Raw genomic sequence first — 225,217 nt, forward strand, 5'->3', positions numbered from 1 at the left:
CGGTGCAGTGGCCGGCCGGGGACAACGGTGTCCCCTAGGGGCGCCTAGGGGTTGGGGCCCCGGTCGTGGCTGCTTAGCGTGCGAGGGGCGGCTGACAGCGCCGCACCGGCGCCGGGACCGGACCCGCTCCGAGACCGGCGTGTCCCGCTCCCTCCGTGCGATGAGGACATGATGACTGCACCTGCCGAACCGGCCGACGGGGCCGCGCTGCCGGAGTTCCCGATGCGGCGGGCCTGTCCCTTCAGCCCGCCGGCCGCCTACGCCGAACTGCGCGAGACCGAGCCGGTCTCCCGGGCGCTGCTGAAGGTGAACGGCAAGCCCGCCTGGCTGGTCACCCGCCACGACCTGTACAAGAAGCTGCTGGGGGACTCCCGGGTCAGCGCCAATCTGAAGCTGCCCGGATATCCCCTCCAGGTGCCGGTCCCGGAGGAGACGCTCCAGTCGGTGCCGCTGACCTTCCTCTCCATGGACCCGCCGGACCACACCGTCCAACGCCGCATGCTGGCCCCGGAGTTCAGTGTCCGCCGGATGCGTGAGCTGCGCGGCCGGGTGCAGCAGATCGTGGACGAGCAGATCGACCACATGCTCGCCAAGGGCGCGGACGGTCCGGTCGACCTGGTCACCGCGCTCGCGCTGCCGGTGCCGTCCCTCGTCATCTGCGAACTGCTCGGCGTGCCCTACGAGGACCACGGCCGGTTCGAGGAGTGGGCGTGGGCCATCATGAACCACGACATCAGCGACGAGGACCGGGGCCGCGCGCACTACGAGCTGGACCGGTACGTGGACGGGCTGGTCACCGCCAAGGAGAGCGAGCCCGGCGACGACATGATCAGCCGGCTGATCGAGTTCAACCGGCAGACGCCGGCGGTGGAGCACTCCGACATCGTCAGCATGTCCAAGCTGATGCTGGTCACCGGGCACGAGACCACCGCCAACATGATCGCGCTGGGCATGCTGGCCCTGCTGGAGCACCCCGAGCAGCTCGCCGCCCTCCGCGAGGAGCCCGAGCTGATGCCGAAGGCGGTGGAGGAGCTGCTGCGCTTCTTCTCCATCTCCGACGCGGGCACCGCCCGGGTCGCCCTGGAGGACATCGAGCTGGGCGGGGTCACCATCCGGGCCGGCGAGGGCATCCTGCCGCTGAACAACGCGGCCAACCACGACGAGCGCGTGTTCCCCGACCCCGACCGCCTCGACGTGCGGCGCGAGGCCCGCAGCCACCTGGCGTTCGGCTACGGCGTCCACCAGTGCATCGGCCAGAACCTGGCGCGCATGGAGCTGGACGTCGTCTACTCGACGCTGCTGCGGCGCGTGCCGACGCTGCGCCTGGCCGCCCCGGTGGAGGAGCTGCGGTTCAAGGACGACGCGATCGTCTACGGCCTGTACGAGCTGCCCGTCACCTGGTGACACCGCGACCCCGCCCCCGTACCCCGCTTCCGTCACCGACACGTTCCGAAAGGCAGCCATGACCCAGTCCGCCGACGCCGTACCCGAGACGGACCCGACGCTCCCGCGGTTCCCGATGCGGCGCACCTGTCCGTTCAGCGAGCCGCAGGAGTACGCCGGGATGCGTGCGAACGCCCCCGTCTCGCGTGCCGCGTTGAAGGTGAACGGCAAGCCGACCTGGCTGGTCACCCGGCACGAGGACGTCCGGCAGGTGCTGGGCGACAGCCGGGTGAGCTCCAACCTGAAACTGCCGGGCTACCCGCACCAGTTCCACATCCCCGAGGAGATGCTGGCGCAGGTCCGGCTGATGATGCTCAACATGGACCCGCCGGAGCACAGCGCCCAACGGCGCATGCTCATCCCGGAGTTCACCGCGCGACGGGTGAAGGAGATGCGGCCGCGCATCCAGCAGATCGTGGACGAGCACGTCGACGCGATGCTGGCGAAGGGCGGCCCGGTGGACCTGGTCACCGCGCTCGCGCTGCCGGTGCCGTCCCTCGTCATCTGCGAACTGCTCGGCGTGCCGTACGAGGACCACGCCCAGTTCGAGGAGTGGTCGGCGGCGATGATGAACCACGATCTGAGCCCGGCGGAGTACGGGGCGGCGGTGCAGGCCCTGGACATGTACCTCGACAAGCTCGTCACCCTCAAGGAGAACGAGCCGGGTGACGACCTCATCAGCCGGTTCCTGGAGAAGAACCGCACCGAGCGGGTCGCCGACCACGCCGACGTGGTGACGATGGCCCGGCTGATGCTGGTCGGCGGCCATGAGACGACGGCGAACATGATCGCCCTCGGTGTGCTGGCCCTGCTGGAGCACCCCGAGCAGATGGCGGCGCTGCGGGACGACCCCGCGCTCCTGCCGAACGCCATCGAGGAGTTGCTGCGCGTCTTCTCCATCTCCGACTCCGGCACGGCGCGGGTCGCGGTGGCGGACATCGAGGTCGGCGGTGTCACCATCCGCGCCGGCGAGGGCATCCTCGCCCTGAACAACGCCGCCGACCACGACGAGTCCGTCTTCCCGGACCCGGGCACCCTCGACATCCGCCGCAAGGAGGCCCGCAGCCATCTCGCCTTCGGTTACGGCATCCACCAGTGCATCGGCGCCAACCTGGCCCGGGTGGAGCTGGAGACCGTCTACGGCACGCTGCTGCGCCGCGTCCCCGGCCTGCGGCTGGCGGCCGAGCCGGACGAGCTGCGCTTCAAGGACGACGCCATGGTCTACGGCGTCTACGAACTCCCCGTCACCTGGTGACGGCCGACCCGAACGGAGTCCCCCTCATGCGTGTCACCGCCGACCGCGACCGGTGCGTGGGCTCCGGCCAGTGCGCGATGCTCAGCCCCGAGGTGTTCGACCAGGACGACGACGGTCTCGTCCTCGTCCTGCGGGAGGTCCCGGGCGCGGATCTGACCGAGGAGGTCCACCGGGCGGCCGACCTGTGCCCGGCGCAGTCGATCCGCGTGCACGACTGAACGTCCGCCGGCCGCCGGTACGGCGTGGGCCTCGGAGGTGGCTGTCACCTCCGAGGCCCACGCCGTGCCGGCGGCCGCTCGTTCACGGGGCGGGCCGGGGTCCCGCCAGGGACTCGGCCTGGCCGAGGAAGCGGGGCAGCCACTGCTCGTAGGAGACGCCCGCCAGGAACCCCAGCGCCGCTTCCGCGTCCTTGCCGACCACCGTGTGCAGCGGGGTGCCGGGGTCGTCGGCGGCGGCGACGACGGCCTCGGCCGCCTCCGCGCAGTCGGCGGCGCCCTCCGCGACGCGGGCGAGGAACCGGGCCAGCCAGGCGTGGTCCGCGCGGTACGGGTCGGCCTCGGACGGCTCCCCGTCGGTCACGCCGGCGACGGACCTGCCCTGGATGCGGGAGGCGAAGCTGCCCGGTTCCAGGCACACCACCCGGATGCCGAAGGGCTTGGCCTCCGCGTACAGGGCCTCGCTGAGCGCGCCCAGGGCGGCCTTGCTCGCCGCGTAGAAGCCGCCGTGCGGCACGGCGAACGTCCGCCCGGCGAGGGACGAGACGTTCACGATGACTCCGCTGCCCCGTGCGCGCATGCCGGGCAGCACGGCGCGGGACACGCGCAGCGGGCCCCAGAGGTTGGTCTCCATCAGCGCCCGCGCCTGGTCGAGCGGCATGGTCTCGACGGGTCCGGTCCGGTCGATGCCCGCGTTGTTGACCAGCACGTCGACGGGGCCGTGCCGGTCCTGCACCGCGCTGACGGCGGCGGTGACGGAGGCGTCGTCGGTGACGTCCAGCCGGGGGACGTCGAGGGTGAGGTCCTCGGCGTGGGCGCGCCGCAGGAGTTCGTCGGCGCCGGCGGGGTCGCGGACGCAGGCGTGGACGCGGTCCCCGCGCCGTGCGAACGCCAGCGCCGTCTCCAGGCCGATGCCGCTGCTGCACCCGGTGATCAGGACCGACGTCACGACCGCACCGCCCACTTGGCCAGCAGGTCCAGGACGTCCTGGGCGTGCGCCGTCAGGTAGAAGTGGCCGCCCGGGAACACGTGGAACTCGGATGCCGTGTCCGTGTGGCGCGACCAGGCGCGGGCCTCGTCCACGGTGACCTTGGGGTCGTCGTCGCCGACCAGGCTGACGATGGGACAGGCCAGGTCGGGGCCGGGCTCGTAGGTGTAGGTCTCGGCCGCGCGGTAGTCGGCGCGGATCGCGGGCAGGGCCATGCGGATCAGTTCCTCGTCGTCGAGGATCGACGCGTCCGTGCCGCTCAACTGACGCATCTCCTCGACGAGTCCGTCGTCGTCGCGCAGGTGCACCGTCTCATGGCGCGGGCAGGAGGGGGCCCGGCGGGCGGAGGCGAACAGTGCGCGCGGGACGATGCCGTGGTCGCGTTCCAGCCGGCGGGCGACCTCGAAGCCGAGGGTGGCGCCCATGCTGTGGCCGAAGAGGACCAGGGGGCGGTCCGCCCACGGCAGCAGGACGGCGGTGACCTGGTCGGCGAGTTCACGGATGCTCTCGACGCACGGCTCGTTGCGGCGGTCCTGGCGCCCCGGGTACTGCACGGCGAGGACGTCCACGGAGGCCGGCATGCTCGCCGACACCGGGTGGTAGAAGGTCGCCGAGCCGCCGGCGTGGGGCAGGCACACCAGCCTGGCCGCCGCGTCCGGGCGGGGATGGTAGCGGCGGATCCAGAGACTGTCCTGCTCGGTGAGCGTGGTCATGGGGGCGGGCGTTCCCTTCCTGGGCTGCGACGCTGGGCGCGGGGGCGGTGCCCCAGCAGTCTCACGCCCAGGGCGGGGGCGGACCACCCCTACCCGCCCCAACCGGCCTGCTCAGGCGTTGAGGTAGGCCAGCACGGCGAGCACCCGGCGGTTGCTGTCGCTCGACGGCGGCAGCATCAGCTTGGTGAAGATGTTGGAGATGTGCTTCGCCGCGGCGCCCTCGGTGATGGTGAGCCGCTGGGCGATCGCCGTGTTCGAGCAGCCCTCCGCCATCAGCTCCAGCACCTCGCGCTCGCGGGCGGTGAGCGCGGCCAGCGGCTCGTCCCGGGAGTGACTGGTCATGAGCTGGGCGACCACGGCGGTGTCCATCGCCGTGCCGCCGGCCGCGACCCGGCGTACGGCGTCGATGAACTGCTCGTCGTCCAGCACGCTGTCCTTCAGCAGGTAGCCGATGCCGCCGGTGCCGTCGGCCAGCAGTTCCCGGGCGTACATCTGCTCGACGTGCTGGGAGAGGACGAGGATCGGCAGGCCGGGCTGCTCCCGGCGGGCGCGCAGGGCGGCCTGGAGGCCCTCGGTGGTGAAGGTGGGCGGGAGCCGTACGTCGACGATGGCGATGTCGGGCCGGTGCTCGCTGATCGCGGCGGCGAGGTCCGTGCCGTTGTCGACGGCGGCGACCACCTCGAAGTCGTACGCCTCCAGCAGTTGGATGATCCCCTGCCTCAGGAGGAAGAGGTCTTCGGCGAGGACAACGCGCACGGCAACTCCATCTTCATCACGGTCGGACCGCCCGGTGGACTGTCGATCTCCAGGACCCCGTCAAAGGATGCCAGCCGCCGTCGGATGCCCGCGAGGCCGCTCCCGGCCGACGCGTCGGCGCCGCCGCGGCCGTCGTCGGTGACCCGGGTGTGCAGCATGCCCTCCTCGCACCAGGCGACGACCTCCACGCGCCGCGCGTCGGCGTGCTTGAGGGCGTTGGTGAGCAGCTCGGACACCGCGAAGTACACGGCGGACTCGACCGGGTCGGGCAGCCGGCCGGGCAGGTCCGCCACCACGGTGACGTGGAGGGGGCTGGCCAGGCCCAGGGCGCGCAGGGCGTCGGGCAGGCCCCGCTCGGCGAGGACCGGCGGGTGGATGCCGTGAACCAGGTCGCGCAGCTCGCGCAGCGCCTCCACCGACGAGGAGCGGGCCTGCCGCAGCAGCCGCCGGGCCTCCTCCGGGTCCTGGTTCATCTTCCGGTCCACGGCGCCGAGTTGAAGGCCGAGGCTGACGAGCCGGGCCTGGGCTCCGTCGTGCAGGTCGCGTTCGATGCGGCGCAGTTCGGCGGCCTGGATGTCGAGTGCGCCGGACCGGGTCTCGGACAGGTGCTGGACGCGTGAGGCCAGTTGGGACTGGCGGGTGGGACCGAGCAGGAAGCGGACGAAGTAGGCGTACCCCTTGAGCGCCAGGGGGCCGAGGAAGATCCAGCCGGTGAGCACGACGAGCGCCAGCAGGGCCGCGGCGAGCGCCGCCGGCCAGCTGTCTACGGTGACGAAGGAGTACCAGCGGCCGTGTCCGTCGTCCGCGAGGGGCTGCCACAGGCCGCAGGCGAGGAACAGTCCCTCCCCCGCGTAGTACAGCAGCGCGGCCGGAACGAAGCCGACGAGACCGACCACGCAGTTGAGGAACAGCCACAACAGGTCCCGCCAGGTCGCGGGGTCGGCGAGGATCCACTTGCAGCGCCGCGTCCAGCCGACGATGTCCTTCTCGATCTCCTCCGGCTCGGGCCGGTAGGGCCGCTCCACCGGGACGCCGGAGCGCGCGGCGGCCCGCCGGTTGAGGTCGCACAGCCATCGCACGGCCCGGGTGAGGTAGGGCAGCGCGAGGAAGCCGATGCCGATGAGGCAGAGGACGATGAAGTAGGTGGTGGTGACGAAGAGGACGACCGACAGCAGCGCTCCGGAGGCGATGGCCACGCCGACCAGGGTGTCCAGGGTGGCGCGGCCGAGTCGGCCGCGCCACGTGACCGGCACAGTCTTCATGTCGTCATGTTCCCATTCCCGGCCACCCGTCATGGAGGGGCCGCCCCCGCTCGGGGGAAGCGGGGACGGCCCGGCCAGGGGGTGACTCACGCGGCCTTCACCGTCTCCACGGCGGGGCTGCGCATGCCGCGCCAGGACGGCAGCAGCGTGGCGCCGAACACCAGCAGCAGCGATCCGCCGACGATGGCGAGGTAGATGCCGATGGATCCGGAGGGCAGGTAGGAGTCGCTCTTGACGAGGCTGTAGGGGACGATGGTCGTCGCGGAGGCGACGGTGCCGAGGACGGTGGCGACGACGCCGGTCAACAGGCCCTCGACGGTCAGCATGCCGAGCACCTGGGCGCGGGTGGCACCGGTGAGCCGCTGGAGGCCGAACTCCGCGCGCCGTTTCCGGGTGACGGACACCAGGGTGTTGACGACGGTGATCGCGGCGTACCCGACGATCATGGCGACGATGGTGTAGTTGGCGGAGACCAGGATCTGCTGGATCTGGTTGTTCCGGCCGGCCAGCGAGGAGCTGTCGTCCAGTTCGGTGCCGGGCACCTCCGCGGCCAGTGCGGCGAGGCGTTCGTGGACGCCGGCGCCGGTGCCGCGCGCGGTGCGGACGAGGATCTGGTGCGGCAGCCCGTCACCGGTGTGCGGGGCGAGGGTGGCCGCGGGCAGCGTCAGGTACTCCTGCTTGGGGTTGTCGCGGTAGAGGGCCACGACGGTGGGTCGTACGGCGGTGCCGTCCCCGAGGTGCATCGGCAGCCGCTCGCCGACCTTCACCCCGTACTCCCGGGCCTTCTTGTCGGACAGGGCCACGGTGTCGCCGCGCAGGCCGGTGAGGGAACCGGCCACGACGGGCAGGTCCAGGCTCTGCCGCACGCCGTCGGCGGAGACCCCGCGCAGGTCGACCTGGTCCGGGCCGCCGGCGCGGTCCACGAAGCCGCGGCTGGTGACGAACTCGGAGGCCGCGGCCACCCCCGGCGTGGCGCGCACCCGGTCGACGACACCGGGTGCGAATCCGCCCGTGGTGGAGTCGAGGACGTGGTCGGCGAGGATGTTGCGGTCGTAGGAGGTCCGGGAGACGTGGTCCTCGGTGGACTGCATGTACAGGGTGCCGGTGGCGATGCCGATGAGCAGGACGATCGGCGCGACCGCGCCGGCCATGCGGACGTTGGCGGTGGCGGCGTTGCGCAGCGCGAGCTGACCGGAGAGCCCGGAGAGGGCCCGGACCGGCAGGCGGAGCAGCGCGACCATGACCTTGGTGATGCCGGGGGCGAGCAGGGCGAGGCCGATGCAGAACAGCACGGAGGCGGGTCCGGCGGTGCTGGCGAGGGTGGGGCCGTCCTCCATGACGGTGGCGGTGGCGACGGCCAAACCGATGCCGTTGGCGAGGAAGAACAGTGCGAGCAGCAGCCGGGGGACGCTGAACCAGCGGGTGCCGGCGGTGGATTCGGCCAGCGCGGCGACCGGTTCGGTGCGGGCGGCGCGCCGTCCGGCGAAGCGGGTGGCGCCGGCCGCGGCGAGCACGGTGACGACGGCTCCGACGGCCATCGGCATCCATCCGGCGTGGTAGACGATCGCCGACGACACCACGCCGCTGGATGTCAGCACCCCGAAGAGCAGCCGTCCGATGGCGTATCCGGGCAGCAGAGCGAGCAGGACGGAGCCCACGGACAGCACGGCCGTCTCGGTGAGGATCATGCGGCGGAGCTGGTGCGGGGTGGAGCCGACGGCGCGCAGCAGGGCCATCTCGCGGGCGCGCTGCTGGAGGGAGAGGCCGAGGGTGGAGGCCACGCCGAACATGACGATGAGGACCACGGAGGAGCCGAAGACCGCCGCGAGGATGACGACGGTGCGCTTGCTGGAGAGGGTGCCGGGCAGTTCGGCCAGTCCCCGGCGTTCGCCGGTCAGCACCTCGGCGCGGTCGCCGACCTTCGCGCGCACCGCGTCCGCGACCGCGGCGACCCGTGTGCCGCGATCGGGCAGCACACCGATGGAGTCGATACGGCCACCGGCGAGGGTGCGGGCCTCGTCGTCCGTGAAGAACACGGCGGCGTCCGGGTTGTGGTCGCCGCGCTGCTCGGCGATGCCGCTGACCTGGAACCGCCGGACGGTGCCCTGGACGACGATGTCGACGGCGGACCCCGGGCGCGCTCCGGCGCGCCGGGCGAGGTCCGCGTCGAGGACGGCCTCGCCGCCGGCGACGGGGGTTTTACCGGCGGCGAGGGTATAGGGGGTGAGCCGGGCGGAGGCCCAGCCGTGGCCGTACGAGGCGGACCTGCCGGTGACCGGCTTGCCGTCCTTGAGGACGGTGGCCGGGACGGACACGTCGCCGACGGCCGCGCGGACGCCCTGGACCCGGGCGACCTCGCCGACGAGGCGGGGGTCGATGCGGTGACGTTCGGTCAGGGCGGTGGAGTCGTAGGTCTGTTCACCGGTGACGACGACCGGGGCGCCGTTCAGGCGCTGGGGTTCGGCCGCCATGCGGACGCCCGTCTCCATCAGGCCGCCGCAGCCGATGACGATCGCGGCGCCGAGGAACATGGCGAGGAAGGTGGCGATGAAGCTCGTCCTGCGGAACTTCAGGGTGCGCAGTGCCAGGCGCCACATCAGTACCGCCCTCCCGAGGGCTGCGCGGCGCCCTGCCGGTGGGTGTCGTCCTCCCAGGCGCCGAGCCGGGTCATCCGGGCGGCGACGGCGTCGGCCGTCGGCCGGAGCAGCTCGCCGGCGAAGGCGCCGTCGGCGAGGAAGACCACGCGGTCGGCGTAGGAGGCGGCCACCGGGTCGTGGGTGACCATGACCAGCGTCTGGCGGGCGGTGTCGACGGACTCGCGCAGCAGGCCGAGCACGGAGGCGGCGGTGCGGGTGTCGAGGGCGCCGGTGGGCTCGTCGGCGAAGACCACGGCGGGGCGGGTCACCAGGGCGCGGGCGATGGCGACGCGCTGCTGCTGGCCGCCGGAGAGCTGGGACGGCAGGTGGCCGAGCCGTTCGTTCAGGCCCACGCGCTGCACGACGGTGCGGATCAGGCTCTTGTCCGGCCGCTGTCCGGCCAGTTGCAGCGGCAGGGTGATGTTCTGCATGACCGTCAGCGCGGGCAGCAGGTTGAAGGACTGGAAGATGAAGCCGATCCGGTCGCGGCGCAGCTTGGTCAGCCGGGTGTCGTCCAGGCCGGCGAGGTCGGTGCCGCCGACGGTGACCGTGCCGGAGGTGGGCTGGACCAGTCCCGCGGCGCAGTGCAGGAACGTGCTCTTGCCCGATCCGGACGGTCCCATGACGGCGGTGAAGGTGCCGTCGGCGAAGCTCACGGTGAGCCCGCGGAGCGCGGCCACCTGGCTGTCTCCTCGGCCATAGGTCTTCGACACGGCGTCCAGCCGTACCGCCTCCGCCCGGCGGAGGTCGTGTGAAGTGTGCACGGGGGCTCCCCTACGAGATTTCGCTTCTCACGCGGTGTCTGCGGGCCAGATTAGGAACGCCGGGCCCGCGGCACATTGGCATTGTCCGGCCGGTTCGAGGTAGAGGTTTCTCTACCTCGGACCGGCAGGTTCCGACGGGTGTCCGCCACCTTTGTGCAGTGGTGTCATCACCCTTGTCCGAATATTTGACTCCCCTTCGAAAGGGCCGGTTGCCACCCGTGTCCCGGGGCTTGTTCGCGGGTACCGTCGAAACCGTCCGCAGAAATCCACGAAAGATGGGAAGTCCCATGGCCACGAGGCCTGACCACGAACTGACCGCACAGGTCCGGCCCGACGGATATCTGGAGCTGTTCTCCCGGCGCACCGGGAAGCGGCACCGATGCGGCCCACGCGGCACGACCATGTGGCTGGCGCTCCAGCGCAGCGGCTGGCAGCCGGAATCGGCCGCGGATGAAATCGCCCTGCAATTAGGTGTCGATCCGGACAGTATCCGATGCGATATCCACGCGTGGTTGGCGCATTTCCGTGAGGCCGGTGAGTGAAGAAAAGCCGGGGCGCGGGCGGCTTTTCAGCCGCCCTCGCCCCTTCTCTTTCTACCGCCGCCGATTTCAGGACGCGGCGGCGGACCGCGCCGCCGTGAGCCATGACTCGACCGCCTCGGCGGTGGCCTCCGCGCGGTCCTCCAACATCGTGAAGTGCGTGCCGGGCACGTCGGCCGGCTCGTGCTCCGCGGGCCAGCTCGCCCGCCAGTCGTCCGCGCCGGTGGCGAAGGACTCCGTGGGCCGTACGAACAGCACGGGTGCGGTGAGGGCGCCGGGCAGGCAGTGCTGGATCAGGTCGCTGTAGCGGCTCATGGCGGCCAGGCGGGCGGTCCCGAAGCCCCCGAGGGACGACTCCCGGTCCAGCATGCCGTCGAACATCTGCCGCCACAGGTCGTCCTTGCCGTCGTCCCCGGGCAGGTAGGTGTCGAGCAGCACCACGCCGGCGGCCGGCTGTCCGGCCTTCTCCATGATCTCGGCCGCCGCGTGGGCGAACTGGCCGCCGGAGGAGTAGCCGACGAGCACGTACGGCCGCTCGTCCGCGCAGGCCCGGCGAATGCCCTCGACGACCACCTCCACCACGGCGTCCACGGAACGCGGCAGCGCCTCTCCGGGGCCGAAGCCGGGCACCGAGGGCACCACGACGTCACGGCGGCCGTCGAAGTACCGGGCGAAACGGGCGTACTGGTGGGCGCCGCCGAGCGCCATCGGTGACGGCAGGCAGACGAGCCGTGGGGCGGAGTCGCCGGTGGCCAGCCGCACCGGGTCGGCGACGGCACCGAGTTCGGCCAGGGAGGAGAAGCCGGGGAGGATGTCGGCCACGGTGCGCAGCAGGTCGATGGCCCGGTCCATCCGCCCGTCGGCCGCGGCGCGCCGCACCAGCCCGCTGACCGATTCCAGGTCACCGGCGCCGGCCGGGCCGGGAGCGCCGCCCGCCAGGTGCCCGCGCAGCGCGGCGGCGAGGGCGGCCGGCGTGCGGTGGTCGAAGACGGCACCGGCCGGGAGGGTGCTGCCCAGGGCGGCGCCGAGGGCCGCGCGGAGTTCGGCCGCGGAGACGGAGTCCATGCCGATCTCCAGGAAGACGGCGTCGGGCTCGACGGCCTCCGGTCCCGGGTGCCCGAGGATCGCCGCGGCCTGGGCCCGGATCACCTCGGTCAGCAGCGCCTCCTGCTCGGCCGGCGGGGCCCCGGCGAGCCGCTGCCGGAGCGGTTCGGCGTCCCTGGACGCGACGGCCGGCGCCGGCTCGGCCGCCGGGAGGACGGTGAGGGCCACGTCCGCGTTCAGCCAGTACCGCTCGTGCCGGAACGCGTAGGTGGGCAGTTCGGCGCGGGCCGTACCGGGGAAGAGCGCCGCCCAGTCGGGGGCGAGGCCGTCGGTGTACAGCCGGGCGAGTCCCGACAGGAGGGCCACGGGTTCGCTGCCGTGGCGCCGGCCGAGGGCGACGAGGACGCCGCCGTCGGCGTCCGGGCACTCGCGGACGAGGCCGGTCAGCACGGCGTCCGGGCCGACTTCCACGAAGCGGCCGACGCCCGAGGCGGTGAGGGCCGCGACGGCGTCGGCGAACCGGACCGTCTCCCGCACGTGCCGCACCCAGTAGCCGGGGTCGCACAGCTGCTCGCCGTCGGCGGGGCCGCCGGTGAGGGCGGACACCAGCGGGATGCGTGGCTGATGGAATGTCAGATCCTCGGCCACCGTACGGAACTCGTCGAGCATGCCGTCCATCAGGGGCGAGTGGAAGGCGTGCGAGACGGCGAGCCGCTTGGTCTTCACGAAGCCCTCGGCGGCGGTGAGCACCGCCGCCTCCTGCCCCGAAAGCACCACGGAGGACGGTCCGTTGACCGCGGCCAGCCCCACGCGGTCGTCCAGCAGCGGCCGCACCTGCTCCTCCGTGGCCTGTACGGCGACCATCGCGCCGCCCTCCGGCAGCTCCTGCATGAGCCGGCCGCGGGCGGCGACCAGGGCGCAGGCGTCGTCCAGGTCGAGCACGCCGGCCACATGGGCGGCGGCGATCTCGCCGACGGAGTGCCCGGCCAGGACGTCGGGCCGCACACCGAAGGACTCCAGCAGCCGGAACAGGGCCACCTCGTAGGCGAACAGTGCCGTCTGCGCGTACCGCGTGCGGTGGAGGGCGTCGGCGTCGTCGCCGGCCAGCACCCCGGCGAGGTCCAGCCCGAGCCGGGCGTCGATCGCGTCGAAGGCGTCCGCGAACACCGGGTAGCGGGCGCGCAGTTCGAGGCCCATGCCGAGGCGTTGGGCGCCCTGGCCGGTGAACAGGAACGCCGTACGGGTGCCGGTCCGCGCCCTGCCGGTGGCGGCCGTGGCGGCGGGGGTGCCGTCGGCGAGGGCGCGCAGTCCGGCGAGCAACTGGTCCCGGTCGGTGCCGGTGACGGCCGCGCGGTGGTCGAAGGCGGTACGCCGGGTGCCGAGGGCCCTGGCGACGGCCGCCGGATGCAGCTCGGGCCGGTCCGCCAGGAAGGCGTGCAGGCGCTCCGCCTGGGCGGGCAGGGCCGCTGCCGAGCGGGCGGACAGGGGCCATAGGACCGCCGGGGCGTCCGGTTCGGCGTCCGCCGGGTCCTCTGCGGGCGCCTCCTCGATGATGGTGTGGGCGTTGGTGCCGCTGATCCCGAAGGAGGACACACCGGCCCGGCGCGGCCGGTCGGTCCGGGGCCAGGGCTGCTCCTCCGTCAGCAGGCGCACCCGACCGGCGTCCCAGTCCACCTTCGTGGACGGCCGGTCCACGTGCAGCGTCCTCGGCAGGACGCCGTGGCGCATCGCCATCACCATCTTGATGACACCGGCGACACCGGCGGCGGCCTGCGTGTGACCGATGTTGGACTTCACCGACCCCAGCCACAGCGGGGCGTCAGAGGGCCGCTCCTGGCCATAGGTGGCCAGCAGCGCCTGCGCCTCGATCGGGTCGCCCAGCGTCGTGCCCGTGCCGTGCGCCTCCACCACGTCCACGTCCGCCGCCGACAACCGGGCCGACGCAAGCGCCTGCCGGATCACCCGCTGCTGCGACGGACCGTTCGGCGCGGTCAGGCCGTTGGAGGCGCCGTCCTGGTTCACGGCGGAGCCACGGACGACCGCCAGCACCTCGTGGCCGTTGCGCCGCGCGTCCGACAGCCGCTCCAGGACCAGGACGCCCAGTCCCTCGGAGAAGCCGGTACCGGCCGCGTCGTCGGCGAAGGAGCGGCAGCGCCCGTCCGGGGAGAGGGCGCCCTGCCGGCTGAACTCCACGTACGTGACCGGTGAGGCCATCACCGTCACTCCCCCGGCCAGGGCCAGGGTGCACTCGCCCTGCCGCAGCGCCTGCGCGGCCAGGTGCAGCGTGACGAGCGACGAGGAGCAGGCGGTGTCCACGCTGAGCGTCGGGCCCTCCAGGCCCAGGGTGTAGGCGACGCGGCCGGAGACGATGCTGCCCGAACCGAAGCTGCCGAAGTAGTCGTGGTACATGATGCCCGCGAACACACCGGTGCGGCTGCCGCGCAGCGCGACCGGGTCGATGCCGGCGTTCTCCAGGGCCTCCCAGGAGCCTTCGAGCAGCAGGCGCTGCTGCGGGTCCATGACGAGGGCCTCGTTGGGGCTGATGCCGAAGAACGCGGCGTCGAAGTCCCCCGCGTCGTGCAGGAAGCCGCCCTCGCGGGTGGAGGAGCGGCCCGGCACGCCCGGCGTCGGGTCGTACAGGTCCGGGTCCCAGCCGCGGTCGCCGGGGAACGGGGTGATGCCCTCCGCGCCGTCCGCGACCAGCCGCCACAGGTCCTCCGGGGACCGCACCCCGCCCGGGTAGCGGCAGGCCATGCCGACGATCGCGATCGGTTCCCGGGCCGCCGCGGTCAGCGCGCGGTTGCGTTCCCGCAGCCGCTCGATCTCCTTCAGCGAGGCGCGCAGCGCCTCGACCATCCTGGTGTCCGGCTTCTCGGACTCGGCCATGGTCCTCTTCCTTGTCGCGGGCGTCGTCACAGCACGCCGTCCCGGCGCGGCTTCCCTGCTCGGCGTCACAGCGCGTCGTCGTCGCCGACGAGGTCGTCGAGCGCCATGCTGATCAAACTCTCGGCGTCCATCGCGTCGATCGGCGCGCGGCCGGCCTCGTCGTCCTGCGCCGACTGCGGCGCGGGCCGCAGCCCGGCGAGTTCGAGCAGGCTGTCCAGCAGGCCGGCCTCGCGCAGCCGTCCCACCGGGATGCTGGCGAGCGCGGCCCGCACGGTGTCCTCCTCGGCGCGCGGCCCGTCGTCGGTGCGCGGGGCCAGCTCGCCTGCCAGGTGGTCGGTGAGCGCGGCCGGCGTGGGGTGGTCGAAGACCAGCGTGGCGGTCAGCCTGAGCCCGGTGGCCTCGTTGAGCCGGTTGCGGAACTCGACGGCGGTCAGCGAGTCGAAGCCGAGGTCCTTGAAGGGCAGGCCGGCCTCGAACTCCTCGACGCCGAGGACCGCCCGGGCCTCGTCCCGCACCAGCCGCAACAGCCGTTCGGTCCGCTCCCGCGGTGCGAGCGCGGCCAGTTCGCGGCGCAGCGCCGACGCGGCGGCCGACGCCCCGGGTCCGGTCCGGCGCGGCGTCCGCACCAGGTTGCGCAGCAGCGGGGCGACCCGGGTGGCCTCGCGCGGGGCGAGGTCCAGGCGGGCCGGCAGCAGCACCGGTTCGGCGCGGCCCACGCCCGTGTCGAACAGGGCGAGCCCGCTCTCCGCGTCGAGGGCGAGCACCCCGCCGGAGGCCATGCGGCGGGTGTCGGTGTCGCCGAGCCGGTCGGCCATGCCGCCGCTGCCCGCCCAGGCGCCCCAGGCGAGCGAGACCGCGGGCAGCCCGAGCGATGTGCGGTGGGCGGCGAGGGCGTCGAGGAAGGTGTTGCCGGCGGCGTAGCCGGCCTGGCCGGGGCTGCCGAGCAGGCCCGCGGCGGAGGAGAACAGCGCGAACGCGGTCAGGGGCCGCTCCCGGGTCAGTTCGTGCAGGTGCCAGGCGGCGTCCAGCTTCGGCCGCAGGACCGTGTCCAGCCGCTCGGGGGTGAGCGAGGTGAGGACGGCGTCGGCGAGGACGCCCGCGGTGTGCACGACGGCGGAGACCGGGTGCTCGTCCAGGACGCGGGCGAGGGCGGCGCGGTCGGCGGCGTCGCAGGCGACGACCGTCACCTGGGCGCCGAGCGCGGTGAGTTCGTCCCGCAGGCCGGCCGCGCCGGGCGCCTCGGGGCCGCCGCGGCTGAGCAGCACCAGCCGCTCGGCGCCGTGCGCGATGACCAGGTGCCGGGCGACCAAGCCACCCAGGGCGCCGGTGCCGCCGGTGACGAGGACTCCGCCGGAGAAGTCGGCCGGGGCGGATTCGGCCAGGCGTGGCGCGCGCACCAGCCGGGGGACGCTCAGCCTGCCGTCGCACAGGGCCAGTTGGGACTCGCCGGAGGCGACGGCGGAGGGCAGCAGGCGGCGGGAGGCGTCCGTGTCGTCCAGGTCGGCGAGGACCATCCGGTCGGGATGCTCGGTCTGGGCGGAGCGGATCAGGCCCCACGCGGTGGCGGCGCCGGGGTCGGTGACGTCCCCGGGGCCGGTCGCTCCGCGCGTCGCCACCACCAGGGTGGTGTCGGCGAACCGTGCGTCGGCCAGCCAGTCCTGCACCAGGGCGAGCAGCCGCCCGGCGCCGGCCCGGGCCGCGGCCGGCCCCTCCCCGCCGGTGTGGACGACGACCAGGGTGTCGGGGGCCTGTCCGGCGGCCTCGGCCAGGTCGTCGGCGACGGCGACCTCGGCGACCTCGCCTGCCAGGGAGCCGGCCAGTTCCCGGCGGCCGGGGCCGAGGACGGTCCACCGTCCGGCCTGCGGGGCCGCGGGCACGGAGACCGGCACCCAGTCGAGGGCGAACAGGTCGTCGTGTCCCCCGCTCGCGGCCGCGGCGATCCGCTCCGGGTCGACCTCCCGAAGCGACAGGGACGCCACGCGCACCACCGGCCGGCCGGTGTCGTCGGCGGCCTCGATGCGCACCGCGCCGGTGCCGGCCGGGGCGATCCGCACCCGCAGGGCGGTCGCGCCCGGCGCGTGAAGCTCCACGCCGTTCCAGGCGAAGGGCAGCGTCATGCGCTCCTCGGCTCCGGCGCGCAGCCCGATGGTGTGCAGGGCGGCGTCGAACAGCGCCGGGTGCAGGCCGAACGCGGCGCCGTCGGTGGGGACGGCGACCTCGGCGTACGCCTCGTCGCCGTGCCGCCAGGCCGCGCGCAGGCCCTGGAAGCGGGGCCCGTACTCGGCGCCCAGTCCGGCCAGCCGGTCGTAGACGCCGTCCAGGTCGACCGGTTCGGCGCCGGGCGGCGGCCAGGCGGTGAGGTCGTGTCCGGGCCTGTCCTCGGCGGGGCGGAGCGTGCCGGTGGCGTGGGTGGTCCACGGGTCGCCGTCGGCCGCGGCGGCGTACACGCGGAAGGCGCGGGCGCCGGTCGCGTCGGGTTCGCCGACCGTGCACTGGAGGCGGACGGCGCCGTCCTCGGGCAGTGGCAGCGGTTCGGTGACGGTCAGGTCCTCCACCGTGCCGCAGCCGACGCGGGCACCGGCGGCGAGGGCCATCTCGACGAAGGCGGTGCCCGGCAGCAGCGGCACCCCGCCGACGCTGTGGTCGGCGAGCCACGGGTGCTCGGCGAGGGAGAGCCGGCCGGTGTGGAGGGTGCCGTCGGCGCCGGCGAGTTCGACGGCGGTGCCGAGCAGCGGGTGGTCGGCCGCCGGGCGGGGCAGGCCGACGTCGCCGGTCATCCAGTAGCGGCCGCGCTGGAAGGCGTAAGTGGGCAGGTCCGAGCCGTCCCGGTGGGGCAGCAGCGGGGCCCAGTCGACGGCGCGGCCGTGGACGTGCAGGGCGGCGAGCCCGGTGAGCAGGGCTTCGGTCTCCTCGCGGTCCTTGCGCAGCAGCGGTACGACGGCCGTACCGTCGGGCAGGCACTCGCCGGCTGCGGCGGTCAGCGCGCTGCCCGGCCCGACCTCCGCGAAGTGCCGTGCGCCGGCCGCGTGCAGGGCGGTGACGGCGTCGGCGAAGCGGACGGCCTCTCGGGCGTGCCGTACCCAGTACTCGGGCGTGGACAGCTCCTCGGGGACGGCCGGGGCGCCGGTGAGCGTGGACACCAGCGGGATGCGCGGCGTGCCGTACGACAGGGACGCGGCGACCTCGCGGAACTCGGCCAGCATCGGCTCCATCAGCTCCGAATGGAAGGCGTGGCTGACGGCCAGTTCCCTGGTGCGCTCGAAGCGGGCGGCCAGGGCGCGGGCGGGGCCGGCGGGCCCGGAGACGACGACAGACGTCGGCCCGTTGACGGCGGCGATCCCCACGCCGTCGCCCAGCAACGGCGTGATCTCGTCCTCGGTGGCGCGTACGGCGATCATCGCGCCGCCCTCGGGCAGTGCCTGCATGAGGCGGCCCCGGGCGGCGACCAGGGTGCAGGCGTCCTCCAGGGTGAGCACGCCGGCGACGTGGGCGGCGGCGAACTCGCCGACGGAGTGCCCGGCGAGCAGGTCGGGCCGTACGCCGAACGACTCCAGCAGCCGGTACAGGGCGACTTCGACGGCGAACAGGGCGGGCTGGGTGTACTCGGTGCGCTCCAGCAGCTCTGCGGAGTCCAGGACCTCGGCGAGCGGCCGGTCCAGCAGCGGGTCGAGCCGGTCCCGGACCTCCTCGAAGGCGGCGGCGAAGGCGGGGAACGCCGCCGCGAGGCGGGTGCCCATGCCCGGCAGCTGCGAGCCCTGACCGGAGAAGAGGAAGGCGAGCCGGCCGTCGGTGGCGGTGCCGAGGACGCCGGCCCGCGGGGTACGGCCCTCCGCCAGGGCCCGGACACCCGCGGTCAGTTCGTCCCGGGTGCGGCCGAGGACGGCGGCCCGGTGGCCGAGCCGGGTGCGGGCGTGGGCGAGCGCGCCGGCGAGGCGGTGCGGGTCGGTGTCCGGGGCGGCGGCCAGGTGCTCCAGCAGCCGGGCGGCCTGGGCGCGCAGGGCCTCCGGTGTGTGGCCGGACAGCAGCCACGGCACGACGTCGGTCGGCGGGGCCGGGGGCTCCTCGGCCGGTTCCTCGGCGGGCGGCGCGGCTTCGATGATCACGTGGGCGTTGGTGCCGGAGATGCCGAAGGAGGAGACGCCGGCGCGGCGCGGGCGGCCGGGGTCGGGCCAGGGGCGGTTCTCGGTGAGCAGACGGACGTTGCCGCCCTCCCACTCCACGTGCCGGGAGGGCCGGTCGATGCCGAGGCTGGCCGGCAGGGTCTCGGCGCGCAGGGCCTCGACCATCTTGATGACACCGGCGACACCGGCGGCGGCCTGGGTGTGCCCCAGGTTGGACTTGACCGAGCCGAGCCACAGCGGGCGGTCCTCGGTGTGCTCGGCGCCGTAGGTGGCGATCAGCGCCTGGGCCTCGATGGGGTCGCCGAGGGTGGTGCCGGTGCCGTGCGCCTCGACCACGTCGACCTCGCCGGCCGGGACGCCGGCCGCCTGGAGGGCGCGGCGGATGACGCGCTGCTGGGCGGGGCCGCTCGGGGCACTGATGCCGTTGGAGGCGCCGTCCTGGTTGACGGCGGTGCCGCGCAGCACGGCGAGGATCTTCCGGCCGTTGCGGCGGGCGTCGGAGAGCCGTTCCAGCAGCAGGACGCCGGCGCCCTCGCCGAAGCCGGTGCCGTCGGCGGCGTCCGCGAAGGGCTTGCAGCGGCCGTCCCGGGACAGGCCCCGGTGCCGGCTGAACTCCACGAAGGTGCCCGGGGTGGCCATCACGGTCACGCCGCCGGCCAGCGCCAGGGAGCAGTCGCCCTGCCGCAGCGACTGCGCGGCCAGGTGCAGCGCCACCAGCGAGGAGGAGCAGGCCGTGTCGACGGACAGGGTCGGGCCCTCCAGGCCGAGGGTGTAGGCGACGCGGCCGGAGACCACGCTGCCGGAGCCGAAGCTGCCGAAGTAGTCGTGGTACATGACGCCCGCGAACACGCCGGTGTCGGAGCCGCGCAGGGTGGCGGGGTCGATGGAGGCCCGCTCCAGCGCCTCCCAGGAGGTCTCCAGCAGCAGCCGCTGCTGGGGGTCGGTGACCAGGGCCTCCTCGTCGTCCATGGCGAAGAACGCCGGGTCGAAGTCGGCGGCGTCGTACAGGAAGGCGCCGTGCCGGGTGTAGCTGGTGCCGGGCCGGTCCAGGGTCGGGTCGTGGAGGTTGTCGACGTCCCAGCCGCGGTCGGCCGGGAACTCGCCGATGGCGTCCCGGCCTTCGGCCACCAGCCGCCACAGGTCCTCCGGGGAGGCGATGCCGCCGGGGAAGCGGCAGGCCATGGCGATGACGGCGATCGGCTCGTCGGCGGCGACGTCCCGGGTGGCGGTGGGGGCGGTGGTCGCGGCGAGGGTGCCGGTGAGTTCGCCGAGCAGGTGGCGGGCGAGTTGGGCGGGGGTGGGGTGGTCGAACACGAGGGTGGCGGGCAGCCGGAGGCCGGTGGCCGCGGAGAGCCGGTTGCGCAGTTCGACGGCGGCCAGCGAGTCGAAGCCGAGTTCCCGGAAGGCCAGGGTGCGGCCGACGTCCTGGGCGGAGCGGTAGCCGAGGATGGTCGCGACATGGCTCTGCACGAGTTCGGTGAGGAACGGTTCGCGCTCCGCCTCCAGCAGCCCGGCGAGCCGCTCCCGCAGACCGTCCGCGCCGCCGCTCGCGCCCGGCCCGGTGGCCGCGCCGGCCCGGCGTACGGGCACCAGGGAGCGGAACAGCGGGGCCAGGCCCTCCCCCTGGGCGCGCAGGGACGCCATGTCCAGCTTCACCGGCAGCACGGCGGGGTCGGCGCCGCGCAGGGCCGCGTCGAAGAGGGCGACGCCCTCCTCGGTCTCCAGCGGGGCGACACCGCCGCGCGCGATGCGCGTCAGGTCCGTCTCGTCGAGGGTGCCGGTCATGCCGCCCGCCTGCGCCCACAGGCCCCAGGCCAGGGAGTGGGCGGGCAGTCCGAGGGTACGGCGGTGTACGGCGAGGGCGTCGAGGTAGGCGTTGGCGGCGGCGTAGTTCGCCTGGCCCGGCGAGCCCAGCGTGGCGGCGGACGAGGAGAACAGCACGAACGCCGCGAGGTCGAGGCCGGCGGTGAGTTCGTGCAGGTTCCAGGCCGCGTCGGCCTTGGGCCGGAACACCGTGTCGATCCGCTCCGGCGTCAGGGAGGTGAGCACGCCGTCGGCGAGGACGCCGGCCGCGTGGATCACGGCGGTCAGCGGCCGGTCGGCCGGTACGGCGTCCAGCACGGCGGCGAGCGCGGCCCGGTCGGCGACGTCGCACGCGGCGCTCGTCACCTCGGCGCCCAGCGCGGCCAGTTCGGCGACGAGATCGTCAGGGGCCCCGCCACGGCTCACCAGCAGCAGGTGCCGCACGCCCCGCTCGGCGACCAGGTGCCGGGCGAGGATCCGTCCGAGGGCGCCGCTCGCACCCGTGAGCAGAACGGTGCCGCTGCCGAGGTCGGGGGTGCGGTCGGCGCCGGAGCCCGGGTCGGCTCCGTCGACCGTGGTCCGCCCTCCGCCGCTGGCGCCGTCGGCGGTGGCGGTGGCGGTGGTGGCGGCGGCGGTGGCGCCTTCGGTGACGCGCGTCAGTCGGGGGGCCTGCCAGGCGCCGTCGCGGTAGGCCAGGTGCGGCTCGCCGGTGGCGACGGCCTCGGCGAGGCGTTCGGCGTCCGGCTCCTCCCCCGCCTCGGCCTCGACGAGCACGATCCGGCCGGGGTTCTCCGACTGGGCGGAGCGGACCAGGCCGCCGGCCGCGGCGCCCGCCGGGTCGGTGCCGGTGACCACGACCAGGGTGGCGTCGTCGGCGGCGAGCCGGGCGCGCAGCCGGTCCAGGACCACGTCCACGGCGGCCCGCGCCTCGGCGGCGCTCGTTCCGCCCGGGGCGCGCACCACTTCCGGTGCCGTGTCGGCGGGCGCGGCCGACGGGGCCGGCACCCAGGTGAGCCGGTACAGCGCTCCCGCGCGGGCCGGACGCGCCGCGGCGGCCAGGGCCTCGGTCCGCAGGGGCCGCAGAGTGAGCGCGTCGGCGGTGGCGACCGGCGCGCCGGTCGGGTCGGCGAGCGTGAGCGAGACGGTGCCCGCGCCGGTGGGCCGGACGTGGACGCGCAGCGCGGTCGCGCCGGTGGCGTACAGCCGTACCCCGGACCAGGCGAACGGCAGCAGGGCCTCGTCGCCGGCGGCGTCGGTGAGGCCGACGGTGTGCAGGGCGGCGTCCGACAGGGCGGGGTGCAGGGCGAATCCGTCGGGGGCCGCGTCGGTCGCGACCTCGGCGTACAGGCCGTCCCGGGTGCGCCAGGCGGCACGCAGGCCCTGGAAGAGGGGGCCGTAGCCGAGGCCGAGGGCGGCGAGTTCGTCGTACAGGCCGTCGAGCGGCACCGGTTCGGCTCCCCGCGGGGGCCAGGCGGTGAGCGGGTCGGGGGCGGCGGGCAGGGTGCCGGTGGGGGCGAGCAGGCCGTCCGCGTGCCGGGTCCACGGCAGGTCCTCGTCGGGGTTCTCCGGCCGGGACCAGATGGTGACCGGGCGGGTCTCCCCCTCGGGCGGGCCGACGGTGACCTGGACCTGGACGGCGCCGTGGTCGGGCAGGACCAGCGGTGCGTGCAGGGTGAGTTCGGCGATGTCGCCGCAGCCGACCTGGTCGCCGGCGCGCAGCGCGAGTTCCAGGTGCCCGGTGCCCGGGAAGAGCAGCCGGCCGCCGACCCGGTGGTCCTCCAGCCAGGGCTGCGTGCCCGGGGAGAGCCGGCCGGTGAGGACGACGCCTTCGCTGTCGGCCCGTACCATCGCGGCACCGAGCAGGGCGTGGTCGGTGGGGGCGAGACCGGCGGAGGTGACGTCGGCGCCGCTCGCGGTGGAGTCGAGCCAGTACCACTCGCGCTGGAAGGCGTAGCCGGGCAGCGGGACGCGGCGCGGCCGGCGGCCCTCGGCGACGGCGGTCCAGTCGACGCCGGCGCCGTGGGTGAACGCCTCGCCCAGGGCGGTCAGCAGCCGGTCCCGGCCGCCTTCGTCGCGGCGCAGCGAGCCCACGGCTGCCACGGCGTCGTCGGTCTCCTGGATGCCGACGGTGAGCACCGGGTGCGGGCTGGACTCGATGAACAGGTGGTGCCCGTCGGCGACGGCGGCGCGTACGGCCTGCTCGAACAGCACGGTGCCGCGCAGGTTGGTGTACCAGTACCCGGCGCCCAGCTCGGTGGTGTCGAGCGGGCCGCCGGTGACCGTCGAGTAGAACGGCACCTGGGTGGCGCGCGGTTCGATGCCGTCGAGGACCTCGGCGAGGCGCTCGCGCAGGGTCTCGACGTGGGCGCTGTGAGAGGCGTAGTCCACGGGCAGGCGCTTGGCGCGGACCTTCTCCTCCCTGAGCCGCGCGAGGAATTCGTCCAGGGCGTCGGCGTCGCCGGACACCACCGTGGAGGCGGTGCCGTTGACGGCGGCGACGGACAGCCGGCCGTCCCAGGCGGCGAGCCGGGCGCGGACCGCGTCGGCGCCCTCGCCGACGGACATCATGCCGCCCGAGCCGGACAGCAGTTCGGCGATGGCCCGGGACCGCAGGGCGACGACGCGGGCGCCGTCCTCCAGGGACAGCGCGCCGACCGCGCAGGCGGCGGCGATCTCGCCCTGGGAGTGGCCGATGACGGCGGCCGGGGTGACGCCGTAGGCGCTCCAGGTGTGCGCGAGGGATACCATCACGGCCCACAGCAGCGGCTGCACGACGTCCACCCGGTCCAGGTCGCCGCGCAGCTCGGTGGCGAAGTCCCAGTCGGTGTACGGCGCGAGCGCGGCGGCGCACTCGGCCATGCGGGCGGCGAACACCGGGGATTCTTCGAGGAGTTCGGTGGCCATGCCGGACCACTGGGAGCCCTGGCCGGGGAAGACGAACACGGGCCGGGCGCGGCCGGTCGCGGTGCCCTCGGCGAGGGTCCGGGCGGTGCCGCCGTCGGCCAGCGCGGCGAGGGCGCCGCGCAGTTCGGCCGTGTCGGTGCCGGTGATCGAGGCCCGGTACGGGAAGCGGGCGCGGGTGGTGGCGAGGGTCCAGCCGACGTCGGACGGGTCGAGCCCGGGGTGCGTGTCGAGGTGGCCGAGGAGCGCGGCGGCCTGACCGGCGAGCGCGGCGGGCGTCTTGGCGGTGAGCAGCCACGGCACGGCGAGGCCCTGCGGTCCGGTGCGGTCGGGCTCGGCGGGGGCGGGCGGGGCCTGTTCGAGGATGACGTGGGCGTTGGTGCCGCTGATCCCGAAGGAGGACACACCGGCCCGGCGGGGCCGGTCGTGCCGCGGCCAGTCCCGCTGTTCGGTGAGCAGCCGGACCTGTCCGGCGTCCCAGTCGACCTTCGTGGACGGCCGGTCCACGTGCAGGGTCCTCGGCAGGACGCCGTGGCGCATCGCCATGACCATCTTGATGACACCGGCGACACCGGCGGCGGCCTGCGTGTGACCGATGTTGGACTTCACCGACCCCAGCCACAGCGGGGTGTCAGAGGGGCGCTCCTGACCATAGGTGGCCAGCAGCGCCTGCGCCTCGATCGGGTCGCCCAGCGTCGTGCCCGTACCGTGCGCCTCCACCACGTCCACGTCGGCGGTGCTGAGGCGGGCGTTCTCCAGGGCTTCGAGGATGACGCGTTCCTGGGAGGGGCCGTTGGGGGCGGTGAGACCGTTGGAGGCGCCGTCCTGGTTGACGGCGGTGCCACGGACGACGGCCAGGACCTCGTGGCCGTTGCGGCGGGCGTCGGAGAGGCGTTCCACGACCAGGACGCCGACGCCCTCGCCCCACACGGTCCCGGCCGCCGCGTCGGCGAAGGCGCGGGTGCGGGCGTCGGGGGCGAGCGCGCCCTGCCGGCTGAACTCGATGAAGGTCTCCGGGGTGGCCATGACGGCGACGCCGCCGACCAGGGCGAGGCCGGACTCGCCCTGCCGGAGCGACTGGGCGGCCAGGTGCAACGCCACCAGCGAGGAGGAGCAGGCGGTGTCGACGGACAGCGACGGGCCCTCCAGGCCGAGGGTGTAGGCGACGCGCCCGGAGATGATGCTGCCGGAGCCGAAACTGCCGAAGTAGTCGTGGTACTGGACGCCGGCGAACACGCCGGTGCGGCTGCCCTTGAGGCTGTGCGGGTCGATGCCCGCGTTCTCCAGCGCCTCCCAGGACGCCTCCAGCAGCAGCCGCTGCTGCGGGTCCATGACGAGGGCTTCCTTGGGGCTGATGCCGAAGAACGCGGCGTCGAACGCGCCCGCGTCGTGCAGGAAGCCGCCCTCGCCGACGTAGGAGGTGTCGGGGCGCTGCCGGGCGGGGTCGACGACGCGGTCCACGTCCCAGCCCCGGTTGGCGGGGAACGCGGTGATGGCGTCGGTGCCGTCGGCGACCAGCCGCCACAGGTCCTCCGGGGTGCGGACGTCGCCCGGGTAGCGGCAGGCCATGCCCACGATCGCCAGCGGCTCGTCCGCGCGGGCCTTGACGGTACGGCGTCCACGGTGGGCCCCGGTCCGGGCGCCGCCGTCGACCAGGGTGCCGAGGTGGGCGGCGAGCGCTTCGGGCGAGGGGTGGTCGAAGACGAGGGTGGCGGCCAGCCGCCGGCCCAGCTCGGCGGAGAGGGAGTTGCGCAGCTCGATGGCGGCGAGCGAGTCGAAGCCGAGGTCCTTGAAGGCCCGGTCGGTCTCCACGCTCTGCGGGTCCGCGTGCCCGAGCACGGCGGCGACATGGGTGCGGACCGTGTGCAGCAGGGCCTCGGCGCGTTCCTCGTCGCCGAGGACGGCCATGCGCTCGGCGAAGCCGGCGTCGGTGCCCTGCGCCACGGCTTCCCGGCGCACCGGGCGGCCCGCCAGTGCGCGGAACACGGGGGCGAGGCCGCTGCCCTGGGCGCGCAGCGCGGGCAGGGCGAGCCGCACCGGTGCCAGGGCGGCACGGCCGGCGCGCAGTGACCGGTCGAACAGGGCGGTGCCCTCCTCGGCCGACAGGGCGGTCATGCCACCGCGCGCCATCCGGGCGCGGTCGGTCTCGTCCAGGGAGCTGGTCATGCCGCCCGACGGGGCCCACGGTCCCCACGCCAGGGACAGGGCGGGCAGGCCCTGGGCGTGGCGGTGCGCGGCGAGGGCGTCCAGGAGGGCGTTGGCGGCGGCGTAGTTGCCCTGGCCGGGGGCGCCGACGGTGCCGGCGACGGACGAGAACAGCACGAACGCCGAGAGATCCTCGGTGAGTTCGTGGAGGTGGAGGGCGCCGAGCGCCTTCGGCGCGAGGACCGTGTCGATCCGCTCGGGGGTGAGCGAGGAGACGACACCGTCGTCCAGGACGCCGGCGGCGTGGACGACCGCGGTGAGCGGGTGCTCGGCCGGGATGCCGGCGAGGACGGCGGCGAGGCCGTCACGGTCGGCGGCGTCGCAGGCGTGGGCGGTCGCGGTGGCGCCGAGGGCGGCGAGCTCGGCGATCAGGTCGTCGGCGCGGCCCGACCGGCTGAGCAGGGCGAGGTGCCGGACGCCGTGGGCGGTGACCAGGTGGCGGGCGATCACCGGGCCGAGGCCGCCGGTGGCGCCGGTCAGCAGGACGGTCCCCTCGGGGTCGATCTCCCACGGCGCTGACGCGTCGGGTACTTCCGCGCGCACCAGCCGGGCGGCGTGGGCGGTGCCGGCCCGCACGGCGATCTGCGGTTCGCCGGAGGCCAGGGCGGCGGGCAGGACGGCGTCGGCGTCCGCGCCCGGTTCGAGGTCGAGCAGGACGAACCGGTCCGGGTTCTCCGACTGCGCGGACCGCACCAGGCCCCAGACGGCCGCGCCGGCCAGGTCGGGCACGTCCTCCCCCGCGACCCCGACCGCTCCGTGGGTGACGACGGCCAGCGGGCGGGGGTCGTCGTCCTGGAGGGCGGCGAGCGCGGTGCGCAGCGCCTCCCGTACGGCGCCGCCGTCGCTGCCGGGCGTGCTGCGCAGCACCCGGTGGGCGGTGTCGGGGGCGTCGGTGTCCAGGGGCAGCGGCTGCCAGTCGAGGGTGAACAGGGCGTCGGCGGTGGTGTCGCGGGCGGCGCGCAGGTTCGTGAGCGGGCGGGAGGCGAGCGAGGTGACCGTGGCGACGGGGGCGCCGGTGGCGTCGGCCAGGTCGACGGCGAAGGCGTGGTTCCCGGTGGGCACCAGCCGGGCCCGCAGCACGGAGGCGCCGACGGCGTGCAGGGTGACACCGGCGAACATGAACGGCAGCCGGGCGGTGTCGTCGGCGGTACCGTCGCCGAGCAGGGCGAGGGCGTGCAGGGCGGCGTCGAAGGCGGCCGGGTGCAGCCCGAAGCGGGGCGCGTCGGCGGCGGGCCGCTCGGGCAGCCGTACCTCGGCGTACAGCTCCTCGCCGCGCCGCCAGGCGGCGGTCAGCGCCTGGAACGCGGGCCCGTACGCCAGTCCGGCGGCGGCGTGCCGCTCGTACAGCCCGTCCGTGTCGAGGGGTTCGGCGTCCTCGGGGGGCCACACGTCCAGACGGCTGCCCGGCGTACCGGTGTCCGCGGTGAGGAGGCCGGAGGCGTGCAGGGTCCACGGTTCGTCGGCGGGCAGGCTCTCGGCACGGGCGTACACCTGCACCGTGCGGGCGCCGGACGGGTCGGGCGCGCCGACGGCGACCTGGACGCGCACGCCGTCGTCCGGGGGCAGCACCAGCGGTACTTCGAGGGCGAGTTCCTCCAGGCGTCCGCAGCCGACCTGGTCGCCGGCGCGGACGGCGAGTTCGACCATGGCGGTGCCGGGGACGACGACGGAGCCGCCGACGACGTGGTCGGCGAGCCAGGCGTGGGTGCGTACCGACAGCCGCCCGGTGAGCACGGCGCCGTCGGAGTCGGCGAGCACGGTGGCCGCGCCGAGCAGCGGGTGGTCGGCGGGGTCCAGTCCGGCGGAGCCGACGTCGCCGACCGGTGCGGTGGTCTCGGGCCAGAACCGCTCACGCTGGAAGGCGGTGGTGGGCAGGTCGACGGTGCGGGCGCCGGTGAACAGCGCTGTCCAGTCCACGGCGGCCCCGCCGGTGTGGAGCTGGGCGACGGCGGTCAGCAGGGTCTCGGTCTCGTCGCGCTCGCGGCGGCCGGCGGCGGCGAGTACGGCGTCGGTGTCGGTGCCGTCGGCGGCCAGGCACTCGCGGGCCATGGCGGTGAGCACGGCGTCGGGGCCGATTTCGAGGAAGCGGGTGACGCCTTCGGCGGTGAGGGCGCGTATCCCGTCGTGGAAGCGGACCGCCTCGCGCACGTGCCGCACCCAGTAGTCGGGGCCGGCGATGTCCTGGGTGGCGAGGGCGCCGGTGACGTTGGAGACGACCGGGACGGTGGCCCGGTGGTAGGTCAGGGACTCGGCGACCGCCCGGAACCCGTCCAGCATCGGTTCCATGAGCGGTGAGTGGAAGGCGTGCGAGACCGTCAGCCGGCGGCTCTTGGCGAAGTGGGCGGCCACCGCCTCGGCCTCGGCGGCGTCCCCGGAGACCACGACGGAGCCGGGGCCGTTGACGGCGGCGATACCGACCCGCTCGGTGAGCAGCGGCCGGACCTCCTCCTCGGAGGCGCGTACGGCGATCATCGCGCCGCCCTCGGGCAGCGCCTGCATGAGCCGGCCGCGCGCGGCCACCAGCGTGGTCGCGTCCTTCAGGTCCAGGACGCCGGCCACGTGGGCGGCGGCGATCTCGCCGATGGAGTGCCCGGCCAGGTAGTCGGGTGTGAGTCCCCAGGACTCCACCAGCCGGTACAGCGCCACCTCGAAGGCGAACAGCGCCATCTGGGTGCGGGCGGTGCGGTTCAGCGGCTCGGGGTCGTCGCCGAGCACGAGGTCGCGCAGTTCGTCGTCGCCGAAGTGCGCGCAGATCTCGTCGAAGGCGCGGGCGAAGACCGGGAAGTGCGCGTGCAGCTCCCGGCCCATGCCGGCGCGCTGGGCGCCCTGACCGGTGAACAGGAAGGCGGTCTGTCCCTTGCGGCCCCGGCCCGAGGCGGCGCCCGGACCGCCGTCGGCGACCCGGGTCACGGCGGTCAGGAGCGCGTCGCGGTCCGGGCCGAGGACGACGGCCCGGTACGGATGGGCGGTGCGGGTGGCGGCCAGGGAGTGCGCCACGTCCACCGGGTCCAGCTCACCGGCGGCGGCCACCAGGCGGGCGGCCTGCTCGCGCAGGGCGCGTTCGGTCCGGCCGGAGAGCACCCACGGCACCAGCGGGGGCGCCGTACGCGGCTCGGTCCGGGCCGGTTCCTCGGCGGGGGCCTCCTCCAGGATGGTGTGCGCGTTGGTGCCGCTGGCGCCGAAGGAGGAGACGGCGGCCCGGCGCGGGCGGCCGGGGTCGGGCCAGGGCCGGTTCTCCGTCAGCAGCCGCACCTGCCCCTGGCCCCAGTCGACCTTGGTGGACGGCTCGTCGGCGTGCAGCGTCTTCGGCAGCACGCGGTGCCGCATCGCCATGACGGCCTTGATGATGCCGGCGACGCCGGCCGCGGCCTGGGTGTGCCCGATGTTGGACTTCACCGACCCGAGCCACAGCGGGGTGTCGGCGGGCCGGTCCTGTCCGTAGGTGGCGAGCAGCGCCTGGGCCTCGATCGGGTCGCCGAGCGTGGTTCCGGTGCCGTGTGCCTCCAGCAGGTCCACGTCGGCGGCGGTGAGCCGCGCCCCGGCGAGCGCGGCGCGGATGACGCGCTGCTGGGACGGCCCGTTGGGCGCGGTCAGGCCGTTGGAGGCGCCGTCCTGGTTGACGGCGGAGCCACGGACCACGGCCAGCACCTCGTGGCCGTTGCGGCGGGCGTCGCTGAGCCGTTCCAGCACCAGCATGCCGGCGCCCTCGCTCCAGCCGGTGCCGTCCGCCGCGTCCGCGAAGGACTTGCAGCGGCCGTCGAGGGCCAGGCCGCGCTGCCGGCTGAAGGCGATGAAGTTGCCCGGCGTGGCCATCACGGTGGCGCCGCCCGCGAGGGCGAGGGTGCACTCCTTGTTGCGCAGCGCCTGCACGGCCAGGTGCACGGCGACGAGGGCCGAGGAGCAGGCGGTGTCGATGGTGACGGCCGGGCCCTCCAGACCCAGGGTGTAGGAGATGCGGCCGGAGATCACGGCGGCCAGCACGCCGGTGCCGAGTGCGGCCTCGCTGTCCTCCGGCATCCTCGCCAGCAGGTCCTTGTAGTCCTGGCCGTTGGTGCCGGCGAACACCCCGATCCGGGCGCCGTGCGCGGAGTCGGGGGCGATGCGGGCACGTTCCAGGGCCTCCCACGACACCTCCAGCAGCAGCCGCTGCTGGGGGTCCATCGCGACCGCCTCACGGGGGCTGATGCCGAAGAAGTCCGGCTCGAACCCGGCCGCGTCGGCGAGGAACCCGCCCCGCGTGACGTAGCTCTTGCCGGTGGCGTCCGGGTCGGGGTCGTACAGCGCGTCGAGGTCCCAGCCGCGGTCGTCGGGGAAGTCGCCGATGGCGTCGGTGCCGTCGTGGACGAGCCGCCAGAACTCCTCCGGGGTGGTCACGCCGCCGGGGAAGCGGCAGCTCATCCCGACGATGGCGATGGGTTCCCGGTCCTGGGTCTCCACCTCGCGCAGCCGCTGCCGGGTCTGGGCCAGGTCGGCGGAGACCCGCTTGAGGTAGGAGAGCAGCTTTTCGTCGTTGGTCATCGGGTGTCGCCACTCCTGTGCGAAGAGGTGGACTGCGGTGGGGCCGGGGTGTCGTGGGAGGGTGGGGTCACGCCGAGCCGAGTTCGTTGTCGATGAAGGCGAAGACGTCGTCGGCGGAGGCCTCCTCCAGCCGTCCGGCGAGGGCGGCGGCGTCCTGGCCGAGGGTCTTGTTCAGGTCGCCCAGCAGCGACTGGAGGCGGGCGGTGATCCGTCCCTGCTCGATGTCCTCGGCGGTGAGGTCGCCGAGCCGGGCCGCGACCCGGTCGAGGTCGGCGAGGACGGAGTCCACGGAGGTGTCGGCGCCCGCGAGTTCGGTGCCCAGGTACTTGGCGAGGGCGGCGGGGGTGGCGTAGTCGAAGATGAGGGTGGCCGGCAGCGGCACCCCGGCGGCGCCGCTGATCCGGTTGCGCAGGTCGACGGAGGTGAGCGAGTCGAAGCCGAGGTCACGGAAGGCGGTGGTGGGCTCGACGGCGTCGGCGCCGGCGTAGCCGAGGACCGCGGCGGCCTGGCCGCACACCAGCTCCTGGAGCGCGCGCTCGCGTTCGCCGCCGGTGAGGCCGGCGAGTTTCTCGGCGAAGCCGTCGGCCGCGTTCGTGTCGGCGGGCCCGGCCGGGCCGCGCCGCGCCTCGGGCAGCGCGGACAGCAGGGCGCTGGGCCGGGTCGCGGTGAACGCGGGCGCGAACGCGGACCAGTCGACGTCGGCGACGGTGACGGTGGTGTCGCCGCCGTCCAGGGCGCGGCGCAGCGCGGTCAGCGCGCGGCCGGGGTCGAGGAGGGACATGCCCATCGCGCGGGCGGCCGAGCGGACGGTGCCGTGGGCGGCCATGCCGTCGCCGCCCCACGGGCCCCAGGCGATCGAGGTGGCGGGCAGTCCGGCGGCGCGCCGGTGCTCGGCGAGGGCGTCGAGGAAGGCGTTGGCGGCGGCGTAGTTGGCCTGTCCGGCGCCGCCGACGGTGGCGGTCAGCGAGGAGAACAGCACGAACGCGGAGAGGTCCCGGTCCACGGTGAGTTCGTGCAGGTGGCGGGCGGCGTCGGCCTTGGGGGCGAGGACGCCGGCGAACCGGTCGGGGGTGAGCGCGTCGAGGACGCCGTCGTCGAGGACGCCGGCCAGGTGCAGGACGGCGGTGAGGGGGTGCTCCGCCGGTACGGAGTCCAGCAGCGCGGCCAGCGCCTTGCGGTCGGCGACGTCACAGGCGACGAGGGTCACCCGGGTGCCGGCGTCGGTGAGTTCGCGGATGAGGCCGGCGGCGCCGGGCGCGTCCGTGCCGCGGCGGGAGGTCAGCAGCAGGTGGTCGGCGCCCTCGGCGGCGAGCCACCGGGCGACGGCCGCGCCGACGGCGCCGGTGGCCCCGGTGACCAGCACCGTGCCGGACGGCTTCCAGGGGGCGCCGGCGCGGGCCGGGGCGTGCTCCAGCCGGCGGCCGTAGGCGCCGGACTCGCGGACGACGACCTGGTCCTCGCCGCCGGCGTCGCCGAGCAGCGCGGCCAGCCGGGCCACGGTCCGCGGGCCGATCTCGGCGGGCAGGTCGACCAGGCCGCCCCAGCGGTCGGGGTGTTCGAGGGCGGCGACCCGGCCGAGGCCCCACACCGGGGCCTGGGCGAAGCCGGTGACGGTGGCGGCCGTGCCGTGGGCGACGGCGTCGCGGGTGACGCACCACAGCGGGGCGGTGATCCCGGCGTCACCGAGGGCCTGCACGAGGGCGGCGGTCGCGGTGAGTTCGGTGGCCGGTGCCAACAGGGACAGCACGCCGTCGACGCCGCCCCGGCCGGCGAGCAGCCCGGCCAGCTCGGCACGGTCCGCCGTCTTGGGTGCCGTGAGCGTGTCGACGCGCAGCCCCTGATCGGCGAGCCCGGTCAGGACGGCCGTGGTCCACGGGTCGTCGGCCGCCGGGACGACGGCCAGCCAGTGGCCGCCGAGCGCGGGAGTGGCGGCGGGGGCCAGCGGTTCCCAGGCGACGCGGTAACGCCAGCCGTCGGCGGCGGCGTTGGCCTGCCGCTGCTCGTGCCAGGCGGCCAGGGCCGGTACGACGGCGGCGACGGAGGTCTCGTCGGTGACGCCGAGGGTGGCGGCGACGGCGGTGACGTCCTCGTCCCGGACCAGCTCCCAGAACGGATCGGCGGCGTCCCCTCCCGCACGGGCCGCCCCGGCGCGCTCGGCCTGGAGAATGGGGGCGTCCTCCCAGTGCCGGTCGCGGCGGAACGGGTAGGTGGGCAGGTCGACCTTGCGGCCCCCGGCGAACACGGCCCTCCAGTCCGGGCCGGTGCCGGTCAGGTGCAGCCGGCACACGGCGTCGACGAGGGCGGCGTCCTCGGCGCGGTCGCGGCGCTGGGTGGCGATGACGTGCGGTACGACGTCCTGCGCCATGGTGGAGAGCACGGCGTCGGGACCGACCTCCAGGAAGCGGGTGGCGCCCTCGGCGGCCAGCGCGGTGACGCCGTCGTGGAAGCGGACGGCCTCGCGGACGTGCCGCACCCAGTAGTCGGGCGAGGTGAGTTCGTCGGCCAGGCGGCCGGTGACGTTGGAGACGACCGGGAGACGGGGCTCGTGGAAGGTGAGGCCTGCCAGCACCTCGCGGAACGCGTCGAGCATGGGGTCCATGCGGTGGGAGTGGAAGGCGTGCGACACCGTCAGCCGCTTGGTCTTGTCGAAGCGGGCGGCCACGGCGGCCACGGCCTCCTCGTCACCCGAGACGACCACCGCGCGGGGGCCGTTGACGGCCGCGATGTCGACGCCGTCGGTGAGCAGCGGCGCGACCTCGGCCTCGGCGGCCAGCAGGGACACCATGGCGCCGCCTGCCGGGAGTTCCTGCATCAGCCGGCCACGGGCGGCGACCAGGGCGACCGCGTCGGGCAGGTCCAGGACGCCGGCGACGTGCGCGGCGACGACCTCGCCGATGGAGTGCCCGGCGAGCAGGTCCGGGCGGACGCCCCAGTGCTCCAGCAGCCGGTACAGGGCGGTCTCGAAGGTGAACAGCGCGGCCTGCGTGTAGACGGTCCGGTGCAGCGGGGAGGGGTCGGTGTCCTGGTCGTACATCACCTCGCGCAGCGGCCGGTCCAGGTGCGCGTCGAAGGCGGCGCAGATCTCGTCGAAGGCGGCGGCGAACACCGGGAACGCGGCGTGCAGGGTGCGGCCCATGCCGGGCCGCTGGGACCCCTGGCCGGAGAACAGCACGCCGAGCCGGCCGGGTTCGGGGGCCACGACGGCGGCCTGGCTGCCGTCGGCGACGGCGCGCAGACCGGCCAGCAGCTCGTCCCGGTCGCGGCCGGTGACGGCGGCCCGGTGGGTGAACACGGTGCGCGTGGTGGCCAGCGAGTACCCGATGTCGTACGGGTCGAGGTCACCGGCGACGGCGAGCAGCCGCTCCGCCTGCCGCTGGACGGCGTCGGCGCCCTTGCCGGACAGCACCCACGGTACGACGGGCAGCGCGGCCCGCTCCTGCGGCGCCCCGTCCGCCTCGACGGGCGGTGCCTCCTCCAGGATGGTGTGGGCGTTGGTGCCGGAGATGCCGAAGGAGGAGACACCGGCGCGGCGCGGGCGGCCGTCGGGGGTGTCCCAGGGGCGGGGCTCGGTGAGCAGGCGGACGTCGCCCGCGCTCCAGTCGACGGCGGTGGACGGCTTCTCCACGTGCAGGGTGCGGGGCAGGGTGCCGTGGCGCATCGCCATGACCATCTTGATGACGGCGCCGACGCCGGCGGCGGCCTGCGGATGGCCCATGTTGGACTTGATGGAGCCGAGCCAGACGGGCCGGCCCTCCGGCCGGTCCTGCCCGTAGGCGGCGATGACGGCCTGCGCCTCGATGGGGTCGCCGAGCGTGGTGCCGGTGCCGTGCGCCTCGACCGCGTCGATGTGATGCGGGGCGAGCTGGGCGTCGGCGAGGGCCTGGCGGATGACGCGGATCTGGGCGGGACCGCTGGGCGCGGTGAGGCCGTTCGAGGCGCCGTCCTGGTTGACGGCGGAGCCGCGCACGACGGCCAGCACCTCGTGGCCGTTGCGCAGGGCGTCCGACAGGCGCTCCACGAGCAGCATGCCGGCGCCCTCGGCCCAGGCGGCGCCGGCGGCGTCGTCGGAGAAGGAGTGGCAGCGGCCGTCGGGGGACAGCGCGCGGCGCTCGCTGAACTCGATGAACATCTCGGGGCTGGCCATGACGGCGGCGCCGCCGGCCAGCGCCAGGGAGCACTCCCCCTTGCGCAGCGACTGGATCGCCGAGTGCAGCGCGACCAGGGAGGAGGAGCAGGCGGTGTCCATGGTGACCGCCGGTCCCTCCAGGCCGAGGGTGTAGGCGATGCGGCCGGAGACGATGCTGCCGGAGATGGTGCCGCCGATGTAGTCGTGGTGCATCAGGCCGACGAACACGCCGGTCGGGGTGCCCTTCACCGTGGTGGGGTCGATACCGGCCCGCTCGAAGGCCTCCCAGGTGACCTCCAGCAGCAGCCGCTGCTGCGGGTCGGTGCCGGGCGCGTCCTTGGGGCTGATGCCGAAGAAGGCGGGGTCGCACTCGGCGGCGTCGTGCAGGAAGCCGCCGTGGCGGACGTAGCTCTTGCCGGGGGCGCCGGGCTCGGGGTCGTAGATCGCCTCGACGTCCCAGCCGCGGTCGGCCGGGAACTCGGTGACGACGTCGATGCCCTCGTCGACGACGCGCCAGAGGTCCTCGGGGGTGCGCACGCCGCCGGGGTAGCGGCAGCCCATGCCGATGACGGCGACGGGCTCGTGGTCCTGCTCCTCCAGCTCCCGTACGCGGCGGCGGCTGCGCTCCAGCTCGGTCGTGGCCCGCTTGAGGTAGTCGCGGAGCTTGCCGGCCGTGGCCGAGTCTTCCATCACAGGGCTCCCAGTTCGTTGTCGATCCTGGCGAAGAGTTCTTCGTCGCTGGCGTCGCGGACGTCGGCCGGCGACCCGGGCTCGGTGGGGCGCGCGTGGCTGTCCTGCCAGCCGCGCAGCAGCGCTTCGAGGCGCGCGGTGACGCGGGCGTGGCTGCCGTCCTGGTCGGGCAGGGCGTGCAGGGCGGCTTCGAGACGGTCCAGTTCGGCCAGCGCGGAGCGGGCCTGGTCGGCCGGTCCGGGCACGAGCGCGGTCTTGAGGTGGGCGGCGAGGGCGTGGGGGGTGGGCTGGTCGAACACCAGCGTCGCCGGGAGGGTGAGACCGGTGGCGCCGGCGAGGAGGTTGCGCAGTTCGACGGCGGCGAGCGAGTCGAAGCCCATCTCCTGGAAGGCGCGCCCGGGGTCGACCGACTCCGGCGAGGGGTGCCCGAGGACGCCGGCGACATGGGTGCGGACCAGCTCCAGCAGGGCGCGGTCCCGGTCGGCGTCGGGCAGCGGCGCCAGCCGCTCGCGCCAGGAGCCGGCGGGGGCGCCCGCGGCGGGCTCGGCGCCGCGCCGCCGGGCCGGCCGGACCAGGCCGCGCAGCAGGGCGGGTACGCCGTCCGGCCGGGCGCGCACGGCGGCGGCGTCCAGGCGTACGGGCACCAGGACGGCGTCCTCGCCGCCGAGCCCGGCGTCGAAGGTGCGCAGTCCCTGGGCCGGGGTGAGCGGCGGCAGGCCGAGCCGGCGCAGCCGTTCCAGGTCGGCGGCGTCGATGCCGGCGCTCATGCCGCCGGAGCCGGACCACAGGCCGTAGGCGAGGGAGACGGCGGGCAGGCCGAGCGACCGGCGGTGGGCGGCGAGGCCGTCGAGGAAGGTGTTGGCCGCGGCGTAGTTGGCCTGGCCGCCGCCGACCAGCAGACCGGCCGTGGAGGACAGCAGGACGAACGCCGACAGGTCGGTGTCGCGGGTCAGTTCGTGCAGGTTCCAGGCGGCGTCCACCTTGGGCCGCAGCACCCGGTCGACCTTGTCCGCGTCCAGCGCGGCCAGCACGCCGTTGTCGACGACACCGGCGGCGTGCACCACCGCCCGCACCTCGTGCGCGGCGAGCAGCGCGGCCAGGTCGTCCCGGTCGGCGGCGTCGCACCGGGCGAGGCTCACCTCGGCGCCCGACCGGGCGAGTTCGTCACGGAGTTCCGCGGCGCCGGGGGCGTCCGCGCCACGCCGGCCGGCCAGCAGCAGGTGCCGTACGCCGTGCTCGGTGACCAGGTGACGGGCGATCAGCGCGCCGAGGCCACCGGTGCCGCCGGTGATCAGGACGGTGCCGTCCGGGTCCCAGACGAGCGGCTCGCCGGCCTTGGCGCGGGCCAGCCGCGGCACCCGGACCTCGCCGTCCCGCACCGCGACCTCCGGTTCACCGGCGGCGAGCGCGGCGGCGAGGGCGGGGCCCGGGGCGGCGCTTCCGTCGCTGTCGACCAGCAGGAACCGGCCGGGGTTCTCGGCCTGGGCGGCGCGTACGAGTCCGTACAGCGGGGCGTGGGTGAGGTCCCCGGTCCGCAGGAGCACGGCGAGCCGGCTGCCGGCCCGGCGGTCGTCGGCCGGCCAGGCGCGGAGGATGTCCAGGGTGGCGTTCACCCGGTCGCGGACGAGGGCGGGCAGGTCCGCCACGGCGGCGGGAGCGGGGGGTACGGGCAGGAGGACCAGGTCGGGGAGGGGGTCGGCGGTGGTGAGGGCGTCGGGGGCGGGGTAGGAGGGGGCGTCGGGGGCGGTGTCGTGGGTGCCGCTTCCCGCCGTACCGGTGCCGCCCGCGCCCGTCTCGCCCACGCCGCTGTCGCCCAGGCCGACGCCGGCCACCTGGCGACCGCCCCCGCCCCCGCCGCTGTCGCCGGCACCGGTGCCGGCCACCTCGCCACCGTCCGGGCCGGAGCCGCCGAAGCCGCACACGGCCAGGGCGGGGACATCGGTGGTCGCCGGGAGAGGTGCCGGGACGAGGTCGACCCGGTACAGCGGATCGTCGCCGCCCCCGGCGAGCTGGTCGGCGGAGACGGGGCGGGCCACGAGACTGCGCACGGTCGCGACGGGTGCGCCGGCGGCGTCGGCGAGGGTGAGGGTGACGGCCTCGGGGCCGGACGGGCTGAGGTGCAGGCGCAGGGTGTCGGTGCCCGCCGCGTGCAGAGTGACGCCACCCCAGGCGAACGGCAGCACCGCCTGGCCGCCGGGCAGGTCCAGCAGGTTGACGTGCAGGACGGCGTCCAGCAGCGCCGGGTGGACGGCGAACGCGGCGGCGGTGGCGCGGGCGCCCTCGGGCAGGGCCGCCTCGGCGAACAGCTCGTCCCCGCGGCGCCACATGGCGCGCAGCCCCTGGAAGACCTCGCCGTAGCCGTAACCGGTGCGGGCCAGGCCCGGGTAGAGGCCGTCCAGGTCGACGGGTTCCGCGTCCCGGGGCGGCCAGTCGGCCAGACCGGCCGGGGACGCCGCGTCGGCGGGTGCGGTGGTGAGGACGCCGGCGGCGTTGCGGGTCCACGGGGCGTCGGGGCTGTCCGCGCGGCGGGACCACACGGTCAGCTCCCGCCGTCCGTCCCGCTCGGGGCCGACGGCGGCCTGTACGGCGAGTGCGCCCTGCTCGGGCAGGAGCAGCGGGGCGTGCAGGGTGAGTTCCTCGACGGTGTCGCAGCCGGTGCGCTCGGCGGCCTGGAGGGCCATCTCCACGAAGCCGGTACCGGGCAGCAGCACGGTGCCGTGGACGGCGTGGTCGGCCAGCCACGGGTGGGAGGCGAGGGAGAGCCGGCCGGTGAGGACCGCGCCCCCGGTGTCGGGCAGGTCGGTCGCGGCGGTGAGCAACGGATGCCCGGTGGCGCTCTGCCCGAGGCCGTCGGCGTCGCCGCTGCCGCCGGAGGTGGCCTCCAGCCAGAGGCGTTCGCGCTGGAAGGCGTAGGTGGGCAGCTCGGTGCGGCGGGCGCCGTGCGGGGCGAAGAACGCCGCCCAGTCCACGGCGGTGCCGGCCGCGTGCAGCCGGGCCACGGCCGTGACCAGGTCGCGTTCCTCGTCGCCGTCGCGGCGCAGTCCGGCGACGGTCACGCTGTCCTCGTGCAGGCAGTCCACGGCCAGGGCGGTGAGGGCCGCGTCGGGGCCGACTTCGAGGAACGTCCGGACGCCCAGTTCGTGCAGGGTGGTCAGGGCGGGGGCGAACCGGACGGTCCCCCGGACGTGGTCCACCCAGTGGTCCGGGGTGGTCAGCCGGCCGGGTTCGGCGAGGGCACCGGTGAGCGTGGAGACGACCGGGATGCGCGGCTCCGCGTAGGAGCACGCGGCGGCGGCCTTCGCGAAGTCGGCGAGCATCGGCTCCATCAGCGGCGAGTGGAACGCGTGCGAGACCGTCAGCCGCCTGCTCTTCCCGAAGCGGGCGGCGAGGGCGTCGACGGCCTCCTCGGCACCCGAGACGACCACCGACCGGGGGCCGTTGACGGCGGCGAGACCGACCCGGTCGTCCAGGTGGGGGGCGACCTCGTCCTCACCGGCGCGCAGCGCGGCCATGGCGCCGCCCGGGGGCAGGGCGGCCATCAGGGTGCCGCGCGCGAGCACGAGCCGGACGGCGTCCGGCAGGGACAGCACGCCGGCGACGTGCGCGGCGGCGATTTCGCCGACGGAGTGTCCGGCCACGAAGTCGGGGGCCACGCCCCAGGACTCCAGGAGGCGGTACAGGGCCACCTCGGTGGCGAACAGGGCGGTCTGCGCGTAGTCGGTCCGGGTCAGCGACTCGGCGTCGGTGTCGATCACTTCGGCGAGCGGCCGGTCCAGGCCCCGGTCGGCGAGCGCGCACACCGCGTCGAAGGCCTCGGCGTACACCGGGAAGGCCCGGCGCAGGGCCCGGCCCATGCCGGGCCGCTGCGCTCCCTGGCCGGTGAACAGGAACGCCGTCTTGCCGCCGACGGGGGTGAGCGGGGTCGCGGCGGCGAGCGCGGCGAGCAGCTCGCCGGTGTCCCGGCCGACCGCGACGGCGCGGTGCTCGAAGTGGGCGCGGGTGGTGGCCAGCGACAGCCCGAGGTCGGCCGGGCGTGCGCCGGGGCGTGCGTCGACGTGGTCGCGCAGGCGCGCGAGCTGGTCGGTGAGGGCCTGCCGGGTGCGGCCGGTGACGATCCAGGGGACGTAACCGTCCTCCCTGACCGGTGAGTTGACCCCGCGCTCGACGGAAACCGCATCACCGGAAGACGGACCGGCGGGAGCCGGCTCGCCGGAAGCCGGATCGGCGGGAGGTGCGTCTGCGGGTGCCTGCTCCAGCACGACATGCGCGTTGGTGCCGCTGATACCGAAGGAGGAGACGGCGGCGCGGCGGGGCCGCCCGGTCGCGGGCCACGGGCGCCGCTCCAGGGCCAGTTCGACGGCGCCGGCGCTCCAGTCCACCTGGTCCGTGGGGGCGTCGACGTGGAGGGTGGGCGGCACCTCGCCGTGCCGCATGGCCAGCACCATCTTGATGACGCCCGCGACACCGGCGGCGGCCTGGGTGTGCCCGAGGTTGGACTTCACGGAGCCGAGCAGCAGCGGCCGGTCGGCGGGGTGTTCGCGGCCGTACGTCGCGAGCAGCGCCTGCGCCTCGATGGGGTCGCCGAGGGAGGTGCCGGTGCCGTGCGCCTCGACCACGTCGACGTCGGCGGCGGTGAGCCCGGCACCGGCCAGCGCCTGCCGGATGACCCGCTGCTGGGACGGGCCGTTGGGCGCGGTCAGCCGGCTGCTGGCGCCGTCGGAGTTGACCGCGCTGCCCCGGATCACGGCGAGCACCGGGTGTCCGTTGCGCTGGGCGTCGGCGAGCCGTTCCAGCAGCAGCATGCCGGCGCCCTCGCCCCAGCCGGTGCCGTCCGCCGCCACCGCGAACGCCTTGCAGCGGCCGTCCGGCGCCAGTCCGCGCTGCCGGCTGAAGTCCACGAACGTCTCCGGCGTGGACATCACGGTGACGCCGCCGGCCAGAGCGAGCGAGCACTCCCCCGCCTGGAGCGCCCGCACCGCCCAGTGCAGGGCGACCAGGGAGGAGGAGCAGGCGGTGTCGACGGTGACCACCGGGCCTTCGAGGCCGAAGGTGTAGGCGACGCGCCCGGAGGCGATGCTGGCGGCGCTTCCGTTGGCGAGGTAGCCGTCGAGGTCGTCGGGTACGGAGGTGAGGCGGGTGGCGTAGTCGTTGTACATCACGCCGGCGAACACGCCGGTACGGCTGCCGCGCAGGGAGGCCGGGACGATGCCGGCCCGCTCGAAGGCCTCGTAGGAGGTCTCCAGCAGCAGCCGCTGCTGCGGGTCCATGGCGAGGGCCTCGCGGGGGCTGATGCCGAAGAAGTCGGGGTCGAAGTCGGCGGCGTCGTGCAGGAATCCGCCGGTGCGGGCGTAGGTCTTGCCGGGCCGCGCCGGGTCGGGGTCGTACAGGGCGTCCACGTCCCAGCCGCGGTCGGCGGGGAAGTCCGACACCGCGTCGGTACCCGTCGCGACCAGCTCCCACAGCTCCTCGGGGGTGGTGACGCCGCCCGGGTAGCGGCAGCCGATGCCGACGACGGCGACGGGGCCGTGTGCGCGTTGCTCGTTCTCGCGCAGCCGTCGCCGCGCCTCCCGCAGATCCGCGGTCGTCCGCCTGAGGTAGTCGAGCAGTTGCTCTTCGTTGTTCACCAGCGCGCCATCCGATCGAGATCGAAGTGAGGGCCTCGGCCGTGCGGATCGCCTCCGGACGGTTTCCGGTCCGCTTCCCCTCCGCTGTCGGAGGCTAGGCAGGCGCCGATGACGCGGGACACCCCTACGGCCCCCAGGGACCCCCGAGACGGCTAAGGGGTCCCACGGGACCACGCGGCACGCCGAACGGCGGATCGTCCGGGCCGGTCCCCTGCGGCGGGGCCGCTCGGTACGGCGCTCAGCGCAGGGCGATGAGCGCGATGGCGGCGGACGCGCACACCAGTCCGGTGGTCTGCCGGCGGGTGAGCCGCTCGTGCAGGAAGGCCAGTGCCAGCAGGACCGGGATGGCCGGGTAGAGCGCGGACAGCACGGTGGCCACGGCCATCAACTGGGCCCGCGTCGCGGCGAGATAGAGCAGGATGGCCACGGTCCCGACCGCACCGCCCACGGCGGCCACCGCCGCGAGCCGGCCGGGCAGCGCCACCGGGGACCGGTACAGCGCGACCACCGCGGCGATCACCGTCACGGACGCGACCCGGCTGACGACCACGGGCCACAGACCACCGTCCGCCCCCACCTGGGCCATCGCGAGGAACTGCACCCCGAAGCCGGCGCTCGCGACCACCGCGGCGGGCACCCCGGCGGTCACCGGCCCGGCGGCACGGCGGTCCCTACCCGGCGCGGTGCTACGACGGTCAGTGCCCGACGCGGCGGAGCACCCCTCCGTACCCGGCCCGGCGGAACCACCGTCCGTACCCGGCCCGGCGGAACCACCGTCCGTACCCGGCCCCGTGGCCTGCGCGACGAGCCACAGCGCCGGTACGGCGACGGCGATCCCGGCCCAGGCGACGGCGGCCGGCCGTTCACCGAGGAAGGCCACGCCGACCAGGACGGGAAGGGCGACGGCCCCCACGTCGCTGACCGGTACGACGACGCTCATCTGCCCCTGCGACATCGCCCGGTACAGGAACGCGACCCCGACGCCCGTACCGATGCCCGACAGGACCCCGAACCAGTAGTCGCCCGCCGTCCCGCCGCCGGAGGAGCACGCGAGCGCCGGCACCGCCGCGACCGCGGTCCCGGCGAGCTGAGCGTAGAGGGCCACGGTGATGCCGTCGCTCCTGCGTGCGACGAGCCCGTTCACGAAATGGGTGACACCGAAGCAGAGCGCGGAGGCCAGCGCCAGCGCCTCACCCACGGGCCCACCCCGGCGACGGCGGCGGACCTTCCCGGTTCGGTGGGACACCAGCGCACAGAGCCATACCGACGGCCCTACCCGCAATCCCGGTGATGATGACAAACGATCCCACGAGCGATGTCAGGACCGAGAAGTCACTGCTGCGTACCCGGATCTCGGGCACGAATCCGGCGGCATCGCAGGTCACCGGCCCCGGTGCCCGGTCCGGGGATCACGGTTCACCCGCGGACGGCCGCGGGGAAGCGGCTCCCCTCGGGGACGGCAGGGGCGAAACGGCTCCGCTCGGGGACGGTCGTACGGAAGCGGGCCCGGTAGACCGTCGGTGAGACGCCCAGCGTGTTCTGGAAGGCCCGCCGCATGGCCTCCGCCGAGCCGAAGCCGGCGCGTGCCGCGACGGTGTCGACGGGTTCACCGCTGGCCTCCAGGAGGGCCTGGGCCGCTTCGAGCCGGACCGATTCGGCGTAGCGCCCGACCGTCATCCCGGTGTGCGCCCGGAAGAGCCGGCTCAGGTGACGTACGCTCACGCCGGCCCGGCGTGCCAGGGCGGTCAGGTCATGGTCCGCGCTCGGGTCCGCGCCGACGACGTCCATGATCTGCCGGACGACGGGGTGCGTGGACTCGCGCAGGGTCAGCCGCGCGCTGAACTGGGACTGACCGCCCGGACGCGCCATGAAGACCACCAGCTCCCGCGCGACCTCGCGGGCCACGTCGGGACCGTGGTCCTCCTCGACCAGGGCCAGGGCGAGATCGATGCCCGCGGTCACTCCGGCCGAGGTGACGACGTTGCCGTCACGGACGAACAGGGCGTCCGTCTCCACGGTCACACCGGGGTAGGCGAGCGCCAGTTCCCGGGCCAGTCGCCAGTGCGTGGCGGCCCGCCGTCCGTCGAGCAGCCCGGCCTCGGCCAGCATGAAGGCGCCGGCGCACACCGAGGCCACGCGGCGGGCCCGCCCGGCGAGTGCCGCCGTCCCGGCCACCAGTGCCGGGTCGGCGACGGCCTCCCGCCAGTCCCGCCGGCCCGGCACCACGAGCGTTCCCAGCCGCGCCGGCAGCTCCTCCCAGCTGCCACCGGTGTCCAGCCGCACCTGGGCGGAGGTGGCGACAGGGCCTCCTGCGGCGGACACGATCCGCACGTCGTACCGGGCCCCGTAGGCGTTCGCGGTCGTGAAGACCTCCGCGGGGCCGGCCACGTCCAGCAGCTGGACACCGGGGAAGGTCAGCACGGCCACGACATGCCGTGGGCGCGTGTCGCTCACTCCGGCCACGGCGATTCGAGGATGGTCCGCACGAAGTCGCCCCGCTCGAACCCCGGCACGTAGTGCTCCAGGACGTCGGCCTTGACGTTGCCGAACGTGGTCTCGGGCTTGGGACGGATGCCCTCGGTGAAGGCGTCGAGGATCTGCCGCTTGAAGTCGGGGCGGGGGTGCAGTGCGACGACGGCCGCGCGGTCGGCGGGGGCGATGTCGTGGTACCCGATGCCCAGCACGTCGTACTCCACACCGGCGGTGACCAGGGCCACCTCGGGCTCCATGAACTCCGGGATGCCGGGCGTGGTGTGCAGGGCGATCGCCGTCCACACGCGGCGGATGCTGTCCTCGGGCACGTCGTGGTCCCGCAGGAACCGGCGGGCCGCGTCCGCCCCGTCGACCTCGAAGCGCCGGCCGCTGTCGTGGTGGCGCGCACCGAGGCCGAGGTCGTGGAACATGGCACCGATGTACAGCAGTTCCGGGTCGAAGCCGATGTCGCGCCGGCGGCCCTGCAGGGCGCCGAACAGGTAGACGCGGCGCGAGTGGTGGTAGATCAGATCGCTCGTCTCGTCCCGTACGAGCTGGGTCGCCTCCCGGGCGAGCTTGGTGTCGGGCACGGTGACCCCGCCGGCCACGAACTCGTCAGCCATCTTTGCACCTCTTGTTTGCCAGTCGTTTGCGCAATGGCGCTGTGACCTCAGTGTCGTCCCGTGGGGCCGGGCGGCACCATGTCCATGAGGACAGGCAACCCTCAGATCCGGACATCCCCCACCGTGACCGGCCGGGCGCCGGGCGGCGTCTCACGTCCAGGTCACGCCGACAGGCCGGGCGCCGGGCCGGGTCACGCGTCGAGGTCACGCCGGCGGGCCGGGCACCGAAGGGTGTGGCCGCCGCCCGCGGGGTCACGGTGACGGCGGCGACAGGGGAACGGCGAGCCGCGCGCGCGAGCCGCCGCGCCGACGGCTCAGGCCGGCTGCGACAGGTCGATCGCCCGGTCGACGTCCTCGGGCCGGAGCACGCGCAGGATGCCTTCGAGGAGGTAGTAGTCCGCGTAGGGCAGGGAGACCTCGATGCCGTCCTCGGCCGGGCGGTTGCGGGTGCAGCGGGCCACGACCGCGTCGGCGCGGGCCGAGTTCCTCGTCAGGCAGGTGTCCGCGAGCGCGGTGAGCAGCCGCAGCGCCACCTCCCGGTAGGTGTGCCTGCCCGTGGCCGCGTGCAGGTCGAGCAGGCCGCACGCCATGATGGCGCCGGCGGAGGCGTCCTTGATGTCGTGCGGCTGCTGCGGCGCGCGGTAGTCCCACACCGGCACGTGGTCCGGGGTCAGCGCTCCGATGGCGAAGTCGGCGAGTCTGCGGGCGGTGTCCCGGAACTCCTTGTGCCCGGTCCGCCGGTACATCGTGGTGAAGCCGTAGATGCCCCAGGCCTGTCCGCGCGACCAGCACGAGGTGGGGCTGTAGCCCTGCACCGTGTTGGGGCCGAGGGGGGCACCGGTGTCGGGGTCGAAGTCGAACACGTGCGGGGTGGATCCGTCGGGGCGGGGGAAGACGCGCTGCGCGGTCCTCGCGTGCTCGACGGCGATGTCCAGGTAGGTGTCGTCGCCGGTCTGCCGGCTCGCGAACGCCAGCAGATCGAGGTTCATCATCGTGTCCATGATGACGCGGCCCGCGTTGGCGCGGTCCGTCAGCGCACCCCAGGCCCGGATGAACTTCCCCCGCGGGTTGTACCGCTGGATCAGGGAGTCGGCGGCCCGTATCGCGCCCGTACGCCACTCGTCGTCGCCGGTCAGGCGCCAGGCGGTGACCCAGGAAGGGGAGAAGAGGAACCCCAGGTCGTGCGTGCTCGTGTCCGACTGCCGGGGGGCGAGGTTCCGGGCCGACTCCACCGCCCATGTGCGGAAGGCGTCGTCCCCGCTGTACAGCCAGGCCATCCACAGGGTGCCGGGCCAGAAGCCGCCGACCCAGTCCCCGTTGCGCGAGTACGTCCACTTCTCGAACTTGGTCCCGACCGGGAAACCCGTCACTCCGGGCGCGACGGCACGGACCTTCTCCACGGCGTAGTCCGCCGCCGCGCGGAGTGTCCGTGAGGTCGCTCCTGACGGCTGCCGGTCCGGTGCCGCCGCGGCAGGCACCGCGGCGGCCCCCGCAGCCGCCGCACCGGCCGCCGTGGCCAGCAACGCACGCCGGGAAACGCTCATGCTCGCCCTCCAACTCCACCGTGGTCAAAAGAAGTTGGCTGAGCTTCGCACAGCAGACGTGACCGTGTACACCCATGTGTGCGGAGTTCATCATGATGAACGCGGTCAGCGGTCCGGAGCGTCGGAGTCGTGCCGGAGCCAGACGTAGCCGACCGGCTGAGCGGTGTTCCAGCTCGCGGCGAGACCGGGGTCGACCGGACGGAACCCGGCGCCCAGGTAACACCGGAGCGCCCGGTCGTTGTCGGGGTGAACGCGCAGGTGGACATCGGCGAACCCGGCCCGGAGCGCCCGCGCGAGCAGGCCCCGGACGAGCACGCGGCCCAGCCCCGCCCCGCGGGCCCCGGGCGCCACGATGATCCGCGCCAGTTCGGCCTCGTCCTCCTCCGTGTCCCGCCACAACTCGCCGTAGCCGAGCACCCTTCCCCCGTCCACGAGCACGTGGGCCTCGACGTCGTCCGCCTGCTGCCATCCGGCGACCGTCCGTTCGGACACGGGGAACTCATGGCTTCCGCACCACATCACGGCCTCCGCCGCCGATGTCGGCCAGCCGGCGACGAGTGCCGCGTGCACGGGAGCGCAGGGAAGCAGATCCATGTGTGCCGACCCTAAGCGACCGGGCCGGATCCCGGACGCGGGTTCAGGACGGGCCGCCGGGGGCCGTGCCCAGTTGCCGCGTCTGCGTGAGGACGTCGACGACACCCCAGATCTCGGCGACGCGGTCGTCCGCGAACCGCAGGACGAAGATCTCGCTGTACCTGACGGGCTTCCCGGTGGCCTGGAGTCCGTGGTACTCCCCCAGGTGCGTACCGGTGACCGTGTTCCGGAAGACGACCTTGTCCCCCTCGGCGATCTCGTCCTCGATCTCGACACGCAGGTCGGGGAACGCGCGCAGCAGCACCTCCCACACCCGCTTGAGTGCCTGCGCGCCCGTCGCCCCCGTCGGCAGCGGCGCGTGGAACAGCAGGTCCGGCGCGACGACCTCGTCGATCGCCTTCGAGACGGTCTCCAGGTCACCGGTGTGGACGGCGTCGTGCAGGCGGCGGAACGTCGCCTTGTTGCGTGCTTCCTGAGCTGTCGGCATGGGCCGGCTCCTCGGGTCGGCGCGAGTCGTCGGCTTCGTACTCGCTTCCACGCCCCCTACGACGGGACAGCCCTCCGGTATGTGACATGACCGCTGCGGGCGCCCTCCACCACCGGTCCCCCCCACGGGCGCTGCCGGGCGAACGGATCGGGCAGGGTGCGTGCGGCGTACCGGCGCCAGGCGCACGCCGGACGGGCCGGTGCGAATCCGGTCGAAGGACGGGGCGCCCGCTGCTAGTTTGCGGCCGTGGATCTCTTCTCGCGCTCGTGGACGGCCTTGCGCGCCGCGGTCGCCGGCCTCGCCGACGAGGACTTCGCACGGCCGTCCGGCTGCACCGGCTGGCTGGTCCGTGACCTGGCGTGCCATCTGGTCATCGACGCCCAGGACGTGCTGATCACCCTGGTGACGCCCACCACTGCGGAGCCGACGCGCGACGCGGTGACGTACTGGAACGTCGGCGACACCCCGCCCGCCGGCGACGATCCGCTCGACGCGCTGACCGTCCGGCTGGCCGCCGCGTACGAGGAGCCGCGGCTGCTGAAGTTCCACCTGGACGACGTCGGTTCGGCGGCCGGACGCGCGGCCGGACTCGCCGACCCGGAGCAACGGGTGCGCACGCAGGACATGGTCCTCACCGTGGGCGACTACCTCTCCGCGTACGTCCTGGAGTGGACCCTGCACCACCTGGACCTGATCGCCCACCTCACGGGCGCGGCCGGACCCCCCGCCGAAGCCCTCGCCCGGTCCCGCGCCATGCTGGAGGAGATCGCCGGGTCGGCCTTCCCCCCGTCGTGGTCCGATCAGGACGTCCTGCGCGTCGGAACGGGGCACAGGCCCCCGACCGCCGGCGAGCGGACCCGACTGGGCCCACTGGCCGGGAAGCTCCCCCTCGTCCTCGGGTGAGCGCACGGCGCAGGTGTCAGCGGGCCCGCGCCTGCGTCCCGCAGGGCGGGTGGAACGGGGTGAGGCCCGCGTGGGGCAGCGGGGACGGGGGGTGGTAGCCCGTGGCCGGGATGTCCGTCGTGTAGGTGCGGGTGTCGGGCGACAGGCCCCGGTTCGGGTCGCCCAGGCGGGCCTGGATCTGGTAGGTGCCGTCTCCGGAGTACGTGTACGCCGTGAGGTCGGGATACCGGTCGTGGTTGTGGTCGGCCACCGCGATGTCCTTGGTGGCCCCCAGGTCGAGGGGGACCGTCCGCCGGCTGCGGCCGGTGTCGGAGAAGGGTCCGAGCCTCAGTTCGGCCACCCGGGGCCGGACCGGGTCGTCGCCGCCCTGCTCCTGTCCCGCCACGACGACCAGGTCGGTCCAGCCGTCCCGGTCGAAGTCCGCCACGGCGGCGCTCACGTACTCCTGCCGGGCGGCGGTACGGTCGGCCAACCCCCGTGCTCCGACCGTCGTTTCGCGGGCTGAGCCGATGCCGAAGGTGACGGCCAGCCGGGTACCCCGGTGGGACGGGTCGGTGATCCGGTCCGGCAGACCGTCGTTGTCCACGTCGGCGATCAGGTCCCCCGACGGCGTCAGACAGGCGGTGACGGCGGGCGGACCCGTCGGGCGCGGCGGGGGCTCGCCCAGGCGGTCCTCGCCGCCGGCGAGGAGCAACAGGCCGCCCGCCAGCAGCGACGCCGTACGGGTGAGCCGTCTCGGCCGGGAGGTACCGCTGGGTTCGCGCACGGACATGGGCAGGGATCGTAGTCACCGGGCCGGGTGCACCCGGGGGGCGGGGCCTCGGCGGATGCTCGGCGAGCAGGACCCGGACTCCGCCCACGTCGGCGACCGGGTCGAGGTCGGCCTGCCGACCGGACTCGCGCCCGGCCTCGCCGACGGTATGCTGGCGCGCCCGGTAGCGGCCCGGAGCGGGGTGTCGGTCAGCCGCTGCCGCCTCGCCAACGGTGAAAACGGGTTGACCCACCCGTATCATCCAGGTGTCGCACCGTCAGGAGCGGAGGAACTGATGCCGGAAAGCGCCGGGCCCGTCACCGAATTGACCTCTCAGTACGTCAGTCAGGTGACCAACGACCTCGAACACAACCTCAAGGAGCAGGAACGCATCACGGCTGAAATCGCCGTCCTGCAAGAGCAGTTGGCCACCCTGCAGCACGACCACGGCGTCCTGCTGAACATGCAGCAGGCACTCGGCCTCGCCGCGCCGGCCGGGCGGGCGGTCGTCCCCGCCCCGCGCAAGAAGAGCGGTGGCGCGCGCCGCGCCGACGACAGGAAGCCCGCCGTCAAGAAGCCGGCGGTCAAGAAGGCCGCGACCACGAAGACGGCGGCCGCGAAGACGGCGACGAAGAAGACGGCGACGAAGAAGACGGTGACGAAGAAGGCGACCACCGGGGAACCGGCGGCCACCAAGACGTCGCCGTCCTCCGAGCCCGCTCAGCCCACCCTCATCGAACTCGTCCGCCGGCACCTGGCGGAGCAGACGGAGCCCCGTTCCGCCGCGGAGGTCAGTGAGGCCCTGGGCCAGGCGTATCCCGAGCGCGGCATCCAGACGAAGGTCGTCCGCACCACGCTGGAGAACCTCGTGGCGAAGAACGGCGCCCAGCGCACCAAGCAGGGCACGTCCGTCTTCTACGTCGTGCCGGGCGAATCGGCGCGGGAGACGACGGAGGGCGCCGAGACGGACGCGTGACCGCCCGCCACGCCGAGGAGCTGGGCGGCGATGGCGGCCGGTGGCCGAGGGAGGCCACGCGGAGGTCCGCGCCTCCGCCGACCTCCTCCGCCGGGTCACCGCTTGCCGGCCGGGAGCCCAGTCGCCGTCCTTCAGCGTGCCCCCGCCGTACCGGCGCTCTGCCTCGGTGCGGACACCGGAGCGCCGTCGGCACTCTGGGAGGCCGTCACCGCTCGGCGGAGCCGAAACTGGCGAAGTAGGCCGCGGCCATGTCCTCGTCGCCGTGGCCCAGTTGGGCCGCACGCTCCATGCGCTCGGCGCTCGCGGCGGCCACGTCGAGACGCACGCCGTACTCCTCACCCGCCTGGACGATGAGCCGGGCGTCCTTGGCCGCCGTGCCCACCGCGAACTGGGCCGGGGTCAGTGGGCCGTCCAGGATGAGCTTCGCCTTGGCCCGCAGGTAGCCCATGTCCAGCGGGCCGCCCTCGATCGCGTCGAAGAAGTTCTGCGGGTCCACGTCGAGCCCCCGGGCCAGGGCCAGCACCTCGCCGGCCGCGGCGGTGATCGCGAGGACCCAGCTGTTGGCGACGAGCTTCAGTCGGCTCGCCGTACCGGCCGCGCCGTCCTCGCCGGTCCACACGGTACGGGAGCCGACCGCGTCGAACACCGGGGCCACCGCCGCGCGGTGCTCGCTCGGGCCCGCGGCGAGGACGAGGAGCTGACCGGCCTCGGCGGGCTGACGGGTGCCCAGCACCGGCGCGTCGAAGAAGACCAGGTCGTGCTCGCGGGCGAAGGCGGCCAGGTCACGGACGGCCTCGATACCGGCGGTGGTGGACTGCACCCACGCGGTGCCGGAGCGCAGCGCGGGGGCGGCCTCGCGCATGACGTCCAGGGTGGCCGGGCCGTCGTAGAGCATGGTCAGGACGACGTCGGCGCCCTCGACGGCCTCGGCGGGCGTGCCGGCGATGTGCGCCCCGTCGGCGGCGAGCGGTTCGGCTTTGACGCGGGTGCGGTTCCAGGCGCGGACGGTGTGTCCGGCCCGCGCGAGGTTGCGGGCCATCGCGGCACCCATGATGCCGGTGCCCAGGACACTCACGGTGAGCTTGTCGGTCATGACGTCAACTCCCAGGGGGATCATGCGGTCTCGGCGGCGCGGACCGGGCCGTCCAGCCAGCTCTGACGGCCGTTCAGCATCGGGTTCAGCGTCTCCGGTACGGCGGCGGGGCGGCCGATCTGCGTCTCCCGGGTGAGGATACGGACCCGGCCGCCAGGGAGATCTTCCACCAGCCAGGCGTGCGGCACGTCGAGCCGCTCCTCCGGCGTGCCGTCCTGCCGGACCGTCCAGGACGGCAGGGCGGGTACGGGAGACCCTCCGGCGCGCCGCCCGGGACCGGTGGCGCGAGCGCTGTCCCGGGGTCCGCCGTTCCTGCCGGTTTCCTCCGGAGACGTACAGTCGAGGGGAGGGGTGAACGGAGGGGGCGGGATGCCACAGGGGGTGCCGGTGCGGTTCGCGGTGCTGGGGCCGGTGCGGGTCTGGCGGGGGGCGGACGAACTGGACGCCGGGGGGCCGCAGGCGCGCGCACTGCTGGCCCTGCTGCTGCTGCGGGCCGGTCAGCCCGTCCCCGTGCCCGAGATCGTCGACGTGCTGTGGGGACCGGGCCCCCCGCCCACCGCCGTCAACGTGGTCCGCCGGCACGTCGGCTCGCTGCGGCGGCTGCTCGAACCAGGGCTGCCCGCGCGGGCGCCGGGGTACCGGCTGGTGCGCGGCGCGGGCGGCTACCGGCTGTTCACCGACGGGGACGACGTGGACCTCGAACGGTTCCGGGGGCTGCGGCAGGAGGCCCGGCGGGCCGTCGCCGAGGGTGCGCCCGGGCGGGCCGTGGAACTGCTCGGCCGGGCGCTGGCGCTGTGGGCCGGTCCCGTCGCCTCCGGAGTCGCCCCGGACGTGCGGGAACGGCTCGGCGCGGACGGGCTGGAGCGCGAACGGCTCGCCGCGCTGCGGGAGGCGGCCGACGCGGCCCTGCAGGCGGGCGTGCCCGGCGCGGTGCTGGCCCGGCTGCGGGAGGCCGCCGCCGCTCATCCGCTGGACGAGTCCCTGCTGGCCCGGCTGGTCCTGGCCCTCGCGGCCACCGGCCGGCGGGCCGAGGCGCTCGCGACCTCCCGGAACGCCTGCCGCCGTCTCGCCGAGGAGCTGGGCATCGACCCCGGGCCCGAACTGCAGGAGGCCCACCGGACGGCGCTCGGGGAGACACGGGACGGGGACCCGGCGGAGCCGCCGCCCGCGGAAGCCGTCGTCGCGCGTCCCGTCGTACCCGCCCAACTGCCGCACGACCTCCCCGCGTTCACCGGCCGGCACACCGAACTGGCCGAGCTGCTTGACCCGCTCGCCGACGGCGGATCCGCCGGGACGGTGCTGATCTCAGCGCTCGGCGGGATGGCCGGGGTGGGCAAGACCACGCTGGCGGTCCACTGGGCCCACCGGGTCGCCGACCGGTACCCGGACGGCCAGCTCTACGTCGACCTGCGCGGCTTCGCCGCCTCCGGGGCGGTCACCGACCCCGGTGAGGCCGTCCGCGGTTTCCTGCACGCGCTCGGAGTGCCGCCCGAGCAGGTCCCCCAGGGCCTGGCCGCGCAGGCCGCCCTGTACCGCAGTGTGCTGGCTGGGCGCCGGGTGCTCGTGCTGCTGGACAACGCGCGGGACACCGAGCAGGTACGGCCGCTGCTGCCCGGCACGCCCGGCTGCCTCGCCATCGTCACCAGCCGGGACGACCTGACCGGGCTGGTGGCCGCGCACGGCGCCCGCTCGCTGACCCTGCGGCCGTTCGACGCCGGCCAGGCGCGGGACTTCCTCGCCGGACGACTCGGCGCCGGACGGATCGCCGCCGAGCCACGGGCGGTGGACGAGATCGTCGCCCGGTGTGCCGGGCTGCCCCTCGCCCTGGCCTGTGTGGCCGCCCGCGCCGCCCTGCGCCCGGACTTCCCGCTGGCGGCCGTGGCCGCCGAACTGCGCGAGGCCCGCGGCGGCCTCGACGGGTTCACCCGGCCCGGCACCCAGGGGGACATCGCCACCGTCTTCTCCTGGTCCACCCGGGCCGTGTCGGCCGCCGCCGCCCGGCTGTTCCGGCTGCTCGCCCTGCATCCCGGCCCCGACGTGTCGGCGGCCACCGCCGCCGCGCTCGCCGGGCTGCCGCCGCGCCGGGCGCGCTCGCTGCTCGGCGAACTCGCGGCCGTCCACCTCGTCACCGAACCGGCGCCCGGGCGCTACGGCTTCCACGACCTGCTCCGCGCCCACGCCGCCGACCTCCTCGACGAGCACCACACCGAGGCCGAGCGGCAGGAGGCCCGCGACCGGCTGTTCCGGAACTACGTGGAGCGCGCCCACGCCGCCGGCGCGCTGCTCGACCCCAGCGGTGACGCCCCGGCGCCGCCGCCCGCGCCGACGGACACACGGGCCGTGCCGTTCGCCGACGACAGCGCGGCCCTGGCCTGGCTCACCGCCGAGCACCCGGCGCTGCCGGCCGTCGTCAAGGCGGCGGCCGCGACCGGCCACGACCGGTACGCGTGCCTCCTGGCCTGGTCCCTGGAGCCGTACTTCGAGCGGCGCGGCCACTGGCACGACGGACTGGCCGCCCAGCGCACCGCGCTCGACGCCGCGCTGCGGCTCGCCGACCCCGCCCTGGAGGCGCGCGCCCTGCGTGGGCTCGGCCGGGCGGAGGCCAGGCTGGGCCTGTCCGACGAGAGCCGGGCCCACCTCGACCGGGCGCTCACGCTGTTCACGCTCGCCGGCGACACCGTCGGCCGGGCGGGCACCCACCGCAGTCTGGGCTGGGGGTGCGAGCAGGAGGGCGACCTGGCGGGGGCCCTGCGGCACAACCAGCTCGCCCTGGAGCTGTTCCGCACCGCCGGATCCCGGCCGGCGCTGGCCAGCGTCCTCAACTCCGTCGGCTGGTACCACGCGCTGCGCGGCGAGTACCGGCCGGCCCTCGCGCGCTGCTTCGAGGCCCTGGCCCTGCTCCAGGACCTGGGCGACCGGTACGGCCAGGCGGCGACCTGGGACAGCATCGCCTACGCCTACCACTGCCTCGGCCGGCATCCGCACGCCCTGCTCGGCTACCGCAACGCGCTGACGCTGTACCGGTCGCTCGGCGTCCCCTACCCGGAGGCCGACACGCTGACGCGCATGGGCGACACACATCTGGCCACCGGTGACCGGGACGGCGCCCGGGCCGCCTGGGAGCAGGCCCTCGCCCTGCTCACCCGGCTCGGTCACCCGGACGCGGAACGGGTCCGCGAACGGCTCGACGGACGGGAGGAGCGGTCCGGTGCGGGATGACGGCACTCGGGGTCCGGGACGCGGAACGGGTTGGCCGCCCGGCCGGACGGCTCCGTAGGGTGGCACGGTGACGACTCAGGTGATCCTTCTCAACGGTGGTTCCAGCGCGGGGAAGTCCGGGATCGGGCGGTGCCTGCAGGCCGTACTGCCCGATCCCTGGCTGGTGTTCGGCATCGACTCCCTGGTCGACGCCCTGCCCCCGGAACTCCGGGGGACGGACGGCGGGATCGAGTTCGCCGAGGACGGCGGGGTGCAGGTGGGTGCGGGTTTCCGGGCCCTGGAGGCGGCCTGGATGGAGGGCGTCGCGGCGACGGCCCGCGCGGGCGCCAGGATCGTCGTGGACGACGTCTTCCTCGGCGGCGCGGCCTCCCAGCAGCGGTGGCGGACGGCTCTCACCGGACTGGACGTCCTGTGGGTGGGGGTGCGGTGCGACGCCGAGGTCGCCGCGGCACGGGAGATCGCCCGGGGAGACCGGCCCCAGGGGATGGCGGCGGCCCAGGCCGACGTGGTGCACGACGGGGTGTCGTACGACCTGGAGGTGGACACCACCCACACCGAGTCCCTGATGTGCGCGCGGACCATCGCGGCCCGCGTCCGCTGACCGGGGGGCGGGGTGGAGCGCGTGCCCGACGGGCCCGGTGACGGGGCGCCGTCCGAGGTGCTGCGGTTCGAAGTGCTCGGCCCGCTGCGGGTGCTGCGCGCGGGGAGCGAGCTGGATCTCGGGTACCCGCAGGCACGGGCCCTGCTCGGCGTGCTCCTGGTGTGGCCGGGGCGGCCCGTGCGGATGAGCACGATCGTCGACGTCCTCTGGCCCGGCCGGCCGCCCGCCAACGCGACGAACGCGGTACGGCGCCACGTCGGCGCGCTGCGCAGACTGCTGGAGCCCGGGCTGCCCCCGCGCGCCCCCGGGCGGCGCCTACTGGGCCGTACCGGCGGCTATCTGCTGGAGGCGACGGCCGACGAGGCCGACCTGCCGCGCTTCCGCGCCTCCAGCCGGCGGGGCATGCGCGCCGCCGCCACCGCGCGCCCCGAGCAGGCGGTACGGCACTTCGCCGGGGCCCTGCGGCTGTGGCGCGGGCCGGTGGCGGCCGACCTGCCGGGGCCGGTGCGCACGCACCCGCACTTCGCGGCCGTGGACCAGGAGATCCTCCGCACGGCGCGGATGGCGGCGGACGCCGCGCTGCTGTGCGGGCGCGCGGACCAGGTGCTGCCGAGCGTGCGCCGGGCCGCCGCACTCAACCCGCTCGACGAGCCGCTGCTCGCCCGCCTGATCCTGTCCCTGGCGGCGTGCGGCCTCCAGGCGGAGGCGCTGGCCACCTACGAGGACACCCGCCGCCACCTCGCCGAACAGCTGGGGGTCGCCCCCGGCGCCGAACTGGCGGCGGCCCACGCCCGCGTCCTGCGCCGGCAGATACGCCCCACGAAGCACCGGCTCCCCACCGGCCCACCGGCCCCCGCACGCCCCGGCATCCGTCCGGCCCAACTCCCACCGGACCTGCCCGTCTTCACGGGAAGACAACGAGAACTGGCCACACTGGACACCCTGTTGGGCGGGGAGGGTGTGGGGGCGCCGCGGGAGTTCGGGACCGACGGGGAGTCCGCACGGGCGGCGCCGCAGACTTGGGCCGACGGGGAGTCCGCATGGGCAACGCCACAGACTTGGGCCGACGGGGAGCCCGCACGGGCAACGCCGGGCGCGCTCCGGGGCGCGGACACCGCGCCGGACGCGCTGCGCGGCTGGATCGGCGGGGAGCCCGTACAGGCAGAGTCGGTCGCCCCCACTGGTGCGGATTCCGGACCAGCTGTACCGGACACGCGGACGGACGAGAAGCCGGTACGGCATGCGCCGGACGCCGTCGTGGGACGGGAAACCGCGCCGGACGCGCTGCGCCCGTGGATCGGCGGGGAGCCCCTGCCCGCCGTGCCGGCTGCTCGCACCGACGGAGAGATTCCGCGGGTGGCGCCGGCCCCGTCGACCGCTGGCCACCCTGCGTCGGCCGTGCTCATCAGTGGTCCGGCCGGTGTCGGCAAGACCGCACTGGCGGTCCACTGGGCGCACCGGGTCGCCGACCGCTTTCCTGACGGCCAGCTCCACCTGGAGCTGGGCGGTTCGGCCCCTGACCAGGCCGCGTTGGAGCCGGCCGAGGCACTGCGCCGGCTGCTCGGGGCCCTCGGCGTGCCCGCGCGGAACATGCCGGCGAGCCTGGCCGGCCTCACCGCGCGGTACCGCGGTGCGCTGGCGGAACGCCGACTGCTGGTCCTGCTGGACGACGCCGCCTGCCTCCGGCAGATCCTCCCGCTGCTGCCCGAGGAGCCGGGCTGCCTGGCGGTGGTCACGAGCCGGGGCGGGTCGATCGCACCGGGCGCGGTGTCCGCGACCGCCGGGGCCACCGGAGTCAGCGGGCCGACCGGACCTGCCACGAGGACCGGGGAGACCGGTATGACCGGGGCCACCGGGTCGGCCGCGTTCGCCGGACCCGCCACGGCGACCGGCCCCAGCCCACTGACCGCACCGGCCACGGCGACCGGCCCCAGCCCACTGACCGCAGCCGCCGGGGCGACTCGACCGGCCACGCCCGCCGTGGTCATCGCGCCCGCCATGCCGGTCGAGCCCGCCGGACAGGCCGGGACCGCGGTGGGCGACCCGGACGGGCCGGCAGGACGCCTCGCGCTGTCAGAGCCCTGGGAGCGGGCCGCCACGGGCCTCCGTACGCTGCGCCTGGGTCTGCCCTCCGAGGCGGACGCCCGTGACCTGCTCACCAGGCGGATCGGTGCCGCTCGGTCGGCTGCCGAGCCGGAAGCCGTGACGGAGATCGTCCGCCGGTGCGGCCGGCTGCCCTCCGCCCTGGCCCTCGTCGCCGCACGCGTGGCGAGCCGCAGGGACTTCCCGCTGACCGCCCTGGCCGCCGACCTCGCCGAAGACGCGGGGCCTTGAGAGGAGCGGAGCCGGAGACACCCTGGCCCGACCACTACCTCCCCGGGCCCCCGCAGAGGCCCGGGACCCACGTCTCGCCGTACCGACCCGGGGCCGGGCCCGGCGCACACCGCATGTCGAGTGCGCCGCGCCGCGACGGCATGCAGTGGTTCTGGGACCAGTGCACCACCGACGAGGCCGAGCGGGGATCGCCCGGACGCCCGAGCCCGCCGCGGGCCTACGTACGGTCCGTGCCGTCTCCCCCGGCGTCCGCAGACGCGGGCGGGAGGGCCGTGCCGGCCTCCGGTCGACCGGTCGTGGGTGACGGCGGGACGGCCCCGTCCGGTGCCGTCAGGGAAGCGCCCGCACCGGGTCCGGTCTGAGCGGCCCACGGCCCGGCACCGACCGCACCTGGTCCGGCCTGACCGGCCCACGGCGGAGCACCCGTCACCCCCGTACTCCATCCCGGCTGCCCCGCCCACTGCTGCGGGACCGGAGCACCGTTGCCATACGGGTGGCCCGGCAGGAGTGCCGGTGGCTGTGGGGCCGGAGCCGTGCGGTCCAGTGGGCGGCGGCGCAGCCACCAGGCCACGGCCGCCGTGTACAGCGCGATGCTCAGCACGTCGAACAGGACGAGCTGCCAACTCGCGTCGGCGGCGGTCTCGTCGCTGGTGAGCCCGTCCACGACGGCGGCCGAGACGCCGAAGGCGAGCAGGTTGTTGACGGTGTGCAGGGCGATGGACGCCTCCAGTCCGCCGGTGCGCCAGGTCAGCCAGCCCGCGGCCACGCCGAACGCCACGAGGTCGGCGAAGCCCCAGGGCGTGCCCCAGCCGTGGGCGGAGGCGAACAGGACCGCCTGGGGCAGCAGCGCGGCCCACGGCGAGCGCAGGAACGCCCCGGCGGTCTGCGTCAGCCAGCCGCGGAACACGTACTCCTCGGCGGCGGCCTGCACCGGCACCAGCAGCACCAGCACGGCGATGGCCCGTCCGAAGGCCGGCCATCCGACCCACTGGCTCTCCGGCTCGCCGTCCGCGGGGAGCAGGAACATGCAGCCCATCGCGAGGGCCACGACCGGTAGGGCGGTCAGCACGCACAGCAGCAGCCAGCGCCATCTCAGCCGGCCGGTCACGGAGGACAGCGTGCCGGCCGGGCGCCGTCCGATCCAGCGCACGACCAGCAGCACGACGGGTATGCCGACCGCGATGCAGAGCAGGTCGACGGCAGTGCCGGAGACGGGGCCGAACTCCGGCCAGCCGTCGTCGTCCTGGGGGTAGCCCATGGCCGGGCCCAGGGCCGCGAGGAGGAGCATGAGGACGACCACGGTGATCATGTACGACACGGCCACGACCAGGGTCCCGAGGAGGGGGCGCCACCACCGGTAGCGCGGTGAGAGGCGGGCCAGACGGTGGTAGGCGAGCTGCTCTGTGAACTGTGTCCGTGCATGGGGCAGCAGCAGTGGCTGTGGCTGTGTCATGGCGTCAGCCTGCCCAAAGACGGCGGGACGCGCCATCGGCTTGGCGCAGGACCGGGTTCCGCCGCCGCACCTAGGTCGGTGTCCGTTCGCCGCCGGTGCTCCCGATCGCCGTCGGCTGGGATGGACCCATGACTTCAGAAACGGATCTGCGAGGCAGGACGGCACTGGTCACCGGTGGCAGCCGGGGCATCGGCGCGGCGACGGCACGGCGACTGGCGCGGGAGGGCGCGGACGTGGCCGTGACCTATGTGCGGGGCAAGGACGCGGCCGAGGAGGTCGTACGGGACATCGAGGCGCTGGGGCGGCGGGCTGTGGCCCTGCGCGCCGACTCGGCGGACGCGGCGGAGGCGGCGGACGCGGTGCGGCGCGCGGCGGAGGAACTGGGCGGGCTGGACGTGCTGGTGGGCAACGCGGCCGTGGGGATGATGGGGCCGCTGGAGACCCTGTCCCTCACCGACGTCGACCGGCTCCTCGCGGTGAACGTGCGCGGGGTGTTCCTGGCCGCGCGGTCGGCCGCCGCGGTGATGGGCGCCGGCGGGCGGATCATCACGGTCGGCAGTTGTGTCACTGCGCGGATCCCGGGCCCGGGGGCCACGCTGTACGCGATGAGCAAGTCGGCCGTGGTGGGGCTGACGAAGGCTCTCGCGCGGGAGCTGGCCGGACGCGGGATCACGGCGAACGTCGTGCATCCGGGGCCGACGGACACGGACATGAACCCCGCGGACGGCTCGTACGCGGCCGGTCAGGCCGCGGCGACCGCCCTCGGCCGGTTCGGTACGGCCGAGGAGGTCGCGGCCATGGTGGCGTTCCTGGCGGGGCCGGAGGCGGCGTACGTGACGGGCGCGGAGTTCTCGGTGGACGGCGGATACGCCGCGTGACGGAGCGGGGAGGGCGGGGACGTCAGGTCTCGTCCAGGCGGCGTACGTCCTCCTCGTCCCACTTCCTGGTGTCGCGGGGCTGGGTGTACGGCACGGCCCGGGGCGGATGGCCACCGGCGATGGCGCGCTGCCGTACGGTCTCCGCGTCGAACTCCAGCCCCAGCAGGACGGCCAGGTTGGTGATCCACAGCCAGACCAGGAAGACGATGACGCCGGCCATGGTGCCGTAGGTCTTGTTGTAGGAGGCGAAGTTGGCGACGTAGAACGCGAACCCGGTCGAGGCGGCCATCCAGATCAGCAGGGCGAGGACGCTGCCGGGGGTGATCCACCGGAACCCCTTGACCTTGGCGTTCGGGGTCGCCCAGTACAGGATGGCGATCATCACGGTGACGAGCAGGACCAGCACGGGCCATTTGGCGATGGACCACGCGGTCAGCGCCGTGTCGCCGAGCCCCAGCGCGTCCCCGGCCCGGCGGGCCAGTCCGCCGGTGAAGACCACGATGAGCGCGCTGGCCACGGCGAGGACCATCAGGACGATGGTGACCCCGACGCGCACGGGGAGGAGCTTCCAGACGGGGCGGCCCTCGGGCATGTCGTAGACGGCGTTGGCGGCGCGGATGAACGCGGCCACGTAGCCGGAGGCCGACCACACGGCCAGCACGAGGCCGAGGATGGCGACGAGGGAGCCGGTTCCGGCGCCGTTCTGGAGCTGTTCCACCGCCCGGGTGATGATGTCGCGGGCGGGGCCGGGGGCGAGGTTCCGCAGGTTGGCCAGGACCTTGTCCGTGACCGACCGGCCCGCGACGGCCAGCAGGGAGACCAGCACCAGCAGGGCCGGGAACAGGGACAGGACGGAGTAGTAGGTGAGCGCCGCGGCCCGGTCGGTGAGCTCGTCGTCGCGGAACTCGCGCAGCGCTCCCTTGAACACCGCCGGCCATGCGCGCCGGGGCAGCTTCACGGGGGTGTCCGGCGCCCGCCGCTCGACGTCCTCGCCGGGGCCTGCCTCGTCGGGCGTGGGGATGCGTGTCGGCGGGGTCTCGTCGGCGGCCTGCCTGTGGTGCAGCCGTGGTACGTGCAGCTTCGCCATGTCCGCCGGGTAACCCCACGGGGCGTGATCACGCACCCGGTTCACCCGCCGGCCCCGTCTTCCCGGGTGCTGCCCCGCCCGGTGCCCTCCGCCCGGCAGCGGGACGGAGGGCGTGCGGGCGGGCCGACGTGCCGGGGCTCAGTGGGCGTTGGCGAACCGCTTGAACGCTGCCTTGGTGCCGGAGCCGGCGATGCCGTCGATGGGGCCCCGGTAGCCGTAGCTGTCCTTCAGGAGCCGCTGGAGCGCCTTGATCGTGCCCTTGCCGACGATGCCGTCGATCGGGCCGGTGTAGCCCCAGTACTTCTTCAGGCAGCGCTGGAACGCCTTCCAGCTGTTGGTGCCGAGCTTGCCGTCGATGGAGTTCCGGTAGTTCCAGTACGTCTTCAGCCAGCGCTGGACCTTCTTCGCCTCGGTGGCGTTCAGGCCGAGGTTGTTCACCGCCTGCGGGGTGACGGCCTCGGTGGCCGCCGCCGGCTGGGCCGTCGCGGGTGCCGCGAAGCTGGTGCCCGCGGCGGCGAGGCTGCCCGCGGCCAGCGCCACCGTGGTCGCGGTGGCGAGGAGGGTCCTGGTGAAGATGTTCGTCCGCATGTGTTTCCCCCTGGTTGACGAGTGCCTCTCGGCACGGCACACAAGCTACGTGCCGGGGGGTGGGCACGTCGCCAACCCGGGAGTTGACGCCCTGCTCCAACGGCCGCGGTAGGGCCGGACCGGTGTACAACCTCCGTGGTAGGTGCAAGGGGCGCGCGCCGGTCGCGGGCCCGTCAGCCCCGCCCTCCGCTGAGGTTCCCCCACCGGGGTCCGATCTGCCTCCACTCCTCGTCCCACTCGGCCAGGCGCCGCCGGATGAGCCGTGCCCGGACCAGCCGTCCCGCCCCCCAGACCAGCGCGCCGGCCGCCGGGGCGACGAGGACGCCGGTGAGCGCCGACTGCAGGTCGGCCGCCGCTCCGGTGATGGGGGCGGGCACGATCCGGTCCGTCTGGTTCGTCCACACGGTGACCCGGGTTCCGGCGGGGGCGCCCGGGAGGACCTTCGCCCGGTCGGTGTGCGCCGAGCCGTCGGGGTCCGTCCAGCGCACGGCGGCCCAGACCCGTCCGTCGTCGTAGCCGCTGCCCGCGGCGGGGGTCCGCGCCGCGCCGTCGGTGAGCACCGCGGACACCGGGTGCACATGGGCGAGCCGTGCCGTGAACGCGGACTCGGAGGCCTGGGCCGCCCACAGGCCCGCGACGACCCCGACGACCAGGGCCAGCACCCAGCCGGCGAGGACGATCCAGGCCTCGATGACATCGCTGTGCCGCCGCAGCGGGTTGCGCCGCCACCGCCACAGCCGTACCCGGGTGACCGTCGTGGGAGGTGTCCGTGTCATCGTCACCGCCTCCTCCCGCCCACCGGCGGCCGGAACCCGCAGCGGCCCCCGCGGTCTCCCGGACCGAGTCGCCCGGGCGAGGGTCATGACACCATCCTGCACCTCTCCCGGCCGCTCGTCCGCCAGGGGCCGCGCCTCTCTTCCGGATCGGGCGCTCCGGCCGCCCCTGGCCTCCTGGCCGGCCCGGGGCGGCCTCGGGAACCCGGCCCGAGCGGCCCCGCGAACCGGCCATGAGGCGGTCCGGGAAGCGGCCTCCCTGAGTGCGCGCTCCTAAGAGGGCGTGAGCGGCAGGTCGTCGGTGTAGGCGTTCACCGGCTGGGCGACGGGCCGGACGTCCCTGGCGTCGAGCGCCGCCTCGGCCGTCCCGGTGCCGATGGTGCCGTGTGGGTGCCAGGTGCCGGTCACCTCCAGCCAGGTGTCGGCGGGCGGTGCCTCGCCGCCGCCGTACACCCGCACTTTCACCGTCTGTGAGTCCGCCGCGCAGCAGGAGAAGATGATCCGGGTCAGGTACCAGCCGCGGCGCTTGCCGGCCGGGGTGACGAAGCCGGTCAGCCGGACGGTGCGGTGCTCGATGGCCCGTCCGCGGTCCTGCTGGACGCGCTTGGTGAAGTCGGTGAGGGTCAGCGGCAGCGGCGAGGTCGCGGGCAGCGGCCCGAACCCCTTCTGCACGGCGACGGGCTTGGTGTCGGCACGGGCCGCGGTGTACGCGCCGAGCGCGGGCGGGGGGTGGAGGAGGAGGCTGAGCGCGGGGAGGAACAGCAGCCAGGCGACGCGCGGGGTGCCGGTGTGGTCGTGGCCGTGCCCGGTGTTGCCGGCCGTGTGCCGCCGGTCCCGGGTGATCGCTGCGGCCAGGCCGAGCAGCAGCAGGACGGCGCCGCACACGATCAGGGCCGGGCGCAGTCCGGCCTTGACGTAGCGCAGGTAGGTGTCGGTGAGGAGGGCCGTGTGCAGCAGGCCGGTGCCGGTCAGCGCCAGGAGCAGGGCCTGGAGGGGGCGTTTCACAGCAGCGCGCCTCCGATCAGGGCGCTCGCGGTGACGGCCACGACGGTGGTCGCCGTGGAGAACCGCCAGGCGAAGGCGCGGCCGAAGGTGCCCGCCTGAAGGGCGATCAACTTCAGGTCGACCATGGGACCGACCACCAGGAACGCGAGCCGGGCGGTCGGCGAGAAGCCGGTGAACGAGGCCGCGACGAAGGCGTCGGCCTCCGAACAGACGGCCAGCAGCACGGCGAGGGCGGCCAGGACGAGCACCGAGAGCCAGGGCGAGCCGGAGAAGGCGTCGAGGACGGAGCCCGGCACGGTGACGTTGAAGGTGGCGGCGGCCATGGCTCCGAGGACGAGGAAGCCGCCGGCGTTCAGGAAGTCGTGCTGGAAGCCGAGCCGGAACTCGGTCCAGCGGCTGTGGCCGTGCCGGTGGCCGGTGTGCCGGGGGCGCAGGAGCGGGCGCAGCCACTCCTCCTTGCCGAGCCACAGCCACAGCCAGCCCATGACGGCCGCCGTGGCGAGGGAGGCGAGCAGCCGGGCGGCGACCATCGCGGGGTTGCCCGGGAAGGCGACGGCGGTGGCCGTGAGCACGACGGGGTTGATCGCGGGCGCGGAGAGCAGGAAGGCGAAGGCGGCGGCCGGGGTCACGCCCCGGCGGATCAGGCTGCTCGCGACGGGCACGGAGGCGCACTCGCAGCCCGGCAGGACCGCGCCGGCCACGCCGGCGACCGGGACGGCGAGGGCCGGCCGCTTCGGCAGCACCCGGGTGAACAGGTCGGCCGGAACGAAGGCGTTGATGGCGCCGGACAGGGCGGTGCCGAGGAGCAGGAAGGGAAGCGCCTGCACGGTGATGGCCAGGCAGACGGTGCGCCAGGCCTGGACGGCGGGGTGGTTCAGCCAGGGCGTGCCGGCCAGGAGGAACGCGGCCGCGAGGGTGAGGGCGGCGATACCGGGGGCCCTCGGCCGAAGGACGTCGCCCGCCGTCCAGGATCTCGGGGCGGCGCCCGTCGACCCGGGCCTGGGGCCGGCGCCCGGTGCCCACGGCCGGACGCGGCGCGCGGGCGGTTCGGGGTGGGGCACGGCCGCCACGCCCTCCGTCACACCAACCAGCTCATCCGCTTTGTCCATTTTCACTCCGGATGTCGGCGTCTGGCCGACGATAAGCGAGGAGTACGGCCGGGCCGCGCGTACACGCCGCCGCCCGGGCGACCGGCCGGAACAATGCGCCCCATCGGTGGCTCTTCTCACAAAACGGCCCGAACGGGGCCTGAGGTGACGGGCGCCACGTCGCCGGGCGCCGCTGTTGTCTACGTTCGTGACCCATGTCGTCCCGCTTCTCCCGCACAGTACGCGCCAGGGCCTGCGCCCTCGTGGCCTCGGCGACCGCCCTCCTCGCCACCACCGGGCTCCTGCACCCCACCCCGGCCGCAGCCGCCTCGGCACAGGCCACGGCGGCCGTGCTCGACCTGGACGGCACCGACCCCACACCCGTGGTCCACGGCCGGGACAGGGCGTACGACACCGCCAGCATCGTCAAGGTCGACATCCTCGCGGCGCTGCTGCTCCAGGCGCAGGACGCGGGACGAGGGCTCACCGCGCGGGAGCGGGAGCGCGCCGAGCCCATGATCCGGCGCAGCGACAACGCGGCGGCCAACGCCCTGTGGCGGCAGATCGGCCGGGCCCCCGGGCTGGCGGCGGCCAACAAGCGCCTGGGCCTGACCTCCACGACGGGCGGGCCCGGCGCCAAGTGGGGCCTGACCCGGACGACCGCGCGCGACCAGATACGGCTGCTGCGGGCCGTCTTCGGCACCGGCGGAACGGTCCACGCGGGCTCCGGCGGACTCGACGCGGACTCCCGCGCCTACATCCGCTCCCTGATGAGCCGGGTCGTGCCCGAGCAGACCTGGGGTGTCCCGGCGGCCGGCGCCGAGGGCTCCCGGAAGACCCTGAAGAACGGCTGGCTGCAAAGGGACACCACGGGCCTGTGGGACGTCAACAGCGTCGGCCAGGTCACCGTGGGCGGTCACCGGTACCTGCTCGCGGTGCTGTCGGACGGCAGCGCCTCCATGAGCGATGGCGTGTCCCTGGTGGAGCGCACGGCACGCGCGGCCCTGGGGTGAGCGGGCCCCGCCCGGCGGCCATGGCCCCGGGTCCGGCGCGGCGGCCGTCGCCCCGGCCGTGATCAGCCGGGTCCTCGGGGGCAGCAAGGTGCCGCCGGGGCTTTTCGGTCGCCGTGGAAGGGGCACGCGGTCGGGGTACGACTTCCGACCGGAGGGGCGAGACGACGATGGCCGAGTACGAGCGTTCCCGCACGATGCCCGCACAGCCCGAGCAGGTCTTCGACCAGGCGGCCAACACCGCCCAGCTCGACGCCTGGCTCCCGGGCGAGCTGCACGTAGACGTCCAGGACCCGCCCGCCGTGACCGTCCATGAGGACCGCTCCGGCGAGGACACCCCCGCCCTGCTGCGGGCCGAGCCGGACCAGATGCGCCTGGAGTGGGGCACCCGCGAGCAGGGCGGCTACGCCGGGTGGCTCCAGGTGGCCGGCATCGGCAGCGGAGCCAGCGAGGTGACCGTGCACCTGTCCTTCTTCGACGAGGGCCATGACCCGGGCGAACGGGCGGTGTCCGACGCCCTGGACGGCAGTCTGCGCCGGCTGGAGGAACAGGTGCGGATGCGGGTCGACAACGCGGCCGGCTGACATGGCGCACCCGGTGAACTGGTCCCCGCTGCGCCTCGCCACACCCGTCAAACAGCATGTCTTCGGCGGCCGGGCCCTTAGTGAACGGCTGGGCCGGACCGGGCTGCCGGACGGCCCGGTCGCCGAGACCTGGGAGGTCAGCGACGTCGACGGGGAGGGTGCCACGGTGACCGAGGGTCCGCTCGCGGGGCGGTCGCTGCGGGAGCTCATGGCCGAGGATCCCGCCGGCCTGCTGGGCGACCGCCCCCACGGACCGCGCTTCCCCCTGCTCACCAAGTTCATCGACGGCACGCGCGCGCTGCCCGTGCATCTGCACGCCGACGACGCCACCGCCCGCCGTCTGGAGGGCGAGCCGAACGGCAAGACCGAGGCGTGGCACGTGCTGGACGCCGTACCCGGCGCGACGGCGCTGGTCGGCGTGCGGCCCGGGGTGGACCGGGAGCGGCTGCGCCGGGCGCTGCTCGCGCAGGACTTCGACGCGGTGATGCGCCGCCTGCCGGTGCGCGCCGGGCAGACCGTGTACGTACCGGGCGGGACCCTGCACAGTTTCGGTCCGGGCACCCTGGTGTACGAGATCGAGCAGACCTCCGACATCCAGCAGCACGCCATGCCCTGGCGGATGGAGGACGGCGCACCGCTGGCCGAGCGCGAGCGGGAGGAGAACATCGAGCGGCTGCTGGACGAGTGGCGGCCGGAGCCCCGGCCGGAGTTCCAGCCGGGGCTGAGCGTGCCGGTCGACGACTCGGTGGTGCGTACGGTGCTGTGCGCGGGGCCGTACTTCGCGCTCGAACGCTGGACGGGCGGCGGCACCGCCCCCGTCGCCCGTACGTTCACGACCGCGCAGATCCTCAGCAACGCCGGCGCCCCGGTGACCGTCACCTGCGGCGGCTGGACCGGACGGCTCGGCCGGGCGCGGACCCTGCTGCTGCCGGCCGCGCTCGGGGAGGTGCGGGTGACCGGGCCCGCCGACGTCCTGTTCGGCTACGTCCCGGACCTCGATGACGACATCCGGGCCCCGCTGACGGCCACCGGCCACGGGCCGTCCGTGATCGCCGCCCTCGGCGAGGGACTTTAGGCACGACGCGTGCCCCGCGCTCGGACACGGCCCCTCCCCGGCGCTCAGACACTGGTCAGCACCTGCGGCGACAACTGCTCGATCATGGTGTTGGGCCAGCGGATCTGGCGCAGGGTCTGCGGGTGGCAGTCGCTCGCCAGGTCGAGGAGCCGGGCATCGCCGCCGGCCCGCGCCGCCTGGGCGAGCATCTCCCAGTGGACGGAGTTGCGGGCGGCCGCCAGGTGCAGGTCGTGCAGGAGCAGCAGGCCCGGTTCCGGACGGCGGCCCATCGCCTCCGCCGCCTTGGCGCGCAGGGTGGCGAGGGGGCCCGGCGCCGAGTCGTCGGGCGGGCCGGACAGGTCGAGTCCGTGGTGGTGACCGGTGTCGGCCAGGCGGGCGCTGTGCTCGTGCGACCAGCGGGCCAGATCGATGGCCACATGGTGGATCTCGTGCTCGGTGCGGTGCCGCTCGGCGGCGGCCATGAGGGCCTTCTCCAGGTGCCGTTCGCCGTCGTGCAGGGTGCGCAGGGTGAGGGTGAGGGCGTTCATCGGGCGCTCCCCCGGACGGTGCCGGTGCGGTCGTGCCGCGGTTGACCCGGTCGGTGGCGCGCCCGCGCACGCCGACGACGCGCCCGTGCCGCACGGCGATGTCCATGGCGTCGCCGTTGGAGTGCAGCAGCGAGGCGGACGGCACCCAGCGCTCCACGTCGCCTCGGTGAGGCCGGGCGCGAGGTGCAGGTCGGTGCGGACCGGCCAGGGCGTCCCCCGGCTGTACGGGGTCCAGGGACCCCAGGGATCGCCGATGCGGTCGTCGTCGTTGCTCACGGTCCCACCTCCGGGTGTCGCGTTGTGCTGTCGCGCGCGTACCCGGTGGCAGCGGCCTCTCCCCCACGTTCGCCCGGCGCGTGCCCCGGCCGCCGGTCAGTACCCGGACCCGAGGCGCTGGGTCGAGTAGGCGCACTCCGTGTAGAGGTAGCCGGACCGGAGCCTGGCGGTGTCCGAGGCCGGGGTCGCGGTGCTGTCGCCGTTCGGCTTGTGCACGAAGTACGTGGTGCCGACGGGCAGGCTGATGGTGCGCTGCGGGTAGTTCCTGCCGCTGTCGTTGCAGGGCTTGAAGGTGGAGAACGCCGTGTCGGCGAACGTGTACGCCTTGCAGCCGCCGCAGCCCTTGAGGGTGAAACTGCCGGTGACCGGGCCGGTGTAGAGGACGGTGATGTCGTCCGGGCTGTCGTTCTTCACGGTGACGGAGATGCTGCCGCCGGAGGCCAGGGTGGGCAGCTTCCTGCCGGCCGCCGGGAGGGTCTGGGCGACCTCGGCGGCTATGGCGATCTTCTGGGCGCGGGCGCGGTTCCTGTCGTGCTGGTGGCCGGCGGCGAACTGCTCCATGGTCTTCCGCGCCGCGTCGAAGTCGCCGTCCCGGTACTGGTCGACACCGCAGGCGTACTGGCCGGCGTCGCCGCTGCGGCCGGCCCGGCCGGCGGCCTTAGCCAGTCGGCCGTCCGTGTCACCGGCCGACCTGGACAGGTCGGTGATCCGGGTGTCGAGGTCGCGCAGCGTCTCGACGGCCGTGCAGGGTTCGTCCCCGCCGACGGCCTTCTCCGTCCTCGCCACCGCCGCGTCGACGGCGGGCACCACCTTGGCCGCCGCACCGGACCGCGGGAAGGTGTCGAGCAGGTCGCCGAAGCGGTTCACCCAGTCCGTGTCGCCGCTCGCCAGGTGCCGCGCACCGCACTCGTACAGGGCGGTCGCGAGCCGGTCGTCGGGCCACCGCGCCAGCGCGCCGAGCTGTTCGGGCGGCATCGTGTCCGGGACGGTGCGGAGGTACTTCAGCGGCTCTACGGCGTCGCAGTACTCCCGGTGGCCGTAGGCCGCGCCGACCGTCGTGTAGTAGGTCCGCAGACGGTCGGGGACCTGCCGGGCCGCGCGGGAACCGGCGTGGTGCACGGCGATGTCGCGGTAGACCCCCAGAGCGGTCCCGTAGCCGGGCCGGGCGGCGCCGAAGGACTGACGGCCGCTCTCTGCCACCAGGGCGTCGGCGCGCTCCAGGCGGCCGAGGAGCGCCTGCTCCACGGCCTCGTCGTGGGCGTCCTCGTACCACAGGGCGCCGCCGGCCGGTACGGCGAGCAGCACCACGCCCAGCAGCAGCGCGAGCGGCGCGCCGGCCGGCCCGGCGATCCGGGTGCGCAGTCCGGCGATTCCGCCGTGGACGGCCGCCACCAGCAGCAGTGCGGCGTAGCCGGCGAGGACGGCTCCGGGGACGCCGTCGGCGTCGGCGGGGAGCGCGACGAGCAGGAGCACGCCGGTCGCGACCCAGCAGGCGGCCGTCGCCACCCAGCGGCGCAGCAGCGCGTAACCGAGGCCGAGCCCGCTCAGGTTGAGCACGGCGACCGCGCAGGCCCGCCAGGCGTCCGGCGGCGCGGGCGGCGGGCCCACCGGCCCGGGTGGCGGACCTGGCGGCATGGGTGGCGGACCCGGCGGCACGGGCGGCACCGGCGGCCCGCCGAAACCCTGACCCGGACCGTACGGACCTCCGGACATGATGGCTCCCCCCGGTCAACTCCGCCCGCATGTCTGCGGATCGGCAGTGTACGGGCGCGAGCGCAAACCGGACAGAGGGTAGGACGTCCACCCTTTCCTGCACGAGCCTCATGTCCCTCACGCCCCGTTCATCCGATCACCCTGAGCGGTCGCGCCCGGGCCGGCCGAGCGGCCCGCGAACCGACGGTGAAGGGGGCGAGGACTGCATGCACGGCGCCCGGTGGTCCGGCGCACCGGCACGGAACGGACGCCTCGGGCGCACCGGGGCCGCCCGGGCGGCTGTGGCGCGGCCGCTCGGGCGGCCGCTCCCCGCCGTGGACAGCCTCCTTTCGGACCCCTTTCCCGTTCGCTCTCCCGCCGGGCACGCCGTCGCCGATGATGGGCGGGACAGCGCGGCGAGGGGAGGGAGGCGGCGGCCGTGGGATGGACGACCGAGGAGTTCGGGGAGTCGCACGAGGGCATCGTGGGAGCCGTCCTGGAGGACGGCAGCGAACCGAAGCCCGCGTACTTCGACATCGGCAGCGGCGCCGAGATGTACCGGACCAGCGAGTGGTGGGCGTACGACGGCAGGATGAGCAGGCCGCGGGCGGCGGAGGTGCGCGCCGCGTGCAGCTGCGGCTGGCGCGGGCCGGGCATCCCCGTCCCGTGGGAGGAACTGGACGAGGACGGTCTGGAGGCGCTGGACGTCTCGGGGCCGCGCCGCGACTGGAGCGAGCACATCCGCACGGTCGAGCGGCGGACGGTGCCGCTGCCGGAGGACCTGGCCCAGTTGCTGAGCGCCCTGGAGGAGAAGCTGTTCGCGCTGGCCGAGGACGCGCCGGCCGCCGCCCTGCGGGCCGTGGCCGCGCTGGACCGGCTGAGCCGGCGCGCCGGGCGGGAGGCGGCCTGCATGATCGAGGAGGACGGCGAGCAGCGCTGGGAGGCTCTCGGCCGGGCCCTCGGCATCGGCGCGGACCGGGCGCAGTCCCTCGTCACCCGGTATCTGCTGCTGCGCTGAGCCCGGGTCCGCTGCTGTGGGCCCGGCTCCGCTGCTGCGCTGAGCCCGGATCCTCCGCTGCTGAAACCAAGATCCGCTGCTGCGAGCCCGGCTCCGCTGCCGCCCCCAGCCGGGCTCTGCCGCTGCGCGGGGCCGCCCGTTCACCGGGCCGCCGCCAGGGACAGGGCCCCGCCCGCCAGCATCAGGAACAGGCCCGGGAAGACGAGGGTGCGGAACACCCGGGCCCGTACATGGGCGGCCACCGCGCCGACGTAGAACAGCACCAGGCCGACGCCGGCGGCGATGCCCAGGGGACGTACGCCCAGCAGCCCGAGGAGCAGCCCGGCCGCTCCGGCGGCCTTCAGCAGCGCCAGCGCCGGAAGCCGGCGGGGCGACACGCCGACCTGGGCCGAGTTGGCGAGGACGAACGGCGCCTTCGCGAGGTCGGCCGCCGCGATGCCGGCGTTGGCCAGGACGGTCGCACAGGTGACGGTGAGATACGCGAGGTTCATGCCGTCCACGCTCGCCGGAGGGTCGCCGCGACGTCCAATACCAGCGTCCATAACCTTCTGGAATGGACGTCGACTCGCGTCTGCTGCGCTCCTTCCTGGCCGTCGCCGAGGAGGGAAGCCTCGTCCGCGCCGCCGAGCGGGTGTACGTGTCCCAGCCGGCGCTGACCAAGCAGATCCGGCAGTTGGAGAGCCGGCTCGGGGTGCCCCTCTTCGAGCGCTCGCGCACCGGCATGGCGCTGACGGACGCGGGGCGGGAACTCGCGCGCCGCGCCCCGGACGTCCTCGCGGCGTGGGACGACGCCCTGCACGCCGCGCGGGCCGCCGGCCGGCGCACGGCCCGGGTGCTGCGCGTGGGCTTCGTCGCGAGCGCGGCCAACGAGGCGACGCCCGGCATCGTCGCCGAGTTCGCCCGGCGGCGGCCCGGCTGGCGGGCCGAGCTGCGGCAGGCGGCCTGGACGAACCCGAGCGCGGGTCTGGCCGACGGCGAGGTGGACGCGGCCCTGCTGCGGCTGCCGTTCCCCGGGCAGGACGCGCTGCGGGTCGAGGTGCTGTTCAGCGAGGAGCGCTGGGTGGCGCTGCCGAGCACGCACCGGCTCGCGGAGCGCGCGGAGATCGCCTTCCGGGAACTGTGGGACGAGCCGTTCGTGGCCGCACCGCCGGGGACCGGCGCCTGGCGCGACCACTGGCTGGCCGCCGCTGAGCGCGAGGGCCGTCCGGTCCGCATCGGCGCGGTCACCGAGCAGCCCGACGACTGGCTGAGCGCCATCGCCAGCGGGTACGGCATCGCCCTCGCGCCCGCGTCCGCCGCCCGGTTCTACGCCCGCCCCGGCGTGGTCTACCGCCCGGTCACCGGGGTGAGCCCGACCCGGGTGGCCGTGGCCTGGGCACCGGCCGACGACCGGAACCCGGTCGTACGGGACTTCGTCCGCTGCTGCCTGGACCTGGCCCGCACCACGTGACGGACGTGTGTTCTCCCCTGTCCGGCGCAATGACGGTGCGCCGGAGGGGCGGACGGGCGTGACCGGTGTGACCGTGGGGGGTGGAGTCCACGAACGCACCAGTGGCGAGGAGAGGGCATGGCGAACGGAACCGGCGGGGCCTGCGCGCAGCTGAGTGCCGTCGCGGACGCCGTGCTCTACGAGGGCTATCTGCTCTATCCCTATCGCCGGTCCTCGGCGAAGAACCGGGTCCGCTGGCAGTTCGGGGTGCTGCTGCCCCGGAACTGGGTGGAGCGGGACGGACCGGTCACGCCCGGTGTCTCCGGCTCCGCCGACTCCTGGTACCAGCAGACCGAGTGTCTGCTGCGGGTGCGGCGCGCCGACGCGGCCGTGCGGGTGCGGGTGCGGTACCTGCAACTCCAGCACAAGCAGGTGGAGCGGGCCGGCGGGGGCGGGGCGCACAGCCCGGTCGAGTCGTTGCGGACGGCCGACGGGACCGTCCACCTGTCGTTCGAGGAGGCCGTGCCCCGCGAGACCGAACTGGTGCTGGGGCTGGAGGAGTTGCCGCGGGACGGCCGGACCGTCGCCGTGGGGGCGCCGGCCGGGGCGGAGTACGAGCCGTTGCCGGCCGGAGCCGGGCGGACGGTGCGCCGGCGCCGGGAGGTGCGGGCAGGAACGACGGTCACGGCCGAGCGGCTCGGGCCCGGGCTGTGCCGGCTGCGGGTACGCACCGAGAACACCGGTGACGCGCCGGACCCGCGGGCCTCCCGTGGCGCGGTGCTGGGGCAGGCGCTGCTCGCCACGCACACGCTCCTCACCGGCGACGGAGTGGAGTTCGTGTCGCTGATCGATCCGCCGGCCGCTCTCGCGGAGCAGGTCCGCGGCTGCCGCAACGCGTTCACGTTCCCGGTGCTGGGCGGGGCTCCGCCCCAGTCCGCGAGCGAGGACGGGGCGACCGGCACGCTGCTGCTCTCCGCGCCGATCATCCTCCCCGACCACCCCCAGGTGGCGCCGGAGAGCCCGGGCGATCTGCACGACGCGGCGGAGATCGACGAGATCCTCACGCTGCGCACGATGCTGCTGACCGACGAGGAGAAGGCGGAGGCCCGGGCCACCGACCCGCGGGCCGCACGGATCCTCGACCGGGTGGACACCATGCCCCGGGAGGTCTTCTCCCGGCTGCACGGCGCCATCCGTTCCCTGACCCCGCGGACCCCCGCCGCCGAACGGCCGTCGGCCCCTGATCTCGAACGGCCGCCGGCCACCGCCACCGAGCAACCGTCCACCACCGCCACCGCCACCGCCACCGCACGACCGCCGGCCCCCGCCACCGCCGAGCGGCCCGCCTGGTGGCAGGAGGGCGGCGACGACGGTCTGTCCCCGGCGACGGACACCGTGCTGGTGGACGGCGTGCCCGTGGGCGGCGGCAGCCGGGTGCGGCTGTGCCCGCGCGGCCGGGGCGCCGACGCCCAGGACATGTTCCTGGCCGGACGCACCGCACGGGTCGCCGCGGTCTTCCACGACGTGGACGGCAGCACGCACCTGGCGGTCACGGTCGACGACGATCCGGCCGCCGAACTCCACGGCTGGTACGGCCGTTTCCACTACTTCCGGCCCGACGAGGTCGAAACGCTCGGCCCCGACGCCCCACCGGGTCCGGGCCGGCCGATCCGGCCGCAGTCCCCGCGGCCACCCGAGCGTCCGGCCGACGGGCCGGAGGAGGGACGGTTCGATGGACGCCCTTGACGTCCTCATGCACGACCACCGGATGGTCGAGCAGTTGTTCCGCGACTACGAGGCCGCGGCCTCCGACCGGCAGCGGCGAGGTGTCGTGGAGCTGTTGGTGCGTGAACTGTCCAAGCACGCGGCTCTGGAGGAGATGCTCCTGTATCCGCTGGCCAGGAAGGTGCTGCCGGACGGCGACCGGGAGATCGACGAGCACTTGAGCGAGCACATGGGGGTGAAGCAGACCCTCCTCGCGCTCGACCGGCTCGGCGAGGGCGACCGGCGGACCGGCGAACTGGTGGCGGAACTGCGCCGCGAGGTGTCGGAGCACATCCAGGAGGAGGAGGGCACCCTGATGCCCCGGCTCCGCCAGGCCGTCTCCCGGCAGGAGCTGGACCGGCTGGGTGAGCTGATCGGGCAGGCCAAGGCCACCGCGCCGACCCGCCCGCACCCGCACGCCCCCGACCAGCCGCCCGCCCTGACCCTCGCGGCCCCCCTGGCCGCGGCCTACGACCGACTCCGAGACCGACTGCAGCGGAGGCCGACGACATGACCACGCAGAGCGGCACCACCGAAGTGACGCGGGAACCCAGCCGGTCCGAGGCGCGCGGGAACGGGTTCGACGAGATCTACATCCTCTGGATCTCCGAGGGCATGAGCTGCGACGGCGACACCGTCTCCATGACGGCCGCCGGGCAGCCCGGCATCGAGGACCTGGTCGCCGGACTCATCCCGGGCCTGCCGAGGGTGAACCTGGTCAACAAGGTCCTCTCCCCCAGCCTGGGCGGCGAGGACTTCCTCGCCCCCTACCGGGCGGCGGCACGCGGGGAGTTGTCACCGTTCATCCTCGTCATCGAGGGTTCGGTCCCGAACCAGAACATCATCGAGGGCGACGGCTACTGGACGTCGTTCGGCAACGACCCGGACACGGGCGAGCCGCAGACCCTCAACTGGTGGATCGACCAACTGGCGCCCAAGGCCTGGGCGGTGGTGGCCGCCGGCACCTGTGCCACGTACGGCGGCATCCACGCCATGGCGGGCAACCCCACCGGCTGCATGGGTCTCGCGGACTACCTGGGCTGGGACTTCAAGTCGCAGGGCGCGCTACCGGTGGTGAACGTGCCGGGCTGCCCGATCCAGCCGGAGAACTTCATGGAGACCCTCATCTGGGTCCTCTACCACGCCGCCGGTGCCGCGCCGCCGCCCCCGCTGGACCACATGCTGCGTCCGCAGTGGCTGTTCGGCAAGACGGTGCACGAGGGCTGCGACCGGGCGGCGTACTACGAGCAGGCGGATTTCGCCAAGGACTACAACTCCCCCAAGTGCCTGGTCAAGACGGGCTGTTGGGGGCCGGTCGTGAACTGCAACGTGCCCAAGCGCGGCTGGATGGCCGGCATCGGCGGCTGCCCGAACGTCGGCGGCATCTGCATCGGCTGCACCATGCCCAGCTTCCCGGACGCGTTCATGCCGTTCATGGACGAGCCGACCGGCGGTGCCCTGTCGTCCGCGCTGCTCAAGCCGTACGGCGCCGTCATCCGACGGCTGCGCGGTCTGACCAGCATGGCGGTGAACCGCGAACCCAAGTGGCACCACAACGGACCGGAGCTGACCACCGGTTACGACCCGCACTGGCGTGCCTGAGCGCCGGCACCCACCCACGCCTACGACGAACGAGGGGCAGGAAGCGACATGACGACCACCGAGGACCCGACCCGGGTCACGGGGCGCAAGCCCGCGCAGATCGTGGACATGTCCTGGGACCCGATCACCCGGATCATCGGGAACCTCGGCATCTACACGAAGATCGACTTCGCCAACCAGGAAGTCGTGGAGTGCCACAGCACCTCGTCGCTCTTCAGGGGCTACTCGGTGTTCATGAAGGGCAAGGACCCGCGCGACGCCGGGTTCATCACCTCCCGGATCTGCGGTATCTGCGGCGACAACCACACCACGTGCTCCAACTATGCCCAGCAGATGGCCTACGGCGTCAAGCCGCCGCGGATGGCCGAGAACATCACCAACCTGGGCGAAGCGGCCGAGTACATGTTCGACCACACGATCTTCCAGGACAACCTGGTGTTCGTGGACTTCTGCGAGGCGATGGTCAAGGCGACCAACCCCGGTGTGCTGGCCCGCGCCGAGCGCACCGACGCGCCCCGCGGGGACATCCACGGCTACCGGACGATCGCCGACATCATGCGGGCCTTCAACCCCTTCGAGGGCGAGGTCTACAAGGAGGCGCTGAAGGTCAGCCGGGTCACCCGGGAGATGTTCTGCCTGATGGAGGGGCGGCACGTCCACCCCTCCACGCTGTACCCGGGCGGCGTCGGCACGATGCCGCAGCCGAACACCTTCACCGACTACCTCGCCCGGCTGATGCGCGTCATCGACTTCGTGAAGAAGGCGGTGGCGATGAACGACGACGTCTTCGACTTCTTCTACGAGGCCCTGCCGGGCTACGAGGAGGTCGGCAGGCGCCGCATCATGCTGGGCTGCTGGGGCGCCTGGCAGAACCCGGACGTGGTCGACTACCGCTACGAGAACATGAACCGCTGGGGCAAGGCGATGTACGTCACCCCGGGCATCATCGTGGACGGCAAGCTGGTCACCAACAACCTGATCGACATCAACCTCGGCCTGCGCGTCCTGCTGGGCAGCTCCTTCTACGACGACTGGGTCAACGAGCAGCCGTTCGTCACCCACGACCCGCTCGGCAACCCCGTCGACATGCGGCACCCCTGGAACCAGACCACCGTCCCGGTGCCGCAGAAGCGGGACTTCGCCGGCAACTACAGCTGGGTGATGAGCCCGCGCTGGTACCACCCCGAGACCGGTCAGCACCTGGCACTGGACACCGGGGGCGGTCCGCTCGCCCGGCTGTGGTCGACCGCGCTGAGCGCCCTGGTCGACACGCCGTACGTCAAGGCCACCGGCGACAGCGTGCGCATCTCCCTGCCCAGGGGGGAGGAGCTGCCGGAGACCACCCTGGAGTGGCGCATCCCCAAGTGGAGCAACACCATCGAGCGGGACCGCGCCCGGCCCTACTTCGTCGCCTACGCCGCCGCCATGGCCCTGCAGTTCCTGGAGGAGTCGATGGAACTGCTGCGGGCCGGTGAGACGAAGATCTTCCAGGACTACGAGGTGCCGGACGAGGCGATCGGCTGCGGCTTCCACGAGGCGGTGCGCGGTGTCCTCTCGCACCATCTGGTGATCAGGGACCAGAAGATCGCCAACTACCACCCGTACCCGCCCACCCCGTGGAACGCCAGCCCGCGCGACATCTACGGCACCCCGGGCCCGTACGAGGACGCCGTCCAGGGCCAGCCGATCTTCGAGGAGAACGGCCCCGACGACTTCAAGGGCGTCGACATCATGCGTACCGTGCGCAGCTTCGACCCCTGTCTGCCCTGCGGAGTGCACATGTACATGGGCAAGGGCAGGACGCTCACCACCGTGCACTCGCCGACGTACGGAGCGAACCATGGCTGACGCCGGCCGGCTCACGGAACCGGTCGTCGAGGCGCGGCTGGCCCGGCTGGACGAGCTGCTGGCCGGGATGGAGTCCGCGCCCGGCCCCGCGGCGGCGACCGCCGTGGAGGCCGTGCGGGTGCTGACCGAGATCTACGGCGAGGCCCTGGCCCGGGTGCTGGACCTGGCCGGTGAGCAGCCGGCCGCACGGTTCGCCGAGGACGAGTTGCTGGGGCATCTGCTGGTGCTGCACGGGCTGCACCCCGAGCCGCCCGCGCGGCGGGCCGAGCGCGCCGTCGAACGGCTGCGGCCGGCGGTGCGCGAGCGTGGCGGCGATGTCGAACTGGTCGGTGTCGAGGGGCAGGTGGCCCGGGTGCGGGTCACCGAGGCGGGTGGCTGCGGGTCCGGCTGCGGCGGCGGGCCGACGGTCGCCGACGCCGTGCGGGAGGCCGTACTGGCGGTCGCCCCCGAGCTGACGGCGGTCGAGCAGCTGCCCGCGCCGGCCGCCCCCGCCTTCGTGCCGCTGGACTCGCTGCTGGTGCGGGGGGCGCGGTGAGGGTGGGCGGTGCGCTGGCCCGGGTCATCCGCTCGGCCGCCGAACGGGACGGCCCCGAGAGGTGCGACGTGTGCGCGCAGGCCGTGCCGGAGGAGCACCGCCATCTGTACGCCGCCGACCGCGAGGAGCTGCTGTGCGCCTGCGGGGCGTGTGCGGTGCTGTTCGCCGGTGAGGGCGCGGGCGGCGGCCGGTACCTGCTGGTGCCGGGCCGCCGGGTGCGGCTGGCCCCGGTGGACACCGGGCCGCTCGGGGTGCCGGTCGGGCTGGTGTTCTTCGTACCGCGTGCGGACGGCACGGTCACCGCGCAGGGCCCGAGCCCGGCCGGGGCGATGCGCTGGGAGGTGGAGGCGGACCGCTGGGCGGAGATGTGCGCCGCGTGTCCTCCGCTGGCGACCATGGCACCCGAGGTGGAGGCTCTGTTGGTGAACACCGTGCGGGGTCAGGACCACCACTGGATCGTGCCGGTGGACGACTGCTTCCGGATGGTCGCGCTGGTCCGCCGGGAGTGGCGCGGCCTCGCCGGAGGCGGCCGGGTCTGGCCGGCCGTGGAGCGGTTCTTCGCGGAGCTCACCGAGCGGCCGTGAGGGCCTGGCAGGAGAGGAGAACGGCGATGAGCGCCATCCGAGTGGGCCGCCCCCAGGCGAGGCCCGACACACCGGGGCACGTGCGCGGGCTGCACCAGGGCAACTGGGGGCCGTACAAGCGCCAGACCGGACACCACGAGGACGGCACGTCCGACGCGCGCCGTTCCACCGGGATCCACTGGAAGCGGCACAACGCCATCATGAAGATCATGCCGAACATCTCCCCGGGATGAGGATCAGGATGAGACAGCACAAGGGCATCGCGACGAGGATGCGGGCGGCGGGAATGACGGCCGCGCCGGTACGGACGAGGACGACGGCACAGCGCGTGCTGATCGCGCAGGGTGTCGCGCTCGGCGCCCTCACGTTCGGGCTGCTGGTCCTCGAACTCCCGGGCATCGTCCGCGAGGTGCGCATCTGGCGCATGGTCAATCCGCGGTCCGGCGCCAAGCGTCCGCACTGAGCCGGCCGTGCACGAGCTGTCGATCGCGACCGCGATCGTGGAACAGGCGGCGGAGATCGCCCGCGCGGACGGCGTGTCCGGTGTGGCGTCGGTGACCGTCCGGGTCGGCGAGCTGGCCGGTGTCGTGCCGGACGCGCTGCACTTCGCCTTCGAGGTGGCCCGCGACGGCACGGCGCTCGCCGGCGCCCGGCTGGTCGTGGAGCAGGTCACGGCGCGGGCCTGGTGCGACGGGTGCGCCGAGGAGTTCGTGCTCGGCATGCCGCCGTTCTTCTGGTGCCCGCGCTGCGACCGGCCCTCCCAGGAGCTGCGCGGCGGACGGGAGCTGGAGATCACGGAGGTGGAACCGGTCCCGGCCCCGTCCTGACGGCGGGGCCGGGGGCGGTCTCAGCAGATCCGGGGGAGCTGCTCGCCCAGCGGCAGGTCCAGCACCCGGGTGCCGCCGAGACCGGTGGCGACGACGACCATGCCGGGGTGATCCGCGACGCACTCGCCGACGAGGGCGGCGCCCGTGCCCTGCGGGTGGGCGCGCATGGCCGCCAGGACGGCGTCGGAGTGTTCCGCGGGGACGAAGGCGACGAGCCGGCCCTCGTTGGCGACGTACAGCGGGTCGAGGCCCAGGAAGCCGCAGGCGTTCGCGACCTCGTCCGGGACGGGCACGGCCCGCTCCCGCAGCCGGACGCCGGTGCCGGAGGCGCGGGCGATCTCGTTGAGGGAGGCGCCGAGGCCGCCCCGGGTGGGGTCGCGCAGTACATGGATGTCCGGGGTGACCGCCAGCATGGCGGCCACCAGGTCCGCGAGCGGCGCGGTGTCGGAGGTGATCTCGACGCCGAACTCCAGGCCCTCGCGGACGCTCAGCACGGCCACCCCGTGCTGGCCGATCGGTCCGCTGACGAGGACGGCGTCGCCGGGTCGGGCGCGCTGCGGGCGGATGTCGACGCCCTCGGGGACCAGGCCGACGCCGGCGGTGGTGACGTAGACGCCGTCGCCGTGCCCGGACTCGACCACCTTGGTGTCGCCGGTGGCGATGGTGACGCCGGCGGCCCGGGCCGCGTCGCCCATGGCGCGGGCGACCCGCTCCACCACGGCCAGTTCCACGCCCTCCTCCAGGATGAAGGCCGCGGAGAGGTGGGTGGGCCGGGCGCCGCTCATCGCCAGGTCGTTGACCGTGCCGTTGACGGCGAGGTCGCCGAGGCTGCCGCCGGGGAAGAACAGCGGGCGTACGACGTAGGAGTCGGTGGAGAAGGCCAGCCGGGCGCCGCCGAGGCCGAGGACGGCCGAGTCGGTGAGCGCCGCGAGCGTGGGGTTGCCGTAGGCGGGGGCGAAGACCTGTTCGATCAGTTCCGCCGACAGGGCGCCGCCTCCGCCGTGCCCCATGACGACGACCGGCTGGTCGCGCAGGGGGGCGGGGCAGGTCCAGTTCGCGGGGTCGACGGGGGCGGTGTCCGGGGTGGCGAGGTCAGCCAACGGGGTTCATCTCCTCGCGCGGGATACGGGATCCCTGTGGTGCCGGGCTGTCGGTCATCCTGCGGTACAGGTAGTAGGCCGCGCAGGCGCCCTCGCTGGAGACCATGGTGGCGCCGAGCGGGGTGCGGGGGGTGCAGGTCGTGCCGAACGCCGCGCACTCGGTGGGTTTGATCAGCCCTTGCAGGACGTCGCCGGCGCGGCACACGGCGGGTTCCTCGGTGCGGATGCCGGTGACGTCGAAGCGGTGTTCGGCGTCGTAGGCACGGAAGGCGTCGGACAGCCGCCAGCCACTGTCCGGGATGCGGCCGATGCCCCGCCAGTTGCGGTCGGTGACCTCGAAGACCTCCTCGATCATGCGGACGGCCGCCGGGTTGCCCCCGTCGCGCACGGCGCGGGGGTAGGCGTTCTCCACCCGGTGCTCGCCGCGTTCGAGCTGGTGGACGGCCCGCCGGACGCCTTCCAGGATGTCCAGCGGTTCGAAGCCGGTGACGACGATCGGGACGCGGTGCCGTTCGGCGAGGTCCGGGTACTCGGCGGTGCCCATCACGCTGCACACGTGCCCGGCGGCGAGGAAGCCCCGCACCCGGCAGGCCGGGGCGGCCATGATGGCCTCGATGGCCGGGGGGACCCGGACGTGCGACACCAGCAGGCTGAAGTTGGCCAGGCCCAGGCGGCGGGCCTGGTGGACGGCCATGGCGTTGGCGGGGGCGGTCGTCTCGAAGCCGATGGCGAAGAACACCACCTGCCGGTCGGGGTGCCTGCGGGCCAGCTCCACGGCGTCCAGCGGCGAGTAGACGACCCGTACGTCACCTCCCTCGCCCTTGACCCGGAACAGGTCGCGGTCCGTTCCCGGGACGCGCAGCATGTCCCCGAAGGAGCAGAAGACGACGTCGGGGCGTGCGGCGATCTCCAGGGCCTTGTCGATGACGTCGAGGGGGGTCACGCACACCGGGCAGCCCGGGCCGTGGATCAACTCCACTTCGTCCGGCAGGAGTTGGTCGATGCCGTGGCGGATGATGGAGTGGGTCTGGCCGCCGCAGACCTCCATCAGGGCCCAGGGCCGGGTGACCGTGGCGTGGATCTCGTCCAGCAGCCGGCGCGCCAGATCCGGGTCGTTGAACTCGTCGATGTACTTCACCGGGCCTCCGTCCCACTCTCCTGCCGTGCCGCCTGCTCCCAGGCGTCACCGAACTCCTCCTCCAGCAGCCCCAGTTGCCCGAACAGCTCCAGGGACGCGCGGGCCGACTCCTCGTCCAGGCGCTGGAGCGCGAAACCGACGTGGACGATGACGTACTCCCCCACCTGGATGTCGGGCAGGTACTCCAGACAGGCCTGTTTCTGTACGCCGCCGAAGTCGATCAGGCCGGTGAGCGGGTCGGCACGGTGGTCGATGGACACGACCTTGCCGGGCACTGCCAGACACATGGGTCACTCCGTCTCGTGGTGGGCTGCTGTTCCCGCGACCATCAGCTGGCCGAGTGCCAGACCGCCGTCGTTCGGGGGGACTTCGCCGTGCCGGAGGACGGTGAGGCCGGCCGCGGTGAGCAGCGCGGCGGTCTCCTCCTCCAGCAGGGCGTTGGCGAAGACACCGCCGGTCAGGGCGACGGTGGTGAGGCCGGTCCGCGTCCTGGTCCGGCGGCACAGGTGCGCCACCGCCCGGGCCACGCCCCGGTGGAAGCGGGCGGCCAGGACGGGTACGGGGGTGTGCCGGGCCCGGTCGCGCAGCAGGGCGCGGAGGGCGGGGGCCGGGTTCATCTCCCAGCCGCCCGCCGGGCTGCGCCGGCCTGGCGGGCGGCGCCACTCGGTGAGGGCGAACGGGTAGGCGCCCTGGTCCGCGTCCCACGCCCTCAGCGCCGCCGCCTCCAGTTCCAGCGCCGCCTGTGCCTCGTACCCGGCGCGGTGGCACAGCCCCACGAGCGAGGACACGGCGTCGAAGAGCCGCCCCATGCCGGAGGTCGGCACACAGGCCAGTCCGCGTGTCAACTGCTGCCGCAGTACGCTGAGTTCCGTCTCCGTGCACGCCTCGACGCTCGGCAGTCCGGGGTCCCACGGCAGTCCCGCCGACCACAGCCGGGCCAGGGCGAGCCGGCAGGGGTTGGCGACGCCGGTGTCGCCGCCGGGCAGCGGGGCGGGGGCCAGACGGGCGAGGCGGCGGTAGCCGGTGTAGTCGGCGAGCAGGATCTCGCCGCCCCAGACCGTGCCGTCGTCGCCGTATCCGGTGCCGTCGAAGGCGACGCCGATCACGGGCGTGCGGCCGTCCAGACCGTGTTCGGCCATCGCCGAGGCGATGTGGGCGTGGTGGTGCTGGACCAGCACCGGTTCGCCCAGGCCGAGCCGGGCTGCCCGACGGGTCGAGTGGTAGCCGGGGTGGCGGTCGGCGGCGGCCAGCCGGGGTGTGACTCCGGTGAGGAGGGTGAGGTGCCGTTCGGCGCGTTCCGCGGCGGCGAGGCCGGCCAGGTCGCCGAGGTCGCCGATGTGCGGCCCGAACCACGCCTGGTCGCCCTCTCCCAGGCACAGCGCGTTCTTCAGGTCGCCGCCGGTGGCGAGCGTGGGGCGGACCGGGAGCGGGAGGCGCAGGGGGCGGGGGACGTAGCCGCGGGAGCGCCGCAGGACCTGTTCGGTGCCGTCGGGGCGGACGCGCAGCAGGGAGTCGTCGCACGGGGAGGCGATGGGCCGGTCGTGGGTGAGCCAGGCGTCGGCGAGTCCGGCCAGCCGGGTCAGCGCCTCGACGTCGTCGGTGACGATGGGCTCGCCGGAGCGGTTGCCGCTGGTCATGACCAGGAGCCGCGGGCCGGGCGGGTCGCCGGGCAGGCCGAGGAGCAGGGTGTGCACGGGGGTGTAGGGCAGCAGCAGGCCGATGTGCGGGCTGCCCGGGCAGACCTGGTCGGCGAGGCGGACGCCGTCCGGGGGTGTGCGGCGGCGCAGCAGGACGATGGGGCGGCGGGCGCTGGTGAGCGCGGCCCGTTCGGCGGTTGAGAGCACCGCGACGCGCTGCGCCGTCTCCAGGTCGGCGCACATCACGGCGAACGCCTTGCCGCCCCGCTCCTTGCGGCGGCGCAGGGTCGCGACGGCCCGGGCGTCGGTCGCGTCGCAGGCCAGGTGGTAGCCGCCGACGCCCTTGACGGCGACGATCCGCCCGGCGGCGAGCAGTGCCCGTGCCGTGGCGAGGGCCGCCGCGTCCCGGGCCGGGCGGACGCCGAGGCCCGCGGCCGGTACGAGGGCGAGGCGCGGGCCGCAGCCGGGGCAGGCGACGGGCTGGGCGTGGAAGCGCCGGTCGGCCGGGTCGCCGTACTCGCGGGCGCAGGCGGGGCACATCGGGAAGCCGGCCATGGTGGTGGCCGGCCGGTCGTACGGCATCCCGGTGGCGATGGTGAAGCGGGGGCCGCAGTGGGTGCAGGTGACGAAGGGGTGGCGGTGCCGGCGGTCGCCGGAGTCGGCGAGTTCACGCAGGCAGTCGGCGCAGGTCGCGGTGTCGGGCGGGAGCTGGGTGCGGCCCGGGGAGCGCTCGGTGGGGCGGATGGTGAAGGGGCCGGTGGCGCCGGTGGCGGGGACGTCCTCGCAGCCGACGCCGGTCACGGTCGCGAGCGGGGGCGGCTGCTCGGTCAGCCGGCCGGCGAACCGGTCCACGTCGTCCGGCGGGCCCTCCACCTCGATGAGCACGCCGTCCGCGGTGTTGCTCACGAACCCGGTGAGCGCCAGCCCGGCGGCCAGCCGGTGCACGTACGGCCGGAAGCCGACGCCCTGGACCGTGCCGCGCACGGTGATCCGGCGGCGGACCGGGCCGGTGACGGGCGCGGTCACGAGGCGGGGGCGGGGGCCGGGTGGTGGTGCGGGTGGGGGGCGAGCGGCGGGCGGTGCGGCGGGGCGCCGTCGCGGGCCGCGAGGGCCCGGTCGAGCAGGGCGCCGACGCCGCTGCCGGTGCGGGCGCAGGACCGGATGATCTCCACGCCCGGGTTGACCTGGTGCACGTTCTCGTGGAAGAGGCTCTCGTCGAACCCGGCCGGTCCGGCGAGGTCGGTCTTGGTGATCACGACGAGGTGGGCGGAGCCGAACGCGGTCGGGTACTTCAGCGGTTTGTCCTCGCCCTCGGTGACCGCCATCAGCACGATCCGCAGGGTCTCCCCGAGGTCGTACGCGGCCGGGCAGACCAGGTTGCCGACGTTCTCCACGAAGAGCACCGAGGTGTCCGGCGGCAGCCAGCCGGTCAGCCGGGTGCTGACCTGGCGGGCCTCCAGGTGGCACAGCCCGTCGGTGAGCAGCTGCTGGACGGGCGCGCCGGACCGGGCGAGCCGTACGGCGTCGTTCTCGGTCGCGAGGTCCGCGGTGAGCGCGGCCACCTGGACGCCCCGCTCCCCCGCGCGGGCCAGCACCCGGGCGAGGAGTTCGGTCTTGCCGCTGCCCGGGCTGGACAGCAGGTTGACGAGGGTGACGCCCTGCCGGGCGAGGTCGTCGCGCAGACTCGCGGCCAGGCCGTCGTTCTTCGCCAGCACGGCCTGTTTGACGTCGGACCGGCACATGGGCGCTGCTCCTCGGGTGCGGTGGTGCCCGGGCCGCGTGCGGTGCGGCCCGGGGGTCTCACCGATCTTGGGCCGCGCCGGGCGCCGTGCCGGGCAGCGCAGCCGAGTGCGGGGTCCCGGATTCCACCGGGCAGCCCAACGGGGGCAGGGGTCCGGCCGGATCGGCGAGGAGGGCGGGGACGAGCGCGTGCAGCGCGTCGACGGCCCGGTCGACGGCCTCCCGCACCGGCCCGCTGAGGCCCGGGAGGAGGTCGTCGTCGCCGGGCAGGACGCCTGGTTCGCAGGCGAGGACCAGGACCCTGGGCAGGGGCTCGTCGCCCAGGTGGGCGGCCAGGGTCAGCACCTTCTCCGGGTCCATGCCGTGGGCCTCCGGCGGGACGGTCCCGTCGGGGGGCTCGGCCTCGATGAGAGAGAGGGTGCCGGGGCGGTGTCCGCGCGGGGCCGCGTCGACGAGGACGGCGGTGGCGCAACCGGACAGCAGGTCGTAGGCGAGGTCCAGGCCGCGGATGCCGTAGTCGCGGACCCGTGCGCCGGGCGGCAGCGGGCGCTGCTCCAGTGCGCGGATCACCTCGGGGCCGAAGGCGTCGTCGCCGAGGAAGATGTTGCCGACGCCGGCCACCAGCAGGCGCGCCGTCACCGGGTGCCTCCGGCGGCCGGGGCGAGGGGCCGGGCGGAACCGCCCGGTGTCTTGCGGACGAAGGCCGAGCGCAGGGCGTGGTAGGGGGCCTCGGGGTCGAAGAAGAGGGTGTGCATGCGGGCCAGTTCCGCCTCGCGGTACCGGGCGAGGGGCCGTTCCCGTTCGTCGGCGGCGCGCGCCGCCGCCTTGGCGGCGACCCGCCGGTCCAGGTCCGGGGCGGCGGCGAGGCCGGTCGCCAGTCGCTCGACCTCGGCCGCGAAGTCCCGCGGCGCGGCCGGCACCAGCCGGTCCACCATGCCGAGCCGGGCGGCGGTGGCGGCGCTGACCGGCAGGGCCCGCGTCGTCAGCCGCTCGGCCTGCTCCGGGCCGACGCGGCGCGGCAGGGTGTACGTCCAGAACTCGGAGCCGTACAGACCCATGCGGCGGTAGTGCGGGTTGAGGACGACGCCGGTGCGGCACCACACCTCGTCGGCGGCGAGGGCCAGCATGGCGCCGCCGGCCGCCGCGTTGCCGCCGAGCGCCGCGACCACCAGCCGGTCGGTGGTGCGCAGCACGGCCTCCACGAGGTCGTCCATGGCGTTGAGGTTGGTCCAGGACTCCTGGGCCGGGTCGGGGGCCGCCTCGATGACGTTCAGGTGGATGCCGTTGGAGAAGAAGTCGCGGGTGCCGCCGAGGACGAGGACGCGGGTGGGGCGGGTGAGCGCCTCGGTGTAGGCGGCGAGCAGTCTGCGGCACTGGTCGGTGCTCATCGCGCCGCCCGGGAAGGAGAAGGCGAGGAAGCCGGTGTCACCGTGCTGCCGGTAGCGGATGTCGGTCCAGGTGCGCCGGCCGGGCGGGAGCTCCAGCGGGGCGGGGACCTCCGGGAGGGCGGGGCCGGACCGGTAGGCGGCGAGGACCGAGGCGGCCGGGCGGCGGAAGGGCGCCGGGTCGCCGGAGTTCTTGCGGGGGCGCAGTTCCGGGATCCAGACCGCGCCGTCGCGGGTGGCCCGGCAGACGGCGCCCGCGCGCTGGGCCAGCAGGGTGCCGGGGCGGCCGCGCAGTTCGTCCTCCGGGTGCCCGCCGTGCAGGAACACCTGGTGGCCGAGGAGTTCGTCCAGGACGCCCGGCTGGGAGTCGGCGCCGCGGAGCTTGCGCAGGACCGTGTCGGTGTCGTCGTGCTCCCAGTCGATCCGCCGCCGCTCCTGCCGGAAGGTGTCGCGCCAGACGACGGTGACCGACTCGTCGGTCTGCGGCAGGGGCTTGTACGCGCCGTCGGCGTAGCGCCGTACGGCCGTCAGTACGGCGGTGACGGCGGCGTCGGAGGCCTCGTTGCGGTAGAGGTCGCTCTTGCCGACGGGTGGTACGGGGAACGGCTCGGCCGCCCAGACCGGCCCCGCGTCCATCGCCGCCTCGGCCTGGAGCACGGTCACGCCCCACTGCCCGGCCCCGTCGGCGATGGCCCAGTCCAGCGAGGAGGGGCCCCGGTCACCCGGCGGGCCGGGGTGCACGATCAGGCAGGTGTGCTCCCGCCACACGTCCTCGGGCAGGGCCGTCCTCAGCATCGGCGCGACGATCAGGTCGGGGCGCAGCCCGCGCACGGCGGCCCGGACCGGGTCGGGGCCGTGCGTGGCGAGCACGACGTCCAGCCGGTGCCCGAGGTCCGACAGTTCGGCGTACAGGCGCTGGGAGAGGCTGTTGAACGCGCTGGCGACGAGCAGAATGTCCATGACACGGCATGGTCGTCGCTCCCCCGGGTGCCGGGAAGTACCGCCGCGGCGTTTCGCCGGCCCCGCTCAGGTCTCTTCCTCCATCCGGATCGCATTCCGCAGATCCTCGAAGACCTGGCTCCGGTTGTCCTGGTGCGCCTCCAGCAGGGCGGCGGCGATCGCGTCGAGCTTGCGCTGGATCGCGTGTTCGGCGCGCATCTCGGAGTTCTTGAGCAGGGCCAGGAGCAGCAGGGTGACCGCCGTCATGGACTCGCCCGCGAGGAGCAGCACCTCAAGCGGCAGATGGGCGACGTGGGAGGCGACGAAGAAGCTCACGAGGAGCAGGCAGAACAGGAAGAACAGCGGTGAGCTGGTGAAGTTCGAGGCGTATTCGGCGAGCTGCTCGAACCGGCCGCGGCGCGCGCCGCCGCGGTGGACGGGGTTCTTGAAGGTCATGGCCGAGCCTTTCCCGCGACGGGCGGCTCCCGCATCAGCTCCGCAGTACCCCGGTGCGGGCGTGCGACACCGGGGCTCGGCCGGGTGTCGTGCCTGTACCGGTGCGGCATGCCGTGCGGGTGTGTCGTGCCGTACAGGTGTGTCCTGCCGTACCGGCGTCTCGTGCCGTACCGGTGTCGGCCGTGCCGTCTCAGGCCGCGAGGGTCTCCCCCGGGGCGAGGCGGTCCACAAGCTGGTCGTGGTGCAGCTCGGCCACCGGCCACAGCAGGTCGGGGTGGCGGAGCAGGGCCGCCGCGCTGCGGTCGCCGTCGTCAGGGGTGAGCAGCCGGCGGAACTCGGTCGGCGTCGCGACGTGCTCGCTCCCGGCGAGTGCGGCCACGGCCAACTCTGCCAGCTCGGGGTCCGTGAGCAGGGCGGCGGCCCAGCTGGCCACGACCTCGTCCACCCAGGTGCGCCAGGCCCAGTCCTCGGCCGGGTGCTCGTCGGCCCGCTCGGCGCCGGCGATCCAGTCGAGGCGGGCCGCGCCTCCGGGGCCCGCCATGGTGACCAGGCCGGCGTCGATCGCCGTGGGGTACCGCAGCCAGGCGGCGACCGTCACGGCCTGCCGGGCCTGCGCCTCGCACAGCGCGGAGGCCAGCGCGCCGCCGCACGGCGGGTAGGCGACCGTCAGCCAGCGTGCCGTCGCGGCTATCAGGGGGGACAGATCAGTGAGCACAGCCGGGCCGTCCGAGGTGCGAAGGGGGTACAGGGGCTCCACGCAACGGTAGCCCCGCGCCGGGCACGGCCGGGAGGGGGTGCGTACCAGGTCATATGTGACGTGACCCACTCACCGGGAGGGCCGCCCACACCCGACGCGCTCACCGGGAAGGCCCGCCCACGCCCCACGCACTCACCGGGAGTGCCCACCCACGCCCCACGCACTCACCGAAAGGGCCCCACGCCCTGGGCACTCACCGGGAGTGCCCACCCACGCCCCACGCAACCACCAGGGGCGTCCGCCCACGTCCCACGCGCCCGCCCGCTGCTCACCCACTCACCGGGAGTGCCCGTCCGCCGGTGCGTCCGCCGTCCGGCGGCGCATCGCCTCCTCCGGTGGGCGCTCCCGGAGGGCGCCGTAGGCGATGAAGTACGCGGGAACGCGGCGCAGCCACGGGGCGTCGCCGAGCAGGCCCGCGAGGCGCTGGGCCCGTTCCGCGCTGCCCAGGGGCGGCCGGCCGTTCAGGGCCGGCGCGATGACCCGGGCGTGGGCCGCCCGCTGGAGCGCCTGGGTGACGACCGTGGTGGGACGGCGGCGGCGCTGCACACCGCGTACGTCACGCAGCCGCACGGTGCCGCGGCGCAGGGGCCCGGCCAGGTGGCGGGCGGTGGCCACGGCGTCCTGCACGGCGAGGTTGATCCCGATGCCGAAGACCGGGGACATGGCGTGCGCGGCGTCGCCGATGCACAGCAGACCGGGGCGGTGCCAGCGGCGCAGCCGGTCCAGGTGGACGTCGAGGAGCTTGACGTCGTCCCAGGAGCCCAGGGTGTGCGTCCGGTCGGCGATCCAGGGGACGGCATCGGCGAAGGCGGTCAGGAAGCGGTCCAGGCCGGCGGCGCGGCGCTCGGCGTCGGTGCCCTTGGGGATGAGCGCGGCGCACTGCCAGTAGTCACCGCGGTCGATCATCGCGGAGAGGAAGCCCTCACCGGCACCGCCGACGAGCCCGCTCGGGTCGCCTTCGCGCCGTGGCAGGCGGAACCACCAGGCGTCCATCGGGCAGGTGAAGTGGTGCAGGCCCAGTTCGGGGAGGGCGCGGGCCAGTGATCCGCGGCCGTCGCAGGCGACGGTGAGGAGGGCGCGCAGTTCGCCGGTGCGGCCGTCGGAGGTGCGGTAGCGCACCCCGGTGACCCGTCCGGACGCCATGATGAAGGAGGTGGCCTCCGTGTTCATCCGCAGCTCGAAGGACGGCTCGCGGCGGGCCTGGTCGGCGAGCAGGTCGAGCAGGTCCCACTGGGGCACCATCGCCACGTAGTTGTGGGGACCGGGCAGCGCGGAGAGGTCCGCGACGGTGACCGGTGCTCGGCCGGCGCCCAGCGGCAGTTGGAGCGTGCGGACCCGGCGCTGCGGCAGCCGGGCGAACTCCTCGGCCAGACCGAGGTCGTCCAGCAGCGCCAGGGTGGACGGGTGGACCGTGTCGCCGCGGAAGTCGCGCAGGAAGTCGGCGTGCTTCTCCAGCACGGTCACCGCTGTCCCGGCCCGGGCCAGCAGCAGGGCGAGCACCATGCCCGCGGGGCCGCCGCCCACGACACAGCATGTGGTCTTCTCCATGGCGGTTCTGCCCTTCCTCGTCGAGAGCAGTGCTTCATCACCTGTGATGCATCGCCTGTAATTCATCACACGATGAATAGGATATCCCCCACGGACCGGACCGTCACGTGTCGCCGCGGTGGACGGGGGAACTCGTTGCGCGCCCTGAGCAGGGCTTCAGACACACCGGGACGCTGGGAGGTCGCATGGCCACGGACGCCGCACGCTACGACGACCAGGGCGAGGTCCCTCTGGGAGGCTATGCCGTCCTCGCCTCGGCGTTCCTGGCGGGCACCGGTACGTTCGCGCTGCTGGCCCGGCGCCGGGGCGTCCGTCTGCCGCAGCAGGTGCCGCCCTGGGACGTCGCGCTGCTGGGCGCCGCGGCGTACAAGACGTCGCGGGTCCTGGCCAAGGACAAGATCACCAGTTTTCTGCGGGCGCCGTTCACCCGCCGCGCGGACCAGGGCGAGGCGAGCGAGGTCATGGACGAGCCCCGCGGCGACGGGCTCCGGCGGGCGGTCGGCGACCTGGTGTCCTGCCCGTTCTGCGTCGCCGCCTGGGCCACCGGGGCCCTGGTGTGCTCCTACGCGGCGGCGCCCCGCTTCACCCGGCTGGTGTGCGGGGGCTTCGGCGCGCTGACCGTGGCGGACTGGCTGCAGTACGCGTGGACGTGGACCCAGCAGGCCACGGAGAGCTGAGGCCGGGCCGGGGCGGTGCCGGCGGTTCGTGGTCCGGCGGGTGCGGGGTACTCGGGCAGGGCCGCTACGCCGGGGGACGGGCGGGCGTACCGTCGGCACTTCGTGCGGAAGGGACCGGTCTCATGCGGCACGACGAGATGATCGGAAAGGTGCAGGCGCTGGCCCAGCTGCCCGACCGGGGGACGGCCGAGCGGGCCGCCCACGCGGTCGTGGCCACGCTGGCGGAACGGCTGCCGGCCGGGCTGGCCCGGCATGTGGCCGCCCAGCTCCCACCGGACATGGCGGCGGCCATGCGGGAGGCGGTCGACGCGTCCGCCGGGCCGGACTCCGGTACGGCGGCCGAGCGGTTCGGACTGACGGCGTTCGCCGGGCGCATCGCCGTCCGGGCCGGCACCGACGAGGAGACGGCGCTGCGGGAGGCCGCCGCCGTGCTGGAGGTGCTGGACGCCGCCCTCGCCCCGGAGCTGACCGAGCGGATGGACGGGGCACTGCCGGCCGACATCCGCGAACTGCTGCCGGTGGAGCGCGCGGTCCAGGACACGGGGAGGTCTGACTGACGGCGGGGGTACGGGGAGACGGGCCACGACTGACGGGTGGCTTACGAGGGGCCGGGCTCACAGCCGTCAGGACGGCGCCGGGCGACGGGTGTCCCGGGTGGGGTGCGCCGCACCGCGTGGCCGTACGGCGTGACCGGGGTACGCGAGGCTGGTTCAATTCGTGTGCAAGCGCCCACCGGGGGCAGGCGTAGCAGTGACGCCCCCCACCCGAAAAGGTGCTCCATGGCCTTCTTCGCCCTCTCCCGGCACCAGCCGCTGGTCCTGCTCTCGGCCACCGAGCTGGCGTCGGAGTACCACCGGTTGCAGGAAGAGAACGGGCAGCTCCAACGCGCCGTGACCTCGCACGCCGTGATCGACCAGGCGATCGGTGCCGTCGTCGTCCTCGGGCGGATAGCCCCGGAGGAGGCCTGGCGTGCGCTGCGGGACGTCTCCCAGCGTACGAACGTCAAGCTGCGCACGGTCGCGGAGCACATCCTGGCCTACGCCCAGGGCGGCACGCTTCCCGAACCGGAACGGATCGAGCTCGGGAAGGCGATCGTCCGCTACCGCCCGCGCGAGGAGCCCGCGGTGCTCGGTGACGCCCTGCCCGCGCCGGCCCAGGATGCGGAGGACGACGGGCCGCCCGGGGCCGCACCAGCCACCGGTCCCCGGCCTGGTCCAGCCCGTACGGCGGCGGACTGAGCACCGGGCTGAGCGCGAGCCCTCCCACCGCGACCCCGGGTGCGTTCGGCGCGCCCCTTCCCTCTCCTGTGCTTACGGTGCTGTGGAGGTGACCGGCTGTCAGCCGGGGCGCCCCTCAGGGTACGGAGGAGGTGGGAGCGTTGGTGGGCGATGCGCGCCGGCGGGTGGCCCGGCCGAGCGGCGGGCGCCAGGCCGGACGCGCGGTGAGGGTCCGCCGGTCGGCGTACTCCGTGCGGCTGCCGTCCGTGACCCGCCCGGAGCCGCCCGTGCCGCCGGCCGAGCGGACGGTGCCGTGGCTGCGGATCGCCGCGGCCTATGCCTGGCGGCTGATCCTCGTCGGCATCGTCGTGTACGGCGTCTTCAGCGTCCTCGGCAGCTTCCAGCTCATCGCCGTCGCGCTGTTCCTCGCGCTGGTCGTGACGTCCGTTCTGCACCCGCTGACCGACCTGCTGAGCCGGTTCCTGTCCAGGCCGCTGAGCGTGGCGATCGCACTGGTGGGCAGTCTGGTGCTGCTCCTGGGCCTGCTCGCGCTGGTGGGCAGCGCGGTGGCGGGTGAGTCCGCCCGGCTGGCGGGTGAGTTCCGCGGCGGTGTCCACCGTATCGAGGAGTGGTTGCGGCGGCCGCCGTTCCGGCTCAGTGCCGACGCCCTCACCGGGCTCCAGCGCCAGGTGACGCACTACCTCTCCACGCACCGGGCGGCTCTGCTCAGCAGCGCGGTCAACGAACTGGGCCGGGTGGTGGAGCTGGTCACCGGCGCCGCGCTCGCGCTGTTCGCCTCGGTCTTCTTCCTGCACTCGGGCGAGAACCTGTGGAGCTGGGCGCGGGACCAGTTGCTGCCGAGCGGTGCCCGCCCGGTGTGGGACCGGGCGGGGCGGGCGGCCTGGCGGGCCTTCGCGGGATACACGCGCGGCATCATCATCGTGGCCGCCACCAACGCCGTCCTGGTGGGAGTGGCCCTGCTGGCGCTGCGCGTACCGCTCGCGCTGCCGCTGACCCTGCTGGAGTTCTTCGCGGCGTTCGTGCCGCTGGTGGGCTCACCGGTGGCCCTGGGGGTCGCCACGGTCGTCGCGCTCGCCGGACGGGGTCCGCTGACGGCGGTCGGCGTACTGGTGCTGATCGTGGTGATCGGCCAGTTGGAGGGGCATGTGCTGCATCCGCTGGTGATGAGCTGGGCGGTGCGGCTGCACCCGCTCGTCGTAGCCGTGTCGGTCATCGCGGGCAGCATCGTCGCCGGGGTGATCGGCGCCGTCGTCGCGGTCCCGCTGGTCTCGGTCGTCTGGGCGGTCCTACGGGCACTGCGCGCGGTGCCCCCGTGACGGAACGCGCGCCGGGTGCCGAGGAGGCCCGGGCTGCGATCGCGCGGAGGCGTCGTTCGTACGGATCAGCGCAGCGGGGCCGGGAGCAGGCCGCGGATCTCCGCGCGGCGGACGCCGAGGAGGCCGGCCCCGTCACCCCGGGGAGCCGTCGTCGTACGGATCAGCGCAGCGGGACCGCGAGCGGCTGTGGATCTCCGCGCGGCGGACGCCGAGGAGGCCGGCCCCGTCACCCCCGGGAGCCGTCCCCGGACGGATCAGCGCAGCGCGGCCTCGACCAGGCCACGGATCTCCTCCTCCCGCACGCTCCCACCGTGGACCAAGCGGTCGAAGACCAGACCGTCCACGCAGGTCAGCAGGGTCACCGTGCGCTCCTCGGGGTCCCCGACGCCCTGCGCGGCGAGGAATGCGCGCACGATCCGCCGCCCCTGGTTCTCGCGCGGCACGAGGATCTCGCGCAGTTCGGGGTGGTGCGCGCTCTCGACGGCGCAGGCGTAGCGGGCGAGGGACCGCCGACGCCCCTCGCCGGTGAGCCGTGCCGCGACCAGCGCGGCGATGCCCGTCGTCAGTTCGTCGGCGGTCCGCGGTACGGGCGTGGCGGCGCCCCTCTCCTCCAGCTCCGCCTGGTCCAGCGCCACCAGACGCCGGACCAGTGCGGTGAGGAGGGCCTGCCGGGTGCGGTAGTACGCGGAGGTGGTGCCCGGCGGCAGTTGGGCAGCGCGGTCCACGGCGCGGTGCGTCAGCCCGCGCATGCCGCTGTCGGCGAGCACGGTGATCGCCGTGTCGGCGAGGAGGGTACGTCGGTCTGTGGCCACCCCCTCTTTCTACACCCGCCTTCTACAGCCGTAGAAGGGCGCGCTAGGGTGCTTCTACAGATGTAGAAACCCACGGGAGGGGGCCGGCATGGGCGGTACGGCGGTGGTGGTCGGGGGCGGCATCGGCGGGCTGGCCGCGGCACTGGGCCTGCGCCGGATCGGCTGGGAGGTCCGGGTGGTCGAGCGGGCCGCCGTCCTGGCCGACGCGGGCGCCGGCATCTCGCTGCACGCCAACGGGCTGCGCGCGCTGGACGCGGTGGGCGTGGGCGCGGCGGTCCGGGTGGCGGCGCGCCCGCAGTACACCGGGGGTACGCGCACTCCGGCGGGCCGGTGGCTGTCGCGCATGGACGGCACCCTGCTGGAGCGCGAGCTGGGCTCCCCCGTCGTCGGCATTCCGCGCGCGGTCCTGCACCGTCTGCTGCGCGCGGCGCTGCCCGAGGAGTGCCTGCTCGTCGGCGCGACCGTGGACACGCTCGACCTCTCGGCCCCCGGACGGGTGGGCGTGCCGGTCGGGGACGGCGTCCTGGAGGCCGACCTGGTCGTCGCGGCGGACGGCGTGCACAGCCGGCTGCGCGGGCAGCTGTTCCCGGAACATCCCGGTCCGGTGTACGCCGGTTCGACGGTGCTGCGGGCCCTCACCGAAGGACCGCTGGAGGTGGCCACCGACTTCGAGCTGACCTGGGGCGCGGGGGCCGAGTTCGGGCACATCGCGTTCACCGACGGCCGCGCCGAGTGGCACGCGGTCCTCAACGCGCCGCCCGGAGTCCGCCACGCCGACCCGCTCGGCATGCTCCGCCACCGCTTCCGCGGCTGGCACGACCCGGTCCCCGCGCTGCTGGCGGCCACCCGGCCCGAGGCCGTGCTGCACCACGACATCCACGAACTGGCCACGCCGTTGCCGTCGTTCGTGGCGGGACGGGTGGCGCTGCTGGGCGACGCGGCGCACGCCATGACGCCGCACCTCGGCCAGGGCGCCTGCCAGGCCCTGGAGGACGCGGTCACCCTGGCCGCCGCGCTGGCCGGGGAGGACTCGGTCGGCGCGGCGCTGGCCCGGTACGACGCCGAGCGCCGCCCCCGCGCCCAGGCGGTCGCCCGCGCCGCCCGGCAGGCCGGCCGGCTGGGCCAGCAGCTGTCCCACCCCCTGGCCGTCGCCCTGCGCGACACGGGGCTGCGTCTGGCCCCGTCCCGGGCGACGATGCGGGCGATCCTGCGCCACGCCGACTGGACGCCGCCGAGCCTGGGCTGACGGGGAGCCACCTCGGCCCGGTCGGGCAGTCGGCGGACCCGCACGCCCGCCTCGGCACCGGTTCGACCGGTCAGGTCCCGGTCCGCTCGGCCTTCGCGCGGGCGATGGCCGCGCCGGCGGGGTTGCGGGTGCTGATCCGGGCCAGCGGGGTGCCGTCCGGGGCGGCCAGGTACAGCCAGTGGACGGTGGGGCCGTGGCTGTTCTGACCGTAGGACGTGGTCTCCGTCCGCTCGGTGACAGCCAGTTCGGGCCAGGTGAGGGCGTGGGTACGGGCCACGCCCACGGTCACGACGACGCCCCCGGCGAACACGTGGAGGCGGGTGTCCCGGTGGGTGAGCCGGCCCTCGATGAGGAAGCCGGCCACGGGGAGGGCGACCACCAGGACGAGGAGGCCCACGGCGACGGCCTTCACCCCGGGGCCGTAGGGGCCGGTCACGATGCCGACGCCGAAGACCACGCAGAGCAGCGCGGGCATCAGCGACACGCAGCCCAGGCCGGTGATCCGGCTCCCGATGCGCTGTGTGTGCGTCCGCTCGCCCAACCCGTGTGTGACGGCGGCCCGTTCCGCCCTGCGCAGCGCCTCCTCGTCCGCTTCGGCGCTCCGTGTCCCCCAGCCCATTGCCCGGCCCCCCTCCCGCGGACATCTTCCGGTGATCCCTCAGCGGGCAGTGCCGGACGGCGTCTCCTCCGGCAGGCCGGCGTCCGCGCCGTCGCTCAGGCCGAGCCGCAGGTGCTCGATGTGATAGACGGCCTGGTCGAGGAGTTCGGCGACATGGCCGTCGTACAGGGCGTAGATCACCGAGCGGCCCTGGCGGCGGCCGACCACCAGGCCGAGGTTGCGCAGCAGCCGCAACTGGTGCGAGCACGCGGACTGTTCCATGCCGACCTCGGCGGCGAGCTCGGTGGCCGCGCACGGGCCCTCGCGCAGCCGGGACAGGATCAGGAGCCGGGACGGGGTGGCGAGGGCCTGGAGCGTGGTCGCCACGCGCGTGGCGCTGTCCGCGTCGAGACGCGTACGCGGAACCGCCGTCCGCGCGGGAGTCGCTCCATGGCCCATGGCAGTCATCATACAGACGACACTTGAAAGGTTCTTCATATGTACCTGTATGGTGGGCTCCGCCCCGTCGTCCACCCAGCCGAAGGGTTCCCTCGTCATGCCCTCCGTCCTCACCGACCGCCGCGCCCTTCCCAGCGGGGCCGCGCGCGCCGAGCCCGCCGCGCCCCGGCGCCGCACCCGGGTCCTCGCGCTGCCCGAGGCCCGCTGGGCGGCGGCCGCCGCGGTGCTGTTCCTGCTCGCCCTGCCCCTCCAGCTCACCGGCGCACCCGGCTGGGCCTGGGGCGTGCCGTACGCGCTCGCCTACGCGGCCGGCGGCTGGGAGCCCGCGTGGGCGGGGCTGCGGGCGCTGGCCGACCGGACCCTGGACGTCGACCTGCTGATGGTCGTGGCGGCGCTCGGCGCGGCGGCCGTCGGCCAGGTGACGGACGGCGCCCTGCTGATCGTCATCTTCGCCACCTCCGGGGCGCTGGAGGCGCTGGCCACCGCCCGGACCGCCGACTCGGTGCGCGGCCTGCTCGACCTCGCCCCCGCCACCGCGACCCGGCTGCGCGCGGACGGCACCGAGGAGACGGTCACGCCGGCGGACCTCACCGTCGGCGACACCGTGCTGGTGCGGCCCGGGGAGCGGATCGGCGCGGACGGCCGGGTGCTGGACGGGACGAGCGAGGTCGACCAGGCCACCATCACCGGTGAACCGCTGCCCGTCACCAAGGAGCCCGGCGACGAGGTGTTCGCCGGCACCCTCAACGGCACCGGCGCGCTGTGGGTGCGGGTCGGCCGGGACGCCGCCGATTCGGTGATCGCCCGGATCGTGCGCATGGTGGAGGAGGCGTCCGAAACCAAGGCGCCGACCCAGCTCTTCATCGAGAAGGTAGAACAGCGTTACTCGCTCGGCATGGTCGCCGCGACGCTCGCCGTGTTCGCGGTACCGCTCGCCCTCGGCACCGCGCTGACCGGATCGCTGCTGCGGGCCATGACCTTCATGATCGTCGCCTCGCCGTGCGCGGTGGTGCTCGCGACCATGCCGCCGCTGCTGTCGGCGATCGCCAACGCCGGCCGGCACGGGGTGCTGGTCAAGTCGGCGGTGGTGATGGAGCGCCTCGGGCAGGTGGACGCGGTGGCGCTGGACAAGACGGGCACCCTGACCGAGGGCACGCCACGGGTGACGGACGTGGTACCGCTGCCCGGCGCCGGTCTCGGCGAGCCGGAGCTCCTCGCGCTCGCGGCGGCGGCCGAGCATCCGAGCGAGCACCCGCTGGCCCGGGCCGTGGTGGACGCCGCGCGCGCCCGTGGCCTCGCCGTTCCGACGGCCCGCGGCTTCCGGTCCGCACCGGGCGTCGGCGTCACCGCCACGGTCGGGGACCGCACGGTCGCCGTGGGCGCGCCGGCCCGTCTGCTGAACGGGACGAGCCGGAGGCCGGACGACGGCGCACCGACCGCGCCGTCGCGCGCGGACCGGCACGGCTCCCCCACCACCACCGCTTCCCCGGTCCCCACCCGGCAGGCCCCCGACCGTGCCGCCGCTGCTCTCGTCGCGCGGCTCGAAGCCGGTGGCCGTACCGCCGTGCTGGTCGTGGTGGACGGCGTTCCGGCCGGGGTGCTCGGGGTCGCGGACCGGCTGCGGCCGGACGCCGCCGTCACCGTCACCGCGCTCACCGCGCTGACCGGGACCCGGCCGACGCTGCTGACCGGGGACAACGCGCGTGCCGCCGCCCGGCTGGCCGGTGAGGTCGGCATCCATGACGTCCGGGCCGGGTTGCTGCCCGAGGACAAGGTGACCGCCGTGCGGGAGCGGCAGGACGCCGGCCGCCGGGTGCTGGTCGTCGGGGACGGCGTCAACGACGCGCCCGCGCTGGCCGCCGCGCACACGGGTGTCGCGATGGGCCGGGCCGGTTCCGATCTGGCGCTGGAGACCGCCGACGCGGTGATCGTGCGCGACGAACTGGCCGCGGTGCCCGCGGTCGTCGCCCTCTCCCGCCGCGCCCGCCGCCTGGTAGTGCAGAACCTCGTCATCGCGGCGGTGTTCATCTCCGGCCTGGTCGTCTGGGACCTCGCGGGCACGCTGCCGCTGCCGCTGGGGGTCCTCGGTCACGAGGGTTCCACGGTCCTCGTCGGCCTGAACGGTCTGCGCCTGCTGCGCGAGACCGCCTGGAGGGAAGCGGCGCGGACGGACACGGCCCCCGCCTGATCCGCCGACGCCCTCGACCCGGACCCGGGCAACGCCCACGCCGAGGAGCGCCGGCCCACACGCACCCCGCCAGGCCGAGAGACCGACCGCCCCGCGTACTCCGACTCGCACCCCCGCAACACCCACCCTGGGGGCAGCCGGACCACACGCACCCCGTCCGACCCACCGAGGGTCACGTCCCCAGCGCCCGCCGTCCCCGACCCGCACCCCGGCGACACCACGCACGCACCCCCGGCCGGTCGAACGGCGTCGGCGCACCGCTTCCCCGTCGTCACGGTGGCATGAGGCCGGGCGAACGGTGGCACCCGGGGCGCCGTGCGTGGGATACGAGTGACCTGGCAAGGAGTACGGCGTGATGTGGCGGGCGCGGCGGGTGCCGTGCGGCGGGCCTGGGCGGGACCGTGCCGGGAACGGGACCTGGCCGTCCAGGCGGTGAAGGCGGCGCTGGCCGCGTGGGTGGCGTGGGCGGTGGCGGGCTGGTGGCTGCGGGCGCCGGTCGCGTTCGTCGCGCCGTGGGTGGCGGTCGTCCTGGTGGAGTCGACGGTGTACCGGTCGATCGCGCACGGCCTGCAACAGCTCGCGGCGATCGCGGCCGGCACGGTCGCGGCGACCGCGGTCGGACTGCTGCTGCACAGCACGGTGGGCGCGATGGCCGTGGTGCTCCCCCTCGTGATGCTGCTGGGCCAGTGGCGCCGCCTGGGCAGTCAGGGCATCTACGCGGCCACGGGCGCCCTGTTCGTCCTGACCAACGGGTCGGTCACCGTCGCCACCTCCGCGGCCCGGCTCGCCGAGGCCCTGTTCGGGGCGGTGGTCGGCATCGCCGTCAACGCGCTGGTCCGGCCGCCGCTGTACCTGCGCGACACCCGTGCCGTGCTGCGGGACGCGACCGAGGAGGCCCACGACATCCTGCGGGACGTGGCCGACGGACTGGCCGAGAGCCGCTGGGACGCGGAGGAGGCCGACGCCTGGCACCAGCGCGCGCTGCGCCTGCACGGGCTGGTCGAGCGGGCCCGCTCGGCGGTCGAGTGGAGCCGGGAGAGCCTGCGCGTCAACCTGCGCGGGCGCCGCAAGCCGGCCGTGCCGCTGCCCGGGAAGGGGTACGACGACGCGCTGGTGGTGCTGGACTACGCGGCCGTGCACACCGCGGGGGTGACCCGCACGGTGCTGGAGGCCGCCGCCGAGGACCGGTCGGCGCCCCGGCCGCACCCGGGGCTCGCGAAGCGGTACGCGGAGTTCCTGTACGAGACCGCCCACGCGCTGCGGCTCTACAGCCACAGCCGGTTCGGCGACGAGTGCGAGGACGAGCTGCGCGAGGCGGTGGCGCGGCTGCGCGGCACACTCGGCGAGCTGCGCCGGGACCTGGTCCGCTCCACGACGGACGACCCCGACGAGGTCGCCACCTACGGCGCGCTGCTCGCCCAGGCCCACCGGCTGGCCGACCAGTTGGCCGCCTCGACCGGGTGAGTGCCGCCCCGTCAGTCGCCACGCGGGCGCCCCTCCCCGGGGCCGTACTCACGAGTCGTGCTCACGCGCCGGGCGCCGTGTCCCCCGGTTCACGCACCCCGAACACGGCGGGGCCCACGGTGAGAACGCCGTCGGTCAGCGGCCGGCAGCGCACTCCCCCGCCGCCGCGCAGGGCGCGCTGGGCGCCGGGCCCGAGGGTGGTGTCCATCCAGGCGCAGGGCCGGGCGGCGCTGCGCACCTCCAGTTCGACCGGGCCGGAACCGGAGTCGAGGAAGACGGTCCTGCCGATGTAGGCGTCGATGTCGACCCCGCGCAGCAGGACGTTGCGCCGGGTCCGCAGCAGGTCGGCCGGGTAGGGCCCCGGCTGTGGCAGTCGCTCGGCGGCCATGAGGGTGATCGACGCGTTGCGGTGGGCGGGATGGTTGAAGTACCGGTCCCCGACGATGCCGAGGCCCGCGCGGACCTCGGCCCTCGTCACGAGTTCGCCGGGCGGCAGCTCGGGCGGGCCGTCGCCCGGCCGGCCCGCGAGGCGGTGCACCGGGGACACCAGCAGCTGGAGTATCTCGACATGCGGCACGCTCCGAGCCTAACCAGCGCCGGTCCTTCCCGGTCGCCGGCGCCCGGCTGTCCGGCCGTCATCCGGAGGTCAGGACCGTGACGCCGTCCCGGAGCCGGGTGTCCGCAGCGCCTCCGCGTCCGGTGCGTCACCGGTGGCGAACTTCCGCAGCCCGTCCTGGGAGCCGTTGAAGCGGTCGTGGTCGCCGACCGTCGGGCCGCTGGAGGTGTACTGCCACATCGTGTACGACTTCCAGCCGGCCGGCAGCGGCCCGACCGTCGAGGCGTAGCGCGCGATCCACAGCGGGCTGGTCGCGCCGAAGCCGGCGTAGTCGCCGGTGCACTCGATCCACCAGTTGGTCGCCGTGTAGATGACCGCGTCCCGGCCGGTGCGGGACTTGTAGCGCTCCAGGAAGTCCCCGATCCAGCTGATCATGCCGCTCTTGGACTTGCCGTAGCAGGAGTCGCCGTACGGGTTCCACTCCATGTCGAGGGCGCCGGGGAGCGTCTGGGCGTCGTTCGACCAGCCCCCGCCGTGCTGCACGAACCAGTCGGCCTGGGCGGCGCCGCCGGCCGTGTCCGGGGTGGCGAAGTGGTAGGCGCCGCGCACCATGCCGACGTCGAACGAGCCGTCGTACTGCTGGGCGAAGTAGGGGTTGGTGTAGGACGTGCCCTCCGTGGCCTTGGTGTACGCCCACTTGGTGCCGTCGTTCCACAGCGTCGGCCAGTCGACGTCGCGTTGGTGGCTGGAGACGTCCACTCCCTCGGTCTGGGAGGCGCGGGGGTCCGGGGGCGGGTCGCCGGACTCGCCGTCGTGGGCGAGGACGCCGATGCCCATGTAGGCGCTGCCGCGCACGGGTGCGCCCCCGGTCGCGTCGGACGCGGCCGGGGGGCTGGACAGGAACAGCAACAGGCAGGTCAGGGTGCCGCTGAGGCACAGGCGGGACCGGCCACGGGGGCGGAATATGGGGATTCGCACGGAATCCATCCGACCCGGGGCCGGGCCCTCACGCACTCCGGACTGCGCCCAACGAGGCGGTCCGCGGCCGGTTTCCACCCGTGTGGGTGTCCGTCACCCCTCGATGCGGTGCTGCGTCCAGAAGGAGGTCAGGTCCGTGCTGGTGGCGGCCTGGGCCGCCGCCTTGAACTCGGCCGTGGTGGACACGCCGTACCAGTGCGCTGCCGCGTAGTCCTTCAGCAGCTTGGCCATGGCGGTGTCCCCGAGGACGCGGCGCAGGTCGTGCAGGGCGCATTTGCCGTAGCCGTACACGACGGTGGAGTACCGGGAGGAGTGCGCGTCCCAGTACGCCATCGAGTTGGTGATCTTCTCGGCGCTGGAGGCCCAGGAGACGCCGCTCCAGCAGTTGCTCCCGGTCTTGCCCTGGGCGAGGTCGGTGGCGTAGTCGGTGAACGACTCGTCCAGCCAGGGGCTGCTGTACTCGTCGTCGCCGACGATGCCGTACCACCACTGGTGGGCGATCTCGTGGGTGAGCGCGGTGGTGCTGACCACGTCGAGGACGAACCCGGGGTACTCCATGCCGCCGAACCAGTAGTTGTTGTCGATGACGGCGTCCAGTTCGCCGTACGGGTAGGCCCCGAACCGGGAGGCGTGGGCGTCGACCGCGCTCTTGGCGGTGCTGAGCATCGACTGGGCGCTGGTGGAGCTGATCCCCGAGACGGAGTAGACGTTCACCGGGACACCGGCGGCCGAGGTGCCGGAGATCCTGGTGAAGGGGCCCGCCGCCCAGGCGAAGTCACGGACCTTGGAGGCGGTGGCCGTGGTCACGGTACGGCCGCTGGAGCCGGGCGTGTCCGTGGAGGTGCCGGTGGCCGGGACAAGCAGGGTGCTGGGATGGTCCAGGGTGACCTTGAAGTCGGCGGCCAGGGAGTAGAAGGACTCGCCGTTGTTCGTGTACGGGTCCAGGTGCCAGCCGGCGCTGTCGCGGACGGCGAGGACGGGCAGGGCGTTGCCGACGAAGCTGAACGCGCCGTCGTGGCCGAAGCGGTCGGCGCCGCTGGGCACGGTGATGCCGAGGTCGAAGCCGATGGTGGCGCTCTGGCCCTGGGCCAGCGGGCTCGGCAGGTCGACCTTCAGAGCGGTGCAGGCGACGGAGAGCGCGCCGGCGGTGCCGCCGGTGACGTTGGTGACCTTGACGGGCATCGCGTCGCAGCTGCCGTGGTAGTTGTCCCACAGTCTGAGGTAGACCTCGCCGAGCGCGGTGGCGGAGGCGTTGGTGAAGGTCACGCTCTCGTGCCCGGTCCAGACGGTGCCGCCGGTGTCGCTGCTCAGGTTCACGGTGTACGACGGTGCCGCCGGCGTCCGTGCGGAGTCGGCCGGCGGTGGTGTGGTGCCGTCGGAGGTGTCGAGGGCGATGTCGTCCAGGACGAAGCTCGTCTGGAGGCTGGAGTCCTCGGTGCCGGTGAAGGACAGGTTCACGGTCTGGCCGGCGAACGCGGACACGTCGATCGACTTCTTCACGTAGCCGGTGTTCTCGTCCAGGTTCGAGTAGGTGGCCAGCGTGGTGCTGCCGAGCTTGGCCGTGAGCTTGTCGTAGGCGGTGGACGAGGTCGTCTCGGCGGTGTCGATGTGCAGCCAGAAGGTGAGGGTGGCGGTGCCGCAGCCGGACGGGACGGTCACGCTCTGGCCGAGGGTGTCGGTGTGGGTGCCGCCGACGCCGTCCAGCCAGGCGTAGGAGCTGCCGCCGTGGGCGGTCTGTCCGGAGCGGCTGGTGATCACGGTGGACGCGGACTGGGTCCACGGTGAAGTGCCGCTCTCGAAGCCGCCGTTGGCGATCACCTGCGCCGGGGTGCAGGCGGCGGCCACGGGAGCCGTGGCGGGCCGGGCGGCGGCGGAGGTGCCGGGGAGGAAGAGGGCGGCCAGCGCGGCGGCGGTGACCGCGCCGACGCCGAGGGCCCTGTGGGGGGTCGGTCTCACACGCTGCTCCTTTGCGGCGGCCGGGGTCCGGCCTGCTCGGAAGACCGCCCGCCGGCTGGGGTGCGCCGGGGCGGTCGGGGTGGGGTCTGCGCGTTCGCTGTGCGGAGGTGCGGCGCGCGTCCCTGTGGGTCGGGGCGCGGGCTGCCGAAAGACTGACAGATTTGACCGGTCCATGCCAGACCAAGGGGCGGAGGTGCCGTGCCGCGTGGGGTGTCACCGGCGCCGCCCGCTGGTCAACGGGCGGCGCCTGCCGGGGTCAGAGGGTGGCGCCAGCCGGAGTCAGCGGGTGCGCAACGTCATGAAGACGGCCCGCAGACGGGTGCCGTCGGGGCCCTGCCAGCCGGTCGCCACATGGCCGAGGGCGCCCTGCGGCGGCAGCGGCGGGTTCTCGGCGACGGGGGTGAGGACACGGTGGACGTGCAGGACCGGGCCGCCGGGCACCGGGAGGCGGGTGCCGTCCTCGTCGTCGGCCGGCTCGGGCGTGAAGCGGTCCGGGCCGAGTGCCGCGCCGCCGTAGGAGCGGGTCACCTCGTGGTCGGGCGTGTCCGTGATGCTCTGGGCCATCGCCTGCGCCCGGCCCTCGAACAGCGCCAGCAGTTCGGTGACCAGCACCGGGTCGTGGCAGCCGTCGTACACCCAGCGCGTGCCCAGCACCCCGTGCTCCGTCGTGCCGACGAGGGCGTGTTCGGCGCCCTCCAGCGGCGCCCCCCGGTAGGTGAACGGCACAAGGTAGGCCGTCCGCCCAGGGGTTGCGGTGTCGGTGGCGACCAGGAACTCGATGCCGACCTCGCCCTCGGGGTCGTCCAGCCGGAAGCCGCCGGACCTCTCCAGCACGGGCGCGTCCGGGCCGCCGCGGTACCAGGGGCGGCTGGGCAGCCAGTCGGCGAGCAGTTCCGTCTTGGTGGGCTTGAGCGTCGTGCGGTGGATGACGGCCATGCGGGTGGTTGCCTCCCGTTGCGCGGATGTGGACCCGCCCAGCCTTCCACACCCGTCCCGCCGGTCACCTCCGGGCCCAACCCGGCCCGGGGACCGGGCCGTTCGCCCGCCGCCGGCCCGCGCCCCGCCACGACCCGCTCGCACGCGGTGTGGACGGCGAGCGGGTCGAGAGCCTGGGGACGGCCGTGGGGCAGGGACGGAGACCGGCCGGCGCCAGCCGCCCGCTGGGCCGCTTCCCGGGGTGTGGTGCACACGGCCTTGCGCCACGGTCCAGCGGTGGGGTCAGCTGCCGTGCGTCCTTTCGAAGACGGCGAAGGCGGCCTCCTGGCGCCATTCCAGGCGGGCCTTGGCGCTGTCGGCGAGCAGGTGCCGGCAGGCCGCGCCGCGCACGGGGAGGCCGGGGTGCTCGGCACGGCAGGCCGGGACCGGCTGGTACCCCTGGGCGGTGGGGTTGCCCTGCCACAGACTCGCACCCGGCAGGAAGCCGTACTCCAGGGAGGCGCGGGCCAGGTCCTTCAGCTCGGGGTAGCGCAGGCCATAGGTGGCGGCGGCGTACTGGTACTCATGGCTGATGTCGATCCGGGACACCCCGGGGTCGTCGGTGGCGAGGACGACGGGGACGCCGTAGCGGCGGTAGGTGCCGAAGGGGTGGTCGGCTCCCTTGACGCCGAGGATCTGGGCGTTGCTGGAGAAGGGCACCTCCACCGCCACCTGACGGTCCGCCATGGTGCGGGCCGTACGGCGCCAGTCGTCCTCGTGGACCAGGTCGACGCCGTGCCCGACCCGTTCGGTGCGGGCGACGTCCACGGCCTGACGGATGTGGAACTTCAGGTCCCGCGGCTTGACCAGCCCGGGCCACAGCTCGCCCGCGTGCAGGGTGACATGCGCCTTCGGGTACTGGGTGCGCAGATAGCCGACCATGCGCATCTGCAGGCTGTAGTCGCGCAGGGCGCTCTCGGAGTCCTCGGGCTGGACGAGGTCGACGGCGACGAACCGCGGGTCGGCCTCGGCCAGCCGCAGGCCGAGGGCGAGCTGGGTGAAGACCCGCTCCGGGGCACTGCCCCGGGACGCCTGGGAGATCCAGCGGACGGTGAGGCCGCACCCGGGTCGCGCCTGCGGGGTGCCGCACCGCTCGGTGGCGCGGAACTCGGCGTCACCGTCGTCCGCCTCCTCGCGGGCCTGGGCGACCAGCTTGTCCAGCTTGCCGCCCGCGACCAGTCTGCGGTGCAGGGCGGCGAGGTCGTCGTCCCAGCCGACCTCGGCGGCCAGCTTCTTCGCGCCGTCGGAGGCCGGGGTGACCATCGTCTCCAGGTAGGACTGGTTGTTGCGGACGACGGTGTCGGCGACCTCCGCGAGCAGCTTGCCCCGGTGCCGCCAGGTGACCTCGCCGAACCTGCCGAAGGTGTCGAAGAAGTGGTCGTGCCCGCTCTCTCCGGGCGAGAAGTCCTCCATGGACCAGGCGCGCACCAGTGCGTCGTGGAAGGCGCGGTCGGAGCGCGCGTCGGCGGCGGGCCGGGTGCCCGGGCCGCAGGGCGGGGTGACCGCGGTCAGCGTCGCGGTGTCGACGCACAGCCCGTCCTCGGCGGCCAGCTCGATCAGGTACTCCGTGGACACCGCGCCGGAGAGGTGGTTGTGCAGGTCTCCGCCCTTGGGGAGCTGCCGGAAGAACTCCCTCAGGGCCGCGGGCCGGTCGTGGAGGGAGCGCAGACGGGCGTCCGTGCGCGCCTCCGCGGCGGTGACCTGCCGGGGCGGGGGTGCGGCGGGCCGGTCGTCCCGCTGCGCCGGCTGGGCTGCGGCGGGCAGGGCGGACAGCAGGGACAGGACACTGAGGGTGCCGACCACGGCCGGAACGACCCGCCGGCTCAGGGCACTTCGAGTTTGCAGACTCACAAGTGGCATGATCACGGAAAGATCACGGCGGCGTGCCCTGATCCGGCACATCTCCGGCGGAGAGCACCCGACCGGGTGACACACCGTCACACCGCCGGGTGTCCCGGCGCCTGCCCACCCGTTGCCCTGTCCCCCGTCCGGTCTCCATTTGAGTACTCAACCACTCACCGCCCCGGTCGTTCAGGGAACACCGGGGGCATGTGTGGCGGATGCGCGGGTATTCGCGCTGCGACTTCGTACATCGGCGACCCATCAGGGAGGCGGATCGCATGCTCATGGCACATCCCGCGGTACTGCAGGACCTCATCGCCCAGTACGAGGCCCTCACCTTGCTCGGGGCGGAGGAGAGCACACCAGAGGCCCGGCAGCGGCTGGCGGACATCTCCTACACGCTGTGCGTGGCCACCGGCACCCGGGACGTCGACATGGCCCTCATCGCCGCCCGCCACCGCCTCTCCGGTGCCCGCCCGGAGGACGACTCCCTGCTCCAGACGACGGTCACACCGGAGCCGTCCCCCACGCTCCAGGCGCCGATCACACCGGAGTCGTCGCCCGCGCTCCAGACGTCGTCCGCGCTCCAGCCGTCCGCTCCCACGGAACAGGTGTCGGCGGTCTGAACCGCCCCTCCCCCAGGGCCGTCACCCGCCCTCCCCCGGAACTCGTCGCGTCCCGCTTCTGGTCTGCGTGACCTACCGGACGGTATACAGGCCCGGTCGAACGCGCGAGGGCCACTCTGCGGAGGTGCCGCCGCGCGCCGCAGCGGGCTCAGGGGGAGGACTCATGGCGAACGGCACGCATCCGGCGGGCGGGGCGAGAGGCCGGGGGCGGTACGCCGCGCTCGGAGCGGCACTGGGCGGCTGCGCCCTCGTCGCCGCCGGCACGGCACCGGCCGCTGCGCACCCAGGCGGGCCGGGCCCCGCGACCGCCTACGTCGCGCTCGGCGACTCCTACACCTCGGGCCCCGGTGTCCCGCGGCAGGTGGACGCCGACTGCGCGCGCTCGGACCACAACTACCCCTCGCTCGTGGCCGCCCGGCGGCAGGTGGCCGCCTTCACGGACGTGAGCTGCGGCGGCGCGACGACCGCGGAGATGTGGCAGGCGCAGGGCACCAATCCGCCCCAGCTCGACGCGCTGGACCGGCACACGGACCTGGTGACGGTGCAGATCGGCGGCAACGACGTCGGCTTCGGCTCCATCATCGCCACCTGCGCCCGCCTGGCCGCCCAGGACCCGGCGGGCAACCCCTGCGAGCGCTCCTACACGGCCTCCGGCCACGACCAGCTCGCTCTCACCATCGTGCGGACCGCGCCGAAGATCGACCGGGTGCTGCGGGCCGTCCACGCCCGGGCGCCGCACGCCCGCGTGGTCGTCGTCGGCTATCCGGACCTCCTGCCCGACGACGGCAGCGGCTGCTTCCCGCAAGTCCCGTTCGCCCAGAAGGACTTCGCCTACCTGCGGGACACCGAGAAGCGGCTGAACCTGATGCTGCGGCTGGTGGCCGGCGTGAACCGGGCCGAGTACGTGGACACCTACGGCCCCACGGTCGGCCACGACATGTGCAAGGCGCCGGCGGACCGCTGGATCGAGCCGCTGCAACCGGCCTCCCCCGCCGCCCCGGCACACCCCAACGCCCAGGGCGAAGCCGCCATGGCCGCGGCCGTGCTGGACCGCCTGGACCGGGGACGCGGACGGAACTGAGCCGGGAAGGCGGGCGGGACCGAGCCCGGCAGGCGGGCCATCCAGCCCGGAACGCGGCGGAACCGGGTCCGGAACGCAGACGGAACCGAGCCCTGGGCGGTGGGGCGGTCTTCCGGGCCGGGAGGCCGCCCCGCCGCCCGCTCAGCCGCCGAGCGCTCCCAGCACGACGGCCTGGGCCTCCTCCTGCACCCGGGCGAGGTGGTCGGCGCCGAGGAAGGACTCGGCGTACACCTTGTAGACGTCCTCGGTTCCCGAGGGGCGGGCGGCGAACCAGGCGTTCTCGGTGGTGACCTTGATGCCGCCGATCGCGGCCCCGTTGCCGGGCGCCTCGGTGAGCACGGCAGTGACCGCCTCCCCGGCCAGCGTGTCGGCGGTGACCTGCGCCGGCGACAACTTGGCGAGCAGAGCCTTCTGTTCGCGGGTCGCGGGGGCGTCGATGCGGGCGTACGCGGGTGCGCCGAAGCGGGCCGTCAGGTCGGCGTAGTGCTCCGAGGGGGTCTTGTCGGTGACGGCCGTGATCTCGGAGGCGAGCAGGGCGAGGATGATGCCGTCCTTGTCGGTGGTCCACACCGAGCCGTCCCTGCGCAGGAAGGACGCGCCGGCCGACTCCTCGCCACCGAACCCGAGGTCGCCGCCGATCAGTCCGTCCACGAACCACTTGAAGCCGACGGGCACCTCGACGAGCCGGCGGCCGAGGTCCCCGGCGACCCGGTCGATCATCGTGGAGGAGACGAGGGTCTTGCCGATGCCCGCGGCGGCCGGCCACCGGTCGCGGTGCCGGTAGAGGTAGGAGATGGCGACGGCGAGGTAGTGGTTGGGGTTCATCAGGCCCGCGTCCGGGGTGACGATGCCGTGCCGGTCGGCGTCGGCGTCGTTGCCGGTGGCGATGCGGAAGCGGTCGCGCTGCTCGATGAGGGAGGCCATCGCGTAGGGCGAGGAGCAGTCCATGCGGATCTGGCCGTCCCAGTCCAGCGTCATGAACCGCCAGGTGGGGTCGGTGTGCGGGTTGACCACCGTCAGGTCGATCCCGTGCTGCTCGGCGATCCGGCCCCAGTAGGCGACGGAGGCGCCGCCGAGCGGGTCGGCGCCGATGCGCACGCCGGACGCGCGGACGGCGTCCAGGTCCAGGACGCTGGGCAGATCGGTGACGTACGTCCCGAGGAAGTCGTACCGCCGGGTGGTGTCCGCGGCGAGCGCGCGGGTGTACGGCAGGCGGCGTACGTCCTTCAGGCCGCCCGTGATGATCTGGTTGGCGCGGTCCTGGATCCAGGAGGTGGCGTCGGAGGCCGCCGGACCGCCGCTCGGCGGGTTGTACTTGAAGCCGCCGTCGGCGGGTGGGTTGTGCGACGGGGTGACGACCACACCGTCGGCGAGGCCCGTGGTGCGGCCCCGGTTGTACGTCAGGATCGCGTGCGAGACGGCGGGCGTGGGCGTGTAGCCGTCCGCGCTGTCGATGAGGACGGTCACCTCGTTGGCGGCGAACACCTCCAGCGCGGTGGCCTTGGCCGGCTCGGACAGGGCGTGGGTGTCGGCGCCCAGGAAGAGCGGCCCGTCGGTGCCCTGGGCGGCCCGGTACTCGCAGATGGCCTGGCTGGTGGCGGCGATGTGGTCCTCGTTGAAGGCGCTCGCCAGGGACGAGCCGCGGTGGCCCGAGGTGCCGAACGCCACCCGCTGTCCCGGGTCGGCCGGGTCGGGGTGCAGCGTGTAGTACGCCGTGACCAGCCGGGCCACGTCGACAAGGTCCTCGGGACCGGCCGGCCGGCCGGCGCGCTCGTGCGCCATGAGTCGGTTCCTCCTCGATGGGGTCGTTCGCTCACCGCCCATCTTTCCTGTCAGGGGCGCGCCATGCGAGTGCGCCCCCGTCAGCCGGGACACACCTGGCCCGCCCGGCCTGTGAACCGGTCCCGCGGAGATCACCGCGGCGCCGCGTCCGCCTGTGCCGCCCTCCCACGGCAGGCAGGTCCGTCAGCGTGGCCGCACCGTCCCCCCGGGGCTCCTTGGCCGCTCGCCCGTTCCGCTCGGTCCGCCGTCGCCGCGGCGGCTGTCGCGGACGCTACCCGGGCGTCGACGGTGCGTGCGCACCGCGTGCTCCCCGGGGCACGCCCGGGCCGGTCACGCGGGGCTCCGTTGTGATCCGGCGCGGCACGGCGGGCCGCCGGGCTGTGCTCCGGTGCCGGAGTCCGTGCCCACCGGCCTGCCGCGCGCCGTGTGGCGGAGGTCAGCCGATGTGGTAGCTGTCGCCGTAGACCTTCCAGTCCAGCGGGGTGTTCAGGTCGAGGTTGCCCTTGCGCAGGAAGACCCGCTGCGCGGTGTCGACGCGGCTGGTGTCGCTGTGGGCCTCTTCCTGCTTCATCGCCCACACCCGGGCGTCCAGGAAGGCGTTGAGGTACGTCGTCTCGTCGCCGCCCTGGGCCGGCGGCTTGGCGCTGCGCAGGGCCCGCTTGCGGATGTTGCGGAAGCTGGTCGGGTCGTCGCCGTCGCCGTGCATGACGATGGCGTCGTAGTAGATGAACTGGCCGAGCGCGCGCAGCCCGTCCGTCTTGCCCTGGGCGACGGCGGGGTTGAAGTAGACGCGGTCGCGTTCGTCGTTCTGGGCCTGCTGGAAGGCGGTGTCCTGGGCGGCCTTGCGCCAGTCCTTGGGGTAGTCGGGGTCCAGGCCCTGGTGCGAGTCGGTGCCGTTGACCTTCCGCAGGGCGGGCAGGTACTTGGCCAGCACGTTGCCGGGCTTGCGGTCGGCGTAGAGCTGGACGAGGTCGAGCATGTCACCGGTGCCGGAGCAGAAGCCGATGATGCCGGCCGTGTAGCCGCGGCCGTCGCCGATGTCCTCGATGTACTGGTACTGGGCCTTCCAGTCGAGCGAGGAGTTCTCCGCGCTCGACACCAGCTTCATGGCGATCTCCTTCTTCGCCGGGTCGTCCAGCCCCGGCGCGGCGGCCGAGGCCGTGCCGGCGCGGGAGACTCCGAGCAGGGCGCCCGAGGCGACCGCGCCGAGCGCGGCGACGACGGTCCGGCGGGAGAGGCGGGAGGGGCCGGCGGGGCTCGCGGGGGTTGCCGCTTCGCGGTCTGCGTACACCACAGGGGCTCCAAGGGAGAGTGGGGGGTGGGACTTGGTCCGTACCGATACTGGTAGGAAAGTTTCCTATCAAACGCGGCGCAGGCCGGTAACCCGGCGGGCCAGAAGTTCGTAGGATCGGACAAGCCCCCCGACGCGGCCGTGGCTCAGCCGTGCCACGCCTTCCCCCGTTCCTGCGCGAGCGCGTACAACTCCCGTGACGTGCTGATGAGTTCGCGCCTCTCCTCTCGCGAACCGACCATCGGCCGGGAGCCCTTGAGCGGAACCTGGGCGCTCTCGGGCAGGAACCGGACGGTGAGCAGGCCGATGGCGCCGGCCAGCATCAGGTAGTAGGCGGGCATGAGGTCGTCGCCGGAGACGTCGACCAGCGCGGCGGTGACCAGCGGGGTGGTGCCGCCGAACGCGGCAACGGCGATGTTGAAGCCGATGCCCATGGCCGCGTAGCGGACGGCGGTCGGGAACAGGGCCGGCAGGGTGGCCGCACTGGGGGCGGCGAAGCAGGCCAGCAGGGTGGCCAGGAGCAGCACGCCGAGGATCGGCGGCCAGGTGCCGTGCGCCTTGATGAGCAGGAAGGCGGGGACGGCGAGCACGATCATCGCCGCCGCCCCGACGGCGTAGAGCGGGCGCCGGCCGACCCGGTCGCTGAGCCGGCCGAGGAAGGTGATCAGGACGACGATCCACACCATCCCGACGAGGACCAGGACGTCCGCGGAACCGCTGGAGCGATGCAGGGTCTCGGTCTGATAGGTCGGCAGATAGCCGGTGACCATGTAGTTCGTGACGTTGTAGAGCAGCACCAGGCCCATGCAGACGAGCAGGGGCCGCCAGTGGTTCCTGACGATGTCCTTGAACTCGCTGCCCGCCGACTCCTGCGCCAGCGCCTTCTCGTGTTCGTCCAGTTGCTGCTGGAAGGCCGGGGACTCCTCCAGCTTCAGCCGCATGTAGAGGCCGATCACGCCGAGCGGCCCGGCGATCAGGAACGGCACGCGCCAGCCCCAGGAGAGCATCTGGTCGTCCGTCAGCGCCAGGTTGAGCAGGGTGACCAGGGCCGAGCCCAGGGCGTAGCCCGTGAAGGTGCCGAAGTCGAGCCAGCTGGAGAGGAAGCCGCGCCGGCGGTCCGGAGAGTACTCGGCCACGAAGGTGGTGGCTCCGCCGTACTCGCCGCCGGTGGAGAAGCCCTGGACCATACGGGCCAGCAGGAGCAGCACGGGCGCGGCGATGCCGATGGTGGCGTAGCCGGGGATCACGCCGATGGCGAAGGTGCCGGCCGCCATCATGATCATGGTGGTGGCGAGCACCTTCTGCCGCCCGATCCGGTCGCCGAGCGGGCCGAAGACCAGCCCGCCGAGGGGCCGTACGACGAAGGCGGCGGCGAAGGTCGCGAACGAGGAGATGACCTGGGCGGCCGGGGAGGCTCCGGGGAAGAACACCTTGCCGATGGTGGCGGCGAGGTAGCTGTAGACACCGAAGTCGAACCACTCCATGCAGTTGCCGAGCGCCGAGGCGCCGACGGCGCGCCGGAGCAGCGGGGGCTCGACGACCTGGACGTCGTCCGCGCGGAAGGCCCCCCGGTTGCGGCGCAGCCTGCGCGTCAGGTCCTCCCGGACCTGACGCGGCAACCGCGCCCCCGCCCCCGGTACCCGCCGCCTGTCCCGGTCCTCCCGTTCCCCACCGGACCCCGCACCGCTCATGAGCGCCTCCTTGCTCTCGCTCCGTTGATCACCGCCTGCCCCTGTGTCCGATTCAGAAACGGAACCGCTCAATCCCATCCCGGACGGCGGTTGGACTTGCGCGGCGCCACGGAGCAGGGTGGACGGGCCCGCGCGCACACGCGGGGCACCCCTACGGCACCACCCGGAGAAGACCCGATGACGTACGTCGCGGACCCCGCTCGCTACGACGGCACCATGCGCTACCGGCGCACCGGCCGTTCCGGACTGGACCTGCCGGTCCTGTCCCTGGGCTACTGGCACAACTTCGGCGACGACCGCCCGTTCGAGACCCAGCGGGAGATCGCGCTGCGCGCCTTCGACCTCGGGATCACCCACCACGACCTCGCCAACAACTACGGCCCGCCCTACGGCGCGGCGGAGCTGAACTTCGGGCGGCTGCTGAAGCGCGACCTGGCGCCCTACCGCGACGAGCTGGTGATCTCCACCAAGGCCGGCTGGGACATGTGGCCCGGCCCCTACGGGCAGGGCGGCGGCTCCCGCAAGTACCTGCTGGCCTCCCTCGACCAGTCGCTCGGCCGGATGGGCGTGGACTACGTCGACATCTTCTACTCCCACCGGCTGGACGCGAGCACGCCGCTGGAGGAGACCATGGGCGCGCTCGACACCGCCGTCCGCCAGGGCAAGGCCCTGTACGTCGGCATCTCCTCCTACGACGCCGAGCGCACCCGGCAGGCCGCCGCGATCCTGCGCGAGCTCGGCACCCCGTTGCTGATCCACCAGCCGTCGTACAGCATGCTCAACCGCTGGATCGAGACAGACGGCCTGCTGGACGCGGCCCAGGAGGAGGGTTTCGGCGTCATCGGCTTCACGGCGCTCGCGCAGGGCCTGCTCACCGGCCGCTACCTGGACGGCGTCCCGGCGGACTCGCGGGCCGCGCGGGGCACGTCCCTGGACACCGCCTGGCTGACGGACGACCTGCGGGGCCGGCTGCGCGCCCTGAACGACATCGCGGCCCGGCGCGGACAGACACTGGCCCAGCTCGCGCTGGCCTGGGCGCTGCGGGACGAGCGGGTGACCTCGCTCGTCATCGGTGCCTCGCGGGTCGAACAGCTGGAGCAGAACGTCGCCGCGCTGGAGAACCCGTCCTTCAGCGACGAGGAGCTGGCCGAGATCGACCGGTACGCGACCGAGGGCGGCGTCGACCTGTGGCGCGACGCCCGGCTGGGAAACCTCGGCTGAGGCGCCGGTGGCGGGCTCCCGGCCTGGACCGCCCGGAGGGCCTGGCCGGGAGCCCGGCCGGGACCGCCCGGAGGACATCGCGGGGGGCACCCCATGACATTTATCACTGACATGGGGGAATAAGTAGGACATAATGGACGTCATTCACCGCGTCCGCACCGCCCCCGCGCACCACGCCCCGCGACCGCAAGGAGCCGCTCCCCGTATGGCGCACGGAGCCCACCGCAATCCCTTCCTGCCTCCCCACCCCGACCTGACCCTCGCCCGCGACTGCGAGCAGTGCCTCGGCTGGGGAACCGTCGTCACCCGCGACGGGGACCACGAACTGTGCCACTCGTGCCAGCCCGATCCCGCCGGCGACCAGGGGGCCGCGACCTCCGGTTCCTGACGCTCCGCCCCCACCCGCTCCGGCCCCCTCCCCCGGACGATCACGCTCCGGGGTAGGGTTCGGTTAAAAGTTTCACCAAGAAACATTCAAGCCGGACAGGGGGGCAGCCATGAGCGCCGCACGCACCAGCAGGACACCGTTGCCGGGAATCGGCGTCCGGTACGACCTGACGACACGCGAACACCGCCACCTGTCGGTGGTGGCCCACCGGGACGGTTCGCGCACGCTCAGCGCCTACCGGCGCGACGATCCGGACGCCTGTGCCCTGTCGGTCCATCTCACCGGGCAGGAGGCGGAAGCGCTGGTGGACGCGCTGAAGCCGACCCATCACAGCGCCACGCTGCTCTCCACCACCGAGCTGGGCCTGGTGGCCGAGCGGATCGAGCTGTCCGGGACCTCGCACTGGAACGGACGGCTGCTCGGCGAGACCCGGATGCGCACCGACACCGGCGTGTCGATCGTGGCCGTCCTGCGCCGCGCCGAGGCGATCCCCTCCCCCGGCCCCGGCTTCCGGCTGGCCGGCGGGGACACGCTGATCGTCATCGGCACCCGCGAGGGCGTCGACGCCGCCGCCACGATACTCGGGCGGGAGTGATCCGGATGCACTCCTCCGCGGTCTTCCTGATCGAGTTCGGCGCGATCATCCTGGGCCTCGGGCTGCTGGGCCGGCTCGCCGCCCGCCTGCGGTTCTCACCCATCCCGCTGTACCTGCTGGCCGGGCTCGCCTTCGGTGAGGGCGGTCTGCTGCCGCTCGGCACCAGCGAGGAGTTCGTCGCGATCGGCGCCGAGATCGGCGTCGTCCTGCTGCTGCTCATGCTGGGGCTCGAATACACCGCCGGCGATCTGGTCTCCAACCTGAAGACCCAGTACCCGGCCGGGATCGTCGACGCCGCCCTCAACGCCCTGCCCGGCGCCGCCATGGCCCTGCTGCTGGGCTGGGGCCCGATCGCCGCCGTCGTCCTGGCCGGCATCACCTGGATCTCCTCCTCCGGTGTCATCGCCAAGGTCCTCGGCGACCTCGGCCGGATCGGCAACCGGGAGACGCCGGTGATCCTCAGCATCCTGGTGCTGGAGGACCTGTCCATGGCGGTCTACCTGCCCGTGGTCACGGCCCTGCTGGCCGGGACCGGTTTCGCGGCCGGCAGCGTCACGCTGGCCGTCGCGCTCGGCGTGGCGGGCCTGGTGCTGCTGGTGGCGGTCCGCTACGGCCGGCACATCTCCCGGTTCGTCTCCACCGACGACCCCGAGAAGCTGCTGCTGGTGGTGCTCGGGCTGACGCTGGTGGTGGCCGGCGTCGCCCAGCAGCTCCAGGTCTCGGCGGCCGTCGGCGCGTTCCTGGTCGGCATCGCCCTGTCCGGGGAGGTCGCCGAGGGTGCACACAACCTCCTCGCCCCGCTGCGGGACCTGTTCGCGGCGGTGTTCTTCGTCTTCTTCGGGCTGCACACCGATCCGGCGAGCATCCCGCCGGTGCTGCTGCCCGCCCTCGCCCTGGCCGTCGTCACCTCCCTCACCAAGATCGCCACCGGCTACTGGGCGGCCCGCCGCGCGGGCATCTCGGCCCGGGGCCGGTGGCGGGCCGGCGGCACCCTGGTCGCCCGCGGCGAGTTCTCCATCGTCATCGCGGGACTCGCCGTCACCTCCGGCATCGACTCCGACCTCGGCCCGCTGGCCACCGCCTACGTGCTGCTCCTGGTCGTGCTCGGCCCGCTGACCGCCCGGTACACCGAACCGCTCGCCCGGCGCCTGACCGGCCGCCGGGACCGGCGCACGGCACCACGGGCCGAGGCCGGCCCGGACGCCGCCGCACAGGACCAGCGGGACGAACGCGACCAGCAGGACCAGGAAGCCTCGGTCGGCCGGCCCTGATCACCGCGCGGCCGCACCGACGTACCGTGGAGGCATGTCGCCTCCGCTTCCGGGACCGCTGGCCCAGCTGGAGCCGCTGCTCGGTCACTACGGCTACTGGGCCGTGGGAGCGGTGGTCTTCGTCGAGGACTTCGGCGTCCCCGCGCCCGGCGAGACCATCCTGCTCGCGGCGGGGGTGTACGCGGGCACGGGGCGGCTGAACGTCGTGGCCGTGGCGGTCATCGCGTTCGTCGCGGCCGTCGCCGGCGACAACCTCGGCTACCTGATCGGCAGGGTCGGCGGGCGGCCCTTCGTGCACCGGTGGGGCAAGTACGTCTTCCTGACGCCCAAGCGGTTCGAGGCCGCCGAGGCGTTCTTCACCCGGCACGGCGGCAAGATCGTGACGGTGGCCCGGTTCATCGAGGGCCTGCGCCAGGCCAACGGCGTCATCGCGGGCACGACCGGCATGCACTGGCGCCGCTTCCTCGCCTTCAACGCCCTCGGCGCGGCCCTGTGGGTCGGTCTGTGGACGACCCTGGCCTACCTCGCGGGCAACCACATCACCGCGATCTACGACGAGATCCGGCGCTACCAGCTCTACGTCGTCATCGCCTTCGCCGTCCTCCTCGCGGCGTTCGTCGTACGGCACGTCGTGCGGCAGCGCGGCCAACGCTGACCCGCACCATGGTTTGGACGGCGGCGGAGCGGCAAGTCGGATGGCGACCAGAGACCACGTCGATGTGGGGATGTGACACGTGATGGCCGGCAATCAGAAGGCCAAGGCCAAGGCGGAGCAGGCCAAGGGCAAGGTCAAGGAGGCCGCGGGCCGCGCCGTCGGCAACGAGAGCGTGGAGGCCGAGGGCCGCATGAAGGGCGCCGAGGGCGACGCCCGGCAGGCCAAGGAGAAGATCAAGGACGTCTTCAAGCACTGAGCGGACCGAAGGAACGATCCGGCCTCGGAGCGGGCCCGGAGATCCCGTGCCAGCGGGTCCCCGGGCCCGCTCCGCTGTGTGCCCGCGCCGCTCCCGCCGCCCCTCAGCAGGCGTTCGTGAGCATCCGGAGGATTCCTCGGGGACGTCCCCTTGACCGGCGGCCCAGCGGGTAACCGAGCAGGGACGGCAACGACCCCCCTGTGCACAGGAAGGGCCCCTGACCCCAGAGGAAAAGGGCAACGAGGTATGGACATCCCGCTCAGGACCCACGCGACGACGCAGGACCGCGCCGCGCCCCTGCGCTACAGCCGCACCTGGGACACCGGCGTCTCCAGCATCGCCGAGGCCAGAGACGCCGTCGCGGCCCTGCTGGCGCGGGCGCGGCTCACCCCCGGGCGCCGCCCGCTGCAGGATGCCCAGCTCGTCGTCAGCGAACTCGTCACCAACGCGGCCAAGCACGCGCCCGGCCCGTGCGCGCTGCGCCTGGAGCTGCTGCCCGACGCCACCGCGCTGCGCATCTCCGTCACGGACACCTCCGAGGAGCCGCCGCGGCGGCGTCCGCCCGACCCCCGGCGGGTCGGCGGCCACGGTCTGCACCTCGTGGCGATGGTCTCCCGCGGTCTGGAGGTGACCTGGCTGTCCCACGGCAAGCGGGTCACCGCGACGGTGCCGCTCGGCCCGGCGGCCGCCGGCTGACCGGCCGGGTGCACCGACACCAGCACCACCTCGTCGGCCGGCGGACCGGCCGTCGGCATCAGGCGACCCTGATGCCGACGATGCAGGTGTCGTCGTCGGTGTCCGACCTGCTGTAGGTCAGCAGCCGGTCCAGTTGCTGGTCCAGGGTGCTGGGCGCCGCGCGCGCCGTGTCCAGCAGATGCGACAGCGACTCCTCCACCGAGCGGTCCCGGCGCTCGATCAGGCCGTCGGTGTACATCAGCAGGGTGTCCCCGGCGGCCAGCTGCACCTCCGTCTCCTCGTAGCGCGCCTCCGGGACGGCACCCAGCAGCAGTCCCTTGACCGGGGGCAGCGCGGTGGCGTCCGCCTCCCGTACCAGCACCGGCGGCAGATGGCCCGCCCGCGCCCAGCGCAGGGTCCGCCGCTCGCCGTCGTACAGGGCGCACACGGCGGTCGCGGTGACGGCACCGGTCAGATGGTGGGCGACGATGTTCAGCCAGGACAGCAGCTGCGCCGGCCCGGCGCCGGTCACCGCGAGGCCGCGCAGCGCGTTGCGCAGGACGACCATGCTGGTCGCCGCCTCGATGCCGTGCCCGGCGACGTCGCCGACGCACAGCAGGACCAGTCCGGAGGGCAGCACCACGGCGTCGTACCAGTCGCCACCGACCAGGTGCTCGGTCTCGGCCGGCCGGTAACGCACCGCCACCTGGAGGCCGGGCACCCGCAGCGGGGCCTGGGCCGGGGGCATGATGGCGTGCTGGAGCTGGAGCGTGAGGCGGTTGCGCTCCACGGCCTGCTGTTCGGTGTGGGCCAGCTGGTCGCGCGTGGCCGCGAGGGCGACCTCCGTCCAGTGCTGGGCGGAGATGTCCTGGTAGGCGCCGCGGACGCCGAAGAGCTGGCCGCCGGTGTCGAGGACGGGTTCGGCGACCACCCGGATGTGCCGGGTCACGCCGTCCGGGCGCAGCAGCCGGAACGCGGCGGAGGCGGGCCTGCGGTGGTGCAGCACGGTGCGCAGGAAGCGGCCGAGGATGACGGCGTCGTCGGGGTGGGCGTGGGCCGGCAGGTCCTGGAGCGCGACCGGGGGGCTCGTGGGCGGGCGGCCGTACAGGGTGAACAGCTGGCCGTTCCAGGTGATCTCGCCGGTGAGCAGGTTCTCCTCGAAACCGCCGATCCGGCCGAGCCGCTGGGCGTGCTGGAGCAGGCTGGCCAGTCGCGCGGTCTCGTCCTCGATGCGCCAGATCAGCAGCACGCCGGAGCCGTGCCGGCTGATGCTGATGTCGGCGACGGCGGACAGCGGCACCTGGTCGACCAGGGCGGTCAGCCGCATCCGGCGGGCGCGGAACGGCTCGCCGGTGGCGTAGACCCGCTCCACCCGCTGGAACAGCTCGCTGTCGCCGGCGGCCATCGGGTAGGCCTCCAGCAGCAGGGCGCCGCCCACGACCGCCCGGGGCCGGCCCGCCGGGTCCAGGAAGCGGCTGTTGACGTGCTGGATGCGGAAGTCGACCAGCTGTCCGGTGCCGTCGAGGTGCGGCACGAGCACCAGGGCCGGGTCGTGCAGCCCGTCGGCCAGGTCCATCAGCTCGACCACGTCGGGCAGCAGCCCGGGTTCCGGTCCGGTGCCGGGCGGCGGCACGAAGCTCTCCAAGGAGTGCGCGCACAGCTCGGCGAGGGCCTCCACCTGCCGGACGACGGGGCGCGGCAGCGGTTCCTCCGGCTTGGGCCAGGCGATCTCCAGGACGCCGTGGATCCGGCCGCCCGCCCCGGCGGGTACGGCGATCCGGGCGCCGTCGGCGTACTCGCGGCGGCCGATCGTGGGCAGCCCGGACCCGGCGAGCGACGGCAGCCACTGCCCGTCGGGCTCGGTCAGACCCCGCCGGGCCACGGTGGCCACGTCGGGCGGGACGTAGTGCCAGCGGGCCGCCTCGCCCGGCGGGAAACCGGCGCTGCCCGCGAGGGTCAGCGAGCCGTCGGAGCCGGCCGACCAGATGGCGACGGCGACCGCGCCCAGCGGGCGCAGGGCGTGGTCGAGCAGCGAGTCGGCCATCGCCTGGGTGTCGTGGGCGGCCAGGAGACCGCTCTCGGCGGCGCGCAGCCGTACGGCGGCGGACTCGGCGACGGGCCCGGAGGGGTCCGCGGCGACGGACAGGAACGCCTCGGTGACCTCCGCGACGCGGTCCCGGGCCGCCTGGTTGATGACCTCGACCGCGAACTCCAGCGGGGTCATCTGCGCCTGCTCGGTGAGTTCGGCGAGCTGGCGGGCGGCCTGGGCGGGGCCGCAGCCGAGGCGTTCGACCAGGATGCCCTTGGCCAGTTCGATCAGCGCCCGGCCCTCCGCCTCGGCCTGCGCCACCTGTACCTCGCGGCGCAGCCGCTCCACGGTGGCAGCGAGCCGGCCGACCGGGGAGGTGGCGGGTACGTCGGACGACTCCGCGTCGGCGGCGGGGAGCTGGGCGGGCACACCTGCCGGCGTGCCCGGTTCGTACGCGTTCACCGGATCGGTACTCCTCGGCCTGCGGTGGGGCGGGCGCGCTGTGCCGTGCTCATGGCCGTGCTCATGCGGGGAGCCAGCGCCGGACACAGGCGATGAGGTCATGGGTGTCGACCGGCTTCGTGACGTAGTCGCTGGCGCCGGAGGCGAGGCTCTTCTCCCGGTCGCCCTGCATGGCCTTGGCGGTCACGGCGATCACCGGCAGGTCGGCGTACTGCGGCATCTTGCGGATCTCGGCCGTGGCGGTGTAGCCGTCCATCTCGGGCATCATCACGTCCATGAGGACGAGTTCGACGTCCGGGTTGTGCAGCAGCGTCTCGATGCCCTTGCGGCCGTTCTCCGCGTGCAGGACACGGAAGCCGTGCAGTTCGAGGATGCCGCTGAGCGCGAACAGGTTCCGGGCGTCGTCGTCGACGACGAGGACGGTACGGCCACGGGTGTGCTCGTCGATCAGGTGGGGCGCGGTGTGCTGGGTCTCGTCCCCGCGGACCAGGGTGAGCACCTCGCCGGGCTCCTCGGCGGACAGGTGCAGCGCGATCCGTTCGCGCAGCTCGTCCAGGCTGAACAGGTACTCCAGCGAACCGCCGGCGGTGTCCTCGGCGAGGGGCTCGGTGCGGTGCGAGCCGTGCACCAGCACCGGGACGCCGGTCAGGGCCGAGTCGGCGCGCAGCGCCTCCAGGAACCGGGCCGACTCCCCGTCGGGCACGCCCAGGTCCACGACGACGCAGTGGCAGGGTTCGGCGGCGAGGGCACCGGCCGCTTCCTGGGCGCCGACCGCGGTGATGATGTCGACGGGTGTGCCGTCGCCGTCGGTGCGGCCGGTCTCCAGATCCCGGACCACACTCTCGGCGACGAGCGTCAGCAGCCCGCGCGGGCGCTCCTCGACGACGAGCAGACGGCGTGGCCGTTCCCGCCGCGCGAGGACCGGCGGCCGCTGCTGGACGGGACCGTCCGGCTCGTCCGTGCTCTCCTGCCCGGCCTTCGGGAGGGAGCGGCCGCTGCGCAGGAGTTCGTCGAAGTCCGGCCGGGCCACGGGCAGGAAGAGGGTGAAGGTGCTGCCCTTGCCGGGGGTGCTGTCCACGGTGACGGCGCCGCCGAGCAGGTGGGCGATCTCCCGGGTGATGGACAGACCGAGCCCGGTGCCGCCGTACTTGCGGCTCGTGGTGCCGTCCGCCTGCTGGAACGCGCCGAAGATGGTCTCCAGTTGCTGTTCGGGGATGCCGATGCCGGTGTCCTTCACCCGGAAGGCGACGACCGCGCCGCCGCGTACGACGCCGGCGGGCACCTCGTCGTCGCCGACGGGTTCGACGCGCAGTTCGACACCGCCCTGCTCGGTGAACTTCACCGCGTTGGAGAGCAGGTTGCGCAGGATCTGGCGGAGCCGGGAGTCGTCGGTGAGCAGGTCGGCGGGGGCGCCGGGGGCCGTGGTGACGGTGAAGTCCAGGCTCTTCTGGGAGGTCATCGGGCGGAAGGTGGCCTCGACGTAGTCGATGAGCTGCCGCAGCGGGACCAGTTCGGGGCTGACGTCCATCTTGCCGGCCTCGACCTTGGACAGGTCCAGGATGTCGTTGATGAGCTGGAGCAGGTCGGAGCCGGCCGAGTGGATGATGCCCGCGTACTCGACCTGCTTCGGGGTGAGGTTGCGGGAGGGGTTCTGGGCCAGCAACTGGGCGAGGATGAGCAGGCTGTTGAGCGGGGTGCGCAGCTCGTGGCTCATGTTCGCGAGGAACTCGGACTTGTACTTGGAGGCGAGCGAGAGCTGCTGGGCGCGCGCCTCCAGTTCCTGCCGGGCCTGTTCGATCTGGAGGTTCTTCGCCTCGATGTCCCGGTTCTGCTCCGCCAGCAGCGAGGCCTTCTCCTCCAGTTCGGCGTTGGAGCGCTGGAGTTCCTCCTGCCGGGCCTGCAACTCGGCCGAGCGGGACTGCAGTTCACTGGTGAGCCGCTGCGACTCCTGGAGCAGTTCGTCGGTGCGGGCGTTGGCGACGATGGTGTTGACGTTGACCCCGATGGTGTCCACGAGCTGCTGGAGGAAGTCCCGCTGGACGGCGGTGAACGGGGTGACGGCGGCCAGCTCGATGACGCCGAGGACCTGCTCCTCGAAGACGATCGGCAGCAGCAACAGCGCGGTGGGCTCGATCTGTCCGAGCCCGGAGGAGATGGTGACGTATCCGGGCGGCAGTTCGTCCACGGCGATGGTACGGCGGCTGCGCGCGGCCTGGCCGACCAGGGAGCGGCCGAACGCGATGCGGACGGGGCGGGTGTCGTCCTCGGGCCGGCCGTAGGAGCCGACGAGCCGCAGCTCGGGCCCGGAGTCGTGCTCCTCGGCGAGGTAGAAGGCGCCGTACTGGGCGGACACCTGCGGCACCAGCTCGTCCATGATGAGCTCGGCGACGACGGGCAGGTCGCGGTGGCCCTGCATGAGGCCGGAGATCCGGGCGAGGTTGGTCTTGAGCCAGTCCTGTTCCTGGTTGGCCCGGGTGGTCTCGCGCAGGGACTCCACCATGGAGTTGATGTTGTCCTTCAGGTCGGCGACCTCACCGGAGGCGTCGACGGTGATGGAGCGGGTCAGGTCGCCCTCGGCGACGGCGCTGGCGACGTCGGCGATGGCGCGAACCTGCCGGGTGAGGTTGCCGGCCAGTTCGTTGACGTTCTCGGTGAGCCGCTTCCAGGTGCCGGAGACGCCCTCGACCTCGGCCTGTCCGCCGAGCCGGCCCTCGGTGCCGACCTCGCGGGCGACTCGGGTCACCTCGTCGGCGAAGGCGGAGAGCTGGTCGACCATCGTGTTGATGGTGGTCTTCAGTTCGAGGATCTCGCCGCGGGCGTCGACGTCGATCTTCTTCGACAGATCGCCCTTGGCCACGGCGGTGGTCACCAGCGCGATGTTGCGGACCTGGCCGGTGAGGTTGTTGGCCATGGAGTTGACGTTGTCGGTGAGGTCCTTCCAGGTGCCGGCCACATGGGGCACGTGCGCCTGCCCGCCGAGCCGGCCCTCGGTACCCACCTCGCGGGCCACGCGCGTGACCTCGTCGGCGAACGCCGACAGGGTGTCGACCATGGTGTTGATCACATCGGCGAGGGCGGCGACCTCGCCCTTGGCCTCGACGGTGATCTTCTGGGAGAGATCGCCCTTGGCGACGGCGGTGGCGACCTGGGCGATGGAGCGGACCTGGCCGGTGAGGTTGGAGGCCATCACGTTGACGTTGTCGGTGAGGTCCTTCCAGGTGCCGGCGACCCCGCGCACCTGGGCCTGCCCGCCGAGCCGGCCCTCCGTGCCCACCTCGCGGGCCACGCGCGTGACCTCGTCGGCGAACGCGGAGAGCTGGTCCACCATCGTGTTGATGGTGTTCTTCAGCTCCAGGATCTCGCCCCGCGCGTCCACCGTGATCTTCTGCGACAGATCACCCTGCGCCACCGCGGTGGCCACCTGGGCCACGTTGCGCACCTGCGCCGTCAGGTTCCCGGCCATGAAGTTGACCGAGTCCGTAAGGTCCCGCCAGGTGCCCTTGACGCCCTTGACGTCCGCCTGCCCGCCGAGCCGGCCCTCCGTGCCCACCTCACGGGCCACCCGGGTCACCTCGTCGGCGAACGCGGAGAGCTGGTCCACCATCGTGTTGATGGTGCTCTTCAGCTCCAGGATCTCGCCCCGCGCGTCCACCGTGATCTTCTGCGACAGATCACCCTGCGCCACCGCGGTCGTCACCTGGGCCACGTTGCGCACCTGCGCCGTCAGGTTCCCGGCCATGAAATTGACCGAGTCCGTAAGGTCCCGCCAGACCCCGGCGACCCCGGGGACCTGGGCCTGCCCGCCCAGCCGGCCCTCGGTGCCGACCTCGCGGGCCACCCGGGTGACCTCGTCCGCGAACGCCGAGAGCTGGTCCACCATCGTGTTGACGGTTTCCTTCAGCTGGAGGATCTCGCCGCGTGCGGGCACGTCGATCTTCTGGGACAGGTCGCCCTTGGCGACGGCGGTGGCGACCTGGGCGATGTCGCGCACCTGCGTGGTGAGGTTGCCCGCCATCGCGTTGACGGAGTCGGTGAGGTCGGCCCAGGTGCCGGAGACGCCCGGCACCTGCGCCTGTCCGCCGAGGGTGCCCTCGGTTCCCACCTCGCGGGCCACCCGGGTGACTTCGGAGGTGAACACGGACAGCTGGTCGACCATGCCGTTGAAGACGGTGGCGATGTCGCCCATGAGCCCGGTGGAGTCGTCCGGCAGCCGGGTGCCGAAGTCCCCGTCGCGCACCGCGGTCAGTCCCGCGAGCAGCATTCTCAGTTCGTGGTCACCCGGGACAGCCTCGGTCGTCCCGGTCGCCTTGCCGGCCATGCGCACCCTCGATCCGCTCCCCAAGAGCCCCCGCGGCGGGGGCTCGGAACCGCGGCCGGGAGCACAGCGCGGCCCGGCCGGTGGTGTGTGCATTTCCGCAGTTCACGGATTTGCATGATGAGAAAAATACGCCGCAGGCTAACCCACCTTCGCGGGTGCGGACAAAGGAACCGGCCAACCTCCGGAAGCCGCCGAATTTCACTCACGGCAACAGGTGTGAGGTGCTGTCACCCGGGTACCCGAAAGAGTTTCGCCAAGGGATTGCGGGGCCCGCCGCGACCGGAATTCCGGGCGGCGTCCACGGCCACCGCCCAGTCCGGCGGGGTCTCGCCGTCCACCACGAACTCCAGCAGCACCGGCCCGCGCCCGGCGAGTACGTCGGCCCAGACGGACCCGACGAACCGCGGCCGGTCGCAGCGTACGGCGGGCAGCCCGGCCAGGCGGGCCAGCTCGGCGTACGGCAGTGCGGGGACCTCGGCGGAGGGCGGCACCAGCGGGTCGCCGTCGGCGGCGCGGCGCTGCCAGGTGAGCCGGTTCAGGTCGCCGTTGTTGAAGACGCAGAACACCAGCGGCGGCAGCTCCGCCAGCCGGTCCAGATGGCGGCGGACCGTGACCAGTTCGTTGAGGCCGCCGCTCTGGAAGGCGCCGTCACCGACGAGGGCGATCACCGGCCGGTCGGGGGCGGCGAACCGGGCGGCCACGGCGTAGGGGACCGCCGCGCCGGGCATACCGAGCTGTCCGGACAGCAGTGAGCGCATGCCGCCCCGCAACCTCAGGTGGCGCGTCCACCAGTCCAGCGCCGTTCCCGAGTCGGTCACGACGACGGACCGGTCGGGCAGCCGCCCGGACAGCTCCGCGACGACCGACCGCGGATTCACGGACGTACCGAAGTAGCGGCTCGACCTGGCCTCGCCTTCGGCCCGCCAGTCCCGCACCAGCCGTTCGACCCGGGTGCGCCAGCCGCCCTGCGGGGCCCGGCGCAGCAGCGGCAGCACCGCTTCCAGACAGGCCTCGGCATCGCCGTTCACGCGGACGGCCGCCACGTCGCCGCCGAGGGGGCCGTCGCCCGGCTCCCGGTCCACCGTGACGATCCGGCACCCGTGGGGGCCGGGCAGCAGGGCCGGGTCCAGGTCCTCGGCGCCGACGAGCAGGAGCGTGTCGCACTCCCGCAGCAGCGCCGCGGCGGCCTCGCTGCCGAGCGGACCCGCCACGCCGGTGAGGTACGGCAGGTCGTCCGGCAGTGCGTCCCGGGCCAGGGCCGTGGTCGCGACGCCGGCGCCGAGGAGCTGCGCCACACGGGTCGCGGGTCCGCCGGCCGCCCGGCCGGCGTTGCCGAGGACGATCGCGAGCCTGCCGGCGCCGGAGAGGGCCTCCGCGGCGCGGCGGACGTCGTCAGCCGCGGGCTGCCGGGCCTGGGGCACCGGCGTGACGGCGCCGTCCTCGCCGGGCGGTTCCCCGGGCGCGTCCGCCGCGAGGACCCCACGGGGCACGACGAGGCTCGCCACGCCGCGGTCGGTGACCGCGGCCAGGGCTGCCCGCCGCAGGGCGTCACCCGCGAGCTCGGGGGCGGACACCTCCTCGCAGTACACGGAGACCTCCGCCAGATGGCGCACCGCCCGGCCGGCGGGGCCCCGCGGCGCCGGGTCCGCCCCGACGAGGGCCAGGACCGGCACCCGGTCGGCCGCCGCGTCGTACAGTCCGCCCAGCAGCCGCAGCACCCCCGCCCCGGAGGGGGCGGCACAGCAGCCGAGGCCGCCGGTGAGCTTGGCCTGCGCACAGGCCATGAGCGCGGCGGACTCCTCGCCGCGCGCCTGTAGGAAGCCGGGGGCCTCGGGTGCGCCGCGCAGGGCGCCGATCAGCGGGTCCACCGCGAGTCCCGGTGTTCCGTACACCCGGTCCACGCCCAGGTGCCGCAGCCGGGCGGCGACCAGCTCGGACACGTTCACCACGAAGGCCTCCTTGCAGCACGGCGCCCCACTCGTCCGGCCCACCGGGTAGCCGCGTGCCGACCCGCGCAAACGAGGCCGCGCACTCCGGCCGGACCGTTTCGGGCGAGCGGAGCGGGGGCACTCGTGCCAGGCTCGGAGCGGAGCACCGAGAGTGAGGGTTCCAGCACGGGGCGGAGGGCGAGCACGCGGTGGCGGTGTCCGAGGAGCAGCGGCCGGCCCGGCAGGTGGGGCGGGGCGAGCGGTTGGCGACCGCGCTGGACCGGCGGCTGCCGGTCGCGTCCGCCGGCAAGGAGTTCCTGCGCAAGGCGTTCCCCGACCACTGGTCGTTCCTGCTGGGCGAACTGGCGCTGTACAGCCTGGTCCTGCTGGTGCTGACGGGCGTGTGGCTGACGTTCTTCTTCCACCCCGGCATGACGGAACGGCCGTACACCGGCTCCTACCTGCCGCTGCGCGGCACCCTCACCAGCGAGGCGTACGCGTCGGTGCTCCACATCAGCTTCGACGTGCGCGGGGGACTGCTGATCCGGCAGCTGCACCACTGGGCGGCGCTGGTGTTCGTCGCGGCGATCGGCGTCCACCTGCTGCGGATCTTCTTCACCGGGGCGTTCCGGCGGCCCCGGGAGGTGAACTGGACCATCGGGGTGACGCTGTTCCTGCTCTCCCTGCTGGAGGGGTTCTGCGGCTACTCGCTCCCCGACGACCTGCTGTCCGGCACCGGTCTGCGCACCTCGCAGGGCATCGTGCTGTCGATCCCCGTCATCGGCACGTACCTGTCGTTCCTCGTCTTCGGCGGCCAGTTCCCCGGGCACGAGATCATCCCCCGGCTCTACGTGACCCACATCCTGCTGGTGCCCGGCCTGCTGCTGGCGCTCGTCGCGGCGCACCTGACGTTCGTCGTGTACCACAAGCACACCCAGTGGGCGAAGCCCGGCCGCACCAACCGCAACGCGATCGGCAAGCCCCTGGTGCCGCAGTACACGGCGAAGTCCATGGGCCTGTTCTTCATCCTGGCGGGTGTGCTGGCGGCGATGGCGGCGCTGTTCCAGATCAACCCGGTGTGGAGCTTCGGCCCGTACCGCGCCGACCACGTCTCGCTGGACGCCCAGCCCGACTGGTACGTGGGCTATCTGGAGGGCGCGCTGCGGCTGATGCCGGGCTGGGAGACGGACTTCGCCGGGCACACGATCGTGTGGGACGTGCTCCTGCCGGGCGTGCTGCTGCCGGCGGTGCTCTTCCTGGTCCTGTACGCCTATCCGTTCTTCGAGCGCTGGCTCACCGGCCCGCGGCCCGAGCAGCACCTGTGCGACCGGCCGCGCAACCAGCCCACGCGGACCGCCCTGGGCGCGGCCGCCGTGTCCGGGTACGCCGTGCTGCTGCTGGCGGGCGGACAGGACGTGGTGGCGTACCTGTTCAACCTGCCGGTGGAGCTCCTGACCCGGATGCTGCGGACCGGGCTGTTCCTGATGCCCTTCCTGACCTACCACCTCACCAAGCGGGCCTGCCTGGGGCTGCAGGCCGCCGACCGGAGGCGGATCCTGGACGGTGGGACGACCGGCGAGGTGCGGCGCACGGCCGACGGCGGCTACGAGGAGGCGCACACGCTGCTGTCCCGCGAGGAGGCCTACCGCATCCTCGTGCGCGACACACCCCGGCCGCGTGCCGAGGGCACGGAGGCCTGGCGCTGGTTCCACCGGCACCGGCTGCGCAACGCCCTCAGCCGCTGGTACTTCGGCAAGAGCGTGGAGATGCCGGCCACCGCCTGGGAGAAGCGCCGGATCGAGGTCGTACGGGCCGCGCCGGGCGAGGCAACCGGACAGGGGGACGAGTGAGGAGCGAGGAGGCACCGCATGAGCGACGGCGCTGAGGGCCACGGGAACCTCCTGTACGGGCCGCAGCCGGACGTGGCCGGCGCGTCCGGTTATCGGGACGCCCCGCCGCGGATGGGCTTCTTCACCGACACCTCGGTGTGCATCGGCTGCAAGGCCTGCGAGGTGGCGTGCAAGGAGTGGAACGCCGTCCCGGCGGACGGACTCCTGCTGACCGGCATGTCCTACGACAACACGCAGGGCCTCGGCGCCGACACCTGGCGGCACGTGGCCTTCATCGAGCAGCGCAAGCCGCTCGCCGGGCAGGAACCGGGGGTAGCGCACGACGACCCCGGCGACCACGGCGCCGTCGACGTCTTCGCCGCCGCGTCCCGGCTCGGCACCGACGCCGCCTCCCCGGGGCCCGGCGCCACCGCTCCCCCGCCGGACCGGGCTCCCGGCGGCGCGCCCGCCGGGGAGATCTCGCCCGTCTCCCCCGACGGCCGGACGGAGTTGCGCTGGCTGATGGCGTCCGACGTGTGCAAGCACTGCACGCACGCCGCCTGCCTGGACGTGTGCCCCACGGGTTCGCTGTTCCGCACCGAGTTCGGCACGGTCGTCGTCCAGGAGGACATCTGCAACGGGTGCGGCTACTGCGTGCCCGCCTGCCCCTACGGCGTGATCGACCAGCGCAAGGACGACGGCCGGGTGTGGAAGTGCACGCTGTGCTACGACCGCCTCGGCGTCGGCATGGAACCGGCCTGCGCGAAATCGTGCCCGACGGACTCGATCCAGTTCGGCTCGCTGGAGGAGCTGCGGGAGCGCGCGCAGGCCCGGGTGGCGCAGCTGCACGCGGCCGGCGTCACCGACGCCCGCCTGTACGGCGAGAGCCCGGACGACGGGGTCGGCGGCGACGGCGCGTTCTTCCTGCTGCTGGACGAGCCGGAGGTGTACGGCCTGCCACCGGACCCGGTGGTCACCACCCGGGACCTGCCCGACATGTGGCGGCACGCGGCGCTGGCCGCCGTCTCGCTGATCGCACTCGCCGCCGGCAGCTTCGTACGGAGGCCGCGATGAGCGAATCCGATGTGACACGGGACGGTGTGCGGCACGCGCGGCCCGACCGGGAGGCGCCGACGGGGGTGCACGCGGGGCGCCGCCGGCGCCGGCGCGGTCGGGGCGAGCAGCCGATGGTGCCGGACGCCGAGTTCTCGTCGTACTACGGCAAGCCCGTCCTCAACAAGCCGACCTGGAAGCCGCTGGACATCGCCGGGTATCTGTACCTGGGCGGGCTGGCGGGAGCCTCCTCCCTGCTGGCGGCGGGAGCCGGGGCCACCGGTCGGCCGGGACTCGGCCGGGTGGCCAAGCTGGGATCGGCCGGCGCCATCACGCTGTCGCTGGCGGCACTGGTGCACGACCTGGGGCGCCCGGCCCGGTTCCTGAACATGCTCCGGGTGTTCAAGCCCACCTCACCGATGAGCGTCGGCTCCTGGATCCTGAGCGGGTACGCGCCGCTGACGCTGGCGGCCGCGGCGACCGAGGTGGCGGGCAGGTACCGGATGGCGGGCGCCGCCGCCACGGCGGGAGCCGCCGTACTGGGGCCGGCCGTGGCGACGTACACCGCGGTGCTGCTCTCCGACACGGCGGTGCCGTCCTGGCACGAGGGCTACCGGCAGCTGCCGTTCGTGTTCGCGGGGTCGGCGGCCACGTCGGCCGCCGGCCTCGCCCTGGTCGCGGCGCCCACCGCCCAGGCCGGGCCGGCCCGGCGGATGGCGGCGCTGGGCGCCGTGCTGGAACTGGGCGCCTTCCAGGTGATGAAGCGGCGCATGGGGCTGGCTTCGGAGCCCTTCGAGCAGGGAAAGCCGCATCGGCTGCTGCGCGCCTCGGAGGCCCTGACGGCGGGCGGAGCCGCCCTGGCGCTGCTCTCGGCCCGGGTGCGGGACCGCCGACTGGCCGTTGCGGCGGGAGCGGCCCTCCTCACCGGGTCGGCGGCACTGCGTTTCGGCGTCTTCCACGCCGGGGTGGCCTCAGCGGAGGATCCCCGCTACACGATCGTCCCGCAGCGGGAGAGGCTCCGGGCGCGGGAGGACTGAGGGCGTGCCGGATGCGGAGCCGTGACCGCGCGCCGCACCCGGTACCCACGCGCCGACGGCCCACCGGGGCCACGCCGCCGGTCCGCCACGGGGTCCGGCCCCCAACGGCCCGCGCCGCAACGACCCGCCGAACGCTCCGCCCGACACCACCGCCCCCCTGATGACGCCGGACCCACTGACCGACAGCCGACCGCACCGCAACAGCCGGCCGCACCGCAACGGCCCGCCGAACGCTCCGCCGGACGATCAGCGGCATCCCGCAGCGAGCCCGACCGACGTCGTCCCGCCCGGCGTGATCATCGGCAACCCACCGCCCTGCCACCGGCCCTGGGCAGGGTGGGTCCCGCCGCTCGTGCCCTGTGGCGCGAGCTCCGGTGCGCGGGCGCGGCCTAGCCGATGCCCTCGGCGTCGATCAGCTGGCCCTCGGCGCCGAGCCGTTCGGCGAGATCGGGCAGGCTGGTGGCCTCGATGGCCGCGGGGAGCTGTGAGGCCGGGTAGGGCTGGGGGGAGCGGCGCAGCCAGGCCGTGGCGAGGCCGGCCCGGGCCGCGCCGTCGATGTCCCAGGGGTGCACCGACACCAGCACCACCTCGTCGGCCGGCACACCCGCGGCCTCCACGGCATGGGCGTACGCCTCCCGGGCGGGCTTCCAGCGGCCCACCGCCTCCACGTCGAGGTGCGTCTCGAAGCAGTCGGTCAGTCCTCCCCGGTCGAGAACCGCGCGGGTGGTGCCGGCGGAGCCGTTGGTCAGGGTCACCAGGCGGTACCCGGCGGCGCGCAGGGCCCGGACGCCGTCGGGGACGTCCGGGTGGAGGGGCAGCCGGGGCAGCGCGGCGAGGACGTGGTCCGCCGCCGCCTCGGGGTCGGCCACCCCCCGCTCCGAGGCCGCGAGCGTCCGCAGCACGTCGCGGGCCACGTCGCCGAAGGGGGCGTGGCCCCCGGCCAGGCTCAGGGCGATCCCGTCCCGCAGCACACCGGCGAACCAGGCCGGCAGCGACTGCTCCGGCAGCCCGGTCTCCGCCATCCGGGCCGCGAGCGGGGACAGGTCGGTGAGCGTCTCGTTGACGTCGAACACGAGGACGCGGGGACGTCCGTCACCGGGCAACTCGATCGCCTCCTGTCAGGTGGGCGGCCTGGTCGGCCAGGGCCTCGCGTTCCTCGCGGCTCACCCACGACCAGGTGACCGCCGCGGCCGCGACACCGACCGGCAGCATCCCCACGATCATGGCGAGCCCGGCCGCGGTGTGGCCGGCGGCGACCATGCCGACCGCCGGAAGGTCGAGCAGCGGCGCGGCGAGGAACAGGTACACGCAGCGGCCCGGGTCGTCCAGCCGGTGCCGGGTGCGCGCGACGGCCGGCAGCCAGAACAGGACCGCGGTCGCGAGCAGGGCGGGTTCGGTGACCCGCGCTCCGCCGGGCGGTGCGATGCCCGCCGCGTCGCCGAGGACGGCCCAGGCGTGCGTGAGGACCAGCAGGGGCAGGGCCACTGCGGCGGGCACGCTGATCCGCTCCCAGAGCGGGGAGTGCCGCAGGCACCGGACGGCCGATGGGACCACCGCGGCGACGAGGACGGCGGACCAGGCCATCACCGCGACGGACGCGTGCGCCGAGTGCTCCATGGGGCCTCACTCCTCCCGCGCCGTCGTGCCGCGCACCGCGAGGGCGACGGACAGCATCAGCAGCGGCACGGCCACGACGAGCAGCCAGTAGCCGTAGACCAGGCAGAGCCCGACCAGCAGCAGGCCGATCGCGCCGGGGAGCACGCCGCCCGCGCCCCGGTCGGGCACCCGGTAGCGGACGTGCTGGTCGGTCCTCGCGCGGGAGGACGCCAGGACGGCGAGGGCGAACAGTTCCAGCACGAGGACGACGCCGCCCCACAGCCAGTACGTCATCACGTTCTCGCGGTAGACCGCCAGCACGACGAGGAGCAGGCCGTTCAGCGCGCCCCAGCCGGCGACGAGTACGGCGGTCAGGTGCCGTTTCACGCGGTGCCCCCTCCTGTTCTGCGGTCCAGCAGCGGGGCGAAACTGGTCACGGGCGGCAGCGGGCGGTCCGCGGGGAAGTTGAGGCGCGGCGGCGGCGAGGTGGTGGCCCACTCCAGGGTGTGGCCCCCCCATGGGTCGTCACCGGCCGGCTCCGCGCGGCCCAGGTGGCGGCGGCGGAGCGTCCACAGGACGTTGACGACGAACACCGTCATGCCCGCGGCGAGGAAGGCCGCGCCGATGCCGGCGAGCAGGTTCAGCGGGCCGAAGCCGTCGAAGGTGGCGTAGGTGACGACCCGGCGCGGCATGCCGAGGTAGCCGAGGGCGAACATCGGCAGGAAGGTGAGGTTGGTGCCGATGACCAGCAGCCAGAAGTGCAGGCGGCCCGTGCGCTCGTCCAGCAGGGTGCCGGTGACCTTCGGGAACCAGTAGTAGACGGCGGCGAACAGGCCGAAGGCGCTGCCCGCGAACAGCACGTAGTGCAGGTGGGCCACGACGAAGTAGCTGTCGGTGACGTGGTAGTCGATCACCGGGGTGCCGACCATGATGCCGGTGAGGCCGCCGATCAGGAACTGCGGGATGAAGGCGAGCGCGAACAGCATGGGGGTGCGCAGCCGCAGCCGGCCGCCCAGGATCGTGCCCAGCATGCCGAAGTACTCGACACCGGCGGGGACCAGCAGGGCGATGGAGGTCAGGGAGTAGTAGTCGTTGGCGGCCTGCCCGGTGGCGAACATGTGGTGTCCCCACACGCTCATCGACAGGGCGGCGAACACCAGCAGGGACAAGGCGGTGCCCCGGTAGCCGAAGAAGCGGCGGCCGGAGAACACCGCCAGCACCTCGGCGACGGCCGCGAGGTACGGGAAGAACATCACGTACACGACCGGATGGCCGTAGAACCAGAAGATGTGCTGGTAGCCGATGTTCCAGACGTTGGACGCGAAGACGTCCGGGTCGGCCCGGCCCACCCCGAGCAGCACCATCGCGGCGAGCAGCGCCGGGAAGGAACCGATCACCATCAGGCAGGTGGCGATCATCGACCAGCAGAAGACGGGCAGGCGCAGCATGGTCATGCCGCGGGTGCGGCGACGCAGGACGGTCCACAGCACCGCCCAGCCCATCAGGATGCTGCCGGTCACGGCGAGGCAGACGCCCACGATCCACAGGTCGGGCCCGGTGCCCGGAGAGTGCACGCTGTCGGCCATGGGCGGGTACGAGAACCAGCCGTCGGCGTGCGCCCCGGTGGGCGTGGCGAAGCCGGCCAGCATGGTGAGCGCGCCGAGCACGTACAGCCAGTAGCCGAGCAGGGTGAGCCGGGGCAGCGCGATGCCGGGGGCGCCGATCTGGAGGGGCACCAGGTAGACGCCCATGCCGATGGCGAACGGCGTCATGACCGTGTAGATCATGCCTGAGCCGTGCATGGTGAACAGCTGGTTGTACAGGTGGGAGGCGAGGAAGGTCTCCTCGGGCTGGGCCAGCTGGGCGCGCATCAGCAGCGCGAAGACGCCGTCGACCAGCAGGAGCACCAGGGAGGTACCGACGGTGAGCAGGCCGATGCGCTTGTGGTCGGTGGTGGAGATCCAGCCGAGCCAGCTCCCGGGCGGGACGGGCCGGCCGGCGTCGTCGCGCTGGGATGCGGTGTCCGGCGCGAGGGTCATGCCGTGGCCGTTCCGCCGTGTGCCCAGCGGTCGTACTCCTTCGGGGAGACCGCCTTGATCCAGAAGTCCATGGTCCAGTGCCGCTGTCCGCAGAACTCGGCGCACCGGCCGCGCCAGCGGCCCGCGCGGTCCAGGGTGAGCGTGAAGGTGTTCACGTGGTCGGGGAAGGCGTCCATCTTGTAGCGCAGGCCGGGCACCCAGAAGGAGTGGATGACGTCCCGTGAGGTGAGCCGGAGCTGCACGCTGCGGCCGGTCGGGACGACGAGGGTGGGCATGTCCTTCCCCTTGCAGGTGCCGGTGACCCGGCGGTGGCCCGCGGACTGCGGATAGCGGAAGTCCCAGCACCACTGGAAACCGGTGACGTCGACGCGCAGGGGCTTGGGGACGGCCGCGGGGTGCTCCTCGTGGTTCTGCCAGGCCGTCCAGGCGACCAGGAAGACGGCGAAGGCGGCGAGGGCGGCGACGTAGAAGGCCTCCACGCGGAGCCGCTCGGACCGCTCGGCCGTCCGGACCCGCCGGCGCAGCAGCGACCAGGCCAGCACGGCGAGGACGACGAGGAACACGCCGCCCGCGATGACGGCTTCGAGCGTGAACACCGTCCCGAAGATGTGCCGCTGCCTCACCGTGCGACCACCGTCGCCCCGCTGCCCTTGATCGTCATCGCGATCGCTCCCGTCACTCGTTCGGGACCGTGACCACCCGGACATTACGGGCGCCGTGTCCGGTCCGTCCGCCGACACACCGCAAGCGGCGGAGTCCCCCGGGACGCCGCGCTCACACCTGCCGGATCCGTTTGGCCGGGACGGGCGGGGGTACTCCCGTCGCCGATCACCGCCGAAGATGCCGTGGTCCGGACAGCGCGGGACAATCGAGAGACCGAGCGGGAGGAGGAGCCGTGGGCGTGCGCACCTGGATCGACTCCTGGCCTGTCTACCGCCAGCTCACCGGCACGGACCCGCTCGGCCGCGGCGCCGCCGCGAAGAGCGGGCGCAGCGCACGGCTCACACCCCGGGTCGCCTCGGCCGACCGGGTGGTGAAGTCCGTCTGCCCGTACTGCGCGGTCGGCTGCGGCCAGAACGTGTACGTGCAGGACGAGAAGGTCACCCAGATCGAGGGCGACCCGGACTCCCCGATCTCGCGCGGACGGCTGTGCCCCAAGGGCGCGGCGAGCCTCCAGCTGACCACCGGCGACGCCCGCGAGCACCAGGTCCTCCACCGGCGCCCGCACGGCACCGAGTGGGAGCGGCTGGACCTGGACACGGCGATGGACATGATCGCCGACCGGGTCATCGCGGCGCGCCGGGACGGCTGGCAGTGGGAGGCCGACGGGACCCGTACCCGCCGCACCCTGGGCATCGCGAGCCTGGGCGGAGCCACCCTGGACAACGAGGAGAACTACCTCCTCAAGAAGCTGTTCACCGCGCTCGGAGCGATCCAGATCGAGAACCAGGCGCGCGTTTGACACTCCTCCACCGTTCCCAGTCTGGGAACCTCGTTCGGACGCGGCGGCGCGACCACCTTCCAGCAGGACCTGCAGAACGCGGACTGCATCGTCATCGAGGGCTCGAACATGGCCGAGTGCCATCCGGTCGGGTTCCAGTGGGTGATGGAGGCCAAGGCGCGGGGCGCGAAGCTGATCCACGTCGATCCGCGCTTCACCCGCACCAGCGCGCTCGCCGACGTGCACGTGCCGCTGCGCGCGGGCACGGACATCGCCTTCCTCGGCGGCATCATCAGCTACGTACTCCGCAACGAGAAGTACTTCCGTGACTACATCGTGGCGTACAGCAACGCCCCGGTGATCCTGCGGGAGGACTTCCGGGACACCGAGGACCTGGCCGGCGTCTTCTCGGGCCTGGACACCGACAGCCGCTCGTACGACAACATCAGCTGGCAGTACGAGGGTTCCGAGGTCCAGGCGGCCTCCGGCGAGCGCGACAAGGAGTACGACGAGCGCACCGACGGCGGCAGTTCGGTGACCGAGGCGGCCCGCGGTGAGGCGCACGGCTCCGGTGGCGCGGTGATCGGCGAGGGCGAGCCGGAGCGCGACGAGACGCTGACCCATCCGCGGTGCGTGTTCCAGGTGCTGAAGCGGCACTACGCCCGCTACACCCCACAGATGGTGGAGCGGATCTGCGGGGTGCCGCAGGACCTGTTCCGGCAGGTGTGCGAACTGGTCACGGAGAACTCCGGGCGCGACCGCACGACCGCGTTCGCCTACGCGGTCGGATGGACCCAGCACACGGTGGGCGTGCAGTACATCCGGGCGGCCTCCGTGCTGCAGACCCTGCTCGGCAACATCGGCCGGCCCGGCGGCGGCATCCTCGCGCTGCGCGGGCACGCCTCCATCCAGGGGTCCACGGACATCCCGACCCTGTTCAACCTGCTGCCCGGCTACATCCCTGTGCCGCACGCCCACCAGAACCAGGACCTGGACGCCTTCGTCGAGGCAGAGGCCGCGCACAAGGGCTACTGGGGCAACATGCGCTCCTACCTGGTGAGCCTGCTCAAGGCCTACTGGGGTGAGGCGGCGAGCGCCGACAACGACTTCTGCTTCGACTACCTGCCCCGGCTGACCGGCTCCCACTCGACGTACGAGACGACGATGGCCCAGCTGGACGGCGTCTGCAAGGGCTACTTCCTGCTCGGCGAGAACCCCGCCGTGGGCAACGCCAACTCCAAGCTGATGCGGCTCGGCATGGCCAACCTGGACTGGCTGGTCGTCCGGGACTTCTCCCTGATCGAGTCGGCGACCTGGTGGAAGGACGGCCCGGAGATCGAGACCGGGGAGATGCGCACGGAGGACATCGGCACCGAGGTGTTCTTCCTGCCGGCCGCCGCGCACACCGAGAAGGACGGCAGCTTCACCAACACCCAGCGGTTGCTCCAGTGGCACCACCAGGCGGTCGAGCCGCCCGGCGAGGCGCGCAGCGACCTGTGGTTCGCCTACCACCTCGGACGGATCATCCGTCGCAAGCTCGCCGGGTCCGGCGACGAGATGGACCGGCCGGTGCTCGACCTGGCCTGGGACTACCCGACGAAGGGCCGGCAGGCCGAACCGGACGCGGAGGCCGTCCTCGCGGAGATCAACGGCCGGGACGCCGAAGGGAATCCGCTCTCCTCGTACGAGCAGCTGAAGCCCGACGGCTCGACGGCCTGCGGCTGCTGGATCTACTGCGGTGTGTACGCCGACGGCGTCAACCAGGCGGCCCGCCGCAAGCCGGGCCGGGAGCAGGACTGGGTGGCGGCCGAGTGGGCGTGGGCGTGGCCGGCCAACCGGCGGATCCTGTACAACCGGGCCTCCGCCGACCCCGAGGGCAGGCCGTGGAGCGAGCGCAAGGCGCTGGTGTGGTGGGACCCGGACAAGGGCGAGCAGGGCGAGTGGACCGGGCACGACGTCCCCGACTTCAAGAAGGACAAGGCGCCGGACCACGAGCCGCCCGAGGACGCGTCCGGGCCGGAGGCCCTGTCGGGCACGGACCCGTTCATCATGCAGGCCGACGGCAAGGCCTGGCTGTACGTGCCGTCCGGGCTCACCGACGGACCGCTGCCGGCGCACTACGAACCGCAGGACTCCCCGTTCCCGAACCTGCTCTACGGCCAGCAGCGCAATCCGGTACGGCAGTTGCTGCCGCCGCACCCGGACAACCGCTACCAGCCGAGCGGCGACGAGCCCGGCTCCGGGGTGTTCCCGTACGTGGCCACCACCTACCGGCTCACCGAGCACCACACGGCGGGCGGCATGTCCCGCTGGCAGCCGTACCTCGCGGAACTCCAGCCGGAGTTCTTCTGTGAGGTGTCCCCGGAGCTGGCCGCCGAGCGGGGCCTGGCGCACACCGGCTGGGCGACGATCGTCAGCGCGCGGGGCGTGGTCGAGGCGCGGGTGCTGGTCACCGACCGGATGTCCCCGCTGACCGTGCACGGCCGCCGGCTGCACCAGGTGGGGCTGCCGTACCACTGGGGCCCGAACGGCTACAGCACCGGGGACGCGGCCAACGAACTGCTGCACCTGTCCCTGGACCCGAACACGCACATCCAGGAGACGAAGGCGTTCGCCGTCGACATCCGCCCCGGCCGGCGGCCCCGCGGCCCGGCGGCCCTGGCGCTGGTGCGGGCCTACCGGATCCGGGCGGGCATCGACGAGCACACGGGCACGGAGCCGTGAGGGGGGTGAGCGGGCGGAGAGCTGTGCGGTGAGGCCGGCGGCGTGATGGTGCCGGTGGTGTCAGTGGCGGTGGTGGTTGTTCGGGTAGGTGGTGTGGCTGTGTCCTACCTGAGCACGACGGAGTGGGCTCCGCGCGGCACCAGCTCTCCGACCACCGCTGCCCCGGGCACCTCACCGGCGACGAGCAGGCCGCCGGAGGTCTGGGCGTCGGCGAGCAGCAGCCGGGTGTCCGCGTCGGTGTCCCCGAAGTCGGTGTGCGGCGCGACCCACTCCAGATTCCGCCGGCTGCCCCCGCTGACGTACCCGTCCCGTACGGCCTCCCGGGCGCCCTCCAGGTACGGGACGGCGGCGGTGTCGACCACGGCCGTGACGTCCGAGGCGCGGGCCAGCTTGTGCAGATGGCCGAGGAAGCCGAACCCGGTGACGTCGGTGGCGCACTCGGCGCCGGCCGCCAGCGCGGCCTCGGATGCCTCGCGGTTGAGGGCCGCCATCGTGGCGACGGCGTGCGCGAACCGCTCTCCGGTGGCCTTGTGCCGGTTGTTCAGGACGCCGATGCCGAGCGGTTTGGTCAGCGACAGCGGCAGCCCGGGCCGGCCGGCGTCGTTGCGCAGCAGCCGCGCCGGATCGGCGATGCCGGTGACGGCCATGCCGTACTTGGGCTCGGGGTCGTCGACGCTGTGTCCGCCGCCGACGTGGCAGCCCGCCTCGGTGGCGATGTCCAGTCCACCCCGCAGCACCTCGCGGGCGAGGTCGAAGGGGAGCCGGTCGCGCGGCCAGGCGAGCAGGTTGACGGCCAGCACGGGCCGGCCGCCCATGGCGTACACGTCGGACAGGGCGTTGGCGGCGGCGATCCGGCCCCAGTCGTAGGGGTCGTCCACGACCGGGGTGAAGAAGTCGGCCGTGCACACCAGGGCGGTCCCCCGGTGCGTGACCACGGCCGCGTCGTCGCCGGTGGCGAGGCCGACGAGCAGCGGGGTGTCGCCCCCGGCGAGCGGCGCGGCGGCCAGCCCGGCGACCACCTCCTCCAGCTCCCCGGGCGGGATCTTGCAGGCGCAGCCGCCGCCATGGGCGAACTGGGTGAGCCGTACGGGCGTCTGATGGGCCGGTGTCGTTGTCATACCGGTGGTCTCCTGGGGCAGTAGCCTGACGAGCGGTGGAGGCGTGTGGGTGCCTGGTGGCCCTCCCGGTCTTCAAAACCGAGGTGCCCGAGGATCTCGGGCAGGCGGGTTCGATTCCCGTCCGCCTCCGTTCCCCTCCCCCGCCGTCCGGCAGCGTCGGCGCTGCTCGTCGACGCGTTCCGTGTACCCGCGGGCGTCCAGGAACTCCAGCAGCGGTACGGCCACCCGGCGGGTGGTGTCGAGCGCGCGGCGGGCCTCGCTGAGGGTGAACGGCTGGGGCAGCGTACGCAGGACGGCGGCGGCGTCGGCGTCCGCGCCGGGCAGCAGCACGATCCCGTCGGTGATCCGGAGCAGGGCTCCTGCGGCCGCCGCGGCGGCCGTGGCCCGGCGGTCGAGACCCAGTTCGGCGAGCCGCCCGGCCTCGGGGGCGCGGAACGGGCTGTGGGCGAGGTCTCGGTGCAGGGCGTCCACGGCGGCGCGGACGGGTGCGGGCAGGGCGGGCGCGGGACGGTCGGCGGGGTACAGCCGGCCCTGCCTCGCCCTGAGCCGGGGCTGTGCCGCCGCCAGGGCGTCGACCAGGGCGCGGTCGGACAGGCCGAGCAGCCGGCGGGCCGCCTCGGTGGGCAGGCCGGGGTCCAGCGGGTGGGCGCGGGCGTGTTCCAGGACGTGGCCGGCCAGCCGGTCCGTCAGGAGGTTCCAGTGCGCCGCGTCGGCGAGCCAGTCCCCGGTGACGGGCTCGGCGGGCACCGGGACGCCCATCGCCCGCAGGTCGGCGCGGCGGACGAGCTTGCGGCGGCGCAGTTCGGCGGCGCCGTCCGGACGGCCGGTCATCGTCTCCAGCTCGGCCGCGCGGGCCCGGCCGGCGCCGCGCCGGGTCAGCCGGGGCGGCCGTACGTCGAGGACGCTGACGCCGCAGGGCGGGCGGGTGCCGCCGGGTTCGCGGAGCACCGCGCGGTCGCCGATCCGGAGGGGCAGCCCCCGGCGCAGGGTGAGCCGGGCGGTGTCCGGGCCGAGCGGGCGGACGGTCACCGGTACGGCGGCCGTCCCGATGTGCAGGGTGACGCACCGGGGCAGCTCGGCCACCGGCTCTCCGGTGACCCGTACGTCGGCGGCCTCGGTGCTCAGCCAGCGGTCCGGGGTGAGCAGCACCTGGCCGCGGCCCAGGGTGGTGTCCCCCTGGCCGTGGACGTTGACGGCGACGCGGGCCACCGCGCCGACGGCCGTCCGCTGTTCCTGGAGGCTCTGCAGGCCGCGCACCCGCAGGACGGCCGATCCGTCCGGGGTGACCAGCCGGTCGCCGACGCGCAGGGTGCCGGCGCCGAGGGTGCCGGTCACCACGGTTCCGTGACCCCGGACGGTGAAGGCCCGGTCGAGCCACAGGCGTACGTCGGCGTCGGTGTCGGGCGCGGGCAACTCGGCTGCCAGGCGGGCCAGTTCGGCGCGCAGGTCGTCCAGCCCGGCGCCGGTGACCGCGCTGACCGCGACCTGGGGCACCTTGCCGAGGGAGGTACCGGCCAGCCGCTCGGCGGCGTCGGCGCGGACCGGCTCGGGGTCGGCGAGGTCGCTGCGGGTCACCGCGAGGACGGCGTGCCGGACGCCGAGCGCGTCGAGGATGGCCAGGTGCTCCTGCGACTGAGGCTGCCAGCCCTGGTCGGCGGCGACCACGAACAGCACGGCGGGTACGGGGCCGACACCGGCCAGCATGGTCGGCACGAACCGCTCGTGACCGGGTACGTCGACGAACGCGAGGTGGTCCCCGCCGAGCCGGGTCCACACGAAGCCCAGGTCCAGGGTGAGCCCCCGGCGCCGCTCCTCCGCGTACCGGTCGGGCTCCATCCCGGTGAGGGCCCGGACCAGCGCGGACTTACCGTGATCGACATGCCCGGCGGTGGCGAGAACGCGCATCACGCCTCCCTTTCGCGAGGGTCCGGCATCATGCCCCTCCCTCCGCGGGGGCCGGCATGGCGCCGCCGGCCGTGCCACCGGGGCTTGGCGTCGCGACGCCCACTCCGCCACCGGGCGTCGGAGATGTGCCGCCCACCCCGCCACAGGGGCCCGGCAGCGCGCCCCCACGCCGCCGCAGGGGCCTCGGAGATGTGCCCGCCGCGCCGCCACGCCGACACCGCATCACGCCGTCGGCCGCACCACAGGGACCCGGCGGCGCGTCGCCCGCTCCGTCGCCGGGCCGTCGTGGGGTGCCGCCCGTCGTTGCCTGCGGACCGCGCATCATGCCCGCCTTTCCACGAGGACCAGCATCACACCGTCCACCCTTCCGCGGGGAGCCCGCACCGGGCCGCCCACTTCGGCGCGCTCTTCCGGGGGCGCCCCGGACACCCTGCGCCGCACAGAGCCGCCCGCACCGGCACGCTCTTCCAGGCGCGCCCCCGGACACCCTGCACCGCACCCGAGCCACCCGCACCGGCACGCTCCTCCCAGGGCGGCGCCCCGGACACCCTGCGCCGCCCCGCGCCTCTCCCCGTCACTCCCCCCGCCCTTCCGCCACCGGCCGCGCCGACCGTACGGCCTCGGCCAGCCGGTCGTCGTCCTCCGGGGGCACCGCCCTCAGGTCCAGCAGGCAGCGGCCCGTCTCCAGGCGGCCGACGACGGGGACACGGCCGGTGCGCAGTGCGGCGGCGTACGGTTCGGGCAGGGAGAGGGCCGCGCTGGGGAGGGTGACGCCGGGAGCGCCCCCGCCGCCGACTGTCGCGGCGCTGTCGACGGCCAGGACGTCGATCCCGGCGGCGGCCAGCTCGGCGGCGAGCCGGTCGGCGCGGGCGCGGAGCCGGGCCGGGTCGGCGGTGAGGGCGAGGGCGGTCGGGGTGGGCGGGCCGGTGAGGGTGGCCTCCAGGGCGGCCAGGGTCAGCTTGTCGACGCGCAGGGCGCGGGCCAGCGGGTGCCGGGCGAGGGTGCGGACCAGGTCCTCCCGGCCGAGCAGCAGCCCGCACTGGGGTCCGCCGAGCAGTTTGTCGCCGCTCGCGGTGACGAGCGCGGCGCCGGCGCGCAGCTGGGTGTCGGCGTCGGGTTCGTCGGGCAGGGCCGGGTGGGGCGTGAGCAGCCCGGAGCCGATGTCGACGACGACCGGCACGCCGAGGCCCGCGAGGTCGGCGACCCCGGCGGACCGGGTGAAGCCGGTGATCCGGAAGTTGGACGGGTGCACCTTCAGCACGAACCCGGTGTCCGGCCCGATCACGGCCGCGTAGTCGGCGGGGGCCGTGCGGTTGGTCGTACCGACCTCGCGGAGCCGTGCGCCGGTGGAGACGAGCAGGTCGGGCAGGCGGAAGCCGTCGCCGATCTCCACCATCTCCCCCCGGCTGACGACGATCTCCTTGCCGGCCGCGAGGGCGGTGGCGGCGAGGACGAGCGCGGCGGCGCCGTTGTTGACGACGTGCGCGGCGCCGGCGGCCGGCACCCCGGAGCGCAGGGCGGCGAGCGCGGAGCGTCCTCTGCGGGCCCGGACACCGGTCGTCAGGTCGAGTTCGACGTCCGTGGGACCGGCCGCTTCCTGGACGGCCCGCCGGGCCGCGGCGGACAGCGGGGCCCGGCCGAGGTTGGTGTGCAGCAGCACGCCGGTGGCGTTGAGCAGCGGGCGCAGGCCGCTCGCCGTGCCGGGCAGCAGGTCCAGGGCCGCCTGTGGCACCTGTTCCGGCGGGATGCCGCCCGCGCGGGCCCGCTCCTGCGCCTGCCGTACGGCGGCCTTCACCCGGTGCGCGCCGAGGCGTTCCACCGCCTCCGCGAGCCGGGGGTCGCGCAGGAGGGTGTCGGTGCGCGGGATGCGGCGGCGGGCGTCGTCGGCCGCGTCCCGCTGCCGGGGCGGGTCCGTGGTCACGGACGGGCCGCGCGTGCCGTCCTCGGCTGTCCCTCCTGGTACCGGACGCTGTTCCATGCCGCCCTTGTCCTCCCGGTCCGGCCCTGTGCCCGTACGGACTCGGCCCATCGTCTCCCAGTGCCCCCGGCGGGCCGTCCGACACGCCGGGACGGACGTTGGCGGTGGCCGTCGCCCGGGTACTCGACGGCGCATGAAGGACCATGAGCGCAAGCGACAGGACGAGAACGCGACGGCGGCCGAGCGGGCCGCGCGCCGGCAGCGCGAGGCGGAAGGCGAGCGCGCCGCGTCCCGGCCGTTCGACTACCCGTACCCGGAGCGCCGGGCGAACGTCCGGGCCCGGCGGCACATCAGCGAGGCGCAGGCCGCCGCGGACACACCGCCGGGGATTCCCGGCGGCTACGGCACGACGGGCGGCGGCCGGCCCGGCGCCACCGGTGCCGCCCACCCGCCGTCCCGGGAGCACCGGTCCACGTCGGCGGGGGCACCGGCCGCGGAGCCGGGCAGTGACGACGAGGGGCCGGTGAACCGCTCCGAAGGGTGACACGCCACGGCGACGGGGGGCCCGCGGAAAGTTCACCGGTGCCGGGGGACGTCCCTACGGTGCCCCGGTGGGCCACGGCCGGTCGTCGATGTCGTCGGCGAGGTCGTCGGCCTCCGTCTGCGGCCGGGGCGGCGGCGCCTCGCCCGCGGTGAGGTGCTCCAGCACCTCCATCAGTTCCTGGCACGCCTTCTCCACCGAGTTCCGGGTGTTGCGCTGCTCGATGATCACGGCGGACAGCAGCAGCGCGGTCAGGGCCATGGCGCCGTTGAAGGCCTGGAGCTTGACCATGACCTCGATCCGGCTCAGACCGGCGAACGCGCCGACGCCGTCGGTGGCGGCGACGGTGGCCACCACGGAGGTCAGCAGCGCGCACAGCACACTGCCCGCGAGCTGGAACCGCAGGGCCGCCCAGATGATGAGCGGGTAGACGAGGAAGAGCAGGCTGAGCGAGCTGTGGGCGGCCAGCGGTACGAGGGCGCACGCGACGACGGCCAGCGCGGTCGCCTCCAGCCAGCGCCGCTTGGGCACTGCCCGGCGGACGCGGCGCAGCAACAGGAGCAGCGGGGTGACCAGCAGGACACCCATCGCGTCGCCCACCCACCAGGCGAGCCAGACGGGCCAGAAGCTGTGCGGGGGCACGCTGCCCGTCAGGGCGAGGACGCCGACGCCGACGGTGGCGCTGATCAGCATGGCGCCCAGCGCGCCCAGGAACACGAGGGCGAGGCCGTCGCGCAGCCGGCTGAGGTCGGTGCGGAAACCGGCCCGGCGCAGCAGCAGCGCCGCGCACAGGGGTGCGGCGGTGTTGCCGAAGAGGATGCCGAGCACGTCGGGTCCGGGTGCGCTGAGGGACAGGACGGCGAAGAAGGCGCCGAGCGTGATGCCGGGCCAGCAGCTCGGGCCGAGGATGAGCAGCGCGGCCACGGCGACGCCGGTCGGCGGCCAGATGGGCGTGACGACGGCGCCCTCGACGGTCAGCTGGCGCAGCAGGCCGAGCCGGGCCGCCGCGTAGTAGCAGGCGGCGACGGCCAGCAGCTGGACGGCACGGCCGCCCGGCCGGCGCAGCTCCTCGAAACCCACCACAGCAGCAATCTCACACCGATGGCCGCCGGTCTGCGAGGCGAGGCGGCCCGCGGCCCGGCCCTATGGCTGACGGACCCGGTGCGGGCCCCGGGCACCGGACCGCTCAGGCCGGGGCGGCGGGGCCGTCCAGGCCCACGACCAGGACGGCGGCGTCGTCCTCGTGCCCGACGTTCTCGGCGCCCTTGATCACGGCCGCGGCGAGCGCGCGGGCCTCCAGACCGGCGACGGCGGCGATACCGGCGAGCCGTACCACCTGGTCGAGGCCGTCCTCGATGTTCAGCGACGGCCCCTCCACGACACCGTCGGTCAGCAGGACGAAGACCCCGCCGGTGGTGAGCCGGTGCCGGGTGACCGGGAACTCGATGCCCTGGTCGATGCCGAGCGGCGGGCCGCCCTCGTCGTCGACGACGCCGGACTTCCCGTCCGCCGTGGCCCAGATGAAGGGGATGTGACCGGCCCGGGCGCTCTCCAGCACCCCGGTGGCCGGGTCGAGCCGCATGAAGGTGCAGGTGGCGAACAGATCGCTGCCCAGGGAGAGCAGCAGGTCGTTGGTGCGGGCCAGCAGCTCCCCGGGATCGCCGGTGACCGAGGCGAGCGCCCGCAGTCCGGCCCTGACCTGGCCCATGAAGGCGGCGGCCTCGATGTTGTGGCCCTGTACGTCGCCGATGGACAGCCCGATCCGGCCGTCGGGCAGGGTGAAGGCGTCGTACCAGTCGCCGCCCACGTTGAGACCGAGGTTGGCGGGCGTGTACCGCACCGCGAGATGGAGGCCGGGCGCGGTCGGCAGGTCCCGGGGGAGCATGCCGCGCTGCAGGGCGATGGCCAGCTCGACCTGGGTGCGTTGCAGCTCCGCGCGCCTGCGCGCCTGGGCGGTGAGCGAACCGAGTCTGGCCAGCAGCTCGTCGCCTTCGTCCGTGGTGCGCTTGCGGGGCATCGATCACTTCCGGCGGGGCGGGTGACCCTCGGAGGGCCGGGCGCGTGAATTTTCGGCAAACGTCTAGATTTTACCTAAATAGGGTGATCGCGCCTCGGGGATGGCCGGCCGGGCCCGGACCCGGCCCGTCCGTGTCCCGGCCGTGCTCGCGGTCAGCGGACCTCGGAGTCGATGCCGGTGATCACCGCGGGCCCGAGCGGTGCGGTCCGCTCGTCCAGTCCCGCCTGCTGGAGCGCGGAGTCCGCGAGCCTGCGGGCCTCCTCCTCGGCGTGCCGGTTGGTGTCGGCCTCCACGGTCAGGCGCAGGGTGAAGGTGTTGTCGTCGTTGACGCTGAGCGCGTCCAGGTCCTCGGCGCTGCCCATGTGCGTGCCGTGCGGATCGGCGGGCCGGAGCGCCCGGGCCAGCCGGGAGCGGGTGTCGGACTCGATCCCGGTGGTGAAGGTGCCGGGGACGCTGATCACGTAGGTCGTCATGAGACGGTCCTTTCCTCGGGCGTCCCCCGTCTACCCCGATTCGCGGGCTTCGCACAGCGGACAGCGGGGCGTCGTCCCGGGTCCGGCGTCGTCCCCCGGACGGTGGACGTGCCCGTGTCGGCTCCGGGGCCCGGTGCGCCGGGGGTGGGAGATTACGGCTGCGGCCCCTCGGTCCGCCCCTCCCCCGCCCCGCCCGGCGGAGGACTCCCCCGTGTCGGAGGACCGCCCGTCTCAAGGAAGGCCACGCCCATGCGCCCATGCCGTTCGCTCGCCGCCGTACTCGGCGGTCTCGCCCTCGCTCTGACCACGACGGGTTCCGCGCTCGCCGCCGACGGCACGTTCGTCTGGACCGGACCCCAGGGCAAGGCGTACGCCATCGACAACCCGCCGGACCACACGTGCCTGGACATGGCCCAGGAGGCGCGCGGCGCCCGCAACGGGACGAAGAAGCCGCTCGTCGTCTACACGAAGAAGAGGTGCAAGGGCTCGGCGTCACGGCTCGCCCCCGGCCGGTCGGCGCCCGCCAACTCCCGCTTCGCCAGTGTGGTCTTCAACCCGCGCTGACCGTCCGCGCGGCCCGGGGGGCCTGAGCCCCCCCTCAGATCCAGCCGTCGAGCGCGCCCATGAAGCCGTCGAAGTCGTCACGGTAGACGCAGTGCCCTGCTCCCTCGACCGTCCGGACCTCGAAGCCCCGCCGCACCAACTCCTCGTCCAGCCCGGGCCGTACGAGTTCACCGGTGCCGGCCAGTACCACCAGGGAGGGCACCACCGGGCGCGCCGGTGTCCGGCTGACCGCGTAGATGTCCGGGAGGACGCGGGCCGAGGCGGGGTCCCAGTCGGCGAGCGTGGCCAGTTCCACGTCCACGTCGGCCTCGTCCCAGCGCGGGTTGAGGCTCCTGATCATCGCGCGGTTCGCGGACTTGAAGGCGGCGAAGTACACGGACGCCTCGACCAGTTTCCGGCGTAGGTCCCAGGCGGGGTCGCAGTAGACGGCCCGGGCGGGCGCCAGCCGTTCGACGGCACCGGCCAGGGCCATGGCCCCGAGCGAGTGACCGATCACCAGCTCCGGGCGTTCCGGGAGGGTTTCGACGAGGTCGCCCGCCCAGGTCTCGGGGCTGTACTCGCCCCGGCCGCTCGCGCCGTGCCCGCGCAGGTCCACGCCGATGACCCGGTAGCCCTTTCCGGCGAGGACCGGTGCCACCCGGTGCCAGGTGCGGTGGTCGGACATGATTCCGTGCACGAGGACGGCGATCCGCTCACCGGTCCCCCACTCGTGCGTGTGCAGCCTCATCGGCGCCGCCTCCCCCGTCCTGCTCCGGCTGATCATGTCATCACGGCCGACGCCGGATCCACACCCGGCGGACGGCCGGCGTCCATCGTCCCGCGCGCGACACCGAAATCCGGGTGGCGCGCGCCCGTGTCGGCACGTCAGCATGCCGGGCATGTCCAGCCCCGAGGCATCCAGACGGTAGCCACCGGCCGTCCGGTGGCCTTCCTCGCGTCGACTCCTGCGCGTCGCCCCCCCCGTGTGCAGCGTCGGGCTGCTCGGTGAGCACGCCACCACCGGGCCGCCGTCCTGCGGGCCCCGGCCCGGTACGCGCCCTTCCTCCGTGTGCCCTCACATGTCACAGGGGACGAGGCGCGCGCCGCGGCGAGATACCGGGGCGCATCGACCTGGCCCCCCGATGGCTGACACACCCGTACGGAGCGGTGCCCCGGCTCCTCTGCCGCCCCGGCCGACACGCGGTCGGCGCGCTCACACTGTCATGACATCGGTCGAATCGGGATGACTCGAACGTTCCGCCTCGTCGTGGACGAGCATCGACAGGAGCGAGGCGACGGTCAGGCCGATTCCCGCTTCGGCTGGATGCCGGAGGGTCTTGCTGGGATCGATCCGGTAGGTGTTGCCGCGCCCCTCCCGGGTGTGGGAAAGGTAACCATCCTGCTCCAGGTCCACGATGATCTTCTGCACAGCGCGCTCAGTGAGCCGACAGCGCGCGGCGATGTCCCGAATGCGCGCATGTGGGTTGTCCGCGATGGCCGCAAGCACGCGGGCATGGTTCGTGAGGAAGGTCCACCCGCTGTGCGACTCAGGCACTCCATCCATGCCCCGAGTCTACCGACTGGACATTCATGCACTCAAAAACACGTATGGAGATTCGTGTATTAGTTGACGTACATCCGGGTGAAGGGGCAACGTTGACCCAGTCCCCTGCGCACACATGCGGGAGCAAGCCATGTACCACCGCATCCACGAGGTCCAGCCGGCCGGCGGATCCGACCTGCCCTGCCCGGGAAGTCGGGAGAACCCGCACAAGCCCCTGCCGACCGGCTTGGCGACCGCCTCGTACGCACCGCTAGGGCGGCGGATCCGCGTCCAGATCCTGGGCGAGCTGGATCTCGACTCCGCGGACCGGCTCCGCCCCGGCCTGCACGGAGCACTCGCCGCGTCCGACAAGGGCCTCGACCTGGACCTGGGCGGGCTCGACTTCTGCGACTGCGCCGGCCTGGGCGCCCTGATGGAGCTGCGGCAGCGAGCCGACAGCCAGGGCAAAACGGTCTTCATCCGGGTCGGCAGCCGCATGGTCGACAGGCTGCTCGGCCTCCTCGGAGCCCAGGAGCTCTTCACGCCGCCGGACCCGCCGCGCAGCGAACTGCATCACCCAGCCCCGGCCACCGCCCCCGCACCGAAGACGGAGACCTCACCGGGCACCATGTCCTGCCGTGGTCAGACGAACGGGACCGGACACCGCCGGGCCCCGCGGTACTGAGGCACGGTCCGCGGCCCACTGGGGTCCGCGCGGCACCGCAACGCCTCACGCGAGAGCCGCGCACGGGCCCGCACGGCCGGTTCGCCATCCAGGGCTGGGCGTCCGGACCCGCAGGCACCGCTCCTGTGATGCGCGAGGTGGCTCACAGCGGGGAGTGGGCCACCGCCGTCACATAGGCGCCGAACAGCAGGGAGACCAGGGTGAGGGCGCCGTAGACGACCACCGCCGCCGGCGGGCGCAGCCACCAGGTGCGGGCCAGGGCGCGTGCCACCGGGACGAGCAGCGGGAAGGCCGGCAGCAGGAACCGCGGCTTGGAGGAGAAGGAACCGGAGCCGCCGACCACGAGGAGGACCAGGACGCCGGAGAAGACCGCCAGGGCCGGCGGGGGGCGGTCCAGGCAGAGCAGGGCGAACAGCAGGACGCCCGTCGCGACGGCCAGGAGGGCCGCCGGGTAGACGACGCCCCCGCCGTGCAGGAACAGGCCCTTGAGGAAGCGCACCGAACCGGCGCCGAAGTCGAAGCGGGAGTCCCAGGCGCGCTGGACCGTGAAGTAGCCGCCGAGGAGGTCTCCCGTACGGCTCCCCACCCACAGCACATAGCCCAGCCAGCCCAGGGGGGCCAGCAGCGCCCCGGCCCACAGCCGCGCCGGGGCCCGGCCGCGCTGTCGCAGCGCCTGGTGCCCGGCGGCGAGGACGACGGCCGCCGCCACCGCGAATCCGCTGGGCCGCGCCAGGCCCGCCAGCGCGGACAGGGTTCCGGCCCACAGCCAGCGGCCCCTGAGCACGCAGTACAGCGCCCACGCGGCGAGTGCGGCGAACAGCGACTCCGTGTAGGCGATGGTCAGTTCGACGGCGTACGGCAGCGCGGCCCACAGGGCGACCAGCGTGGTGGCGACGCCCCGGCCGTACAGGTGGTGGCCGACGAGGTAGATGCCGTACGCGGCCACGCCTGCGGCCGTCCAGGCGATGAGCAGGGCCGAGCGGCCCGGGGTGAGCGGCAGGACGGCGGTCACCGCCCGGACGAGCGCCGGATAGAGGGGGAAGAACGCCCAGTCGGTCTGGACGGCGCCCTGCGGGGAGATCCAGACGAGGCGGCCGTAGCCGTGGGTGGCGATGTGCAGGTACCAGCGGGCGTCCCAGGAGTGGGCCAGGTTCCTTACCAGCGGATGTCCCCGGAGCGCGTTCGTGAGGACCACCGTGAGGAACCCGGCGAGCCGGACGGCCGCGAACAGGGCGAGCGCCGGCAGGACGCCCTGCGGCCGGCCGGGCCCGGTCGGCCGGGGAAGGCGGGGGCGCCTCAGGGGTCCGGAAGGGGCCGTCGGTTCGGGCCGGGGGACGGAGGAGGTGCTCACGGCGTCGACCTTGGGCACGCCGGTGGACAGACGCAACGCGCGACCCGGGTTTTAGCCACCCCTCCCCCGGTTTTCACGCGTCCGGACGCGTCACCGGCCCCGCTCACCCCCTCAAGGGGACCCACAAGGGGTGTGGTTATCATATGAGCGCTGCCTAGCTCGAAAGATGGATCTGTGACTGTCAACGACGACTCGTTCACCAACTGGAAGATCCGCGAGGAGATCGCGGAGTCGATGATCCCGCTCATCGGGAAGCTGCACCGCGAGCGGGACGTGACCGTCCTGCTGCACAGCCGCTCCCTGGTGAACAAGTCGGTGGTCAGCATCCTGAAGACGCACCGCTTCGCCCGGCAGATCGCCGGTGCCGAGCTGTCGGTCACCGAGACCATGCCGTTCCTCCAGGCCCTGACCGCCCTCGACCTCGGGCCGTCGCAGATCGACCTCGGCATGCTGGCCACCACCTACAAGGCCGACGACCGCGGCCTGAGCGTGGCGGAGTTCACCGCCGAGGCGGTCGCCGGTGCCACCGGTGCGAACAAGATCGAGCGCCGCGAGCCGCGCGATGTCGTGCTCTACGGCTTCGGTCGCATCGGCCGGCTCGTCGCCCGCCTGCTGATCGAGAAGGCCGGCTCCGGCAACGGCCTCAGGCTGCGCGCCATCGTCGTGCGCGGCGGCGGCGCGCACGACATCGTCAAGCGCGCCTCGCTGCTGCGCCGCGACTCCATCCACGGCCAGTTCCAGGGCACGATCACCGTCGACGAGGACAGCAGCACGATCGTCGCCAACGGCAACGCCATCAAGGTGATCTACGCCGACGACCCGTCGCACGTGGACTACACCGAGTACGGCATCCGGGACGCCATCCTCATCGACAACACCGGCAAGTGGCGCGACCGCGAGGGCCTGTCGAAGCACCTGCGCCCCGGCATCGAGAAGGTCGTGCTGACCGCGCCGGGCAAGGGCGACGTCCCGAACATCGTGCACGGCGTCAACCACGACACCGTCAAGCCGGACGAGCAGATCCTGTCCTGCGCCTCCTGCACCACCAACGCGATCGTGCCGCCGCTGAAGGCCATGGACGACGAGTACGGCGTGCTGCGCGGCCACGTGGAGACCGTCCACTCGTTCACCAACGACCAGAACCTGCTGGACAACTACCACAAGTCCGAGCGCCGGGGCCGCTCCGCGCCGCTCAACATGGTCATCACCGAGACCGGTGCCGCCTCCGCCGTCGCCAAGGCGCTGCCCGACCTCAAGGCGAAGATCAGCGGCAGCTCGATCCGCGTCCCGGTGCCGGACGTGTCGATCGCGATCCTCAACCTCCAGCTGGCCCGCGAGACCACCCGTGAGGAGGTCCACGACTACCTGCGCGAGGTGTCGCTCACCTCGCCGCTGAAGCGGCAGATCGACTTCATCACGGCGCCCGACGCGGTCTCCAGCGACTTCATCGGCTCGCGCCACGCCTCGATCGTGGACGCCGGCGCGCTGAAGGTCGACGGGGACAACGCGATCCTCTACCTCTGGTACGACAACGAGTTCGGCTACTCCTGCCAGGTCGTCCGGGTCGTCCAGCACGTGTCCGGCGTGGAGTACCCGACGTACCCCGCGCCGGCGGTCTGATCCCCCGGGCCCGCGGACGCGTACGGCCGCCGACCGGGGTTTCCGGTCGGCGGCCGTTCCGCCGGGCGGGTGCGGTCAGGCCGACGTCGGCCGGGTGCACGCGCCCGCGGCGCACGCCGTGAGCCACTGGTCGAAGTCGGCGTCGTAGCGGGTGCCGATGCCGTCGTGGTAGACGGCGTGTCCGCCGGCGTAGTCACCGACGCGGAAGCGGGCGAGCATGCGCTGGACGTCGTCGGGGTGCCGCTCGACCATGTAGCGCACGGCGAGGTAGCCCCACGGGTAGGTCCGGGTCACGTCGCTGTTGTCGTAGGTGCTCTCGAACAGGGTGCTGAGCCTGTACGTGTGCCTGCCTGCCTCCTGGACCGCCTGGTCGTCGGCGAGACCGCGGTAGCCGTAGGAGACGTACTCGGCGACACCCTCGATCCACCACACGTCCGGCACGGAGATCTGCCGGGCGAAGTCGCCCTTCATGTCGTCGCGGGCGTCCAGGAAGTGCGTGTACTCGTGGTTGAGGTTCCAGATCCGGGCCGGGAAGCCGTCGTCGTGGTCCTTCTGGTACATGACCGACATCGGCTCGTTGGCCGGGTCCGACGGGTCGCCGCCCAGCGTCATGCCGCCGTTGTCGGTGCTGATGCCGTACATCGCACCGGCGTACGTCTGGTAGTCGGCGCGGCCGGCAAACACCACGAGCCGGACCGTGGAGGCGTACTGGCCGGGTATCGCGCCGTCGGCCTTCACCACCGACCGGAACCAGGCGTCCTGGCGGAGCACACTGGCGCAGGCTGCGTCGAGGTCGGCGGCGGTGAGCGCCTGGGCGCGGACGGTGACGTTCGCGTCGCAGTGCCGCGTGACGGGCAGGACGGCCCTGTCGAGCTTCTCCGGCAGGCCGCAGACGTCGTAGTAGGAGCAGTCGGCCTTGTCGTAGGAGTTCGCCTGCGTGGCCACGGCCACCCAGAGCCCGGCCGTCGGGCCGGTGATCCCCGTCCGGTCCAGCAGGTCCTTGGTCAACGGGCGTACGGTGTCCCGCAGTCCGGGGTGCTCGGTGTACCGGCCCAGGTTCATCCCGGCGTTGGCGTCCAGGAAGGCCAGGTCGGTGCCGAGCTGGCCGGTGTGGGCCAGCGCGAAGTCGTACAGGGTCGTGGCGATGCGCGGGTCGGCCTCGACCGCCCGCACGTACTCGGGGTTCCAGTTGCCGCGCCACAGCGGTGTGTAGACGTCGTTGACGGCCCTGATCATGCTGTCGACCGAGTCGTAGGAGCGGTCGTAGTCGGTCAGCAGCCGCCGGTACACGGAGAGGTAACGGCCTTGCTGGTCGGCGCTGTCGGTGAGGATGACGGTCTCGCCGAGGATGTCGCCGTTGGCCGCCGTGACGTCACGGGAGTGGGCGCGGGCGAAGAAGGTGTCCGTGCCGCTCGTGACGGCGGTGGTGAGACGGGAGGTGTACGCGCCCACGTCCCCGGGATGGTTGAACTGCACGTAGTAGCCGGCCCGCAGGAAGAGGACCAGTTGCAGCAGGCTGTCCGAGTTGTCGCCGCGGTACTGCCCGGCGGTGCGGGTGAACGCGCGGGCGACGGTGAGCATCTGGGCCTGGCGGAAGATGTCGCGCGCGTCCGTGCCGGTGACCGGGAAGAGGGTGTTGACGCAGTCCGGGGTGGCGGACCTGACGTAGGAGACGAGGGCGGAGCCGGTACGGCTGCCGAAGTCGGCCGGGGCGCAGGAGGCCGCCTTCACCGCGCGCGGCCCGGCGTGCCTCGTGGACGTGGGCCGCTGGGGCGGGAGTTGGGCCGGGCTGAGCCGCCGGGCCTGGGTCGCGGGGCGCTCGGTCGCGACGGTGGACGCGGCGGCGGGCGACGGGACGGAGAGGGGCGACCGGGCTGCGGTGGCGGTGAGCGCCTGGGGCGCGGAGGCCGTAGCGGTGTGCGGCCGGGGCGCGGCGAGCGCCGGGGTGGACAGCAGTCCGGCCAGGGTGACGCAGACGGCGGCGGCGCCGGCGATGCGGCCCGCCGTGCCTCTCGGCAGGCGTCCGGGCAGCGCGAAGCGATAGCGCATCGGGATTCCTCCACGAAGGGATGCGCCTCTGTGGGGTGTCGAGGCGTGTGAAGGACTGTCTCAGCGCACCGCGGGCCCAACAATGGCGTGTGACATAGCACATGGCACTGGCCGCTCATAACACCGCGGCACACTCGTGACCCGCCCCTACGCCCCGGCGACGCTCCACGTCCGCGAGGCCCAGGTACGCAGGTGCGGGGCCTGGGCGACGAGGTCGCGGTACGCGTCCGTGGCGGACCGGAACACGGTCTCCACGGTGTCGTCGGTGACGGTGTCCGGCCGCCAGGCGAGGACATAGCGGCACCAGAGCGGGGAGCCCACCAGCGGTTTGACCGTGACGTGCGGGATCGGCCGCAGCGTCGGCTGCACCAGGCACACCCCGAGACCGTCGGCGATCATGCTCTGCAACTGGGTCTGGTCGCCGAGCCACTCGTGGACGGTCACCGGCGTGAACCCGGCCGCGGCGCAGGCGTCGTAGAACACCCCCGGCCAGCCGGCGCCGTCGTCCGGGGTCACGAACCAGGCGTCCTCGGCGAGGTCGGCGAGCTGGACCTGGGCGCTCTGGCGGAGCCGGTGGCGGGCGGGCAGGGCGACGAAGGTGGGCTCGGTGACGATGCCGCGGTGCCGTACGGCGGTCGAGTGCCGTAGTTCCATGCCCGGGTAGTCGGCGGCGATGGCCGCGTCCACCGCACCCTCCTCCAGCAGCTCGACGATCCGCGAGGACGCGTAGACGCTGGTGACCGAGAGGGAGAGTTCCGGCAGCCGGGCACGGACCCGGGAGACCGTGCCGGACAGCATGGGCGAGTTCGTCGCGGCCACGCGCAGGGTGCGGCCGGGGCGGGCCGCGGGCGGGCGGTGGCCGATCGCGGCGGCCCGCGCGAGGACGTCCCGGGCCTGCTCGACGACCTCGGCGCCGTACCGGGTCGGCCGGACCCCGCCGGGCCCGCGCTCGAAGAGCGGCTCACCGAGGTGGCGTTCGATGCGCCGCAGCTGGGTGCTGACGGCCGGCTGCGAGTAGCCCAGCTGTGCGGCGGCACGGCCCACGCTGCCCGCGTCGGCGATCGCGCACAGCACCCGCAGGTGCCGCAACTCCAACTCCATCGCTCCACTCTCCGCCCATTGCGGCTCCCGGTACGCTCGCGCGCCGGGGGCCGACCACGCCGGTCCGCCGCAGCCGTCGCCGACCGCTCCTCGCGCCCGGCGGACCGAAGCGTTCCATTGTCCCCTCCCGGACACAAGCCGCAGGTCCGCCAGGGTGGGGATGCCCGCCGGCGGAGAAGCCCCGGGCCCGACGCGCTCCCGGTCGGCGGCAGTGCGCCCCGCCCTCCGGACCGGACCGAGGGGCGGCTCATTCTTCAGCCGGCCGGCGTGGGGCCGCGGTCGGCCACCGGATCCCGCCGTACGTGCAGGCGTGGCGCCGGGCGGCAGTCCGGCGATCCGCTCCGCGCCCTCGACCGCGACGGCCGCCTCGCGTCGGTGAGGCCCACGTCCTGGCCGACGCGATCGCCCCCCGGGAAACCGCCGAGCGCACCGCCGCCCGGCGCCACGCCCGCGCGTACGGCGCGATGAGCGCGTCCGACACCCCGGAACGGGCCGCCGTCGGCAGACGGGCCGCCGGGCGGTGAGGAGCCGGCGGGCGCCCGGTCTTCCGGTGCCGCGCCGTCTCAGTGCCGGCCCAGCACCTCCGCCACCCGCATGAACCCGTCCGTGCCGTGGCCGAGGCCGATGACGCGGCGGGCCAGCCCCTCCACGGCCCGCATGACGCCCGCGTCGATGCCGTGGGACTCGGAGACGGCGACGACGTGGGCCATGGTGGAGGCGGCCGAGGTGATGGGGTTGATCTCGCCGGAGTGGGTGCCGCTGTCGGCGTCCTGCGCGAACTGGTCGAACAGCGGCGGCAGGATGGCGGCGATGCCCTGGGCGAAGGGGGCCAGTTCCCCGGCGGTGACGCCCTCCGCGCGGGCGACGGCCACGGCGTGCGCGTACCCCGCCATCGCGGTCCAGAAGATGTCGAGCAGCGCGATGTCGTAGGCGGCGGCGCGCCCGATCTCCTCGCCCAGGTGGGTGTGCGTCCCGCCGAGCGCCGCCAGCACCGGCCGGTGCCGCTCGTAGAGGTCGCGCGGGCCGCTGTACAGGAAGACGGCCTCCGGCGTGCCGATGCTGGGCGCCGGCGTCATGATCGCACCGTCCAGGTACCCGATGCCGTGGGCCGCCGCCCACTCTCCGGTGTCCCGGGCACGCTCCGGGGTGTCGGCGGTCAGGTTCACGACGGTACGGCCCTTCAGGGCGCGGGTGACGTCGGCGGGGGCGCAGGATCGCGTCGGAGGCGTCATGGTTCACCACGCAGACGACGGTCAGCTCCGAGGCGGAGACGGCCTCCTCGGCCGACCCGGCGGCGTTCGCCCCGTGCCCGGTCAGCTCCCGGTCCCTGCCCGGTGTGCGGTTCCAGACCGTGGTCGGCAGGCCGGCCGCCAGGAAGGCGCCCGCCAGCGCCCGGCCCATCGGGCCGAGACCGAGCACCGTGACGGCAGGAAGACCCGAAGATGTGGACATGTTGCAACTCCCGTAGTCGGTGGGGAAGAACAAGGACGCGAACGGAATCGAGGACGACGATGACGCGCAGCCGTGCCCAGGACCCGAACGTCTGCGGAGTGACCGCCGCGATCGCCGTGATCGACGGCAAGTGGAAGACGTCGCTGCTGTGGTTGCTGGAGTCCGGCCCGCACCGGCCCGGCGAACTGCGCCGCAGACTGCCCGGGCTGAGCGAGAAGGTGCTGACACAGGCGCTGCGCGAGATGACGGACGACGGTCTGGTGCACCGGGAGGTGCACGACGTGCTGCCGCCGAAGACCGTGTACTCGCTGACCGGGTTCGGCCGCGATCTGGCCGCGGCGCTGGACCCGGTGGCCGAGTGGGGTCACCGCCGTCTGGAGCGGCTCCGCGAGCGCGAAGCGGCCTCCTGAGGGGCGCTGCGACGCCCGAGCTGCGACGCCCTGGGGCCTACCGCCGCTGCCACCTCCCGTCCGTTTCTCCGGCAGCCCCTGACCTCGGGAAACAGCCTCTCCCGGGCGGACGTGAGCTGCCAAGTACCCACAAATAAGTGGGTGTTCGGCACCCCACGGAGAACCGTCCCGTTCCCGCCGGCGCTCCGGGAGTCCGCGGACGGCCGAGCCGGCCTGAACCGAGATCCTATTTGCCTAAACCCTTTAGGAAACTGCACAATGGTTTTCGACAGACGGGAGAAACAGTCATGGCGCGTGCGGGGCTGACCACCGAACGCCTGGTGCGGGCCGGCGCGGAGCTGGCCGACGAGGTCGGCTTCGAGCAGGTGACGGTGTCCGCGGTGGCCCGGCGGTTCGACGTCAAGGTCGCGAGCCTGTACTCGCACCTGAGGAGCTCCCAGGACCTCAAGACGCGGATCGCGCTGCTCGCCCTCGCGGAGCTGGCCGACCGCGCCGCCGAGGCCCTGGCCGGCCGGTCCGGCAAGGACGCCCTCGGCGCCTTCGCGAACGTCTACCGCGACTACGCCCGCGCGCACCCCGGCCGCTACGCGGCGGCCCGTCACCCGCTGGACGCCGAGACGGCGGCCGGCAGCGCGGGGGTGCGGATCGCGCAGCTCACCCGGGCGATCCTGCGCGGCTACGACCTCACCGAGCCGGACCAGACCCACGCGGTCCGCCTCCTCGGCAGCGTCTTCCACGGCTACGTCAGCCTGGAGACGGCCGGCGGCTTCAGCCACAGCGCGCCGGACTCGCAGGAGTCCTGGACCCGGATCCTGGACGCCCTCGACGCCCTGCTGCGCGACTGGCCCGCCCAGCCCTGAACCGCGGCTCCCCCACGGCAATCCCCCCGGAAACGCAGGCAGACACGATGCACACCATCCCCCTCACCCCCGATCTGATACGCGGTGCCCTCGAACTGGAGCGCACCGCGCACGGCCTGCTGCCGCACCGGCTGCCCGCCCGGGCCCGCGCCCGGTGCGCCGACCCGCAGCTGGCCCTGGCGGAGTCCCAGCCCTCCGGCGTACGGCTGGCCCTGCGCACCCGCGCCACCACCATCGAGCTGGACACCCTGCCGACGAAGCGGGTCTACGTCGGCGCGCCGCCGCGCCCGGACGGCGTGTACGACCTGCTCGTCGACGGACGCCCGGCCGGCAGCGCCTCCCTCACCGGGGGCCACACCCTCACCATCGACCTGGGCACCGGCTCCGCCGAACACCGGCCGGGCCCGGTGGGCACCGTGCGCTTCACCGGCCTTGCGGACACCGTCAAGGACGTGGAGATCTGGCTGCCGCACAACGAGACGACCGAGCTGGTCGCGCTGCGCGCCGACGCCCCCGTGGAGCCCGTACCGGACCGGGGCCGCCGGGTGTGGCTGCACCACGGCAGCTCGATCAGCCACGGCTCGGACGCGGCGAGCCCCACCACCACCTGGCCGGCGCTCGCCGCGTCCCTGGGCGGAGTGGAGCTGGTCAACCTCGGGCTGGGGGGCAGCGCGCTGCTCGACCCGTTCACCGCCCGGGCGCTGCGCGACACGCCCGCCGATCTGATCAGCGTCAAGCTGGGCATCAACCTGGTCAACACCGACCTGATGCGGCTGCGCGCCTTCGGCCCCGCGGTGCACGGCTTCCTCGACACCATCCGCGAGGGGCACCCCCGCACCCCGCTGCTCGTCGTCTCGCCGGTCCTGTGCCCACTGCACGAGGACACGCCCGGCCCCACCGCCATGGATGTGACCGCCCTCGGCGAGGGCCGCCTGCTGTACCGGGCCACCGGGGATCCGGCCGAGCGGGCGGCCGGGAAGCTCACCCTGCGGGTCGTCCGGCAGGAGCTGGCCCGGATCGTGCGCGAACGGGCGGCCGAGGACCCGGCCCTGCACCACCTGGACGGCCGCGAGCTGTACGGGGAGGCCGACTTCGCCGAGCTGCCGCTGCCCGACGGCCTCCACCCGGACGCCGCCGGACACCGCCGCATCGGCGAGCGGTTCGCGGAGCTGGCCTTCGCCGGGGACGGGCCCTTCGCGGACCGCGCCGCCTGACCGGAGGGGACCGGCGCCCCGGCTGGCACCGGAGCCCCCTCACACCAAGTGCGCGAAGACCACCAGGTTGTCCGTGTAGTCCCGCACCGTCCGGTCGTAGTCCCCGGCGCAGGTGATGAGCCGGACCTCGGGACGCGACGCGTCCGCGTACACCCGTTCGCTGGGGAAGTCGTCCTTGGCGAAGGTCTCGGCGCTGTCCACGACGAAGTCCGCCGTGCGCCCGTCGGCCCGCCGCACCGAGAACCGGTCGCCGGGCTCCAGCTCGTCGAGGTGGGCGAAGACGGCCGGGGAGGTCACCGTGTCGACGTGTCCGGCGATGATCGCGGTGCCCCGCTCGCCGGGCGCGGCACCGTCGGCGTACCAGCCGACGAGATTGGTGTCGGCGGCGGGCGGCGGCTGCAACTGGCCCGAGTCGCCGAGCTCCAGGGAGGTGAAGGGGGCGTCGACGGAGATCTTCGGGATGCGCAGCCGGGTCGGCGCGGACCTCGGCAGGGCGTCGTCGGCCTGCCGGGAGTCGGTCGCCGGCGGGGCGCCGGTGCCCGAGGCCCGGTGGGCCTCCGGCTTGTCGTCCGGCTGATGGTGACCGCCGAACACGCTGACGGCGAGGAAGACGGCCGCCACACCCCACAGCGTCAGCCGCCCGCCATAGCCGGCGCGCTGCTCGTCGGCCGCCGGTCCTGACGGGGTCGGGGAAGAGGGATCTGCTGCCATCGGACACCACCTCACTCGGGCACGGCAGCACGGGGATCAGGGCGGGGGAAGACGGCGCCGGGACCGGCGTCCGGGGCGGGGCGCAGGGGGCGCGGGCCGCCGACGCGGGGGCGCGCCGGCGGCGTCCGCAGCCCCTGGGACGTACGGCCCGTCAGGACGCCGGCTGGACGGCCTTCTTGCGGCGCAGCGCGTAGGCACCGGCGGCGCCTACGGCCAGGACGGCGAGGCCGCCGGCGGTGACACCGGGTGTGGCGAGCGCCCCGCCACCGGTGTGCATGCCACCGCGCGGCTTGTCGTGGTCGTCACCCCAGTCGCCCTTGTCACCCTTCTCGCCCCGGTCGCCCTTCTCGCCCTTCTCACCCCGGTCGCCCTTGTCGCCCTTCTCGCCGCCCCCGCCCTCGTCCTTGTCGCGGTAGCTCTCGGGGTCGAACCGGCTGTCGCCGCCCGAACCCCACTCCTCGCTGCGCACCGCGGCGAGCGCTCCGCCACCCGTGTGCATTCCGCCGCGCGGCCCGTCGTGTTCGCCGCCGCCGCCGCGCTTGTTGCCGTACTCCTTGTCCTGGTCGCTGTCGGATCCCTCGTCCTCGTCGGAGTCGTTGTCGTGCCCCTTGCTGTACGAGGAGCCGTCCCGGCCGCCGCCGTCGTGCTCGGCCGCCACGGCGAACGCGGCGCCGGGTGCGGCGAAGGATAGGGCGGCGGCGGCAGCCGCCGTGGCCAGGAGCATGCGGGCAGAGCGCATAGTGATGTCCTTCCGCCGTGACCGGGCAGCGGATACCTCATCAGCTGGATGGACCCGGCCCCGACATGAACCACCGTCAGTGAGGCCCCTGGCTCCCACCATCCGAGCCGCCCAGCCGTGTCACCACGCCACCCGTCTGCCCCAGCGCACCGGCTCCGGCACCCCTCGTCCGGGTCAATCGCCGACGCGGTCGTACGCCTGCCGGAGTGATCGCGTCGCACGGCGGCCGGGAAGGCACTCACCGCCCTCCCTGTGCAGCGCCGCCCGAAGGAGGCACTCCATGCCCACGAACACCCGGAACAGCCGGAACACCCCGTACGGGCGACGGGTCCGACGGCCGGCCGCCGCGCGGGCCGGTGCCCTGCTCGCCGTCACCGCGGTCACCGCCGCCACCACCGGCGCCGCTCCCGCCCGCGCCGCGGCGGACACGGTGACGGAGTACCCGGTGACCACGGCGGCCGGTGCCGCGCCCGTCGGCATCACCGCCGGTCCGGACGGCGCGCTGTGGTTCGCGGAGCACGGCGCCGGACGGATCGGGCGGATGGCGGCCGACGGCACGGTCACCGACATCCCGACCTCGGGCCCGGACACCGGTCCGTCCGAGATCGTCCAAGGGCCGGAAGGGGCCCTGTGGTTCACCGAGACCACCGCCGGGCGGATCGGCCGCGTCACCCCTTCCGGGCTGCTCACCGAGTTCCCGCTGCCGGCGGCCGGCAGTGGCCCGGCCGGGATCGCGCCCGGCCCGGACGGGGCCCTGTGGTTCACCGAGGCGACCGGGAACCGGATCGGCCGCATCACGACCGCGGGCCGGATCACCGAGTACCCGGTGCCCACGCCGGACGCCACGCCCCACTCCATCGCGGCGGGCGGCGACGGCGCCCTGTGGTTCACCGAGCTGAGCGGCGGCAAGGTCGGGCGGATCACCCCCTCCGGAGAGCTCACCGAGTTCCCGCTGCCCGGCGGGGCTTCCGGCTTCCCGGGCGGCGTCGTCGCCGGGCCGGGCGGCATGTGGCTCACCGCGTCCGGCGGGCACGCGGTGGTCCGCGTCGACCACACCGGGCACGCCACCCGGTTCCCGCTGCCCGGCCCGGACAGCCTGCCCGGCGGCATCACGCGCGGGCCCGACGGGCAGGTCTGGTACGCCGACCAGGCCGGCCGCGTCGGCCGGATCACCCCGACCGGCGCCGTCACCACCTTCCCGGTGCCGGACGGCGGCGAGAAGGTGCCGCTGCGGCTGACGGCCGGCCCCGGCGGAACCGTGTGGTTCACGGAGCTGCTCGGCAACGCCCTCGGCCGGATCCGGGTCCCCGCCCGGTGAGCCCTCGTGACCACCCCTCTCTCCCGGCCGCCGCCCTCTTGTTATGACCGCTGTCATAACGCAGGCTGGGGCCGACAGCACGTCAAGGCCGACGCGGTGGGAGGAAACAGTGGCGGACGGGATGGCGCGGGCCCTGTGGGAGCGGTACGAGCCGGTGCACAGCCTCGTGTACTTCGCACCGGAGGCGCGCCGGGCCGCCGACGGGTTGGGGCTGCGCGGGTTCTGGATGGGCTACTTCGCGCTGCGCGCCGCCCCGCTCGGCGCCGTGGCCCCGGCCGTGGTGACGAGCTGCTTCTACGTCTTCCACCCGGCCCGGGTCGAACGGGCGCTGCCGGACGCCTGGTCGTACACCACCCCGGCGGAGGCGCTGACGGCCCGGCTGGCGGCGATGGACGCGGCGATGACCCGCCTGTTCGGGGCGGACACCGTCGGCTCCGCCGCGTTCACGGAGGCCGCTGACCTCGCCTGGGAGGCCGCCGCCGGCGCGGACACCACGGGCCGTGTGCTCGCCGCCGCCAATCAGGCGCTGGAACGGCCGGACGAGCCGACCGCCCGCCTGTGGCAGGCCCTGACGACCCTGCGCGAGCAGCGGGGCGACTCCCATGTGGCGGTGCTGGTCGGCCTGGGGCTCGGTCCGATGGAGGCCATGGTGCTCAAGGCGGCGGCCGGCGAGTCCGACGGGGCCTTCCTGCGCGAGACCCGGAAGTGGCCGGAGGACGCGTGGGCAGCGGCCGTGGCCCGGCTGCGCGCGGACGGCCGGCTCACGGCGGACGGCGCGCTGACGCCGGCGGGCGCGGCCCTGCGCGCGGAGGCCGAGGCGCGCACCGATGCGGCGGCCGAGGGACCGTGGACCGCGCTGGGCGCCGAGCGGAGCGGGCGGCTGGCCACGCTGCTGGAGCCGCTGGCCCGCACGGTCGGGGACTCGGGCCTGCTGCCGCCCGGGAATCCGGTGGGGCTGACCCGGGCGACGTACCCGGCCGGCCGGTGAGGGCACTCTCGGCCCCGGCAGTCCCCACCTGGGGCACCGGGCTGGGGACGCCCGTACCGGGCCGACCGGTGAGGGCGGTCCCGGCCCGGAGCGCCGGACCCGGGACACCCGTGCCCGACCGACCGCTGAGGGCGCTCCGGGCCCCGGCGGCCCCACCCCGGGGCGCCGGGCCGGGGATGCCCAGACCCGGCCCGGCCACTGAGGGCGCTCCGGGCGCCGGCCACCCAACCGGGCGCCGGGCCGGGAAGCCGTACGAGTGGGGGGTGGTGCTCGCCACCAGGTCACCGGCAGCCGTCCGGGGTGACGTTCCGCCGTCCGGGGATCCGTTCCATGGAGCCGGTGCGCCACACCGTTGGCCATCGGCACGCGTGACGACCGCCGGGGTTTGGCCGAGAGCAGCCGTACCAAGGGGTGAAATGTCCGGTCAGCGGCCTGGAGTGCGGGTCGTACGCTGGGGCCGTGGTCAACCGAGACGAGGATCCAGGACAGGTGGCGGCCCGGCTCACCGGGCGGCCGGTGAGCCGGGCCCGGCGCTCGTCGGGCTCTCCCGCCGAAGTGCTGCTGGACGGCGGGACACCGGTGATGGTCAAGCGTGGTGACGGCCCCGGGGCGGTGCGCGCGGAGGTGGCGGGGCTGCGCTGGCTGGCCGCGGCGGACGCGGTCCGGGTGCCGGCGGTGCTCGGGCACGACGAGCACTGGATGGTGACCGAACAGGTGCCCACCGGCTCTCCGGACCCCGAGGCGGCGCTGCGTTTCGGCCAGGCCCTGGCCGCGCTGCACGCGGCCGGCGCACCCCGTTTCGGGGCGCCGCCGCCCGACGGGCCCGAGGACGCCTACATCGGCCTCGCCCCCATGCGCAACGCCCCGGGCACCGACTGGTCCCGCTGGTACGCCGAGCACCGCGTGCTGCCGTACGTGCGCGGCGCGGTCGACCGGGGCACGCTCCGGCCGGGCGAGGCGGCGGTCTTCGAGCGGGTCTGCGCGCGGCTGCCGGAGCTGGCGGGGCCGGCCGAGCCGCCCGCCCGGCTGCACGGCGACCTGTGGAACGGGAACGTGCTGTGGGGCGCCGACGGCGAGGTCCGGCTGATCGACCCGGCCGCGCACGGCGGACACCGGGAGACCGACCTGGCGATGCTCCGGCTGTTCGGCTGCCCCCACCTGGACCGGGTGCTCACCGGCTATCAGCGGGCGGCACCCCTGGCCGACGGCTGGCGGGACCGGGTCGGGCTGCACCAGCTCTTCCCGCTGCTGGTGCACGCGGTGCTGTTCGGGCGGGGATACGCCGAACAGGCGCTGGCCGCGGCACGCGACGCGCTCGCGCGATGACCCCGGAAGGGATCCTTCCGAAGGGTGCTCACTCACCGTGAGGAAACCAATCACCCGTTCGACTCGTATAAGGACGTGAAAGCCGAATCAGGGAGAGACCATGCAACCGTTCACGCTCAACTACGCGCGGCCCGCAGTGCAGTTGGACGTCACCGCTCCGTATGCGTACGACTCCGGACTGCAGTTGAACGTCCTCCCGGACGGGCGGATCGCCGCCACCGACCACGCGACCCTCAGAGCACTCGGGACCACCACCTCGACCGCCGGTTCCAAGACGCACTTCGACGACTGAGACCGCGGGCTTCCACAGATGACCGTGCTCATCCTGACCAGTGAAGAGGACGTGACGGCGGACATGGTGGTCCTCCGGCTGGGCGAGGCGGGCGTGCCCGTCGTCCGGCTCGACCCCGCCGATCTCACCAACGGGGTGGCGCTGTCGGGCGAGTACGTGCGGGGCGCCTGCCGGGGACATCTGTCCGTCGGCGGGCGCCTGGTGAGCATGAACGGCCTGCGCTCCGTCTGGGTGCGCAGGCCGGGCGACCCGGCCGCCCGCGCCGCCCAGCCGTCCGCGTGGCTGACCGAGGAGTCGTCCCAGGCGCTGTACGGCATGCTGCGCTGCACCGACGCCCGGTGGATGAACCACCCGGACGCCGCGCGCCGGGCCCGGCACAAGCCCTGGCAGCTCCGTCTGGCGCAGCGCAGCGGCCTCGCGGTGCCGGCCACCCTCATCACGACGTTCCCGCAGGCGGCGCGGGAGTTCGCGGAACGCTTCCCGGACCTGGTGGTCAAGCCGGTCTCCGGGGCGCACCCGCAGGAGCCGCCCAGGGCGGTGCCGACCAGCCGGGTGGCGCCGGACGCCGACTTCACGGCGGTGGCCTTCGGCCCGACCCTGCTGCAACGGCGGATCGCCAAGCGGGCCGACATCCGGCTCACCGTCGTCGGCGACACGCTGCTGGCCGCGCGCAAGCCCGCCGACCCGGACGCCCACCCGGACGACGTGGACGTCCGCTTCGCCCCGTCGGTCTCCCCCTGGCTGCCCGCGGAGGTGCCGCCGCGCGTCGCCGAGGGCGTGCTGCGCTACATGGCGGGCGCGGAACTGGCGTACGGTGCCTTCGACTTCGCGGAGGACGCCGACGGGATCTGGTGGTTCCTGGAGTGCAACCAGTCCGGCCAGTTCGGCTTCGTGGAGATGGACACCGGTCAGCCGATCGCCGCGACCATCGCCCAGTGGCTGGCGGAAGAAGGCGATGCCGGCCGCGGTTGTGCGGACGGCGACCGGAGCGCGGCATCGTGAGGGTGCTGGGACCGGCTCGGAGAAGGGAACGCGACATGCGCATCGGACTGCTGGGAACGGGCCCGTGGGCCAAGGCGGCGTACGCCCCCGCCCTGGCCGGGCACACCGGTCTGGAGTTCGTCGGGGTGTGGGGGCGGCGGCCGGAGGCGGCCACGGCGCTCGCGGAGCAGTACGGCGTCGCCGCGTACGCCGACGTGGACGCGCTGCTGGCCGACGTGGAGGCGGTGGCGGTGGCCCTGCCGCCCTCCGTGCAGGCCGAGTTGGCGGTGCGGGCGGCACAGGCGGGCCGCCATCTGCTGCTGGACAAGCCGCTGGCGGTGACGGTCGCCGAGGGGCGGGCCGTCGTGGAGGCGGTGGAGAAGGCCGGGGTGGCGTCGGTGGTGTTCTTCACCACGCGCTTCCAGAAGGAGCCGGAGGCCTGGATCGACGAACAGGCGGCGGTGACGGGCTGGTTCACGGCGCGGGCGCAGTGGCTGGGGGCGGTGTTCACGAGCGACAGCCCGTTCGCGGACTCGCCGTGGCGGCGGGAGAAGGGCGCGCTGTGGGACGTCGGCCCGCACGCCCTGTCGGTGCTGCTGCCGGTCCTCGGCGACGTACGGCAGGTGGTGGCGGCGGCGCACGGTCCGGCGGACACCGTGCACCTGGTGCTCGACCACTCCACCGGCGCGTCGAGCACCCTCACGCTGAGCCTGACCGCCCCTCCGGCGGCGGCCGGGGCCGACGTGGAACTGCGCGGTGAGGCGGGGGTGACGCTCCTGCCGGGGAGTTCCGAGGGAGCGGTCCCCGCGCTCACCCGGGCCGCCGACGCGCTGGTGCGTGCGGCCCGCACGGGCCGGCCGCACGCCTGCGACGCCGCGTTCGGCCTCCGGGTCACCGAGATCCTGGCCACGGCGGAGGCACGGCTGGCGGACGGCAGGGAATGACCGGGCGCGGCGCCGGGGAGCGGGCAGGTCGCGCTCCCCGGCGCCGAGGGTCACCGCGCCCTCAGCGCGTCACCCGGCCGTGTCCTCGTGGTCGGTCCAGTAGTTGACGCGTTCCTGTACGACGGGATAGCCGGCCTTGGTGAAGTGCGCGGCCATCGGGGTGTTGCCCTGGTCGGTGGCGGCGGCGATGAACCCGGCGCCCTGTCCGACCAGGAAGTGGGTGCACTCGACGAGCAGGTCGTAGGCGTAGCCGTGGCCCCGGTGTTCCGGCACCACGCCGATGAGACCGACGCACGGCCCGCTGGAGTTGCGCGCCGGGATGTGGATGCCGACCGCGTCGCCCTCCGGCGTGCGGGCGATCTGCCACCACTCGCGCGGTGAGGGGAACCAGTGCAGGATCTCCAGGTCCTCGCGGGCCGCCTGGTCCACGCCTCCCTGCTCGATGGCCCGGCGGGCGTGGGCGTCGAGCGTGCCGACGTTGATGCGGCGCAGCAGGTCGAGGAAGACGGCGTCGTCCGGTTCGGCGGTGAACAGGAGCCGTCCGGGCCGCTCGGGCAGTCCCCGGTCGGGGGTCCAGCGGTAGAGGAAGCGCTCCACCAGGGGCGTGTAACCGGCCCGGCGCGCGGCACTCTCCCGGGCGGCCACCGCGTCCCGGCGCACCGGGTCCTCGCGCCAGCCGGTGGGCAGGTCCAGTTCGAGTTCGGGTGTCTTCCAGGGCGCCGTGCGCAGCAGCTCCGCACCGGCCTCCTCCTCGCCCTCGGCGACGTCGAACCAGTTGATCACGAGCGGCTCGGGGTCCTCGGGGCGACCCCACCAGGCGGCGCGCGCCACGGTCCGGCCGTCGCGCAGGGCGATGCGCTGCCAGTCGGGACGGTGGTGGGTGCCGCGGTGCTTGTCGCTCAGGGCGAGCGGGTCGGGCATGGTGCGGAAAAGGTGGGCACTGCTCTCGTCGAGCGTGCGGATGACCACGTCGGTCAAGGAATCCTCCGGGATGCGTACGGTGTGCGCGCTCCCGGTCTGGTCAGACGTGACACGCCCGCGGCACGGGGAGGGGGGAGCGCTGGATGGTGGTGACCCACATGACACTCGCCTCCTTCGTCCGTCCGTCTCGGGCGTGGTGATCACAGGCTAGAGGGTCGCCCGACCGGGGTCCACCCCCTTTCCGAGGGGTGTCTCCGCACGGCGTTCCGCGGGTTCTCCTGCGCGGCGCGGTCCGCGGCGGGCGGCGTAACTTGGGGATGTGGAATCGGTGCGCGGCCGGTCGTCGCGCGGAGCCCGGGAGGATCGCGGCTGGCTGCGGGGCGCGCCGCCGCCGTGGTGGATCCGCGTGCTGCCCGTGCTGCTGCTCGCGGCCGTCGGCTCGGCCACGCTGGTCACGCCGCACGCACGCGACCTCGGCTTCCTGCTGGGCGCCATCCCGCCGCTGGCGGTCCTGTCCTACGGCCCGCTGATGACCGGTCTGCTGGGTGTGGGCGCGATGGTGGTGCTGAACGTCCCGGCCACCCATCTGAACCTCCCCGGCAACACGGACGTGCTCACCATCGGGTTCGTGGCCGCGCTGAGCGTGTTCGTGTCGTATGTGCGCAGCCACCGGGACGCCCAGCTCGACACCGAGCGGGCGATCGGCGAGGCGGTGCAGCGGGCCGTGCTGCCGCCGCTGCCGGACCGGGTCGGGCAGGTGGGGTGCGCGGCGTTCTACCGGGCGGCGCAGGACGGGACGCTGGTGGGCGGCGACTTCTTCGACGTGCGGAAGGGGCCGTGCGGTGTGCGCGCGGTGATGGGGGACGTGCAGGGGCACGGGCTGGCGGCGGTCGCGACGGTGGTGTCCTTGCTGGGGGCGTTCCGGGAGGCCGCCCTGGACCAGCCGGACCTGGAGTCGGTGGCCGCCCGGCTGGACCGCCGGCTCGCGGTGGACTCGGCGGACGTCCGGGACGGGGAGCTGTTCGCGACGGCCCTGCTGCTGGAGTTCGCGGCGGACACGGCCGCGGTCCGGCTGGTGGCCTGCGGTCATCCGGTGCCGGTCCTGCTGCGCGAGGGGCAGGCCCGGGAGGTGACCGTCGCGCCCGGTCCGCCGCTGGGCATCGGGCTCCTGGGGGTCGATCCGCCGAAGGAGGCCACCGTGGCGCTCGGACCGGGCGACCGGCTGTTCCTGGCCTCCGACGGCGTGTGGGAGGCGCGGGACGGCACCGGCGCCTTCTACCCGCTGCCGGAGCGGCTGGCCGCCCTGGCCGGCCTCCCGTCCGCCGAACTGCCCGGCGCGGTGTGGGCGGACCTGGCCCGGCGGCGCTACGCGATCCGCGACGATGTCACCATGCTGGTGCTGACGCCGGGGCCGTCCACCGCCTGACCTCCGTCGTCCCCGCCGGTCAGCCCACGTCCCACAGGAAGCGGTGGGTGTGGATGCCGAAGTACGGGAAGGACCGGATCTCGCGGACGCCCTCGATGGGGCGCACCACGTCGTTGACGAAGTCGAGCAGCGCCTTCGGGCCGGGCGCGACCACCTCGGCGAAGAGGTCGAAGCCGCCCGAGGTGAGCACCGAGTAGACGACCTCGGGGCGCTCGGCGAGGGTGTCGGCGACGGTCCGGGGGTCGCCGTCCACGCCGATGCCGAGCAGGGCCATGGCCTGTCCGCCCATGGCCATCGGGTCGGTGACGCCGACCACCTGGACCGCCCTGGAGTCCAGCAGCCGCTGCAGCCGCTGCCGGGCCGCCGAGGCGGACAGCCCGACCCTGGGGCCGAGGTCGGCGTAGGCGATACGGCCGTCGGTCTGGAGTTCGCGCAGGATGGCCCGGTCGATGTCGTCCATGTCCTTCATCCCGTCCGGCTCCCTTCCTCAGGCGGCCAGTTCGGCGAGCGCGGCGGCGAACACCTCGGTGTGGGTGTCGACGTCCCGCTCGGTGGTGTCCGGGCACATCAGCGCCATGTTGTGGAAGGGGGTCAGCAGGATGCCCCGGTTGGCGAGGTAGAGGTGCAGGAAGTCCTCCAGCTCCGGGTCGGAGGCCGCCGCGGACTCGGTTCCGGTGCGCGGGGCCGGCGAGGTGAAGCGGTACTCGGTGCGGGCGCCGAGCCGGCTGACCGACCAGGGCAGCCGGTGGGCCTCTATCCCGGCCCGGACGCCCGCCTCGAAGCGCTCGGCGAGGGTCGCCATCCGGGCGAACGCCTCGTCGGTCAGCACATGCTCCAGGGTGGCGCGGGTGGCCGCGACCGACAGCGCGTTGCCCGCGAGGGTGCCGCCGACGCCGCCCATGTCGACGAGGTCCAGGTCACCGCGGCCGAGCAGCCGGTCGGCGAGTTCGGCGGAGAGCCCGTAGGCGCCGGCCGGGATGCCGCCGGCGATCGCCTTGCCGATGGTGAGCAGGTCGGGTTCCAGGTCCCAGGCGGCCGTGCAGCCGCCGGGCCCGGCGGAGAAGGTGTGGGTCTCGTCGTTGATGAGCAGGGCGCCGTACCGCCGGGTCAGTTCGCGGACACCGGTGAGGTAGCCGGGTTCGGGCAGCACGATGCCGATGTTGGTGAGGGCGGGTTCCATCAGTACGGCGGCGACGTCACCGTGGGCCAGCTCCCGCTCCAGTCCGGCGAGGTCGTTGAACTCGGCGACCCTGCTGGTCAGCGTCACGTCGCAGGGTGCGCCGACGTTGCCGGGGCGGGCGGTGCCGGTGCCGTCCGGGCCGGTGACGATCAGCGACTCGTCCACGCTGCCGTGGTAGCAGTAGCTGTTGACGAGGATCTTCGGCCGGCCGGTGACGGCCCGGGCGAGCCGGATCGCCCAGCGGTTGGCGTCGGTCGCGGTGAGGGAGAAGCTCCAGCGGGCCAGGCCGAAGCGACGGGTCAGTTCGGCGCCGACCCACTCGGCGTCCTCGGTGGGCAGCATGGCGGTGGCCCCGCCCAGTTCGGCGTACCGGCGGTGCACCGCCTCGGTGACGGGGGCGGGCGAGTGGCCGGCCATCGCGCCGGTGTCGCCGAGGCAGAAGTCGATGTACGCGTGCCCGTCGACGTCGGTGACCCGGGCGCCGCGCGCCCCGGCCAGGTAGCGCGGGAAGGCACCGGCGGTCTTGTTCATCCAGGTCATCGGCACCCGGCCGAAGAGGTGGTCGGCGCGCGCGTACGCCGCCCGGGAGCGCGGGTTGCGGCGTTCGGCCTCGGCGCTCTCGCGGGCCAGAAGGGCGGGCAGACGCGTGCGGTCCATGGGACACCTCGACAGAGACAAGGGACGGAACGGCGTGAGCGTACGACGGAAATGATGTCGATCTCAAGGTACGACGCTCGATTCCGTCGTCCGGACGCTTGAATCATGCGTCGCGGATCCACTCCGTCCCTCGGCCGGGTGACGCGCCCCCGCACGTCAACTGACGAACCGGCGCGCGGAGTTCGAACGTCCCGCTCCAAACGCCAGGGCGCGCCACCCCTTCCGCCACGTAGAAATATCTACAACGATGCATATGCCGGGTTGGCGTGCGGACGCACGAAGTGCCCGGTCACGGCGTTCCCTGCGCTCGGGCAGGCGAGCGAGGACATCCGGAGCAGTGCATGGCGAACACGATGTGGATGCGGGGCGTGGAGTGGCTGGCGGCGGCGTCGGCCGACCCGCGCGCCTGCAAATGGGAATGGGACCACGGCGAGGGCATCGCACTGCTGGAGGCGGGCCGCTTCTGGGACGTGCTGAGCGTCCCCGACCGGCTGGGACTGCTCACCCTGGACCTGCTGTGGCAGCCCGGCCTGCCGGTGCCGGGGCCGACGCTGGTGGACACGGCGGCGGGCCGGGTCGGGTTCTTCCTGCCGCCGGACCCGTCCGGCGGCTGGATCGGCGCCGGGCTGCGGTACGCGACCAAGGGCTCCTGGGTCACCGTGCCGCCGCCCTACCGGCCCGCGCCCTCCCTGGAATGGCTCGTGCCACCCGACGGCACCGGCACGCTGCACGCGCCCGGCGCCCTGGAGGAGGCGCTGCAACAGGCCAACGGCACGCTGGCGGTGCTCGCGCCGCTGTGCGGGCAGTACCGGTAGCCGCTCAGAGGTGCCTGGCCTCGCGCCGGGCGCCACGGGTGCGGCCGGAGAGGGCGGCCCACAGCGCGTCCGGCTCGGCCGGGACGGTCCGCCCCTGCGCCCGCCACTCCGCGACGAGCCCGGCGTAGATCGGCTCCCCGGTACGGTCCATCTGGCGCAGCCGGCGCATCCGGTCCATGCGCTCCATCCGGTCCATCCAGTCCAAGCGGTTCATGCCGGGGCAACGCCCGGGACCCGCCACCGGCACGCTCCGCACCGTCCGCTCACCGGGTCGGGTGACTCCATCGCCCGAACGAGAGCTTCCACCCGTCGGACAAGCATTACGTCGGTCGGGACGTCCCGGGCCTGGGCAGCGGGGCGCGTCTCGTCCGGCGCGCGCCGCGTCCCGGGCGCTTCTATGCTGAGCAGGTCCGGGCTCCTCCGACGTCCGCCCCGCGCACGGTCGCCCCTCACGTGCTGGGAGTCAGCCCATGTCCCCCACGTCCGCACGCCTGTGCCGGGGAGCCATGGTCGCCGTACTGGCGGGGGCGCTGTGCGCGCCGCTCACCGCAGGGTCCGCACCGGCCGCCGTACCGGCCGCGTCCGTCGCCGTCCCGCCCGGCCCGTCCCCCTCGGAGCCGGACGTCCGCGCCCTCTCCCCCGCCGTGACCCGCCGACTCGACGCGGCCGTACGGCGGGTGATGCGCGAGGCGAACGTGCCGGGCGTGACGGTCGGCATCTGGACACCGGGCCGGGAGAGTCACGTCCGCTCGTACGGCGTCGCCGACAGGGCGACCGGCCGGAGGATGACGCCGGACCTGTACACGCGCATCGGCAGCGAGACGAAGACGTTCACCGTGACAGCGCTGCTGCAACTGGTGGACCAGGGGAGGGTCGGCCTCGACGACACGATCGGCACGTACGTCGACGGTGTGCCCGACGGCGACCGGATCACGCTGCGCCAGCTGGCCGGCATGCGCAGCGGGCTGTTCAACTACTCCGAGGACGACGACTTCTTCAAGGCGCTCACCGCCGACCCGCGACGCCCCTTCACACCACGGCAGTTGCTCGACTACGCGTTCAGGCATCCGGTGCTGTTCCCGCCGGGCGCGAAGTTCTCCTACAGCAACACGAATCTCATCCTGCTCGGCCTGGTCGTGGAGAAGGAGAGCGGTCAGCACCTCGGGGACTACATCCAGCGGCACATCCTCGGCCCGGCCGGCATGAGGCACACGCTCTTCCCGCGGGGCGGCGAGTTCCCCGCCCCGCACGCGCAGGGCTACACCGATCAGACGGCGAACGGGAAGGTCGCCGACGCGGCCGACTGGAACCCGTCCTGGGGCTGGGCCGCCGGGGCGATGATCTCCACACTGGACGACCTGCGCGTCTGGGCGCCCACGGTCGCCACCGGCGAACTGCCCGACGGCAGACGCCTGATCAGCCCCGCCACCCAGAAGCAGCGGCTGACCACCCCGGCGACCCCGATCCCGGGCACCGGATACGGGCTGGGCATCTTCGACGTGCAGGGCTGGATCGGCCACAACGGCTCCCTGCCCGGCTACGAGTCGCTGACCGTCCACCTCCCGGCGACGCGCACGACCCTCGTCGTCCTCCTCAACACCGACATCGACCACGCCGACCAGGAGCCGGGCACACTGTTCGGCCGGGCGATCACGGAGATCATCTCGCCGCGACACGTGTTCGACCTGCCGGCCGCACCGGCGGCCGGACAGGACGGACCCGGGCGGTCGTGCGCTCATTCGGCCGGTCACCCGGAAGCCGGTGGCAGCAGACAAGGCTCCGCCGGCGGCCTGGGGGGGTGGCCGCCGGCGGAGACACCGCGCCCGGGGCGGGGGGAAGGCCCTGGGCGACTCAGAGGTCGGATGCCCGGGAATCCGGGAAGTACGCAGACGAATTCCGGCTGATTTCCGGGGTGGGTCCGGCCGGGCCCGGCAGCCCGCTGAGCCCGTTCGTCGCCGTACCCCCCTCACTCCGCCCTGACTGTCCCCCCGCGCCGCATCCCGGCGGCGGCCAGGGCCGCGCCCAGGACGCCCATGTCAAACAGGTATGAGGTCATAGGTTTCCGGTCCGGCGCCTCATGACGGCATAAGCTCGGCGGATGGCGAAGTACTTCGACGTGCACCCCGAGAACCCGCAGCCGCGCAGCATCGGCCAGATCGCCGACGCGGTCCGCTCGGGGGCGCTCATCGCATACCCGACCGACTCCTGTTACGCGCTCGGCTGCCGGCTGGGCAGCCGGGACGGCACGGACCGGATCCGCTCCATCCGCCGGCTGGACCACCGGCACCACTTCACCCTGATGTGCCGGGACTTCGCACAGCTCGGCCAGTTCGTCCGGGTGGACAACGACGTGTTCCGGGCCGTGAAGGCCTCGACGCCGGGCAGCTACACGTTCATCCTGCCGGCCACCCGCGAGGTGCCGCGCATGCTCCAGCACCCGAAGAAGAAGACCGTGGGCGTGCGCATCCCGGACCACGTGGTCACGCAGGCGCTGCTGGCGGAGCTGGGCGAGCCGTTGCTGTCCAGCACGCTGCTGCTGCCGGACGAGGAGGAGCCGCTGACCCAGGGCTGGGAGATCAAGGACCGGCTCGACCACGTGGTGGACGCGGTGGTCGACTCGGGTGACTGCGGCACCGAGCCGACGACGGTGGTCGACTTCTCCGGCGGCGCGGCGGAGATCGTCCGGCGGGGCGCCGGTGACACCAGCCGCTTCGAGTGAGGCCGGCACCACCTGACGCCGCTGCGGGTGAGCGCCCGGGACATCCGGCCGACCGGGTGAGCACCGGCCGCCGTCCACGAGCGCCGGGACGTCGCAGGGAGCTGCGCGAGGCCCGGCCCCGCACGCGGCGCCCCAGGCACCACCGGAGCCGCGCCGGCACCACCGGCCGCACGCGAGCTCCACCCACCACAGGAAGCCACACATGCGGCAACCGCCCACGCGAGCGCCACGGACGCCGCATGGAGCCTCGCCGGAACCGGCCCCGACGGCACGCGAGCCGCGTGGACACCCCCCCACGTGAGCGCCGGGGGCACCGGCTGCGCCGGACTGGATCTTGCATGGCAGCATGGCCGTAGCCGCGGCGCCGGGCGGGCATCCGCCGCCCGCGCCATCTCCGAGGGAGGGCCTTCTCACCATGACCGATGTCCAGGCGACCGCCGTCGACATCCCCACCGAGGACGGCGTCGCCGACGCCTACCTCGTCCATCCGGCCGACGGCCGCCCCCGTCCGGCCGTGCTCTTCTACCAGGACGCCTACGGTCTGCGGCCGCATCTGCGGTCGATGGCCGACCGGCTCGCCGGCGCCGGTTACACGGTGCTGGTGCCGAACGTGTTCTACCGCCTGGGCCGGACGCCGGTCCTGGAGCTGCCCGAGTTCATCGACCCGGGCGCCGACCCGACCCTGTGGGAGCGGCTCGGTCCGATCGTGGCCGGGCTGACGCCGGACCAGGTCAGGCGGGACGCGGACGCCTATCTGCGGTGGCTGGCCGACAGCCCCGTCGCGGCCGACGGCCCGGTCGCGCTGACCGGCTACTGCATGGGCGCCCGGCTCGTGCTGTGGACCGCGGGCGCCCACCCGGACCGGGTCGCGGCGGGGGCCGGCTTCCACGGCGGGCGCCTCGCCACCGACGACCCGGACAGCCCGCACCTCCAGGCCCCGGACATCACCGCGGAGCTCTACTTCGGGCACGCCGACGAGGACCCGTCGCTGCCCCCGGAGCAGGTGACGCGCTTCGAGGAGGCGTTGACCGCCGCCGGAGTGCGGCACACCTGCGAGGTGTACGCCGGTGCCCACCACGGCTACACCCAGGCGGACACCCCGGCCTACGACCAGGGGGCCGACGAGCGGCACTGGGCGGCACTGCTCGGCCTGCTCAAGCGCACCTTCTGACGCTGTTCACGCGCATGTCACGACGCCGCTGAGGCGCACGTCCTGACACCGGGTCCGGCGCCCGCCGACGGAGGGCGCCGGACCGATCCTGTTCATGTCATTGACATGCACTCGTCTCAGCCATGAGTCTGAGAGCGCTCTCAAGCCGGTACGGACCAAGTCCGTACGACCCCGACCCCACACGGAGGTGGAGAGTGCCTCACAGGCTCACCCGCCGCGCGCTTCCCCGTCGCGCGCTCCCCCTGGCCGCCGCCGCGGCGCTGCTCGGCGGACTGCTCGCCCTCGGCGCGCCGGAGCACGCCGACGCCGCCGTCCCCGACACGATCCCCCTGAAGATCACCAACAACTCGGGCCGTTCCGAGCCGGTGTACCTCTACGACCTCGGAACCCAGCTCTCCTCGGGACGGCAGGGCTGGGCCGACGCGAGCGGCGCCTTCCACGCCTGGCCGGCGGGCGGCAATCCGCCGACTCCCGCACCGGACGCGGCGATACCCGGCCCGGCCGCCGGGCAGTCCATGACCATCCGCATCCCCAAGTTCTCCGGCCGCGTCTACTTCTCGTACGGCCAGAAGCTCGACTTCCGGCTCACCACGGGCGGGTTGGTGCAGCCGGCCGTCCAGAACCCGTCCGACCCCAACCGGAACATCCTCTTCAACTGGTCGGAGTACACGCTCAACGACTCCGGGCTGTGGCTCAACAGCACCCAGGTGGACATGTTCTCGGCGCCGTACGCGGTCGGGGTGCAGCGGGCCGACGGCAGCGTCGGCAGCACCGGGCACCTGAAGCCCGGCGGCTGGAACGGCTTCTTCAACGCGCTCCGCGCGCAGCCGGGCGGCTGGGCGGGCCTGATCCAGACCCGCTCCGACGGCACCGTGCTGCGCGCGCTGTCACCGCTGTACGGCGTGGAGACCGGCGCGCTGCCCGCGAGCGCGATGGACGACTACGTGAACCGGGTCTGGCAGAAGTACACGACGTCGACGCTGACCGTCACGCCGTTCGCGGACCAGCCGAACACCAAGTACTACGGCCGTGTCTCCGGGAACGTCATGAACTTCACCAACGCCTCCGGCGCGGTCGTCACCAGCTTCCAGAAGCCCGACGCGGCCAGCATCTTCGGCTGCCACAAGCTGCTGGACGCGCCCAACGACCAGGTCCGCGGGCCCATCTCCCGTACGCTGTGCGCCGGTTTCAACCGGTCGACCCTGCTGGTGAACCCCAGCCAGCCGGACACCACGACGGCGAACTTCTACCGGGACGCGGTGACCAACCACTACGCGCGCGCGATCCACGCGCAGACGGCCGACGGCAAGGCGTACGCGTTCGCCTTCGACGACGTCGGCAACCAGGAGTCCCTGGTGCACGACGGCAGCCCGCAGCAGGCGTACCTGACGCTGGATCCGCTGAGCTGACACGCGAGCGGTCCCGCACCCGGACGGCCGGGTGCGGGACCGCTGTCGTCAGTGCCGGATCAGCCGGTCGTCAGGGACGTGTCGTCCACGACGAAGCTGGTCTGGAGGGAGGAGTCCTCCACGCCGTTGAACTTCAGCGTGACCGTCGAGCCCGCCAGCGAGGACAGGTCGAAGGTCTTCTGACTGTAGCCGGAGGCCGCGTTGAGGTTCGAGTAGGTCGCGAGGGTCTTCGAACCGGCGGTCACCGTCAGCTTGTCGTACTGGGTGCTGGTGGTGGTCTCGGCGGTGTCGACGTGCAGGTAGAAGGTCAGGGTCGCCTTGCAGCCCGCGGGGATCGTCACCGACTGGGAGACGCTGTCGGTGTGCGAGGAGCCGTACCCGTCCAGCCAGGCCTTGTAGGAGCCGCTGTGGGCCGCCTCGCCGCTGTCGGTGGTGATGACGCCGCTGGTCGCGGTCCATCCGGTGCTGCCCGACTCGAAGCCGGGGTTGCTCAGCAGCTGGGTGGAGGTGCAGCCGCCGCCGGTCGCGCTGACCGTCCAGCCGAAGGTGGCGGTGCCGGTCGCGCCGGTGGAGTCCTGCACCGTGACGGTGGTGCTGGAGGTGCCCGCCGTGGTGGGCGTACCCGAGATCAGACCGGTCGAGCTGTTGATCGACAGGCCGGCCGGCAGACCGGAGGCACTGTAGGTCAGCGCGCCGCTGTTGGTGCTGCTCGCCTGGATCTGCAGGTTCACTGCGGTGCCGACGGTGGCGGACTGGCTGCCCGGGTTGGTGACCGTCACCCCGCTGCTCGGCGGGTTGATGTGGCTGCCGACGTTGATGCCGGCGAACGCGTTGCCCACCCCGGCGTACTGCGTGGAGTTGGTTCCGTACAGCGCGGCGGCCGCGTTGAGGGCGGCGGTGCGGGCGCCGGCGTAGTTGGTGCTGGACGTCATGTACGTCGTCAGCGCCTTGTACCAGATCTTCAGCGCGGCGTCGCGGCCGATGCCGGTGACGGCGACGCCGTCGGAGGTCGGGCTGTTGTAGGTCACGCCGTTGATGACCTTGGTACCGCTGCCCTCGGACAGCAGGTAGAACATGTGGTTGGCCGGGCCCGAGGAGTAGTGCACGTCCAGGTTGCCGACGCCGGAGTACCAGCTGTCCGCCGAACCGCCGTCCTTGCTCGGCTTGTCCATGTACCGCAGCGGCGAGCCGTCGCCGTTGATGTCGATCTTCTCGCCGATGAGGTAGTCGCCGACGTCCTTGGAGTTGTTCGCGTAGAACTCCACGCCGGTGCCGAAGATGTCGGAGGTCGCCTCGTTCAGGCCGCCCGACTCGCCGCTGTACTCCAGCCCGGCGGTGTTGGAGGTGACGCCGTGGCTCATCTCGTGGCCGGCCACGTCCAGCGAGGTCAGGGCGTGGGTGTTGCCCGAGCCGTCGCCGTAGGTCATGCAGAAGCAGCTGTCGTCCCAGAAGGCGTTGACGTAGCCGCTGCTGTAGTGGACGCGGCTGTAGGCGGCGACGCCGTCGTTGCGGATGCCGCTGCGCCCGAAGGTGTTCTTGTAGAAGTCCCAGGTCTCCTGCGCGCCGTAGGCGGCGTCGGCGCCCGCGGTCTGGGTGTTGGAGCCGGTCCCGTCGCCCCAGACGTCGTCGGCGTCGGTCATCAGGGTGCCGGTGCCGGAGGTGCCCTTGTTGAGGTTGTACGTCTTGTGGCCGCCGCGCGTGGTGTCGTACAGCTGGTACGTCGACCCCGACAGCGTGGTGTTGAGGGTGACGGTGCCGCTGTACTGGGTGTTGCCGGTGCCGGTCTTGATCGCCTGGTACCGGTACAGCTCCTTGCCGGTGGTGGCGTCGGTGACGACGTGCAACTGGCTGGGCGTGCCGTCGTCCTGGAGGCCGCCGACCACCGTCTCCCAGGCGAGCTTCGGGGTGCCGCCGCCGGCCCAGATCACCTTGCGGGCGCTGTCCGTGGAGGGCTTCTCGGCCTTCAGCAACTTCGCGGCCTTCAGGGCCTTGGTCGCGGCGGCGGCCTTGCTGACGGTCGCGGTGGTGGAACGCACCTTGATCGTGCGCTTGTTGTTGAAGGTGGTGCTCACGGTCCCCTTGGCCAGCGAGGCGGGCGGGGTGTGCACGACGAGGTCGCCGCCGAGGACGGGCAGTCCGGCGTAGGTGCGCTCGTACCGCGTGTGCAGGGTGCCGTCGTTGTCCTTGACGACGTCCCTGACGACCAGCTTCTCCTGGGCGCCGAGGCCGAGGGTGCGGGCGGTCGTGGCGGTCTGCTGCCGGGCGCTCTTGATCAGCGCCTGGTGCTGGGCCGGGCTGAGCTCGGCCTCCAGGCCGCCGGCGCGCAGCGGGCTGGGGTGGGCAGCGGCCGGTGCGGCGGTCGCCGGAACCGCCTGGAGACCGACGGCGAGGAAGGCCGCGGTGGAGACCAGGGCGGCTCCGACCGTGGCCCGCTTGTGGGGAAGGGGTCTGTGGGGTCTCACTCGTACTCCTCCTGCTGCGACCGCCGGTCGGCGGCCGGTGACAGACGGGCAGAGGGGTCTGCTGCCCGGGGTGAGCTGAGCTGTGCGGGACCGTGATCCGAGAACGGGTGGGGTGGATCAGCGTGCTGAGGAGAATGACAGCATTGACCGAGCCATGTCACCTCACGGCGGGTCAATCGAGGGTTTTCCCTATCGGCCCGGAAACACCAACAGGGAGGTGGCAGGGGGGGCCTTGAGGCATAGGTTGGGCGGTGGCGGAATCCATGCCTTGGCTGAAACGAGGGGCACGACTCATGACCGATCCGGCCACGACGCCCGTGTCGGCGGCGCGCCAGCAGATCGACACGTCGGTGCCGCACTCGGCCCGCATCTGGAACCACTGGCTCGGCGGCACGGACAACCACCCCGTCGACCAACAGGCCGGCGACGCGTACACCGCCGTCTTCCCCGGCATCGTCACCATCGCCCGTAGCAGCCGCGCCTTCCTGCGCCGCACCGTCACCCACCTGGTCCGCGAGGCGGGCATCCGGCAGTTCCTGGACGTCGGCGCCGGCCTGCCGACCGCCGAGAACACCCATGAGGTCGCCCAGCGGCTCGCACCCGGGTCGCGGATCGTGTACGTCGACAACGACCCGATGGTCCTGGCCCACGCCCGGGCGCTGCTCGACTCCTCCCCCGAGGGCGCGACCGCCTACGTCGACGCCGATCTCACGGACCCGGACCGCATCCTCGCGGCCGCCGCCGAGACGCTGGACCCGGCCCGGCCGACCGGGCTCATCCTCAGCAACGTCCTGGGCCATGTCGCCGACCACGGCCAGGCCCGATCCATCGTCACCGGGCTGATGGCCGCCCTGCCTCCGGGCAGCCACCTCTGCGTCAACGACGGCTCGTCGGGCATCGACCCGGTCTTCGAGCGGGCCCAGGAGGCCTACAACACCAGCGGCGCCGTCCCGTACCACCTGCGCACCGTCGAGGAGATCACCTCGTTCTTCGACGGCCTGGACCTGATCGACCCCGGCGTCGTACCGGTCACCCGGTGGCGCCCGGAGCCCGGTTCGCCCGCCCCGGAGGTCGTCGCGGAGCACGGAGGGCTCGCCCGGAAGCCCTGACCGCGGCGCGAGCAGCGCCGATCGCTCCGGGGCCGGCGCCCAGCGGACCGCCGTCCGGCTCCGGCGCCAGACGCCCGGCGTTCGCGTGAGCTGGGTCCGCGCCGCCCGGTGGCGCGGGTGCGCGGACGGCCGTGGACCTCCAGCGTCACCAGACCGTGCAGATGCCCCCGGACGCGTGAGGTGAGGGCGACGGCCCCCGGCGGCAGGCCGGGGGAGGCGGGCGCCGCTCGTCGAAGCGCCCGGGATCGGAGCCGGACGAGTCGACGGCACTGTCCCGGGGGCGGGTCCGACGGCCGTGGCGAGTGTGGCGTGTCCGACGCGGACCCGCCGTGCGGCGTCGGTTGCGGGGCCGGGCCTGGTAGCCGGATCGGGGTCGCCGTGGATGGGGTCGCCGTGGATGGGCCGAGGCCCTGTGGGTTCACCCGGGGTCCAGCTCCCGAAGGCACTGGCCGCTGCCCCGGTGCGCACCGCGGGACCGGTGGCCCTGGCCGGCGAGGCGGAACCACCCGCCCCGCTTCGTCCAGTGCCGCTCCACCATCGGCTACGGGACACGGAGCCGAGGCAGGTGGTCAGGGCGGGTCGAGGTGCGGGGCGTCCGTACCGTGGCCGTCACAGGCGCACGGTCAGCTCCACGGTCACCTCGTCTCCCACCGCGAGCCCTTCCGGCGTACGCACCGCCTTCTTCAGCGGGAGCAGGTAGGTGCCGTCCTTCGGGAAGAGCGAGGTGGTGAAGTGGGTTCGGCCGATCCTGGCCGCGACGGGGATCGCGCCCCAGCCGTAGGTGGCCTGGGCGGCCACCTCGACGATGTCCGCGGACTCCTGGTGGGGCACGGCGACGAAGTAGTACGGCGACGGCCCCCGCCACTCGACGACCCGGCCGGCGAAGGAGAGTTCCATGCGATCCGCTTCCGTTCGGGAGGAGGGTGCACGCCCTCGCGCAGAGCGTAGCGCGCCCCGAACGGGCCCGGTCCCTGGGCGGGTTGGGCGGGGCCCGGCATTCCGCCGCTGACCGGGGCGTTGTTACCGTGCACCGCGTGTCTGACTCCTCACGCGATACCGCACAGGGCGCCGGCTGGGGCGCGGCCGAACCCGGCACCTACCGGCGGCTGATGCCGGACCACGTCGAGAAGCTGTCGTGGCTGAATCCGCGCGTCCTGTGGGCCGCCCGCAACGGCGTGCTGGCGTCCTGGTTCGGCGATCCGACCGGCCGTACCCGCAGCCGCTGGGTGGCCGCGCGGGCGGCTGCCGGGGCGCCCACGGACAAGGTGATCCCGCGGGACGTGCCGGAACGGTTCTCGTTCATGGTCATCGGGGACACGGGTGAGGGGGACGACTCCCAGTACGCCGTCGTCCCCGGCCTCCTGAGGGTGAGTCAGGGCACCGACTTCGCGGTGATCGCCAGCGATGTCATCTATCCCGTCGGCAGCGCCGACGACTACGGCGACAAGTTCTTCCGGCCGTACCGGGACTATCCCGCGCCGATCTACGCGGTCCCCGGGAACCACGACTGGTACGAGGACCTCGGCGCCTTCATGCGCGTCTTCTGCGCCGACACCCCGCCGCCCGGCCCGGAACCCCGGCCCCGCCCGCTCACCCGCGCCTGGTGGCGCTCCCTGCTGTGGCACCGGGCGCGCCCCGCCGACGAGCAACGGCTGGCCTCGGAGCGCGAGTTGCGCTCGGCGCCGGGCCAACAGGCCGTACAGCCGGGCCCGTACTGGGCGATCGACGCGGGACCGGTGCGGATCGTCGGCATCGACACCGGTCTGCTCGGCACGGTCGACGCCGAACAGGGCGCCTGGCTGCGGGAGATATCCCGGGGGCCCCGGCCCAAGATCCTCGTCACCGGATCGCCGTTGTACGTCGACGGGGAGCACCACCCCTGCCCCATCGAGGGCGGCGGCACGGTGGACGAGATCGTCCGGGCTCCCGAGCACCGCTACGTGGCCGCGATCGGCGGTGACATCCACAACTACCAGCGGTATCCGGTCGACGTGGACGGCCGCACGATCCAGTACGTCGTCGCGGGCGGCGGCGGCGCGTTCATGCACGCCACGCACACAGTCCCGCGCGTCTCCGTCGGTGGTGTCACCGAGGACGCGTTCCGCTGCTACCCGCTGCGCGGCGACTCGCTCGCCTTCTACAGCCGCCTGTACGGCCGCAGGCTCCGGCTGCGCCGCTTCTTCACCCTCACCGAGGCGGAGGCGACGGCCGTGGTCGCCGAACGGCTCGGCATCGAGCCGGCCCGCGCACCCGGCCCGGACGTCCGGGTCACCCGCCGTGCCCGCCTGGTCGCGAGCCTCCTCGGAGCCGGCCGCCGCCCCGGCCGGCCCGCCCGGTTCCGGCTGCCCGTCCGGAAGATCTACACCCAGCTGTTCTCGCCGTCCTCCGCCACCTACAGCCCGCCCTTCTTCAAGTGCTTCCTGCGGCTGGACGTCGGTCCGGACGCGGTCCGGCTGCGCTGCTTCGCCGCGACCGGCAACCGCGCGCAGGAGCTCGACCCGCCGGTCGAGGACGAGGTCGTCATCCCGCTGTCCCGGCCGGCGTGACCGGGGGCCGGCCGAACTGATCACACGGTTGTCACACTCGCCTGCGAGAATCGGTGCGGAGCCGACGTACGACCGCTGGAGGAGCCCGTGCCGTCCACCCCTCGCCCGTTGCGCAAGCTGGGCTTCCTCACCATCGGCCTGTTCGACCCGGCGGACCCGGGCCGGGGCCACGAGTCGACCCTGGAGATCATCGAGCTGGGCGAGCGGCTCGGTTTCGACAGCGCCTGGGTCCGCCACCGGCACCTCCAGTACGGCATATCGTCCCCGGTCGCCGTGCTGGCCGCCGCCTCGCAGCGCACCCGCCGGATCGAGCTGGGTACCGCGGTGACACCGCTCGGCTGGGAGAACCCGCTGCGGCTCGCCGAGGACCTGGCGACGGTGGACGTGCTGTCCGGCGGCCGGCTCAACCCGGGCGTCAGCGTGGGCCCGCCGACGCACTACGACCAGGTCAAGGACGCCCTCTACCCGGACACCGCCGACGCGGAGGACTTCTCCTACGAGCGGGTGCGGCGGCTGCTGGACCTGCTGCGCGGCAAGCCCGCCACCGACTTCAGCGGGGTGGAGGGCATCGAGGTCTTCAGTGACGTCGTCCAGCCGCACTCCCCCGGGCTCGGCCGGCGGCTGTGGTACGGCGGCGGCAGCCTCGGCTCGGCGCGCTGGGCCGGCGAGCACGGCATGAACTTCCTGACGAGCAGCGTCGTCAAGGCGGAGAACCCCGAGGCGCCCCTGGACTTCGCGGAGATCCAGCTCTCCCACATCCGCGCGTTCCGCGCCCACCACCCGGACGGGGAGGCGGCCCGTGTCTCCCAGGGGCTGGTGGTGATCCCCACCGACTCGGCGACACCGGAGCAGCGCGCCAAGTACGAGGCGTACGCGGCCGGGCGCCTGCCCCGTACGGCCTCCCCGCAGGGCCCGGCGCGGCTGCTGTTCGCGCCGGACCTGGTCGGCACCTCCGCCGAGCTGGCGGAACGGCTGCACGCGCACGCCGCGTTCCGCGAGGTCGACGAGGTGGCGTTCGCGCTGCCGTTCACCTTCGAGCACGAGGACTACGTGCAGATCCTCACCGACATGGCGACGCGGCTGGGTCCGGCGCTGGGATGGCGGCCCGCCGGCTGAGTCACCAGCGTCCCGCTTCCGTGCCGGTGACCGGTTCGGAGGGCCGCCCGTCCACCCCGACCGGCACCTCGCCGTGGAGCATCACCCGGTGCATGACCCGCGGGGAACCCACGTGCGCGTGGTCGCTCGGAGCCAGGTGCATGGTGGCCCGGTTGTCCCAGAAGGCGACGCTGCCGGGCTCCCAGCGGAAGCGGACCGTGTACTCGGGGCGCACGGCCTGCTCCAGCAGCATGTCCAGCAGCGCCGCGCTCTCCGGCCGGGAGACGTCCACGATCTGCTCGACGTAGTAACCGTTCACGAACAGCACCCGCTCCCCGGTCTCCGGGTGCACCCGGACCAGCGGGTGCACGGAGGCGACCTGGTGGTCCAGCAGGTGGCGGACGTAGGCGTCGTCGCCGGGCCGGGGCTGGTAGCCGACGCCGAGCCGGTGCTCGGCGCGCAGGCCGTCGACGAAGGCGCGGACCGGGGCGGACAGTCCGGCGTAGGCGGCGGCCAGGTTGGCCCAGGTGGTGTCGCCGCCGTAGGGCGGGACGGTCTCGGCGCGCAGGACGGTCGCGGCCGGCGGGTCGACGCGGGCCCCGTGGTCGCAGTGCCAGCCGCGCAGCAGGGTGTGCCGGCGCCGGCTCAGCCACTCGTCGTGGTCCATGCCGTACCGCCCGCCCAGTTCCAGCCGGTCGGCGGTGGTCTCGATCTCGGGGAAGCCGGGCGGTGAGTGCGGCCCGCGGCGCGGGAGCACCACCGGTTCGCCGAAGCGGCGCGCGAAGGCGATGTGCCCGGCGTGGTCGAGCCGCTGACCGCGGAAGAACACCACCTTCCAGCGCAGCACCGCGTCCCTGACGATCGCGGTCACCGCGTCGTCCAGCGGCTCGGCGAGGTCCACGCCGGTGATCTCGGCGCCGATGTGCCCGGCGACCGGCCGCACCTCCACGCCCGGGACGTGCCCCGTTCCGTCCGCGGTCGCCCTGTCCGTCGTCATGCGCCCTCCGGTACTCGTCCGTATCCGCTACCGGGGAGATCGTGACACCCTCTGCCCCGGCACGGCGAACTCCCGTATCACCGTGTTCCGGAACACGGCCGTGCCACCGACGCTGAACAGGGCCAGGCGGTCGTCGACCAGATAGGGGAACACCTCGGCGGAGTGCACGTACCGGCCGTCGTCCACGAACATCTCGACGGACGTGCGGTCCACGAGGATCCGCAGCCGCACCCGGCCCGCGGACCGGTCGAACGGGGTGCGGCTCTCCTGCCGGGTGCCGCCGGTGTCCGGGTTGACGGTGCCGCGCCGGTTGAGGAAGGCGTAGTCGCCGTACACGCCGGCGTCGATGTGCCGTACGCCGTCCGGGGAGCGGCGCAACTGGACTCCCGCGCCGGTGATTTCGGACCAGGTGATCTCGGTGGTCAGCTCGTAGGAGATGCCGGTGTGGTCGAGCGTGCGGGTGCCGTCGACCGTCAGGTCGCCGAGGCGCACGGTCCGGGAGACGTACGCGTCGAGCGCGGGGACCGGGCGGGAGGCGAGGTGGTAGCCGCCGTCGGCGGACTTCTTCAGGGTGATCTCACGGACGATCGAGTCGGTGCCGTTGAAGCCGTCGCCGTCGATGGTCGGAGTGGTGTGCGCGTAGGCCCAGTTGTTCAGCCAGCCGAGGGCGTGGCGGGTGGCCGGATCCACCGTGCCGTCGGGCTTCCGCTTCTCGAAGGTGACGGCCGCGTACCAGTCCCAGCCGTGGTCGAGCCACTGCGGGTCGGCGAAGTCGGGGGTGAAGCCCGTGCCGTCGAACGAACCCGTCCAGTAGGCGTAGGTGTTCGGCTGCCCGGAGCCGGTGCCGTCCGCGCTCACGCCCAGCACCCACTTCACGGCGCCGTCGTCGGCGGTGATGCGGAACAGGTCGGGGCATTCGAGGACACCGAGGCCGTCCTTGACGAAACCGCCCGCGTACGTCCAGGACCTGAGGTCGCCCGAGTGGTAGAAGCCGACCTTGTTCCGTTCGGCGAGGGCCATCACCCAGCGGTCGTGGTCGTCGTCGCGGATCACCTTGGGGTCGCGGAAGTCGAGGACGCCCGGGTTGGCGAGGACGGGGTCGGTGCCGTGGTTCGTGAACGTACGGCCGCCGTCCGTCGAGTAGTACAGGAACTGCTCCTGGTGGTCGGTGCCGCCGCCGGGTGACATGGTGACGACGGCGACGACCGCGCCCGCGCCGAAGCCGGCCGTGCCGTCGGTGTCGACCACCGCCGAGCCCGACCACACGTCGCCGTTGACGGTCGTGTCCTTGGGGACGGCGATGCCCCGGTCGGTGAAGGAGACGAGGTCGGTGCTGGTGGCCAGCCGCCACGCGGTGCCCTCGCGGCCGTCCAGGTAGTCGGCGTTGTAGAGGTAGTAGCAGTGGTACTCGCCGTCGATCCAGACCGGGCGCTGCGGGTCGTTCTTCCACTGGTCGGGCACGGTGAAGTGGTAGTCGGCGCGGTACCGCGCGCATCCGGCCGCCGGCCCGGACCGCGGCTTCGCCCCGGCGGGCGCCGCGGGCAACAGCGCCGCCCCGGCTCCGGCGGCCGTGGAGGCGAACAGGGCCCTTCTGCTCAGACCACGCATCGTTCGGTGTCCCCTTCCTGACGGGTCATCGGCTGAGGGGACTCTAGACCTAACTCGTTAAAGGTCAAGTGTTCCCGAGCCTTGACACCGATGTGACGCGCTTTTCATCATCGGGGGCATCACCCCTCGACTAACACGAGTTAGGCACGCTTGGATGACCGACTCGCTCTACTCCCGCCGCGCCCTGCTGCGGTACGGCGCCTACGGCGCGGGAGCCGCCGCGCTCGCCGGCACCGCCGCCAGCTGGGACCGGCTCACCGGAGCCGACATCCCGGGCCGCGACGACGGCTCCCTGGTCGTCGCCACCCTGGGCTCCGCGTTCGCCCCGGCCGGGGTCCGCGCCCTGGTCGACGGCTTCCGCCGGCTGCACCCCGACATCAAGGTCCGCATCAACGCGGTGCAGGCCGTCGACTGGTCGGACTTCTTCGCCAAGATCCTCACGCAGATCGCGGCGGGCACCGCGCCCGACCTGGTCTACGTGGCCACCGAGGGCGTGCAGTTGTTCGCCCGCCACCTGGGCGTGCCACTGGACCGCTGGGTGCGGCGGGACGCGGCCGAACTGCGGGAGTACTTCGCCGACGTCCACCCCTCGCTGGTGGAGTCGATGATGTACGAGGGCAGCCTGTACCAGCTCCCGATCGAGTTCAACGCCGCCGACATGTACCTCAACACCCAGGTGCTGCGGCGCGCCGGCGCGGAGTTCCCGGCCGGCGACTGGACGCGGGACGACTTCACCGCGCTGCTGCGCCGGATGAAGAAGGCGAGCGACTCCCACTTCACGCCGTACTTCTGGACCAACCGGCTGTGGGGCGGGGTGGTCCCCTGGCTGTTCGCGAACGGCACCAACCTGCTCGCCGAGTCCAAGGCGCCGGGCGGCTCCTGGCTGTGGGACGCCTTCTACCCGGCCGACCGGCGGCGGGGCCGCGGGGGCGGCTTCCGCTGGACGACCCCGCAGGCCACGGACGACCGGGTGGCGGAGGCGTACGACTATCTCGCCGCCCTCGTCCACGACGGCCTGTGCACCCGGCCCGAGGGCGGCAACGGCCAGAACCTCATCGGCGTGTTCTCCACCGGCCGGGTCGGGGTCACGCCGGCGGGCGGCTTCTGGGCGGGCGGTCTGCATCTGGCCGGGATGCGTGCCGACGGCTTCGACGTGCAGTACTTCCCGCGCCGGCGCACCCAGCGCCACCAGTTCGGCGCGGCCGGCTACGCGCTGCTGCGCACCTCGAAGAAACAGGACGAGGCCTGGGAGTTCATCAAGTACTCGGCCCGGCGCGACACCCTGAGCGAGCTGTTCACCACCAACCAGACCACCCCGGCCCGCCGTTCGATGCTGACCGCGGACCGCTACCGGGAGACCGGCCCGGCGCACTGGCGGGTCTTCTACGACACCCTCGACCGGTTCCCCGACACCGGGCCCATACCGGCCCCGCCGCAGGTCGCCGAGGTGACCCAGGTGCTGCTGAAGCACACCGGGACGGCGCTGTCGAGCCCGGGTTCGGTCGGACCGGCGCTGCGCCGGATGCAGGGCGACCTGGAGAAGGCCATGGAGCGTGACGTATGACGGACACCCGGATCTCCTCCGTGCGACCGCGGGCCGCGAGCCCGGCTGTGCGGGCCGTGCGCCCGGGAGCGCGTGAGCGGGGGACGCGGCTGCTGGCGGCGGTGTTCCTGGCGCCGACCGTGGTCGGGATCGTGGTCTTCACCGTCGTACCGATCGTCGGTTCGGTCGTGCTGAGCCTCTTCCACTGGAACGTGATCGACGCGCCCCGTTTCGCCGGTACGGCCAACTACCGGGAGGTGTTCGGCGATGCGACCGTTCTGGTGTCCTTCCGCAACACCCTCGTCTTCATGGTCTTCGCGGTCGCCGCGCAGCTCCTGATCGCGCTGGCGCTCGCGCTGACGCTGAACGGCCGGATGCCGACGTGGCTGCGCTCGGTGTTCCGCTCGGCGTTCTTCTTCCCGCTCGTGCTGTCCGCCGCGTCCATCTCGGTCGTGATGAAGTACCTGTTCAACCAGGACTTCGGAGTGGTCAACTGGCTGATCGGCCTGTTCGGGATCGCGCCCGTGCCGTGGCTGACCTCCGAGCACGGCGCGATGGCCACGGTGGTCATCGTGTACGTGTGGCAGCAGTTCGGGTTCTCCTTCCTGCTGTTCGTCGGCGGGCTGAACAACATCCCCAAGGAGATCCACGAGGCCGCCGCGCTCGACGGCGCGACCGGCCCGCGCAAGCACCTCGCCATCACGCTGCCGCTGCTCTCCCCCACCCTGCTCGTGGCCTCGGTCGTCGGCATCATCAACGCGCTCCAGGTCTTCGAGCAGCCGTACGTCCTCACCGACGGCGGGCCCGGCGACTCCACCCGCACGGTCGTGATGGTCATCTACGAGAAGGCCTTCGAGCAGCTGCGGTTCGGCGAGGCGTCCGCGGTGGGCGTGCTGCTGTTCGTGCTGATCATGGCGGTCACCGCCCTCCAGTTCCGGCTCAGCCGGCGTTTCGTCCACTACCAGTGAGCCGGGTGAGTCCCATGAGCCAAGCAACCCTGACCCTCAGCCGTGCCCGGTACGCGCTCGGGCCGTGGGCGCGGATCGCCGGGCTGACGGTGTGCGCACTGCTGACCCTCGGACCGGTCGTGTGGACCGTGTCCACCTCGCTGCGCACTCCGGCGGAGTCGTTCGACCTGCCGCCGCAGATCATTCCGGCGCATCCCAGCACGGCCGCCTACCACGGCGTGTTCGAGCAGATCGACGTGTGGCTGCTCGCGCTGAACTCGACCCTCGTGACCGCGTTGATCGCGGCGGGCCAGATGGTCACCGCGGGGCTCGCCGGTTACGCGTTCGCCCGGCTCGACTTCCGTTTCAAGAAGCCGCTGTTCGGCCTGGTCCTGGCGACCATGATGGTCCCCTTGCAGGTCACGATCGTCCCGGTGTTCCTGGTGCTCAAGTCGATGGGCCTGACCGACACCCTGCTCGGTCTGATCGTTCCGGCGTTCCCGACGGCGTTCGGCACCTTCCTGATGCGCCAGTACTTCATGGGCATGCCGAAGGACCTGGGCGAGGCGGCGATGCTGGACGGCGCCGGGCCCTGGCGGATCTTCCGGTCCGTGTACGCCCCGCTGGCCCGGCCGGGCCTCGCCATCGTCGGCGTGCTCGCCTTCAACTACCACTGGAACGAGTTCTTCCGCCCGCTGATCCTGGAGACCTCCGGCCAGAACTACACCCTTCCGCTGGGGCTGGTGTCCCTCCAGGGCAACCTCGGCACCGGTTCCATCTCGGTGGTCCTCGCGGGTGTCGTCCTCTCCATGATCCCCGCCGTCGCCGTGTTCGTCGTCGGCCAGCGCCCTCTCCGCGAGGGCATCACCTCCGCAGGAGTCAACCGTTGAGCACCGCCGCTCCCGCCCCGGACCCGGACGCCCCCCGCTTCCGGGTCCGCCCGCCCGCCCACTGGATCAACGACCCCAACGGCCCCTTCCGCTGGCATGGCCGACACCACCTCTTCTACCAGCACAATCCGGCCGCTCCGGTCCACGCCGACGTGCACTGGGGCCATGTCTCCAGCCCCGACCTGGTCCACTGGGAGCACCACCCGATCGCCCTCACCCCGACGCCCGGCGGCCCCGACGAGGCCGGCTGCTGGTCGGGGTGCGTGGTGGACGACGGCGGTGTGCCCACGGCGGTGTACACCGGTGTCGACCACGCCCACACCGGGCTCGGCACCATCTGCCTGGCCCGCGCGGCCGACCCGGCCGACGACCGGCTCCTGGCCTGGCGGCCCCTGCCCGTCCCGGTGGTCCCGGGTCCGCCCCCCGGACTCGACGTGGTGATGTTCCGCGACCCGTTCGTCTTCCGCCACGCCGGCCGCCGCTGGGCACTCGTGGGAGCGGGCCACGCCGACGGCACCCCGTCGGTGCTGCTGTACGACTGCGAGGAGCTGACCGACTGGCGGTTCGCGGGTGTCCTGCTGGACGGGCACGACCCCGTCGCGGCGGGCGCGTTCGGCGACAAGGCGGTCGGCTGGGAGTGCCCGCAGCTCTTCGAGACGTCCGGCGGGGACCACGTCCTGGCGGTGTCCCTGTGGGACGGGAACCCCCGGACCACCGGGTATCTGACGGGACGTCTGGAGGTGGCGGCACAAGGCGGGTTGACTCACGCGCCCCGCACGGGCGGCCGACTGGACCACGGCCGGGACTTCTACGCCCCCGCCGTCCTCAAGGAGCCGGGCCGCGCCCTGATGTGGGGCTGGTCGTGGGAGGCGCGGGACGAGGCGGCGGTGCTGGCGGCGGGCTGGGCGGGCACGCTCACCGCGCCGCGGGTCGTCGACGCCGGTCCCGACGGCACGCTGCGGGTCGCACCGGCCCCGGAGCTGGAACTCCTGCGCGCCGACCGGCCCTTCGCGACCGGGCCGGGCCGGGCGGTGCCGCTGCCGGGGGCGTACGACCTGACGGTGACGGCGTACGGCGCCACCACCGTCACACTGCTGCGGTCGGCGGACCGGGCGCTGACGCTCCGGCTGGACCCGGACGCCGGCACCGTCGTCCTGGACCGCTCCGGATGGCCCCGCGAGGGCGTCGGGGGATCGGCTCCGGTGACGGTGGGCGTGCCGCCGGGACCGGGCCTGTGCGTGCGTCTGCTGGCCGACGGCTCGCTGCTGGAAGTGTTCGTGGCGGACCGGGCGACGGTGACCGAGCGGGTCTACCACCGGCCTGGCGATGTCGCCGAGCTGCTGGTCGAGGGGGACGCAGAGGTCAGCGCGTGGGAGCAGGTCCCACCGAGGCGCGGCTGACCACGGGACAGGCCAGCCGCCGCACGGTGGCGGGCGGGGTGCGGCCGGTGTCGATGGCGTCGAGCAGCAGCCGGGCCGCGGCCTCGCCCATCGCCCGGTGCGGCAGCGCGACGGTGGTGAGGGCCGGGGTGAGGAAGGCGGCCATGTGCTCCTGGTCGTCGTAGCCGACCACCGACAGCTCGCCGGGTACGGCGATCCCGAGCCGGGTCGCGGCGTGCAGCACGCCTGCCGCGACCCGGTCGTTGTAGCAGAAGATCCCGGTGGGCCGGTGCTGCGGGGCGGTGCCGTCGAGCAGCCGGGTGGCTCCCTCGTAGCCGCCGGTGATCTCGCCGCCGGTGCGCACCACCCACTCCTTCGGCACGGTGATGCCCTCGGCGCGCAGCGCGTCCCGGAAGCCGCGCAGCCGCTGCACCGAGGCGATGTCGTCCTGCCCGCCGACCAGGGCCACCCGGCGGTGCCCGGCCTCCAGCAGCAGGCGTGCGGCGGTCCGGCCGCCGGCCCGTTCGGCGGGGATGACAGCGGGCAGCGAGTCGTCCTCGGGCAGGCAGTTGGCGAGCACGGAGTGGGTGCGGTGCAGACCCTCGGGGACCCGGACCCGGCGCAGGGACATCGCGGCGTAGATGATGCCGTCCACGCGCCGGTCGAGGAGTTCGGCGACGGCCGCGTCCTCCTTCGCGGGGTCGCCGCCGGAGTCCACGGTGAGGACGAGGTGGTCGCTGTCCCAGGCGGTCTCCATGGCCCCGCGCAGCAGCCGCCCGGCGAACGGCGAGGTGGCGATCTCGTCGGTGACCAGGCCGATCACGGCCGTACGGCGGCGGCGCAGGCCGCGGGCGACGGGGTCGGGCCGGTAGCCGAGCCGGGCGGCGGCCTGCCGGATGCGTTCCTGGGTGGCGGGTGAGAGGTTGCCCTCGGCGCGGCCGTTGAAGACGAAGGAGACGGCGGTGTGGGAGACGCCGGCGAGCCGGGCGACGTCCCGTGAGGTGGGCCGTCCGCCGCCCACGCCGTTGCTGTCCGCGCCGCCGCCCATGCCGTCCGCTGCCCTCTTCCCACCCGCCCGGTCGATCACCGCTCACCCTATCCGTGAGGCCGGGGGCGGACACAGCGGGAGACGGTCGGGGGAAGGTCTCCTCGTGGACGGTGTGCCGCCGTACCCTCTCGACGACTTGGGCTACGGCTCCTCGACCGGCTCTTGTGTCCGTTCCCCGGTCTGCGCGCCCGCCCGCCCGGACGCGGTGAGGCTGCCGAGGATGTCCAGCAGCTCGGCGCTGCGGCTGCCGGGTTCGGCGTGGAAGACGACCAGGGTGAGTCCGTCGGTGCCGTCCACGGACAGCTTGTTGGAGTGCAGGTCGAGGTCGCCGACCTGGGGATGGCTGAGGTGGCTCACCCGGCCGCGCCGGGGACGGACCTCGTGGCGGGCCCACAGGGTGCGGAAGCGTTCGCTGCGCAGGGACAGCTCGCCGACCAGGTCGCGCAGCCGGGGGTCGTCCGGGTCGGTCCCGGCCTCGGACCGCAGGGCGGCCACGCCTTCCGCGGTGAGGTCCGTCCAGTCCCGGCGCAGGGCGCGCTCGGCGGGGTCGAGGAACACGGCCCGCAGCAGGTTGACGCCGGGCGCGTAGTTCGGGGTGAGCGCGGTGGCGAGGGCGTTGGCGGCCAGGCAGTCGGTGTAGCGGTTCTGGAGGTAGGCGGGGTTGCGCGGCCAGCCGTCGATGAGCTGGAGCAGGCTCGCCGGGACCTGCTGTGCCCGCCGTCCCGGGCGCAGGCCGGGCGCGGGCCGCTCCTGGGCGAGCCCGACGAGGTGGGCGGTGGCGTCCGGGTCCAGCCGCAGCACCCGGGCGATGGCCTCCAGCACCTGCACGGAGGGGTTGCGGTCGCGGCCCTGTTCCAGGCGCAGGTAGTAGTCGGAGCTGATGCCGGCCAGCATCGCGACCTCCTCGCGGCGCAGCCCCGGCACCCGGCGCAGGCCGCCACCGGGCAGCCCCACGTCCTCAGGCCTCACCAGCGCCCTGCGGGCGCGCAGAAACTCACCGAGCGCGTTCGATCCGTCCACGCCCCCACCGTACGGCCGGCCGGGCGGCGGTGACTGTCCCTGTCACTCCCAGGATCGAGGGGGCACTGCCGTGCCGGGCGGATCGGGCGGAGGGTGGAGAACGAAGCGAGCGAGGCCACCGGGGACGTCCGGTGGCCGGAACATTCTGAGAGGTACGACATGACTGCACAGCTCGGTGGCACCGTCACCCCGGCCGACGGTCTGACCCTGACCCGCGTCGGGTACGGCGCCATGCAGCTGGCCGGACCGCACGTCTTCGGTCCGCCGCGGGACCGGGACCGGGCGGTGGCCGTGCTCCGTGCGGTGGTGGAGGCGGGCATCACCCACATCGACACGGCCGACTTCTACGGGCCCGTCGTCGTCAACCAGATCATCAAGGAGGCCCTGCACCCCTACCCGGACGATCTGCGCATCGTCACCAAGGTCGGGGCCCGGCGGGGAGCCGACGGAAGCTGGATCATGTCCCGGCACCCCGAGGACCTGAAGGCGCAGGTGTACGACAACCTGCGCAACCTCGGCGTGGACACGCTGGACGTGGTCAATCTGCGGCTCGGCGACATGGACACCCCGAACGAGGACCCGATCGCCGACCAGTTCGGCGCCCTGGCCGAGCTGCGCGAGCGCGGGCTGATCCGGCACCTGGGGCTGAGCGCCGCGTCCGCCGCGCAGCTGGACGAGGCCCGGACGATCGCGCCCGTGGTGAGCGTGCAGAACCTGTACAACCTGGCGAACCGGCAGGACGACGCGCTGCTGGAGCGCACGGCGGCGGAGAACATCGCCTTCGTGCCGTACTTCCCGCTCGGGGGGTTCACCCCGCTCCAGTCGGACACGCTGGCGAAGGTGGCCGCCCGGCTGGACGCGTCGCCGCAGCAGGTGGCGCTGGCCTGGCTGCTGCGCCGCTCGCCGAACATCGCGCTGATCCCCGGTACCTCCTCCCCCGGTCACCTGCGGGAGAACATCGCCGCGGCGGACCTGGTGCTGCCGGACGACGCGATGGCCGAGCTGAACGGCATCGCGGGCTGACCGGACGGGGGCGGGGTACCCGGGGCGCGTGAGGCGGTCGCAGGCGTCGTGGGAAGGAGCCGGAGGTGGCGGCGGAGGACCGGCTGCGGGCGTACCGCGGCAAGCGTGACTTCGAGCGGACCCGCGAGCCGTCGGGGCAGGCGGACCGGACGCGGGGTGAGGAGCCGCGGTTCGTGGTGCAGATCCACGACGCCCGGCGGATGCACTTCGACTTCCGGCTCCAGGTCGACGACGTCCTCAAGTCGTGGTCCGTGCCCAAGGGCCCGTCCACCGACCCCGGGGACAAGCGGCTGGCGGTGCCGACCGAGGACCATCCGCTGGAGTACGAGGACTTCGAGGGCGTCATCCCGAAGGGCGAGTACGGCGGCGGCACCGTGATCGTGTGGGACCGCGGGAGGTACGAGCCGCTCAGCCACGACCGCCGGGGGCACCCGGTGGACTTCGCGGAGTCCCTGGAGCGCGGGCACGCCACCTTCCGGCTGCACGGCGTGAAGCTGCACGGCGAGTACGCCCTCACCCGCTTCCGCGGCGCCGCGGACGGGGAGGAGGCCTGGCTGCTGGTGCGCAAGGGGCCGGCGCGACCGGACGGGCACGGCACCCCCGATCCCCGGCGGGCCCGCTCGGTGCGCAGCGGGCGCACCCTGGCCCAGGTCGCCGCCGCTGCCGGCCGGGAGTGACACCGGCACAGCGGCGCCGTCGTGAGTGACGGCGCCGGGGCAGCGCGCGCGGGCGCCGGAATGCGGATCACCGGGTTCCGGCCCCGGCCCGTCCTCGCGGCCTCTATGTTCGGGCGGTGTCCGCTCGCGCCCCTGGAGGCCCCGTATGCGCACCGCACTCCGAACCGCTGTCGTCGGCGTGGTGTCCGCCGCGGCCCTCGCGCTCCCCGGCCCGGCCGGGGCGACCCCGGCCGGGCCCGGTGTGACGGCCCGGATCCTGGCGCAGACCACCGTCGGTGGCACCGACTACACCCTGCGGGAGATCACGGTGCCGCCCGGCCAGAGCACCGGCTGGCACTACCACGACGGCCCGCTGTACGGCGTCGTCAAGCAGGGCACCCTCAGCCACTTCGACGCCACGTGCGGCTCGGACGGCGTGTACCGGACGGGCGCGACGATCCGGGAGCCGTCCGGGAGCGATCACGTCCACATCGGCCGCAACCTGGGGGACACGCCGCTCGTCCTCGACGTGCTGTACGTGCTGCCGCACGGCTCACCGTTCTCCGAGGACGCGGCGAACCCGGGCTGCGCGTTCCAGTGATCAGTCGCCGGGCAGTGGCTGTTCGGCCCAGATGGTCTTGCCGGCGCCGGTCTGCCGGCTGCCCCAGCGCTGGGTGAGCTGGGCGACGAGCAGCAGTCCCCGGCCGCCCTCGTCGTAGGCGTGTGCCCGGCGCAGGTGCGGGGAGGTGGAACTGGCGTCGGAGACCTCGCAGATGAGGGCGCTGTCGCGGATGAGACGGAGCTGGATGGGCGGTTCGCCGTAGCGGATGGCGTTGGTGACGAGTTCGCTGACGACGAGTTCGGTGACGAAGGCGGTCTCCGCCAGCCCCCAGTCCGTCAGTCTCTCGGTGGCCGCCTGCCGCAGGACGGCGACCTGGGCGGGGTCGGGCGGCACGTCCCAGGTGGCGACCCGGTCGGCGCCCAGGGCCCGGGTGCGCACGAGGAGCAGGGCCACGTCGTCGCCGGGCTGGTCGGGCAGGACGGCCTTCAGGACGTCGTCGGCGAGGGCTTCGAGGGAGGCGGCGGGTGCGGTGAGGGCGCGCCGCAGTTCTTCGGTGGCGCCGTCCAGGTCCCGGTCGCGGTCCTCGATCAGGCCGTCGGTGTAGAGGGCGACGACCGAGCCCTCGGGCAGTTCCCGTTCCGTCGCCTCGAACGGCAGTCCGCCGACGCCGAGCGGTGGTCCGGCGGACACGGGCAGGAACTCCGCGGTGCCGCCGGGCAGGACGACGGCCGGGGCGGGGTGGCCTGCGGCGGCCAGGGCGAGCCGGCGGGAGATCGGGTCGTAGACCGCGTACAGGCAGGTCGCGCCGAGTTCGGCGACCTCTTCCCCGCTGCCGTCGGCGGCGAGGTGGGTGACCAGGTCGTCGAGGTGGGTGAGGAGTTCGTCGGGCGGCAGGTCGACGTCGGCGAGGGTGCGGACGGCCGTGCGCAGCCGGCCCATGGTGGCGGACGACTGGATGCCGTGGCCGACCACGTCGCCCACGACCAGGCCGACCCGGCCGCCGGAGAGCGGGATGACGTCGAACCAGTCGCCGCCGATGCCGGCCAGGGAGCCGCTCGGCAGATAGCGGTGGGCGACGTCGACCGCGGCCTGTCCGGGCAGGCCGCGCGGGAGCAGGCTGTGCTGGAGGGTGAGCGCGGTGGAGCGTTCGCGGGTGAAGCGGCGGGCGTTGTCGATGCAGACGGCGGCGCGGCTGGCGAGTTCCTCCGCGAAGACGGCGTCGTCGGGGCCGTAGTCGTCGGGGTGGCCCATACGGACGAAGACCGCGACGCCCAGGGTGGTGCCGCGGGCCCGCAGCGGTACCGCGATCATGGAGTGGGCGCCCTGCCGGAAGGGGCGGCCCCCGGGCGAGCGCGCGTTGCGTTCCGCGAGCCACTGGACGAACTCGGGCTCGCCGGCCTGGCTGAGCACCGCGCGGCTCTCGTGCAGCGCGCGGGCGGGCGGGGAGGTCGGCTGGTACACGTCGGTCTCGCCGAGGTGCAGGGCCGCCGCGGGGTTGCCGGGGCGGGTGGAGCCGTGGGCGACGCGGCGCAGGACGACTCCGCCGTCCGGAAGCGTCGGCGGTTCGTCGGCGCCGAGCACCCAGTCGAGCAGGTCGACGCTGGCGAAGTCCGCGTACTGCGGGACCAGCAGCTCGATCATCTCCTCGGCGGTGCCGATCACGTCGAGGGTGGTGCCGACCCGGGTCGCGGCCTCGTTCAGCAGGGCGAGCCGGCGCCGGGCCCAGTACTGCTCGCTGCTGTCGAGCGCGGCGAGCGCCACCGCGGCCGGTTCGCCGGCGGCGTCGCGCAGCGGCCACATCTCGATGCTCCAGGCGTGTTCCTGGTTGAGGGCGGGGGCACCGGTGTAGCTCTCGTAGCGGACCGGCCGGCCGGTCTCGGCGACCTCGCGCAGATGGGCCAGGAAGCCGCGGCTGGGTTCGGTGTCCTCGACGGTGTCCGGGAAGAACCGGCCGAGCAGGGCCTCCTCGGGGACGCCCATCACATGGCAGGCGGTGGCGTTGACGCGCAGGTAGCGCTGGCGGAGGTCGAAGACCGACATGGACATGGACGCCTGCTCGAATGCCTGGGCGGCCAGGGTGGTGCCGGGCGGCAGGGCCGTGACGACGTAGCCGGCGGGCTGACCGGCGGCGCCGGCGAGCGGACAGACGGTGACGGGCAGCACCAGGCGGTGCCCGTCGCGGTGGCGCAGGGCGACCGGTCCGGTGCGGGTGGTGAGGATGTCGCCGGGGGCGTCCTCGGCCAGCAGGTCCGTGGCCGGCCGGCCCACGACCTCCTCGGCCGGGTGGCCGGTGAGCAGCCGCGCTCCCTCGGTCCACCCGGTCACCGTGCCGTGCGCGTCGATGACCGCCACGGCGGCGACATCTTTCATATGCCCCAGGATGATCCGATTGTCCCGGTGCATCAAGCGGCAGGGTGTCCGCTTCAGCCCCGGTGGGCGCGGAGGGCGGCGAGGGCCCGGTCGGCGTGGGTGTTCATGCGCAGTTCGCTGCGTACGACCTCCAGGACGGTACGGTCCTCGGCGATCACGAAGGTGACCCGTTTGGTCGGGGCCAGGGAGAAGCCGCGCTTGACGCCGAACCGCTCGCGGACCGTGCCGTCGGCGTCGGAGAGCAGGGGCATCCCGAGACTGTGCCGGCCGGCGAACTCCTGCTGCTTGTCGACGGTGTCCCCGCTGATCCCGACGGGCCGGCCGCCGACGGCGGCGAACTCGGCGGCGAGGTCGCGGAAGTGGCAGGCCTCGGCGGTGCAGCCGGGGGTGAGGGCGGCGGGGTAGAAGAAGAGGACGACCGGGCCGTCGGCCAGCAGCTCGGTGAGCCGGCGGGTGGTGCCGGTCTCGTCGGGCAGGGCGAAGTCCTCTGCCTTGGCCCCGATCTCGACGCGCTCGGTCATGACCGCACCTCCCCGCCCCGGGCGACTGCGCGCGCCCACAGCACCAGCGGCACCTGGAGGGGCAGCCGGGTGAGGGCCGCCGCCCTGAGCGGCGCGGGCCGGTCGCGCCAGTCCACGGCCATCTGGACGTTGGCCGGGAACACGCCGACGAAGAAGGCGGCCGCCGCCTTCGCGGCGAGGGCGCGGGTGCGGGGCGCCGCGATCCCGGCCGCGAGGGCCAGCTCGGCGGCCCCGCTCCCGTATGTCCAGGCCCTGGGCGGGCCCGGCAGCGCACGGGGCACGGTCACGTCGAACCGCCGGGGAACGGCGAAATGGGCCACTCCGGCGGCCGCCAGCAGACCGGCGAGCAGCAGGGGCGAGCGTGGGGACCGGGGCACGGTACCTCCTTCGGTGTCCTGCCGCCGGATATTACTGGACGGTAGGCGCGGGGGTGGCCGTTCCCGGTGGGTACGCGCCGGATCGGTGGGGCCGGGACGGCGTCCCGCCGGGCGACGTCAGTCGCGAGCGTGGCCGTTGAACCGGACAAGCGTTGGATTGTTTGTCCGCGTCGGGCGAGCCCAGTGGGGCGACGCCCCGCCGCACCCCGAGGGTCTGGTGCCGTTCGCCCGGAGCGGCGTCACCCTGCACGCCACCGGCGCGCCCGCCCTCCGCGTGAAGATCACCCGCGCCGGCGGTGACACCATCGCCCTGCGCCTCGCCGACGCCACCGGCGACCCGGTGCGCGCCCGATCGCGAGGCGCACCCAGTGGCGGGGCGAGCCCGACGGTACGGGGCGACGCGCGCCCGGCGTCGCACCCTGGACCGGGGGCGGCGCCGGGCGCGAGGGGCGGGGGTCAGCCGGCGGTGACCAGCTTCCGTCCGGCCTCGCTGGGCTCGGGGCGCCGGGTCGAGCGCAGGGCCGCGATGCCGATGAAGACCATGGACGACACGCCGGCCAGGGCGAAGGCGGTGAAGCCCCAGTCGCCGTGGCCCGTGGCGAGCAGTTGCCCGCCGAGCCAGGGGCCGAAGACGGCGCCGAAGCGGCCCATGCCGGAGGTCCAGCCGACGGCGGTGGCGCGGTTGTCCGGGGTGGAGCGGATGGAGACGGTCGCGTAGATCATCGTCTGGGCGCTGTTGAGGAACACGCCGGTGAGGAAGACGACCAGGAAGGTCACGCCGAGCGGCATGTGCACGCCGAGCAGGAAGACGCCGGCCGCGGTGAGCGCGAACCAGATCGCGGAGATGCGCGGGGCGCCGAAGCAGTCCGAGGCCCGGCCGGCGACCAGCATGCCGACGATGCCGCCGAGGTTGAACAGGACCACGAAGGCCAGGGCGGAGCCGAGGTTGTAGCCCTCGCCGCGCATCAGGGTGGGCAGCCAGGTGGCGACACCGTAGACGAGGAGGAGTCCGCCGAAGGAGGCCAGCCAGTACAGCAGGGTCTGCAGCCACTCGCCGCCGCGGAAGAGGTTCAGCAGGGCGCCCGGCGCGGTTCCCCCGCGCGAGCGCGGCCCGGCGTCGGGGAGGCCGGCCTCGGCGGGGAGTTCGGTCCCGTAGCGGGCGGCGAGGGCGCGGGCCTCGTCGGTGCGGCCCTTGGCGACCAGGAAGCTCAGCGATTCCGGCATCGCCTTGAGCAGGACCGGGACGTAGAGCAGCGGTACGACGCAGATCCAGAAGGCGGCGCGCCAGCCGACGGGCTCCACCAGCCACTTGGCGACGTAGGCGGAGAGGATGCCGCCGGTGTGGTGGGCGGTCATCAGGGCGCCGATGGTCAGGGCGCCCCGGCCGCCGCGGGCGTAGTCGGAGACCATCGAGATCGCGGTGGGCAGCAGGCCGCCGAGGCCGACGCCGGCGAGGGTCCGGCCGAGGCCGAAGACGGCGACCGAGCCGGACAGGGCGCAGAGCCCGGAGGCGAGCGAGAACAGGGTGACGCAGGCGGTCATCAGCTTCTTGCGGCCGATGCGGTCGGCGACGGTACCGGCCGTCAGGGCGCCCACGAGCATGCCGAAGGTGGCGTAACTGCCGAGGTCACCGGCCTGGTCCGGGGTGATGCCGAGGGCCTTGGTGGCCAGCATGTGCGGCAGCACGGAGCCGTAGACGAACATGTCGAGGCCGTCGAAGAGCACGGCGAGCCAGCACAGGGCGACGACGAGCAGAGCCAGTCTGCGGCCGCGGGGGGACGGGGAGGGTGAGGGGGACATCGTTGTTACCTCTCATGCGTGGTGCGCCAGACGCTAGGAAGCCGCCCCCAAAGAGTCAACAGTTTTGTCAACAATCTTAGGGAACACTGGGGCGCCTCGGTTTCACGTGCGCGAAAGGGGCCGCACACAGCGCTGTGCAGCCCCTGGTGCCGTGTCTGGTGGGGTCTCAGCCCACGGGCGGGGTGCCGTGGGTGTGGAAGGACTCGATGGTCTTCAGACCCCAGGCCTGGCCCTTCCTGCGCTCCGCCTCGGTCCAGGTGACCAGCGGCCAGTCCGGGGCCAGCACGAGCCGGGTGAGCGGGTTGCACAGCTCGACGCGGTTGCCGCCGGGCTCGTAGAGGTACAGGAAGAACGTCTGCTGGATGGCGTGCTTGTGCGGGCCCGTCTCGATGAACACCCCGCTGTCGATGGCGAGATCGGCGGCGCGCAGGATGTCCTCGCGGGTGTCCGTGGCGAACGCGATGTGGTGGAGCCGGCCCGTCGAGCCCGTCCAGTCCTCCGTGTAGACCACGTCGTACGACTTGTTCGTGAAGGTCAGCCAGCGGGCCGCGATCCGCCCGGAGTCGAGCCGGATCTGCTCGGTGGGCCGGGCCCCGAGCACCCGCTCCTGGAACTGGGCGCTCGCGAGCACGTCGGCCGCGAGGAAGTTGACGTGGTCCAGGCGGCGGACGCCCACGCCCCGGTTGGGCTTGGCCTGCGGCTGGTTCTTCAGCGCCGGTCTCAGCTCGTCGGGGGCCCGGTAGTGCTCGCTCTCCCAGTACAGGGCGTGTTCGTGGCCGTCCGGGTCGGTGGTGACGTACAGCTTGCCGACGCCGGGCTCGTCCTCCGTCCAGCGGCCGGTGCCACCCGCCTCCTCGACCGCCCTCACCCGGCGTTGCAGTGCCTCCTCGCTGGAGGTGCGCAGCGCGAGCCGGCCGAGGCCGGGGGTGTCGCGGGCGGTGAGGACCAGGCTGTGGTGCTCGTAGTCGTCGAAGGTGCGCAGGAAGACGGTGCCGCCGTCCCGGCCGTTGACGGTGAGCCCCAGGTAGTCGGTGAAGAAGGCGACACTGGCGTCCAGGTCCGGCGTGAACAGCTGGACGTGGCCGACATGGGCGATGTCACCGAGGGGCGGAGCCATCGTTGCCTCCAGAGGGGTGTGCGGGCGGGCGGGGGAAGACGGTGCCGTCGAAGATCGTGCGGGCCGTGCGGACGACGGCGGTACGGAGCGCCACCCCGGTGTCCGGATCGACGACGGCGTCGATGTCCAGGAAGCCCGTGGGGTGTTCGACGCGGACGCGGTCGCCGTGCTCGGGGAGTTCCGCGATGCCCTCCCCCACTCCCCCGGGCAGGCGCAGCCCGGCCGCCACGCTCGCGGCGCCGAGGACGCCGATCGAGGTGTGGCAGCGGACGGGGATGAAGGTGCGGGTGGTGACCGCGCCGCCGGAGCGGGGCGGGGCGAGCAGGGTGAGCTTGGGGACGGTGGCGTTCTCGACGTCGCCGAGTCCCATCAGCTCCCCCGCGGCCAGCCGGATCTCGCGGAGCCGGTCGGCGAGCGCGAGGTCCTCCTCCAGGTCGCCGGGCTGCTCGTAGCCGGTGACCCGGAGCGAGGCGGCCGGGACGAGCACGGTCGGCATGCCGTTGTCCACGCAGGTCACCTCGGTGCCGGCGACGGTGTCGCGGACCCGGCCGGTGGGCAGCAGCGGGGTGTCGGCGGCCGGGAACTCGATGACCACGGGCGCGGCGGTGCCGGGCACCCCGGAGATCTCGGCCTCCCCGGTGAAGTCGACGCGGCCGCCCGGCGTGGGGAAGGTGGCGACGGCCCGCTCCCCCGTGTTGAGCATCCGGATGCGTACGGAGGTCTCGGTGGCCCCGGGGGCCACGAGCCCCCGCTCCACCGCGAACGGGCCCACTCCGGCGAGGATGTTGCCGCAGTTCTGCCGGTCGCTCACCTCGGCGCGGTCGACGGCGACCTGGAGGAACAGGTAGTCGACGTCGGCGTCCGGGCCGGCGGAGGCGGAGACCACGGCCACCTTGCTGGTGAGCGGGTGGGCGCCGCCGAGGCCGTCGATCTGGCGCGGGTCGGGACTGCCCGTGATCCGCAGCAGCAGGTCGTCGCGGGCGGCGGGGTCGGCGGGCAGGTCCTCGGCCAGGAAGTAGGCGCCCTTGGAGGTGCCGCCGCGCATCAGCGTGCAGCGCACTCCGGCGGACCCGGTCATGCGCCGGCTCCCTCCCGGGCGTACTCCTCGTAGGAGGTGTAGGTGACGCCCAGCCGGGCGAGCTTGTCCCGCAGCCCGTAGCGGTCGAGGCCGAGTTGGCCGTCCTGGAACGCGGCGCGGGAGGCGGCCTCCTTGGCCTCGCGGGCCCGGGACGCCTCCGCCGCCTCACGGGCCTTCCCGCGCGGGACGGCCACCACGCCGTCGTCGTCCGCGAGGATCACGTCCCCGGGCCGGACCACCTGGCCGCCGATGGCGACGGGCACGTTGACCGAGCCGCCGGTCGCCTTCACCGTGCCCTGCGCGCAGACGGCCGCGGACCAGACGGGGAAGCCCAGTTCGCGCAGTTCCCGGGTGTCGCGGACACCGGCGTCGATGACCAGCCCGCGCACCCCGCGCCGCTGGAGCGCGGTGGCGAACAGCTCGCCGAACATGCCGTCGGTGGAGGGCGAGGTGGTGGTGACGACCAGGAGGTCGCCCTCGCGGCACTGTTCGACGGCCGCGTGGATCATGAGGTTGTCGCCGGGCCAGGACAGCACGGTCACCGCGGTGCCGGCGACCCGGACGCCCTGCTGGACCGGGCGCAGACGGCTGGGGAGCAGTCCGGTGCGGCCCATCGCCTCGTGCACGGTGGCGACGCCGTACCCGGCGAGGGCGTCGACGTCCTCGGCCGTCGCCCTGGGCGGGTTCGTGACGATCACGCCGCTCATGCCAGCTCCTTCGTGACCTGCGGGTAGGGGCGCATGTAGGCCTCGGCCATGGTCCGGTGCGGCAGGCCCAGGTTGGGGCCGGCGTTGCGCCTGAGCTGGACGCCGCGGCGGACGGCGAGGTCGGTGTAGTAGTCCCACAGGTGCTGCTGGGCAACCAGGCACTCCATGGCCTTGCGCTTGGTCTCCCACACCTCGGTGATGTCCAGCAGGACTTCGGGCCGGAAGCCGCTCATCTCGGGCTGGTGCGGCTCGAAGCAGAAGACGGGCGGGGCGCCGATGATCTCGCCGGGTCCGGGGTAGCCGATGGCCTGGGCGAGGACGCGGGCCTCCAGGGCCATCCGGTGGGCGGCCGGGTGGTCGCCGTTGTACGGGTCCTCCGCCGGGTGGGTGAGGACGACGTCGGGCTGCGTCTCGCGGTAGACGGCGACGAGCCGGTCGGTCAGTTCCGGGCCGGCGACGAGCGGGTAGTCGCCGGCGTCGAAGAAGCGGACCTCGGCGCCGAGGGTGGCGGCGGCCCGCTCCGCCTCCTCCCGGCGCAGCTCCTTGATCTCCTCAAGGGTCTTCCCCTCGCGCCACGCCTTGGCGGACTCACCGCGCTCGCCGAAGGTCAGGCAGGCGATGGTGACCTTCTCGCCCCGGGAGGCGGCCAGGGCGACGGCCCCGCCCGCCCGCCACACGAAGTCCCCGGCGTGCGCGGTGACGACGAGGGTGGATCGTGGTGCGGGTGCGGGTGCGGGTGCGGGTGCGGGCGCGTTGGCGTGCGTCATTGCTCGGTTCTCCTTGGTCGACAGGGTGCGCCCGCCCCGCCCCGGTCGGTGCGACGGTCAGTCGCGCAGCGCCTCGATCACGCCGGCGAGGTGGGCGCGGACGGCCGCTTCGGCCGCCTGCGGGTCCCTGGCCCTGATCGCCTCGATCATCGCCAGGTGCTCGTTCAGGGATTGCTGCGGACGCCCCGGCCGGAGCGCCAGCTGGAAGCGGTGGCGGACCAGCTGGGCGTTGAGCCGCTCCAGCAGCTCGACCGCGGTCCGCTGCCCCGAGATCTCCCGGATCCGGTCGTGGAGCCGGTGGTTGAGGTCGGAGTACGTCACCGGCTCGCCGTCGGCGACGGCCTTCTCCATCGCCGCGCCGAGGTCGGTCAGTTCGGCCAGTTGCTCGTCACTGGCCGCGACGGCCGCCTTGGCCGCGCACAGCCCTTCCAGGACCATGCGGCACTCCGTGATGGCGACCGCTTCCTCCACGGTCACCACCCGCACCCGCGAGCCGCGGTTGCGGATCCGCTCGACCAGTCCCTGCGCCTCCAGATCGATCAGCGCCGCGCGGATGCTGGCCCGCGTCACACCGAACTGCTCGGCGAGTTCGTTCTCCACCAGCCGCTGGGCCGGTGCCATCTCGCCGTGCAGGATCGCCTGCCGCAGCTGCGCGAGCGCGTGCTGTTTGGCCTGCTCTCCGGTGGTCGGACGGGCTTCCTTCGGCATGTGCCCTCCCTGAGTGAGTGCCTGTCGAACCTAAATCTTGCCAGACAAGATTGTCAACAATTTTGTTCGCAGGAACTCCGCCCCCGTGCCCCTGCTCATCCGGCCCGGTACAGCTCGGCGAGCAGTTCCAGAACCGTCTGGAGGGCCGGGTGCGGATCGTCGCGCCACCAGGCCAGCCGTACGGCGACGGGCTCGGCGTCGCGCACCGGCCGGTAGACGATGCCGGGCCTCGGGTACTGGTGCGCGGTGGACTCGGCGGTCACCCCGATCCCGCGTCCGGCGGCGATGACGGTGAGCCAGTCGTCGACGTCGTGGGTCTCCTCGGTGGCCGGCCGGCACTCCGGCGGCCACAGGTCGGGGGTGGCCGTTCCGGTACGGCGGTCCACCAGCAGGAGCCGGTCGGCGAGATCGGCCAGCCGCACGGAGCGGCGCCGGGCGAGCGGGTCGTCGGCGGCGAGCGCGCACAGCCGCCGCTCCAGCCCGACGAGGGCGGTGCCGAAGCGCCGGTGGTCCAGCGGTCTGCGGACGACAGCGAGGTCGCAGGCGCCCTCGGCGAGCCCGGCGGAGGGCGAGTTGACGCGGACCAGGTGCAGCTCGGTGTCGCGGTGGGCCGCGCTCCAGCGCCGCTGGAAGGCGACCGTGTGGCGGCCCAGCGCCGACCAGGCGTAGCCGACGCGCAGCCGGGTGTGCCCCGAGGTGGCCTCCCGGACCAGGTCGGAGACGTCGGCGAGGACGCGCCGGGCCTGGGCCACCACGCGGACGCCGGTGGCGGTGGGGGTCACCTCGCGGGACGTGCGCCTCAGGAGCCGTACGCCCAGGGCGCGTTCGAGGGAGGCGACGGCGCGGGAGACGGCGGCCTGGGAGACGCCCAGGGCGATCGCCGCGTCCGTGAACGTGCCTTCGTCCACGACGGCCACGAGACAGCGCAACTGGCGCAGATCGATGTCCTGCATACGCCTAGCGTATAGATCGAATGACGCATGCATTTTGCGTAGGCCAGCCGCGCGCGCACGATCCCCGGCATGCGACCAGCTCTCGAACGCCCCGCCGTGGCCGGGCCGTTGCCCCCGGCCGCGCCCTCGCCCCGGCGCCTGGCCGGAGTGGCCGCCATGGCCGGCAGCGGGCTGTCCAACCAGACCGGCGCCGCCGTCGGCGCGCTCGCCTTCCCCGTCCTCGGTCCGCTCGGCGTGGTGGCGGTACGGCAGTACGTCGCCGCGCTCGTCCTGCTCGCCGTCGCCCGGCCCCGGCTGCGCGGGTTCACCTGGCGGCAGTGGTGGCCGGTGCTGCTGCTGGGCGGGGTGTTCGGCACGATGAACCTCAGCCTGTACAGCGCCGTCGACCGGATCGGCCTGGGCCTCGCCGTGACCCTGGAGTTCCTGGGGCCGCTCACCATCGCGCTCGCCGCGTGCCGCCGCCGGCTGGACGCCGGGTGCGCGGTGCTGGCCGGGGCCGGGGTCGTGGTCCTGATGCGACCACGCCCGTCCGCCGACTACACCGGCATGGCCCTCGGCCTGGCCGCCGCGTGCTGCTGGGCGTCGTACATCCTGCTCAACCGGGTCGTCGGGCGGCGCATCCCCGGCGCGCAGGGGGCGGCGGCGGCCTCGGCCGTGTCCGCCCTGGCCTTCCTGCCCGTCGGCGTCGCCGTCGCGCTCGGCCGGCCGCCGACGGCCGGGGCCGTCCTGTGCGCCGTCGCCGCCGGGGTCCTCTCCTCCGCTGTGCCGTACCTGACCGACCTGCTGACCCTGCGCCGCGTACCGGCACAGACGTTCGGCCTGTTCATGAGCGTCAACCCGGTCCTGGCGGCCGTGGTCGGCCGGGTGATCCTGGACCAGGGCCTCGGCGCCGTGGAGTGGGCGGGGATCGGCGCGGTCGTGGCGGCCAACGCCTTGAGCCTCGCCACGCGGCGCTGACGCGAAACCGGCACACCGACGCCCGCGCCCGGCGCCTGGCAGGCCGTGCGGTCCTACGGGGAGCTGGCGGGCCGGACGGCCCGCCCGGGCACCCACCCGCCACCCGGACGCACGTGTCCCCCCGGCCTGCCCCGCCCGCTCGGTCCCTGCCTTGCCCGAGCCGGACGCCCGGGGCAGCCTGTTGGTTATGGGCGCTCAGGACGGTCCCACCCTGATCGGCTCCGTGCAGCGGGCCTTCCGGCTGCTTGAGGCGGTGAGTGCGCACGCGAACGGTGCGCCGGCGAAGCAACTGGCGCGCGAGACGCAGCTGCCCCTGGCCACCGCCTACCACCTGCTGCGCACCCTGATGCACGACGGATACGTGCGGAAACTGGACGACGGCGGGTTCGTCCTCGGCGACCGGCTGAACTCGCTGTCCGCGGCCGGCGCCACGCAGTCGCTGCTCAGCCGTGTGCGCCCGGCGCTCGCCGCCCTGCGGGACGAGCTGTCGACGCCCGCCTACCTCACGTTCTACGAGGACGGCGAGATCAGGGTGGCCGAGATCGTCGACGGCCCCCGTACACCCCGGGTCGACCTGTGGGTGGGTTTCGAGGACGCCGGACACGCCACCGCGCTGGGCAAGTCCGTGCTGCGCGAGCTGGACGAGGAGGCCCGCCGGGACTACCTGTCCAGGCACCACCTCGCCGACCTCACGCCCCACACGGTCACCAGCCTCCCCGAGCTGCTCCGCAGGATCGAGTCGCCCCCGATGGCACCGGCCGTTACGGACCTGGAGGAGTACGCGGTCGGCACCGTCTGCGTCGCTGTACCCGTCTACCGCGGCACCACCCTCGGCTCACTGGGCGTCTCCCTGCCGGTGGAGCGGCAGGACCGGCTTCAGGAGATGCGGGCCCGGCTGCTCCCGATCGCCGACCGGGTGACCCGGGGACTCTCGCTCACTATCTGAAAATCCAATCCTTGTGGTCGCCCCCTCCCACCACGTTTTCTGGATGAAACGGACGTTCCGGGTGTGCACCCCCTACAGGCGAGGACTGCGGACGAGACATGCGCCAGGCCCCACACAAGCTGTGCAGCGACCGGGCGGCCGACGTCCTGGGATCGGTCCGCCGGCGGGCCGGCGGGCTGTCGGCCACGGTCGTGCACGGGCTGCCGGTCCTGGTCGCCGCGGTGGTCCTGCTCGTCGGCGTCGCGGGGGGAACGGGCACGACCTGGCTGCCGCTGCTGGCGGCCGGACCCGCCCTGGCCGGCACCGTCAACGGCCCGCGCGGTGTGCTCTGCGCCGGTCTCCTCGCCGCGGCGACCGGCACGGCGCTGGCCCTGGCGCACCGGGTTCCCACGCGCGAGCTCGCGGCCGTCCTGTGCGCCCTGCTGGCCGTCACCGCGGCGAGCTGCCTGGCCGGCGCGCTGCGTGGCCGCCGGGAACGGGTCCTGGCGGCGGTGCGCTCGGTCGCCGAGGCCGCCCAGCAGGCACTGCTCCAGCCCGTCCCCGAGACGGTGGGCCCCTTCCAGGTGGCCGTCCGGTACAGCGCCGCCGCCGCGGAGGCCCGGATCGGCGGGGACCTCTACGCCCTGGTGCCCACCCCGTACGGCGTCCGGCTGATCGTCGGCGATGTGCGCGGCAAGGGGCTGCCCGCCGTGGGGACCGCCGCACTGGTGCTGGGGGTGTTCCGCGAGGCCGCCCACGAGGAGCCGGACCTGCTCGCCGTCGTGGGCCGTATCGAGCGGAGCCTGGCGCGCAACCTAGGCCCGGACGACTTCGTCACCGCCGTGGTCGCCGGCTGCCCCGCGGCCGGGCACCTGGAGGTGGTGAACTGCGGACACGCGCCTCCCCTGCTGATATCGGCCGCCGGAGAGGTCGGGGCGGTGGAGCCCGCCCACCCCGCGCCACCCCTCGGGCTGCGCGCCCTCTCGGGCCAGGCACCCCGCCTGCAGCGGCTGCCCTTCACGGTGGGCGACCAGCTGCTGCTCTACACGGACGGGGTCACCGAGGCGCGCAATCACCAGCGCGCGTTCTATCCGCTGGCCGAGGGCGTGGCCCGCCATCTGTCCGACGAGCCGGACCGCACGCTCACCGCGCTCCACGGCGAACTGCTGGCGCACGTGGGCGGGCGGCTGCACGACGACGCCGCCCTCCTCCTGCTGCGGAAGACGGCCTCGCGGGAGCCGGTCACCGCGCCGTCCGGGCCGCGGGCGACGTCCCGGGAGTCTCAGACCGCGACGAGCTCCGCCCACCGGGTGACCCCGCCGCGCCCCACGCGTATGCCGTGACGTGTCGCCAGGGCGTGCACGATCGCCTCGCCCCGGCCGTGCTCGTCCGGATCGAGCCAGCCGAGCGACTGCCCCGCCGGACGCGCGGGTCCCGCGTCGGTGACCTCCACGCGGAGGGTGCCACCCGCGTCGCTCGCCTCCCAGGACAGTCGCAGCTCGGCCGGGGGCCGGGCGTGGATGACCGCGTTGGTGGCGAGTTCCGACACCACCAGCAGCCCGTCCTCGACGATCTCCGGAGACACGTTCCATTCGGCGAGGGCCGCCGCCGCACCCCGGCGGATGGCCGAGACGGCGCCGGGGACGGGCGGCACCGGACACACGTGTTCGCGTGCCGCCGCCCGTAGCAGCGTGTTGAGCTGTGCCGCCATGTTCTCTCCCGATGGTGTGTGCCGGCCGGGCGCGTGAGTCGACGCCTTTCCGGGCTTCAATGAAACCTAGGGAGACAAATCGGGCTGGTCAATGAACGGCGGTCGGCATTACCGAACGCGCGGGTCCCGCATCCGCATCTCGTCCGCGCGGCGAAGGGTGCACGGGGGTAATAGGCTCGCTTCATGGCCGGCCCAGTCCAGTCGATCGAAAGGGCGGCGGCGATCCTGCGCCTGCTCGCCGGCGGGCCCCGCCGACTAGGTCTCGGCGAGGTGGCGGCGTCGCTGGGGCTGGCGAAGGGCACCGCCCACGGCATCCTGCGCACCCTCCAGCACGTGGACTTCGTGGAGCAGGACGCGACCACCGGGAAGTACCAGCTCGGAGCCGCCCTGCTGCACCTCGGCACCAGCTACCTGGACGTCAACGAACTGCGCTCGCGCTCCCTCAACTGGGCCGACGCCCTGGCCGCCCGCAGCGGGGAGGCGGTGCGCCTCGGGACCCCCCTGGAGGGCAGCGTCCTCATCGTCCACCATGTGTTCCGGCCGGACGACACTTTCCAGACCCTGGACGTGGGCGCGCTGCTGCCCCTGCACGCCTCCTCGCTCGGCAAGGTCCTGCTGGCCTTCGGGACCGCGACCGTCGAACCGGCCCGGCCGCCGGGGCTGGAGGCGTACACCCGGCACACGCTGGTCGATCCCGAGCGGCTCGGCCGGGCGCTCGCCGAGGTCAGGGAGCTCGGCTGGGCCGCCGAGATCCAGGAGATGAGCATGGGCGAGGCCGGCCTCTCGGCGCCGATCCGGGGGCACGGCGGGCTCGTCGTCGGCGCCATCGGGCTGTCCGGGCCGGTCGAGCGGATCTGCGACAGCCAGGGCCGGCCCCGCCCGCATCTGGTCACCCTGATCCGGGAAGCCGCGCGTGCGATCTCCAGGGACCTCGGAGCCACCCGCTGGTGAGGCCAGGACAGCCGCCCCTCGATCCGTCGGAAGGCAGACCCGATCATGGCTGAACGGTACGTAATGTCCATCGATCAGGGCACCAACTCCACCCGCTGCATCCTGTTCGACCACCGGGGGCGGCTGGTCTCGGTCGCGCAGAAGGAGCACCAGCAGCACTTCCCGAAGCCCGGCTGGGTCGAGCACGACGCCGTCGAGATCTGGCAGAACCTGCGGCGCGTGGTGCCCGAGGCCCTGTCGGACGCCGGTGTGGACCAGGGGCAGATCGCGGCGATCGGCGTGGCCAACCAGCGGGAGACGACGGTGCTCTGGGACCGGCGCACCGGCGCGCCGCTCGGCCGGGCGATCGTCTGGCAGGACACCCGCACGGCGCCGCTCGTCGACGCCCTCGCGGAGGACCCCGGGGAGGCGTTCTTCCTCGACCGCTGCGGCCTGCCGCCGTCGACCTACTTCTCGGCGCTGCGCATCCGGTGGCTGTTCGACCACGTCAAGGGGGTCGAGCGGCGCGCCCGGGACGGCGAGGTGCTGTTCGGCACGATGGAGAGCTGGCTGATCTGGAATCTCACCGGCGGACCCGACGGCGGCCTGCACATCACCGACGTCACCAACGCCAGCCGCACGATGCTGATGAACATCCGCAAGCTCGCCTGGGACGACGAACTGCTGGACTTCTTCGGGGTGCCCCGCTCGATGCTGCCCGAGATCAGGCCGTCCGCCGAGCCGTACGACGAGGCCCGCTCGCTGCTGCCGGGCGTCTTCATCACGGCGGCGCTCGGCGACCAGCAGGCCGCCCTGTTCGGCCAGACCTGCTTCTCCCCGGGCGAGGCCAAGTGCACCTACGGAACGGGGAGCTTCCTGCTGCTCAACACCGGGACCGACCTGGTGCGGTCGCGGCACGGGCTCCTCACGACGGTCGCCTACAAGATCGGGGACCAGCAGCCGGCCTACGCCCTGGAAGGGTCGATCGCCGTCACCGGCGCGCTCGTCCAGTGGTTCCGTGACCGCCTGGGGCTGATCAGCAGCGCGCCGGAGATCGAGACCCTCGCCCGTACGGTCGAGGACAACGGCGGCTGCTACATCGTCCCCGCCTTCTCGGGCCTGTTCGCGCCGCGCTGGCGCAGCGACGCGCGCGGGGTCATCGTCGGGCTCACCTCGTACATCACCAAGGGGCACCTGGCGCGGGCCGTCCTGGAGGCCACCGGGTGGCAGACCCGGGAGGTCGTCGACGCCATGAACGCCGACTCCTCGGTCGCCCTGCGGCAGCTCAAGGTGGACGGGGGCATGACCGCGGACAACCTGCTGATGCAGTTCGTGGCCGACGTGCTCGACGTGCCGGTGGTACGGCCGATGGTCGCCGAGACGGTCTCCCTCGGCGCCGCCTACGCGGCCGGGCTCGCCGCCGGCTACTGGTCCGACCTGGAGGTGCTGCGCCGCAACTGGCACAAGGCCGGCCAGTGGCTGCCCGCCATGGACCCCGAGCGGCGGGAGGCGGAGTACGACAACTGGCAGCGGGCCGTCGAACGCTCGCTGGGCTGGGTCGGACCGCCACGGTCCCGCTGACACGGGGCGGCCCGGAGGACACCGTCGCGGGGCAGCCCTCCGATCGGTCGGCCCGGCACCGGACGCCCGGACCGGGGCGCCGGGTTCAGCCGGTCGCGGTCCGGCGGGCGGCGCCCACCGGGGCCAGCCACAGGCCCACGATCGCGTCCGCGAGACCCGTGGCCACCTCGTCCCAGGTGGCGCGCGGGGTCGGGGTGCCTTCGGCCAGGGCCCGCTCCCGCTCGGCGCAGGTGTGCAGGATCAGCAGCCGGACCATCTGGCCGCGTTCGGCGCGCACCTCGGGCGGCAGCTCCGGCAGGGTGCGGTTCAGGCCCTCGACCGCCTCGCGCAGCGCCGGTGAGGTCAAGGACTCCTCGACCATGATCTCGTGCAGGGCAGGGTCGGTCATGACCTGGGCGCAGAAGCGGGCGTACCAGGTGGGGCTGCCGAGGCTCGCCAGGTGCTCGGTCACGGGCCGCACCAGGCAGTCGACCCAGTCGCGTACGTCCGTGGAGTCACCGGCCGCCGCCAGCGCCCGCTCCCGCAGTGTCTCGATGTGCTCGGCGTGCCGCCGGGCGACCGCGCGGACCAGGTCGGACTTCGTGCCGAAGTGGTAGCCGACCGCGGCGTTGTTGCCCTGCCCCGCGGCCTCGCTGACCTGGCGGTTGGAGACGGCGTACACGCCGTGCTCGGCGAACAGCCGTTCCGCCGCCGTCAGGATCGCCTCCCGGGTCGCGCTCACCTGCTCGGCTCGCGCCGTCCTGCGCGCCATGCTCACCACCGCTCCGGGACTGCGCACCGCCCTGGGCCGGCCCGTCCCGCGCTCCGCCCAGGTCCTCGACCGGGGCGGCGAGGTCCAGCGGGGGCAGCCTACGGGCCCGTCCGCACCGGCGGGGACGTGGCTCCGCGTGCCGCCGCTCCATGCCGCTACAGTAAGTCAAGCAGTTGACTTAAATGAAGCCCGGTCACCCGTCCGGTCCTTCGGCTCTGGCATGTTTCCCTGTTCCCCGGAAGGTCTCCCTATGTCCGACGCCCCCGCCCGGCCCGCCGAGGCCGGCCGCTCCGCTCCGGCTCGGCCCGGTGCCGTGGTCGCGGTGCTGGCCCTGGCCGGTATCACCGTGTCGCTGATGCAGACCCTGGTGATCCCGATCGTCCCGGAGCTGCCCGGCTATCTGCACGCCTCGGCGTCCGACGCCGCCTGGGCGGTCACGGCCACGCTGCTGGCCGCCGCCGTCGCCACCCCGGTGGCCGGCCGGCTCGGCGACATGTTCGGCAAGCGGCGCCTGCTGCTGGTCAGCCTCGTGCTGCTGGTGGCCGGCTCGGTGGTGTGCGCGCTCAGCGACGCGCTCGTCCCGATGATCGTCGGCCGTACGCTCCAGGGGCTCGCCGCCGCCGTGGTCCCGCTGGGCATCAGCATCATGCGCGACGAACTGCCGCCGGAGAAGCTGGCCGGCTCCACCGCGCTGATGAGCGCCTCGCTGGGCGTCGGCGGCGCGCTCGGGCTGCCCGCCGCGGCATTCATCGCCGACCACTTCGACTGGCACGTGCTGTTCTGGACCTCCGCGAGCCTCGGTGTCGTCGCGTTCGGGTGCGTGCTGAGCCTGGTGCCGGAGTCCAGCGTGCGCACGGGTGGGCGCTTCGACGTGGCCGGCGCGCTGGGCATGGCCGTCGGACTGGTCTCCCTGCTGCTGGCCGTCTCCAAGGGCGCCGACTGGGGCTGGGGCAGCGGCACCACCCTGGGCCTGTTCACGCTCGCCGTCGTCGTGCTGCTGGGCTGGGGCCTGTTCGAGCTGCGTACCGCGCAGCCTCTGGTCGACCTGCGCACCACCGCCCGACGCCAGGTGCTGTTCACCAACCTGGCCTCCATCGCGTTCGGCTTCTCGATGTTCGCGATGTCCCTGGTGCTGCCGCAGCTCCTCCAGCTGCCGACCCGGACCGGCTACGGCCTCGGCAGGTCCATGCTCACCGTCGGCCTGGTGATGGCACCGCAGGGTCTGGTGATGATGGCCATGGCCCCGGTCTCCGCCATGATCACCAAGTCCCGGGGGCCGAAGATCACGCTCATGATCGGAGCGGTCATCGTCGCCGCCGGGTACGCGCTCAACATCGTGCTGATGAGCGAGGTCTGGCACCTGGTCCTGGTCTCCTGCGTCATCGGCGCGGGCGTCGGCTTCGCCTACGGCGCCATGCCCGCGCTGATCATGGGCGCGGTCCCTGCCTCCGAAACGGCCGCCGCGAACAGCCTCAACACGCTGATGCGGTCCATCGGCACGTCGGTGGCCAGCGCGGTCGCGGGCGTCATCCTGGCCCAGATGACGATCAGTCTGGGCGGCCACGCGTTGCCGTCCGAGAACGGCTTCAAGGCCGTCATGGCACTCGGCGCCGGCGCGGCGGCCCTCGCCTTCGTCCTCGCCTCCTTCCTCCCCCGCCACCGCCCCGACACCCCGGCCCCGACCCCGGCCCCGGAACCGACGACCGAACGGGTCGCCTGAGCGGAACCGCGCCGACCGGACGGACCTCCCGCCGCCGGAAACGGCCGCCTGAGCAGTACTCCCCCGACCGAGCGGGGCGACTGAGGGCACCCCGCCGCCGGCACGTGTCAGCCGACCCGATGCCGTAACCGCCCACCCAGGCGACACCGGGCCCGCACCACGCGGGCCCGGTACGGCCCGCCGGCTCGACTCGCCCGACACCCGACCAGGCCGACCCAGCGCTCCCGCCCCGCTGCCACCGGTAGCACCCGGCGCCCGCCCGGCGCCCTGCCTGCCCCACCCGGCTCCGGGCCCCGCACGGAGTCGGCGCCGCGCGGGGCGGGGCGGTGCGGGTTGTGTTACTGAGCGGAGCGAGCGCCGGGGTCCTACGCCGACTCGTCGCGCACCGCACATCCCGCCCCCGCACCCCCACCACGCCGGCCCCAGCACTCCACCCAGCCCACACAACACCGCACAGCCACCTTCCAGGCCGCATGGGGCCCGACCAGCTCGTCCCAGACCGCGCGAGCCGCACCCGTCCGCGCACGCCTTCCACCGCCCATACCGGCCCCCGCACCCCGCCCAGGCACCCCGGGCCGGCGGCACCCGCTCCCGCCCTCGTCACTCAACCGTTCAGGGGAACCCGGTGGCAAAGGGGCGTGACGGCGTCGGGGGTGGTCGAGATCTCTGCCGTGACCGCCGTGACCCTGCCGCTGATTCCGCCCATGCTCGCGACGCCCGGCAGCCTGCCGCCCGCCGCGCAGGACGCGCGGTGGGCGTACGAGACCAAGCAGGACGGCCAACGCGTGATGGCGTACCTGCCCGGCGACGGCAGTGTGCTGTTGCGCGCCCGCTCGGGCGAGGACATCACCGGTGCCTACCCGGAGCTCCGGCCGCTCGGCGGGGCGCTGGGCACCACCCCCGCCGTGCTGGACGGCGAGGTGCTGGCCCTGGACGAGCGGGGCCGGGCCGACTTCCAGCTCCTGCAGAGCCGGATGGGCCTCGCGCACGCCCCCGCGCGGGCGGCGCGCCGGGCCGCGCAGGTCCCGGTGCACCTGGTGCTGTTCGACGTGCCCTATCTGGAGGAGTCCCTGGTACGGCTGGCGTACCTCCGGCGGCGGGCCCGGCTGGAGGAGCTGGGGCTCGCCGGGCCGTACTGGTCGACGCCGGGAGCGGTGACCGGGCACGGCGCCGAGGCACTCGCGGCGACCAGGGAGCACGGCCTGGAGGGCCTGGTGTGCAAGCGGCTGGACTCGGTGTACGAGCCCGGCGTCCGCTCCCGCGCCTGGATCAAGATCCGGAACATGCGGGCCGAGGACGTGATCGTCGGCGGCTGGCTGCCCGGCAAGGGGCGGCTGACCGGACTGCCCGGCGCCGTGCTGGTCGGCCAGCGCGACCCGCAGGGCCGGCTGCGGTACGTCGGCGGGGTGGGCACCGGCTGGAGCGAGACGGAGCGCACCCGGCTGGCGGACCTGCTGCGGGACACGGCGAGCGACCGGTGCCCCTTCGAGCCCGTGCCGCGCGTCCCCGGCGCCCGCTGGGTGCTGCCCCGGCTGGTGGGCGAGGTCAGCTACAGCACCCGTACCCGCAACGGCATGCTGCGCCAGCCTTCCTGGCTGCGGCTGCGCCCGGATCTCACCCCGGAGGAGTCGGCGGCGGACCTGCCCGGGGCATCCGGCTGAGGCCGGTGGGTCTATCGTGTCCGCATGCCGGTTCCCGAACTGATCCGAATCGTCTCCCGCGACTCGCCCATGGCCCTGGCCCAGGTCGAACGAGTGCGCGCCGAGCTGGCGGTGCTGCACCCGGGCGTGCGCACCACGGTCGTACCGGTGAAGACCACCGGTGACAAGTGGCTCGGCGATCTGTCCCAGGTCGAGGGCAAGGGAGCGTTCACCAAGGAGGTGGACGCCGCCCTGCTGGCCGGCGAGGCGGATCTCGCGGTGCACTGCGTCAAGGACGTGCCCGCCGACCGGCCGCTGCCGGCCGGGACGGTGTTCGCCGCGTTCCTGAAGCGGGACGACATCCGGGACGCGCTGGTGCACCCGGGCGGGCTCACCCTGGACGAGCTGCCGGCCGGCACCCGGATCGGCACCTCCGCGGTCCGCCGCATCGCCCAACTGGCCGCCACCCATCCGCATCTGGAGTGCGTGCCCTTCCGGGGCAACGCCAACCGCCGGCTGGAGAAGCTGGCCGCCGGTGAGTCGGACGCGCTGCTGCTGGCGGTGTCCGGCCTGGAGCGCATCGGCCGGGCGGACGTGATCAGCGAGGTGCTGTCCCCGGAGGCGATGATGCCGCCGATCGGCGCGGGCATCCTCGCGTTGCAGTGCCGGGAGGACGACAGCGAGCTGATCGACGCGGTCAGCGGGCTCAGCGACACGGCCACCCACCGGGAGGCGACGGCCGAACGGATGTTCCTGCACGTGCTCCAGGGACACTGCAACAGCCCCATCGCCGGATACGCGCGCGTGGACCGGAGCGGTGAACTCTCCCTGCGGGCCTGTGTCTTCACGCCCGACGGCAAGACCCGGCTGAACGCCCACGAGTGGGCGGGCCGGCTCGATCCGGCCACCCTCGGCACCTCGGTCGCGGTGGCGCTGCTGCGGCAGGGGGCACGCGAGATCATCGACGGCATTCCGCACTGAGCGTCGTACGACGCCCCGCGCGGGCGCTCGTCAGGCGGAACCGGGCTCGGTCTGGTCCCTCAGGAACGCGCTGACCTGGTGGGCCAGGCTGCCCTGTCCGGTGCCGGCGGATGCGGTCGGCGCGGCCGGCTCCACGATGCCGATGCCGCCCGCCCACAGCCGGCGGTCGGTCCACTCGTCCTCCACCCGCAGCTGTACCTGCACGTCCACGTGCGTGAGGGCGGCCTCGGGGGCGGCGGCGTAGACGACGGCGGTGGCCCGGCGCAGCGGGTAGACGTCGAAGCCCTCGATGAACTGGGAGTTGCGCCAGTCGATGAAGGCGCCCTCGCCGTCCGGACCGACGCGGACGTCGATCTGACCGTCCTCCAGATGGATGCCGTAGTGCCGCGCGCCGCGGTTCTCCACGGTCACCCGGACGCTGAAGTACGTCAGCCCGGCGGCGGCGTCGTCCCGTCCGCGCGGCGGCTCGGCCGGCTCCAGGCGGTGGACGCGGACCCGCAGACCGGCATGCTCCTCGTACTCCTGCCAGTCCCCGACCACGTTCGGCTCGTACACAGTGCCCCTCTCGACCTTCGAGAGCTGCTGTCTATCTGTGCGCTCAGCGCACTGTCAAATGAGCGGAATGCGCCGTGGCCAGGGGATTCACCCGCTTTGATCGGTGATCAAGCGCTGCGCAGGAAGAATCCGTGTCCGGCCGCTCCCGGCCGGGTTCGCGCGCGTGCCGCACATCACGTCCACGGCAAGATCAGCGGGCCAGCCGGCCGAGCAGCGCGGAGGCCGCGGCGATGCCCGCCGCCGCGGCCACCGCCAGCACCCCGAAGTCGGCGGCCAGATGCGCGGGCGTACCGAGCAGCAGGCCCCGCAGGGCGTCCACTTGATAGCTCAGCGGGTTGACCTTGCTGACCGCCTGCAGCCAGCCCGGCATCACCGACACGGGATAGAGGGCGTTGGAGCCGAAGAACAGCGGCATGGTGATCGCCTGCCCGAACCCCATCAGCCGGTCACGGCTGAGCACGATCCCCGCGATGGTCATCGACAGGCAGGAGAAGAACACGGAGGCGAGGACCACCGCGAGGGCGACGCCGAGCAGCCGGAGCGGGTTCCAGGTGAGGGCTACGCCGAGCAGTGCGGCGATCACGATCACGACGACCGCCTGGACCAGGGACTTCACCCCGGCCGCGAAGGCCTTGCCGGTGATCAGGGCCGAGCGCGGGGTCGGGGTGACGAGCAGCTTGTTCAGGATGCCCGCGTCCCGCTCCCAGATGATCTGGATGCCGTAGAAGATCGCGATGAACATCGCCGACTGGGCGATGATGCCGGGCGCCAGGTAGTCGATGTACGGGACCCCGCCGGTGGGTATCGCCCTGATCCGGGTGAAGGTCTGGCCGAAGATCAGCAGCCACAGGGCGGGCTGGACCGCGCGGGTGTACAGCTCGGTCCGGTCGTGGCGCAGCTTCTGGAGCTCGACGGCGCACATGGCGACCACCCGGGCGGGCAGGACCCGCCAGCCCGCGCGCGGTACGGGCGGGGTGAGCAGCAGGGCGGTGCCCTCTCCGGGAGTGCCGTCAGCCGACGCGGTGCGCGGTGCGGCGGGTGCTTCGGACATCGCGGAAACCTCCTGCGGGGTGGTCTTCCAGGCCACTGCCGGCGACGTCGCGGAAGACGTCCTCCAGGGTGGGCAGGCGGTCGGCGCCCTGCCGCTCGGCGAGGCCGCGGCGCAGGGCCGCCGGGGTGCCGAGGGCGCGGACCCGGCCGCGGTGCATGAGGCCGACCCGGTCGCAGTACTGGTCGGCCTCGTCCATGTAGTGGGTGGTGACCAGGACGGTCATGCCGGTGGCGGCGCGTACGGCGTTGATGTGCTCCCAGACGCCGGTGCGGGCGATCGGGTCCAGGCCGATCGTGGGTTCGTCCAGGATCAGCAGCCGGGGCGCGCTGACCAGGGCCTGGGCGAGTTCCAGGCGGCGCACCATGCCGCCGGAGTAGGTGCCGGCCAACCGGTCGGCGGCGTCGGCGAGGCCGACGGCGGCGAGGGCCTGGGCGACGCGTGCGGCGCGCTCGCGGCGCGGCACGTCGAAGACCCGGGCGAAGAGGGCGACGTTCTCCCGGCCGGTGAGCCCGCTGTCGGCGGAGAGCTGCTGCGGGACGTAGCCGAGCAGCCGGCGCACCGCCATCCGTTCCCTGGCGGCGTCATGCCCGAAGACGCGGACCATGCCGGCCGGGACGGGCAGCAGTGTGGTGATGCACCGGATGGCGGTGGTCTTGCCGGCCCCGTTGGGTCCCAGCAGCCCGAACACCTCACCCTCCCGGACGGCCAGATCCAGCCCGTCGACGGCACGGGTCTCACCGAAGGCGTAGGCCAGACCGGTGCAGGAGACGGCTTCGACGGGGGCACGGGCCGCGGCGTCGGGCGGGCCGGAGGCCTCCGGTGCGCCGGGCGTACCGGATCCGTCGGGCAGGTCGCTCGTCATGTTTCCTCGGCCTCCTCGTGCAGCATGACGGCCAGCCTGCGCAGGGCCGGCAGGGCCGCGCGCAGGGCCTCGCGGTCGGCCTCGCCGAGCCGGGAGACATGCCGGCCGACCAGTTCGGCCCGGCGGCGCTGCCAGTCCGCGAGCCGCTGTTCGGCGGCCCCGGTCAGCAGCAGCCGGGCGGCCCGCCGGTCGGCCGGGTCGGTCTCGCGGACCAGGTAGCCGTCCCGGACGAGCTGGTTGACCAGGGTCGACACGGAGTTTCCGGCCAGGTGCAGCCGGCGGGCCGCGTCCGAGACACCGATCCCGGGCCGGGACTCGACCAGCCGCAGCAGTTCGACCTCGGCACCGCGCAGCCGGGGCACGGTGAGCCCGCCGCGCAGCCGGCGCCGGATCAGCCGCGGGATGCGCACCAGCGCGTCGGCGAGTTCCTCCGGGAAGATGTCGGCGACCACGCTTCGGAGATTACCTCTGTTACAGAGGTATCGCTCCCCCAGGGCTTTCCCAGGGCTTCCCAAGAGACGGTCAAGAACACCCTGCCCGACTACCCCTATATGTACTTGTTTGTTTTGAGATGTCCATCAGCGGGAATGGGCTCAACAGTGCTTCGGACAGGAGGCACGTCCGTGGGAGCCGGCCCTCGCCGGACGCCCCGGTGTCCTATCCATGGTCCGAGCGCACCTCCCACGGTGTCTGTCATCCAGCACCTGCTGAGAGAGGTGCGCGCGATGCGTGTCACTGGCAGCACGAAACCCCATCCACACGACGACGCCCCGGACACCAGCGGCGCTTTCGAGCGGCTCGCCGGGCTGCCCGACGGTCCCGAGCGCCAGGCGCTGCGGGACGAGCTCGTCCGGTTGTGGCTGCCCATGGCCGAGCGGATCGCCGTACGGTTCCGCGGCCGTGGCGAGGCCCTGGAGGACCTGTACCAGGTGGCCGCGCTGGGCCTGGTCAAGGCCGTCGACCACTACGATCCCGACCGCGGCCGGGCCTTCGAGGCGTACGCGGTGCCCACCATCACCGGGGAGATCAAGCGCCACTTCCGCGACCACATGTGGACCCTGCATGTGCCGCGGCGGGTGCAGGACCTGCGCAACCGGGTCCGCGCCGCCTCCAAGGAGCTGACGCAGACCACGCCGGGCCGGGCGCCCACCGTCGCCGAGATCGCCGCGTTCACGCGGCTCAGCGAGGACGAGGTGCGCACCGGGATGGAGGCGCTGGAGTGCTTCTCCGCGCTGTCCCTGGACGCCGAGGTGGCCGGCACGGACGGATACGCGCTGGGCGACTCCCTGGGCTGCCCGGACCCGGGGTTCGACCTGGTCGTGGACCGGGCCGCGGTGAAGCCGTGTCTGGAGGCGCTGCCCGAGCGTGAACGCACCATCCTCTACCTGCGGTTCTTCGGTGGCATGACGCAGAGCCGGATCGCCCAGCAGCTGGGCATCTCGCAGATGCACGTCTCGCGGCTGCTCAGCGGCTGCTTCGACCGGCTGCGCGACGAACTGCTCGCGGAGGCCCGCGCCCGCTGAGCCCGCCTTCCCCGGGAGCCCCGTTCCCCGGCTCCCGGGAGGGCCCTGGCTCCTGGGAAGGCCCGGGAGCCTCGGCCCCCGGCTCGCAGCCTCGGCCCTCGGCTCCCGGGAGGTCCCGGGAGCCTACTGTCCCTCGGACCCCGGCACCTGGGTGGGGCCGTACCGGTCCAGCGCGTCCTCCAGCTCGGCCCTGATCTCGGCCGGGATGTCGCCGCGCCGCCCCCAGATCAGGATCAGCTCCGCGATGTTGCGCAGCTTGATGTTGGTGTGCTGGGAGACTTCCTTCAGCACCTGCCATCCCTGGTCCGGGGTCACCCGGCCGAGGGCCACGACCATCCCGATCGCCTGGTCGATCACCGCGTGGGAGGTCATGGCCTCCTTCAGCTGGTCGACCTCCGCCTGCAGCGCGGCGATCCGGTCCGGCTCGATCTCTCCCATCCCTCCATCGTGCGCAGGGGCCTGCACCCCCGCCACCCGGGGTACCCGACAGGCAGCCCACCCGCTTCCGGTCGGACACTGGTGCCAGACCGGTGGCCGCCCGGCCCCGAGAGCAGGACGCGACTGCCATGAACCACGACACCCGCACGGGCGGCGAGCCCCGCAGAAAAGAAGTCGTCTCCACCCACTCCGTCTTCGGCGCACCGTGCTGGGTGAGCCTGACCAGCCGCGATCTCCAGGCCACCCAGGACTTCTACGCGGCCGTCCTCGGCTGGCGCTGGCGCGGCGCCAAGCTCGGCGAGCACTTCCGGATCGCCCTGGCGAACGGGGTCCCGGTGGCCGGGATCGCCGCCGTCGCCTCCATGTGGCAGATGGCGGTGGCCTGGACGCCGTACTTCGCCGTACCGGACGCGGACGTGGCCGTGTCCCGGGTCCGGGAGCGCGGCGGCACGTCGGCGGTCGGACCGCTGTCCTTCCCGCCGGGCCGCGCGGCGCTGCTCGCCGACCGGGACGGGGCCACGTTCGGCATCTGGCAGGGCGAACTGGTCAGCAACTGGGAGGCGTGGCGGCAGGCGGCACCGACCTTCGTCCGGCTGCACACCCGGGACGCCTTCGACGCCGCGATCTTCTACGGCGAGGTTTTGGACTGGGCGACCGGGCTGCCGGGCTGCTGCGAGGTCGAGTACGAGGGCGGCGAGGTGGTGCTGCGCAGCCAGGGTGACATCGTGGCGCGCATCGACTCGGGCGCGGTGGAGGCGGCCCCGGACCCCTCGGTACGCCCGCACTGGCAGGTCCACTTCGCGGTGAGCGACGTGCCCGGCTGCGCCCGCACGGCGGAGAAGCACGGCGGCAGCGTGCTGCGCGAGGAGGAGACCGAGGCGATCCTGCGCGACCCGGACGGTGCGCAGTTCACGGTGACGTCCCGCCGGAGCCGGTGAGGACACTCGAAGCCGACGGCGCCGCACCCGGTGGGGTGCGGCGCCGTCGGCTTCGAGCCCTCTAACCGGCGACCCGCGAGGGGCGCGACAGCAGCACCAGGCTGCGCGCCTCCACGCGCACCTTCGTGCCCGCCTTGCGTTCGCGTTCGTCGGGGACGCCCTCGGCGTCGGCGGTGTCGATCAGCGTGGTCCAGCGCTCGCCGAAGGAGTCGTCGGGCAGGCGGAAGACGACCGGCTCCCAGTAGCCGTTGACGAGCAGCAGGAAGGAGTCGTCGACCATGCGGCGGCCGTAGGAGTCGCGTTCGGCGATGGCGTCCCCGTTGAGGAACACCCCGACCGTGTGCGCGTCCCCGCGTTGCCAGTCGCGGTCGGTCATCTCCCGGGCGTCGGGCCGCAGCCACATCAGGTCGGGCAGCGGCTGCCTGGCGTGGGTCGCGGTCTCGCCGCGGAAGAAGCGCCGTCGGCGCAGCACCGGGTGCGCGGCGCGCAGGGCGATCAGGCGCCGGGTGAACCCGGCGAGGGCCCGCTGTTCGTCGGTCAGGTCCCAGTCCACCCAGGAGATCTCGTTGTCCTGGCAGTAGGCGTTGTTGTTGCCCCGCTGGGTGCGGCCGAGTTCGTCGCCGTGGCAGAGCATCGGGATGCCCTGCGAGAGCAGCAGCGTGGCCAGCAGGTTGCGCTGCTGGCGGGCGCGCAGTTCGAGGACGGCGGGATCGTCGGTCTCGCCCTCCGCCCCGCAGTTCCAGGACCGGTTGTGGCTCTCGCCGTCCCGGTTCTCCTCGCCGTTCGCCTCGTTGTGCTTGTCGTTGTACGACACCAGGTCGCGCAGGGTGAAACCGTCGTGCGCGGTGACGAAGTTGACGCTCGCGCGCGGCCGGCGCCTGCTGTGCTGGTACAGGTCGGAGGAGCCGGTGAGCCGGGAGGCGAACTCGCCGAGCGAACCGGGCTCGGCCCGCCAGAAGTCCCGTACGGCGTCCCGGTACTTGCCGTTCCACTCCGACCACAGCGGTGGGAAGTTCCCCACCTGGTAGCCGCCCTCGCCGACGTCCCAGGGCTCGGCGATGAGCTTGACCCGGCTGATGACGGGGTCCTGCTGGATCAGGTCGAAGAACGCCGACAGCCGGTCCACCTCGTGGAACTGCCGGGCCAGTGTGGCCGCGAGGTCGAAGCGGAAGCCGTCGACGTGCATCTCGGTGACCCAGTACCGCAGCGAGTCCATGATCAGCTGGAGTACGTAGGGGTGCCGCATCAGCAGGCTGTTGCCGGTGCCGGTGGTGTCGTAGTAGTGCGCCCAGTCGCCGTCGACCAGGCGGTAGTAGGAGGCGTTGTCGATGCCCCGGAAGGACAGCGTGGGGCCCCGTTCGTTGCCCTCGGCGGTGTGGTTGTAGACCACGTCGAGGATGACTTCGAGGCCGGCCGCGTGCAGCGCCTTCACCATGGCCTTGAACTCGTTGACCTGCTGGCCGCGGGTGCCGAAGGCGGCGTAGGCGTTGTGCGGGGCGAAGAAGCCGATGGTGTTGTAGCCCCAGTAGTTGGACAGGCCGCGGTCCTGGAGCACGCCGTCCTGGACGAACTGGTGCACCGGCATCAGCTCGACCGCGGTCACCCCGAGCGAGGTGAGGTGCTCGGTCACCGCGGGGTGGGCGAGGCCGGCGTAGGTGCCGCGCAGCCGTTCCGGGACGTCCGGGTGGGTCATGGTCAGGCCGCGCACATGGGCCTCGTAGATCACCGAGTCCGCGTACGGCGTCCGGGGCGGGCGGTCGTCGCCCCAGTCGAAGAACGGGTCGGTGACCACGCCCAGCATGGAGTGGCCGGCGCTGTCCGCCGGGGCGGGTCCGTCCGGGGCGCGCTCGTACAGGGAGGCGTGGTTGTCGATCTGGCCGTCCACGGCGCGGGCGTACGGGTCGAGCAGCAGCTTGGCCGGGTTGCAGCGGTGGCCGAGCGAGGGCTGCCAGGGGCCGTGCACCCGGTAGCCGTAGCGCTGGCCGGGTCCGACACCGGGCAGGTAGGCGTGCCACACGAAGCCGTCGACCTCTTGCAGCGGGACGGGGGTGGCGGTGCCGGCGTCGTCGACGAGGATCAGCTCCACGTGCTCGGCGACCTCGCTGAACAGGGCGAAGTTGGTGCCCTGTCCGTCGAACGCGGCACCCAACGGGTAGGGGTGCCCGCTCCACACGGGCACCCCTTTGCGGCGCTTGCGGGCGGTCACCGGCTGCCCTCCAGGGCGTCGTCCCCGGCGGGCGCCGGCGCGGCGAGCACGGCCACCGGCTCCTCGCGCGGCACCGTGAGACCCTCCCGCAGCGTCGGCGCGGGGGCGGTGGGCACCAGCGGGACGCGCTGGCCGGCGCGGGCGCGCTGCGAGAACCAGATGATCTTGCTGCCGGTGTCCGAGGCGCAGCAGCCCCAGCCGTCGCTCATCGCGGCGATGTCCGCGAGGCAGGACCGCAGGTCCAGGTCCGGACGCAGATCCGGGTCGTCGTCGCCGAAGGCGGTGATGAGGTGCTGGCCGTTCCACCACATCTCGATCGAGGTGTGCTTGTCCGTCGCGTGCTCGTCGATCGCGCGCAGCAGCAGTTCGGCGCCGTGGCAGACGGGGTCCACGAGATTGTCGAGGTCCCAGTAGCGGAGGTGGGCGGCCAGGATGCGGCTGACCTGTCCCACCCGTTCCGGGCTGACTTCCACGTCGAGGTGGTAGTAGCAGGGCACTGCGGTCTTCATCGTCGCTTGCTCCTCACCGGCGAAGCTCTCGCTCCCCTTGCCCTGCCCGGGAGGGATCCCGGACACATAGCGTGAGCGCTGATCGCTTCTGAGTCACCTCCACGGTGAGCCCGCTACGCCATTCGTGCAACACGAGCACCCGGCACCCCGAATGGTTGAAGCTCCAACAAGACGCTGCGTCGTCGCGCGTGCACCATAAGTGAAAGCCTCGATCGCCGTAACGGTGCCGCGCCTTCCCGTGCGCGGACGCCACCCGACCGTCGGGAACGCGCCCAGTCGAGAGCGTGGAAGGTGGCTGAGGGTCATGCTGCTACCCGCCAAGGCCGAAGTGGCCCGGCAGTTGCGGCGTTACCGGGCGTGGGAGCGCGTGATGCTCGCCTCGCCCCACGACCGCACGGTCCGGGCCACCTTCGAGGACTCGGGGTACACGCTGTGCGTGCTGATGGGCAAACGCTGCGCCCGCGAGGCCGCGGACGCCGCCGAGCGCTACCTCCGCACGAACCTGGTCACCTACCTGCGCGAGCAGGACGGACGGCCGCAGCCACGCCGGGCGGCCAGAAGAGCGCCGCCACCGGAGCGGCGTTCCACGGCGCCAAGCCCCTGACCTGGCACCGTACAAGGCGTTCCTCTCGGGACCGGCGCGCGCCGGCCCGACTTTCGGATCGCGGAGCCGGGCCGGGTGCCCGGCTCCGCGCACGGCGGAGGTGAGATACATGCGCAGGACCCCGGCCATCGGCCGTGTACCGGTACGTGACGTCCGGCCGGCCGTGGAGTGCGGCAGGCGCCCGGCGAAAGCGGTGGCCGGGGAGACCTTCGAGGTCACGGCCACCGTGTTCCGCGAAGGGCACGATGCCGTGGGGGCGAACGTGGTCCTGCGCGATCCCGACGGCCGCCGGGGGCCCTGGACACCGATGCGGGAGCTGTCCCCGGGCAGCGACCGCTGGGGCGCGGAGATCACCCCGGACACGACGGGCCGTTGGACCTTCCGGGTGGAGGCCTGGAGCCATCCGCTGGCGACCTGGCGGCACACCGCGTCCGTGAAGGTGCCGGCCGGGATCGACACCGGCCTGGTCCTGGAGGAGGGCGCCGAGCTGTACGAGCGGGCCGCCGCCGGGGTGCCCAAGGGACCCGAGCGCGCCCTGGTGCTGGCCGCCGCGCACGCCCTCGGCGACGACTCGCTGTCGGTGCACGACCGTCTGAAGGCGGCGCTGTCCCCGGAGGTCGAGGCGTTGCTGGCCCGGTATCCGCTGCGGGAGTTGGTCACGGCCTCCGATCCGATGCCGCTGCTGGTGGAGCGTGAACGCGCGCTGTACGGCTCGTGGTACGAGTTCTTCCCCCGCTCGGAGGGCACCGCCCAGGAGCCGCACGGCACCTTCCGCACGGCCGCGCGCCGGCTGAAGCCGATCGCGGACATGGGCTTCGACGTCGTCTACCTCCCGCCCATCCACCCCATCGGCACCACCTTCCGCAAGGGCCGCAACAACACCCTCAACCCCGGCCCGGACGACGTCGGCGTGCCCTGGGCGATCGGCTCCCC

At 73.9% G+C, this 225,217-nt stretch carries 183 protein-coding genes, 1 tRNA gene and 2 pseudogenes; 86 read left to right on the top strand and 100 right to left on the bottom strand.

The features are described 5' to 3' along the window. The first annotated feature begins 171 nt into the window (after positions 1-171). The 3 genes from ACH4LD_RS15355 to ACH4LD_RS15365 are packed head-to-tail and all read left to right on the top strand — an operon-like array spanning position 172 to position 2,916. Positions 172-1,404, top strand: coding sequence for a cytochrome P450 (locus tag ACH4LD_RS15355; protein WP_398055351.1), 1,233 nt, complete (start codon positions 172-174; stop codon positions 1,402-1,404). A 58-nt stretch (positions 1,405-1,462) separates the two neighbouring features. Continuing rightward, positions 1,463-2,698, top strand: a complete 1,236-nt coding sequence (locus tag ACH4LD_RS15360) for a cytochrome P450 (RefSeq protein WP_398055188.1) — start codon at positions 1,463-1,465, stop codon at positions 2,696-2,698. A 26-nt stretch (positions 2,699-2,724) separates the two neighbouring features. After that, positions 2,725-2,916 carry a ferredoxin gene (locus ACH4LD_RS15365; protein ID WP_103817813.1) on the top strand — a complete coding sequence of 64 codons (192 nt, stop codon included), beginning with the start codon at positions 2,725-2,727 and terminating at the stop codon, positions 2,914-2,916. A gap of 82 nt (positions 2,917-2,998) precedes the next feature. Here the strand turns inward: ACH4LD_RS15365 and ACH4LD_RS15370 are convergent, their stop codons facing one another. The 6 genes from ACH4LD_RS15370 to ACH4LD_RS15395 form a co-directional block, all read right to left on the bottom strand. Beyond that, a complete protein-coding gene (locus tag ACH4LD_RS15370) occupies positions 2,999-3,862 on the bottom strand; it encodes an SDR family oxidoreductase (RefSeq protein ID WP_398055189.1) in 864 nt (287 codons plus the stop codon). Next, positions 3,859-4,614: a thioesterase II family protein gene (locus tag ACH4LD_RS15375; RefSeq protein WP_398055190.1), complete on the bottom strand. Its 756-nt coding sequence runs from the start codon at positions 4,612-4,614 to the stop codon at positions 3,859-3,861. The genes ACH4LD_RS15370 and ACH4LD_RS15375 overlap by 4 nt, the downstream gene beginning before the upstream one ends. A 111-nt stretch (positions 4,615-4,725) precedes the next feature. Further along, positions 4,726-5,370 carry a response regulator transcription factor gene (locus ACH4LD_RS15380; RefSeq protein WP_132784442.1) on the bottom strand — a complete coding sequence of 215 codons (645 nt, stop codon included), beginning with the start codon at positions 5,368-5,370 and terminating at the stop codon, positions 4,726-4,728. Beyond that, complete coding sequence (locus tag ACH4LD_RS15385; protein ID WP_398055191.1) at positions 5,334-6,632, bottom strand: sensor histidine kinase; 1,299 nt, start codon at positions 6,630-6,632, stop codon at positions 5,334-5,336. The genes ACH4LD_RS15380 and ACH4LD_RS15385 overlap by 37 nt, the downstream gene beginning before the upstream one ends. An 86-nt stretch (positions 6,633-6,718) precedes the next feature. Continuing rightward, positions 6,719-9,229, bottom strand: coding sequence for an FtsX-like permease family protein (locus tag ACH4LD_RS15390; RefSeq protein WP_398055192.1), 2,511 nt, complete (start codon positions 9,227-9,229; stop codon positions 6,719-6,721). Continuing rightward, positions 9,229-10,032: an ABC transporter ATP-binding protein gene (locus ACH4LD_RS15395; protein WP_398055193.1), complete on the bottom strand. Its 804-nt coding sequence runs from the start codon at positions 10,030-10,032 to the stop codon at positions 9,229-9,231. Before ACH4LD_RS15395 ends, ACH4LD_RS15390 begins: the two co-directional genes overlap by 1 nt. A 287-nt stretch (positions 10,033-10,319) precedes the next feature. Between ACH4LD_RS15395 and ACH4LD_RS15400 the strand changes: the two genes are divergently transcribed. Next, positions 10,320-10,574, top strand: coding sequence for a hypothetical protein (locus ACH4LD_RS15400; protein WP_132784445.1), 255 nt, complete (start codon positions 10,320-10,322; stop codon positions 10,572-10,574). Between the two features lie 66 nt (positions 10,575-10,640). Here the strand turns inward: ACH4LD_RS15400 and ACH4LD_RS15405 are convergent, their stop codons facing one another. The 10 genes from ACH4LD_RS15405 to ACH4LD_RS15450 form a co-directional block, all read right to left on the bottom strand. Beyond that, complete coding sequence (locus ACH4LD_RS15405) at positions 10,641-14,501, bottom strand: type I polyketide synthase (RefSeq protein WP_398055194.1); 3,861 nt, start codon at positions 14,499-14,501, stop codon at positions 10,641-10,643. Positions 14,502-14,566: 65 nt separating this feature from the next. Then, a complete protein-coding gene (locus ACH4LD_RS15410) occupies positions 14,567-30,049 on the bottom strand; it encodes an SDR family NAD(P)-dependent oxidoreductase (RefSeq protein WP_398055195.1) in 15,483 nt (5,160 codons plus the stop codon). A 67-nt stretch (positions 30,050-30,116) separates the two neighbouring features. Then, the gene (locus ACH4LD_RS15415; RefSeq protein ID WP_398055196.1) at positions 30,117-34,865 is read right to left on the bottom strand and encodes a type I polyketide synthase; all 4,749 of its coding nucleotides are present in this window, start codon (positions 34,863-34,865) and stop codon (positions 30,117-30,119) included. Next, a complete protein-coding gene (locus tag ACH4LD_RS15420; RefSeq protein WP_398055197.1) occupies positions 34,865-40,489 on the bottom strand; it encodes an SDR family NAD(P)-dependent oxidoreductase in 5,625 nt (1,874 codons plus the stop codon). The genes ACH4LD_RS15415 and ACH4LD_RS15420 overlap by 1 nt, the downstream gene beginning before the upstream one ends. Positions 40,490-40,727: 238 nt before the next feature. Beyond that, on the bottom strand, positions 40,728-41,687 hold the full coding sequence (locus tag ACH4LD_RS15425; RefSeq protein WP_398055198.1) for an EamA family transporter: 960 nt from the start codon (positions 41,685-41,687) through the stop codon (positions 40,728-40,730). A 218-nt stretch (positions 41,688-41,905) separates the two neighbouring features. Further along, a complete protein-coding gene (locus ACH4LD_RS15430; protein ID WP_398055352.1) occupies positions 41,906-42,916 on the bottom strand; it encodes a GlxA family transcriptional regulator in 1,011 nt (336 codons plus the stop codon). Between the two features lie 23 nt (positions 42,917-42,939). Beyond that, entirely contained in the window at positions 42,940-43,584 is a 645-nt protein-coding gene (locus ACH4LD_RS15435) for an HD domain-containing protein (protein ID WP_398055199.1), read from the bottom strand. Between the two features lie 314 nt (positions 43,585-43,898). Next, the gene (locus ACH4LD_RS15440; RefSeq protein WP_398055200.1) at positions 43,899-45,128 is read right to left on the bottom strand and encodes a glycoside hydrolase family 88 protein; all 1,230 of its coding nucleotides are present in this window, start codon (positions 45,126-45,128) and stop codon (positions 43,899-43,901) included. A 105-nt stretch (positions 45,129-45,233) separates the two neighbouring features. Beyond that, positions 45,234-45,722: a GNAT family N-acetyltransferase gene (locus tag ACH4LD_RS15445; protein WP_398055201.1), complete on the bottom strand. Its 489-nt coding sequence runs from the start codon at positions 45,720-45,722 to the stop codon at positions 45,234-45,236. 43 nt (positions 45,723-45,765) lie between these two features. After that, complete coding sequence (locus tag ACH4LD_RS15450) at positions 45,766-46,209, bottom strand: ester cyclase (RefSeq protein ID WP_398055202.1); 444 nt, start codon at positions 46,207-46,209, stop codon at positions 45,766-45,768. 246 nt (positions 46,210-46,455) lie between these two features. On the opposite strand from ACH4LD_RS15450, the gene ACH4LD_RS15455 reads away from it, so the two are divergent. After that, positions 46,456-47,112 carry a maleylpyruvate isomerase N-terminal domain-containing protein gene (locus ACH4LD_RS15455; protein ID WP_398055203.1) on the top strand — a complete coding sequence of 219 codons (657 nt, stop codon included), beginning with the start codon at positions 46,456-46,458 and terminating at the stop codon, positions 47,110-47,112. A gap of 16 nt (positions 47,113-47,128) precedes the next feature. On the opposite strand, the gene ACH4LD_RS15460 is transcribed toward ACH4LD_RS15455, so the two are convergent. Beyond that, entirely contained in the window at positions 47,129-47,884 is a 756-nt protein-coding gene (locus tag ACH4LD_RS15460) for a VCBS repeat-containing protein (protein ID WP_398055204.1), read from the bottom strand. A 274-nt stretch (positions 47,885-48,158) separates the two neighbouring features. On the opposite strand from ACH4LD_RS15460, the gene ACH4LD_RS15465 reads away from it, so the two are divergent. Further along, positions 48,159-48,839, top strand: coding sequence for a hypothetical protein (locus ACH4LD_RS15465; protein ID WP_398055205.1), 681 nt, complete (start codon positions 48,159-48,161; stop codon positions 48,837-48,839). Positions 48,840-49,044: 205 nt separating this feature from the next. Here ACH4LD_RS15465 and ACH4LD_RS15470 read toward each other — a convergent pair whose 3' ends face one another. Further along, positions 49,045-49,932 carry an NAD(P)-dependent oxidoreductase gene (locus tag ACH4LD_RS15470; RefSeq protein ID WP_398055206.1) on the bottom strand — a complete coding sequence of 296 codons (888 nt, stop codon included), beginning with the start codon at positions 49,930-49,932 and terminating at the stop codon, positions 49,045-49,047. 20 nt (positions 49,933-49,952) lie between these two features. Then, entirely contained in the window at positions 49,953-50,120 is a 168-nt protein-coding gene (locus tag ACH4LD_RS15475) for a hypothetical protein (protein ID WP_398055207.1), read from the bottom strand. A gap of 181 nt (positions 50,121-50,301) precedes the next feature. On the opposite strand from ACH4LD_RS15475, the gene ACH4LD_RS15480 reads away from it, so the two are divergent. From ACH4LD_RS15480 to ACH4LD_RS15490, 3 genes are all read left to right on the top strand, one after another. Continuing rightward, positions 50,302-53,151, top strand: coding sequence for an AfsR/SARP family transcriptional regulator (locus tag ACH4LD_RS15480; protein WP_398055208.1), 2,850 nt, complete (start codon positions 50,302-50,304; stop codon positions 53,149-53,151). A 67-nt stretch (positions 53,152-53,218) separates the two neighbouring features. Further along, positions 53,219-53,752 (top strand): chloramphenicol phosphotransferase CPT, encoded by a 534-nt coding sequence (gene cpt / locus ACH4LD_RS15485; RefSeq protein WP_398055209.1) that lies wholly within the window; start codon positions 53,219-53,221, stop codon positions 53,750-53,752. A gap of 21 nt (positions 53,753-53,773) precedes the next feature. After that, a complete protein-coding gene (locus ACH4LD_RS15490) occupies positions 53,774-56,086 on the top strand; it encodes a BTAD domain-containing putative transcriptional regulator (protein WP_398055210.1) in 2,313 nt (770 codons plus the stop codon). A gap of 217 nt (positions 56,087-56,303) precedes the next feature. On the opposite strand, the gene ACH4LD_RS15495 is transcribed toward ACH4LD_RS15490, so the two are convergent. Further along, positions 56,304-57,539 (bottom strand): type II CAAX prenyl endopeptidase Rce1 family protein, encoded by a 1,236-nt coding sequence (locus ACH4LD_RS15495; protein ID WP_398055211.1) that lies wholly within the window; start codon positions 57,537-57,539, stop codon positions 56,304-56,306. Between the two features lie 128 nt (positions 57,540-57,667). On the opposite strand from ACH4LD_RS15495, the gene ACH4LD_RS15500 reads away from it, so the two are divergent. After that, entirely contained in the window at positions 57,668-58,417 is a 750-nt protein-coding gene (locus tag ACH4LD_RS15500; protein ID WP_398055212.1) for an SDR family oxidoreductase, read from the top strand. A gap of 22 nt (positions 58,418-58,439) precedes the next feature. On the opposite strand, the gene ACH4LD_RS15505 is transcribed toward ACH4LD_RS15500, so the two are convergent. The 5 genes from ACH4LD_RS15505 to ACH4LD_RS15525 all read right to left on the bottom strand — a co-directional run bounded on the left by ACH4LD_RS15505 (position 58,440) and on the right by ACH4LD_RS15525 (position 62,979). After that, positions 58,440-59,504 carry a YihY/virulence factor BrkB family protein gene (locus tag ACH4LD_RS15505; protein WP_398055213.1) on the bottom strand — a complete coding sequence of 355 codons (1,065 nt, stop codon included), beginning with the start codon at positions 59,502-59,504 and terminating at the stop codon, positions 58,440-58,442. A gap of 138 nt (positions 59,505-59,642) precedes the next feature. Further along, on the bottom strand, positions 59,643-60,092 hold the full coding sequence (locus ACH4LD_RS15510; RefSeq protein ID WP_398055214.1) for a peptidoglycan-binding domain-containing protein: 450 nt from the start codon (positions 60,090-60,092) through the stop codon (positions 59,643-59,645). Positions 60,093-60,265: 173 nt separating this feature from the next. Continuing rightward, entirely contained in the window at positions 60,266-60,868 is a 603-nt protein-coding gene (locus ACH4LD_RS15515) for a hypothetical protein (RefSeq protein WP_398055215.1), read from the bottom strand. 270 nt (positions 60,869-61,138) lie between these two features. Continuing rightward, positions 61,139-61,870, bottom strand: coding sequence for a TIGR03943 family putative permease subunit (locus tag ACH4LD_RS15520; RefSeq protein WP_398055216.1), 732 nt, complete (start codon positions 61,868-61,870; stop codon positions 61,139-61,141). After that, positions 61,867-62,979 (bottom strand): permease, encoded by a 1,113-nt coding sequence (locus ACH4LD_RS15525; RefSeq protein WP_398055217.1) that lies wholly within the window; start codon positions 62,977-62,979, stop codon positions 61,867-61,869. Before ACH4LD_RS15525 ends, ACH4LD_RS15520 begins: the two co-directional genes overlap by 4 nt. A gap of 194 nt (positions 62,980-63,173) precedes the next feature. On the opposite strand from ACH4LD_RS15525, the gene ACH4LD_RS15530 reads away from it, so the two are divergent. From ACH4LD_RS15530 to ACH4LD_RS15540, 3 genes are all read left to right on the top strand, one after another. Continuing rightward, on the top strand, positions 63,174-63,971 hold the full coding sequence (locus tag ACH4LD_RS15530) for a serine hydrolase (RefSeq protein ID WP_398055218.1): 798 nt from the start codon (positions 63,174-63,176) through the stop codon (positions 63,969-63,971). A 167-nt stretch (positions 63,972-64,138) separates the two neighbouring features. Continuing rightward, positions 64,139-64,552 carry an SRPBCC family protein gene (locus tag ACH4LD_RS15535; protein ID WP_398055219.1) on the top strand — a complete coding sequence of 138 codons (414 nt, stop codon included), beginning with the start codon at positions 64,139-64,141 and terminating at the stop codon, positions 64,550-64,552. Between the two features lies 1 nt (position 64,553). Then, positions 64,554-65,627, top strand: a complete 1,074-nt coding sequence (locus ACH4LD_RS15540) for a class I mannose-6-phosphate isomerase (RefSeq protein WP_398055220.1) — start codon at positions 64,554-64,556, stop codon at positions 65,625-65,627. Between the two features lie 44 nt (positions 65,628-65,671). Here ACH4LD_RS15540 and ACH4LD_RS15545 read toward each other — a convergent pair whose 3' ends face one another. Next, positions 65,672-66,154, bottom strand: a complete 483-nt coding sequence (locus ACH4LD_RS15545; protein ID WP_398055221.1) for a hypothetical protein — start codon at positions 66,152-66,154, stop codon at positions 65,672-65,674. Positions 66,155-66,526: 372 nt separating this feature from the next. Next, entirely contained in the window at positions 66,527-68,065 is a 1,539-nt protein-coding gene (locus ACH4LD_RS15550; protein ID WP_398055222.1) for a hypothetical protein, read from the bottom strand. 496 nt (positions 68,066-68,561) lie between these two features. Between ACH4LD_RS15550 and ACH4LD_RS15555 the strand changes: the two genes are divergently transcribed. Continuing rightward, positions 68,562-69,140, top strand: coding sequence for a hypothetical protein (locus ACH4LD_RS15555; protein WP_398055223.1), 579 nt, complete (start codon positions 68,562-68,564; stop codon positions 69,138-69,140). Positions 69,141-69,280: 140 nt separating this feature from the next. Here ACH4LD_RS15555 and ACH4LD_RS15560 read toward each other — a convergent pair whose 3' ends face one another. Next, on the bottom strand, positions 69,281-69,631 hold the full coding sequence (locus tag ACH4LD_RS15560; protein WP_398055224.1) for a DoxX family protein: 351 nt from the start codon (positions 69,629-69,631) through the stop codon (positions 69,281-69,283). A 62-nt stretch (positions 69,632-69,693) separates the two neighbouring features. Between ACH4LD_RS15560 and ACH4LD_RS15565 the strand changes: the two genes are divergently transcribed. The 10 genes from ACH4LD_RS15565 (at position 69,694) to hypA (ending at position 77,729) form a co-directional block, all read left to right on the top strand. Next, on the top strand, positions 69,694-70,590 hold the full coding sequence (locus tag ACH4LD_RS15565; protein ID WP_398055225.1) for a LysR family transcriptional regulator: 897 nt from the start codon (positions 69,694-69,696) through the stop codon (positions 70,588-70,590). A gap of 117 nt (positions 70,591-70,707) precedes the next feature. After that, a complete protein-coding gene (locus tag ACH4LD_RS15570; protein ID WP_398055226.1) occupies positions 70,708-72,315 on the top strand; it encodes a hypothetical protein in 1,608 nt (535 codons plus the stop codon). Beyond that, a complete protein-coding gene (locus tag ACH4LD_RS15575; protein ID WP_398055227.1) occupies positions 72,302-72,847 on the top strand; it encodes a hemerythrin domain-containing protein in 546 nt (181 codons plus the stop codon). Before ACH4LD_RS15570 ends, ACH4LD_RS15575 begins: the two co-directional genes overlap by 14 nt. Then, positions 72,844-73,935, top strand: a complete 1,092-nt coding sequence (locus ACH4LD_RS15580; protein WP_132784474.1) for a hydrogenase expression protein HypE — start codon at positions 72,844-72,846, stop codon at positions 73,933-73,935. Before ACH4LD_RS15575 ends, ACH4LD_RS15580 begins: the two co-directional genes overlap by 4 nt. Before the next feature lie 48 nt (positions 73,936-73,983). Further along, positions 73,984-75,783, top strand: a complete 1,800-nt coding sequence (locus tag ACH4LD_RS15585) for a nickel-dependent hydrogenase large subunit (protein WP_398055228.1) — start codon at positions 73,984-73,986, stop codon at positions 75,781-75,783. Beyond that, a complete protein-coding gene (locus tag ACH4LD_RS15590) occupies positions 75,776-76,318 on the top strand; it encodes a NifU family protein (RefSeq protein ID WP_398055229.1) in 543 nt (180 codons plus the stop codon). Before ACH4LD_RS15585 ends, ACH4LD_RS15590 begins: the two co-directional genes overlap by 8 nt. After that, positions 76,315-76,902, top strand: a complete 588-nt coding sequence (locus tag ACH4LD_RS15595) for a DUF5947 family protein (protein ID WP_398055230.1) — start codon at positions 76,315-76,317, stop codon at positions 76,900-76,902. Before ACH4LD_RS15590 ends, ACH4LD_RS15595 begins: the two co-directional genes overlap by 4 nt. A gap of 26 nt (positions 76,903-76,928) precedes the next feature. Continuing rightward, on the top strand, positions 76,929-77,135 hold the full coding sequence (locus ACH4LD_RS15600) for a hypothetical protein (protein ID WP_165951570.1): 207 nt from the start codon (positions 76,929-76,931) through the stop codon (positions 77,133-77,135). Positions 77,136-77,143: 8 nt separating this feature from the next. Continuing rightward, positions 77,144-77,365 (top strand): hypothetical protein, encoded by a 222-nt coding sequence (locus ACH4LD_RS15605; RefSeq protein WP_398055231.1) that lies wholly within the window; start codon positions 77,144-77,146, stop codon positions 77,363-77,365. 7 nt (positions 77,366-77,372) lie between these two features. Further along, entirely contained in the window at positions 77,373-77,729 is a 357-nt protein-coding gene (hypA, locus tag ACH4LD_RS15610; RefSeq protein ID WP_132784479.1) for a hydrogenase maturation nickel metallochaperone HypA, read from the top strand. Positions 77,730-77,749: 20 nt separating this feature from the next. Here hypA and hypE read toward each other — a convergent pair whose 3' ends face one another. From hypE to ACH4LD_RS15660, 10 genes are all read right to left on the bottom strand, one after another. Beyond that, complete coding sequence (gene hypE / locus ACH4LD_RS15615; RefSeq protein WP_398055232.1) at positions 77,750-78,829, bottom strand: hydrogenase expression/formation protein HypE; 1,080 nt, start codon at positions 78,827-78,829, stop codon at positions 77,750-77,752. Beyond that, positions 78,822-79,967, bottom strand: a complete 1,146-nt coding sequence (gene hypD / locus ACH4LD_RS15620) for a hydrogenase formation protein HypD (RefSeq protein WP_398055233.1) — start codon at positions 79,965-79,967, stop codon at positions 78,822-78,824. The genes hypE and hypD overlap by 8 nt, the downstream gene beginning before the upstream one ends. Continuing rightward, complete coding sequence (locus ACH4LD_RS15625) at positions 79,964-80,254, bottom strand: HypC/HybG/HupF family hydrogenase formation chaperone (protein WP_058079171.1); 291 nt, start codon at positions 80,252-80,254, stop codon at positions 79,964-79,966. The genes hypD and ACH4LD_RS15625 overlap by 4 nt, the downstream gene beginning before the upstream one ends. A gap of 3 nt (positions 80,255-80,257) precedes the next feature. Next, positions 80,258-82,630 (bottom strand): carbamoyltransferase HypF, encoded by a 2,373-nt coding sequence (hypF, locus tag ACH4LD_RS15630; protein ID WP_398055234.1) that lies wholly within the window; start codon positions 82,628-82,630, stop codon positions 80,258-80,260. Beyond that, positions 82,627-83,346 (bottom strand): hydrogenase nickel incorporation protein HypB, encoded by a 720-nt coding sequence (gene hypB / locus ACH4LD_RS15635; protein WP_398055235.1) that lies wholly within the window; start codon positions 83,344-83,346, stop codon positions 82,627-82,629. Before hypB ends, hypF begins: the two co-directional genes overlap by 4 nt. A gap of 58 nt (positions 83,347-83,404) precedes the next feature. Further along, positions 83,405-83,983, bottom strand: coding sequence for a hydrogenase maturation protease (locus tag ACH4LD_RS15640; protein WP_398055236.1), 579 nt, complete (start codon positions 83,981-83,983; stop codon positions 83,405-83,407). Further along, positions 83,980-85,689, bottom strand: a complete 1,710-nt coding sequence (locus tag ACH4LD_RS15645) for a hydrogenase maturation protein (protein ID WP_398055237.1) — start codon at positions 85,687-85,689, stop codon at positions 83,980-83,982. The genes ACH4LD_RS15640 and ACH4LD_RS15645 overlap by 4 nt, the downstream gene beginning before the upstream one ends. A gap of 66 nt (positions 85,690-85,755) precedes the next feature. Further along, on the bottom strand, positions 85,756-86,124 hold the full coding sequence (locus ACH4LD_RS15650) for a hypothetical protein (protein WP_398055238.1): 369 nt from the start codon (positions 86,122-86,124) through the stop codon (positions 85,756-85,758). 190 nt (positions 86,125-86,314) lie between these two features. Next, positions 86,315-86,839, bottom strand: a complete 525-nt coding sequence (locus tag ACH4LD_RS15655; protein ID WP_398055239.1) for a hypothetical protein — start codon at positions 86,837-86,839, stop codon at positions 86,315-86,317. A 318-nt stretch (positions 86,840-87,157) separates the two neighbouring features. Continuing rightward, entirely contained in the window at positions 87,158-88,429 is a 1,272-nt protein-coding gene (locus ACH4LD_RS15660) for an FAD-dependent oxidoreductase (RefSeq protein ID WP_398055240.1), read from the bottom strand. Between the two features lie 185 nt (positions 88,430-88,614). Here ACH4LD_RS15660 and ACH4LD_RS15665 point away from each other — a divergent pair, with 185 nt between their 5' ends. From ACH4LD_RS15665 to ACH4LD_RS15680, 4 genes are all read left to right on the top strand, one after another. Next, positions 88,615-89,106, top strand: a complete 492-nt coding sequence (locus ACH4LD_RS15665) for a DUF1360 domain-containing protein (RefSeq protein ID WP_398055241.1) — start codon at positions 88,615-88,617, stop codon at positions 89,104-89,106. A 122-nt stretch (positions 89,107-89,228) separates the two neighbouring features. Continuing rightward, positions 89,229-89,663 carry a DUF2267 domain-containing protein gene (locus ACH4LD_RS15670; RefSeq protein WP_132784491.1) on the top strand — a complete coding sequence of 145 codons (435 nt, stop codon included), beginning with the start codon at positions 89,229-89,231 and terminating at the stop codon, positions 89,661-89,663. A gap of 222 nt (positions 89,664-89,885) precedes the next feature. After that, positions 89,886-90,344 carry an ANTAR domain-containing protein gene (locus ACH4LD_RS15675; protein WP_398055242.1) on the top strand — a complete coding sequence of 153 codons (459 nt, stop codon included), beginning with the start codon at positions 89,886-89,888 and terminating at the stop codon, positions 90,342-90,344. A gap of 143 nt (positions 90,345-90,487) precedes the next feature. Continuing rightward, positions 90,488-91,660, top strand: coding sequence for an AI-2E family transporter (locus tag ACH4LD_RS15680; protein ID WP_398055243.1), 1,173 nt, complete (start codon positions 90,488-90,490; stop codon positions 91,658-91,660). A gap of 254 nt (positions 91,661-91,914) precedes the next feature. On the opposite strand, the gene ACH4LD_RS15685 is transcribed toward ACH4LD_RS15680, so the two are convergent. Beyond that, the gene (locus ACH4LD_RS15685) at positions 91,915-92,472 is read right to left on the bottom strand and encodes a TetR/AcrR family transcriptional regulator (protein WP_398055244.1); all 558 of its coding nucleotides are present in this window, start codon (positions 92,470-92,472) and stop codon (positions 91,915-91,917) included. 88 nt (positions 92,473-92,560) lie between these two features. Here ACH4LD_RS15685 and ACH4LD_RS15690 point away from each other — a divergent pair, with 88 nt between their 5' ends. Next, entirely contained in the window at positions 92,561-93,718 is a 1,158-nt protein-coding gene (locus ACH4LD_RS15690) for an FAD-dependent monooxygenase (RefSeq protein ID WP_398055245.1), read from the top strand. A 70-nt stretch (positions 93,719-93,788) separates the two neighbouring features. Here ACH4LD_RS15690 and ACH4LD_RS15695 read toward each other — a convergent pair whose 3' ends face one another. Continuing rightward, a complete protein-coding gene (locus ACH4LD_RS15695) occupies positions 93,789-94,337 on the bottom strand; it encodes a hypothetical protein (protein WP_398055246.1) in 549 nt (182 codons plus the stop codon). 39 nt (positions 94,338-94,376) lie between these two features. Beyond that, the gene (locus tag ACH4LD_RS15700; RefSeq protein ID WP_063823243.1) at positions 94,377-94,775 is read right to left on the bottom strand and encodes a metalloregulator ArsR/SmtB family transcription factor; all 399 of its coding nucleotides are present in this window, start codon (positions 94,773-94,775) and stop codon (positions 94,377-94,379) included. Between the two features lie 97 nt (positions 94,776-94,872). Here ACH4LD_RS15700 and ACH4LD_RS15705 point away from each other — a divergent pair, with 97 nt between their 5' ends. Together ACH4LD_RS15705 and ACH4LD_RS15710 are read left to right on the top strand one after the other, a co-directional pair. Beyond that, positions 94,873-96,963: a heavy metal translocating P-type ATPase gene (locus ACH4LD_RS15705; protein WP_398055353.1), complete on the top strand. Its 2,091-nt coding sequence runs from the start codon at positions 94,873-94,875 to the stop codon at positions 96,961-96,963. A gap of 357 nt (positions 96,964-97,320) precedes the next feature. Further along, positions 97,321-98,427 carry an aromatic acid exporter family protein gene (locus ACH4LD_RS15710; RefSeq protein WP_398055247.1) on the top strand — a complete coding sequence of 369 codons (1,107 nt, stop codon included), beginning with the start codon at positions 97,321-97,323 and terminating at the stop codon, positions 98,425-98,427. Positions 98,428-98,488: 61 nt separating this feature from the next. On the opposite strand, the gene ACH4LD_RS15715 is transcribed toward ACH4LD_RS15710, so the two are convergent. The 5 genes from ACH4LD_RS15715 to ACH4LD_RS15735 form a co-directional block, all read right to left on the bottom strand. Continuing rightward, a complete protein-coding gene (locus tag ACH4LD_RS15715; RefSeq protein ID WP_398055248.1) occupies positions 98,489-99,004 on the bottom strand; it encodes a molybdenum cofactor biosysynthesis protein in 516 nt (171 codons plus the stop codon). A gap of 69 nt (positions 99,005-99,073) precedes the next feature. Then, complete coding sequence (locus tag ACH4LD_RS15720; protein ID WP_398055249.1) at positions 99,074-99,970, bottom strand: lysozyme; 897 nt, start codon at positions 99,968-99,970, stop codon at positions 99,074-99,076. 84 nt (positions 99,971-100,054) lie between these two features. After that, positions 100,055-101,917, bottom strand: coding sequence for a M1 family aminopeptidase (locus tag ACH4LD_RS15725; RefSeq protein ID WP_398055250.1), 1,863 nt, complete (start codon positions 101,915-101,917; stop codon positions 100,055-100,057). 279 nt (positions 101,918-102,196) lie between these two features. Next, positions 102,197-102,853 (bottom strand): 1,4-alpha-glucan branching protein, encoded by a 657-nt coding sequence (locus ACH4LD_RS15730; protein WP_398055251.1) that lies wholly within the window; start codon positions 102,851-102,853, stop codon positions 102,197-102,199. 282 nt (positions 102,854-103,135) lie between these two features. After that, positions 103,136-104,752, bottom strand: coding sequence for an adenosine deaminase (locus ACH4LD_RS15735; RefSeq protein ID WP_398055252.1), 1,617 nt, complete (start codon positions 104,750-104,752; stop codon positions 103,136-103,138). 260 nt (positions 104,753-105,012) lie between these two features. On the opposite strand from ACH4LD_RS15735, the gene ACH4LD_RS15740 reads away from it, so the two are divergent. Both ACH4LD_RS15740 and ACH4LD_RS15745 read left to right on the top strand, forming a co-directional pair. Continuing rightward, positions 105,013-105,360: a DUF5133 domain-containing protein gene (locus ACH4LD_RS15740; RefSeq protein WP_398055253.1), complete on the top strand. Its 348-nt coding sequence runs from the start codon at positions 105,013-105,015 to the stop codon at positions 105,358-105,360. Positions 105,361-105,523: 163 nt separating this feature from the next. Further along, positions 105,524-106,441: an SGNH/GDSL hydrolase family protein gene (locus ACH4LD_RS15745; protein WP_398055254.1), complete on the top strand. Its 918-nt coding sequence runs from the start codon at positions 105,524-105,526 to the stop codon at positions 106,439-106,441. A 141-nt stretch (positions 106,442-106,582) separates the two neighbouring features. Here ACH4LD_RS15745 and pgm read toward each other — a convergent pair whose 3' ends face one another. The 3 genes from pgm to proP form a co-directional block, all read right to left on the bottom strand. Continuing rightward, positions 106,583-108,223 carry a phosphoglucomutase (alpha-D-glucose-1,6-bisphosphate-dependent) gene (pgm, locus tag ACH4LD_RS15750; RefSeq protein ID WP_398055255.1) on the bottom strand — a complete coding sequence of 547 codons (1,641 nt, stop codon included), beginning with the start codon at positions 108,221-108,223 and terminating at the stop codon, positions 106,583-106,585. A 436-nt stretch (positions 108,224-108,659) separates the two neighbouring features. Beyond that, positions 108,660-109,517: a chitosanase gene (locus ACH4LD_RS15755; RefSeq protein ID WP_398055256.1), complete on the bottom strand. Its 858-nt coding sequence runs from the start codon at positions 109,515-109,517 to the stop codon at positions 108,660-108,662. 143 nt (positions 109,518-109,660) lie between these two features. After that, positions 109,661-111,205, bottom strand: coding sequence for a glycine betaine/L-proline transporter ProP (gene proP / locus ACH4LD_RS15760; RefSeq protein WP_398055257.1), 1,545 nt, complete (start codon positions 111,203-111,205; stop codon positions 109,661-109,663). A gap of 177 nt (positions 111,206-111,382) precedes the next feature. On the opposite strand from proP, the gene mgrA reads away from it, so the two are divergent. The 7 genes from mgrA to ACH4LD_RS15795 all read left to right on the top strand — a co-directional run bounded on the left by mgrA (position 111,383) and on the right by ACH4LD_RS15795 (position 116,287). After that, positions 111,383-112,426: an L-glyceraldehyde 3-phosphate reductase gene (mgrA, locus tag ACH4LD_RS15765; protein ID WP_103817879.1), complete on the top strand. Its 1,044-nt coding sequence runs from the start codon at positions 111,383-111,385 to the stop codon at positions 112,424-112,426. 205 nt (positions 112,427-112,631) lie between these two features. After that, a complete protein-coding gene (locus tag ACH4LD_RS15770) occupies positions 112,632-112,814 on the top strand; it encodes a hypothetical protein (RefSeq protein WP_398055258.1) in 183 nt (60 codons plus the stop codon). 109 nt (positions 112,815-112,923) lie between these two features. Beyond that, entirely contained in the window at positions 112,924-113,409 is a 486-nt protein-coding gene (locus ACH4LD_RS15775; protein WP_398055259.1) for a cation:proton antiporter regulatory subunit, read from the top strand. 5 nt (positions 113,410-113,414) lie between these two features. After that, positions 113,415-114,680, top strand: coding sequence for a cation:proton antiporter (locus ACH4LD_RS15780; RefSeq protein ID WP_398055260.1), 1,266 nt, complete (start codon positions 113,415-113,417; stop codon positions 114,678-114,680). Positions 114,681-114,714: 34 nt separating this feature from the next. After that, complete coding sequence (locus ACH4LD_RS15785) at positions 114,715-115,335, top strand: DedA family protein (protein WP_398055261.1); 621 nt, start codon at positions 114,715-114,717, stop codon at positions 115,333-115,335. 82 nt (positions 115,336-115,417) lie between these two features. After that, positions 115,418-115,591: a CsbD family protein gene (locus ACH4LD_RS15790; RefSeq protein ID WP_103817884.1), complete on the top strand. Its 174-nt coding sequence runs from the start codon at positions 115,418-115,420 to the stop codon at positions 115,589-115,591. A 246-nt stretch (positions 115,592-115,837) separates the two neighbouring features. Then, positions 115,838-116,287, top strand: a complete 450-nt coding sequence (locus ACH4LD_RS15795) for an ATP-binding protein (protein WP_398055262.1) — start codon at positions 115,838-115,840, stop codon at positions 116,285-116,287. 58 nt (positions 116,288-116,345) lie between these two features. On the opposite strand, the gene ACH4LD_RS15800 is transcribed toward ACH4LD_RS15795, so the two are convergent. From ACH4LD_RS15800 to ACH4LD_RS15810, 3 genes are all read right to left on the bottom strand, one after another. Further along, entirely contained in the window at positions 116,346-118,757 is a 2,412-nt protein-coding gene (locus tag ACH4LD_RS15800) for a SpoIIE family protein phosphatase (protein WP_398055263.1), read from the bottom strand. 61 nt (positions 118,758-118,818) lie between these two features. Continuing rightward, entirely contained in the window at positions 118,819-123,075 is a 4,257-nt protein-coding gene (locus ACH4LD_RS15805; RefSeq protein WP_398055264.1) for a HAMP domain-containing protein, read from the bottom strand. Positions 123,076-123,302: 227 nt separating this feature from the next. Beyond that, positions 123,303-125,024, bottom strand: a complete 1,722-nt coding sequence (locus ACH4LD_RS15810) for a thiamine pyrophosphate-binding protein (protein WP_398055265.1) — start codon at positions 125,022-125,024, stop codon at positions 123,303-123,305. 194 nt (positions 125,025-125,218) lie between these two features. On the opposite strand from ACH4LD_RS15810, the gene ACH4LD_RS15815 reads away from it, so the two are divergent. The 3 genes from ACH4LD_RS15815 to nrfD are packed head-to-tail and all read left to right on the top strand — an operon-like array spanning position 125,219 to position 128,922. Continuing rightward, entirely contained in the window at positions 125,219-126,853 is a 1,635-nt protein-coding gene (locus tag ACH4LD_RS15815) for a cytochrome bc complex cytochrome b subunit (RefSeq protein ID WP_398055266.1), read from the top strand. 18 nt (positions 126,854-126,871) lie between these two features. After that, a complete protein-coding gene (locus ACH4LD_RS15820; RefSeq protein WP_398055267.1) occupies positions 126,872-127,906 on the top strand; it encodes a 4Fe-4S dicluster domain-containing protein in 1,035 nt (344 codons plus the stop codon). Beyond that, positions 127,903-128,922: an NrfD/PsrC family molybdoenzyme membrane anchor subunit gene (nrfD, locus tag ACH4LD_RS15825; protein ID WP_398055268.1), complete on the top strand. Its 1,020-nt coding sequence runs from the start codon at positions 127,903-127,905 to the stop codon at positions 128,920-128,922. Before ACH4LD_RS15820 ends, nrfD begins: the two co-directional genes overlap by 4 nt. A 389-nt stretch (positions 128,923-129,311) precedes the next feature. Here the strand turns inward: nrfD and ACH4LD_RS15830 are convergent, their stop codons facing one another. The 5 genes from ACH4LD_RS15830 to coxB are packed head-to-tail and all read right to left on the bottom strand — an operon-like array spanning position 129,312 to position 133,180. Next, the gene (locus ACH4LD_RS15830; RefSeq protein WP_398055269.1) at positions 129,312-130,025 is read right to left on the bottom strand and encodes a haloacid dehalogenase type II; all 714 of its coding nucleotides are present in this window, start codon (positions 130,023-130,025) and stop codon (positions 129,312-129,314) included. Then, entirely contained in the window at positions 130,015-130,539 is a 525-nt protein-coding gene (locus ACH4LD_RS15835; protein WP_398055270.1) for a hypothetical protein, read from the bottom strand. The genes ACH4LD_RS15830 and ACH4LD_RS15835 overlap by 11 nt, the downstream gene beginning before the upstream one ends. A 6-nt stretch (positions 130,540-130,545) precedes the next feature. Further along, the gene (locus ACH4LD_RS15840) at positions 130,546-130,905 is read right to left on the bottom strand and encodes a hypothetical protein (RefSeq protein ID WP_398055271.1); all 360 of its coding nucleotides are present in this window, start codon (positions 130,903-130,905) and stop codon (positions 130,546-130,548) included. Then, positions 130,902-132,557, bottom strand: a complete 1,656-nt coding sequence (locus ACH4LD_RS15845; RefSeq protein WP_398055272.1) for a cbb3-type cytochrome c oxidase subunit I — start codon at positions 132,555-132,557, stop codon at positions 130,902-130,904. The genes ACH4LD_RS15840 and ACH4LD_RS15845 overlap by 4 nt, the downstream gene beginning before the upstream one ends. Further along, positions 132,554-133,180: a cytochrome c oxidase subunit II gene (gene coxB / locus ACH4LD_RS15850; RefSeq protein WP_398055273.1), complete on the bottom strand. Its 627-nt coding sequence runs from the start codon at positions 133,178-133,180 to the stop codon at positions 132,554-132,556. Before coxB ends, ACH4LD_RS15845 begins: the two co-directional genes overlap by 4 nt. 272 nt (positions 133,181-133,452) lie before the next feature. Between coxB and fdh the strand changes: the two genes are divergently transcribed. After that, entirely contained in the window at positions 133,453-136,722 is a 3,270-nt protein-coding gene (gene fdh / locus ACH4LD_RS15855) for a formate dehydrogenase (RefSeq protein WP_398055274.1), read from the top strand. Positions 136,723-136,826: 104 nt separating this feature from the next. Here fdh and selD read toward each other — a convergent pair whose 3' ends face one another. Beyond that, positions 136,827-137,840: a selenide, water dikinase SelD gene (selD, locus tag ACH4LD_RS15860; protein WP_398055275.1), complete on the bottom strand. Its 1,014-nt coding sequence runs from the start codon at positions 137,838-137,840 to the stop codon at positions 136,827-136,829. 37 nt (positions 137,841-137,877) lie between these two features. Here selD and ACH4LD_RS15865 point away from each other — a divergent pair. After that, positions 137,878-137,970 (top strand) — tRNA-Sec (locus ACH4LD_RS15865). A gap of 38 nt (positions 137,971-138,008) precedes the next feature. Here ACH4LD_RS15865 and ACH4LD_RS15870 read toward each other — a convergent pair. Together ACH4LD_RS15870 and selA are read right to left on the bottom strand one after the other, a co-directional pair. Continuing rightward, a pseudogene (locus ACH4LD_RS15870) lies at positions 138,009-139,745 on the bottom strand (SelB C-terminal domain-containing protein); the annotation flags it as partial. Between the two features lie 574 nt (positions 139,746-140,319). Continuing rightward, positions 140,320-141,723 carry an L-seryl-tRNA(Sec) selenium transferase gene (selA, locus tag ACH4LD_RS15875; protein ID WP_398055276.1) on the bottom strand — a complete coding sequence of 468 codons (1,404 nt, stop codon included), beginning with the start codon at positions 141,721-141,723 and terminating at the stop codon, positions 140,320-140,322. Between the two features lie 133 nt (positions 141,724-141,856). Here selA and ACH4LD_RS15880 point away from each other — a divergent pair, with 133 nt between their 5' ends. Further along, positions 141,857-142,207, top strand: coding sequence for a hypothetical protein (locus ACH4LD_RS15880; RefSeq protein WP_398055277.1), 351 nt, complete (start codon positions 141,857-141,859; stop codon positions 142,205-142,207). A 54-nt stretch (positions 142,208-142,261) separates the two neighbouring features. On the opposite strand, the gene ACH4LD_RS15885 is transcribed toward ACH4LD_RS15880, so the two are convergent. The 3 genes from ACH4LD_RS15885 to ACH4LD_RS15895 form a co-directional block, all read right to left on the bottom strand. Continuing rightward, entirely contained in the window at positions 142,262-143,287 is a 1,026-nt protein-coding gene (locus ACH4LD_RS15885) for an MASE1 domain-containing protein (RefSeq protein ID WP_398055278.1), read from the bottom strand. Between the two features lie 103 nt (positions 143,288-143,390). Next, entirely contained in the window at positions 143,391-144,221 is an 831-nt protein-coding gene (locus ACH4LD_RS15890; RefSeq protein ID WP_398055279.1) for a PP2C family protein-serine/threonine phosphatase, read from the bottom strand. 152 nt (positions 144,222-144,373) lie between these two features. Continuing rightward, the gene (locus tag ACH4LD_RS15895) at positions 144,374-144,694 is read right to left on the bottom strand and encodes a hypothetical protein (protein WP_132784528.1); all 321 of its coding nucleotides are present in this window, start codon (positions 144,692-144,694) and stop codon (positions 144,374-144,376) included. 249 nt (positions 144,695-144,943) lie between these two features. On the opposite strand from ACH4LD_RS15895, the gene ACH4LD_RS15900 reads away from it, so the two are divergent. Beyond that, positions 144,944-145,258, top strand: a complete 315-nt coding sequence (locus ACH4LD_RS15900; protein WP_398055280.1) for a hypothetical protein — start codon at positions 144,944-144,946, stop codon at positions 145,256-145,258. 34 nt (positions 145,259-145,292) lie between these two features. Here ACH4LD_RS15900 and ACH4LD_RS15905 read toward each other — a convergent pair whose 3' ends face one another. Both ACH4LD_RS15905 and ACH4LD_RS15910 read right to left on the bottom strand, forming a co-directional pair. Beyond that, a complete protein-coding gene (locus tag ACH4LD_RS15905) occupies positions 145,293-145,985 on the bottom strand; it encodes an alpha/beta fold hydrolase (RefSeq protein WP_132784530.1) in 693 nt (230 codons plus the stop codon). Between the two features lie 465 nt (positions 145,986-146,450). After that, complete coding sequence (locus ACH4LD_RS15910; protein WP_132784531.1) at positions 146,451-146,801, bottom strand: winged helix-turn-helix domain-containing protein; 351 nt, start codon at positions 146,799-146,801, stop codon at positions 146,451-146,453. Between the two features lie 130 nt (positions 146,802-146,931). Here ACH4LD_RS15910 and ACH4LD_RS15915 point away from each other — a divergent pair, with 130 nt between their 5' ends. After that, on the top strand, positions 146,932-147,465 hold the full coding sequence (locus tag ACH4LD_RS15915) for an STAS domain-containing protein (RefSeq protein WP_398055281.1): 534 nt from the start codon (positions 146,932-146,934) through the stop codon (positions 147,463-147,465). 142 nt (positions 147,466-147,607) lie between these two features. On the opposite strand, the gene ACH4LD_RS15920 is transcribed toward ACH4LD_RS15915, so the two are convergent. Next, the gene (locus ACH4LD_RS15920) at positions 147,608-148,816 is read right to left on the bottom strand and encodes a hypothetical protein (protein ID WP_398055282.1); all 1,209 of its coding nucleotides are present in this window, start codon (positions 148,814-148,816) and stop codon (positions 147,608-147,610) included. 174 nt (positions 148,817-148,990) lie between these two features. Here ACH4LD_RS15920 and ACH4LD_RS15925 point away from each other — a divergent pair, with 174 nt between their 5' ends. Next, positions 148,991-150,436, top strand: coding sequence for a glyceraldehyde-3-phosphate dehydrogenase (locus tag ACH4LD_RS15925; RefSeq protein WP_398055283.1), 1,446 nt, complete (start codon positions 148,991-148,993; stop codon positions 150,434-150,436). Positions 150,437-150,511: 75 nt separating this feature from the next. On the opposite strand, the gene ACH4LD_RS15930 is transcribed toward ACH4LD_RS15925, so the two are convergent. From ACH4LD_RS15930 to ACH4LD_RS15940, 3 genes and pseudogenes are all read right to left on the bottom strand, one after another. Further along, positions 150,512-152,485, bottom strand: coding sequence for a collagenase (locus ACH4LD_RS15930; protein WP_398055284.1), 1,974 nt, complete (start codon positions 152,483-152,485; stop codon positions 150,512-150,514). Positions 152,486-152,632: 147 nt separating this feature from the next. Then, positions 152,633-153,586, bottom strand: a complete 954-nt coding sequence (locus tag ACH4LD_RS15935; RefSeq protein ID WP_398055285.1) for a LysR family transcriptional regulator — start codon at positions 153,584-153,586, stop codon at positions 152,633-152,635. 563 nt (positions 153,587-154,149) lie between these two features. After that, positions 154,150-155,038, bottom strand: a pseudogene (locus ACH4LD_RS15940) (NAD(P)-dependent oxidoreductase). 59 nt (positions 155,039-155,097) lie between these two features. Here ACH4LD_RS15940 and ACH4LD_RS15945 point away from each other — a divergent pair. From ACH4LD_RS15945 to ACH4LD_RS15955, 3 genes are all read left to right on the top strand, one after another. After that, positions 155,098-155,448: a winged helix-turn-helix transcriptional regulator gene (locus tag ACH4LD_RS15945; protein WP_398055286.1), complete on the top strand. Its 351-nt coding sequence runs from the start codon at positions 155,098-155,100 to the stop codon at positions 155,446-155,448. A 287-nt stretch (positions 155,449-155,735) separates the two neighbouring features. After that, a complete protein-coding gene (locus tag ACH4LD_RS15950; protein WP_398055287.1) occupies positions 155,736-156,308 on the top strand; it encodes a TetR/AcrR family transcriptional regulator in 573 nt (190 codons plus the stop codon). Positions 156,309-156,355: 47 nt separating this feature from the next. Then, positions 156,356-157,522, top strand: a complete 1,167-nt coding sequence (locus ACH4LD_RS15955; protein ID WP_398055288.1) for a GDSL-type esterase/lipase family protein — start codon at positions 156,356-156,358, stop codon at positions 157,520-157,522. Between the two features lie 39 nt (positions 157,523-157,561). Here the strand turns inward: ACH4LD_RS15955 and ACH4LD_RS15960 are convergent, their stop codons facing one another. Together ACH4LD_RS15960 and ACH4LD_RS15965 are read right to left on the bottom strand one after the other, a co-directional pair. After that, positions 157,562-158,233 carry a class F sortase gene (locus ACH4LD_RS15960; RefSeq protein ID WP_398055289.1) on the bottom strand — a complete coding sequence of 224 codons (672 nt, stop codon included), beginning with the start codon at positions 158,231-158,233 and terminating at the stop codon, positions 157,562-157,564. Between the two features lie 151 nt (positions 158,234-158,384). Further along, the gene (locus tag ACH4LD_RS15965; protein ID WP_398055290.1) at positions 158,385-158,972 is read right to left on the bottom strand and encodes a hypothetical protein; all 588 of its coding nucleotides are present in this window, start codon (positions 158,970-158,972) and stop codon (positions 158,385-158,387) included. Between the two features lie 280 nt (positions 158,973-159,252). Here ACH4LD_RS15965 and ACH4LD_RS15970 point away from each other — a divergent pair, with 280 nt between their 5' ends. The 6 genes from ACH4LD_RS15970 to ACH4LD_RS15995 all read left to right on the top strand — a co-directional run bounded on the left by ACH4LD_RS15970 (position 159,253) and on the right by ACH4LD_RS15995 (position 164,821). After that, entirely contained in the window at positions 159,253-160,290 is a 1,038-nt protein-coding gene (locus tag ACH4LD_RS15970) for a hypothetical protein (protein WP_398055291.1), read from the top strand. A 109-nt stretch (positions 160,291-160,399) separates the two neighbouring features. After that, positions 160,400-161,278 (top strand): hypothetical protein, encoded by an 879-nt coding sequence (locus ACH4LD_RS15975; protein ID WP_398055292.1) that lies wholly within the window; start codon positions 160,400-160,402, stop codon positions 161,276-161,278. Between the two features lie 489 nt (positions 161,279-161,767). After that, positions 161,768-162,604, top strand: a complete 837-nt coding sequence (locus tag ACH4LD_RS15980; protein ID WP_398055354.1) for a fructosamine kinase family protein — start codon at positions 161,768-161,770, stop codon at positions 162,602-162,604. Positions 162,605-162,704: 100 nt separating this feature from the next. After that, positions 162,705-162,896, top strand: a complete 192-nt coding sequence (gene tgmA / locus ACH4LD_RS15985; protein ID WP_014670659.1) for a putative ATP-grasp-modified RiPP — start codon at positions 162,705-162,707, stop codon at positions 162,894-162,896. 18 nt (positions 162,897-162,914) lie between these two features. Next, complete coding sequence (gene tgmB, locus ACH4LD_RS15990) at positions 162,915-163,898, top strand: ATP-grasp ribosomal peptide maturase (RefSeq protein ID WP_398055293.1); 984 nt, start codon at positions 162,915-162,917, stop codon at positions 163,896-163,898. A gap of 35 nt (positions 163,899-163,933) precedes the next feature. Next, positions 163,934-164,821, top strand: coding sequence for a Gfo/Idh/MocA family protein (locus tag ACH4LD_RS15995; protein ID WP_398055294.1), 888 nt, complete (start codon positions 163,934-163,936; stop codon positions 164,819-164,821). Positions 164,822-164,890: 69 nt separating this feature from the next. Here ACH4LD_RS15995 and ACH4LD_RS16000 read toward each other — a convergent pair whose 3' ends face one another. Next, a complete protein-coding gene (locus ACH4LD_RS16000) occupies positions 164,891-165,799 on the bottom strand; it encodes a GNAT family N-acetyltransferase (protein ID WP_398055295.1) in 909 nt (302 codons plus the stop codon). A 262-nt stretch (positions 165,800-166,061) separates the two neighbouring features. Between ACH4LD_RS16000 and ACH4LD_RS16005 the strand changes: the two genes are divergently transcribed. Continuing rightward, the gene (locus tag ACH4LD_RS16005) at positions 166,062-167,168 is read left to right on the top strand and encodes a PP2C family protein-serine/threonine phosphatase (RefSeq protein WP_398055296.1); all 1,107 of its coding nucleotides are present in this window, start codon (positions 166,062-166,064) and stop codon (positions 167,166-167,168) included. A 19-nt stretch (positions 167,169-167,187) separates the two neighbouring features. Here the strand turns inward: ACH4LD_RS16005 and ACH4LD_RS16010 are convergent, their stop codons facing one another. Next, on the bottom strand, positions 167,188-167,628 hold the full coding sequence (locus ACH4LD_RS16010; RefSeq protein WP_132784632.1) for an Lrp/AsnC family transcriptional regulator: 441 nt from the start codon (positions 167,626-167,628) through the stop codon (positions 167,188-167,190). Between the two features lie 27 nt (positions 167,629-167,655). Next, positions 167,656-169,005 (bottom strand): transaminase, encoded by a 1,350-nt coding sequence (locus tag ACH4LD_RS16015; RefSeq protein ID WP_398055297.1) that lies wholly within the window; start codon positions 169,003-169,005, stop codon positions 167,656-167,658. Between the two features lie 341 nt (positions 169,006-169,346). On the opposite strand from ACH4LD_RS16015, the gene ACH4LD_RS16020 reads away from it, so the two are divergent. Then, complete coding sequence (locus ACH4LD_RS16020) at positions 169,347-169,820, top strand: hypothetical protein (protein WP_398055298.1); 474 nt, start codon at positions 169,347-169,349, stop codon at positions 169,818-169,820. Positions 169,821-169,824: 4 nt separating this feature from the next. Here the strand turns inward: ACH4LD_RS16020 and ACH4LD_RS16025 are convergent, their stop codons facing one another. Continuing rightward, positions 169,825-170,034, bottom strand: a complete 210-nt coding sequence (locus ACH4LD_RS16025; protein WP_229917704.1) for a hypothetical protein — start codon at positions 170,032-170,034, stop codon at positions 169,825-169,827. Positions 170,035-170,290: 256 nt separating this feature from the next. On the opposite strand from ACH4LD_RS16025, the gene ACH4LD_RS16030 reads away from it, so the two are divergent. The 4 genes from ACH4LD_RS16030 (at position 170,291) to ACH4LD_RS16045 (ending at position 175,119) form a co-directional block, all read left to right on the top strand. Continuing rightward, positions 170,291-171,724, top strand: a complete 1,434-nt coding sequence (locus ACH4LD_RS16030) for a serine hydrolase domain-containing protein (RefSeq protein WP_398055299.1) — start codon at positions 170,291-170,293, stop codon at positions 171,722-171,724. A gap of 194 nt (positions 171,725-171,918) precedes the next feature. Beyond that, positions 171,919-172,539 carry an L-threonylcarbamoyladenylate synthase gene (locus ACH4LD_RS16035; RefSeq protein ID WP_398055300.1) on the top strand — a complete coding sequence of 207 codons (621 nt, stop codon included), beginning with the start codon at positions 171,919-171,921 and terminating at the stop codon, positions 172,537-172,539. A gap of 415 nt (positions 172,540-172,954) precedes the next feature. Further along, entirely contained in the window at positions 172,955-173,710 is a 756-nt protein-coding gene (locus tag ACH4LD_RS16040) for a dienelactone hydrolase family protein (RefSeq protein WP_398055301.1), read from the top strand. A gap of 194 nt (positions 173,711-173,904) precedes the next feature. After that, positions 173,905-175,119 (top strand): glycoside hydrolase family 64 protein, encoded by a 1,215-nt coding sequence (locus ACH4LD_RS16045; RefSeq protein WP_398055302.1) that lies wholly within the window; start codon positions 173,905-173,907, stop codon positions 175,117-175,119. 59 nt (positions 175,120-175,178) lie between these two features. Here the strand turns inward: ACH4LD_RS16045 and ACH4LD_RS16050 are convergent, their stop codons facing one another. Beyond that, positions 175,179-177,581: a M4 family metallopeptidase gene (locus ACH4LD_RS16050; RefSeq protein ID WP_398055303.1), complete on the bottom strand. Its 2,403-nt coding sequence runs from the start codon at positions 177,579-177,581 to the stop codon at positions 175,179-175,181. A 293-nt stretch (positions 177,582-177,874) separates the two neighbouring features. Between ACH4LD_RS16050 and ACH4LD_RS16055 the strand changes: the two genes are divergently transcribed. Next, on the top strand, positions 177,875-178,690 hold the full coding sequence (locus tag ACH4LD_RS16055) for an SAM-dependent methyltransferase (RefSeq protein ID WP_398055304.1): 816 nt from the start codon (positions 177,875-177,877) through the stop codon (positions 178,688-178,690). Between the two features lie 609 nt (positions 178,691-179,299). On the opposite strand, the gene ACH4LD_RS16060 is transcribed toward ACH4LD_RS16055, so the two are convergent. Continuing rightward, positions 179,300-179,587 carry a DUF1905 domain-containing protein gene (locus ACH4LD_RS16060; RefSeq protein WP_398055305.1) on the bottom strand — a complete coding sequence of 96 codons (288 nt, stop codon included), beginning with the start codon at positions 179,585-179,587 and terminating at the stop codon, positions 179,300-179,302. A 137-nt stretch (positions 179,588-179,724) separates the two neighbouring features. Here ACH4LD_RS16060 and ACH4LD_RS16065 point away from each other — a divergent pair, with 137 nt between their 5' ends. Further along, positions 179,725-181,236: a metallophosphoesterase family protein gene (locus ACH4LD_RS16065; protein WP_398055306.1), complete on the top strand. Its 1,512-nt coding sequence runs from the start codon at positions 179,725-179,727 to the stop codon at positions 181,234-181,236. Between the two features lie 87 nt (positions 181,237-181,323). Continuing rightward, on the top strand, positions 181,324-182,352 hold the full coding sequence (locus ACH4LD_RS16070; RefSeq protein ID WP_398055307.1) for an LLM class flavin-dependent oxidoreductase: 1,029 nt from the start codon (positions 181,324-181,326) through the stop codon (positions 182,350-182,352). Position 182,353: 1 nt separating this feature from the next. Here the strand turns inward: ACH4LD_RS16070 and ACH4LD_RS16075 are convergent, their stop codons facing one another. Together ACH4LD_RS16075 and ACH4LD_RS16080 are read right to left on the bottom strand one after the other, a co-directional pair. After that, positions 182,354-183,328 (bottom strand): TauD/TfdA dioxygenase family protein, encoded by a 975-nt coding sequence (locus tag ACH4LD_RS16075; RefSeq protein WP_398055308.1) that lies wholly within the window; start codon positions 183,326-183,328, stop codon positions 182,354-182,356. A 27-nt stretch (positions 183,329-183,355) separates the two neighbouring features. Beyond that, positions 183,356-184,936 (bottom strand): glycoside hydrolase family 32 protein, encoded by a 1,581-nt coding sequence (locus tag ACH4LD_RS16080; protein WP_398055309.1) that lies wholly within the window; start codon positions 184,934-184,936, stop codon positions 183,356-183,358. A gap of 154 nt (positions 184,937-185,090) precedes the next feature. Here ACH4LD_RS16080 and ACH4LD_RS16085 point away from each other — a divergent pair, with 154 nt between their 5' ends. Genes ACH4LD_RS16085 through ACH4LD_RS16100 form a run of 4 tightly spaced genes read left to right on the top strand, consistent with a single transcriptional unit; the run spans position 185,091 to position 189,716 of the window. Further along, positions 185,091-186,500, top strand: a complete 1,410-nt coding sequence (locus tag ACH4LD_RS16085) for an ABC transporter substrate-binding protein (protein WP_398055310.1) — start codon at positions 185,091-185,093, stop codon at positions 186,498-186,500. Continuing rightward, entirely contained in the window at positions 186,497-187,447 is a 951-nt protein-coding gene (locus ACH4LD_RS16090) for a carbohydrate ABC transporter permease (protein WP_132784561.1), read from the top strand. The genes ACH4LD_RS16085 and ACH4LD_RS16090 overlap by 4 nt, the downstream gene beginning before the upstream one ends. 14 nt (positions 187,448-187,461) lie before the next feature. Further along, a complete protein-coding gene (locus ACH4LD_RS16095; RefSeq protein WP_132784562.1) occupies positions 187,462-188,316 on the top strand; it encodes a carbohydrate ABC transporter permease in 855 nt (284 codons plus the stop codon). Next, the gene (locus ACH4LD_RS16100) at positions 188,313-189,716 is read left to right on the top strand and encodes a glycoside hydrolase family 32 protein (RefSeq protein WP_398055311.1); all 1,404 of its coding nucleotides are present in this window, start codon (positions 188,313-188,315) and stop codon (positions 189,714-189,716) included. Before ACH4LD_RS16095 ends, ACH4LD_RS16100 begins: the two co-directional genes overlap by 4 nt. Here ACH4LD_RS16100 and ACH4LD_RS16105 read toward each other — a convergent pair. Continuing rightward, on the bottom strand, positions 189,679-190,743 hold the full coding sequence (locus tag ACH4LD_RS16105; protein ID WP_398055355.1) for a LacI family DNA-binding transcriptional regulator: 1,065 nt from the start codon (positions 190,741-190,743) through the stop codon (positions 189,679-189,681). The genes ACH4LD_RS16100 and ACH4LD_RS16105 overlap by 38 nt on opposite strands. A gap of 141 nt (positions 190,744-190,884) precedes the next feature. Beyond that, a complete protein-coding gene (locus ACH4LD_RS16110) occupies positions 190,885-191,763 on the bottom strand; it encodes a helix-turn-helix domain-containing protein (protein ID WP_398055312.1) in 879 nt (292 codons plus the stop codon). Between the two features lie 159 nt (positions 191,764-191,922). On the opposite strand from ACH4LD_RS16110, the gene ACH4LD_RS16115 reads away from it, so the two are divergent. The 3 genes from ACH4LD_RS16115 to ACH4LD_RS16125 all read left to right on the top strand — a co-directional run bounded on the left by ACH4LD_RS16115 (position 191,923) and on the right by ACH4LD_RS16125 (position 194,043). Beyond that, positions 191,923-192,786 (top strand): oxidoreductase, encoded by an 864-nt coding sequence (locus ACH4LD_RS16115; protein WP_132784566.1) that lies wholly within the window; start codon positions 191,923-191,925, stop codon positions 192,784-192,786. 65 nt (positions 192,787-192,851) lie between these two features. After that, positions 192,852-193,463: a DNA polymerase ligase N-terminal domain-containing protein gene (locus ACH4LD_RS16120; protein WP_398055313.1), complete on the top strand. Its 612-nt coding sequence runs from the start codon at positions 192,852-192,854 to the stop codon at positions 193,461-193,463. Between the two features lie 145 nt (positions 193,464-193,608). After that, on the top strand, positions 193,609-194,043 hold the full coding sequence (locus ACH4LD_RS16125) for a cupin domain-containing protein (protein ID WP_132784568.1): 435 nt from the start codon (positions 193,609-193,611) through the stop codon (positions 194,041-194,043). Here ACH4LD_RS16125 and ACH4LD_RS16130 read toward each other — a convergent pair whose 3' ends face one another. The 10 genes from ACH4LD_RS16130 to ACH4LD_RS16175 form a co-directional block, all read right to left on the bottom strand. Further along, positions 194,044-196,374 carry a SpoIIE family protein phosphatase gene (locus ACH4LD_RS16130; RefSeq protein WP_398055314.1) on the bottom strand — a complete coding sequence of 777 codons (2,331 nt, stop codon included), beginning with the start codon at positions 196,372-196,374 and terminating at the stop codon, positions 194,044-194,046. It lies immediately after the preceding gene. 53 nt (positions 196,375-196,427) lie between these two features. After that, on the bottom strand, positions 196,428-196,895 hold the full coding sequence (locus ACH4LD_RS16135; RefSeq protein ID WP_398055315.1) for a peroxiredoxin: 468 nt from the start codon (positions 196,893-196,895) through the stop codon (positions 196,428-196,430). Continuing rightward, complete coding sequence (locus ACH4LD_RS16140; protein WP_398055316.1) at positions 196,892-197,272, bottom strand: hypothetical protein; 381 nt, start codon at positions 197,270-197,272, stop codon at positions 196,892-196,894. The genes ACH4LD_RS16135 and ACH4LD_RS16140 overlap by 4 nt, the downstream gene beginning before the upstream one ends. Positions 197,273-197,728: 456 nt before the next feature. Continuing rightward, a complete protein-coding gene (locus tag ACH4LD_RS16145; RefSeq protein WP_398055317.1) occupies positions 197,729-199,072 on the bottom strand; it encodes an MFS transporter in 1,344 nt (447 codons plus the stop codon). A 166-nt stretch (positions 199,073-199,238) separates the two neighbouring features. Further along, positions 199,239-200,189 carry a catechol 2,3-dioxygenase gene (locus ACH4LD_RS16150; RefSeq protein ID WP_398055318.1) on the bottom strand — a complete coding sequence of 317 codons (951 nt, stop codon included), beginning with the start codon at positions 200,187-200,189 and terminating at the stop codon, positions 199,239-199,241. Further along, positions 200,170-201,267: a 4-oxalomesaconate tautomerase gene (locus tag ACH4LD_RS16155; RefSeq protein WP_398055319.1), complete on the bottom strand. Its 1,098-nt coding sequence runs from the start codon at positions 201,265-201,267 to the stop codon at positions 200,170-200,172. The genes ACH4LD_RS16150 and ACH4LD_RS16155 overlap by 20 nt, the downstream gene beginning before the upstream one ends. Beyond that, on the bottom strand, positions 201,264-201,974 hold the full coding sequence (locus tag ACH4LD_RS16160; RefSeq protein ID WP_398055320.1) for a 4-carboxy-4-hydroxy-2-oxoadipate aldolase/oxaloacetate decarboxylase: 711 nt from the start codon (positions 201,972-201,974) through the stop codon (positions 201,264-201,266). The genes ACH4LD_RS16155 and ACH4LD_RS16160 overlap by 4 nt, the downstream gene beginning before the upstream one ends. Then, on the bottom strand, positions 201,971-202,741 hold the full coding sequence (locus ACH4LD_RS16165) for a PIG-L deacetylase family protein (RefSeq protein ID WP_398055321.1): 771 nt from the start codon (positions 202,739-202,741) through the stop codon (positions 201,971-201,973). The genes ACH4LD_RS16160 and ACH4LD_RS16165 overlap by 4 nt, the downstream gene beginning before the upstream one ends. Positions 202,742-202,798: 57 nt before the next feature. Continuing rightward, complete coding sequence (locus tag ACH4LD_RS16170) at positions 202,799-203,449, bottom strand: GntR family transcriptional regulator (protein ID WP_398055322.1); 651 nt, start codon at positions 203,447-203,449, stop codon at positions 202,799-202,801. A gap of 95 nt (positions 203,450-203,544) precedes the next feature. After that, positions 203,545-204,402: a LysR family transcriptional regulator gene (locus tag ACH4LD_RS16175; RefSeq protein ID WP_398055323.1), complete on the bottom strand. Its 858-nt coding sequence runs from the start codon at positions 204,400-204,402 to the stop codon at positions 203,545-203,547. 147 nt (positions 204,403-204,549) lie between these two features. On the opposite strand from ACH4LD_RS16175, the gene ACH4LD_RS16180 reads away from it, so the two are divergent. From ACH4LD_RS16180 to ACH4LD_RS16190, 3 genes are all read left to right on the top strand, one after another. Continuing rightward, entirely contained in the window at positions 204,550-205,359 is an 810-nt protein-coding gene (locus ACH4LD_RS16180) for an EamA family transporter (protein ID WP_398055356.1), read from the top strand. A 187-nt stretch (positions 205,360-205,546) separates the two neighbouring features. Further along, positions 205,547-206,305, top strand: a complete 759-nt coding sequence (locus tag ACH4LD_RS16185; protein ID WP_398055324.1) for an IclR family transcriptional regulator — start codon at positions 205,547-205,549, stop codon at positions 206,303-206,305. Between the two features lie 98 nt (positions 206,306-206,403). Further along, positions 206,404-207,627, top strand: a complete 1,224-nt coding sequence (locus ACH4LD_RS16190) for a PP2C family protein-serine/threonine phosphatase (protein ID WP_398055325.1) — start codon at positions 206,404-206,406, stop codon at positions 207,625-207,627. Here ACH4LD_RS16190 and ACH4LD_RS16195 read toward each other — a convergent pair. Continuing rightward, entirely contained in the window at positions 207,567-207,995 is a 429-nt protein-coding gene (locus ACH4LD_RS16195; RefSeq protein WP_398055326.1) for an ATP-binding protein, read from the bottom strand. The genes ACH4LD_RS16190 and ACH4LD_RS16195 overlap by 61 nt on opposite strands. A gap of 183 nt (positions 207,996-208,178) precedes the next feature. On the opposite strand from ACH4LD_RS16195, the gene ACH4LD_RS16200 reads away from it, so the two are divergent. Both ACH4LD_RS16200 and glpK read left to right on the top strand, forming a co-directional pair. Then, complete coding sequence (locus ACH4LD_RS16200) at positions 208,179-208,946, top strand: IclR family transcriptional regulator (RefSeq protein WP_398055327.1); 768 nt, start codon at positions 208,179-208,181, stop codon at positions 208,944-208,946. A gap of 45 nt (positions 208,947-208,991) precedes the next feature. Further along, positions 208,992-210,506 carry a glycerol kinase GlpK gene (gene glpK, locus ACH4LD_RS16205; protein WP_398055328.1) on the top strand — a complete coding sequence of 505 codons (1,515 nt, stop codon included), beginning with the start codon at positions 208,992-208,994 and terminating at the stop codon, positions 210,504-210,506. Between the two features lie 85 nt (positions 210,507-210,591). Here glpK and ACH4LD_RS16210 read toward each other — a convergent pair whose 3' ends face one another. Next, positions 210,592-211,257, bottom strand: coding sequence for a TetR/AcrR family transcriptional regulator (locus tag ACH4LD_RS16210; RefSeq protein WP_398055329.1), 666 nt, complete (start codon positions 211,255-211,257; stop codon positions 210,592-210,594). A 250-nt stretch (positions 211,258-211,507) separates the two neighbouring features. On the opposite strand from ACH4LD_RS16210, the gene ACH4LD_RS16215 reads away from it, so the two are divergent. The 3 genes from ACH4LD_RS16215 to hemC all read left to right on the top strand — a co-directional run bounded on the left by ACH4LD_RS16215 (position 211,508) and on the right by hemC (position 215,598). Next, a complete protein-coding gene (locus tag ACH4LD_RS16215; RefSeq protein WP_398055330.1) occupies positions 211,508-212,977 on the top strand; it encodes an MFS transporter in 1,470 nt (489 codons plus the stop codon). 680 nt (positions 212,978-213,657) lie between these two features. Next, a complete protein-coding gene (locus tag ACH4LD_RS16220; RefSeq protein WP_398055357.1) occupies positions 213,658-214,638 on the top strand; it encodes an ATP-dependent DNA ligase in 981 nt (326 codons plus the stop codon). Positions 214,639-214,662: 24 nt separating this feature from the next. Beyond that, the gene (gene hemC, locus ACH4LD_RS16225) at positions 214,663-215,598 is read left to right on the top strand and encodes a hydroxymethylbilane synthase (protein WP_398055331.1); all 936 of its coding nucleotides are present in this window, start codon (positions 214,663-214,665) and stop codon (positions 215,596-215,598) included. A 30-nt stretch (positions 215,599-215,628) separates the two neighbouring features. Here the strand turns inward: hemC and ACH4LD_RS16230 are convergent, their stop codons facing one another. The 4 genes from ACH4LD_RS16230 to ACH4LD_RS16245 all read right to left on the bottom strand — a co-directional run bounded on the left by ACH4LD_RS16230 (position 215,629) and on the right by ACH4LD_RS16245 (position 218,518). Continuing rightward, positions 215,629-216,153: a hypothetical protein gene (locus tag ACH4LD_RS16230; RefSeq protein ID WP_398055332.1), complete on the bottom strand. Its 525-nt coding sequence runs from the start codon at positions 216,151-216,153 to the stop codon at positions 215,629-215,631. 190 nt (positions 216,154-216,343) lie between these two features. Next, a complete protein-coding gene (locus ACH4LD_RS16235) occupies positions 216,344-217,204 on the bottom strand; it encodes an ABC transporter permease (protein ID WP_398055333.1) in 861 nt (286 codons plus the stop codon). Next, complete coding sequence (locus tag ACH4LD_RS16240; protein WP_398055334.1) at positions 217,164-218,066, bottom strand: ABC transporter ATP-binding protein; 903 nt, start codon at positions 218,064-218,066, stop codon at positions 217,164-217,166. The genes ACH4LD_RS16235 and ACH4LD_RS16240 overlap by 41 nt, the downstream gene beginning before the upstream one ends. After that, positions 218,063-218,518, bottom strand: coding sequence for a MarR family transcriptional regulator (locus ACH4LD_RS16245; RefSeq protein WP_132784583.1), 456 nt, complete (start codon positions 218,516-218,518; stop codon positions 218,063-218,065). The genes ACH4LD_RS16240 and ACH4LD_RS16245 overlap by 4 nt, the downstream gene beginning before the upstream one ends. Before the next feature lie 273 nt (positions 218,519-218,791). On the opposite strand from ACH4LD_RS16245, the gene ACH4LD_RS16250 reads away from it, so the two are divergent. After that, positions 218,792-219,589: an RNA polymerase sigma factor SigF gene (locus ACH4LD_RS16250; RefSeq protein WP_398055335.1), complete on the top strand. Its 798-nt coding sequence runs from the start codon at positions 218,792-218,794 to the stop codon at positions 219,587-219,589. Positions 219,590-219,712: 123 nt separating this feature from the next. Here ACH4LD_RS16250 and ACH4LD_RS16255 read toward each other — a convergent pair whose 3' ends face one another. Continuing rightward, positions 219,713-220,027 (bottom strand): ANTAR domain-containing protein, encoded by a 315-nt coding sequence (locus tag ACH4LD_RS16255; RefSeq protein ID WP_103816627.1) that lies wholly within the window; start codon positions 220,025-220,027, stop codon positions 219,713-219,715. Positions 220,028-220,155: 128 nt separating this feature from the next. Between ACH4LD_RS16255 and ACH4LD_RS16260 the strand changes: the two genes are divergently transcribed. Then, positions 220,156-220,965: a VOC family protein gene (locus ACH4LD_RS16260; protein WP_398055336.1), complete on the top strand. Its 810-nt coding sequence runs from the start codon at positions 220,156-220,158 to the stop codon at positions 220,963-220,965. A gap of 61 nt (positions 220,966-221,026) precedes the next feature. Here ACH4LD_RS16260 and glgX read toward each other — a convergent pair whose 3' ends face one another. Both glgX and ACH4LD_RS16270 read right to left on the bottom strand, forming a co-directional pair. Next, a complete protein-coding gene (glgX, locus tag ACH4LD_RS16265) occupies positions 221,027-223,171 on the bottom strand; it encodes a glycogen debranching protein GlgX (protein ID WP_398055337.1) in 2,145 nt (714 codons plus the stop codon). Beyond that, positions 223,168-223,680, bottom strand: coding sequence for a pep a2 (locus ACH4LD_RS16270; protein WP_132784586.1), 513 nt, complete (start codon positions 223,678-223,680; stop codon positions 223,168-223,170). The genes glgX and ACH4LD_RS16270 overlap by 4 nt, the downstream gene beginning before the upstream one ends. 304 nt (positions 223,681-223,984) lie before the next feature. Here ACH4LD_RS16270 and ACH4LD_RS16275 point away from each other — a divergent pair, with 304 nt between their 5' ends. Continuing rightward, positions 223,985-224,284 carry a DUF5133 domain-containing protein gene (locus ACH4LD_RS16275; RefSeq protein WP_030641557.1) on the top strand — a complete coding sequence of 100 codons (300 nt, stop codon included), beginning with the start codon at positions 223,985-223,987 and terminating at the stop codon, positions 224,282-224,284. A 109-nt stretch (positions 224,285-224,393) separates the two neighbouring features. Continuing rightward, a partial coding sequence (locus tag ACH4LD_RS16280) for a maltotransferase domain-containing protein (RefSeq protein ID WP_398055338.1) occupies positions 224,394-225,217 on the top strand: 824 nt, incomplete at its 3' end.

Origin of the sequence: Streptomyces sp. NPDC017676 (assembly GCF_044329325.1) — a bacterium.
GTDB lineage: Bacteria > Actinomycetota > Actinomycetes > Streptomycetales > Streptomycetaceae > Streptomyces.

Coding starts and splice junctions, on each gene's coding strand:
- ACH4LD_RS16160 (WP_398055320.1), bottom strand. CDS start 201,974: ATGAGCGGCGTGATCGTCACGAACCCGCCCAGGGCGACGGCCGAGGAC.
- ACH4LD_RS15400 (WP_132784445.1), top strand. CDS start 10,320: ATGGCCACGAGGCCTGACCACGAACTGACCGCACAGGTCCGGCCCGAC.
- ACH4LD_RS15955 (WP_398055288.1), top strand. CDS start 156,356: ATGCACACCATCCCCCTCACCCCCGATCTGATACGCGGTGCCCTCGAA.
- ACH4LD_RS15545 (WP_398055221.1), bottom strand. CDS start 66,154: ATGAACGCCCTCACCCTCACCCTGCGCACCCTGCACGACGGCGAACGG.
- ACH4LD_RS16055 (WP_398055304.1), top strand. CDS start 177,875: ATGACCGATCCGGCCACGACGCCCGTGTCGGCGGCGCGCCAGCAGATC.
- ACH4LD_RS15355 (WP_398055351.1), top strand. CDS start 172: ATGACTGCACCTGCCGAACCGGCCGACGGGGCCGCGCTGCCGGAGTTC.
- ACH4LD_RS16215 (WP_398055330.1), top strand. CDS start 211,508: ATGTCCGACGCCCCCGCCCGGCCCGCCGAGGCCGGCCGCTCCGCTCCG.
- ACH4LD_RS15600 (WP_165951570.1), top strand. CDS start 76,929: ATGAGCGCCATCCGAGTGGGCCGCCCCCAGGCGAGGCCCGACACACCG.
- ACH4LD_RS15515 (WP_398055215.1), bottom strand. CDS start 60,868: ATGACACGGACACCTCCCACGACGGTCACCCGGGTACGGCTGTGGCGG.
- ACH4LD_RS15845 (WP_398055272.1), bottom strand. CDS start 132,557: ATGACCCTCGCGCCGGACACCGCATCCCAGCGCGACGACGCCGGCCGG.
- ACH4LD_RS15585 (WP_398055228.1), top strand. CDS start 73,984: ATGACGACCACCGAGGACCCGACCCGGGTCACGGGGCGCAAGCCCGCG.
- ACH4LD_RS15440 (WP_398055200.1), bottom strand. CDS start 45,128: ATGAGCGTTTCCCGGCGTGCGTTGCTGGCCACGGCGGCCGGTGCGGCG.
- ACH4LD_RS16130 (WP_398055314.1), bottom strand. CDS start 196,374: ATGAAAGATGTCGCCGCCGTGGCGGTCATCGACGCGCACGGCACGGTG.
- ACH4LD_RS16165 (WP_398055321.1), bottom strand. CDS start 202,741: ATGACGCACGCCAACGCGCCCGCACCCGCACCCGCACCCGCACCCGCA.
- ACH4LD_RS15910 (WP_132784531.1), bottom strand. CDS start 146,801: ATGGATGGAGTGCCTGAGTCGCACAGCGGGTGGACCTTCCTCACGAAC.
- ACH4LD_RS15650 (WP_398055238.1), bottom strand. CDS start 86,124: ATGACCTTCAAGAACCCCGTCCACCGCGGCGGCGCGCGCCGCGGCCGG.
- ACH4LD_RS15670 (WP_132784491.1), top strand. CDS start 89,229: ATGCGGCACGACGAGATGATCGGAAAGGTGCAGGCGCTGGCCCAGCTG.
- glpK (WP_398055328.1), top strand. CDS start 208,992: ATGGCTGAACGGTACGTAATGTCCATCGATCAGGGCACCAACTCCACC.
- ACH4LD_RS15965 (WP_398055290.1), bottom strand. CDS start 158,972: ATGCGCTCTGCCCGCATGCTCCTGGCCACGGCGGCTGCCGCCGCCGCC.
- ACH4LD_RS15950 (WP_398055287.1), top strand. CDS start 155,736: ATGGCGCGTGCGGGGCTGACCACCGAACGCCTGGTGCGGGCCGGCGCG.
- ACH4LD_RS15445 (WP_398055201.1), bottom strand. CDS start 45,722: ATGGATCTGCTTCCCTGCGCTCCCGTGCACGCGGCACTCGTCGCCGGC.
- mgrA (WP_103817879.1), top strand. CDS start 111,383: ATGACGTACGTCGCGGACCCCGCTCGCTACGACGGCACCATGCGCTAC.
- ACH4LD_RS15775 (WP_398055259.1), top strand. CDS start 112,924: ATGAGCGCCGCACGCACCAGCAGGACACCGTTGCCGGGAATCGGCGTC.
- ACH4LD_RS15575 (WP_398055227.1), top strand. CDS start 72,302: ATGGACGCCCTTGACGTCCTCATGCACGACCACCGGATGGTCGAGCAG.
- ACH4LD_RS16235 (WP_398055333.1), bottom strand. CDS start 217,204: ATGTCCGAAGCACCCGCCGCACCGCGCACCGCGTCGGCTGACGGCACT.
- ACH4LD_RS16175 (WP_398055323.1), bottom strand. CDS start 204,402: ATGCAGGACATCGATCTGCGCCAGTTGCGCTGTCTCGTGGCCGTCGTG.
- ACH4LD_RS15720 (WP_398055249.1), bottom strand. CDS start 99,970: ATGGATTCCGTGCGAATCCCCATATTCCGCCCCCGTGGCCGGTCCCGC.
- ACH4LD_RS15465 (WP_398055205.1), top strand. CDS start 48,159: ATGCCGGAAAGCGCCGGGCCCGTCACCGAATTGACCTCTCAGTACGTC.
- ACH4LD_RS16095 (WP_132784562.1), top strand. CDS start 187,462: ATGAGCCAAGCAACCCTGACCCTCAGCCGTGCCCGGTACGCGCTCGGG.
- ACH4LD_RS15770 (WP_398055258.1), top strand. CDS start 112,632: ATGGCGCACGGAGCCCACCGCAATCCCTTCCTGCCTCCCCACCCCGAC.
- ACH4LD_RS16260 (WP_398055336.1), top strand. CDS start 220,156: ATGAACCACGACACCCGCACGGGCGGCGAGCCCCGCAGAAAAGAAGTC.
- ACH4LD_RS15740 (WP_398055253.1), top strand. CDS start 105,013: ATGCTCATGGCACATCCCGCGGTACTGCAGGACCTCATCGCCCAGTAC.
- ACH4LD_RS15550 (WP_398055222.1), bottom strand. CDS start 68,065: ATGCCGCCAGGTCCGCCACCCGGGCCGGTGGGCCCGCCGCCCGCGCCG.
- ACH4LD_RS15790 (WP_103817884.1), top strand. CDS start 115,418: ATGGCCGGCAATCAGAAGGCCAAGGCCAAGGCGGAGCAGGCCAAGGGC.
- ACH4LD_RS16025 (WP_229917704.1), bottom strand. CDS start 170,034: ATGAACCGCTTGGACTGGATGGACCGGATGGAGCGCATGGACCGGATG.
- ACH4LD_RS15945 (WP_398055286.1), top strand. CDS start 155,098: ATGACGCGCAGCCGTGCCCAGGACCCGAACGTCTGCGGAGTGACCGCC.
- ACH4LD_RS15415 (WP_398055196.1), bottom strand. CDS start 34,865: ATGGAAGACTCGGCCACGGCCGGCAAGCTCCGCGACTACCTCAAGCGG.
- ACH4LD_RS16255 (WP_103816627.1), bottom strand. CDS start 220,027: ATGGGAGAGATCGAGCCGGACCGGATCGCCGCGCTGCAGGCGGAGGTC.
- ACH4LD_RS15540 (WP_398055220.1), top strand. CDS start 64,554: ATGGCGCACCCGGTGAACTGGTCCCCGCTGCGCCTCGCCACACCCGTC.
- ACH4LD_RS15735 (WP_398055252.1), bottom strand. CDS start 104,752: ATGCCACTTGTGAGTCTGCAAACTCGAAGTGCCCTGAGCCGGCGGGTC.
- ACH4LD_RS15435 (WP_398055199.1), bottom strand. CDS start 43,584: ATGGCTGACGAGTTCGTGGCCGGCGGGGTCACCGTGCCCGACACCAAG.
- ACH4LD_RS16240 (WP_398055334.1), bottom strand. CDS start 218,066: ATGACGAGCGACCTGCCCGACGGATCCGGTACGCCCGGCGCACCGGAG.
- ACH4LD_RS15995 (WP_398055294.1), top strand. CDS start 163,934: ATGCGCATCGGACTGCTGGGAACGGGCCCGTGGGCCAAGGCGGCGTAC.
- ACH4LD_RS15700 (WP_063823243.1), bottom strand. CDS start 94,775: ATGGGCCATGGAGCGACTCCCGCGCGGACGGCGGTTCCGCGTACGCGT.
- ACH4LD_RS16135 (WP_398055315.1), bottom strand. CDS start 196,895: ATGACCGAGCGCGTCGAGATCGGGGCCAAGGCAGAGGACTTCGCCCTG.
- ACH4LD_RS15905 (WP_132784530.1), bottom strand. CDS start 145,985: ATGAGGCTGCACACGCACGAGTGGGGGACCGGTGAGCGGATCGCCGTC.
- ACH4LD_RS16115 (WP_132784566.1), top strand. CDS start 191,923: ATGACTGCACAGCTCGGTGGCACCGTCACCCCGGCCGACGGTCTGACC.
- ACH4LD_RS15935 (WP_398055285.1), bottom strand. CDS start 153,586: ATGGAGTTGGAGTTGCGGCACCTGCGGGTGCTGTGCGCGATCGCCGAC.
- ACH4LD_RS15535 (WP_398055219.1), top strand. CDS start 64,139: ATGGCCGAGTACGAGCGTTCCCGCACGATGCCCGCACAGCCCGAGCAG.
- ACH4LD_RS16275 (WP_030641557.1), top strand. CDS start 223,985: ATGCTGCTACCCGCCAAGGCCGAAGTGGCCCGGCAGTTGCGGCGTTAC.
- hypB (WP_398055235.1), bottom strand. CDS start 83,346: ATGTGCCGGTCCGACGTCAAACAGGCCGTGCTGGCGAAGAACGACGGC.
- ACH4LD_RS15795 (WP_398055262.1), top strand. CDS start 115,838: ATGGACATCCCGCTCAGGACCCACGCGACGACGCAGGACCGCGCCGCG.
- ACH4LD_RS16145 (WP_398055317.1), bottom strand. CDS start 199,072: ATGTCCCCCTCACCCTCCCCGTCCCCCCGCGGCCGCAGACTGGCTCTG.
- ACH4LD_RS15880 (WP_398055277.1), top strand. CDS start 141,857: ATGAAGGACCATGAGCGCAAGCGACAGGACGAGAACGCGACGGCGGCC.
- ACH4LD_RS16060 (WP_398055305.1), bottom strand. CDS start 179,587: ATGGAACTCTCCTTCGCCGGCCGGGTCGTCGAGTGGCGGGGGCCGTCG.
- ACH4LD_RS16150 (WP_398055318.1), bottom strand. CDS start 200,189: ATGGCTCCGCCCCTCGGTGACATCGCCCATGTCGGCCACGTCCAGCTG.
- ACH4LD_RS15690 (WP_398055245.1), top strand. CDS start 92,561: ATGGGCGGTACGGCGGTGGTGGTCGGGGGCGGCATCGGCGGGCTGGCC.
- ACH4LD_RS16250 (WP_398055335.1), top strand. CDS start 218,792: ATGCGTGTCACTGGCAGCACGAAACCCCATCCACACGACGACGCCCCG.
- ACH4LD_RS15500 (WP_398055212.1), top strand. CDS start 57,668: ATGACTTCAGAAACGGATCTGCGAGGCAGGACGGCACTGGTCACCGGT.
- ACH4LD_RS15405 (WP_398055194.1), bottom strand. CDS start 14,501: ATGGCCGAGTCCGAGAAGCCGGACACCAGGATGGTCGAGGCGCTGCGC.
- ACH4LD_RS16090 (WP_132784561.1), top strand. CDS start 186,497: ATGACGGACACCCGGATCTCCTCCGTGCGACCGCGGGCCGCGAGCCCG.
- ACH4LD_RS16210 (WP_398055329.1), bottom strand. CDS start 211,257: ATGGCGCGCAGGACGGCGCGAGCCGAGCAGGTGAGCGCGACCCGGGAG.
- ACH4LD_RS15365 (WP_103817813.1), top strand. CDS start 2,725: ATGCGTGTCACCGCCGACCGCGACCGGTGCGTGGGCTCCGGCCAGTGC.
- ACH4LD_RS16200 (WP_398055327.1), top strand. CDS start 208,179: ATGGCCGGCCCAGTCCAGTCGATCGAAAGGGCGGCGGCGATCCTGCGC.
- pgm (WP_398055255.1), bottom strand. CDS start 108,223: ATGGCGCACGAGCGCGCCGGCCGGCCGGCCGGTCCCGAGGACCTTGTC.
- ACH4LD_RS16010 (WP_132784632.1), bottom strand. CDS start 167,628: ATGGACGACATCGACCGGGCCATCCTGCGCGAACTCCAGACCGACGGC.
- ACH4LD_RS15375 (WP_398055190.1), bottom strand. CDS start 4,614: ATGACCACGCTCACCGAGCAGGACAGTCTCTGGATCCGCCGCTACCAT.
- ACH4LD_RS15605 (WP_398055231.1), top strand. CDS start 77,144: ATGAGACAGCACAAGGGCATCGCGACGAGGATGCGGGCGGCGGGAATG.
- ACH4LD_RS16020 (WP_398055298.1), top strand. CDS start 169,347: ATGGCGAACACGATGTGGATGCGGGGCGTGGAGTGGCTGGCGGCGGCG.
- nrfD (WP_398055268.1), top strand. CDS start 127,903: ATGAGCGAATCCGATGTGACACGGGACGGTGTGCGGCACGCGCGGCCC.
- ACH4LD_RS16195 (WP_398055326.1), bottom strand. CDS start 207,995: ATGGCGGCACAGCTCAACACGCTGCTACGGGCGGCGGCACGCGAACAC.
- ACH4LD_RS15410 (WP_398055195.1), bottom strand. CDS start 30,049: ATGACCAACGACGAAAAGCTGCTCTCCTACCTCAAGCGGGTCTCCGCC.
- ACH4LD_RS15460 (WP_398055204.1), bottom strand. CDS start 47,884: ATGTCCGTGCGCGAACCCAGCGGTACCTCCCGGCCGAGACGGCTCACC.
- ACH4LD_RS15565 (WP_398055225.1), top strand. CDS start 69,694: ATGGACGTCGACTCGCGTCTGCTGCGCTCCTTCCTGGCCGTCGCCGAG.
- ACH4LD_RS15470 (WP_398055206.1), bottom strand. CDS start 49,932: ATGACCGACAAGCTCACCGTGAGTGTCCTGGGCACCGGCATCATGGGT.
- ACH4LD_RS15580 (WP_132784474.1), top strand. CDS start 72,844: ATGACCACGCAGAGCGGCACCACCGAAGTGACGCGGGAACCCAGCCGG.
- ACH4LD_RS16075 (WP_398055308.1), bottom strand. CDS start 183,328: ATGACGACGGACAGGGCGACCGCGGACGGAACGGGGCACGTCCCGGGC.
- ACH4LD_RS15705 (WP_398055353.1), top strand. CDS start 94,873: ATGCCCTCCGTCCTCACCGACCGCCGCGCCCTTCCCAGCGGGGCCGCG.
- ACH4LD_RS15835 (WP_398055270.1), bottom strand. CDS start 130,539: ATGGAGCACTCGGCGCACGCGTCCGTCGCGGTGATGGCCTGGTCCGCC.
- ACH4LD_RS15570 (WP_398055226.1), top strand. CDS start 70,708: ATGGCGAACGGAACCGGCGGGGCCTGCGCGCAGCTGAGTGCCGTCGCG.
- tgmA (WP_014670659.1), top strand. CDS start 162,705: ATGCAACCGTTCACGCTCAACTACGCGCGGCCCGCAGTGCAGTTGGAC.
- ACH4LD_RS15960 (WP_398055289.1), bottom strand. CDS start 158,233: ATGGCAGCAGATCCCTCTTCCCCGACCCCGTCAGGACCGGCGGCCGAC.
- ACH4LD_RS16155 (WP_398055319.1), bottom strand. CDS start 201,267: ATGACCGGGTCCGCCGGAGTGCGCTGCACGCTGATGCGCGGCGGCACC.
- ACH4LD_RS15480 (WP_398055208.1), top strand. CDS start 50,302: ATGCCACAGGGGGTGCCGGTGCGGTTCGCGGTGCTGGGGCCGGTGCGG.
- ACH4LD_RS15390 (WP_398055192.1), bottom strand. CDS start 9,229: ATGTGGCGCCTGGCACTGCGCACCCTGAAGTTCCGCAGGACGAGCTTC.
- ACH4LD_RS15805 (WP_398055264.1), bottom strand. CDS start 123,075: ATGGCCGGCAAGGCGACCGGGACGACCGAGGCTGTCCCGGGTGACCAC.
- ACH4LD_RS15890 (WP_398055279.1), bottom strand. CDS start 144,221: ATGCCCCGCAAGCGCACCACGGACGAAGGCGACGAGCTGCTGGCCAGA.
- ACH4LD_RS15660 (WP_398055240.1), bottom strand. CDS start 88,429: ATGGAGAAGACCACATGCTGTGTCGTGGGCGGCGGCCCCGCGGGCATG.
- ACH4LD_RS16105 (WP_398055355.1), bottom strand. CDS start 190,743: ATGGGCGGCGGCGCGGACAGCAACGGCGTGGGCGGCGGACGGCCCACC.
- ACH4LD_RS16030 (WP_398055299.1), top strand. CDS start 170,291: ATGTCCCCCACGTCCGCACGCCTGTGCCGGGGAGCCATGGTCGCCGTA.
- ACH4LD_RS15645 (WP_398055237.1), bottom strand. CDS start 85,689: ATGGACATTCTGCTCGTCGCCAGCGCGTTCAACAGCCTCTCCCAGCGC.
- selD (WP_398055275.1), bottom strand. CDS start 137,840: ATGACAACGACACCGGCCCATCAGACGCCCGTACGGCTCACCCAGTTC.
- tgmB (WP_398055293.1), top strand. CDS start 162,915: ATGACCGTGCTCATCCTGACCAGTGAAGAGGACGTGACGGCGGACATG.
- ACH4LD_RS16040 (WP_398055301.1), top strand. CDS start 172,955: ATGACCGATGTCCAGGCGACCGCCGTCGACATCCCCACCGAGGACGGC.
- ACH4LD_RS16085 (WP_398055310.1), top strand. CDS start 185,091: ATGACCGACTCGCTCTACTCCCGCCGCGCCCTGCTGCGGTACGGCGCC.
- ACH4LD_RS15730 (WP_398055251.1), bottom strand. CDS start 102,853: ATGGCCGTCATCCACCGCACGACGCTCAAGCCCACCAAGACGGAACTG.
- ACH4LD_RS15505 (WP_398055213.1), bottom strand. CDS start 59,504: ATGGCGAAGCTGCACGTACCACGGCTGCACCACAGGCAGGCCGCCGAC.
- ACH4LD_RS15530 (WP_398055218.1), top strand. CDS start 63,174: ATGTCGTCCCGCTTCTCCCGCACAGTACGCGCCAGGGCCTGCGCCCTC.
- ACH4LD_RS15665 (WP_398055241.1), top strand. CDS start 88,615: ATGGCCACGGACGCCGCACGCTACGACGACCAGGGCGAGGTCCCTCTG.
- ACH4LD_RS15780 (WP_398055260.1), top strand. CDS start 113,415: ATGCACTCCTCCGCGGTCTTCCTGATCGAGTTCGGCGCGATCATCCTG.
- ACH4LD_RS16185 (WP_398055324.1), top strand. CDS start 205,547: ATGGGCGCTCAGGACGGTCCCACCCTGATCGGCTCCGTGCAGCGGGCC.
- hemC (WP_398055331.1), top strand. CDS start 214,663: ATGCCGGTTCCCGAACTGATCCGAATCGTCTCCCGCGACTCGCCCATG.
- ACH4LD_RS15915 (WP_398055281.1), top strand. CDS start 146,932: ATGTACCACCGCATCCACGAGGTCCAGCCGGCCGGCGGATCCGACCTG.
- ACH4LD_RS16015 (WP_398055297.1), bottom strand. CDS start 169,005: ATGGACCGCACGCGTCTGCCCGCCCTTCTGGCCCGCGAGAGCGCCGAG.
- ACH4LD_RS15385 (WP_398055191.1), bottom strand. CDS start 6,632: ATGAAGACTGTGCCGGTCACGTGGCGCGGCCGACTCGGCCGCGCCACC.
- ACH4LD_RS15510 (WP_398055214.1), bottom strand. CDS start 60,092: ATGCGGACGAACATCTTCACCAGGACCCTCCTCGCCACCGCGACCACG.
- ACH4LD_RS15695 (WP_398055246.1), bottom strand. CDS start 94,337: ATGGGCTGGGGGACACGGAGCGCCGAAGCGGACGAGGAGGCGCTGCGC.
- ACH4LD_RS15900 (WP_398055280.1), top strand. CDS start 144,944: ATGCGCCCATGCCGTTCGCTCGCCGCCGTACTCGGCGGTCTCGCCCTC.
- ACH4LD_RS16170 (WP_398055322.1), bottom strand. CDS start 203,449: ATGCCGAAGGAAGCCCGTCCGACCACCGGAGAGCAGGCCAAACAGCAC.
- ACH4LD_RS15525 (WP_398055217.1), bottom strand. CDS start 62,979: ATGGACAAAGCGGATGAGCTGGTTGGTGTGACGGAGGGCGTGGCGGCC.
- ACH4LD_RS15675 (WP_398055242.1), top strand. CDS start 89,886: ATGGCCTTCTTCGCCCTCTCCCGGCACCAGCCGCTGGTCCTGCTCTCG.
- ACH4LD_RS15450 (WP_398055202.1), bottom strand. CDS start 46,209: ATGCCGACAGCTCAGGAAGCACGCAACAAGGCGACGTTCCGCCGCCTG.
- ACH4LD_RS16080 (WP_398055309.1), bottom strand. CDS start 184,936: ATGCGTGGTCTGAGCAGAAGGGCCCTGTTCGCCTCCACGGCCGCCGGA.
- ACH4LD_RS15625 (WP_058079171.1), bottom strand. CDS start 80,254: ATGTGTCTGGCAGTGCCCGGCAAGGTCGTGTCCATCGACCACCGTGCC.
- ACH4LD_RS15930 (WP_398055284.1), bottom strand. CDS start 152,485: ATGCGCTATCGCTTCGCGCTGCCCGGACGCCTGCCGAGAGGCACGGCG.
- ACH4LD_RS16035 (WP_398055300.1), top strand. CDS start 171,919: ATGGCGAAGTACTTCGACGTGCACCCCGAGAACCCGCAGCCGCGCAGC.
- ACH4LD_RS16125 (WP_132784568.1), top strand. CDS start 193,609: ATGCGCACCGCACTCCGAACCGCTGTCGTCGGCGTGGTGTCCGCCGCG.
- ACH4LD_RS15495 (WP_398055211.1), bottom strand. CDS start 57,539: ATGACACAGCCACAGCCACTGCTGCTGCCCCATGCACGGACACAGTTC.
- ACH4LD_RS15360 (WP_398055188.1), top strand. CDS start 1,463: ATGACCCAGTCCGCCGACGCCGTACCCGAGACGGACCCGACGCTCCCG.
- selA (WP_398055276.1), bottom strand. CDS start 141,723: ATGGAACAGCGTCCGGTACCAGGAGGGACAGCCGAGGACGGCACGCGC.
- ACH4LD_RS15820 (WP_398055267.1), top strand. CDS start 126,872: ATGAGCGACGGCGCTGAGGGCCACGGGAACCTCCTGTACGGGCCGCAG.
- ACH4LD_RS16190 (WP_398055325.1), top strand. CDS start 206,404: ATGCGCCAGGCCCCACACAAGCTGTGCAGCGACCGGGCGGCCGACGTC.
- proP (WP_398055257.1), bottom strand. CDS start 111,205: ATGAGCGGTGCGGGGTCCGGTGGGGAACGGGAGGACCGGGACAGGCGG.
- ACH4LD_RS15895 (WP_132784528.1), bottom strand. CDS start 144,694: ATGACGACCTACGTGATCAGCGTCCCCGGCACCTTCACCACCGGGATC.
- ACH4LD_RS15785 (WP_398055261.1), top strand. CDS start 114,715: ATGTCGCCTCCGCTTCCGGGACCGCTGGCCCAGCTGGAGCCGCTGCTC.
- ACH4LD_RS15970 (WP_398055291.1), top strand. CDS start 159,253: ATGCCCACGAACACCCGGAACAGCCGGAACACCCCGTACGGGCGACGG.
- ACH4LD_RS15745 (WP_398055254.1), top strand. CDS start 105,524: ATGGCGAACGGCACGCATCCGGCGGGCGGGGCGAGAGGCCGGGGGCGG.
- ACH4LD_RS15590 (WP_398055229.1), top strand. CDS start 75,776: ATGGCTGACGCCGGCCGGCTCACGGAACCGGTCGTCGAGGCGCGGCTG.
- ACH4LD_RS16270 (WP_132784586.1), bottom strand. CDS start 223,680: ATGAAGACCGCAGTGCCCTGCTACTACCACCTCGACGTGGAAGTCAGC.
- ACH4LD_RS15560 (WP_398055224.1), bottom strand. CDS start 69,631: ATGAACCTCGCGTATCTCACCGTCACCTGTGCGACCGTCCTGGCCAAC.